208 protein-coding genes, 3 pseudogenes and 2 riboswitches (1 of these 213 running past the window's edge) are annotated in these 221,363 nt (G+C 70.0%); of the genes and pseudogenes, 103 read left to right on the forward strand and 108 right to left on the reverse strand.

All coding sequences use genetic code 11. The annotated features are described in order from the left end of the window. On the forward strand, positions 1-175 hold the 3' portion of the coding sequence (locus SPR02S_RS06565; protein WP_019056140.1) for an ATP-binding protein. 2,957 nt of this gene lie to the left of the window's left edge; only the last 175 of its 3,132 coding nucleotides appear in the window; its start codon lies beyond the left edge, outside the window; its stop codon occupies positions 173-175. Here the strand turns inward: SPR02S_RS06565 and SPR02S_RS06570 are convergent. Then, a complete protein-coding gene (locus SPR02S_RS06570) occupies positions 156-947 on the reverse strand; it encodes an ABC transporter permease (protein WP_019056141.1) in 792 nt (263 codons plus the stop codon). The genes SPR02S_RS06565 and SPR02S_RS06570 overlap by 20 nt on opposite strands. Next, on the reverse strand, positions 944-1,939 hold the full coding sequence (locus tag SPR02S_RS06575) for an ATP-binding cassette domain-containing protein (RefSeq protein ID WP_019056142.1): 996 nt from the start codon (positions 1,937-1,939) through the stop codon (positions 944-946). The genes SPR02S_RS06570 and SPR02S_RS06575 overlap by 4 nt, the downstream gene beginning before the upstream one ends. 173 nt (positions 1,940-2,112) lie before the next feature. On the opposite strand from SPR02S_RS06575, the gene SPR02S_RS06580 reads away from it, so the two are divergent. Beyond that, positions 2,113-2,559, forward strand: coding sequence for an SRPBCC family protein (locus SPR02S_RS06580; RefSeq protein ID WP_019056143.1), 447 nt, complete (start codon positions 2,113-2,115; stop codon positions 2,557-2,559). A 44-nt stretch (positions 2,560-2,603) separates the two neighbouring features. Here SPR02S_RS06580 and SPR02S_RS06585 read toward each other — a convergent pair whose 3' ends face one another. Continuing rightward, on the reverse strand, positions 2,604-6,659 hold the full coding sequence (locus SPR02S_RS06585) for a discoidin domain-containing protein (protein ID WP_026150289.1): 4,056 nt from the start codon (positions 6,657-6,659) through the stop codon (positions 2,604-2,606). Positions 6,660-6,882: 223 nt separating this feature from the next. On the opposite strand from SPR02S_RS06585, the gene SPR02S_RS06590 reads away from it, so the two are divergent. From SPR02S_RS06590 to SPR02S_RS06640, 11 genes are all read left to right on the forward strand, one after another. After that, complete coding sequence (locus tag SPR02S_RS06590) at positions 6,883-9,039, forward strand: DUF8189 domain-containing protein (RefSeq protein ID WP_019056145.1); 2,157 nt, start codon at positions 6,883-6,885, stop codon at positions 9,037-9,039. 106 nt (positions 9,040-9,145) lie between these two features. Next, a complete protein-coding gene (locus tag SPR02S_RS06595) occupies positions 9,146-10,435 on the forward strand; it encodes an ABC transporter substrate-binding protein (RefSeq protein WP_019056146.1) in 1,290 nt (429 codons plus the stop codon). 1 nt (position 10,436) lies between these two features. Further along, on the forward strand, positions 10,437-11,372 hold the full coding sequence (locus SPR02S_RS06600) for a carbohydrate ABC transporter permease (protein WP_026150290.1): 936 nt from the start codon (positions 10,437-10,439) through the stop codon (positions 11,370-11,372). Next, positions 11,372-12,220 (forward strand): carbohydrate ABC transporter permease, encoded by an 849-nt coding sequence (locus SPR02S_RS06605; RefSeq protein ID WP_019056148.1) that lies wholly within the window; start codon positions 11,372-11,374, stop codon positions 12,218-12,220. The genes SPR02S_RS06600 and SPR02S_RS06605 overlap by 1 nt, the downstream gene beginning before the upstream one ends. Beyond that, positions 12,217-14,283, forward strand: a complete 2,067-nt coding sequence (locus SPR02S_RS06610; protein WP_019056149.1) for an alpha-galactosidase — start codon at positions 12,217-12,219, stop codon at positions 14,281-14,283. The genes SPR02S_RS06605 and SPR02S_RS06610 overlap by 4 nt, the downstream gene beginning before the upstream one ends. 84 nt (positions 14,284-14,367) lie before the next feature. Beyond that, a complete protein-coding gene (locus SPR02S_RS06615) occupies positions 14,368-15,141 on the forward strand; it encodes an SDR family NAD(P)-dependent oxidoreductase (protein ID WP_019056150.1) in 774 nt (257 codons plus the stop codon). Positions 15,142-15,175: 34 nt separating this feature from the next. Next, positions 15,176-15,949: a FadR/GntR family transcriptional regulator gene (locus tag SPR02S_RS06620; protein ID WP_019056151.1), complete on the forward strand. Its 774-nt coding sequence runs from the start codon at positions 15,176-15,178 to the stop codon at positions 15,947-15,949. Further along, positions 15,946-17,091: a galactonate dehydratase gene (gene dgoD, locus SPR02S_RS06625; protein ID WP_019056152.1), complete on the forward strand. Its 1,146-nt coding sequence runs from the start codon at positions 15,946-15,948 to the stop codon at positions 17,089-17,091. The genes SPR02S_RS06620 and dgoD overlap by 4 nt, the downstream gene beginning before the upstream one ends. Next, positions 17,088-17,909, forward strand: coding sequence for a hypothetical protein (locus tag SPR02S_RS06630; protein ID WP_019056153.1), 822 nt, complete (start codon positions 17,088-17,090; stop codon positions 17,907-17,909). The genes dgoD and SPR02S_RS06630 overlap by 4 nt, the downstream gene beginning before the upstream one ends. 30 nt (positions 17,910-17,939) lie before the next feature. Then, a complete protein-coding gene (locus SPR02S_RS06635) occupies positions 17,940-18,587 on the forward strand; it encodes a bifunctional 4-hydroxy-2-oxoglutarate aldolase/2-dehydro-3-deoxy-phosphogluconate aldolase (RefSeq protein WP_019056154.1) in 648 nt (215 codons plus the stop codon). Next, positions 18,584-19,579 carry a sugar kinase gene (locus tag SPR02S_RS06640; RefSeq protein WP_019056155.1) on the forward strand — a complete coding sequence of 332 codons (996 nt, stop codon included), beginning with the start codon at positions 18,584-18,586 and terminating at the stop codon, positions 19,577-19,579. The genes SPR02S_RS06635 and SPR02S_RS06640 overlap by 4 nt, the downstream gene beginning before the upstream one ends. A gap of 19 nt (positions 19,580-19,598) precedes the next feature. Here SPR02S_RS06640 and SPR02S_RS06645 read toward each other — a convergent pair whose 3' ends face one another. From SPR02S_RS06645 to SPR02S_RS06695, 11 genes are all read right to left on the reverse strand, one after another. Continuing rightward, positions 19,599-19,958 carry a hypothetical protein gene (locus SPR02S_RS06645; protein WP_019056156.1) on the reverse strand — a complete coding sequence of 120 codons (360 nt, stop codon included), beginning with the start codon at positions 19,956-19,958 and terminating at the stop codon, positions 19,599-19,601. Positions 19,959-19,986: 28 nt separating this feature from the next. Beyond that, on the reverse strand, positions 19,987-20,658 hold the full coding sequence (locus SPR02S_RS06650) for a SigE family RNA polymerase sigma factor (RefSeq protein WP_019056157.1): 672 nt from the start codon (positions 20,656-20,658) through the stop codon (positions 19,987-19,989). Positions 20,659-20,815: 157 nt separating this feature from the next. Then, positions 20,816-21,220 carry a hypothetical protein gene (locus tag SPR02S_RS06655; RefSeq protein ID WP_019056158.1) on the reverse strand — a complete coding sequence of 135 codons (405 nt, stop codon included), beginning with the start codon at positions 21,218-21,220 and terminating at the stop codon, positions 20,816-20,818. 185 nt (positions 21,221-21,405) lie between these two features. Beyond that, on the reverse strand, positions 21,406-23,133 hold the full coding sequence (locus SPR02S_RS06660) for an MOSC and FAD-binding oxidoreductase domain-containing protein (RefSeq protein ID WP_019056159.1): 1,728 nt from the start codon (positions 23,131-23,133) through the stop codon (positions 21,406-21,408). Positions 23,134-23,251: 118 nt separating this feature from the next. Then, positions 23,252-26,233, reverse strand: a complete 2,982-nt coding sequence (locus SPR02S_RS06665) for a glycoside hydrolase family 2 TIM barrel-domain containing protein (RefSeq protein ID WP_019056160.1) — start codon at positions 26,231-26,233, stop codon at positions 23,252-23,254. 57 nt (positions 26,234-26,290) lie between these two features. Further along, positions 26,291-29,023 (reverse strand): glycoside hydrolase family 38 N-terminal domain-containing protein, encoded by a 2,733-nt coding sequence (locus tag SPR02S_RS06670; RefSeq protein ID WP_019056161.1) that lies wholly within the window; start codon positions 29,021-29,023, stop codon positions 26,291-26,293. A 29-nt stretch (positions 29,024-29,052) separates the two neighbouring features. Next, the gene (locus SPR02S_RS06675; RefSeq protein WP_026150291.1) at positions 29,053-29,925 is read right to left on the reverse strand and encodes a carbohydrate ABC transporter permease; all 873 of its coding nucleotides are present in this window, start codon (positions 29,923-29,925) and stop codon (positions 29,053-29,055) included. Positions 29,926-29,936: 11 nt separating this feature from the next. Continuing rightward, positions 29,937-30,884 carry a carbohydrate ABC transporter permease gene (locus SPR02S_RS06680; RefSeq protein WP_019056163.1) on the reverse strand — a complete coding sequence of 316 codons (948 nt, stop codon included), beginning with the start codon at positions 30,882-30,884 and terminating at the stop codon, positions 29,937-29,939. Positions 30,885-30,891: 7 nt separating this feature from the next. After that, positions 30,892-32,226 carry an ABC transporter substrate-binding protein gene (locus SPR02S_RS06685; protein WP_026150292.1) on the reverse strand — a complete coding sequence of 445 codons (1,335 nt, stop codon included), beginning with the start codon at positions 32,224-32,226 and terminating at the stop codon, positions 30,892-30,894. A gap of 256 nt (positions 32,227-32,482) precedes the next feature. Then, complete coding sequence (locus SPR02S_RS06690) at positions 32,483-33,490, reverse strand: LacI family DNA-binding transcriptional regulator (RefSeq protein WP_019056166.1); 1,008 nt, start codon at positions 33,488-33,490, stop codon at positions 32,483-32,485. A 119-nt stretch (positions 33,491-33,609) separates the two neighbouring features. Beyond that, positions 33,610-34,863 (reverse strand): ROK family transcriptional regulator, encoded by a 1,254-nt coding sequence (locus SPR02S_RS06695; protein WP_019056167.1) that lies wholly within the window; start codon positions 34,861-34,863, stop codon positions 33,610-33,612. A 139-nt stretch (positions 34,864-35,002) separates the two neighbouring features. Here SPR02S_RS06695 and SPR02S_RS06700 point away from each other — a divergent pair, with 139 nt between their 5' ends. The 4 genes from SPR02S_RS06700 to SPR02S_RS06715 all read left to right on the forward strand — a co-directional run bounded on the left by SPR02S_RS06700 (position 35,003) and on the right by SPR02S_RS06715 (position 39,556). Further along, positions 35,003-36,289 (forward strand): MFS transporter, encoded by a 1,287-nt coding sequence (locus SPR02S_RS06700; RefSeq protein WP_245607509.1) that lies wholly within the window; start codon positions 35,003-35,005, stop codon positions 36,287-36,289. A gap of 60 nt (positions 36,290-36,349) precedes the next feature. Next, positions 36,350-37,786 carry a carboxylesterase/lipase family protein gene (locus tag SPR02S_RS06705; protein WP_019056169.1) on the forward strand — a complete coding sequence of 479 codons (1,437 nt, stop codon included), beginning with the start codon at positions 36,350-36,352 and terminating at the stop codon, positions 37,784-37,786. 69 nt (positions 37,787-37,855) lie between these two features. After that, positions 37,856-38,452 carry a hypothetical protein gene (locus SPR02S_RS06710; RefSeq protein WP_245607510.1) on the forward strand — a complete coding sequence of 199 codons (597 nt, stop codon included), beginning with the start codon at positions 37,856-37,858 and terminating at the stop codon, positions 38,450-38,452. 180 nt (positions 38,453-38,632) lie between these two features. Further along, entirely contained in the window at positions 38,633-39,556 is a 924-nt protein-coding gene (locus tag SPR02S_RS06715) for an expansin EXLX1 family cellulose-binding protein (protein WP_019056171.1), read from the forward strand. Positions 39,557-39,562: 6 nt separating this feature from the next. Here SPR02S_RS06715 and SPR02S_RS06720 read toward each other — a convergent pair whose 3' ends face one another. Continuing rightward, positions 39,563-40,456 (reverse strand): helix-turn-helix transcriptional regulator, encoded by an 894-nt coding sequence (locus SPR02S_RS06720; protein ID WP_019056172.1) that lies wholly within the window; start codon positions 40,454-40,456, stop codon positions 39,563-39,565. On the opposite strand from SPR02S_RS06720, the gene SPR02S_RS65670 reads away from it, so the two are divergent. The 3 genes from SPR02S_RS65670 to SPR02S_RS06730 all read left to right on the forward strand — a co-directional run bounded on the left by SPR02S_RS65670 (position 40,446) and on the right by SPR02S_RS06730 (position 43,241). Then, complete coding sequence (locus tag SPR02S_RS65670) at positions 40,446-40,568, forward strand: hypothetical protein (RefSeq protein WP_281169868.1); 123 nt, start codon at positions 40,446-40,448, stop codon at positions 40,566-40,568. The genes SPR02S_RS06720 and SPR02S_RS65670 overlap by 11 nt on opposite strands. Next, entirely contained in the window at positions 40,565-41,263 is a 699-nt protein-coding gene (locus SPR02S_RS06725) for an SDR family NAD(P)-dependent oxidoreductase (protein ID WP_019056173.1), read from the forward strand. Before SPR02S_RS65670 ends, SPR02S_RS06725 begins: the two co-directional genes overlap by 4 nt. A gap of 199 nt (positions 41,264-41,462) precedes the next feature. Next, positions 41,463-43,241, forward strand: a complete 1,779-nt coding sequence (locus SPR02S_RS06730; protein WP_019056174.1) for an FAD-binding dehydrogenase — start codon at positions 41,463-41,465, stop codon at positions 43,239-43,241. Between the two features lie 69 nt (positions 43,242-43,310). Here SPR02S_RS06730 and SPR02S_RS06735 read toward each other — a convergent pair whose 3' ends face one another. Both SPR02S_RS06735 and SPR02S_RS06740 read right to left on the reverse strand, forming a co-directional pair. Next, positions 43,311-43,967: a maleylpyruvate isomerase N-terminal domain-containing protein gene (locus SPR02S_RS06735; RefSeq protein WP_019056175.1), complete on the reverse strand. Its 657-nt coding sequence runs from the start codon at positions 43,965-43,967 to the stop codon at positions 43,311-43,313. A gap of 62 nt (positions 43,968-44,029) precedes the next feature. Further along, the gene (locus SPR02S_RS06740; protein ID WP_019056176.1) at positions 44,030-44,755 is read right to left on the reverse strand and encodes a TetR/AcrR family transcriptional regulator; all 726 of its coding nucleotides are present in this window, start codon (positions 44,753-44,755) and stop codon (positions 44,030-44,032) included. A 214-nt stretch (positions 44,756-44,969) separates the two neighbouring features. Here SPR02S_RS06740 and SPR02S_RS06745 point away from each other — a divergent pair, with 214 nt between their 5' ends. Genes SPR02S_RS06745 through SPR02S_RS06755 form a run of 3 tightly spaced genes read left to right on the forward strand, consistent with a single transcriptional unit; the run spans position 44,970 to position 48,620 of the window. Further along, positions 44,970-47,189: an MMPL family transporter gene (locus SPR02S_RS06745; RefSeq protein ID WP_019056177.1), complete on the forward strand. Its 2,220-nt coding sequence runs from the start codon at positions 44,970-44,972 to the stop codon at positions 47,187-47,189. 46 nt (positions 47,190-47,235) lie between these two features. Next, complete coding sequence (locus SPR02S_RS06750) at positions 47,236-47,688, forward strand: MarR family winged helix-turn-helix transcriptional regulator (RefSeq protein WP_026150294.1); 453 nt, start codon at positions 47,236-47,238, stop codon at positions 47,686-47,688. Then, positions 47,688-48,620 (forward strand): NADP-dependent oxidoreductase, encoded by a 933-nt coding sequence (locus SPR02S_RS06755; protein ID WP_026150295.1) that lies wholly within the window; start codon positions 47,688-47,690, stop codon positions 48,618-48,620. Before SPR02S_RS06750 ends, SPR02S_RS06755 begins: the two co-directional genes overlap by 1 nt. Positions 48,621-48,632: 12 nt before the next feature. On the opposite strand, the gene SPR02S_RS06760 is transcribed toward SPR02S_RS06755, so the two are convergent. Beyond that, entirely contained in the window at positions 48,633-49,595 is a 963-nt protein-coding gene (locus SPR02S_RS06760) for a GlxA family transcriptional regulator (protein WP_019056180.1), read from the reverse strand. Between the two features lie 115 nt (positions 49,596-49,710). Here SPR02S_RS06760 and SPR02S_RS06765 point away from each other — a divergent pair, with 115 nt between their 5' ends. Then, the gene (locus SPR02S_RS06765) at positions 49,711-50,007 is read left to right on the forward strand and encodes a putative quinol monooxygenase (RefSeq protein ID WP_019056181.1); all 297 of its coding nucleotides are present in this window, start codon (positions 49,711-49,713) and stop codon (positions 50,005-50,007) included. A 116-nt stretch (positions 50,008-50,123) separates the two neighbouring features. Here SPR02S_RS06765 and eno read toward each other — a convergent pair whose 3' ends face one another. Further along, positions 50,124-51,407: a phosphopyruvate hydratase gene (gene eno, locus SPR02S_RS06770; protein WP_019056182.1), complete on the reverse strand. Its 1,284-nt coding sequence runs from the start codon at positions 51,405-51,407 to the stop codon at positions 50,124-50,126. Between the two features lie 100 nt (positions 51,408-51,507). Here eno and SPR02S_RS06775 point away from each other — a divergent pair, with 100 nt between their 5' ends. Together SPR02S_RS06775 and SPR02S_RS06780 are read left to right on the forward strand one after the other, a co-directional pair. Further along, a complete protein-coding gene (locus SPR02S_RS06775) occupies positions 51,508-52,389 on the forward strand; it encodes a winged helix-turn-helix transcriptional regulator (protein WP_019056183.1) in 882 nt (293 codons plus the stop codon). A gap of 124 nt (positions 52,390-52,513) precedes the next feature. Next, positions 52,514-53,251 (forward strand): dienelactone hydrolase family protein, encoded by a 738-nt coding sequence (locus SPR02S_RS06780; RefSeq protein WP_019056184.1) that lies wholly within the window; start codon positions 52,514-52,516, stop codon positions 53,249-53,251. Positions 53,252-53,347: 96 nt separating this feature from the next. Here the strand turns inward: SPR02S_RS06780 and SPR02S_RS06785 are convergent, their stop codons facing one another. Together SPR02S_RS06785 and SPR02S_RS64720 are read right to left on the reverse strand one after the other, a co-directional pair. Continuing rightward, entirely contained in the window at positions 53,348-54,124 is a 777-nt protein-coding gene (locus SPR02S_RS06785; protein ID WP_019056185.1) for an SDR family oxidoreductase, read from the reverse strand. 132 nt (positions 54,125-54,256) lie between these two features. Next, complete coding sequence (locus SPR02S_RS64720; protein ID WP_019056186.1) at positions 54,257-55,192, reverse strand: hypothetical protein; 936 nt, start codon at positions 55,190-55,192, stop codon at positions 54,257-54,259. A gap of 143 nt (positions 55,193-55,335) precedes the next feature. Here SPR02S_RS64720 and SPR02S_RS06795 point away from each other — a divergent pair, with 143 nt between their 5' ends. The 12 genes from SPR02S_RS06795 (at position 55,336) to SPR02S_RS55265 (ending at position 75,064) form a co-directional block, all read left to right on the forward strand. Further along, positions 55,336-56,148 (forward strand): phosphotransferase enzyme family protein, encoded by an 813-nt coding sequence (locus SPR02S_RS06795; RefSeq protein WP_019056187.1) that lies wholly within the window; start codon positions 55,336-55,338, stop codon positions 56,146-56,148. A gap of 642 nt (positions 56,149-56,790) precedes the next feature. After that, positions 56,791-57,357, forward strand: a complete 567-nt coding sequence (locus SPR02S_RS06810) for a hypothetical protein (RefSeq protein ID WP_158697782.1) — start codon at positions 56,791-56,793, stop codon at positions 57,355-57,357. Positions 57,358-57,606: 249 nt separating this feature from the next. Then, entirely contained in the window at positions 57,607-58,602 is a 996-nt protein-coding gene (locus SPR02S_RS06815) for a LacI family DNA-binding transcriptional regulator (RefSeq protein ID WP_019056191.1), read from the forward strand. Between the two features lie 488 nt (positions 58,603-59,090). Then, positions 59,091-60,620, forward strand: coding sequence for an ABC transporter substrate-binding protein (locus SPR02S_RS06820; protein ID WP_019056192.1), 1,530 nt, complete (start codon positions 59,091-59,093; stop codon positions 60,618-60,620). A 90-nt stretch (positions 60,621-60,710) separates the two neighbouring features. After that, a complete protein-coding gene (locus SPR02S_RS06825) occupies positions 60,711-61,652 on the forward strand; it encodes an ABC transporter permease (RefSeq protein ID WP_019056193.1) in 942 nt (313 codons plus the stop codon). Next, a complete protein-coding gene (locus SPR02S_RS06830; protein WP_019056194.1) occupies positions 61,649-63,553 on the forward strand; it encodes a dipeptide/oligopeptide/nickel ABC transporter permease/ATP-binding protein in 1,905 nt (634 codons plus the stop codon). The genes SPR02S_RS06825 and SPR02S_RS06830 overlap by 4 nt, the downstream gene beginning before the upstream one ends. Beyond that, the gene (locus tag SPR02S_RS06835) at positions 63,550-64,488 is read left to right on the forward strand and encodes an ATP-binding cassette domain-containing protein (RefSeq protein WP_019056195.1); all 939 of its coding nucleotides are present in this window, start codon (positions 63,550-63,552) and stop codon (positions 64,486-64,488) included. The genes SPR02S_RS06830 and SPR02S_RS06835 overlap by 4 nt, the downstream gene beginning before the upstream one ends. After that, a complete protein-coding gene (locus SPR02S_RS06840; RefSeq protein WP_019056196.1) occupies positions 64,485-65,972 on the forward strand; it encodes a glycoside hydrolase family 43 protein in 1,488 nt (495 codons plus the stop codon). The genes SPR02S_RS06835 and SPR02S_RS06840 overlap by 4 nt, the downstream gene beginning before the upstream one ends. A gap of 56 nt (positions 65,973-66,028) precedes the next feature. Next, entirely contained in the window at positions 66,029-68,236 is a 2,208-nt protein-coding gene (locus SPR02S_RS55250; protein ID WP_019056197.1) for a beta-galactosidase, read from the forward strand. Beyond that, positions 68,233-70,809 carry a beta-glucosidase family protein gene (locus SPR02S_RS55255; protein WP_019056198.1) on the forward strand — a complete coding sequence of 859 codons (2,577 nt, stop codon included), beginning with the start codon at positions 68,233-68,235 and terminating at the stop codon, positions 70,807-70,809. The genes SPR02S_RS55250 and SPR02S_RS55255 overlap by 4 nt, the downstream gene beginning before the upstream one ends. Continuing rightward, the gene (locus SPR02S_RS55260) at positions 70,806-72,377 is read left to right on the forward strand and encodes a glycoside hydrolase family 140 protein (RefSeq protein ID WP_245607511.1); all 1,572 of its coding nucleotides are present in this window, start codon (positions 70,806-70,808) and stop codon (positions 72,375-72,377) included. The genes SPR02S_RS55255 and SPR02S_RS55260 overlap by 4 nt, the downstream gene beginning before the upstream one ends. A 5-nt stretch (positions 72,378-72,382) precedes the next feature. Further along, a complete protein-coding gene (locus SPR02S_RS55265) occupies positions 72,383-75,064 on the forward strand; it encodes a family 78 glycoside hydrolase catalytic domain (protein ID WP_019056200.1) in 2,682 nt (893 codons plus the stop codon). A gap of 44 nt (positions 75,065-75,108) precedes the next feature. Here SPR02S_RS55265 and SPR02S_RS06865 read toward each other — a convergent pair whose 3' ends face one another. After that, positions 75,109-75,417, reverse strand: coding sequence for a hypothetical protein (locus tag SPR02S_RS06865; RefSeq protein WP_158697783.1), 309 nt, complete (start codon positions 75,415-75,417; stop codon positions 75,109-75,111). 314 nt (positions 75,418-75,731) lie between these two features. Between SPR02S_RS06865 and SPR02S_RS06870 the strand changes: the two genes are divergently transcribed. Continuing rightward, a complete protein-coding gene (locus SPR02S_RS06870) occupies positions 75,732-76,145 on the forward strand; it encodes a DUF6069 family protein (protein WP_019056202.1) in 414 nt (137 codons plus the stop codon). Between the two features lie 40 nt (positions 76,146-76,185). Here the strand turns inward: SPR02S_RS06870 and SPR02S_RS06875 are convergent, their stop codons facing one another. The 14 genes from SPR02S_RS06875 to SPR02S_RS06940 all read right to left on the reverse strand — a co-directional run bounded on the left by SPR02S_RS06875 (position 76,186) and on the right by SPR02S_RS06940 (position 87,760). Then, a complete protein-coding gene (locus SPR02S_RS06875; protein ID WP_019056203.1) occupies positions 76,186-76,950 on the reverse strand; it encodes an inositol monophosphatase family protein in 765 nt (254 codons plus the stop codon). 222 nt (positions 76,951-77,172) lie between these two features. Then, positions 77,173-77,622: an SRPBCC domain-containing protein gene (locus SPR02S_RS06880; protein WP_019056204.1), complete on the reverse strand. Its 450-nt coding sequence runs from the start codon at positions 77,620-77,622 to the stop codon at positions 77,173-77,175. A gap of 43 nt (positions 77,623-77,665) precedes the next feature. Beyond that, positions 77,666-78,589, reverse strand: a complete 924-nt coding sequence (locus SPR02S_RS06885; RefSeq protein ID WP_019056205.1) for a zinc-binding dehydrogenase — start codon at positions 78,587-78,589, stop codon at positions 77,666-77,668. 86 nt (positions 78,590-78,675) lie between these two features. Next, complete coding sequence (locus SPR02S_RS06890; RefSeq protein WP_019056206.1) at positions 78,676-79,077, reverse strand: winged helix-turn-helix transcriptional regulator; 402 nt, start codon at positions 79,075-79,077, stop codon at positions 78,676-78,678. Between the two features lie 127 nt (positions 79,078-79,204). Further along, positions 79,205-79,609 carry a nuclear transport factor 2 family protein gene (locus SPR02S_RS06895; protein ID WP_019056207.1) on the reverse strand — a complete coding sequence of 135 codons (405 nt, stop codon included), beginning with the start codon at positions 79,607-79,609 and terminating at the stop codon, positions 79,205-79,207. 68 nt (positions 79,610-79,677) lie between these two features. Further along, positions 79,678-81,120, reverse strand: a complete 1,443-nt coding sequence (gene hydA, locus SPR02S_RS06900) for a dihydropyrimidinase (RefSeq protein ID WP_019056208.1) — start codon at positions 81,118-81,120, stop codon at positions 79,678-79,680. Positions 81,121-81,146: 26 nt separating this feature from the next. Next, positions 81,147-81,527 carry an allophanate hydrolase-related protein gene (locus tag SPR02S_RS06905; RefSeq protein WP_026150299.1) on the reverse strand — a complete coding sequence of 127 codons (381 nt, stop codon included), beginning with the start codon at positions 81,525-81,527 and terminating at the stop codon, positions 81,147-81,149. 13 nt (positions 81,528-81,540) lie between these two features. After that, the gene (locus SPR02S_RS06910) at positions 81,541-82,704 is read right to left on the reverse strand and encodes an NAD(P)/FAD-dependent oxidoreductase (RefSeq protein ID WP_019056210.1); all 1,164 of its coding nucleotides are present in this window, start codon (positions 82,702-82,704) and stop codon (positions 81,541-81,543) included. Then, positions 82,701-84,062 (reverse strand): FAD-dependent oxidoreductase, encoded by a 1,362-nt coding sequence (locus SPR02S_RS55270; protein ID WP_158697784.1) that lies wholly within the window; start codon positions 84,060-84,062, stop codon positions 82,701-82,703. Before SPR02S_RS55270 ends, SPR02S_RS06910 begins: the two co-directional genes overlap by 4 nt. A 4-nt stretch (positions 84,063-84,066) precedes the next feature. Then, entirely contained in the window at positions 84,067-84,360 is a 294-nt protein-coding gene (locus SPR02S_RS06920; RefSeq protein ID WP_019056212.1) for a (2Fe-2S)-binding protein, read from the reverse strand. A gap of 35 nt (positions 84,361-84,395) precedes the next feature. Then, on the reverse strand, positions 84,396-85,163 hold the full coding sequence (locus tag SPR02S_RS06925) for an amino acid ABC transporter ATP-binding protein (RefSeq protein ID WP_019056213.1): 768 nt from the start codon (positions 85,161-85,163) through the stop codon (positions 84,396-84,398). Next, complete coding sequence (locus SPR02S_RS06930) at positions 85,160-85,888, reverse strand: amino acid ABC transporter permease (protein WP_019056214.1); 729 nt, start codon at positions 85,886-85,888, stop codon at positions 85,160-85,162. Before SPR02S_RS06930 ends, SPR02S_RS06925 begins: the two co-directional genes overlap by 4 nt. 38 nt (positions 85,889-85,926) lie before the next feature. Further along, positions 85,927-86,802: an ABC transporter substrate-binding protein gene (locus tag SPR02S_RS06935; protein ID WP_019056215.1), complete on the reverse strand. Its 876-nt coding sequence runs from the start codon at positions 86,800-86,802 to the stop codon at positions 85,927-85,929. A 7-nt stretch (positions 86,803-86,809) separates the two neighbouring features. Further along, the gene (locus SPR02S_RS06940; RefSeq protein ID WP_019056216.1) at positions 86,810-87,760 is read right to left on the reverse strand and encodes a dihydrodipicolinate synthase family protein; all 951 of its coding nucleotides are present in this window, start codon (positions 87,758-87,760) and stop codon (positions 86,810-86,812) included. A gap of 255 nt (positions 87,761-88,015) precedes the next feature. Here SPR02S_RS06940 and SPR02S_RS06945 point away from each other — a divergent pair, with 255 nt between their 5' ends. Further along, complete coding sequence (locus SPR02S_RS06945; RefSeq protein ID WP_019056217.1) at positions 88,016-89,053, forward strand: LacI family DNA-binding transcriptional regulator; 1,038 nt, start codon at positions 88,016-88,018, stop codon at positions 89,051-89,053. A gap of 137 nt (positions 89,054-89,190) precedes the next feature. Here SPR02S_RS06945 and SPR02S_RS06950 read toward each other — a convergent pair whose 3' ends face one another. Continuing rightward, entirely contained in the window at positions 89,191-89,694 is a 504-nt protein-coding gene (locus SPR02S_RS06950) for a hypothetical protein (RefSeq protein ID WP_019056218.1), read from the reverse strand. Positions 89,695-90,038: 344 nt separating this feature from the next. On the opposite strand from SPR02S_RS06950, the gene SPR02S_RS06955 reads away from it, so the two are divergent. From SPR02S_RS06955 to SPR02S_RS06965, 3 genes are all read left to right on the forward strand, one after another. After that, positions 90,039-90,764 carry an alanyl-tRNA editing protein gene (locus SPR02S_RS06955; protein ID WP_019056219.1) on the forward strand — a complete coding sequence of 242 codons (726 nt, stop codon included), beginning with the start codon at positions 90,039-90,041 and terminating at the stop codon, positions 90,762-90,764. Further along, entirely contained in the window at positions 90,761-91,336 is a 576-nt protein-coding gene (locus tag SPR02S_RS06960) for a helix-turn-helix domain-containing protein (RefSeq protein ID WP_019056220.1), read from the forward strand. The genes SPR02S_RS06955 and SPR02S_RS06960 overlap by 4 nt, the downstream gene beginning before the upstream one ends. 110 nt (positions 91,337-91,446) lie before the next feature. Then, positions 91,447-92,511 (forward strand): threonine aldolase family protein, encoded by a 1,065-nt coding sequence (locus tag SPR02S_RS06965; RefSeq protein ID WP_019056221.1) that lies wholly within the window; start codon positions 91,447-91,449, stop codon positions 92,509-92,511. Positions 92,512-92,607: 96 nt separating this feature from the next. Here SPR02S_RS06965 and gad read toward each other — a convergent pair. Both gad and SPR02S_RS55280 read right to left on the reverse strand, forming a co-directional pair. Beyond that, positions 92,608-93,841, reverse strand: a pseudogene (gene gad, locus SPR02S_RS55275) (glutamate decarboxylase). A gap of 249 nt (positions 93,842-94,090) precedes the next feature. After that, positions 94,091-94,654 (reverse strand): acyl-CoA thioesterase, encoded by a 564-nt coding sequence (locus SPR02S_RS55280; RefSeq protein WP_245607512.1) that lies wholly within the window; start codon positions 94,652-94,654, stop codon positions 94,091-94,093. Positions 94,655-95,022: 368 nt separating this feature from the next. Here SPR02S_RS55280 and SPR02S_RS06980 point away from each other — a divergent pair, with 368 nt between their 5' ends. Continuing rightward, positions 95,023-96,087 carry a LacI family DNA-binding transcriptional regulator gene (locus tag SPR02S_RS06980; protein ID WP_019056223.1) on the forward strand — a complete coding sequence of 355 codons (1,065 nt, stop codon included), beginning with the start codon at positions 95,023-95,025 and terminating at the stop codon, positions 96,085-96,087. 366 nt (positions 96,088-96,453) lie between these two features. Here SPR02S_RS06980 and SPR02S_RS06985 read toward each other — a convergent pair whose 3' ends face one another. The 4 genes from SPR02S_RS06985 to SPR02S_RS07000 are packed head-to-tail and all read right to left on the reverse strand — an operon-like array spanning position 96,454 to position 101,171. Then, positions 96,454-97,911, reverse strand: coding sequence for a glycoside hydrolase family 32 protein (locus SPR02S_RS06985; protein WP_019056224.1), 1,458 nt, complete (start codon positions 97,909-97,911; stop codon positions 96,454-96,456). Beyond that, positions 97,908-98,780: a carbohydrate ABC transporter permease gene (locus SPR02S_RS06990; RefSeq protein WP_019056225.1), complete on the reverse strand. Its 873-nt coding sequence runs from the start codon at positions 98,778-98,780 to the stop codon at positions 97,908-97,910. Before SPR02S_RS06990 ends, SPR02S_RS06985 begins: the two co-directional genes overlap by 4 nt. Before the next feature lie 22 nt (positions 98,781-98,802). Then, positions 98,803-99,765: a carbohydrate ABC transporter permease gene (locus tag SPR02S_RS06995; protein ID WP_019056226.1), complete on the reverse strand. Its 963-nt coding sequence runs from the start codon at positions 99,763-99,765 to the stop codon at positions 98,803-98,805. Continuing rightward, entirely contained in the window at positions 99,762-101,171 is a 1,410-nt protein-coding gene (locus SPR02S_RS07000; RefSeq protein WP_019056227.1) for an extracellular solute-binding protein, read from the reverse strand. Before SPR02S_RS07000 ends, SPR02S_RS06995 begins: the two co-directional genes overlap by 4 nt. A gap of 260 nt (positions 101,172-101,431) precedes the next feature. Between SPR02S_RS07000 and SPR02S_RS07005 the strand changes: the two genes are divergently transcribed. Beyond that, on the forward strand, positions 101,432-103,015 hold the full coding sequence (locus tag SPR02S_RS07005; RefSeq protein WP_019056228.1) for a glycoside hydrolase family 32 protein: 1,584 nt from the start codon (positions 101,432-101,434) through the stop codon (positions 103,013-103,015). Between the two features lie 163 nt (positions 103,016-103,178). Here the strand turns inward: SPR02S_RS07005 and SPR02S_RS07010 are convergent, their stop codons facing one another. Continuing rightward, complete coding sequence (locus SPR02S_RS07010) at positions 103,179-104,081, reverse strand: NAD-dependent protein deacetylase (RefSeq protein WP_026150300.1); 903 nt, start codon at positions 104,079-104,081, stop codon at positions 103,179-103,181. 228 nt (positions 104,082-104,309) lie between these two features. Here SPR02S_RS07010 and SPR02S_RS07015 point away from each other — a divergent pair, with 228 nt between their 5' ends. The 3 genes from SPR02S_RS07015 to SPR02S_RS07025 all read left to right on the forward strand — a co-directional run bounded on the left by SPR02S_RS07015 (position 104,310) and on the right by SPR02S_RS07025 (position 106,277). After that, complete coding sequence (locus SPR02S_RS07015; protein ID WP_019056230.1) at positions 104,310-104,852, forward strand: EF-hand domain-containing protein; 543 nt, start codon at positions 104,310-104,312, stop codon at positions 104,850-104,852. A 62-nt stretch (positions 104,853-104,914) separates the two neighbouring features. Next, positions 104,915-105,211, forward strand: a complete 297-nt coding sequence (locus tag SPR02S_RS07020) for an alpha/beta hydrolase family protein (protein ID WP_019056231.1) — start codon at positions 104,915-104,917, stop codon at positions 105,209-105,211. Positions 105,212-105,236: 25 nt separating this feature from the next. Then, positions 105,237-106,277 carry a helix-turn-helix domain-containing protein gene (locus SPR02S_RS07025; protein WP_019056232.1) on the forward strand — a complete coding sequence of 347 codons (1,041 nt, stop codon included), beginning with the start codon at positions 105,237-105,239 and terminating at the stop codon, positions 106,275-106,277. Here SPR02S_RS07025 and SPR02S_RS07030 read toward each other — a convergent pair. The 3 genes from SPR02S_RS07030 to SPR02S_RS07040 all read right to left on the reverse strand — a co-directional run bounded on the left by SPR02S_RS07030 (position 106,274) and on the right by SPR02S_RS07040 (position 109,609). Further along, positions 106,274-107,992 carry a CocE/NonD family hydrolase gene (locus tag SPR02S_RS07030; RefSeq protein ID WP_245607514.1) on the reverse strand — a complete coding sequence of 573 codons (1,719 nt, stop codon included), beginning with the start codon at positions 107,990-107,992 and terminating at the stop codon, positions 106,274-106,276. The genes SPR02S_RS07025 and SPR02S_RS07030 overlap by 4 nt on opposite strands. A 201-nt stretch (positions 107,993-108,193) precedes the next feature. Further along, positions 108,194-109,117, reverse strand: coding sequence for an NADP-dependent oxidoreductase (locus SPR02S_RS07035; RefSeq protein WP_019056234.1), 924 nt, complete (start codon positions 109,115-109,117; stop codon positions 108,194-108,196). Positions 109,118-109,120: 3 nt separating this feature from the next. After that, positions 109,121-109,609, reverse strand: a complete 489-nt coding sequence (locus SPR02S_RS07040; RefSeq protein WP_019056235.1) for a nuclear transport factor 2 family protein — start codon at positions 109,607-109,609, stop codon at positions 109,121-109,123. 116 nt (positions 109,610-109,725) lie between these two features. On the opposite strand from SPR02S_RS07040, the gene SPR02S_RS55285 reads away from it, so the two are divergent. After that, positions 109,726-110,565, forward strand: a complete 840-nt coding sequence (locus SPR02S_RS55285; RefSeq protein ID WP_019056236.1) for a LysR family transcriptional regulator — start codon at positions 109,726-109,728, stop codon at positions 110,563-110,565. 131 nt (positions 110,566-110,696) lie between these two features. Here SPR02S_RS55285 and SPR02S_RS07050 read toward each other — a convergent pair whose 3' ends face one another. Beyond that, positions 110,697-111,632: an AfsA-related hotdog domain-containing protein gene (locus SPR02S_RS07050; protein ID WP_019056237.1), complete on the reverse strand. Its 936-nt coding sequence runs from the start codon at positions 111,630-111,632 to the stop codon at positions 110,697-110,699. A 182-nt stretch (positions 111,633-111,814) separates the two neighbouring features. On the opposite strand from SPR02S_RS07050, the gene SPR02S_RS55290 reads away from it, so the two are divergent. From SPR02S_RS55290 to SPR02S_RS07070, 4 genes are all read left to right on the forward strand, one after another. Continuing rightward, positions 111,815-112,477, forward strand: coding sequence for a ScbR family autoregulator-binding transcription factor (locus SPR02S_RS55290; RefSeq protein ID WP_019056238.1), 663 nt, complete (start codon positions 111,815-111,817; stop codon positions 112,475-112,477). Between the two features lie 139 nt (positions 112,478-112,616). Next, positions 112,617-113,297, forward strand: coding sequence for an SDR family NAD(P)-dependent oxidoreductase (locus SPR02S_RS07060; protein ID WP_019056239.1), 681 nt, complete (start codon positions 112,617-112,619; stop codon positions 113,295-113,297). Positions 113,298-113,378: 81 nt separating this feature from the next. Further along, positions 113,379-114,434, forward strand: a complete 1,056-nt coding sequence (locus tag SPR02S_RS07065; RefSeq protein ID WP_019056240.1) for an MBL fold metallo-hydrolase — start codon at positions 113,379-113,381, stop codon at positions 114,432-114,434. 32 nt (positions 114,435-114,466) lie between these two features. Next, on the forward strand, positions 114,467-115,228 hold the full coding sequence (locus SPR02S_RS07070; RefSeq protein ID WP_019056241.1) for an SDR family NAD(P)-dependent oxidoreductase: 762 nt from the start codon (positions 114,467-114,469) through the stop codon (positions 115,226-115,228). Positions 115,229-115,271: 43 nt separating this feature from the next. Here the strand turns inward: SPR02S_RS07070 and SPR02S_RS07075 are convergent, their stop codons facing one another. Next, complete coding sequence (locus tag SPR02S_RS07075; RefSeq protein ID WP_245607515.1) at positions 115,272-115,985, reverse strand: class I SAM-dependent methyltransferase; 714 nt, start codon at positions 115,983-115,985, stop codon at positions 115,272-115,274. 121 nt (positions 115,986-116,106) lie between these two features. Between SPR02S_RS07075 and SPR02S_RS07080 the strand changes: the two genes are divergently transcribed. Continuing rightward, positions 116,107-118,800, forward strand: a complete 2,694-nt coding sequence (locus SPR02S_RS07080) for a winged helix-turn-helix domain-containing protein (protein WP_019056243.1) — start codon at positions 116,107-116,109, stop codon at positions 118,798-118,800. A gap of 63 nt (positions 118,801-118,863) precedes the next feature. Beyond that, on the forward strand, positions 118,864-119,985 hold the full coding sequence (locus tag SPR02S_RS07085; protein ID WP_019056244.1) for an alpha/beta hydrolase: 1,122 nt from the start codon (positions 118,864-118,866) through the stop codon (positions 119,983-119,985). Between the two features lie 10 nt (positions 119,986-119,995). Here the strand turns inward: SPR02S_RS07085 and SPR02S_RS07090 are convergent, their stop codons facing one another. Then, complete coding sequence (locus SPR02S_RS07090) at positions 119,996-120,658, reverse strand: TMEM175 family protein (RefSeq protein WP_019056245.1); 663 nt, start codon at positions 120,656-120,658, stop codon at positions 119,996-119,998. 195 nt (positions 120,659-120,853) lie between these two features. On the opposite strand from SPR02S_RS07090, the gene SPR02S_RS07095 reads away from it, so the two are divergent. From SPR02S_RS07095 to SPR02S_RS55295, 3 genes are all read left to right on the forward strand, one after another. Next, entirely contained in the window at positions 120,854-121,321 is a 468-nt protein-coding gene (locus tag SPR02S_RS07095; protein WP_019056246.1) for a cupin domain-containing protein, read from the forward strand. Between the two features lie 44 nt (positions 121,322-121,365). After that, on the forward strand, positions 121,366-122,280 hold the full coding sequence (locus SPR02S_RS07100) for an alpha/beta hydrolase (RefSeq protein WP_019056247.1): 915 nt from the start codon (positions 121,366-121,368) through the stop codon (positions 122,278-122,280). Positions 122,281-122,344: 64 nt separating this feature from the next. Then, positions 122,345-123,247: a helix-turn-helix transcriptional regulator gene (locus SPR02S_RS55295; protein ID WP_019056248.1), complete on the forward strand. Its 903-nt coding sequence runs from the start codon at positions 122,345-122,347 to the stop codon at positions 123,245-123,247. A gap of 11 nt (positions 123,248-123,258) precedes the next feature. Here the strand turns inward: SPR02S_RS55295 and SPR02S_RS07110 are convergent, their stop codons facing one another. The 4 genes from SPR02S_RS07110 to SPR02S_RS07125 all read right to left on the reverse strand — a co-directional run bounded on the left by SPR02S_RS07110 (position 123,259) and on the right by SPR02S_RS07125 (position 126,203). Continuing rightward, positions 123,259-124,269, reverse strand: coding sequence for a MerR family transcriptional regulator (locus SPR02S_RS07110; RefSeq protein WP_043258140.1), 1,011 nt, complete (start codon positions 124,267-124,269; stop codon positions 123,259-123,261). 8 nt (positions 124,270-124,277) lie between these two features. Further along, on the reverse strand, positions 124,278-124,499 hold the full coding sequence (locus tag SPR02S_RS58885) for a hypothetical protein (protein ID WP_019056250.1): 222 nt from the start codon (positions 124,497-124,499) through the stop codon (positions 124,278-124,280). Between the two features lie 241 nt (positions 124,500-124,740). Then, complete coding sequence (locus tag SPR02S_RS07120; RefSeq protein ID WP_019056251.1) at positions 124,741-125,607, reverse strand: RNA polymerase sigma-70 factor; 867 nt, start codon at positions 125,605-125,607, stop codon at positions 124,741-124,743. 11 nt (positions 125,608-125,618) lie between these two features. Continuing rightward, on the reverse strand, positions 125,619-126,203 hold the full coding sequence (locus SPR02S_RS07125; protein WP_019056252.1) for a carboxymuconolactone decarboxylase family protein: 585 nt from the start codon (positions 126,201-126,203) through the stop codon (positions 125,619-125,621). Between the two features lie 157 nt (positions 126,204-126,360). Here SPR02S_RS07125 and SPR02S_RS55305 point away from each other — a divergent pair, with 157 nt between their 5' ends. From SPR02S_RS55305 to SPR02S_RS07140, 3 genes are read left to right on the forward strand one after another with little or no spacing between them, the layout of a single operon-like run. Further along, positions 126,361-126,618, forward strand: coding sequence for a DUF6479 family protein (locus SPR02S_RS55305; RefSeq protein ID WP_245607516.1), 258 nt, complete (start codon positions 126,361-126,363; stop codon positions 126,616-126,618). Beyond that, positions 126,618-127,550 (forward strand): non-homologous end-joining DNA ligase, encoded by a 933-nt coding sequence (gene ligD / locus SPR02S_RS07135; protein ID WP_019056254.1) that lies wholly within the window; start codon positions 126,618-126,620, stop codon positions 127,548-127,550. Before SPR02S_RS55305 ends, ligD begins: the two co-directional genes overlap by 1 nt. A gap of 46 nt (positions 127,551-127,596) precedes the next feature. Further along, a complete protein-coding gene (locus tag SPR02S_RS07140; RefSeq protein ID WP_026150305.1) occupies positions 127,597-128,625 on the forward strand; it encodes a Ppx/GppA family phosphatase in 1,029 nt (342 codons plus the stop codon). 30 nt (positions 128,626-128,655) lie between these two features. Here SPR02S_RS07140 and SPR02S_RS07145 read toward each other — a convergent pair whose 3' ends face one another. Continuing rightward, positions 128,656-129,348, reverse strand: a complete 693-nt coding sequence (locus SPR02S_RS07145) for an ANTAR domain-containing protein (RefSeq protein WP_019056256.1) — start codon at positions 129,346-129,348, stop codon at positions 128,656-128,658. A 234-nt stretch (positions 129,349-129,582) separates the two neighbouring features. On the opposite strand from SPR02S_RS07145, the gene SPR02S_RS07150 reads away from it, so the two are divergent. Beyond that, positions 129,583-129,942, forward strand: a complete 360-nt coding sequence (locus tag SPR02S_RS07150; protein WP_043258142.1) for a helix-turn-helix transcriptional regulator — start codon at positions 129,583-129,585, stop codon at positions 129,940-129,942. A gap of 38 nt (positions 129,943-129,980) precedes the next feature. On the opposite strand, the gene SPR02S_RS07155 is transcribed toward SPR02S_RS07150, so the two are convergent. Together SPR02S_RS07155 and SPR02S_RS07160 are read right to left on the reverse strand one after the other, a co-directional pair. Beyond that, positions 129,981-130,604: a LysE family translocator gene (locus tag SPR02S_RS07155; RefSeq protein WP_019056258.1), complete on the reverse strand. Its 624-nt coding sequence runs from the start codon at positions 130,602-130,604 to the stop codon at positions 129,981-129,983. A gap of 28 nt (positions 130,605-130,632) precedes the next feature. Next, positions 130,633-131,373: a metallophosphoesterase gene (locus SPR02S_RS07160; RefSeq protein ID WP_019056259.1), complete on the reverse strand. Its 741-nt coding sequence runs from the start codon at positions 131,371-131,373 to the stop codon at positions 130,633-130,635. Positions 131,374-131,545: 172 nt separating this feature from the next. Here SPR02S_RS07160 and SPR02S_RS07165 point away from each other — a divergent pair, with 172 nt between their 5' ends. The 7 genes from SPR02S_RS07165 (at position 131,546) to SPR02S_RS07195 (ending at position 138,381) form a co-directional block, all read left to right on the forward strand. Next, entirely contained in the window at positions 131,546-132,172 is a 627-nt protein-coding gene (locus SPR02S_RS07165; protein ID WP_019056260.1) for a CGNR zinc finger domain-containing protein, read from the forward strand. A 284-nt stretch (positions 132,173-132,456) separates the two neighbouring features. Next, positions 132,457-133,260, forward strand: coding sequence for a SigB/SigF/SigG family RNA polymerase sigma factor (locus tag SPR02S_RS07170; protein WP_019056261.1), 804 nt, complete (start codon positions 132,457-132,459; stop codon positions 133,258-133,260). 393 nt (positions 133,261-133,653) lie between these two features. Further along, positions 133,654-134,880, forward strand: a complete 1,227-nt coding sequence (locus SPR02S_RS07175; RefSeq protein ID WP_019056262.1) for a PP2C family protein-serine/threonine phosphatase — start codon at positions 133,654-133,656, stop codon at positions 134,878-134,880. A gap of 88 nt (positions 134,881-134,968) precedes the next feature. Then, entirely contained in the window at positions 134,969-136,651 is a 1,683-nt protein-coding gene (locus SPR02S_RS55310) for a sensor histidine kinase (protein WP_019056263.1), read from the forward strand. Then, positions 136,648-137,097, forward strand: coding sequence for a response regulator (locus SPR02S_RS07185; protein WP_019056264.1), 450 nt, complete (start codon positions 136,648-136,650; stop codon positions 137,095-137,097). The genes SPR02S_RS55310 and SPR02S_RS07185 overlap by 4 nt, the downstream gene beginning before the upstream one ends. Before the next feature lie 55 nt (positions 137,098-137,152). After that, on the forward strand, positions 137,153-137,779 hold the full coding sequence (locus SPR02S_RS55315) for a PAS and ANTAR domain-containing protein (RefSeq protein WP_019056265.1): 627 nt from the start codon (positions 137,153-137,155) through the stop codon (positions 137,777-137,779). 113 nt (positions 137,780-137,892) lie between these two features. Continuing rightward, entirely contained in the window at positions 137,893-138,381 is a 489-nt protein-coding gene (locus SPR02S_RS07195; protein WP_019056266.1) for a MarR family winged helix-turn-helix transcriptional regulator, read from the forward strand. Here the strand turns inward: SPR02S_RS07195 and SPR02S_RS07200 are convergent, their stop codons facing one another. Then, the gene (locus SPR02S_RS07200; RefSeq protein WP_019056267.1) at positions 138,382-139,575 is read right to left on the reverse strand and encodes a PP2C family protein-serine/threonine phosphatase; all 1,194 of its coding nucleotides are present in this window, start codon (positions 139,573-139,575) and stop codon (positions 138,382-138,384) included. A gap of 57 nt (positions 139,576-139,632) precedes the next feature. After that, entirely contained in the window at positions 139,633-140,784 is a 1,152-nt protein-coding gene (locus SPR02S_RS07205) for a PP2C family protein-serine/threonine phosphatase (RefSeq protein WP_019056268.1), read from the reverse strand. A 160-nt stretch (positions 140,785-140,944) separates the two neighbouring features. On the opposite strand from SPR02S_RS07205, the gene SPR02S_RS07210 reads away from it, so the two are divergent. Then, positions 140,945-141,430 (forward strand): MarR family transcriptional regulator, encoded by a 486-nt coding sequence (locus SPR02S_RS07210; protein WP_019056269.1) that lies wholly within the window; start codon positions 140,945-140,947, stop codon positions 141,428-141,430. Positions 141,431-141,650: 220 nt separating this feature from the next. Here the strand turns inward: SPR02S_RS07210 and SPR02S_RS07215 are convergent, their stop codons facing one another. The 4 genes from SPR02S_RS07215 to SPR02S_RS07230 form a co-directional block, all read right to left on the reverse strand. Further along, the gene (locus tag SPR02S_RS07215) at positions 141,651-142,223 is read right to left on the reverse strand and encodes a Dps family protein (RefSeq protein ID WP_019056270.1); all 573 of its coding nucleotides are present in this window, start codon (positions 142,221-142,223) and stop codon (positions 141,651-141,653) included. A gap of 97 nt (positions 142,224-142,320) precedes the next feature. Further along, complete coding sequence (locus SPR02S_RS07220; protein WP_019056271.1) at positions 142,321-144,123, reverse strand: thiamine pyrophosphate-requiring protein; 1,803 nt, start codon at positions 144,121-144,123, stop codon at positions 142,321-142,323. Positions 144,124-144,257: 134 nt separating this feature from the next. Continuing rightward, complete coding sequence (locus SPR02S_RS07225; RefSeq protein WP_019056272.1) at positions 144,258-144,437, reverse strand: hypothetical protein; 180 nt, start codon at positions 144,435-144,437, stop codon at positions 144,258-144,260. Positions 144,438-144,554: 117 nt separating this feature from the next. Beyond that, the gene (locus SPR02S_RS07230; RefSeq protein WP_019056273.1) at positions 144,555-145,382 is read right to left on the reverse strand and encodes an alpha/beta fold hydrolase; all 828 of its coding nucleotides are present in this window, start codon (positions 145,380-145,382) and stop codon (positions 144,555-144,557) included. A gap of 245 nt (positions 145,383-145,627) precedes the next feature. On the opposite strand from SPR02S_RS07230, the gene SPR02S_RS07235 reads away from it, so the two are divergent. After that, positions 145,628-146,524: an alpha/beta fold hydrolase gene (locus tag SPR02S_RS07235; RefSeq protein WP_019056274.1), complete on the forward strand. Its 897-nt coding sequence runs from the start codon at positions 145,628-145,630 to the stop codon at positions 146,522-146,524. A gap of 25 nt (positions 146,525-146,549) precedes the next feature. Here SPR02S_RS07235 and SPR02S_RS07240 read toward each other — a convergent pair whose 3' ends face one another. Next, positions 146,550-147,635: a hypothetical protein gene (locus SPR02S_RS07240; protein ID WP_019056275.1), complete on the reverse strand. Its 1,086-nt coding sequence runs from the start codon at positions 147,633-147,635 to the stop codon at positions 146,550-146,552. Positions 147,636-147,829: 194 nt separating this feature from the next. On the opposite strand from SPR02S_RS07240, the gene SPR02S_RS07245 reads away from it, so the two are divergent. Then, positions 147,830-148,573, forward strand: coding sequence for a class I SAM-dependent methyltransferase (locus tag SPR02S_RS07245; protein ID WP_019056276.1), 744 nt, complete (start codon positions 147,830-147,832; stop codon positions 148,571-148,573). A 30-nt stretch (positions 148,574-148,603) separates the two neighbouring features. Here the strand turns inward: SPR02S_RS07245 and SPR02S_RS07250 are convergent, their stop codons facing one another. Next, on the reverse strand, positions 148,604-149,083 hold the full coding sequence (locus SPR02S_RS07250; protein WP_052346933.1) for an ATP-binding protein: 480 nt from the start codon (positions 149,081-149,083) through the stop codon (positions 148,604-148,606). Between the two features lie 170 nt (positions 149,084-149,253). Here SPR02S_RS07250 and SPR02S_RS07255 point away from each other — a divergent pair, with 170 nt between their 5' ends. Beyond that, the gene (locus tag SPR02S_RS07255; RefSeq protein WP_019056278.1) at positions 149,254-149,616 is read left to right on the forward strand and encodes an STAS domain-containing protein; all 363 of its coding nucleotides are present in this window, start codon (positions 149,254-149,256) and stop codon (positions 149,614-149,616) included. A gap of 128 nt (positions 149,617-149,744) precedes the next feature. Here SPR02S_RS07255 and SPR02S_RS07260 read toward each other — a convergent pair whose 3' ends face one another. Together SPR02S_RS07260 and SPR02S_RS07265 are read right to left on the reverse strand one after the other, a co-directional pair. Beyond that, positions 149,745-150,128, reverse strand: coding sequence for an SsgA family sporulation/cell division regulator (locus SPR02S_RS07260; protein ID WP_019056279.1), 384 nt, complete (start codon positions 150,126-150,128; stop codon positions 149,745-149,747). 379 nt (positions 150,129-150,507) lie between these two features. Continuing rightward, on the reverse strand, positions 150,508-152,703 hold the full coding sequence (locus tag SPR02S_RS07265; RefSeq protein ID WP_026150307.1) for an MMPL family transporter: 2,196 nt from the start codon (positions 152,701-152,703) through the stop codon (positions 150,508-150,510). 282 nt (positions 152,704-152,985) lie between these two features. Between SPR02S_RS07265 and SPR02S_RS07270 the strand changes: the two genes are divergently transcribed. Both SPR02S_RS07270 and SPR02S_RS55320 read left to right on the forward strand, forming a co-directional pair. Then, a complete protein-coding gene (locus tag SPR02S_RS07270) occupies positions 152,986-153,408 on the forward strand; it encodes a hypothetical protein (protein WP_158697786.1) in 423 nt (140 codons plus the stop codon). 58 nt (positions 153,409-153,466) lie between these two features. Further along, entirely contained in the window at positions 153,467-154,702 is a 1,236-nt protein-coding gene (locus SPR02S_RS55320) for a 4-hydroxybenzoate 3-monooxygenase (protein WP_019056282.1), read from the forward strand. Between the two features lie 4 nt (positions 154,703-154,706). On the opposite strand, the gene SPR02S_RS07280 is transcribed toward SPR02S_RS55320, so the two are convergent. Further along, positions 154,707-155,486 carry an alpha/beta fold hydrolase gene (locus tag SPR02S_RS07280; RefSeq protein ID WP_019056283.1) on the reverse strand — a complete coding sequence of 260 codons (780 nt, stop codon included), beginning with the start codon at positions 155,484-155,486 and terminating at the stop codon, positions 154,707-154,709. Positions 155,487-155,944: 458 nt separating this feature from the next. Between SPR02S_RS07280 and SPR02S_RS07285 the strand changes: the two genes are divergently transcribed. Together SPR02S_RS07285 and SPR02S_RS07290 are read left to right on the forward strand one after the other, a co-directional pair. Then, positions 155,945-157,045 (forward strand): LLM class flavin-dependent oxidoreductase, encoded by a 1,101-nt coding sequence (locus SPR02S_RS07285; RefSeq protein ID WP_019056284.1) that lies wholly within the window; start codon positions 155,945-155,947, stop codon positions 157,043-157,045. Then, on the forward strand, positions 157,042-158,442 hold the full coding sequence (locus SPR02S_RS07290) for an NtaA/DmoA family FMN-dependent monooxygenase (RefSeq protein WP_019056285.1): 1,401 nt from the start codon (positions 157,042-157,044) through the stop codon (positions 158,440-158,442). Before SPR02S_RS07285 ends, SPR02S_RS07290 begins: the two co-directional genes overlap by 4 nt. A 72-nt stretch (positions 158,443-158,514) precedes the next feature. On the opposite strand, the gene SPR02S_RS07295 is transcribed toward SPR02S_RS07290, so the two are convergent. Together SPR02S_RS07295 and SPR02S_RS07300 are read right to left on the reverse strand one after the other, a co-directional pair. After that, positions 158,515-159,495, reverse strand: a complete 981-nt coding sequence (locus tag SPR02S_RS07295) for an ArsR/SmtB family transcription factor (protein WP_019056286.1) — start codon at positions 159,493-159,495, stop codon at positions 158,515-158,517. A gap of 128 nt (positions 159,496-159,623) precedes the next feature. Next, positions 159,624-160,451, reverse strand: a complete 828-nt coding sequence (locus tag SPR02S_RS07300; RefSeq protein ID WP_019056287.1) for a DUF1684 domain-containing protein — start codon at positions 160,449-160,451, stop codon at positions 159,624-159,626. Between the two features lie 345 nt (positions 160,452-160,796). On the opposite strand from SPR02S_RS07300, the gene SPR02S_RS07305 reads away from it, so the two are divergent. After that, positions 160,797-161,036, forward strand: a complete 240-nt coding sequence (locus SPR02S_RS07305; RefSeq protein WP_019056288.1) for a DUF397 domain-containing protein — start codon at positions 160,797-160,799, stop codon at positions 161,034-161,036. An 83-nt stretch (positions 161,037-161,119) separates the two neighbouring features. Beyond that, positions 161,120-162,091 carry a helix-turn-helix domain-containing protein gene (locus tag SPR02S_RS55325; RefSeq protein ID WP_019056289.1) on the forward strand — a complete coding sequence of 324 codons (972 nt, stop codon included), beginning with the start codon at positions 161,120-161,122 and terminating at the stop codon, positions 162,089-162,091. Between the two features lie 30 nt (positions 162,092-162,121). Here SPR02S_RS55325 and SPR02S_RS07315 read toward each other — a convergent pair whose 3' ends face one another. Then, positions 162,122-162,961: an SAM-dependent methyltransferase gene (locus SPR02S_RS07315; RefSeq protein WP_052346934.1), complete on the reverse strand. Its 840-nt coding sequence runs from the start codon at positions 162,959-162,961 to the stop codon at positions 162,122-162,124. 132 nt (positions 162,962-163,093) lie between these two features. Beyond that, entirely contained in the window at positions 163,094-163,534 is a 441-nt protein-coding gene (locus SPR02S_RS07320; RefSeq protein ID WP_019056291.1) for a hypothetical protein, read from the reverse strand. A 359-nt stretch (positions 163,535-163,893) separates the two neighbouring features. On the opposite strand from SPR02S_RS07320, the gene SPR02S_RS07325 reads away from it, so the two are divergent. Further along, positions 163,894-164,718 (forward strand): DUF427 domain-containing protein, encoded by an 825-nt coding sequence (locus tag SPR02S_RS07325; RefSeq protein WP_019056292.1) that lies wholly within the window; start codon positions 163,894-163,896, stop codon positions 164,716-164,718. A 134-nt stretch (positions 164,719-164,852) separates the two neighbouring features. After that, complete coding sequence (locus tag SPR02S_RS62895; RefSeq protein WP_158697787.1) at positions 164,853-165,662, forward strand: hypothetical protein; 810 nt, start codon at positions 164,853-164,855, stop codon at positions 165,660-165,662. Positions 165,663-165,674: 12 nt separating this feature from the next. Here the strand turns inward: SPR02S_RS62895 and SPR02S_RS55330 are convergent, their stop codons facing one another. Next, entirely contained in the window at positions 165,675-166,865 is a 1,191-nt protein-coding gene (locus tag SPR02S_RS55330; RefSeq protein WP_019056294.1) for a hypothetical protein, read from the reverse strand. Between the two features lie 309 nt (positions 166,866-167,174). On the opposite strand from SPR02S_RS55330, the pseudogene SPR02S_RS66095 reads away from it, so the two are divergent. From SPR02S_RS66095 to SPR02S_RS07355, 4 genes and pseudogenes are all read left to right on the forward strand, one after another. After that, positions 167,175-167,246, forward strand: a pseudogene (locus SPR02S_RS66095) (plasmid stabilization protein); the annotation flags it as partial. 102 nt (positions 167,247-167,348) lie between these two features. Then, on the forward strand, positions 167,349-167,693 hold the full coding sequence (locus SPR02S_RS07345) for a hypothetical protein (protein ID WP_019056296.1): 345 nt from the start codon (positions 167,349-167,351) through the stop codon (positions 167,691-167,693). Positions 167,694-167,815: 122 nt separating this feature from the next. Beyond that, a riboswitch (cobalamin riboswitch) is annotated at positions 167,816-167,889 on the forward strand. Positions 167,890-168,012: 123 nt separating this feature from the next. After that, on the forward strand, positions 168,013-168,165 hold the full coding sequence (locus SPR02S_RS07350; protein ID WP_245607520.1) for a CbtB domain-containing protein: 153 nt from the start codon (positions 168,013-168,015) through the stop codon (positions 168,163-168,165). Positions 168,166-168,201: 36 nt separating this feature from the next. Further along, the gene (locus tag SPR02S_RS07355) at positions 168,202-169,068 is read left to right on the forward strand and encodes a CbtA family protein (RefSeq protein WP_019056298.1); all 867 of its coding nucleotides are present in this window, start codon (positions 168,202-168,204) and stop codon (positions 169,066-169,068) included. Positions 169,069-169,158: 90 nt separating this feature from the next. Here the strand turns inward: SPR02S_RS07355 and SPR02S_RS07360 are convergent, their stop codons facing one another. Continuing rightward, positions 169,159-169,962 carry an SAM-dependent methyltransferase gene (locus tag SPR02S_RS07360; RefSeq protein ID WP_019056299.1) on the reverse strand — a complete coding sequence of 268 codons (804 nt, stop codon included), beginning with the start codon at positions 169,960-169,962 and terminating at the stop codon, positions 169,159-169,161. Positions 169,963-170,123: 161 nt separating this feature from the next. Continuing rightward, a riboswitch (cobalamin riboswitch) is annotated at positions 170,124-170,340 on the forward strand. 54 nt (positions 170,341-170,394) lie between these two features. Between SPR02S_RS07360 and SPR02S_RS07365 the strand changes: the two genes are divergently transcribed. The 3 genes from SPR02S_RS07365 to SPR02S_RS07375 are packed head-to-tail and all read left to right on the forward strand — an operon-like array spanning position 170,395 to position 173,281. Beyond that, positions 170,395-171,456, forward strand: coding sequence for an ABC transporter substrate-binding protein (locus SPR02S_RS07365; protein WP_019056300.1), 1,062 nt, complete (start codon positions 170,395-170,397; stop codon positions 171,454-171,456). Beyond that, the gene (locus tag SPR02S_RS07370) at positions 171,453-172,466 is read left to right on the forward strand and encodes a FecCD family ABC transporter permease (protein ID WP_019056301.1); all 1,014 of its coding nucleotides are present in this window, start codon (positions 171,453-171,455) and stop codon (positions 172,464-172,466) included. The genes SPR02S_RS07365 and SPR02S_RS07370 overlap by 4 nt, the downstream gene beginning before the upstream one ends. Beyond that, on the forward strand, positions 172,463-173,281 hold the full coding sequence (locus SPR02S_RS07375; protein ID WP_019056302.1) for an ABC transporter ATP-binding protein: 819 nt from the start codon (positions 172,463-172,465) through the stop codon (positions 173,279-173,281). Before SPR02S_RS07370 ends, SPR02S_RS07375 begins: the two co-directional genes overlap by 4 nt. Before the next feature lie 43 nt (positions 173,282-173,324). On the opposite strand, the gene SPR02S_RS07380 is transcribed toward SPR02S_RS07375, so the two are convergent. Together SPR02S_RS07380 and SPR02S_RS07385 are read right to left on the reverse strand one after the other, a co-directional pair. Further along, entirely contained in the window at positions 173,325-174,104 is a 780-nt protein-coding gene (locus SPR02S_RS07380; protein WP_019056303.1) for an SDR family NAD(P)-dependent oxidoreductase, read from the reverse strand. Between the two features lie 55 nt (positions 174,105-174,159). Further along, the gene (locus SPR02S_RS07385) at positions 174,160-175,134 is read right to left on the reverse strand and encodes an LLM class flavin-dependent oxidoreductase (RefSeq protein ID WP_052346944.1); all 975 of its coding nucleotides are present in this window, start codon (positions 175,132-175,134) and stop codon (positions 174,160-174,162) included. 87 nt (positions 175,135-175,221) lie between these two features. On the opposite strand from SPR02S_RS07385, the gene SPR02S_RS07390 reads away from it, so the two are divergent. After that, positions 175,222-176,001: an MmyB family transcriptional regulator gene (locus SPR02S_RS07390; protein ID WP_026150309.1), complete on the forward strand. Its 780-nt coding sequence runs from the start codon at positions 175,222-175,224 to the stop codon at positions 175,999-176,001. On the opposite strand, the gene SPR02S_RS07395 is transcribed toward SPR02S_RS07390, so the two are convergent. Next, on the reverse strand, positions 175,980-176,402 hold the full coding sequence (locus SPR02S_RS07395; protein WP_019056306.1) for a hypothetical protein: 423 nt from the start codon (positions 176,400-176,402) through the stop codon (positions 175,980-175,982). The genes SPR02S_RS07390 and SPR02S_RS07395 overlap by 22 nt on opposite strands. 207 nt (positions 176,403-176,609) lie before the next feature. Here SPR02S_RS07395 and SPR02S_RS07400 point away from each other — a divergent pair, with 207 nt between their 5' ends. From SPR02S_RS07400 to gap, 4 genes are all read left to right on the forward strand, one after another. Then, positions 176,610-176,846 (forward strand): hypothetical protein, encoded by a 237-nt coding sequence (locus tag SPR02S_RS07400; protein WP_026150310.1) that lies wholly within the window; start codon positions 176,610-176,612, stop codon positions 176,844-176,846. Beyond that, positions 176,846-177,223: a hypothetical protein gene (locus tag SPR02S_RS07405; RefSeq protein ID WP_019056308.1), complete on the forward strand. Its 378-nt coding sequence runs from the start codon at positions 176,846-176,848 to the stop codon at positions 177,221-177,223. The genes SPR02S_RS07400 and SPR02S_RS07405 overlap by 1 nt, the downstream gene beginning before the upstream one ends. 61 nt (positions 177,224-177,284) lie before the next feature. Beyond that, positions 177,285-178,241, forward strand: a complete 957-nt coding sequence (locus SPR02S_RS07410) for a GlxA family transcriptional regulator (RefSeq protein WP_019056309.1) — start codon at positions 177,285-177,287, stop codon at positions 178,239-178,241. Between the two features lie 120 nt (positions 178,242-178,361). Beyond that, entirely contained in the window at positions 178,362-179,360 is a 999-nt protein-coding gene (gap, locus tag SPR02S_RS07415; protein ID WP_019056310.1) for a type I glyceraldehyde-3-phosphate dehydrogenase, read from the forward strand. A 72-nt stretch (positions 179,361-179,432) separates the two neighbouring features. Here gap and SPR02S_RS07420 read toward each other — a convergent pair whose 3' ends face one another. From SPR02S_RS07420 to SPR02S_RS07435, 4 genes are all read right to left on the reverse strand, one after another. Continuing rightward, positions 179,433-179,927, reverse strand: coding sequence for a GNAT family N-acetyltransferase (locus SPR02S_RS07420; RefSeq protein WP_019056311.1), 495 nt, complete (start codon positions 179,925-179,927; stop codon positions 179,433-179,435). Between the two features lie 25 nt (positions 179,928-179,952). Beyond that, positions 179,953-180,216 carry a hypothetical protein gene (locus SPR02S_RS07425; RefSeq protein WP_158697788.1) on the reverse strand — a complete coding sequence of 88 codons (264 nt, stop codon included), beginning with the start codon at positions 180,214-180,216 and terminating at the stop codon, positions 179,953-179,955. A gap of 114 nt (positions 180,217-180,330) precedes the next feature. After that, positions 180,331-181,953: a CocE/NonD family hydrolase gene (locus SPR02S_RS07430; RefSeq protein WP_019056313.1), complete on the reverse strand. Its 1,623-nt coding sequence runs from the start codon at positions 181,951-181,953 to the stop codon at positions 180,331-180,333. After that, on the reverse strand, positions 181,950-182,558 hold the full coding sequence (locus SPR02S_RS07435) for a TetR/AcrR family transcriptional regulator (RefSeq protein ID WP_019056314.1): 609 nt from the start codon (positions 182,556-182,558) through the stop codon (positions 181,950-181,952). The genes SPR02S_RS07430 and SPR02S_RS07435 overlap by 4 nt, the downstream gene beginning before the upstream one ends. A gap of 53 nt (positions 182,559-182,611) precedes the next feature. Between SPR02S_RS07435 and SPR02S_RS07440 the strand changes: the two genes are divergently transcribed. Beyond that, on the forward strand, positions 182,612-182,998 hold the full coding sequence (locus SPR02S_RS07440; RefSeq protein WP_019056315.1) for an ester cyclase: 387 nt from the start codon (positions 182,612-182,614) through the stop codon (positions 182,996-182,998). A 22-nt stretch (positions 182,999-183,020) separates the two neighbouring features. Here the strand turns inward: SPR02S_RS07440 and SPR02S_RS07445 are convergent, their stop codons facing one another. The 4 genes from SPR02S_RS07445 to SPR02S_RS07460 all read right to left on the reverse strand — a co-directional run bounded on the left by SPR02S_RS07445 (position 183,021) and on the right by SPR02S_RS07460 (position 188,112). Further along, the gene (locus tag SPR02S_RS07445; RefSeq protein ID WP_019056316.1) at positions 183,021-183,677 is read right to left on the reverse strand and encodes a response regulator transcription factor; all 657 of its coding nucleotides are present in this window, start codon (positions 183,675-183,677) and stop codon (positions 183,021-183,023) included. Between the two features lie 135 nt (positions 183,678-183,812). Next, positions 183,813-185,558 carry a sensor histidine kinase gene (locus tag SPR02S_RS07450; RefSeq protein ID WP_019056317.1) on the reverse strand — a complete coding sequence of 582 codons (1,746 nt, stop codon included), beginning with the start codon at positions 185,556-185,558 and terminating at the stop codon, positions 183,813-183,815. A gap of 163 nt (positions 185,559-185,721) precedes the next feature. Further along, a complete protein-coding gene (locus tag SPR02S_RS07455) occupies positions 185,722-186,573 on the reverse strand; it encodes an alpha/beta fold hydrolase (protein ID WP_019056318.1) in 852 nt (283 codons plus the stop codon). Between the two features lie 237 nt (positions 186,574-186,810). Then, positions 186,811-188,112, reverse strand: coding sequence for an MFS transporter (locus SPR02S_RS07460; RefSeq protein WP_052346935.1), 1,302 nt, complete (start codon positions 188,110-188,112; stop codon positions 186,811-186,813). Between the two features lie 280 nt (positions 188,113-188,392). On the opposite strand from SPR02S_RS07460, the gene SPR02S_RS07465 reads away from it, so the two are divergent. From SPR02S_RS07465 to SPR02S_RS07480, 4 genes are all read left to right on the forward strand, one after another. After that, a complete protein-coding gene (locus SPR02S_RS07465) occupies positions 188,393-188,755 on the forward strand; it encodes a VOC family protein (RefSeq protein WP_019056320.1) in 363 nt (120 codons plus the stop codon). 21 nt (positions 188,756-188,776) lie between these two features. Continuing rightward, positions 188,777-189,037 (forward strand): hypothetical protein, encoded by a 261-nt coding sequence (locus SPR02S_RS07470; protein ID WP_019056321.1) that lies wholly within the window; start codon positions 188,777-188,779, stop codon positions 189,035-189,037. Between the two features lie 280 nt (positions 189,038-189,317). Further along, positions 189,318-191,963: an alpha-L-rhamnosidase-related protein gene (locus SPR02S_RS07475; RefSeq protein ID WP_019056322.1), complete on the forward strand. Its 2,646-nt coding sequence runs from the start codon at positions 189,318-189,320 to the stop codon at positions 191,961-191,963. A 215-nt stretch (positions 191,964-192,178) separates the two neighbouring features. Beyond that, on the forward strand, positions 192,179-193,441 hold the full coding sequence (locus tag SPR02S_RS07480; protein WP_019056323.1) for an MFS transporter: 1,263 nt from the start codon (positions 192,179-192,181) through the stop codon (positions 193,439-193,441). A 105-nt stretch (positions 193,442-193,546) separates the two neighbouring features. Here SPR02S_RS07480 and SPR02S_RS59965 read toward each other — a convergent pair. Beyond that, positions 193,547-194,644: pseudogene (locus SPR02S_RS59965) on the reverse strand (acyltransferase family protein); the annotation flags it as partial. Between the two features lie 215 nt (positions 194,645-194,859). On the opposite strand from SPR02S_RS59965, the gene SPR02S_RS07505 reads away from it, so the two are divergent. Both SPR02S_RS07505 and SPR02S_RS07510 read left to right on the forward strand, forming a co-directional pair. Then, a complete protein-coding gene (locus SPR02S_RS07505) occupies positions 194,860-195,156 on the forward strand; it encodes a nuclear transport factor 2 family protein (protein ID WP_019056328.1) in 297 nt (98 codons plus the stop codon). A gap of 63 nt (positions 195,157-195,219) precedes the next feature. Further along, positions 195,220-195,864 carry a CatB-related O-acetyltransferase gene (locus SPR02S_RS07510; protein WP_019056329.1) on the forward strand — a complete coding sequence of 215 codons (645 nt, stop codon included), beginning with the start codon at positions 195,220-195,222 and terminating at the stop codon, positions 195,862-195,864. A 33-nt stretch (positions 195,865-195,897) separates the two neighbouring features. On the opposite strand, the gene SPR02S_RS07515 is transcribed toward SPR02S_RS07510, so the two are convergent. From SPR02S_RS07515 to SPR02S_RS07575, 13 genes are all read right to left on the reverse strand, one after another. Beyond that, positions 195,898-196,668, reverse strand: a complete 771-nt coding sequence (locus tag SPR02S_RS07515; RefSeq protein ID WP_026150317.1) for a maleate cis-trans isomerase family protein — start codon at positions 196,666-196,668, stop codon at positions 195,898-195,900. A gap of 80 nt (positions 196,669-196,748) precedes the next feature. Further along, the gene (locus SPR02S_RS07520; RefSeq protein ID WP_019056331.1) at positions 196,749-197,231 is read right to left on the reverse strand and encodes a MarR family winged helix-turn-helix transcriptional regulator; all 483 of its coding nucleotides are present in this window, start codon (positions 197,229-197,231) and stop codon (positions 196,749-196,751) included. A 74-nt stretch (positions 197,232-197,305) separates the two neighbouring features. Beyond that, positions 197,306-198,154: an alpha/beta fold hydrolase gene (locus SPR02S_RS07525; RefSeq protein ID WP_019056332.1), complete on the reverse strand. Its 849-nt coding sequence runs from the start codon at positions 198,152-198,154 to the stop codon at positions 197,306-197,308. Between the two features lie 34 nt (positions 198,155-198,188). Further along, on the reverse strand, positions 198,189-198,851 hold the full coding sequence (locus SPR02S_RS07530) for an isochorismatase family protein (protein WP_019056333.1): 663 nt from the start codon (positions 198,849-198,851) through the stop codon (positions 198,189-198,191). Then, the gene (locus SPR02S_RS07535; protein WP_019056334.1) at positions 198,848-199,543 is read right to left on the reverse strand and encodes an SRPBCC family protein; all 696 of its coding nucleotides are present in this window, start codon (positions 199,541-199,543) and stop codon (positions 198,848-198,850) included. Before SPR02S_RS07535 ends, SPR02S_RS07530 begins: the two co-directional genes overlap by 4 nt. A gap of 3 nt (positions 199,544-199,546) precedes the next feature. Continuing rightward, entirely contained in the window at positions 199,547-200,095 is a 549-nt protein-coding gene (locus tag SPR02S_RS07540) for a (2Fe-2S)-binding protein (protein ID WP_019056335.1), read from the reverse strand. Beyond that, complete coding sequence (locus SPR02S_RS07545) at positions 200,092-202,470, reverse strand: xanthine dehydrogenase family protein molybdopterin-binding subunit (protein WP_019056336.1); 2,379 nt, start codon at positions 202,468-202,470, stop codon at positions 200,092-200,094. Before SPR02S_RS07545 ends, SPR02S_RS07540 begins: the two co-directional genes overlap by 4 nt. Beyond that, positions 202,467-203,315 carry an FAD binding domain-containing protein gene (locus SPR02S_RS07550; RefSeq protein WP_019056337.1) on the reverse strand — a complete coding sequence of 283 codons (849 nt, stop codon included), beginning with the start codon at positions 203,313-203,315 and terminating at the stop codon, positions 202,467-202,469. Before SPR02S_RS07550 ends, SPR02S_RS07545 begins: the two co-directional genes overlap by 4 nt. A gap of 41 nt (positions 203,316-203,356) precedes the next feature. Further along, on the reverse strand, positions 203,357-204,754 hold the full coding sequence (locus tag SPR02S_RS07555; protein ID WP_019056338.1) for an MFS transporter: 1,398 nt from the start codon (positions 204,752-204,754) through the stop codon (positions 203,357-203,359). A 119-nt stretch (positions 204,755-204,873) separates the two neighbouring features. Further along, positions 204,874-206,142: an FAD-dependent oxidoreductase gene (locus SPR02S_RS07560; protein ID WP_019056339.1), complete on the reverse strand. Its 1,269-nt coding sequence runs from the start codon at positions 206,140-206,142 to the stop codon at positions 204,874-204,876. Between the two features lie 55 nt (positions 206,143-206,197). Then, positions 206,198-207,229, reverse strand: coding sequence for a 2,5-dihydroxypyridine 5,6-dioxygenase NicX family protein (locus SPR02S_RS07565; RefSeq protein ID WP_019056340.1), 1,032 nt, complete (start codon positions 207,227-207,229; stop codon positions 206,198-206,200). Between the two features lie 464 nt (positions 207,230-207,693). Continuing rightward, complete coding sequence (locus SPR02S_RS07570; RefSeq protein WP_019056341.1) at positions 207,694-209,415, reverse strand: MFS transporter; 1,722 nt, start codon at positions 209,413-209,415, stop codon at positions 207,694-207,696. 42 nt (positions 209,416-209,457) lie between these two features. After that, positions 209,458-209,910, reverse strand: a complete 453-nt coding sequence (locus SPR02S_RS07575; protein WP_019056342.1) for a MarR family winged helix-turn-helix transcriptional regulator — start codon at positions 209,908-209,910, stop codon at positions 209,458-209,460. 135 nt (positions 209,911-210,045) lie between these two features. On the opposite strand from SPR02S_RS07575, the gene SPR02S_RS07580 reads away from it, so the two are divergent. Beyond that, on the forward strand, positions 210,046-210,621 hold the full coding sequence (locus SPR02S_RS07580) for an RNA polymerase sigma factor (protein ID WP_245607522.1): 576 nt from the start codon (positions 210,046-210,048) through the stop codon (positions 210,619-210,621). After that, entirely contained in the window at positions 210,618-211,238 is a 621-nt protein-coding gene (locus SPR02S_RS07585; protein WP_019056344.1) for a hypothetical protein, read from the forward strand. The genes SPR02S_RS07580 and SPR02S_RS07585 overlap by 4 nt, the downstream gene beginning before the upstream one ends. Positions 211,239-211,248: 10 nt before the next feature. On the opposite strand, the gene SPR02S_RS07590 is transcribed toward SPR02S_RS07585, so the two are convergent. The 7 genes from SPR02S_RS07590 to SPR02S_RS07620 form a co-directional block, all read right to left on the reverse strand. Then, on the reverse strand, positions 211,249-212,097 hold the full coding sequence (locus SPR02S_RS07590) for a PaaX family transcriptional regulator (RefSeq protein ID WP_026150318.1): 849 nt from the start codon (positions 212,095-212,097) through the stop codon (positions 211,249-211,251). Positions 212,098-212,109: 12 nt separating this feature from the next. After that, complete coding sequence (locus tag SPR02S_RS07595; protein WP_019056346.1) at positions 212,110-212,514, reverse strand: acyl-CoA thioesterase; 405 nt, start codon at positions 212,512-212,514, stop codon at positions 212,110-212,112. 29 nt (positions 212,515-212,543) lie between these two features. After that, a complete protein-coding gene (locus SPR02S_RS07600) occupies positions 212,544-214,898 on the reverse strand; it encodes a bifunctional salicylyl-CoA 5-hydroxylase/oxidoreductase (RefSeq protein WP_019056347.1) in 2,355 nt (784 codons plus the stop codon). Further along, the gene (locus tag SPR02S_RS07605; RefSeq protein WP_019056348.1) at positions 214,895-216,553 is read right to left on the reverse strand and encodes an AMP-binding protein; all 1,659 of its coding nucleotides are present in this window, start codon (positions 216,551-216,553) and stop codon (positions 214,895-214,897) included. The genes SPR02S_RS07600 and SPR02S_RS07605 overlap by 4 nt, the downstream gene beginning before the upstream one ends. 61 nt (positions 216,554-216,614) lie before the next feature. Then, a complete protein-coding gene (locus SPR02S_RS07610) occupies positions 216,615-217,631 on the reverse strand; it encodes an acyl-CoA thioesterase (RefSeq protein ID WP_019056349.1) in 1,017 nt (338 codons plus the stop codon). Beyond that, a complete protein-coding gene (locus tag SPR02S_RS07615) occupies positions 217,628-218,113 on the reverse strand; it encodes a cupin domain-containing protein (protein WP_019056350.1) in 486 nt (161 codons plus the stop codon). Before SPR02S_RS07615 ends, SPR02S_RS07610 begins: the two co-directional genes overlap by 4 nt. A gap of 2 nt (positions 218,114-218,115) precedes the next feature. Beyond that, on the reverse strand, positions 218,116-218,985 hold the full coding sequence (locus SPR02S_RS07620) for a fumarylacetoacetate hydrolase family protein (RefSeq protein ID WP_019056351.1): 870 nt from the start codon (positions 218,983-218,985) through the stop codon (positions 218,116-218,118). A gap of 205 nt (positions 218,986-219,190) precedes the next feature. Between SPR02S_RS07620 and SPR02S_RS07625 the strand changes: the two genes are divergently transcribed. Next, positions 219,191-219,610, forward strand: a complete 420-nt coding sequence (locus tag SPR02S_RS07625; RefSeq protein ID WP_019056352.1) for a RidA family protein — start codon at positions 219,191-219,193, stop codon at positions 219,608-219,610. 421 nt (positions 219,611-220,031) lie between these two features. On the opposite strand, the gene SPR02S_RS62900 is transcribed toward SPR02S_RS07625, so the two are convergent. Beyond that, a complete protein-coding gene (locus tag SPR02S_RS62900; RefSeq protein ID WP_019056353.1) occupies positions 220,032-220,181 on the reverse strand; it encodes a hypothetical protein in 150 nt (49 codons plus the stop codon). Between the two features lie 312 nt (positions 220,182-220,493). Beyond that, a complete protein-coding gene (locus SPR02S_RS58890; RefSeq protein WP_158697789.1) occupies positions 220,494-220,712 on the reverse strand; it encodes a hypothetical protein in 219 nt (72 codons plus the stop codon). Between the last annotated feature and the right edge of the window lie 651 nt (positions 220,713-221,363).

The following is a 221,363-nucleotide window of genomic DNA, read 5'->3' on the forward strand; positions in this document are numbered from 1 at the left end:
GCGCGATTTCCAGCCGACCATGTCGGCGGACCGTGCCCGGCGGGCGGTCGGGGCCGCCGGGAACGCTGCCGGGGCGGCATACGCCGACGCGGTGTCGGAGTACGCCGCCCTGGAGCGGGACGAGTTGCGGGAGGCGGCCCGCGCTGCCATGACGGCTACTTCAGTCCGCGGTTGAACTGTGATGTCGACCAGTGGTAGCCGAGCACGGTCAGGCCGACGCACCAGGCGAGCGCGATCCACCAGTTGTTGCCGATCCCGGTGCCGAGCAGCAGGCCGCGCAGGGTCTCGATGGTCGGAGTGAAGGGCTGGTACTCGGCGATCGGCCGGAACCAGCCCGGCATGGTGTCGGCCGGGGTGAAGGCGCTGGAGATGAGCGGGAGGAGGATCAGCGGCGTCGCCATGTTGCTGGCGGCCTCGGGGTTGGGGCTGGCCATGCCCATTCCGACCGCGATCCAGGTGAGTGCCAGGGCGAACAGCACGAGCAGTCCGATGGCCGCCAGCCACTCCAGGACCGTGGCGTCCGTGGACCGGAAACCGATGGCCACGGCGACGGCACCGACGAGCACCAGACTGGCGAGCACCTGCAGCACACTGCCGACGACGTGCCCGATGAGTACGGAGCCGCGGTAGACCGCCATCGTGCGGAAGCGGGCGATGAGGCCCTCGGTCATGTCCATGGAGACGGAGATCGCGGCTCCGATCACGGTGCTGCCGATGGTCATCACCAGAAGGCCCGGGACGAGATAGGCGATGTAGTCGGAGCGGTCGGCGCCACCGCCACCGATGCCCGCGCTCATCACGTTTCCGAAGACGTAGACGAAGAGCAGCAACAGCATGATCGGCGTGAGCAGCAGGTTGAGGGTCATGGACGGGTAGCGCCGTACGTGCAGCAGGTTCCGGCGGAGCATGGTGGACGAGTCGCGGACCGCGAGGGAGAGGGTGCTCATCGGACGTTCTCCTTGGGCTGGTTGGACACGCTGGGCTGGCTGGGCTGGTGGGCGACCTTGGCGCCGCCGGTCAGGGCGAAGAACACGTCGTCGAGGTCGGGGGTGTGCACGGTCAGCTCGTCCGCCTCGATGTCGGCGGCGTCCAACCAGTCGAGGATGGACCGCAGTTCGCGCTGGCTGCCCCCGCTGGGGATCTGCAGCGAGAGCGTCTCGTCGAACCGGGTGACCTCGCGCAGGGCCGTGGCGGCGGAGCGGTAGGTGTCCGGGTCGGTGAAGCGGAGCCGTACATGCCCGCCGGGGACGAGTCGCTTCAACTCCTCGGCGCTGCCCTCGGCGACGACCTTGCCGTCGTTCAACACCGCGATGTGGTCGGCGAGTTCATCGGCCTCGTCGAGATACTGGGTGGTGAGGAAGACGGTCGTACCGCCCGCGACCAACTCTCGGATGATTCCCCACATGTTGTGCCGGCTGCGAGGGTCGAGACCGGTCGTCGGTTCGTCGAGGAAGATGATCCGCGGGTCGCCGACCAGGGTCATGGCGAGATCGAGGCGGCGCTTCATACCGCCGGAGTAGGTGGAAGCGGGCTTCTTCGCGGCCTCGGTGAGGTCGAAGCGCTCCAGCAGCTCGGCGGCGACCCGGCGCCCCTCCTGCCTGGACAGGTGGTGCAGGTCCGCCATCAGGAGCATGTTCTCCTCGCCGGTGATCAGCCCGTCGACGGCGGAGAACTGCCCGGTGACACCGATCGCGGCCCGCACGGCGTGTGCGTCGGTGGCCAGGTCGTGACCGCCCACCCGCAGCTCGCCGGCGTCGGAGGTCACGAGGGTGGAGAGGATCTTGACGGCGGTGGTCTTGCCGGCGCCGTTCGGACCGAGCAGGGAGAAGACGGTGCCGGTCGGCACGGCCAGGTCGATGCCGTCGAGGACCGTCTTGTCCCCGTAGGCCTTGCACAGCCCGGTGGCTGAGATCGCGAGTTCATGGGTCGTTGTCGTCATGCCGCAGAGCTTGCGGGAGGGCGCATTCAGCTCGGTTTCACGGTGGTTTCAGTGCCCTGGAACCGGTGGGTCCGCCGACAGGGAGCACGGGCGGAGCCGCGCCGATAAGCTGATGGTGCTCGGCACATCAGCGCGCACCCAGCCAAAACTCCCACCGCAGCACAGGAGGAATCGTGGCCGGACAGTTCGAGGCGACAGCCGAGGTCAACCGCCCCGTCGAGGAAGTATTCGCCTTCCTCGCCGAGGGCACGAACGACCCCAAGTTCAGCCCGAGGGTCCAGGAGATCACCAAGACTCCCGAGGGCCCGACGGCCGTGGGCACCGTCTTCACCAGCACGGTCAAGGACGCCGGTATGAAGACGGGCCGCACGTTCCGGATCACCGAGTTCGAGGCTCCCCATCGCATCCGCTGGACGGAGACCTCCAAGAACACCGTGACGGCGGACGAAGGTGGCTACGACCTCGAAGCCACCGGTCCGGGCACGACCAAGGTGAGGATCTTCAATGTCCTCGAAGGCCACGGCATCGGAAAACTGCTCGTGGGCTTCGCGCTGGGTGCGGCACGCAAGGACGCGCCCGGGTTCGGGCAGCGGATCAAGACGGCGGTGGAGGCCTCCTGAAGGACGAGGCCTCCTGAAGGACCGAGACCTAGGAAGCCCGGGGACTAACTCGCCGTCGACGGGCGGCTGTTGTACGCCTCCACCTCCAGGAGCGGATGGCCCGAGGGCAGGGCCCTGGTCGGCCAGGACAGGGTGACGGACTGGGACTCGTCGGGCAGCAGCCACAGGTAGTTGTGGCTGTACAGCGTCGGCAGTACGCGTCGGCCGGTCGCGCCGTTCTTCAGTGAGAGCCGGACCATGGCGGCGACGGCCGGCCCGTGATTGCGGACGGTGGCGGTCAGTTCGGTACGGGATTCGGAACGGGACACGCGCCCGAGCGTCGAGGAGACCTTCGTCCGCGGCGCCTTGCCCAGCGCCCGCATGGCCGCCGGTGTCCGATAGCGCCAGTAGGTGTTGCGCGACAGGACCCGGCCGTCGCCGCCGGTCAGCGTCAGGCGCAGGAGATGCAGGTCCGGCAGGTCGTCGGTCCAGGCCGCGCTGAACGCCTTCGCGGTCGCGGCCGGTGCCACGTCCAGCCGGGCACTCCTGCTCTCGCCGAGCCGACGACCCGTCAGATCGATCAACTGCGCTGAGACCACGGCGTTCTTCAGGCCGTTGCGCGTGTGGTTGACAGCGATGACCCGCCCCTCGGGATCGGCCTGGACGTGCAGGTGTTCGCAGGCCGAACGGGCGCCGTAGTACGTGCCGTTGACGTCGAAGTCGTAGTCGTAGGTCTGCCAGACCGTGCTGTGCCACGCCGGGTGCGACATCCACAGCATCAGACCGCTGGCGTTGTCCCAGAGGTTCGCGTTCCACGCCTCGAACATGGCGCGCGTGTTCTCGTAGTTGACGAACTGGGCCTTGCGGGCGAAGTCGTCCAGGTCCGTGGCCGTTCCAAGGCGCGCTTCTACGGCCGCCTTGTACGTCTGCGGTGCCTGGTTCCCGCGCTCGCTCCAGTCGTGGTAATACCACGCGCCGCGGATCGGCCACTCGGGCTCGTCACCCGTCATGTTGCGCATGCTGGCGGCGGTGGAGACGACGGGCATGCCGATCTCGGTGTGGAAGCCAAAGTCCTTGCTGCCGTAGGTGGTTGGGTCGAAGTACTTCTCCGGCTCCACCCAGCCGTACGGTCCGCCGCCGGTGATGATGCCGCCGGCCGAGTTGTTCTGGTAGAGGATGCCGGGCGCCTGTCCCTCCACGGCCTCGCGCATGCCCTGGTCGATGGCGGCGGGCGGGTTGCCCTCGTTGGCCCCGCACCAGATGACCACGCTGGGGTGGATGCGGTAGCGCAGCACGGTGTCCCGGGCGATCGAGTTGAAGGCGTCGTGGTCCGGCGGGTCCATGCCCCACGCGTTGGGAAAATCGTTCCACACCAGGATCCCGTGCTCGTCGCAGGCCGCGAAGAACTCCTCCCGGTCGGACGTGCCGACCCAGTTGCGGATCATGGTGAAGTTCATGTCACGGTGCATGCGTACGGCCGCGTCCATCCGCTCCGGCGGCATCCGGCGCAGCAGCTCGTCCCAGCCCCAGTTGCCGCCCCGGGCGAGGACCCGCACCCCGTTCACGCTGATCTTCAACGGGTCCGGGGTGTTGGACACCGACTTCACGTCCGTCCACGTGTCCCCGTCGTCCGACACCTGGATCACATAGGTCTTCGGGTAGGCCGACTCCCAGAGGACGGCGACCCGGTCGAAACGTTGTGCGGCGCCGAGGTCGACCTGGATCCACTGGTGGTCCTCGTACGCCGAGGACCAACGGGTGCTCGTGTCACCGTCGGTGGCGTGTGCGGCCGGGTGGTCGGGGTCCTCGGTGGACGCGGTGGTCTTCTGGCGCAGGGCCAGGTCGGTGCCGGGGGCGGTACTGTCGACGACACCGAGAGACCACAGCGAGGTGCCCCAACTGGTGTTGCGCAGACCGCAGTTGATACGGACGTAACGGGCGGTCCGGGCAGTGAAGTCCTCCACCTGGAGGCTCGCGTTGCCGTTGTTGAACGGCAGCGGAACCGCACTGTTGTCCACCGACGCGGCATCGGTCCAGGTGGCGTTGTCGGCGGAGACCTGCACCAAGTAGCTCTTCGCGTACGCCTGTTCCCAGGTCAGGTCGACCCCGTCGAGGGACTGCACGGAGCCCAGGTCGACCCGGATCCACTGGTCGTCCGCGTAGGCCGAGGACCAGCGGGTGCCGGGATCGCCGTCGGTCACGTTGCCGGCGGCGTGGTCGTCCCCGTCCGTGCTCGAAGCGTCGGCGTGTGCGTGCAGGGCCAGGTCGGTGGCGGGCCGCGCACTGTCGCGTACGGCCAGCGTCCACAGGGAGTAGCCCCAACCGGACGCCCTGGTCAGGCATTTGACGCGCATGTACCGGGCCTGTTGCCGGGCGAAGGGCACGGACTGGGTATACGCGTCACCGGAGTTGGCGAACGGCAGCGGCACCTCGTACTCGTAGCCGAACTGGCGGATGCCGAAGCGGGTGGTGCGGCGATCGCTCTCGGCGCCGTCGAGTGTGGCGACCAGGGTGAGCTTGTGGAGAGCGGGGTCACCCAGCCCGTTGGGCCACCACAACGTCGGGTTGCGCAGCCGTAGTTGACCGAAGGCGTCGGGCGCGAAGGTGACGTCGACGCTCTCGCCCGCCGGCACGGTGACGACCTTGCTGACCAGCACGCCGTCGAAGGCCGCCGAGACCGTTGTCCTGTGGTCGGATGTGTCGGCGTTGCGCACCGGGACGACGATCGTCAGCTCGGCGACCGACACCTGGGGCAGGTTCGGCAGCACGGTGTCGACCCGCGGATCGCCGATCACGACATGGCCGGTCGTTCTCAGCCGGACGTGGTTCCAGATGCCGGCGGCCCGGTCGCGTACCGCCGGCATCCAGTCCCAGCCCGAAGAGGCCAGGTAGGTGGGGGAGTTGAGGTTCATCTGGTTGGCGCCCGCGTCCACCCAGGACTCGCCCGCCGGGCCCTTGTCGCCGGGGCTGCCAGGGACCGGCATCGGTGTGATCTTCACCGCGAGCGCGTTCGCCCCGCCCGTCGCGAGCAGCTCGGTCATGTCATGGGCCGAGCGGGCGAACGGGTAGGTCAGACCGCCCACTTGGTGCCCGTTGAGCCAGATGTCGGCCGTGTGATTGATGCCGTCGAACTCCAGCCAGGTCCGGCGCCCGGTCCCGGTGCGCAGACCGCGCGGCAGCTCGAACTCCCGCCGGTACCACCACGAATGACGTGACAGGGCCTCGGGGATGTGGAGGTTGTTCAGTCCGACCACGGGGTCGGGCAGCTTGCCCTGGTCCACGAGTGATCCCAGTACCGTGCCGGGGACGGTGGCCGGCAGCCAACTGCTGGTGTCCGCGGACGTCTTCGACAACTTCGCGCCGTCGCCGTCGGCCCAGTCGTCCAGTGTGAGTCGCCAGCCGGACTCCACCGGGACCGTGCCGTCCTCGGCCACCGCGAGCTTGGGTGCCGGTCCGGAGTGGGTGCCCCAGTCCGTCCAGCCGGTGGCCGACGGCCGGTGGCCCGCGGCGGTGCCGTAGATCTCGAAGCCGTTGAGGCCAAGGGGGTTGGGGTTGGAGCGCCGGAGGGAGGTCAGGCGTATCCAGCGGGCGGTGACCGGGCGTGGGGGCTGGATGGTCACCACTCCGCCGGTGCCCGCCGTGGTGCGGTACGCGCTGGTCCAGGATGTGTGATCGGTCGACGTCTCGACGACGTACTCGACCGAGTAACTGGACTGGATCTCCTTGCCTGTTGTGCCGTCGGCCGGGTTGCCCGTGGTGGGAGGCGTGAACACCGGGTCGCTCGCGTCGGCCTCGAAGGTGAGGCGGATCGACGTGACGGTGCATACGGCCTGTAGATCGATCGCGATCCACTGCGGGTCGCCCGCCGCCGCCCGCCATCCGCTGCCGCGCACCCCCGGCGAGGTGAGCTGGTCCACCACGAACGAACCCGGGGTGGGCGCGTAGGCCGTCGAGGAGACGGACACGGGGCGGTGGAGGGCGAGTTCGCCGGGTGTGGCGGGGGAGGAGGGCGCGGCCGACGCGGGCAGGCGGAGACCGAGGCCGAACCCCGCCAGGAGGCTGGAACCCGTGGTGACGACGGAGCGGCGCGACATGTGTGGCGAACTCGATTGATCTGTCATGAGCGTGATGTCCCATCAGACGTCGGCGGCACTGACAACGTTGCCAAAGGCTGTGACGCGAGGGAAGCTGTGTCAACCCCTGATGCGGCGTTCTAATAAATTAGGAATTAATATTGACAGGGTTTCGGTCGCGCGCCACAGTCGTCGCCGTGACGCCGGAAGCCCCCTGTCGCAGTGCGGCCCGGGTCACGTCCTCCTGCTTCCCAACCCTCGGGAGAGGCAAGTGACTTCATATCCGCAGGTCCGCACACCCGCGGCTTCGAGACGGACGCGCCGTGTCACCGTCGTCGCCATCGCGACCGTGCTGGCGGCGACCGCCGCTCCGGTGGCCACGGCGCAGAACACGGCCTCCGTGGCCACGGCGCAGGCCGGCGTCGACCAAGGCGCACCCGACTACTACGACAGCGGCCTCGCGCCGACGCCCTACATGGGCTGGAACACCTACTACGGTCTCGGCGCGCCCACGGAGCAGCAAGTGCGCTCCGTCGCGGACAAGCTGGTCAACAGTGGTCTGCGGGACGCCGGTTACGACATCGTGTGGCTCGACGGCGGCTGGCAGGCCGACAACCCGCGTGACGCCAACGGGCAGTTGGTCGCCAACCCGACCCGCTTCCCCTCCGGCATCCCCGCCCTCGTCTCCTACCTGCACAAGCGCGGTCTGAAGGCGGGCATCTACACCGACGCCGGGACCTACGACGGAGGCAAGAGCTGCGGGCTCGGCAGCAGGGGCCACTACGACGCGGACGCACGGCAGTTCGCCGGCTGGAAGATCGACGCGGTCAAGGTCGACTTCCTGTGCGGCATCGGCGCGAAGCTCGATCCGGGCCCGGCGTTCAAGGAGTTCAGCGACGCGGTGGCCAAGTCCGGCCGCAAGATGCTGCTCAACCTGTGCAACCCGCTCACCGACGACTGGGGCCTGCCGCACACACCCGAGCAGGACGCGCACAACACGTACGTCTACGCCCCGACGATCGCCGACTCCTGGCGCACCGGCACGGACATCGCCTGGGGCACCGCGAGCCCCGGTCAGTGGCCCAACATCCTGCGCAACATGGACGCGAACGCCTGGCACCCCGAGGCGCAGGGACCGGGGCACTACAACGACCCGGACTATCTCATCCCGATGCGCCAAATGACCGACGGCACCCTGGAGTTGACCCAGGAGGAGTCCACCACGCAGTACGTGATGTGGGCCGAGATGGGTTCGCCGCTCGTCCTGGGCTCCGACCCGCGCACCCTCTCCGACTCGATGCTCGCCACCCTGCGCAACCCGGAGATCATCGCCGTCGACCAGGACCCGCTCGCCATTCAGGGCGTGCGGGTGGCCTCGGACTCGGTCGGCGACGTGTACAGCAAGGTGCTGGAGGGACGCGGCCAGCGCGCGGTCGTCCTGCTCAATCGGTCCGACCAACCCGCCCTGCGTACCGTGCAGTTCGCGGACACCGCACTCGGTGGACCGGTCCAGGTGCGTGACCTGCGGGCACGTGTCGACCGGGGCACGCACACGGGGTCGTACACCGTCGAGGTCCCCGCGCACGGCACCGCGCTCCTGAAGCTGACCGGGGCGGACGCTCTGCCCGGTACGAACCTGGGCGCGAAGGCCACGTCGAGCCCGGCCGTCGTCCGCGACGGCGACACGCTCACCACCTTCCTGCGCGGACCGCACGGCTCGCTCGTCCAGCGGACCGACGGCGGGACGAAGGACCTCGGCGGCCCCACGAAGGGCGCGATCCTCGGCCAGCCCGCCGCCTACGCCTCGGCCGGCGGCCGGATCGACGTCTTCGTACGCGGCGCCGACTCCCGGGTGTACCGGCGGGCCTACGTCGGCGGCCGTTGGGGCGCGTGGCAGAGCCTGGGCGGCCGGGTGGCCGACGCGCCGTCGGTGGCCTTCGCCGACCCCGCGCACTGGACGCTGTTCGCCACCGGCACGGACGGGCAGGTCGTGCAGCGCGGCCCGTCGACCGGCTGGACCTCGCTCGGCGCACCCGGTGGCCGGGCGGTGTACGGGCGGCCGTCCGCTGCCGTGGACGCTCAAGGACGGGTGCAGGTCGCCGTACGCAGCGCGGCCGACGACGTGTGGACGCGGTCCCGGGATGTGTCGGGGGAGTGGTCGCCGTGGGCGTCGGTCGGCGGGACCGTCAGCGGGAGCCCGACGCTGGTCGCCGTAGGGGATGCCGTCGTGCTGTACGCGCGGGCCGCCGACTACACGCTCTGGCAGCAGCGGTACGAGAACGGTGCCTGGCAGGGCTGGACCAAGCAACAGGCGTTCCCCAGCGCCGCGTTCGACGGTGCGCTCGGGGCGGTGGCCGGGCCGGACGGGACGGTCGACGCGGTGTTCCGCGGAGTCGACGGCTACGTACACCTGATCCAGTTCAACTAAATTAGTAATTATTCTTGACGTGGTGGGGACACCACGTGAATCTGGGACCGCGTGCATCCGGATCTGTGTGCATCCGGATCCGCGCGGGATCCACAGGGAGCCATCTATGACGAACCATCAGCCAGACCGCCGCCGGTTCCTCGCCGGACTCGGTGCCGCGGGGGCGACGGCGCTGCTCAGCGGCTGTGTCACCTCGACCTCCACCGGCAAGAGCTCCTCGAAGGGCGCGGTGAGCCTCCAGTCCAACCTCTCCGCCCCGCAGGCCAAGGCCGCGATGCAGGACCTCGTCGCCGCCTATGCCAAGAAGGGCTCCGACCGTGCGAGCCTCAACACGGTCGCGGCGGAGACCTTCCGCACCCAGCTGCCGACGTACCTCACCTCGGCCAACCCGCCGGACGTGTACACCTGGTACCCCGGCTCGGTCGCGGACGCCTACGCCAAGAAGAACCTGCTGCTCGACCTCGACGAGGCGTGGACCTCCTCGCCCGACCTCAAGCGCTACTCCAAGGCGCTCAACTCGCTGTGCACCGCGAGCTCCGGCAAGAAGGTCTTCGTGCCCAACACCTATTACTGGTGGGGCATGTTCTACCGGAAGTCCAACTTCGCCAAGTGGGGCGTGAGCGAGCCGAAGAGCTGGGACGAGTTCCTCGACCTGTGCGACAAGCTCAAGAGCAAGGGCGTCACACCGATCGGACTGGGAGCCGGCGGCGGCACGGCCTGGGTGGCCTCGGCCTGGTTCGACTACCTCGACATCCGTATCAACGGCGCCGAGTACCACCGCCAACTCCTCGCGGGGAAGCACCGGTTCGACGACCCCGAGGTGCGCAAGGTCTTCGACCGCTGGCAGGAGGTGCTGCCGTACTTCGACCAGAACGGCGCCGCCGTCGCCTTTCAGGACGCGTCGACCTCCATGCTCAACGGCCGCAGCGGCATGATGCTCATCGGCACCTTCTTCGCCGACGCGGCGCCCAAGAGCGCCCTGGACGACATCGACTTCTTCCGCTTCCCCGTCATCGACTCCAAGGTCCCGCTCGCCGAAGAGGCGCCTGTGGACGGCTACTTCGCCAGCGCCCGCACCGGCCGCCACGACCAGGTGATCGACCTGATGAAGTACCTCGCCACCGCCGAGGCCCAGGAGATCTACATCAAGGGCTCCTCCGGCACCGTCCTGCCCTGCAACCCCGACGCCAAGGACGCCGGTACCGCACTGGTCAAGAAGGGCCGCAAGCACGTCGATTCGGCTGTGGAGATCACCCAGTTCTTCAACCGGGACTCCAGCGACGCCCTCCAGCCCACCGCCGACAACGCGTTGATCAAGTTCCTGGCCAAGCCCAAGTCGATCGGGAGCATCCTCACCGACTGGCAGCGCGACGCCGAGAAGATCTGGAACGCGTGACATGGCCGTCCTGACCGCGCCCGAACGGAGGTCCCCGACCCCAACGCCCGCCAAGGGCAAGCGGGTTCGGGGCCCCCGGCGGACACCCCCGCTGGTGCTCGCCTTCGTCCTCGTCCCGCTCCTTGTCGAGGCGGTATGGGTGTTCTGGCCCGCCGTGCAGGGTTTCTACCTCGCCCTGACCAAGTGGGACGGCGTCTCCCCACCGCAGTTCGTCGGCCTGGGCAACTTCCGGGAGATGGCCCACGACGACGTCTTCCGCAGCGCGGCCGGCCACACCGTCCTCTGGCTCGTCCTCTTCGGCGGCCTGTCCGCCGTGCTCGGCCTCGCCGCAGCCCTGCTGCTCCAACAGGAGCGCCGCGGCGTCGGCTTCTACCGAGCGGCCCTGTTCCTGCCGGTCGTCTTCTCACTCGTCGCCACCGCCCTCGTCTGGCAGGCGATCTACCAACCCGACGGCGTCCTCAACCAACTCCTCCAGTCCGTCGGCCTCGGCAGCCTCCGCCACGCCTGGCTCGCCGACCAGGACACCGCCCTCTACGCCGTGATCGTGCCCGCGCTCTGGCGCCAGATCGGCTACGTCATGGTCCTCTACCTGGCCGGCCTCAAGGGCATCGACCCCGCACTGTACGAGGCCGCCAAGGTCGACGGCGCCGGCGCCTGGCAACGCCTGCGGCACGTCACCCTGCCCCAACTGCGCAGTGTCAACGCGGTGGTTCTGTCGGTCATCGTCATCGACTCGCTCCGCTCCTTCGACGTCGTCTGGTCACTGACCCGCGGCGGCCCCTACCACTCCTCCGAGCTGCTGAGCACCTACATGTACTCAACCGCCTTCCAGTCCCTACGACTCGGCTACGGCTCCGCACTCGCCGTCGTCATCTTCGTGCTGGCCTTCGGCGTCATCTGCTCCTACCTCGTCCGCGCGTTCCGGGAGGCCGACTGATGTCCGCCAACTCCACGGCCCTGCGCCGAAAGCGTGCCGCGACCGCCGGATTCCACCTGGGCGCGGGCGCGTTGGCGATCCTGTGGCTGCTGCCCATCGCCCTGGTCCTGGTGACCAGCCTCCGCTCCTTCGACGACATCGCCGCGAACGGCCTGGGCAGCTGGCCGCACTCCTTCACCCTCGGCAACTTCCACCAGGCCTGGGTCGACGGCGGCCAGCAGCGCGCCCTCATCAACAGCCTGATCGTCACGATCCCCTGCGTCCTGATCACGCTGGCCCTCGCCGCCATGGCCGCCTTCGCCCTCAGCCGCTACGAACTCCGCTTCCGCCGCTCCCTGTTGCTCCTCATGCTCGGCGGCAACCTCCTCCCACCGCAGATCCTCCTCATCCCGGTCTCCAAGCTCAGCGAAGTGATGGGCATCTTCGACACCCTGCCCGCACTCGTCGGCGTGCAGATCGGCTTCGGCGTCGGCTTCTACGTCTTCGTCCTGCACGGATTCATGCGCTCGATCCCGACTGAGATCCAACAGGCGGCGGTCGTCGACGGCGCCGGCCCCTGGCAGATCTTCTGGCGGATCATCCTCCCGCTGACCCGCCCCGCCCTGGCCGCGCTCAGCGCCCTCTCCTTCACCTGGATCTTCAACGACCTGCTCTGGGCGATCACCGTGCTGCGCAGCGACACCAAGATGCCGATCACCGCAGCGCTCATCGGACTTCAGGGCCAGTTCGTGTCGATGTGGAACGTCATCGCGGCCGGGTCCGTCATCGCCGCCGCACCCACGGTCGCCGTGTTCCTGCGCTTCCAGCGGCACTTCGTGGCGGGGCTCAACCTCGGGGCGGTCAAGTGACGTACGAGCGCTGGACCTTGCGCACGGAGAACACCAGCTACACCGTGCGCCTGTCCCCGGACGGCCCCTGGGCCGAACTCGACGCATGGGGACCACTCGGCGTCGAGGACGGTCCGTCCGCGCTGGACTGGTCGAGACGCACGCACTTCATCACACCCGCCGACGCGGCGCCGGCCGAGTATCTCCCGTACGGACTGAGGCCGTTCGCCGGTTCCGAGCTGGTGGCGTCGCGTCCGGACGGCGAGGACCGAGGCATGTGGTGGGAGTTCGTCGGGGCGGAGACGGACGAGGGCGCCCTCCGACTCGCCTTCCACGACGAGCTGTTGGGCCTCCAGTCTGTCCTCCACTACGAGACCGTGCCGGGCACGGACGTGATCCTCCGCTGGACAGAGTTCACCGCCGCCTCGCAGGAACTTCGTCTGGAGCGGTTCGACTCGGCCGCCGTGAACATCCCCGTCACCGGAGCCGCCCGCCTGACCTACCTCACGGGCCAGTGGTCGCAGGAGTTCCAGCGCACCCAACTCGACCTGCCCCGGGGCACGTTCACCATCGGCAGCCTCCAGGGCGTACCGGGACACGCCTACGCACCCTGGCTCGCGGTGCAGGACGGCGAATCGCCGGCCGCGTACGGCATCGCCCTCGCCTGGCCCGGCAACTGGCACATCACCGCCGAGGCCGAACCCGGCGGTGCCGTGCGCGTGCGGGCGGGCCGCGTCCCACACGAAGGCGCGGTGATCCTCGCCCCCGGCGAGACCCTCGCCACCCCTCAACTCGCCTGCGCCTTCAGCCCGGAGGGACTCGACGGGCTCTCCCGCGTCTGGCACCGCTACGAACGACATCTCTCCGGCGAGCGCCTGCACCGCCCCCGCAAGGTCCTCTACAACTCCTGGGAAGCCACCGGCTTCGACGTCGACGCGGCCGCGCAACTGGAGCTGGCGAAGACGGCCGCCGATATCGGGGCCGAGCTGTTCGTCGTGGACGACGGCTGGTTCACCGGACGCGCCGACGACACCGGGGGGCTGGGGGACTGGTGGCCCGATCCGGCCGCCTTCCCGCAAGGCTTCGACCAATTCATCGCGGACGTAAGGGCGTTGGGCCTGGACTTCGGTCTGTGGATAGAGCCCGAGGCCGTCAGCCCGGGGAGCCGTCTGTACGCCGAACACCCCGAGTGGGTCTACCGCGTCGAGGGCCGCCCCGGCCGACTCGTCCGCAACGAGCTGCTCCTCGACCTGGGCCGGACCGACGTCCAGGACTTCGTGATCGGGACACTCGACCGGCTGCTCGGCACCTACGCCATCAGCTATCTCAAGTGGGACATGAACCGCCCGCCCACCGAGCGGGGTCGTCCCGGTGCCGGCGGCCTCGATCTCGACGCCGAGCATGTCGCTGGATACCTGCGCGTCCTCGACCACCTCCGTTCCGCTCACCCCGACGTCACCGTCGAGGGCTGCGCGGGCGGCGGCGGGCGGATCGAGCACGCGACGATCGCGCGCACCGACGTGGTGTGGCCCAGCGACAACACCGCACCGCTGGACCGGCTTTCGACCCAGTACGGGTTCCTGCACGCGCACGCGCCGCACGTCATGAGTTCCTGGGTCACCGACGCGCCCGGCATCTTCGATCCGCGCCCGCGCAGTCTCGCCTTCCGGTTCGTCAACGCCATGTGCGGGGTGCTGGGCGTCGGCGCCGACCTGCGCGCGTGGACGCCGGAGCAGCGGGCCGAGGCCGCCCGGTGGATCGGCCGGTACAAGGAGGTGCGGGACGTGATCCACCATGGTGAGGCGCGGCTCCTCGGTACGCCGGAGGAGCCGAGCTGTGGGGTGCAGTTCGACGCCGGGGACCGGACCGTCGTCGCCGCGCTGAGTACCGGGCGGCTCGACGGGGCGCCGCTCCTGCCGGGGCGGGCGGACCGGCTGCGGTTGCGGGGGCTCGAACCGGCGGCGCGCTATCGGGACACGGCGACGGGAACGTCGTACGGCGGAGCGCATCTGTTGCACTACGGGCTGCCGTTCGCCTGGAGTCGCGATCATGATGCCGACCTGGTCGTGCTCGTGCGCGAATGAGCGAGTGAGCCCCTTATGTTTCCAGCAAGCCCTTACTCGTGAAAGACGCGAAGGACCCGAAGGTCGCGAAGGAGTCGAAACTCGATGGAGCAGTCCGTACGACGGATCGGTGCCCGTTTCACCGGGCGCACGGCCGTGGTCACCGGCGCGGCCTCCGGTATCGGAGCCGCCACGGCCGTACGCCTCGCCGAGGAGGGAGCCGCGGTGGTGCTCGCCGACGTAGCCGAGGAGCGGGGCGAGGCGGTGGCGGAGCGGATCGGCAAAGACGGTGGGCGGGCGCGGTTCGTGGCCGCCGATGTCACGGGCGAGGACGACTGGGCGCGGATCGTCGGCGCCGCGCACGCCTTCGGGCCCGTCGACGTGCTCGTCAGCAACGCCTACACCGTCGACGTCACACCCGCCCACGAGATGACCCTGCCGTCCTGGCAGCGGCAGCTCGACGTCAACCTGACCGGCAGCTTCCTCGGCTTCCGGGCGGTGCTGCCCGATCTACGCGAACGCGCCGGAGCGGTGGTACTGACCTCGTCCGTGCACGCCCACAAGGGCATCCCCGGGCATCCCGCCTACGCCGCCGCCAAGGGCGCGTTGCTCTCCCTGTGCAGTCAACTCGCCGTCGAATACGGGCCTGTTGTGCGCGTCAACGCCGTCCTCCCGGGACCGATACTGACCGCGGCCTGGGACAGAGTGCCGCCCGAGGAACGGGAACGCAGCATCGCCGAGACGGCCGCACGCCGCTTCGGCACGCCCGAGGAAGTGGCCGCGGCCATCGCGTTCCTCAGCGCCGACGAAGCCTCCTTCATCACCGGGACGAGTCTCGTGGTGGACGGCGGCTGGAGCGTCGTCAAGGCCTCCGCATGACCACGCTCCCCAACCAGCAGAAAGGCTGTACGACATGACGCCCTATGCCCGTCGAGGCGTCCACGGCCAGACCGTGGAACTCCTCGCCCGCCGCATCCTGGGCGGTGAGATCGCCGAAGGGGCCACACTCGATCTGGTCGCGCTGCAGAGCGAGTTGGACGTGAGCCTGACCGCGCTGCGCGAATCGCTGAAGGTGCTCGCCGCCAAGGGGATGGTCGACGCCCGGCAGCGTCGCGGCACCTTCGTACGCCCCCGCGCCGAGTGGAACCTGCTCGACGCCGACGTGCTGCGCTGGCAGTTCGAGGGCGCCTCCACTTCGGAGTCCGACCAGGCGCTGCTGCACAACCTCGCCGAAGTCCGCTCCATCATCGAACCCGCCGCCGTACGCCTCGCCGCCCAGCGCAGAACCGACGCGGACCTGGCCGCCCTGGACGGCGCCCTCGACGCGATGGGGGAGCAGGGCAACGGCGCCGCCCACGCCGTCGAGGCCGACCTCGCCTTCCACCGCGCGCTGCTCGCCGCCACCCACAACGAACTCCTCGAACGCATGGAGATGGTGATCGAGTCCGGCCTCGCGCACCGCGACCGCATCGTGCACAGCGCCCCGCACAGCGAGGACCCGGTCCCGGCCCACCGCGCCGTACTGGACGCCGTACGCGACCAGGACCCGCAGGCCGCCGAGGCCGCGATGCGCGCCCTGCTCGACCAGGCCGGCCGTGACCTGGACCGGCTCGGCGACGCGGAAGAGGGTTCCCCAGCGGCCTCCGCTCAGGACTCCGAAGAAACGGAAGGCTCCCGGTCTCAGTGAAGATCACCCGTGTCGAGACCTTTCTGGTCCCGCCCCGCTGGCTGTTCTGCCGTGTCGAGACCGACGAGGGCGTGATCGGCTGGGGCGAACCGGTCGTCGAAGGGCGCGCCGAGGTCGTGCGCGCCGCCGTCGACGTCCTGGCCGAACACCTCGTCGGCCAGGACCCGTTGAGGATCGAGGACCACTGGCAGGTCATGTCCAAGGGCGGCTTCTATCGAGGCGGCCCCATCCTCTCCAGCGCCGTCGCCGGTCTCGACCAGGCGCTGTGGGACATCGCCGGGAAGACGTACGGCGCCCCCGTCCACGCCCTGCTCGGCGGTCCCGTGCGCGACCGCGTCCGGGTCTACGCCTGGGTCGGCGGCGACGAACCCGCCCAGCTCAGCGAGCAGATAGCCGCCCAGGTCGAGGCCGGTTTCACCGCGGTGAAGATGAACGCCGCCGGAGCCACCTCACCGATCCCCACCCCCGCCGATACCGCCGCGATCGTCGCCCGCGTGGCCGCCGCCCGCGAGGCACTCGGCCCCGACCGTGACGTCGCCGTCGACTTCCACGGCCGCTTCACCGCCGCCGGTGCCCGCCGCGTCCTGGCCGAACTCGCCCCGCTGCACCCGCTGTTCGTCGAGGAACCCGTCCTGCCCGAGCACGGCCGTCAGCTGGCCGGCCTGGTCGAGTCGAGCCCGGTACCGCTCGCCACCGGTGAACGCCTTTACGGACGCGCCGAGTTCCTGCCCGTGCTCGCCGCGGGCATCGCCGTCGCCCAGCCCGACCTGTCCCACGCCGGCGGCATCTCGGAGGTCCACCGCATCGCCTCCCTCGCGGAGGCCTACGGTGCCCAACTCGCCCCGCACTGCCCGCTCGGCCCGATCGCGCTGGCGGCCAGTCTCCAGGTCGCGTTCGCCACCCCCAACTTCCTCATCCAGGAGCAGAGTCGGGGCATCCACTACAACAAGGACGCCGACCTGCTCTCCTACCTCGTCGACCCGGCGCCCTTCCGGTTCGTCGACGGCCACGCCCTGCGCGGCGACGCCCCCGGCCTGGGTATCACGATCGACGAGGCCGCCGTACGCGCCGCCGACCGCACCGGTCACGCCTGGCGCAATCCGGTGTGGCGGCACCCCGACGGCTCCTTCGCGGAGTGGTGACCGTGCCGTTGGACATCGTTATCGACCGTGCCCACGGCGGGCGTTGGACCTCGCTGCGCACCACGGCGGGGCGTGAGTGGCTGTGGCGGCGCGAGGCACCGGAACGCGACAACGTTTCCCCGGGCGACACCTTCGTGGACGCGGGCGGACTGGAGGAGTGCATACCGACGGTCCGGGGCGCCCCCGACCACGGTGACGCCTGGTCAAGACCCTGGAAGCGAGCGGGAGTTGCGGACATCCTCCACTGCGATCGGTTCACCCTGGCGCGTACGGTGCGTGCCACCACCGACGGAGCCGTGGCCGACTACATCCTGACGGCCTACGCCGGCTTCCGCTTCGTATGGGCCGCCCATGCTCTCCTCGACCTCTCCGACGGTGCGGATCTGCACATCCGCGACGGGGCGCGCACCCGGCTCTTCCCCGAGGCGGCGCCGCTGTTGGAGCGGGCCTGGCCGACCGGCGCCCCATGGGTGGGAGGCGGCTGGCCCACGCCGTGCGGACTGCGCCTGGACCGGTTCGGTCCGGACGACGGGACCGCCGTAGGAGCGGTCGTGGACGCTTCCCACTGCTGCGTCCACGACCAGGACGACCGGCTCGCACTCGCCCTCGAAGCCGACGGGCAGCCCTCGTCCATCGCACTGTGGCGCAACCTCGGCGGCTTTCCCGCCCCGTACTCCTACCGCAGCACCGGCGTTGAACCAATGCTCGGCCGCGTCTTCGACCTCGCCGAGGCGGGCCCTGATGACGCCGCGCGCGTACCCGCCTCGGGCGAGGTGCGGTGGCGGCTGACGCTGACCACGAACTGCCGTTGTGCCTGAACCGACCTGTACAGGAAGGGAATTCGTCACATGGATCTGCGAGCGGCCCTGGCCGCACACCGTCTCGTCGCGATCATTCGCGGCACCGACCCGGAAGCCGCCGTACGCACCGTACTGACCCTCGCCGAGGAGGGCGTCGAACTGATCGAGGTGTCCCTCACCGGCACGGACGCCCTGTCCGTCATCGAGCGAGCACGCAAGGAACTGGGCCCCGACCGACCCCTCGGCGCCGGTACGGTCCTGACCGCCGACGACGCCCGCGCCGCCCACCGGGCCGGCGCGAACTTCGCCGTCACCCCAGCACTGGGGGACGGTATCCGCGAGGCGCACCGACTCGAACTGCCGGTGATCGCCGGGGTGTTGACCCCCACCGAGATCCTCGCCGCACGCCCCCTCGGTGTCGCCGCGCTGAAGATCTTCCCGGCCGCGGAGGCCGGCGGTCCCGCCTATCTCAAGGCGTTGCGGGGCCCGTTCCCGGACGAGGTGTTCGTACCGGTGGGCGGCGTGGACGAGTTGGCCGCGCGGGAGTACCTGAACGCCGGAGCGACCGCCGTCGGCGTCGGCTCGCCCCTGATCGGCGACGCGGCCGATGGCGGCAGCCTGACCGCGCTCCGCGCCCGAACTCGCGCCTTTCTCACCGTCGTTGAGGAAGCCTCGTTCGCACGGGAGGCATCATGACGAGCGAATGGCGGTCGACGGAAGGCGCGGTCGTCTGTATCGGGGAGACCATGGCTGCCCTTGCCCCCGCTCCGTCCTCGTCGCTGGAGTGTGCCGACGATCTGCGGGTGTCGGTGGCCGGGGCGGAGTCGAACGTGGCCATGTATCTGGCCGACCTGGGGATCCCCGTGTCGTGGCTCTCGGCCGTGGGCGACGACCCGTTGGGACGGCGCGTGCTCGCGGAGGTCGGTGCGGCGGGTGTCGATGTGAGTGGTGTGCGGTGCGATCCGGAGCGGCCCACGGGACTGCTCGTGAAGGAACCGACCGGTTCGCGGACCCGGGTCCACTACTACCGCGGCAACTCGGCGGCATCGGCGATGGGCCCGGACGTACTCGACGACGGCAGGCTCGGATCGGCCTCCATCCTCCATCTCACGGGCGTGACACCGGCGTTGTCCCCGTCCTGCCGGAGCCTGGTGGCCACCGCGCTCACCGTCCCGCCCGCCGACCGGCCGTACGCCATCAGCTTCGACGTCAACCACCGCCCCGCGCTGTGGCCGCCCGGTACGGCCGCCACCGTGCTGCGCGACCTCGCCGACCGGGCCGACATCACCTTCGTCGGCCTCGACGAGGCGCGGGAGTTGTGGGACGCGGACCTCCAACCAGCCGACGTACGGGCGCTGTTGCCGCACCCACGCCTTCTCGTCGTCAAGGACGGCGGGCATTCCGCCATCGCCTTCAGCGACGAAGGCGTACGGACCGTGCCCGCGCTGGACACGGACGTGGTGGAGCCCGTCGGCGCGGGCGACGCGTTCGCCGCCGGAGTCCTGACCGGGCTGCTGCGCGGTGAGGGCATGGAGCGTGCGCTGCGGCTGGGACACATCACGGCTGCCTCGGCGCTCAAGGTGACCGCTGATCATGGCCCGTTGCCGGACAGCGCCCGGATCGAGCGGCTCCTTGCGCTTCCGACGAGCGAGTGGGCGGCCGGGGCCGGGACCAGTCTGTGCGGGTGACCAGGTGCATCGCGCTCGGTCAAGGATGACGCGACGCGTCGACCCCGCCCGACTCGGGAGGATCAGGTACGGCGTCCGTGGCGTTGGGGGTGGGTGACACCGACGGGCGGTTCGCGGGAGGGACCGGTGTCTCCCGGACCTCGTGGATCGCCACGAACAGGACGCCGATCACCGCGGCGGCCACGACGAGCAGCGCGACGGCGGTGCGGCGGACCGGGTGGAGGGCCGGGAGCCGGAACAGCCGGGGCCGGCCGGTCGGCGGGGCGGGGGCGCGCAGTGTGTGGAGGTCGACGGAGTCGGCCCGGGCGCGCAGGGCGTTGCGCAGCCGTTCTTCGAGGGGGTCCGGAGAGAGGCCGGAACCGAGGTCCTGTTCGATCATCGGGACGCCTCCGGGGTCACGCGTGTGGTCATCGGGACGCCTCCAACTCTCGGCGCAGGGCGGCCAGTGCGCGGCTCGCGGTGGATTTGACCGCGCCGCGGGACAGGCTCAGGGTGTCGGCGATCTGGGCCTCGCTGAGATGGGACCAGTACCGCAGGACCAGCACTTCACGTTGCCGCCGGGTCAACCGGTGCAGGGCGGCGATCACTTCACCGTGCTCCTCGCGCAACAGCACAGGCTCTTCGGCCGAGGGTGCGTGCCCTTCGCGCTCGGGCACGTGGGCCCGTACCGTACGGCGGCGGCGCAGGACCGAGCGCGAGGTGTTGACCACGCTGGTGCGCAGATACGCGTCGGGGTTGTCCAGGCCGGTCAGCCGCTCGCCGTGGCGGCGGTAGAGCGCGGCGAAGACGTCCTGCACGACGTCCTCCGCCGTGGGGAGGTCGTCCACCAGGAGCAGGGCCAGGCGGACGAGGGGTAGGCGGCGGTGGGCGTAGAGCTCGTCGATGCCGGGTTCGCCGAGGTCGGCGGGTACGGCCGGTGCGTCCGGCGCCACCGGGAGGTCCTCGCGCGGCTGCGACACCCCGCGCACCAGGTGCCGTAGCGCCCGTCGCAGCGCGTCCGACCAGGTGCGGGCCGGGAAACGTGGGGGGCTGTACCTGCCCGTCGGTGTGCCGTAGGCCGGGGTCGTCGCCGCGTTCATGGATCTCCAGGACAGCAAGGTCTTCGTACAGTCGTCCGGTTTCGCCGGGAGGGCGGGCGGTGGGCCGCCGGGCAGGTACCCGGCGGCTCCACCTCGGCGCGGGCCGCCGAATGGCCCGTAGCCGATCAGCGGCGCTCGGCCGCGTCCGTCTGCTCCGTCAGCGCTTGGCGGGAGCGGGCTTGGCGTCCCTGGCGGAGTGGTCCGGGGCGGTGTCCTTCCCGTCGGGTGTCGCCTCGACCGGGTCGCCGACGTTCGGGCCCGGGTCCACGCACTCGCCGCCGGGCACCGCGTCGACCGGGTCATCGCTGAGCGTCGTGTACGACACCTGGTTGCCCTTGACGGTGTTGTCCACCCCGTCCGGCACCGCCTCGACCGGCGCCGGGCACAGCTCGGTGTACGTAACCTGGGTGGGCACCGGCTTGGGCTCGGACGCGGAGTTGTCGGCGTGGGCGGTGAACGAGCCGCCGATGGCGAGCGCGGCGGCGGCGCCGGTGACGCCCAGGGCGATCCGCACCCGGCCCGCGCGGAGGCTGCGGCGGACGGTGCTCTGACCTGCAGACATGTGATTCCTCGAATCGTCGATGCTGACGGGACTGGCGGGCCGCCGCCACGGCTGGCTTCCCGTGGCGAAGGCCCTGGCTCGGAGGCGCCTCCACCCGGACAGACGTTCCGAGGGCATCGAGGTTGCAGGTCGGAAGAATCTTTTCTACGGGGCGAATCTTTTCTACGGGGCGTGCGTGACGGCTCCTACATGTCCAGGACGAGGTCCGTGCCGGGTCGGGCGCAGCAGATCAGGATCTCGCCGTCGGCCGGTGGCTCCAGCGGGTCGGGGGAGTAGGTGATCGTGCCGGACAGCAGGGGCGTGACGCAGGTGTGGCAGACGCCGGTGCGGCAGCTCCAGCGGGTGGGTACGTCGCAGGCGTCGGCGAGTTCGAGCAGACTGCGGTTGTTGTCGGCGTCGAACGGGACGGCGATGCCGCTGCGGGCGAAGGTCACCAACGGGCCGGTTCCGGGCGGGCCTTGGGGCGGGTGGGGTGCGCGGGCGGGGTGGTCGGTGAGGCCGGGGTTGATCGCGCCCAGGGTTCCGAAGAGCTCGGTGCGGATGTGCGCGGGGTCGATACCGGCCTCGGTGAGGGCCTGCCGCATGTCGGTCATGAAGGGGGCGGGGCCGCAGACGTACGCGGTCGCGTCGGCCGGGACCGACAGCGCGAGCAGCCTGTCCTTCGTGAGGCGTCCCGGGGTGGCATGGGCGTGCCGGAGTTCCTCGGGCGTGGCCGCGCTGTAGAAGACGTGCTCGTGCGCGTCCGGCAGCGAGGTGAGCAGCTCGTGGGCCTCGGCTGCGAGGGGGTGTTCCCGGGGGCCGCGGGCGCCGTGGATCCACCAGACCTCGCGCTTGCTGCCCTGCGCGGCAAGCTCGTGCAGCATGGACAGCACCGGCGTGAGACCGATACCGGCGGAGACGAGTAGGACCGGTCCAACGCCCTCGGCGTACACGAACTCCCCACGGGGCGCGGCGACTTCGAGGACCGTACCCGGTCGTAGCCGCGTGGTGAGGTAGCCGCTGGCGGTGCCGTGGGCCTCGTGTTTGACGCTGATCCGGTAGCTGCCGGCGTCGGGTGCGGCGGACAGTGAGTAGCTGCGCACGGGGGCGGGGCCGGTCGTAGTGGGGACGCGCAGGGTCAGGTACTGGCCCGCGCGGGCGGCCGGGAGCGGGGAGTCGTCCGGGGCGGTCAGCCGGATCGAGGTGACCGTCGTGCTCTCCGGGACCACGTCCGTCACGCGCAGCGCGCGGAAACCGTTCCAGGCCGGGCGGGCGGTGGTCGCCGTACCGTCGGCTGCGGCGAGCAGTTCACGGAACGACCCCTGCCAGCCGGGGCTCAGCGCGGGCACGTCCAGGGCGAGACGCAGCTTGGCGGGATCGCGGCCGGGGAGGTAGAGCAGCGCGTCGGTATCGGCCACGCTCAGCGCGCCCGGACCGGTTCCGGTCCGTACGATCCGGTCGCCGGCCTGTACCCGGCCCTCCCGCACGACCCGCATGTAGAACCCGGGACGGTGATGGCTCACCAGCAGCGCGGCAAGCTCGGGTTCGCCGAAGCGCATGCCGACGCGGTAGCAGGTGACGCGCGGCTGAGTCACCTCGAACTCGGCCTCGCCGATGCGGTACCGGTCACCGATGCACACCTCGTCGTCGGGCAGGCCGTCCACGGTGAGGTTCTCGCCGAACTGGCCGTAGCCGAGGTCGTCCCGGCCGAAGTGCCGCTGCCAGTGCCGGTACGACTGGATCTGGTAGACGAGTACGGCCCGCTGCTCACCGCCGTGGCCCGCGGTGTCGCCCTGGCCGTCGCCGTCGATGTTGAGCCGGCGGACCATCGCCGGGCCGACCACCGGGTACTTCCACACACCGGTGTAGACGGTCTTGCCCTGCCAGGGAACGTCCTTCGGCATCCCGACATTCACCGACAGCAGGGTGGGCACGGGGAACTCCTTCCCACGGGGAACTCTTCCCACAGGACGACCGGTACGGCAGGCCGTCCCTTCCCATACTGAGGGCGCGGTCCCCGCTGTGCGAGACCGCGCCCTCAGCCGCGCCGTTCTAGCGCGGTGCCGTGATCCGGAGCCTGATCGTCCGGGCTTCCGGGCGCAGCGCGAACTCGGGCCACACGTCCGGACCGCAGGCCCGGGAGCCGAGCCCGTGCTGGGCGGCGTCGACGAACAGCCGGCTCGTCGTCGATTCCGGCAGCTCGAAGGGGTGACCGGCCTTGGCGATCTCCTGCGGGGTGTGCCGACTGAGCGTGAAGCCGGGACGGCGGCCGTGCGGGTCGGGGAGTGCCTCGATGTGCAGCACCTCGGTGTCGCCGCTGGTCAGGGCCAGTCGGCGCAGTTCGGAGCGGTGACCGGTCTCCTGGGGGCGCGCGTAGTCGACCGACAGGTCACCGATGGTCGCCGAGAAGCGGCCGGTGCGGGCCGCGCGGACACTGTCCGGGTAGGACTCCAGCGGGCCGAGGCCGAACCACTCGGCGCCATCGACCGGAGCCGCGCCGTCGGGCAGGTCGAAACGGACCCCGATCCGCGGCCACACCGTCTGCCAGCCGCGTGAGGGCTGGATCTCCACCCGCAGCTCCACCTCGCCGTCGCCCGCCCGCGACCAGACGGACTCCACCAGTACCGACAGGGCCGAGTCGGCGGCCGACACCTTGTCGACCGTGCGCAGCGCGTCCGCGCTCTGCTCCACGGACACCCGGCGCGAGGTCAGCCGGTCGAGCCCGTCACGAAGCCACAGCTCGGCGTTGGACACCCCGGAGACACTCGCGTCACTCTCGACGACCTCGCCCCACGCGCCCTTGTCGTTGTCGGTCGGCGCCCGGAGCAGTTCCAACCGCGGTCCTGCTACAGCCCGTTCGCCCAGCCTGACGAGAGACCCGCCGACGAACTCCGCGACGCCGAGCGTGAGCGTCCCGTCGCCGGGCTGCCAGTCGAACCGGCCACGGCCACCGGGTACCGGACGGCGAACCGACCGGTCCAGCTGGGCAGTTGCGACGACATGACCCTCGGGCGCCCACGGGGTTGCTGTCGCCAGCACCGCGTCGACCGTCACCCAGGTCTCGGCGTCCGGCGACACCGGGACCGACGGCAGCGACACCCGGCCCGAGTCGCCCGCCGCGACGAGGGGGACCGCCAACTCCCGTGATTCCACGGGCACTCCGTCATGCTCGACCCGCCAGCGGAAGCGCAGGTCCGACGTGTCGGTCGTATGCCGGAGGTTGGTGATCGCGACCTTGTCGCCGTCGAAGGCGAAGCGCACCGGTGCCACGACGGCCTTGAACTCATGGAGGCTCGGGGTCGGCACGTCGTTGCTCAACACCATGCCGTCCATCACGAAGTTGCCGTCATGGACGACCTCTCCGAAGTCGCCGCCGTACGCGTAGTACGGCGTCCCGTCCGGGGTCCTCGACAGGATGCCGTGGTCGCGCCACTCCCAGACGAACCCGCCGTGCAGGCGCGGGTGTTGGCGCACCAGCGCCTCGTACTGGTCGAAGGCGCCCGGCCCGTTGCCCATCGCGTGGGCGTACTCGCACAGCAGGAACGGCCTGGTGCGCTGCCTGGCGCCTTGTGCGGGCGTGCAGTTGAGGAGCGGGGCGCGTGAGCCGTCGGTGCCGATCTGCTCGGTCTCCAGCACGGACGCGTACATGCGCGAGTAGACGTCGGTGTACTCGCCGGTGTAGTCGCCCTCGTAGTGCACGGGGCGTTCGGCGTCGCGGGCGTGGACCCACGCCGACATGGCGGCGAGGTTGCTGCCGGTGCCCGCCTCGTTGCCGAGGGACCAGATCACGATGCTGGGATGGTTCTTGTCCCGCTCGACCGTGCGCTCGATACGGTCCAGATACGCCGCGCGCCAAGCCGGGTCGTCGCTGGGGTTGCCGACCCAGCCGACCTTGTCGAAGCCGTGCGTCTCCAGATCGCACTCCAGGATCACCCAGAATCCGAGCTCGTCGGCGAGGTCGAGCAGCCGGGGATGCGGCGGGTAGTGGCTGGTGCGGATCGCGTTCACGTTGAACCGCTTCATCAGCGCCAGGTCCTCGCGGGCGTGCGCCTCGTCGAAGACCCGGCCGCGCTCGGGATGGGTCTCGTGCCGGTTGACCCCGTGGAACACGACCCGCCGCCCGTTGACCAGGAACTGGTCCCCGCGGATCTCGACCGTACGGAAACCCACCCGCAGGGAGACGGTCTCCGCGGCCGTCGACACCGTGGCGTCGTACAGGCGCGGCAGCTCGGCCGACCAGGGCTCCACCTCGGCGATGTCGACGGGGGCCACCTCGTCCGGCGTCGCCCAGACCCGCTCGACACCGAGTTCGGGGATGCGCAGGGTGACCGGGAACGCCGTAGCGGCGGCGGCGACCTCAGTCTCGACCCGCCCGCGCCCGTCGTCGAAACCGCTCCGCAGCCAGACGTCCTCGATGCCCCCGACCGGACGGGCGGTCAGGGTGACGTCCCGGAAGATGCCCGGCAGCCACCACTGGTCCTGGTCCTCGACATAACTGGCCGCCGACCACTGGTGCACCCGTACGGCGACGACGTTCTCACCAGGGCGTACGGCGGACGTCACGTCGAACTCGTGGGCCAGTCGGCTGCCGCTCGCGCCGCCGATCTCGATCCCGTTGACCCACACGTGGAAGAGGGACTCGACACCGTCGAAGCGCAGGACGACCCGCTCGGCGTCCGACCAGTCGGCGGGGACGGCGAAGGTGCGGCGGTAGTCGCCGGTGGGGTTCTCGTCCGGGACGTACGGCGGGTCGATCGGGAACGGGAACTGGACGTTCGTGTAGATCGGGCGGCCGTACGCTCCATCGCCCTCCAGCACCCAGTGGGCGGGCACGGGGATGCTGTCCCAGCCGTGGTCGTCGAAGCCGTCGGCCGCGAAGTCCTCCGCCGCCGACGCAGTGGGGGACAGGCGGAAACGCCAGGAGCCGTTCAGGGAAAGGGAGTTCGCGTCAGAGTGCAGCCACGAGCGCGCCGGACGCAGGGCGCCGCGCCCGGGTGCGAGGTCGGAAACATGAGGGGAGAACTCGGGAAGCACGAGGTCACAACGCTTTCGTGAGAGCAGAACGGGCGTATTGCATTCGATCATGGCGGCCTACCGGAGCACGACGCTGTGGATCTCCCATGGACCGAGGACGAGCTCGAGCGCGTCCTGGACCTGGGTGCGGGAAATCGCTCGGCCCAGCAGATCGACCGTGGCGGCCTCGCTGAACGACCCCGTCACACTGACCGTCGTCGCCGCTCTGTCACTCATCGCGGTCAGCCGCACCTCGGTGCCGGGCCCGTGCTCGTCGTCGGTGACCCGGCGGACGGCCGAGACGAGGACATCTTCGCCGTCGATGCGCAACCCGGGTGTGTCGGGCGGCAGTTGACCCCCTGCGGGTGCCGTCCCGCGCGTGACCAGTACGTCGTTGCGGAACTCCTCGGCGAGAGCGACCGCGTTCGCCCCCTGCCAACCGGCCGCCGAGGGGACGACCGCGAACCGGTTCTCGATCCGCATCCCGAGGTCCTGCGCACCGGGTACGGGGATCTCGCTCGCCGCCGGTTCGTCGCGCAAGGGGTGGATGTTGACACTGATGGAGCCGATCGCGCGCAGCAGCGTGATCGCGAGTTCGGAGCCGTCGCCGACGAGTTCGTACTCGCTGGAGTGGTCGAGCAGGACGTTGGCGGCACCGGCCGACACGAACGAACCGGCCGGGAACGTCGGCAGCGGATACTCGCCCCAGCCGCCCTCGGCGGTCAACCCGCGCTCGGTGACGGCGAATTGACCGGCCGACGCGGAGGTGGTCACCGGCGCGGGCAGCGGTACGTGGAAGCGCAGCCGGTGGTCGGCGGATTGGTTGAGGAAGGACGTGGAGACCCGTACGAAGGGCTCGCCCGCACGCACTTCCACAAGCGTTTCCACCGGCGTTGGAACGGTCCATTCGCCGCGCACATCACGGTCCGCGGAGAGCGCGGCGGGCCACGCGTAGACACGGGTGACCCGCAGCCGCGCCCGCAACGGGCCGTTCTCGACCAGCTCGACGGCGATCTCCGTCGGCTCCGACACGAGGACGTCGCGCGCCGGGGGAGCGTAGTTGTAGCTGTCGCCCCGGTCACCGCCGTCGACGAGCCGGCCCACTCCGTACAGCACGGTGCCATCCGGTCCGGTCAGATCCAGGGTGCCGTCGGCGGCGACCGCGACCTCGACCAGGCCGTTGGAGAGGGTACGGTCCGTCGCCGTGGCGGGCGCGTGCGACGGTACGGCGACGGAGGGGCGGTCGCTCGGCTCGACCCGGAAGGACGCCAGCCCGGAGGCGGGGACGTTCACGGGAACGAGTGCGGTGGCCCGGGCTTCCTCCAGCGTCAGCACCCGCCACTCACCGGGGTGTTCGGCTGCCGCTGCGGCGACCTCGCGGCGCAGGATCAGTAGGTCGAAGGGCCCGCTGGTCGGCACCTCGGCGAGGTGGAACACGAGGGCGCCGGGGGTGAGTTCGTAGTGGTCGATCTGGCGGCCGAAGAGTTCGCGGCGGTGGATGCGGCGCAGCACGCGTTCGAGCTGGGAGGCGTCCATGCGCTCGTCGCTGAGGACGGTCGGGGCCTCGGAGATCAGTTGTACGGGAGCTGTCGAGCCGTCGGCGGTGGTCGCGATGAGCGCGCTTCCTTCCGGCGGGGCCACGACGTCCACCTCGACCAGTACCGAGCGGTCGAACGGCAGCGGGTTGGCGACCAAGTAGCCGTCGCTCGGGACCAGTTCGGCGGGTTCGGTGAGCGCCGTGTCCCGTACGGCACGCGCTGTCTGTGCGGCTTCGGCGAGGCGGGCGGCGACCTGGTCGCAGGTCTCGTCGGTGCCGGAGCCGACGACCGAGTCGTGCGCGGTCGACTCGATGATCTTGTGCCAGGCGAGGTTCAGGAACGGCGAGTCGTCGCGCCGGGACCACAGGGCGTTCATGCGCTCGGCGTGGTCGACCGTGCGCTCCGCGACGGCCATCCGCTGCTTGAGCCCGAGCCGCACGGAGAGCACGCCGGGGAGGATGTTGCCGCGCACATGGCTGCGCAACTCGCCGGTGACGATGGCGGACACCTCGTCGCGGACGTGCTTGCGGAGGTACTCGTCGAGGGTGGCGATGGTGATCGCGCGGCCCTCGGCGGCGGCTTGCCGTAGCCAGGAGGCGAGTTGGGGGTCGGGCGCGTTGTGGTCGGTGCCGGCCATCGCCAACACCGGGTCGCCGCCCCACCGTTCGGCCGTCATCTCGGCGTAGTCGCCGAGCGCGCGGCCGATCCGGTCCGGTACCAGCAGGACGTCGAGGCCGTTGTCGTAGCCGTCGAAGAGGAACTCGGTACGGACTTGGGAGCCGTCCGGCGCACGCCAGTTGAAGGCGTGGCCGTCGACCGAGCCGGGCACTCCGCGCCACAGCGCCGCGTGCTCGATACCGGCACGGGCGAGGATCTGCGGCATCTGCGCGACGTGACCGAACATGTCCGGCAGATAGCCGATCGGCATGGCGCCACCCAGCTCGGCCGCCGCCGCCCAGCCCATCTGGAGGTTGCGCACGATGGTCTCGCCGGAGCAGAGGAACTCGTCGAGCAGGATCAGCCAGGGACCGACTGCGAGACGGCCCTCGGCGACCAGGGCCGCGACCCGCTCGCGGTTCTCCGGCCGCATCTCCAAGTAGTCCTCGATCGCGGCCATTTGACCGTCGACGGTGAACCGGAAGTCCGGGTCCGTCTCCGCCGTTTCCAGCACGGTGTCGAGGGCGGCGACGAGCCGGTGCCGGAACACCTGGAAGGGCTCGTACCACTCGCGGTCCCAGTGGAAATGGGGCACGAACACAGCGGAGTCGGTCATGGCGGGAGACACCTTCTGTGCGGGGACGGTCACTTGAGGGAACCGGCGGCGAGTCCGGTGCGCCAGAACCGCTGGAGCAGGATGAACAGGATGATCACGGGCACGATCGACACCAACGAGCCGGTGATGACGGACTCCTGGAGGAGCGGGGCGCGGGCGGTCTGGCCGTTCCACTCGTACAGGCCGAGCGTGATCGGGAAGAGGGACTCCTTCTGCAGCATCACCATCGGCAGGAAGAAGTTGTTCCAGATGGCGACGAACTGGAACAGGAAGATCGTCACCAGCGAGGGCGTCATCAGCTTGAACGCCACCGAGAAGAACGTGCGGAACTCACCGGCGCCGTCAAGCCGCGCCGACTCCAACAGCTCTTGCGGGACAGCCGCGTTGGCGAAGATCCGCGCGAGATAGACGCCGAACGGGCTGACGATGCTGGGCAGGAACACCGCGAAGTACGTGTTGACGATGCCCGTCGCCGAGAACAGCAGGAACAGCGGGAGGGCGAGCGCGGTGGTCGGGACGAGGACGCCGCCGAGGATGACGGAGAAGAGGAACTCCCGGCCCCGGAAACGGAACTTGGCGAGCGCGTAGCCGCACAGCGCGGAGATCAGCGTTCCTACGGCGGCTCCGAGCACCGCGTAGATCACGGTATTGAGGGCCCAGCGCCCGAAGATGCCGTCGCTGCGGGTGAACAGGACGCGCAGGTTCTCGAACAGGTTGAAGTGCGAGAACGTCAGGCCGTTGGTGGCGGCGAGGTCGCCCTGCGGCTTGGTGGCGGCGACGATCAGGAAGTAGATCGGCAGCAGGAAGTAGACCGCCAGGAGAAGCATCAGGGCCATCGCGGCCGTACGGCTGACCTGGCTTTCGCGGTTCACGGAACGGCCGCTCGTGGAAAGGCTGTTCATGGTTCGGTTGCTCACAGGCCGGCCCTCTTCGACGTCAGTCGCATGAACCCGAAGCTCAGGACGAAGGTGATGACGGCGATGACCACGGAGATCGCCGCGGCCTGCTGGTAGTTGTTCCCGGAGGCCACCGCGTACGCGAGCATGTTCGGCGTGAACGTGCTGGAGATGTTCGAGGAGATCTGCCGCAGCACGGCCGGCTCGGCGTAGAGCTGGAGCGTGCCGATGATCGAGAACACCGTGGTGAGGATGATCGACGGGGCGATGATCGGGACCTTGATCTGCCAGGCGATGGCCCAGTTGCTGGCGCCGTCGAGCTTGGCGGCCTCGTACAGCTCCTGCGGGATCGACTGGAGCGCCGAGAACATGATCAGCATGTTGTAGCCGGTCCACAGCCAGGTGGAGATGTTCGCCGCCGACCACAGCACGGCACCCGGCCCGAGGAAGTCGGGGTGGAGCCCGATGCCGTTCAACAGGTCGACGACGGGGCTGAGTTGGGGCGAGTAGAGGTACGACCACATGATCGCGGCGATCACGCCGGGTACGGCGTACGGCATGAACGCGGTGATGCGGAAGACCGACTTGAGCCGCAACAGGGGAGTGTCGAGGAGCAGCGCGATGACCAGCGCGACGAACAGCATGACCGGTACCTGCACGATGCCGAACAGACCGATGCGGCCGACGCTGGACCAGAACTCGCTGTTCTGGAAGACCTTCTCGTACTGGTCGAAGCCGCCGAACGTCGTGTACGAGGTGCCGTACTGCCCGCCGGTGCGGCGGACGACGCGGACGCTCTGCCACAGCGCGTAGCCGACCGGCACCAGGTAGAAGAGCACGAAGGGGAGGAAGAACGGGATCACGAACGCGAAGATGGTGCCCGCCCGGGGGCCGCCGCCGTTGAGTCGGCGACGGCCCCCGGGTGACTGCACCACGCGCGCCGCGCGAGTGGCGATGTCGGTCATTGCGCGGTCACTTGCCCGCCGCGGCCGGGATCGCCTGGTCCTTCATGGACTTCAGCGCGGCTGCCTGCGCCGTCGTCAGCGCGTCGTAGAGCGTGCCGTCGCCGGCCGCCGCCTTGGCCATCGCGTCCTGGAGCGCGAGGTTCACCGTCTTCTGGGTGGGGCCCCACGCGAAGCTGGTGTTGATCTTCTTGGACGAGTCGGCGAAGACGTCGAAGATCTTCTCGTTGTTGTAGTACGGAACTCCCTTGGACAGCGCGGGCAGTTGGAGCCCCGCGTTGGCCGCCGGGTAGAGGCCGCCCAGCTGGTTCTCCAGGGCGAGGGCTTCCGGGTCGGTGTTGAGCCAGGTGTTGAACTCGACCGACTCGTAGAGGTGCTTGCTGCCCTTCATGAACGCGACGGTCGAGCCGCCCCAGTCACCGGAGGCGCCGTTCGAACCCCACGTCGGCATCGGGACGATCGTCCACTTCCCGGACTGCTTGGGGAGGTTGTCGCGGAACATGCTGTAGCCCCAGGCGGCGCCGACGTAACTGGCGATCTGGTCCTTCTGGTACGCGGCGTACATCTGCGTCGAACCGTTGGCGAGGTCGGTGCGCACGAGCTTGCCGGAGATCAGCTTCTGCCAGTAGTCGGCGACCTGCTTGCTCTGTGCCGACGCGACGGTGACCTGCCACTTGTCGCCGGAGTAGCTGTACATCTGGGAGTCGTTCTGCCAGAGGAGCCCGTTGAACCACTCGGCGTTGTTCGGGTCGAAGAACGTGATGTCGAGCTTGGAGTCCGCCTTGTGCAGCTTGGCCGCGGCGGCCGCGTACTCGTCCCAGGTCGTGGGGATCGCGATGTCGTACTTCTTGAAGATGTCGCTGCGTACGTAGAGGGCCATCGGGCCGGTGTCCTGCGGCAGGGCGAACACGCCGGTGTTGCCGAAGCTGGTCTGCGACCAGGTCCACGGCACGAACTTCGACTTGGCGGCGGTGGCCGCCGAGCAGGCGGAGGCGTCCACGAAGGCGTTCTGCGTGCGGAGGTTGGGCAGCTCGTCATAGCCGACCTGCGAGAGGTCGGGGGCCTTCCCGGCCTTGAGGGCGTTGCTGAGGGTGCCGTACTGGTCGTTGGAGATGTTCTTCGTGTCGACCTGGATGTTCGGGTTCTTCTTGTTCCACAGGGCCACGACCTTGTCCATGCCCGGAACAGTGTTCCAGTACTGGAGGGTGACCTTGCCCTTCGCCGGTGCGCAGGAGGCTGCGGATGTCTTCGTCGACGGCGAGGACGACGAGCATCCGGCGAGTACGGCGACACTGGCGGCCACGGCTACGGCGCCGAGGCGGATGCGCGTTCTTGTGCTGCTCATGGTTTCCGTTCCAGACAACGACTAGCGGCGGTGCTAGGCGGCTCGATGCTGATCCCGAGGGCGGGATGCCTTCTGGGTGGAAGGGACGTGGGCACACCATTTTCCCGAGGTCTAAGAGTGTCCCGTGAGCGCTCCCGTGAGCGCTCACGGGACTGCTTGCAGATAGACCTCGATATGCATTTCGGAATGTTCGGAAGTCTGCGCTTCGGCCCGGGCGAGTGTCAAGACATTCGGACCGGATGCGCACGGGTGGCGGTCAGGCGGAGCCGCTCAGCCGCAGTTCGCCCCGTACGACCAGGTCGTCGGCCGCAAGCGCTTCCTCTCCGGAGAGCAGCCGCGCGACCTGCTCGATGGCGAGTGCGCCGAGTCGGCGGGTGTCGAGGGCGACGCTGGTGAGCGGGGGCTCGACGAGCGCCCCGAGTTGCAGTCCGTCGAAGCCGATGACCGCCAGTTCCTGCGGGATGCTTCTGCCGAGGCGGCGGGCCTCGCGCAGGGCGCCGATCGCGATGATGTCGTTGAACGTGAACACGGCGGTGACGTCGGGGTGGTCGGCGAGCAGTTCCCTGAGTGCCGATCCGCCGCCGTCGGCCGTCTGGTCCGCGGGGACCATCAGACCGGCCTCGATCCCGTGGGCCGTCGCGGCCGTGGTGAACCACTCGTGCCGGATGCTCGGCTCGGCCCGGGTGTGGTGGTCGAGCATGCCGATCCGGGTGTGCCCCTGCGCGACCAGGTGGGCGACCGCGGCATGGACTCCCGCCGCGCCGTCGATCTGGATCGCGCTGAACCGGGTGCGCTGTTCCCGGCCGATGAGCACCACCGGCATGCCGCGCGTGAACTTCTCCAGTTCGCTCTCGGGACAGCTGAAGTAGCCGATGACGGCGTCCACTTGGGAGCTGATCACCTGGAGCGTGCCGAGCTCCTCCTCCGCCCGGTCGCCGGTGTCGTACACGACGACCTGCCAGCCCCGGGTCCTGGCCGCCTCCAGCGCGGCGGCGGCGACCTCGGTGAAGAACGGGTTGAGCAGATCGGGGATCACCAGCCCGATGGTCATCGTGTCCTGCCGGACCAGACCCCGGGCGAACCGGCTCGGCCGGTAGCCGAGCGCCCGAGCGGCGTCGAGCACCCGCTGTTTGGTGACGCTGTCGATCTCGTCCTTGTCGTTCAGCGCCCGTGACACCGTCTGCCGGGACACCCCGGCGGACTTGGCGACGTCATTGATCGTGATTTTCCGGGGTTCCGTCCCCGTTGCCGACGGCACCACCATCGCCCACCTCCCGCTTCTCGCGAACGCCGGTGCGCGCGCAGAGCCCGAGTATGCATGTACGAGGGCGGCCGTACGAAGCGACGACCGGAAGCCGGGAGGGCGTCGGCGAGGGTGCCGGGCTACGGGGACGGCACCGTGACCGGGGTCCGGGGGAGCGCCGGAACGCTGGTGGGATCGTCGAGCAGGGCGTCGCGGCAGGTCTGGAACGCGCCGCGCAGTGTCGCCTCGCCGCCGAGGACGCCGAAGGTGATGGCGGGCTGCATGTCGGGTGCCAGGGCGCGGCGTCCGGCGAGTCGTGCGTCCAGGCCGGCCCGGAGCCAGGAGGCCCAGGTGGCGAGGTATCCGCCGAGGATGATCTCGCCGGCGTCGGTGACACCGGACACACCGAGGACGGCGGCGCCCAGCGCGTGCCCGGCCGCTTCGAGCGCGTCGACCGCGGCAGGATCGCCCGCGCGCAGCCGGCGGTCCAGCTCGGCCAGCGCCGCTTCGCCGCCCTCCGACTCGGCTACGGCGTCCAACCCGGCCGCGTGGATGAGGGGTTCGGGTCCGATGTACGTCGCCAGGCAACCCCGTGTGCCACAACGGCAGTCGGGACCGTCGAGGGCGATCGGCAGATGCCCGATCTCACCCGCCATGCCGTGACTCCCGCTGTGCACCCGGCCGTTGACGAGCAGCCCGCCGCCGACTCCGGTGTCGGCCTTGATGAAGGCGACGGTGTCGGGGTGCTCCACGCCGTCGGCCGCGAGGGCGTGGTACTCGGCCAGCGCCGCCATGTTCGCGTCGTTCACCACGTCAACTGGGCAGTCCAGCAAGGGTAGTTCGACGGCGACCAGGGCACGCAGGTCGGTGTTGTGCCAGCCGAAGTCAATGGCCGCGGCGACCAGATGGGCGGGCCCGACGACCGGTCCGGCCATGGCGACGGTGAGTTGGGCGAGGTGGGCGTGTGGTGTCGCGTCCCGTACCGCCGCCTCGGCCGACCGCACCACGCAGCCGATGACCGCGGCAAGGGCGCGCGGATCGCCGTACGGCGCGTGGTGGGGCGCCGACTCGCGGTGCAGGACGTGCCCCTGGAAGTCCGCCGCCATGACGTGCACGGACTCAAGACTCACCTGCGCGGCGAGCACGACCACGCGCTCGGGGACCAGCCGCAGCAGTCGCCGGGGGCGGCCCCGCCCGGCGGACGGCACGGAACCCGCCTCGGCGACCAGGCCCCGGTCGATGAGCTCCGCCACCAGCGCGGTGACCGTGGCGTGCACCAGTCCGGTGCCGACCGCGACCTCGGTACGGGCGCACGGGCCGTGGGCGTCGAGGTACCGCAGCACCAGGCCCAGATTGCGGCGTCGTACGTCGGCGGAGTCGGCGGGGGCGTTCACGTCAACGATTGTGCCCCCGCCCGACGGGATCCGGACATGGTGGCGAAGATATTTTTTTTCGACTCTTGAAATAAATAAATCGGCGTGGCCATACTCCCGGCACCGGCAACGGTGCCGGTCCGTCCCCGTGGAGGCGTCCTTGTCCGCTTCGACCTCTTCCGCCCCCGCCACCTCCCGTACGGACGACACCCTGGGCAGCTCCCAGGTGAACGTCCTGATGTGGTCGATGGGTGCGGGATTCGCCGCTCTCTACACCGCTTACGCCGGCCTCGTCGTGGTTCTGCTCCCCGCTCAGATCCAGAACCTCGACGCCGCCGCGAAGGAATCGAACCTCGCGCTGGTGACGATGACCTCGTCGATCGTCACGCTCTTCGCCCAGCCGATCATCGGCGCCATCTCCGACCGCACCCGCGGCCGCCTCGGCCGCCGCACCCCCTGGATGCTGTTCGGCGCCGTCGGCTCGGCCCTCTCCCTGCTGGCCATCTCGCACGCCACCACCCTGCTCTGGCTCACGCTGATGTGGGTCGCCGTCCAGGTCCTGCTGAACGTCATCCAGGCCCCGCTCACCGCCGTCATGGCCGACCGCGTAGCCCCGCGCCGGTTCGGCATCGTCTCCGCCTTCGTCGGCCTCGGCTCCAACCTCGGCGCCACACTCGGCGTGATCCTCGCGGCCCGCTACGCCGGTCAACTCGGCCTGGGCTACGGCGTGATCGCCGCGATCGTCCTGGTCGTCGTGCTCGCGTTCGTCCTGCTCAACCGGGACCGGACCCGCCCCGAGCCGCCGGAGCCGTTCTCCTGGCGGGAGTTCCTCACCGGCTTCTGGGTATCGCCTCGCCAACACCCCGATTTCGCCTGGGCGTTCGTGGCCCGCATGACCTTCATCCTCGGCTACTGGGGAGTCGCCACCTACCAGCGCTACGCCCTCCAGGACTACGTCGGCCTGGACGGCGGCGCGGTGGACAGCGCCCAGCAGCTGATGTCCGTGCTCGCCTTCGTCGGCACCCTCGCCGGTGCCATCCCGGCGGCGAAGATCTCCGACCGCACCGGCCGCCGCAAGATCTTCGTGATCGGCGCCTCGGCCCTGCTCGCCCTGTCCATGGCCATCCCGCTGGTCAGCCCCACCCTGCCCGCGATGTACGCGTACGCGCTGGTCAGCGGCATGGGATTCGGCACGTACATGTCGCTGGACATGGCCCTGATGACCGAGGTGCTGCCCAAGGGCGCGGCGGCCGGCAAGGACCTGGGCATCCTCAACATCGCCACCAACGTCCCGCAGGCCCTGGGCCCGATCATCGCCTCCGTGCTCATCACCTCGTTCGCCGCGGGCTCCGACAAACTCCCGGGCTACCGTGTCCTGTTCGCCTTCGCCGCCGCCGTCGTACTGATCAGCGCGCTCGCCGTCCGGCCGATCAAGGGCGTCAAGTAGCGGGCCGGGTATCGATCACCGTCTCCCGAACCCCCCCCACCTCCACAAGGAAGTTGATCCGTGCCCCAGTCCGTACTCGCTGTCACGTCCCAGGGCCCTGTCCTCGGGACGTGGCAGCACACCACCGCCCGCTTCCTCGGCATCCCCTACGCCGAGGCCCCCGTCGGCGACCTCCGCTTCGCCGCCCCCGTCCCGACCAAGCCGTGGACCGAACCTCTGGACGCCACCGAGTACGGGCCCACCGCGCAACGCCGCCCCTTCATCCTCGACGGCCCCACCACCATCCCCGAGCCGTCGATACCGGGCGACGGGGTACTCAACCTCAACGTCTTCTCCCCGGACCCGACCCCGGGCGCCGACCTGCCGGTCCTCGTCTGGATCCACGGCGGCGGCTATGTCGCCGGATCCGCCGCCAGTCCCTGGTACGACGGCTCCGCCTTCGCCCGCGACGGCATCGTCCTCGTGTCCATCGGCTACCGGCTCGGCATCGAAGGCTTCCTCCACCTCGACGACGCACCCGACAACCGCGCCGTGCTCGACTGGATCGCCGCACTGACCTGGGTACGCGACAACATCGGCGCGTTCGGCGGCGACCCCGGAAAGGTCACCATCGCCGGCCAGTCGGCGGGCGGCGGCGCCGCACAGACCCTGATGGCGACCCCTTCCGCGCACGGCCTCTTCCGCGCCGCGATCTCCCAGTCCGGCGCCGTCAAGTCCCCCCAGCACCGCCGCGACGCCCTCGCCGACTCGGCCCGCCTCACCGAACGCACCGGCGTCCCCGCCCTCGCCTTCGCCCTCCGCGACCTCACCGGCGACGAACTGCTCGCCCTCCAGGACGCTTTGGCCACACCCGAGGCAGGCCTGACGCTGGCGCCTTTCGCGGACGGGGAGTTGATCCCGGTCACCGTGCCCGAAGCCTTCGCGGAGGGCAGCGCCGCCGCTGTCCCGCTCATGCTCGGCTTCACCCGGCGCGAGTTCTTCCCTCCGGCCGGGAGCACGCCAACACCCGTACCGACCGAGGCCGTTGACGCCATGCTGACCGGTCACGGCCTGGGCCCCGACGCCGTGACCATGTACACAGCCCTCCGGGACCGGGCGGACCCGTCACTCCGCATGGGTCAGGCCTTGACCGACGCCATCTTCCGCGGCCCGTCCCTCGCCCTCGCCGAGAACCACGCCCACCACGAACTCCCCACCTGGCTCTACCACTTCACCTGGGGCAGTGCCGCCCACTGCGTGGAGATCCCCTTCGCCTTCGACCTCCTGGACGCCGAACGCGTCACGGCGGCGACGGGCCCGAACCCGCCTCAGTCCCTCGCGGACGCGATGCACGGCGCGTGGGTCGCCTTCATCCGCGACCTGGACCCGGGGCCCAACTGGCCCCGCTACACCAACAAGCGCCGTACGACGATGACTTGGGACGCTGTCCCGGAGGCCCTGGACGACCCGCTGAGCGCCGAACGCCGTATCTGGACCATGTCACCGGACACGCCATGAACCGGCTGGACGTCCTCCACCGCCGCGGCGAGCCTATGCTGCGCTGAGGTGAGGCGATGGGAGGCGTGTATGCACAGGCCCGGCATTCAAGTGCTGGTCAGGACGGCGGTGACGGTGTCCTCGATGATTGCCGCGGCGGCATGCGGTGGTCATCAGGACCCGGCGACGAGAGCCCCTTCCGCGAGCGCCTCCCCGGATTCCTCCGTGTACACCGCCGAGTTGGAGAAGAGCGATCTCTCCTGGAGCGGCAGCCCCAGCCCGTACAACGCCGTGCTGAAACTCGACGACGGCCGCCGCGTAGCCATGCACTACCTGAGCGGCAAGGGGCTCGTCGAGCAGCACTACAGCCCCCGGGCGAAGGCCTGGACCGAACCCAAGGTCATCTACCGGACCAAGACCGACGCATGCCAGGGCATCGAACTGCGCACCAAGAACGGAACCGTCGCGGCGATCGCCGACTTCGGGTCCTACTGCTACGACGGTGAACCGCCGACCGAGTCCATCGCGGCCGTGGCTGTCAACAGCCTCACCGAGTGGAGCATCAACGTCACGAAGAACTTCGACGGTTGGGAGCGGGCCTCCGTCTCCGACGACGGGCAGGAGGTCGTTTTCGGGAGGGGCACTACGCTCCGCTGGAGCAGGGCCGACGGGTTCGAACGCAAGTAACCGGACTTCAGACCGGAGGTACCGACTTCGGCAAGCATCAGCAACCCCGTAAGCACGGCGACGCCACACCTGTCCCCAACTACGCCTCCAGAGAAAGGGCTTGCCGCTGTCACCCGGTGGCTGGCACGATCGCTGCCTTCCTCACCCCGAGCAACGGGTGGCGGCCATCTAGGAGGTCCGGTGTCCAAGCGGTGGCTGTTCCTGTCGGCGGCCGCGGTGCTCATCGTCGTCTCCCTGGCTCTGGTGCTCATGCCCGGCCACAAGGACGACGAGACCGTGAAGGCCGAGGCGGGAAGCGCCGTGACCGAACCGTCCGCCACCGGCTCCAGTCCGGCCAACTCACCGTCCCCGAGCGGCACTTCGACCGCCTCCGCACGGGCCACCGCCGCATCGAAGAAGCCGTCGGCGACGCCGTCCGCCCGCGCGACCACCAAGCCGGCCGCTACGTCTGCCACGAAGACCGGCCAACAGGCCTCCGGTACCGCCTCGTTGGGCGGACGCATCCGCCCCGGCGTCACCTACCGGGGAGTCGCCACCTTCTACGACGCGGACGGCGGCGGCGCCTGCATGTACGACCCGAGCGGCGACGTCATGACCGGCGCGATGAACTCCACGGACTACGAGTCGTCGAAGGCATGCGGGGCGTACGTGCTCGTACACGCGGCCAACGGCGCGTCCATCACGGTCCGTATCACCAACGAATGCCCGGGGGACTGCGCCCCCGGCCAGATCGACCTCAGCGCCCAGGCCTTCGCCAAACTCGCCGCCCCTTCGGCCGGCCGGATCCCGATCACCTGGAACCTGGCGAGCCCCAGCACCTCCGACACGATCTCGATCCGCTACAAGACCGGTTCCACCCGCTATTGGTGCGGCATCCAGGCGATCGGCCACCGAAATCCCCTAGCCCGACTCGAAGTTCGCGCGGGCAGCGGTTGGCGTCAGTTGGAGCGCGCCGACTACAACTACTTCCTCTCCGAGGACGGCAGCGGCTGCGGCGGCGCGCTCAGGCTCACCGACATCTACGGCCAACAACTCACCGTCCCCGCACTCGCGGTACGAGCGAACGTCACGCAGCCCACGCAGGTCCAGTTCGCCAAGCACTGACCGGCTTCAGCCAATGGGCGCGCGCAAGCTGTCACCGGCCAACGTCCGGCGCAACTTCGTCTCGTCCGAACTCCCGGGCGCCGCAGTCAAGATGACGATCTTCAGGTCCGAATCGCCGTCCGTCAGGACGTCACAGTCCACCTCCACCGGCCCGACCTCGGGATGCTCGACCGTCTTGCGGTCCTCGCGATGCGCGCCGACCGTGCCGCTCGCCCACAGCCGTGCGAACGTCGCGTTGCCCGCGGTGAGTTGACGGACGAGCTCCGCCAGGCGCACGTCGTGCGGGAAGCGGCCGGTGGCGCGGCGCAGGTCGGACACGATCGCGAGATCCGAGGCCTCGCCGTTCCGCACCAGCACCGGCCATGAGGCGATACGGACGTCACGTACGCCGTCGCCGGAACCGACCGGGAACCGCTCGCGAGCGAAGTTCCGCTGCTCGGGCGGCTTGGCCGACGGGTCACCGAGCAGCGCCGCCCACCCGGGGTTCCACCAGATCAGCTGCCAGTCGGCGGCGAACACGGCGACGGCGACGTCCCCGAGCCGGTTCAGCACGCGATGCACACCTGACGGCAGGTGATCGGGGATGGGCTCGTCGTTCGGCGGGACCAGCCCGGCCATGCGGTAGAGGTGCTCCCGTTCCACGGCGGTCAGTTGGAGGGCCCGCGCGAGCGAGGCGACGACCTGGGCCGAGGGTGCCGTGGACCGCCCCTGTTCCAGGCGCACCACGTAGTCCACCGACACCCCGGCACGCTCGGCGAGTTCCTCACGGCGCAGCCCGGCCGCACGCCGGGAGCGACCGGACGGCAGCCCCACGTCCGCCGGGGACAACCGCTCCCGCCAGGCCCGGATCGTCGCACCCAGCCCCATGTCGATCCCTTCGTGCGTCGCCATGCCTTCCATCTTCCACCCCCAACCCCTGGTCCTCATCCTGGTCCCGGTCCTGGTACTGCCGTTCCTACGGTCGAAGCGTCCCTGGCAGTGCCCCCGCGCGGTGGGGACGATGGCCGCATGACCACCACGTTCATCACCGGAGCCAACAAGGGCCTCGGCCACGAGACCGCCCGTCGCCTCCTCGCCCTCGGCCACACCGTGATCGTCGGAGCCCGCGACGAGGAACGGGGCAAGGAGGCCGCCGCCGCACTCGGTGCGCGGTTCGTCCGTATCGACGTCACCGACGACGCCTCCGTCACCGCCGCCGCGGCCGATGTCGCCGCGCACGAAGGCGTCCTCGACGTCCTGATCAACAACGCCGGTGTGCACGGCCCGCACGGCGACCCCGCGGACCTGACCGGCGCCGACGCGCTCGGCGTCTTCGACGTCAACGTCTTCGGCGTGGTCCGCACGATCACCGCGTTCCTCCCGCTGCTGAGCCGCTCACCGGACCCGGTGATCATCAACGTCAGCAGCGGCATGGGCTCGCTCGCCGTCACCCACGACCCGTCGCGGATCGAGTCCTCCGTGGTCGCGCCGCTCTACACCGCGTCCAAGGCCGCCCTGACCATGCTGACCACCCAATACGCCAAGGCGCTCAAGGAAGTTCGCGTCAACGCCGCCGACCCCGGCTACACGGCGACCGACCTCAACGGCCACAGCGGCCCCCAGACCGTCACCGAGGGAACCGACGCGATCGTGCGCCTCGCGACGGAAGAACCCGGTGCGGGCTCGGGCCGCCTCATCGACCGCGACGGCCCGCTCGCCCTGTCCTGAACCTCACTCACCACGTTCTGAACCCTGCTCACCCTCTTCTGAACCCCACTCACCCTGTTCTGAACCCCACTCGCGCAACACGGCCGACACAGCTTGGTTTCCCTAGGTGCTACCGGCGGTAACAACTGTGGTGTCGCGGCACGTTCCACGTGTCGGACACATCTCCCGCACCTCCCGTACCTGACCCGGAAGGCACCCCATGGAGAACTCGGCCCCCACTACGATCAGCAGACGAAGAGCCCTGACCGTGGCCGGCGGTGTCGCCGCAGGTGCCGCCCTCGCGGCGCACGCGGTACCGGCGTTCGCGGCCGACGCCTCGTCCGCCGACGCCATCGTCGTCGGGCACGGCCTCGCCGGTCTCGTCGCGACCGCCGAACTGGTCGCCGCGGGAAAGAAAGTGCTGCTCCTGGACCAGGAACCCGAGTCCAACCTCGGCGGCCAGGCCTTCTGGTCCTTCGGCGGACTGTTCCTGGTCGACTCCGACGAGCAGCGGCTCATGGGCATCAAGGACACCCAAGAGCTGGCGTGGCAGGACTGGTTGGGCACGGCCGGCTTCGACCGCGGCGTCGACGACCCGACCGGCCAGGACTACTGGGCCCGCAAGTGGGCCGAGGCGTATGTGGACTTCGCGGCCAACGAGAAGCGGTCCTGGCTCTACGGCCTCGGCATCCGCTGGTTCCCGATCGTCGGCTGGGCCGAGCGCGGCGGCGGCCTCGCCGACGGACACGGCAACTCGGTGCCCCGCTTCCACGTCACGTGGGGGACGGGCCCGGCCGTGGTCGAGCCGTTCGAGAAGCAGGTGCGGGCCGGTGTCGCGAGCGGGAAGGTGACCTTCAAGTTCCGGCACCGCGTCGACGAGATCGTCCGCACCAACGGCACTGTGACCGGCGTGCGCGGCGCCATCCTCGAACCCAGCACCGCCCAGCGCGGCAAGGCCACCTCCCGCACGGTGGTGGGCGACTTTGAGCTCAACGCCCCTGTGGTGATCGTGACTTCGGGCGGCATCGGCGCCAACCATGATCTCGTACGCCAGAACTGGCCGGCCCGGCTCGGCACCCCGCCCAAGACGATGATCACCGGTGTGCCCGCGTACGTGGACGGCCGGATGCTGGGGATCACCGCGTCGGCGGGCGGCCGTATCGTCAACCCCGACCGGATGTGGCACTACACCGAAGGCCTCAGGAACTACGATCCGATCTGGCCCAACCACGGCATCCGCATCCTCCCGGGACCGTCGTCGATGTGGTTCGACGCCACCGGCAAGCGGTTCTCCGCCCCCGACATGCCGGGCTACGACACCCTCCACACCCTGGGCTCGATCACCGCCAGCGGCTACGACTACTCGTGGTTCGTCACCACGAGCAAGATCATCGCGAAGGAGTTCGCGCTCTCCGGCTCGGAGCAGAACCCGGACCTCACCAACAAGGACATCCTGATGCTGCTCTCGCGCATCTGGCAGACGCCGGAGCCGATCGAGAAGTTCAGGAAGAACGGCGTCGACTTCATCACCGCCACCACCCTCTCCGAACTGGTCCTCGGCATGAACAAGCTCACCGGCGACGGCCTGATCAAACTCGCCGACCTGCAACGGCAGATCGAGGCCCGCGACCGGGAGATCGACAACGCGTACTCGAAGGACGCCCAGGTGATGGGCATCCGCAACGCCCTTTCCTATCCAGGGGATTCGCTCAGCCGTACGGCCGCGATCCACAAGATCCTCGACCCGAGCGCCGGGCCGCTGATCGCCGTCCGCCTCAACATCCTCACCCGCAAGACCCTCGGCGGCCTCCAGACCGACCTCTCGGGCCGCGTGCTGGATGCCACCGGTAAACCAATTCCCGGTCTGTACGCGGCCGGTGAGGTCTCCGGCTTCGGCGGCGGGGGAGTGCACGGCTACCGCTCGATGGAGGGCACCTTCCTCGGCGGCTGCCTGTTCTCCGGCCGCCAGGCGGGCCGCGCGGCAGCTGCCGCGCTCTGACCGTCTACGGCAGCTCTCCGCCCCTCGGCAACTCGGCTCACTCCGGTCCGAGTTGCCGAGGGGGTGCGACTATCCCAGGACGAGCGGCAACTTGGTGTCCAGCGAGCCCAGTTGAGACTGCTCCTCGCCGGTCGGGGCGCGCCGCCCGGTGCCGACCAGCAGCGCGTCCGTATCGGAGAACGACGACGGGAAGGCTGCCCCGGCGATCTTCTCAAGCAACTCCCGTGCACCGGCAAGCACTTCAGCCGACGGCCCCGCCGCGTCCGGGAGATGCGCGACCAGGTCGAGGTGGTGCAGGGTCCACTCCAGGACGTACGCGGAGAGGTAGTCGCCCGCGGTGAGCACCTCGTCCTGCGTGCTCACCCGCAGGCCGGGGTCGGCGAGCCGGGCGGCGCGGCCCGCGGCCGAACCGACGTCTTCCAGATGGAACTTGAGCAGCCGGGGCTCCTCGTACGCGGCGGCCAGCCGGACGATCAGCGCGTCGAGCGGATCGTCGCCGGTGGGCGGTGTCTGTGAGACGGCCCAGTAGGTCACCGCGTCACGGGTCGGTTCCGTGTCGGCGGGCGTCACGAGGGTGATCAGCACGTCCTGCGCGTCGATGACCAGATGGCAGACCAGGTCCCGCACCAGCCACCCGGCACAGCCCGACGGCCGCGCGAAGCCCTCGTCCGAGAGGTCTGCCACCGCCGCGAGCAGGGCCGTCCACGAGCGTGAGAAGAGATCCACGTCGGCAAGCTAGTGCGACGTCAACGCGGGCTGCAAGCACCGGTGTTCTCCAGTGGACCGTGTCACGGGATCCTGCGGTGGATGTCCGCCAGCAGGTTCCGCATAGCCATGCGGAAGAGCTCGGCCTGATGCTCACCGAGGAAGGACGTGTGCCCGAAGACCTCCAGGGCGACAAGGCCGTGCAGGTGTCCCCATGCGCTCATCAGCAGAGCGGTCGCGGGGGAGGGCAGGTACCCCTGGCCGTAGTGCGGCAGTTGTTCCAAGTAGGCCTGGAGCGACGGCGAGAGCACGGGGACCTCGGCCGCGGCGAGTTGCTCCGCGCTGTACCCCTTGAACAGCTCGCGCTCGAAGATCTCGCTCATCCGGCGTGAAGCCTGCGTCGTCGGGCCGTCGGTGGGGGCCACGTAGTCCCGCAGGGGTGTGCCGTAGAGGAGTTGGAAGCGCTCGGGATGGGCGATGGCCCAGTGGCGGTAGCCCTCGGTCGCGATCACCAGGCGGGGCAGGTCCGGGTCGTCCGACGGGGTGTCGACGGCGGCCTGCACGGCATCGGCCAGGTCGTCGTACGCCTTGGTGACGAGCGCGGTGACGAGGGCGTCCCGGCTCGGGAAGTAGTGGTAGAGCGCCTGCACGGTCATGCCGAGGCTGCGCGCGACCGCTCGCAACGACAGGGCGGCAGGCCCGTGTTCGGTGAGGTGGCGCTCGGCCGCGGCCACGATCTCCTGCGTGGCGGCGGCCCGGCGCCGCTGGCGCAGCGAGGGCGGGGCGGTCGTGACTTCCTCGACGGGCATGCAGCGACCGTACGACGGCAACTCCCTCGGCGCGTCGCGGAGTTCCAAGGTGTGAGGAAAATCTAACACTGCCAAATCTTCTTGCTCCTCACTAACGTCGTGCGCGGCGACGAAGAGCGCCCAGTTGTTCAACTCCGGCCGTTTCGCGCCTTTTTCGACATATGGGCATCGAGCGTATGGACATCAAACGTTCGGACATCTAAGGAGAACAGGCGTGTTTGAACGCATAGCCGAACTGGCGATCCGCCGCTCCCGGCTGGTACTCGTCGTCGCCGTCGTGGCTGTGGCCCTGATGGGTGTGCTGGGTGCCGGAGCGTTCGCCAAATTGTTGGGAGGCGGCTACGACGACCCGGCCTCCCAGTCCTCCCGGGCCGCGAGGGTCATCGACGAGAAGTTCGGCGGGGAGACGAATCTGGTCCTGCTGGTCCGTGCCGACGAGGGGCGCGTCGACACCCCGGGCGCGCAGCGCAGCGGCCGGGACCTGGTGGCCCACCTCAAGAAGGAACAGCACCTCGAGAACGTCATCTCGTACTGGGACACGGGCAGTTCGGACCTCCGCTCCAAGGACGGTCGCGACGCCATGGTGCTTGCCCATGTGAAGGGCGACGACACCGAGCGGGACGAGAACTCGAAGAGTGTCATCGACGCGTACACCGGACCGTACGAGAAGACGCTCACGGTCCGGGCGGGCGGCGGTGCCGCCGTGACCAGCGACATGGGCACCCAGTCGGCCAAGGACCTCGTCCTGGCCGAGTCCATCGCCGTGCCGCTCACCCTCGTACTGCTCCTGCTCGTCTTCGGCAGCATGGTGGCGGCCCTGCTGCCGCTGGCCATCGGAACCATCGCCATCGCGGGCACCTTCGCGGAGCTGTACGTCCTCGGCAGCGTCACCGACGTCTCCGTCTTCGCGATCAACCTGACCACCGCGCTGGGCCTCGGTCTCGGCATCGACTACGCCCTGCTGATGGTCAGCCGGTTCCGCGAGCAACTCGCTTCAGGAGCAAGCGTGGACGACGCCGTCCGGCGCACGGTGAGCACCGCGGGCCGTACGGTCGCGTTCTCCGCCGCGACCGTGGCGGCGGCGCTCGCGGCACTCCTGGTGTTCCCGCAGTACTTCCTGCGCTCCTTCGGCTACGCCGGTGTCGGTGTGGTCGTCATCGCGGCCGTCAGCACCCTGTTCGTCATGCCGGCGCTGTTCATCGTCCTGGGCCACCGGGTCAACGGCGGGCGGCTGCCGTGGACGAACCGTCGCCGCCCCGGCACCCGCGCACCCCTGTGGGGACGGCTGGCCGGCACCGTCATGCGGCGTCCCGCGCTCACCGCCCTGCCCGTGCTCGCGGTCCTGCTGCTCGCGGCGAGCCCGCTCCTCGGCATCACCTTCGGCACCCCGGACGAGCGTGTCCTGCCCGAGGACGCCACCAGCCGCCAGGTCTCCTCCGTACTGCGCGAGAAGTTCGACGGCAACGAGGACTCCGCCCTCCACATCGTCATCGGCACATCCGTGAGCAGGACCCCGCTGGAGTCGTACGCGACCGAACTGTCCGGGCTCAAGGGCGTCGTCCGGATCGAGACCAGCGCGGGAACCTACGCCGCCGGACGGCCGACCGCGACCGACGCCGGCAGCAGCGCCCTCGGCCGCTCCGACGCGCAACAGATCAACGTGGTGAGCACCCTGACACCCAAGTCGGACGCGGCCCAGAGCCTGGTCCGGGATGTGCGCGCGGTCGCCCCGCCGACCGGAACACACCCTCTGGTAGGCGGAGTCGACGCCGTACTCGTCGATTCCAAGCACTCCGTCGGCAGCCGGCTCCCGCTCGCCGTGGCCCTGGTCGCCCTCACCACCTTCCTCCTGCTCTTCCTGTTCACCGGCAGCGTCGTACAGCCGCTGCGCGCGCTGCTCCTCAACATGGTCAGCCTGGGCGCGACCCTCGGCGTCATGACCTGGATCTTCCAGGACGGGCACCTCTCCTCCCTGCTCGGCTTCACGGCACAACCCATGGACGTGTCGATGACAGTGCTGATGTTCTGCATCGCCTTCGGGCTCTCGATGGACTACGAGGTCTTCGTCACCAGCCGGATCAAGGAACTCCACGACCAGGGCGAGGACAACGAGTCCGCCGTGACCAACGGCCTCGGGCACACGGGACGCATCGTCACCGCGGCCGCCTGCCTGCTCGCGGTGAGCTTCTTCGCCTTCGGGACGGCGAAGCTCAGCTTCATGCAACTCTTCGGCCTGGGCAGCGGGTTGGCCATCCTCATCGACGCCGTCGCCGTACGCGGCATCCTCGTCCCCGCCGCGATGCGCGTGCTCGGCCGCTCGGCCTGGTACGCGCCCGGCTTCCTCCGGAAGTTCCACCAGCGGTTCGGTCTGAGCGAGGGCGGTCCCACGTCCGAGCCCGGACTGGTCGAGAGGGATGCGTCCACAGTGCATTAGCCCTAATATGATTAGAGCTAATGTATCTAGCGGGGAGGGCCCGCCCGTGGACCTACGGCAAGTGTTCGACGACCTGGTGCGCTTCGAGACCGACCTGTGGAACGGGATCGACGCCCGGCTCCGGCAGGAGTGCGACGTGACGCTGGGCGGCCTGAACGTGATGCTCGTCGTGGAACGCGCGGGTTCCTGCCGGGTGAACGACATAGCCGCCGCTCTCTCGATCACCGTCGGCGGCGCCAGCCAGGCCGTCGACCGGCTGGAGAAGCTCGGCCACTGCACCCGGCGGCCCCACCCCGCCGACCGCCGTTCCTCGATCGTCGAACTGGCGCCTTCCGGGCGGGAGTTGGTGGCAGCGGCCGGTCCGGTGTTCGACGGCGAACTCGCGACACGGCTGGCCACCCCACTCCCGGACGCTGCGCTCGGGCACCTGGCCCATGCGCTCGCCGTGCTCCGAGCAGCCACCCCACCCAGCCCAACACCCCTGACGAAGGAGACCTGATGAGCCCCGCACAAGCACGAGCCGTGCGCTTCGACGAGTACGGCGACCGTGACGTCCTCCGCGTCACCGAGGTACCGATGCCCCGACCCGCCGCAGGGGAAGTCCTCGTCGAGGTACGGGCGGCCGGCATCAACCCCGGTGAGGCGGCGATCCGTTCGGGCGCGATGCACGAGCGGTTCCCCGCGACCTTCCCGTCCGGCCAGGGCAGCGACCTCGCCGGCGTCGTCACCGAACTCGGCGCGGGCGTCACCGACTTCGCCCTCGGCGACGAGGTGCTCGGCTTCTCCTGGCGGCGCTCCAGCCAGGCCACCCACGTCGTCGTACCGGTGTCGCAGCTCATCTCCAAGCCGGACGCCCTGAGTTGGGAGGTGGCCGGCTCCCTCTACGTCGTCGGCTGTACCGCGTGGGCCGCCGTAGAAGCGGTGGCTCCCAAGCCCGGTGAGACCGTCGCCGTCTCGGCCGCGGCGGGCGGGGTGGGCACGGTCGTCGTCCAACTCCTCGCCGTACGTGGCGCGCACGTCCTCGGCATCGCCTCGCCCGCCAACGCCGACTGGCTCACCGCCCACGGCGCGACCCCGGTCCCGTACGGTGACCGGCTCGCCGGTGCGCTCCGTGCGGCGGCGCCCGATGGGATCGACGCGTTCATCGACCTCTTCGGCCCCGAGTACGTCCAACTCGCCGTAGAACTGGGCATTTCCAGGGACCGGATCGAGACGATCATCTCGTTCCAGAAGGCACAGGAACTCGGCACCAAGAGCGCGGGCAGTGCAGATGCCTCCACCCGCGAGGTCCTCACCGAGATGGCCGACCTCGTCGCCTCCGGCCGTATCGAGATCCCCATCGCCGCGACCTACCCGCTCGACGGCGTCCGCGACGCGTTCGCCGAACTCGAGAAGCGGCACACGCGCGGAAAGATCGTGCTCATTCCCTGAAGCGACCCGGCATCACTTGCTGCCGCGGAGGGCCGACGTGGTCTTCCCGGTGCGTTCGCGCAGCAGCACCCGCAGGGTGTTGGGGTGCTCGTAGCCGACCTTCCTGGCGATGGTCTCCAGGGACAGGCCGGTGGTGCGCAGGAGGTGTGACGCGCGTTCGATCCGCAGGTCCTGGACGAAGCGGATGGGAGACGTCCCGACCGTGCGCTGGACGGAGCGTTGCAGGGTGCGCTCGCTGACGCCGATGGCCTTGGCCGCCTCGGGGATGGTGATGGGCTCGGCCAGATGCTCGCGGGTCCAGACCTCGAAGGCCGCGACGGTGGGATCGCTCTGGGCCAGCGCGCTGGGAATGGTGTACGCGGCCTGCGACGGGCGTTCGTCGACCACGAGATAGCGGGCGACCAGGTCGGCGAGCGCGGGGCTGCCCGCCCGGACGATCGACAGCGCGAGATCGACATGGCCGAAGGCCGCACCGGCGGTGGTGATGCCGTCGCAGCTGATGACCATCTGGCTGTGATCCACCACGACTTTCGGATACCTGTTCCGGAACACCGGCGACAGCCACCAGGTCGTCGTGGCGCGCACGCCGTCCAGCACGCCCGCCTCGGCCAGCAGGAAGGTGCCCGCGCACGCCGAGGCAATGGGCGTGCCCCGCAGCCGAGTTCGCGTGATGAGGTCGCGGACGGGACGGGACACGTCACCGCCGACATGGTCGAGCAGCGCCGAGGCATCGCTCTCCCCGAGCGCCGGTACGACCAGAAGGCCCGCCGTCTCGGCCGCGTCGAGCGGCTCGGGCGCCACGACGAGCCCCGCCCTGGTCCGCACCTGCGGAGCGGGGCCGACCAGTGTCACGTCCCAGGTGGGCGCCGACTCATGGATCTGCCCGCCCAGCGCGTTGGCGTTGCTCAGCACGTCGAGGACCACGGAGAGCCCCGAGTCGAACACCCCGTCGTAGACGATGACCGCTACTCGCATGGCGGGAACACTATCAACCGTGTCGTTTCTGCCGCTGATGTGATCACCGGCCACCGCCATAGGTTCGTGGTGCGCCGGGATTCCGGCGGTACGTACGCAGCAAGGAGTGGTCACAGTGAAGGTCGGTCTGTTGGTACGCATCGAGGCCAAGCCGGAGTACGCCGACGAGGTGGAGGCCATGCTGCGCGGCGCACAGGAGTTGGCCGAGCAGGAGGAGGGCACGGTGACGTGGTTCGCGTTCCGTGAGAACGCCACCACCTTCGGGGTCTTCGACACCTTCGAGGACGAGCAGGGACGCCAGGCACACCTGACGGGCCGGATCGCCGCGGCACTGGGGGAGGTCGCGCAGACGAAGCTCAGCGCGCCGCCGGTGATCGCCCCGGTGGACCTGCTGGGGGCCAAGGTCTCCTGAGCCGAGCTCCCCGCGAACCTGTGTGACGACACCGGCCGCAAGCTCGTCAAGCAGGCATACGCGGGCTGCCTGTAGCGACCCGTGCGATCCGCTACGCGTGACGTGCTGCCCCGCTGTCAGCGGCGCAGCCCCAGCGCGGCACGTCCCGCGTAGCGTGCCTGGTCGCCCAAGTCCTCCTCGATGCGGACGAGTTGGTTGTACTTGGCGGTGCGGTCGGAACGGGAGAGCGAACCGGTCTTGATCTGGCCGCAGCCGGTGGCGACGGCGAGATCGGCGATCGTGGTGTCCTCGGTCTCGCCGGAGCGGTGGGACATGACGACGGTGTAGCCGGCGCGGTGGGCCGTCGCCACGGTGGCCAGGGTCTCGGTGAGGGTGCCGATCTGATTGACCTTCACCAGGATCGAGTTGGCGATCCCGTCCCGGATCCCGGCGCTCAAGAGCGTCTCGTTGGTGCAGAAGACGTCGTCGCCGGTGAGCTGGCAGCGCTCGCCGAGCCGGGCGGTCAGCGCCTGCCAGCCGTCGTGGTCGTCCTCGGCCATCGGGTCCTCGATCGACGCGATGGGGTAGCGGTCGACCAACTCGCCCAGGTAGTCGGCGTGTTCGGCCGGGGTGCGGCGGACGCCCTCGCCCGTGTAGTCGTAGACGCCGTCGTGGAAGAACTCGGACGTGGCCGGGTCCAGGACGAGGGTGATGTCGGTGCCGGGCTTGTAGCCGGTCTTCTCGATGGCGTGGACGACGAAGTCGAGGGCCTCGTCGGCGGTGCGCAGCGCGGGGGCGAAGCCGCCCTCGTCGCCCACGTTCGCGCTGTGGCCGGCGGCGAGCAGGTCGCGGCGCAGGGTGTGGAAGACCTCCGAGCCCATCCGGACGGCCTCGGCGAAGGTGGCCGCGCCGATCGGCGCGATCATGAACTCCTGGAAGTCGAGCGGGTTGTCGGCGTGCGCGCCGCCGTTGACGATGTTCATCATCGGCACCGGCAGCAGGCGGGCGTCGACGCCGCCGATGTAGCGGTACAGGGGCAGCCGGTGGGCGGCGGCGGCCGCCTTGGCGGTGGCCAGGGAGACGCCGAGCAGGGCGTTGGCGCCGAGCCGTGACTTGGTGTCCGTACCGTCCAGCTCGATCATGGACCGGTCCACGGTCGCCTGGTTCTCGGCGTCGAGCCCGATCACGGCGTCCGCGATGCTCTCGTTGACGGCGTCGACGGCGCGCCGAACTCCCTTGCCGTGGAAGCGAGTCGGGTCCCCGTCGCGCAGTTCCACCGCCTCCCGGGCGCCGGTGGAGGCGCCCGACGGTACGGCGGCCCGGCCGAGCGAGCCGTCCTTGAGTTCGACGTCCACCTCGACGGTGGGATTGCCCCGGCTGTCGATGATCTCGCGTGCGACGACCCGGCTGATGGCGGTCACGGTGCGACTCCTCACGCAGGGCCCGCGTCTCTGGCATCGGCGGGCAGTAAGTTCCACTGGGATACAAAGTGGGTCCTGAAAAAGAACTTACTATGGGTGCATGAGGAAGCACAACGCAGATGAGACCTGCGGCATCGCCGCTGCCGCCGCGGTCATGGGGGACTGGTGGAACGTTCTGATCCTGCGGGAGATCGCCCGCGGACACGTCCGCTTCGACGCGCTGGCCGCCGAGATCGGCCTGTCCCGCAACGTCCTCACCGAGCGCCTCGGCCGGCTCGTCGCCCACGGCGTCCTGCGCCGCAGCCTCTATCAGCGACGCCCGGTGCGCTACGAGTACGTCCTCACCGATGCCGGGCTCGCGCTGCTGCCGCTGCTCGTCGCGATGCAGGACTGGGGGGACCGGTGGATGCTCGGCGACGGCGGCCTCACCGCCACGGCCGACACCGACAGTGCCGAGCACACCCGCGTGCACGTCCTCACCGGCACCCGCCTGCCCGAAGACCTCGAACTCCCCGGCACCCAGGGCACGGACCTGCCCGTCGTCCCGCCGGACGCCGCCGCGACCGTGCTGTTCACCTACCCCGGCACGGGCATCGACTGGGACGAGCGGATCCCCGGAGTCGCAGGCTGCACACTGGAGAACCGGCTCTTCCGCGACGCCTGGCCCGACTTCCGCCGAGCGGGCGTGGACGTACGCGGCATCAGCACCCAACTCCCGCACGAGCAGGCCGAGTTCGCCCGCGCGGAGGAGATCCCGTACCCCCTCCTCTCCGACGCCCACCACCACCTGGGCGCGGCCCTGCGACTGCCGACCTTCCGCGGCGCCGGCCGCCTGCGCCACAAACGCCTGATCCTGGTCGTCGACGCCGAACGGACCGTACGGCACGCCCTGTTCCCGGTCGACGACATACCGCACGCCGTCGGGCAGAGCCTGCGGCTGGCCGAGGACTGCGCTCGTGCCGCCTGGGGGCGAGGTTTGTGACGGTTCTTGTGAGCCCTCGCCGTATTTCAGGGGGATACCCGCGTTTCAGGGGGATGTCCGCGCTGCTCTGCCAGCGGCAGAACAGCGGCCGGACCGGGCTCGACGATCACTACAGTCCCGTCTCATGACGACGATTACGACGCGTACGGTCGAGTACCCGGCCGACGGTCTGATGATGATCGGGCACCTCGCGCTCCCGGCCGGTGTCGACCGCCGGCCCGCGGTGCTGCTCGGACCAGAGGGCATGGGGCTCAGCGACGTCGAACGCCGCCGGGCCGATGCTCTCGCCGAGCTGGGATACATAGCGCTGGCCTTCGACCTCCACGGCGGGCGCTATTTGAGCGACCCCGAGGAGATGCTGGCCCGTTGCCTGCCACTGCTCGCTGATCCCGAGCGGATGCGGAGCATCGGCCATGCGGCACTCGACGTGTTGCGCACCGAACCGCGGACCGACCCCGCCCGGATCGCCGCCGTCGGCTACGGCACCGGGGGCGCCGTCGGACTGGAACTCGGGCGCGACGGCGTCAACCTGCGCGCGATCGGCACAGTCAACGCACTGACCACGGGCCGACCGGGCGAGGCGGCGCGCATTCGCTGCCCGGTGTGGGCCGGGGTCGGTTCGGAAGACCCGATCATGCCGCCCGCGCAACGGAACGCGTTCACCGCGGAGATGCAGGAGGCGGGTGTCGACTGGCGCCTCGCGGTCTACGGCGGCGCCCTGCACGCCTTCCACCATCCGCCGGTCGACCACCCCACGGTCCCCGGCGTCGGCTACCACCCGCAGCACGCGCAGCGAGCCTGGCGCGACGTCGTCGACCTGCTCGCCGAGTGCCTGCCCGTGACAGAGGATCCGGGGGCATGACCCGGGCGGACCTGCCGGCCCCGGGCTTGGTCGGCGTCATGCCAGGGACGCCTCAAGCACAGGTTCAAAGATGGGTTCTGAGACAGGCGGGCGGTGCTACGCGAACCCGCCGTTGCTCATGAGGAGTTGGCCGTTGATCCACTGGCCCTCCGGTGAGCAGAGGAAGTCGACGAGGTGGGCGGTGTCCTGCGGGGTGCCGAGGCGGCCGAGCGGCGTCTGACGCAGCACGTGCGCGCGCCCTTCCTCGGTCATCCAACCGGTGTCCACCGGCCCCGGGTTGACCACGTTGGCGGTGATGCCGAGGTGGGCGAGTTCGTGCGCGGCGGCCAGGGTGATGCGGTCCAGGGCGCCCTTGCTGGCGCCGTAGGGAAGGTTTTCGACGGTGTGGTCGCTGGTGAGGGCGATGATCCGGCCGCTGCCCGGAGCGGCGGCGAACCGTCGGCCGTACTCCCGGATCAGCAGCCAGCTGGCACGGGCGTTGACCGCGAAGTGCCGGTCGAAGCTCTCGACGGTGGTGTCCAGCAGACCGGAGTCCACCGACTCGCAGTGGCACATCACCAGGGCCGTGACACCGCCCAGATCGCGTTCGACCTCGTCGAAGACGCGCGCCGGGGTCTCCGGGTCGGCCAGGTCCGCCTCAACTGCCTTGGTGGCGACGCCGTGTTGCGCGAGGGCGTCGGTGATGGCCGAGGTCGCGCCGGGCTCGGAGCCCCAGGCCATGCGTGCGTCGTAGGGAGCCCAGTACGTGAAGGCGAGGTCCCAGCCGGAGGCGGCCAACCGACGAGCGATACCCGCACCGATGCCGACGGTCCGCCCCACTCCGGTGATCAGAGCGAGGGGTCGGGCACCTGGGCGGGCGGGGCGCGGCATCATGGTCCGAGATCGTTCATGATCGGATCCGGTTTGGCAACCGCCTTTTCCGTGGGGCGTGTTGTGCGCTCGGAGGTGACTGTTCGGTGCCTTGGTCGAGTGGGTTCCGGCACTCGCGTCGTTCGGCGCGGTGCATCAGGCCTCGATGCGAAGCCAGGTGTCGCCGGCGCGGAGCCACAGAGATCCGTCACGCCCTTGACCGCAGTGCTTGACGACCCTCCCGGGCACGTGGACCTTGTGCCGTTCTGTCACGGTCCAAGTGTCGCCGAGCAGCTCGGCCCGGACCACTTCGGTCGTCCGCTGGTTGTGATCGCGCCTGGTCAGGACCGCGCGGTCGCCGCGTACGGCGAATCCGTCCGGTCGGGGCCGGGGGCTGGGCCAGCTCGTCACCTCGCCGGTGGCGGGGGTGATCCGCGTGAGGAACGTGCCGCCGCGACGAGTTCCGGAGTACCAGATCAGCCAGACCAGATCGCCCTCGGTGGCGGCGGTGCAGCCCTCCAGAGGCACGTCGGGAAGCCGTCCTTCCGGCGCCCAGATCGCTTCTCCCGCGCCACTCCATCCGGCGAGCCCGGCCCCCGACTCCGGATGCCCGCCGTAGATGCCTTCGTCACCGTGGGCCGTCCAGATCGATCCGCTACGGTCGGTCACCAGGGCAGGGAGGTCGTCGCCGACGCAGAAGGCGTTCTCCTGCGCGCCGCTCTCCAGGGAGAACACCCGGGCGTTCGCCCTCCACGCACCGGTGTCGTCCTTCCGCGTACGACCGCCCGCGATGAGGAGCCGCGAGTTCGGGAGCAGGGCGATGTGACTGGGCCGGACCTGCACATCCTTGATCGGTCGGCGTCGAACCGATCCGTCGGCTTGGCGCAGCACCAACGTCCCGTCGAACGGGACCTTCGGGCCCCACCCCACCCAGCCCTTGATGTAACGGATCTGGTGAAGGTGCCTCCGATGAACGAGCAGAACGGCGAGTTCTCCTGTGGGGCCGGCGGTCCACCACAGAGGGCGTCGCCCTGCCCAGAGATCGATGGCAGGCGGTGCCCAGACCCTCTCCACCTCGACGATCGCCGACATCGCGTCTCCCGTTTTTGCGTGGCACGGCAACAGGCCGTCTGCATAAGCTAGTTGATCGGAAAGCCGCCTTCGCCGTCGCTGCCCGGCGGCGCAAGTCCCGGATCACGGCGACCAGAACATCCCCGGCACGCAAGGAGATCCACATGCCCGGCGACCCCGACCCGTACTCCCACGAGGGGGAGGCGGAGGAGCACGAGCTGACCGGCGGTGGCACCGCCCGTGTCTTCCGTATCGGGCAGACTGTACGCAAGCCGGTCATGCCCTGGAGCCCAGCCGTGCACCGGCTGCTGGACCATCTCGAACGCCAGGGCTTCGAAGGCGCCCCCTCGGCGCACGGAACCGACGAACACGGCCGGACGATCCTGACCTACCTGGCGGGCGACGTCGGCAACTACCCACTGTCCGACGCGGTGCGCAGCGGCCAGGCACTCGCCACCTCGGCCCGCCTGTTGCGCCGCTACCACGACGCGACCACCGGCCTCGCCCAACACCCCGGCAGCGACTGGCAGTTCGACGCGCTAGCGCCCGTCGAGGTGATCTGCCACGGCGACTTCGCCCCGTACAACTGCGTGTTCTCCGGCGAGAGGGCCGTAGGGCTCATCGACTTCGACGCCGCCCGCCCCGGCCCCCGCGCCTGGGACCTCGCCTACGCCCTCTACCGGTACGCCCCGCTCACCCACCCCGACAACCACGACGGCTGGGGCACGACCGAGCAACAGGCCTACCGCGCCCGGGAGTTCCTCGACGCCTACGGCTGCACCCGTGAGGAACGGCAGTCGGTGATGGACATGGCCGCACCGCGGCTGGAGTCCCTCGCGGACTTCATGCGGGAAGGGGCCGCCGCCGGTGACGAGAACTTCCGGCGGCACATCGAGGAGGGGCATCTCGCCCTGTACGTACGGGACATCGACTACATCCGCGACCACGCCGAGGTGTGGGCACGCCTTGCCTCGTGAACCTGCGTGCCCCTGTGGGCAGTTGGAGTGGATCTTCGGCGGGGATCCTTGCCCCGAAGGACCTGGCGGGGGCATCCCGGCTGCGGTTAGACAACGATGATCGCGACTCCAGGCCAGGAAGTGAGCACGTGCACGCCCGAGACGAAGTCCGCCCGCAGGAAGCCGGAGCCCGGCGTACTTCGGTGAGCGGCCCCGCAGTCCATACCGTCACGCCTTCGCACGAGTTGCTGTCGCTCCAGGGCAGGGCGGGCAACGCCGGGGTCGTACAGATGCTCAGCGAAGGAGGGCACTCCTGGGCCGGACGGGCAGCTGACCCCGCTCCGGCCGTGCAGCGGGCGGTGGTTCAGCGCAGCAAGTTGTCGCACGGGAACATCTCGTTCACCAACGTGGCCCTCAAGTACCCGGAATCGCAGGGCAAGGCCACCCGGATCCTGGAGCTGCTGGCCTCCAACACGCAGATCAAGTCCTTTCTCGCTGACCGGACTTGCCGGATCACGCTGGAGAAGCGGACGACGGAGACACGGCGAACGTGGTCGACAAGGGAGCCGAGGGCGTCTTCGTCACACTGGCCTCCTACTACCTCGAGAACTACGACATCGGCTACATCGTCGGCATGCTGTGCCATGAGTTCGGATGCATCCGATGGCGCAGGTCACCCCCGACATGGGCCGGGAGGAGGAGAACTTCCGGGCCATGCCCTACCCGGTGCCGGGCCTCGAAGGGAAGGACGTTCCCGACGGATTCGCGGCGATGAACTCCGCCACCGCCAAGCAGCCCGACCACGTGCTCGGCGTCATCCCCGGAAGCCCGCGGTACACCGTCTACCGTGACGTCACCCTGGAGATGGCGGACCTGCTGCTGCGCGACGTGCACAACAGGGAGGAGGGTGCCCGCGAGCGGGACGTCACCGACCTGATCGACTGCTTCCTCATGGATGTGGCGTCGATCGCCGCGACGAACGACAACCGTGTGCGCGGCATGCCGATCCCGGGCAACAGCGAGGGCGAGGTGATCCGCACGGACATCGCGGCGGTGTACAACGCCTACAGGGCCCGCCTCTCCCAGGACCTGCCCCTGGGGCGCCAGCCCGTCAAACCCCTGTTCCCGCCGGACAAGACCCCGGAAGCCGTCAAGGCCGACTTCGCCATCCTCCTCAAGCGCATCGCCAAGGGGAAACTCTGGGCCTGGAGCATCGACAACAGCGACTGAAGCCCCTAGCGAATGGGGCCAACAGCGACTGAGGCCGCGACAGCGACCGGGGCGAATGGTGACCGGGGCCGACAGCCGCTGGCGCCGAGGCCGACGCCGGTCAGAGAATCGCGCGCACCGGATTTTCACGGGTCGAGGCGTCCGGAGTATCGGACATCCCGCATGTCCACTGTTACGATTCAGTAGAGTTCGCTGCTCAGTCGGGCACCCTGCGATCAGGCTGTCCAAGACCTTCCCCAGGAGACTCCCATGGCGCGCAGGACCGGCCGCGTGACGGCGACCGACGTCGCCAAGGAGGCGGGGGTCTCGCAGACCACGGTCAGCTATGTGCTGAACGACGTGTCGCACCAGAAGATCTCCGACCGGACCCGGCGCAAAGTGCTCGAAGCGGTGGCGAAACTGGGTTACGAACCCTCGGCCGCCGCACGCGCCCTGCGCCTGGGCCGCAGCGATCTCGTGCTGCTCTTCCTTCCCGACGTTCCCGTCGGCGGCACACTGACCGCCCTGGTCGAACTGCTCGGCGACGAACTGGAGCGGCACGGCCTGAACCTCGTCACGCGGCGCGAGCGGCACGCCCCGCTCAAGGCGCTGTGGCGTGAGCTCATGCCGGCGGCCGTGATGACGGCCTTCGACGTCGCCGACGACGACGTGGCCGGCATGCGGGCGGCCGGCATCCACGTGGTCAGCGCCGGGATGGGCCCCGTGGTCGCCCCGGGTGTCCTGACCGTTCCCCAGACCCTGATCGGCACGATGCAGGTCGACCGGCTCGCGGCGACGGGACACACCCGCATCGGCTACGCCGCTCCCGGGGACCCCCGACTCCGGGACTTCCTGGACCTGCGACTCGACGGCGCCCGTACCGCCTGCAAGGAGCGGGGTCTTGAGCCGCCGGTCGTGCTGGAGGTGCCCCTCGACATCTCGGCGGCCGCCGCGGCGGCGGAACAGTGGCACTCAACCGTTCCAGCCGTCACCGGCGTGTGCGCCTACAACGACGAGACGGCCTTCGCCCTCCTCGCCGGCATGCGCAGGGTCGGCCTCGCCGCCCCCGGCGACCTGGCCGTGATCGGCGTGGACAACGACAAGTTGGCGCCGTTCGCGGTACCGCCGCTGACGACGATCGACAACAACCTCGATGTCGCCGTGGGCCGCCTCGCCCGCATGATCGTCAGCGGCGTGACCGGTCAATCCCAGCCACAGACGCCCCAGGTGACTCCGCTGACGCTGGTGGTACGCGAGTCCGCCTGACGCCGACGGGCCCGGTCCGGGTTGGACCGGTCCCACGGAGGCCGAGCCGGTCCTGACGCAGGCCAAGTCGGTCCGACGCGATCCGAGTTGATCCCAGTCGACCCGAGTCGATCCGACCCAGGCCGCTCTGACCAGGACGTCTTCGCCCGATTCCGGGAAAGCCCTTCTCCCCGCGCGACATGTCGCCGCCGCCTGTTGCGGCTCGCCACCCTTCGTCCGGATATCCGCTTCCCAAAAAGCTGATGCACGGCCCTTGTGGTCCACCCATCGCGGGGCTACGTTACGCATACGTTTCACTTGTACGTATCAGTGGCTGATTTCGGACCCACCGAAAAACGGTGGACAGATAGCCCCCTTCCGCCAGGAACGGCTGACCGCCAAGAACGGTCCAGGCCGCGTCAGGACCTGGTTTCCCACTCCCTCCGAGGCCCTTGAGGGCGGCTCGCCGCTCGATGCCGTCCGGTCAACCACTCACCAGCGGAGCACCCATGCGAAGAATCGCGCTGACCGCCGTATCGGCTGTCCTGATGTTGTCCGCGGCCGCGTGCGGCTCGGGATCGGGATCCGGTTCGGGCAAGGCGGCCACCGGCGGCACCCTCACCCTGGCCCCCCTGGTCGCGGCCCAGCCGTGGGATCTGGCCGACGCCGGTCTCGGCAACAACGCGCAGTACTACCAGCCCGTATACGATTCGCTGCTCCGGCTGTCCCCGACGGCCGACGTCAAGCCCAACCTGGCCACCAAGTGGTCGTACAACGCGGCCCGTACGGTCCTCACGATGACCCTGCGCTCCGGCGTCAAGTTCACCGACGGCACCGCCCTGGACGCGACGGCAGTCAAGACCAATCTGCTGCACACCGAGAAGGGCACCAGCGAGGCCGCCGGCCAGCTCAAGGGCATCACCGGCGTCGACGTCGTCAACGCGACCACGGTCGCGATCAAGCTCTCGGCCCCCGACCCCTCCCTCGTCCCGAACCTCGGCAACGTGGCCGGCATGATCGCCAGCCCCAAGGCCATCGCCGCGGGCACGATCAAGACCACCCCGGTGGGCTCGGGGCCGTACACCCTGGACAAGTCCGCGACCACGGACGGCAGTACGTACACCTTCGTGCGCAACCAGGACTACTGGAACAAGGCCGCCTTCCCCTTCGACAAGATCGTCCTCAAGCCGCTGACCGATCCGACCGCCGTGCTCAACGCGCTGCGCTCGGGGCAGGTCAACGGCGCCCTGCTGGCCAGCGCCAAGAACGTCGCGCCGGCAAAGAGCAGCGGGCTGACCGTCACCAAGTACACCTCCGGTGACGTCGAGGGCGTCTACATCTGGGACCGCGAAGGAAAGATCGTCAAGGCGCTCGGCGACGTCCGGGTCCGGCAGGCTCTGAACTACGCCTTCGACCGTTCCACGATCGTCAAGACGGCGAAGCAGGGGCTCGGCAAGGCGACGACCCAGATCTTCAACCCGGGCGGCTCGGCCTTCGACAGCTCGCTCGACTCCAAGTACACCTACGACCCCGTGAAGGCCAAGCAGTTGCTGGCCGAGGCCGGCTACCCGAACGGCTTCTCGGTCACCGTCCCGGACGTGTCGTCGGTCTTCCCGGACCAACAGGCCGCCATGGTGCAGCAGTTGGAGGACATCGGGATCAAGGTCAAGGTCGACAAGATCCCCGTCACCCAGTTCATCAGCGGCCTCCTCGCGGGCAAGTACCCGCTGTCGTACATGACGTTGGCCTCCTTCCGCCCCTGGGACACCATCCAGATCGAGGTGGCGAAGAGCGCGCTGTGGAACCCGCTGCACAGCTCGGACCCGAAGGTCACCGACCTCATCACCAAGGCGCAGTCGGCGACCGGTGCCGCCCAGGACGCGCTGTTCAAGCAGCTCAACACCTACCTCGTGGACCAGGCGTGGAACGCGCCCTGGGACTCCGTGGAGAACACCTACGCGACGACCAAGGGTGTGACCTTCACCCCGCAGACGTTCGCCGCCGTCCCGCCGATCTACAACTTCAAGCCCACTGGCTGACCCGGACGGCACGCCGGGCGGGAACGGTGGTGCCGCCCCCGCCCGGGCGCCGGTCAACACCGGTCAGGGAAAGGCAAGGTGGAGAGACTAATGATCGTTTTCTTGGTCCGGCGCGTCGTCGCCGGGCTGGTCCTGGTCCTGGTGATCGCGACCACGACCTTCGCGCTGATGGGCCTCACCGGCTCCGATCCGGTGCGCCAGATCGTCGGACAGACCGCGACCCAGCAGCAGGTGACCGCCAAGTCCGCCGAACTCGGGCTCGACCAGCCCTTCGTGGTCCGCTACGGCCACTGGCTCGCGGACGCGGTGCACGGCAACCTCGGCAGCTCGTGGTTCAGCGGTGAGTCCGTGACGAGTTCGCTGGAGAACAAACTGCCGGTGACCCTGTCGATCGTGCTGGCCGCGCTCCTGGTGTCGGCCGTGCTGAGCACGGTGCTGGGCGTGGCCGCCGCGGTCCGCCGGGGCGCCCTGGACCAAGTGGTGCAACTGCTCGCGGTGCTGGGGTTCGCCGTACCCAGCTTCCTGGTGGCCCTGGTGTTCGCCGTCGTGATCGGCGTCGACCTGGGCTGGCTACCAGCGACCGGTTACGTCCCGCTGGCGGACTCGGCGGGCGGCTGGCTCCGGTCGATCACCCTCCCCGCGCTGTCGCTCTCCGTCGGAGCGATCGCCGCCACCGCCCAACAGGTGCGCGGCTCCATGGTCGACGTCCTGCGCGCGGACTACGTACGCACCCTCCGCAGCCGTGGCATCAGCGAGCGCAGCCTGCTGTTCCGGCACGCCCTGCGCAATGCCGCCCCGGCCGCGCTGACCGTGCTGGCCCTGCAGTTCATCGGCCTGGTCGGCGGCGCGGTGGTGGTCGAGAAGGTCTTCGGCCTCAACGGGATCGGCAGCCAGGCGACCAGCGCAGGCTCGCAGGGCGACACCCCGGTGGTCATGGGCGTCGTCGTGGTCATGGTCGCCCTCGTCGTGGTGGTCAACATCCTGATGGACCTCGCGTACGGCTGGCTCAACCCGAAGGTGCGTGTGGGATGAAACTTCCCGACTCCGACGACACGACGGGCGCGGTCGCCCCGGCCGTGGCCGCGCAGGGACGGGCGGGAATCCTGCGCCGGCTGCTGCGCAACCCGGTGGCCGTGACCTGCCTGGTCCTGCTCGCGCTCATCTCCCTGGCCAGCCTCTTCGCACCCCTGCTGACCAGCCAGGACCCGGCCCGCTCCTCACTGACCGACAGCCTCGCCCCGATGAGCGGCAAGCACCCCCTGGGCGGCGACGGCGTCGGCCGTGACGTACTGGCCCGACTCCTCTACGGCGGCCGCACCAGCCTGCTCGGCGCGCTGCTCGCGGTGGCCGTCGCCGTGGTGATCGGCGTGCCCGCCGGTCTGGTGGCCGGGTACTACCGCAAGTGGTTCGACGCCGTGAGCAGTTGGGTGTCCAACCTGCTGATGGCCGTACCGGCGATCATCGTGCTGCTCGTCGTGATGTCCGCGGTGGGGCAGAACACGTACCTCGCCATGGCGGTCTTCGGCGTGCTGATGTCGCCGGGCGTCTTCCGGCTGATCCGCGCCTCGGTGATCTCCGTACGCGAGGAGCTGTACGTCGACGCGGCACGGGTGTCCGGCCTGACCGACGCCCGGATCATCCGCCGGCACATCCTGCCCGTCGTGCAGGCGCCGACCATCATCCAGGCCGCCCAGATGCTCGGCCTCGGCATCGTCATCCAGTCCGGGCTCGAGTTCCTCGGCCTGGGCTCGGCGACCCAGGCGAGCTGGGGCTCCATGCTCAACGACGCCTTCGGGAACATCTACACCAAGCCGGAGTTGATGGTCTGGCCCGGGCTCGCGCTCGCCGTGACCGTCGCCGCGTTCGGCCTGTTGGGCAACGCCCTGCGGGACGCGCTGGACGGGACTGCCGTGACCGGGCGGAAGCCGTCGCGTGGCGCTACGACCCGTAAGCCGGGCGCGGAGAAGAAGGCGCCGCCCGTCATCTCCGAGGCGCAGGACACGGACGATGCCCTGCTGGTCCTCGAAGGCCTGACGGTCTCCTATCCGACGGCCCAGGGCGAGAAGACCGTCGTCGACGGCGTCTGCTTGACCGTGCGCCGGGGCGAAGTACTCGGACTCGTGGGGGAGTCGGGCTCGGGCAAGAGCCAAACCGCCTTCGCCATCCTCGGGTTGCTGCCCAGGGAAGCCCAAGTCGCCACCACCCGGCTGGAGTTCGACGGCACGGAGCTGGGGCGCCTCGGCCGCGCGGCCATGAACCGCTACCGCGGCCACCGGATCGCCTACGTCCCGCAGGAACCCATGTCCAACCTCGACCCCTCCTTCCGTATCGGCGCCCAACTGGTCGAACCGGTACGCCGACACCTCGGGCTGTCGGCCGCCGAGGCGAGGACCAAGACCCTCGGCCTGCTGGAGCGCGTCGGCATCTCCGACCCGGAACGGGTCTTCCGCGCCTATCCGCACCAGATATCCGGCGGTATGGCGCAGCGCGTCCTCATCGCCGGCGCCGTGTCCTGCGAACCGGATCTGCTCATCGCCGACGAGCCGACCACGGCGCTCGACGTGACCGTGCAGGCCGAGGTGCTCGACCTGATGCGGTCCCTGCAGAGCGAGCGGAACATGGGTGTGATCCTGGTGACCCACGACTTCGGCGTGGTGGCCGACCTCTGCGACCGCGTGACGGTGATGCAGACCGGCGCGGTCGTGGAGTCCGCACCGGTGGACCAGTTGTTCGCCGATCCGCAACACCCGTACACCCGCATGCTCCTGGCGTCCACGCTGGAGGACGCCGAGCCGCGGTCCGCGCTGAGCCTGAGCCGCACCGTGTCGGCGAGCGCGGCGGGAGCAGTGGGCATCGCGGGAACCACGGACCCCGCAGGCGTCACCAACAGTGCGGGCATCACGAACACCGGACGTCAGGAGGGTCCGGCATGACCGGGACATCGAACGGGACCATGAACGGGACACCGCGCAAGGAACGCCCGGCCGAACCCCTGCTGGTGGCCGAGGACTTGGTCGTGGAGTACCCGTCGAAGGGCTGGCGCAAGCCGCCGTTCCGGGTGCTCAAGGGCGTGTCGATCAGCATCGGCGCGGGCGAGACGCTCGGGCTGGTCGGTGAGTCGGGCTCGGGCAAGACCACGCTGGGCCGGGCCGTCCTCGGACTGGCCCCGATCGCCTCCGGCACCGTCCGCTTCGACGGCAAGGTCATCTCGGGTCTCGGCGCGAAGGAACGCCGGGCGCTGAGCAGCGACATCCAGGTGGTGTTCCAGGACCCGTACACCTCCCTCAACCCTGCGATGACGGTGAACGACATCCTCAGCGAACCGCTGCGCGTCGCGGGTACCCCTCGGGCGGAGGCCGAGAAGCGGGTGCGGGATCTGCTCGACCACGTACGGCTGCCCGCCGACGCGGGGGAGCGGCTGCCACGGGAGTTCTCCGGCGGACAGCGCCAACGCATCGCCATCGCACGGGCGTTGTCCCGGGACCCGAGGGTCATCGTCTGCGACGAACCGGTCAGCGCACTGGACCTGTCGACCCAGGCCCGGGTACTGGACCTGTTCGTCGAGATCCAGGAACGCACCGGCGTCGCCTACCTCTTCGTCACCCACGACCTCTCCGTGGTCCGGCACATCAGCCACCGGGTCGCGGTCATGCGCGGCGGGGAGATCATCGAGACCGGCGACGCGGCGACCGTCACCACCGCACCCCAACACCCGTACACCCAGCGGCTGTTGCTCGCCGCGCCGGTGCCGGACCCGCAGCGGCAGGCGGAGCGCCGGGCCGAACGGCGACGGCTGGCGGCGGTCCTGGCGGCCGGCACCTCCACGGAAGTTCCCACCAACGCCTCGATGTCGGGAGACCGAGCATGACGCTGCCCAACCCCACCGTCCCCGGCTTCCACCCGGACCCCAGCATCACCCGCGTCGGCGACGACTACTACCTCGCCTGTTCCAGCTTCGAGTACCTCCCCGGCATACCGCTGTTCCACAGCCGCGACCTGGTGCACTGGGAGCAGATCGGCAACGTGGTGACCCGGCCGGGGCAGTTGGCGGTGGAGAAGGTCCCGACGCTCGGCGGTGCCTGGGCGCCCACCATCCGGTTCCACGACGGCCGCTTCTGGCTGGTCGTCACCGACGCGATGGGGCGCGGCAGTCTCATCTTCACCGCCGACCGCGCCGAGGGCCCCTGGTCCGACGGCATCGTCATGGAAGGCGTGCCCGGCATCGACCCAGACCTCGCGTGGGACGCCGACGGCACCTGCTTCGTCACCTACTCGGGACTCCAGCTCGACGGAGACCGCGCCGGCGAGCACCTCGGCGTCCAGCAGGTCCGCATGGACCTGGAAACGGGCCAAGCCCTCGAAGAACCACGGTCGTTGTGGTCGGGCACGGGCCTGATGTTCCCCGAGGCGCCGCACCTCTACGAGATCGACGGCACCTGGTACCTCCTGATCGCCGAGGGCGGCACCGAACGCGGGCACTCCGTGAGCATCGCCCGCGGTCCCCGTCCGGACGGCCCCTTCGAAGGCTGCCCGGCCAACCCGGTGCTCAGCGCCCGCAGCACCGACCGCCCGGTCCAGAACACAGGCCACGCCGACCTCGTACGCACCCCCGACGGCGGCTGGGCACTGTTCCTGCTGGGCATGCGCCCCGGCGGACTGACCAGGGCTTTCTCCCCCATGGGCCGGGAGACGTTCAGCACCACGCTGGAATGGGTCGACGGCTGGCCGGTGGTGCAGCCGGTCCAACTGACCCCGCCCACCGCACCGGTTGAGCACCACGACGACTTCACCGGCGCCCAACTCGGCCTGGAATGGCTGTCGATACGGACCCCGGCCGCCGACTGGTCCTCTCTCACCGAGCGCCCGGGCCACCTCGTCGTACACGCCGACGGCTCGACCATGGACGACCCGCGACCCCGTTTCGTCGGCCGCCGCCAGCAGCACCAGGCGGCCGTCTTCTCGGTCCGCGTGGACAGCGATGGGGGAGTCGGCGGGTTGAGCCTGCGGATCGACGAACACCATCACTACGACGTCGAGGTGGGCGCCGGCATCGCCCGTGCCCGCGCCCGGGTGGGTCAGCTCTGCCAGACCTGGGAACAGCCGCTTCCCGCCGGGCCGGTGACCGTACGGATCGAGACCGAGCCGGTCAGCGGCATGGGGCTCGACGCCCTCGGCCCGGACGTGGTCCGCCTGTCCGTCGACTCCGGCACCGGACCGGTCGAACTCGCGGCGCTCGACGGCCGCTACGTCTCCGCCGAGACCGCCGCGTCCTTCACGGGCCGAGTCGTCGGCATGTACGCCGCCGAAGGGACCGTCGCTTTCGACCGGTTCAGGTACCGGGGCGAGGACTGAGCCTGCCTCCCGTCCGAGACAGCCGACCGGCACCGAGAGAAAGTCACCAGCACCGTATGGGCACTTCCTCCCCACGCATGCTCTTCGGAGCCGCGTACTACACCGAGTACCAGCCGTACGAACGGCTCGCACAGGACCTCGACCTCATGGCCGAGGCCGGATTCAGCGTCATCCGGGTCGGCGAGTCGGTCTGGTCGACCTGGGAACCCCGCGAGGGCCAGTTCGCACTCGACTGGCTGCAACCGGTGCTCGACGCCGCCCAAGAACGCGGCATCAAGGCGATCATCGGCACCCCGACCTACGCCGTCCCACCCTGGCTGCGCCGCAAGTACCCGGAAACGGCGGCCCGTTCCGGCACCGGGCAGCCCATCCCGTACGGCATGCGGCAGGACGCGGACTACTCGCACCCCGCCTTCCGGCATCTCGCCGAGCGGCTGGTCCGCAAGATCGTGGGGCGCTACGCCGACCACCCGGCCGTCATCGGCTGGCAGGTCGACAACGAACCCGGGCTACGCATCTTCCACAACGACTCGGTGTTCCAGGGCTTCCTCGACCACCTCCGCGACCGCTACGGCGACGTCGAGACCCTCAACCGCCGCTGGGGGCTGACCTATTGGTCCCACCGGTTGCAGGACTGGGCGGACCTGTGGACCCCCGACGGCAACTCCACCCCGGCGTACGACCTCGCCTGGCGCCGCTACCAGTCGCAGCTGACGCAGGAATACATCACCTGGCACGCCGAGTTGGTGCGCGGCCTCGTACCGGAGCACCACTTCGTCACCACCTGCGTCGCCCTCGGCCAGCAGGGCCTGGACATCTCGGCCATCGGCAAGCCCCTCGACGTCGCCGGCGCGAACATCTACTACGCCACCCAGGACGGGCTGGCCCTGCCGGGTCCCGACGAGCCGGAGGGCGGCCTGTACCCGTTCTTCGTCGCCTGGTCAGGACCCGCCTGGCTCTACCTCCAGAACGACATGGCGCGCGGCATCCGCCAGGAACCGTTCCTCGTCATGGAGACCAACGCCACCTCGATCGGCGGCTCCGCCGACAACTTCCCCCTCTACCGCGGCCAGGCCCGCCAGGCCGTGTGGAGCATGGTCGCGCGCGGTGCCAGGATGATCGAGTACTGGCACTGGCACTCCCTGCACTACGGCGCCGAGACCTACTGGGGCGGCATCCTCGGCCACAGCCTGGAACCCGGCCGGACCTACGACGAACTCTCGGCAATCGCAGGGGAGTTCAAGCAGGCCGGCAGCGCGATCGAGGGCCTGCGCCCCCGCAGCGACGTGGCGATGCTGCTGTCCGCCGACAGCCGCTGGGCCATGGAGTTCATGGCACCGCTCCGGGGCAACACCCCTGCCTGGTTCGGCGATCCGCAGTCCTACGACCGCATCGTCGCCGCCTTCTACCGGGGACTGTTCGACGCCGGACTGTCCGTCGACATCGTTTCCCCGGAACAACTGCCGCCCAGTCCGGAGGAGTTGGTGGAACGCTGGCCGGTGCTGGTCGTCCCCGCGCTGTACATCGCGGACGATGCGACACTCGACCTGCTGCGCCGGTACGCCGAAGCCGGCGGCCACCTCGTGCTCACCCCGCGCACCGGCTACGCCGACGAGGAGGCCGTCGCCCGGCACACGGTGATGCCCGGAGTGCTGCGCCCCGCCACGGGAGTGCGCTACCAGGAGTTCACCAATGTGCTGACCCCGGTCACGGTCACCCAGGGGGACGGGACGTCGTACGGTCCCGCCCTGCACGGACACGCCACCGCCTGGGCCGATGGACTGATCGCGGAGGGCGCCACCGTCCTCGCCGGGTACGACCATGCGCACCTGGGCCAGTTCGCCGCCGTCACCACGCACGAGTACGGCGACGGCCGCGTGACCTATGTCGGTACCGTCCCGGACCGCGAGCTCTCGCGCAGCCTCGCGGACTGGATCGCCGCGGTCTCGGTCCCCTCCGACGCCTGGCGCGAGGACCGGCCGCCGTCCGTCACCTGTACGTCGGCCACGACCGCCGACGGCGCTGTCCTGCGCTTCGTCCACAACTGGGCCTGGGATCCAGTCGGTTACCGCCTACCAGGAGACGTCCGCGACCTCTTCACCGGCGAGCGCTTCGCCGCCGGAACCGCACTCGAACTCGGCTCCTGGGACGTCCGGTTGTTCATCGAGCGCGAGGGCGACAGTCCCTTGGACCGGACACCCACCGCCACCACAGTTCCCACCGCCCCCACTTCACCTTCACCTTCACCGAGGAGGACGCCGTGACCCGGCAGCCCACCACCGACGCCCCCTCCACCTCCTCCACTCCCTCCGCAACCGACGAAGCCGAGCTCGCCAGGCGCCTCGGCGCGCTCACCCTGGAGCAGAAGGTGCGGCTGCTGACCGGCGCCGACTTCTGGTCCCTCCACCCCGAACCCGCCGTAGGGCTACGCCGGTTGGTCGTCTCGGACGGACCCGCCGGAGTCCGCGGCGAGCTGTGGGACGAGCGCAGCCCCTCCGCCAACGTGCCCTCGCCCACCGCGCTCGCCGCCACCTGGGACGAGCCCCTGGTCGAACGGCTCGGCGGACTGCTCGCCAACGAGGCGCGCGGCAAGGGCGTCGACGTCCTCCTCGCCCCCACCGTGAACCTGCACCGAACCCCGTACGGCGGACGGCACTTCGAGTGCTTCAGCGAGGACCCGCTGCTCACCGCCCGCATCGGCGTGGCCTATGTGCAAGGTGTTCAGGGCGGCGGCGTGGCGGCCACCGTCAAGCACTTCGTCGGCAACGACTCGGAGACCCAGCGCATGACGCTCGACGCGCGGATCGGCGAACGCGCCCTGCGGGAGCTGTACTTGGCGCCGTTCGAGCGGATCGTCGGCGAGGGGCGGGTCTGGGCCGTGATGGCCGCGTACAACGGGGTCAACGGGCACCCGATGACCGAGAGCCCGCTGCTGCGCCAAGTGCTGCACGACGACTGGGACTTCGACGGCCTGGTGATGTCGGACTGGTTCGCCGCCCGTACCACCGAGCCGTCCGCCCGCGCCGCACTCGACCTGGTGATGCCCGGCCCGATCGGCCCGTGGGGCGACGCGCTGGTCGCCGCCGTACGCAAGGGCAAGGTCGAGGAGGCTCTCGTCGACGACAAGGTGCTACGACTGCTGCGCCTCGCCGCCCGGGTCGGCGCGCTCAGCGATATCCCCACCACAGCCACCCCACTCCACCACGACGCCGCTTCCGTGGCGACCCGACTGCGCGAGACCGCCGCTGCCGGATTCGTGCTTGCCCGCAACGAGGACGCCCAACTGCCCCTGGACCGGGCGGCGTTGAGCCGGGTCGCCGTCCTGGGACCCAACGCCGCCGCGGCCCGGACCCTCGGCGGAGGCAGCGCCACCGTCTTCCCGCCGTACACCGTCTCACCGCTCGGCGGCATCCGCGCCGCCCTGGGCGACGACGTCGAGGTCACCCACGGCGTCGGTGTCACCCCGCAAACTCGCGTACCCGCGGCGGCACTTGCCCACCTCCGCCATCCCGACGGCTCAGGCGAGGGCGTGGAGGTGAGCTTCCTGGGCGAGGACGGAACCCTGCTCGGCTCCGAGCGCCGTAGCGGAGGTGCCTATACCTGGATGGGGTCCTACGGCCCCGGAGTCCCGATCGGTGAGGTCGCCCGGGTGGAGGTGCGCACCGTGATCCGCGCGACTGACGCCGGCCGGTACGCCGTCGGAGGCTCGGGCATCGGACGCTTCCGGATGTCCGTCGCCGGGGCCGAGGTGTTCGACGTACGGCTTCAACTCCCGCCGGGCGCCGACCTGGTGGAGGGTCTGATGACCCCGCCGCAACGTCTCCACACCGTCGATCTGGCGGCGGGCGAGGAGACCGAGGTAGTCCTCACCCACGACATACTCACTCACGACACAGTCACTCACGACGCGGTCACCCACGATGTCGACTCGTCGGACGATGCTCTGGGCGACGCGGTCACCATGTTCCAGCTCAACCTCCAGCCGCCGCGCGGCAGCGACGACGAGGAGATCGAGCGGGCCGTGGCACTCGCCCGCGAGGCCGACGTCGCCGTGGTCGTGGTCGGCACCACCGAGGAGGTCGAGAGCGAGGGTTTCGACCGCGACAGCCTCGCCCTGCCCGGCCGGCAGGACGAACTCGTCCGCCGGGTCGCCGAGGCCAACCCCCGTACCGTCGTGGTCGTCAACTCCGGTGCGCCGGTGTTGCTTCCGTGGTCCGAGGAGGTCGCGGCGGTACTGCTCGCCTGGTTCCCCGGCCAGGAGTTCGGCAACGCGCTCGCCGACGTCCTGCTGGGCGTCGCGGAGCCGGGCGGCCGACTGCCCACCGGCTGGCCCGTGTCCGAGGAGGGGCTGCCCGCCACCGAGCCGGTCGACGGCGTACTCGCCTACGACGAGGGGCTGTTCATCGGCTACCGGGGCGACGGCCGCACCGGATGGCAGCCGCCCCGCTACGCCTTCGGCCACGGACTCGGCTACACCACCTGGGACTACGTCTCGATCGACGCCCCCGGCGAGCTGCCGTCCGGCGCCGATCTCACCGTAGAAGTACGGGTACGCAACAGCGGCACCCGGCACGGCAAGGAGGTTGTGCAGGTGTACGCCGGCCGCCCGGGCGGTGCCGTGGAGCGCCCGCTCCGCTGGCTCGCCGGGTTCGCCGTGGTCGAGGCGGCGCCCGGCGAGGAGGTCGTCGCGACGGTCACCGTGGCCGCGCGGGCGTTCGAGCACTGGGACACCGAAGGGGGCGGCTGGGCAGTCGAGTTGGGGACCTTCACCCTGGAAGCCGGACCGTCCTCGGCGACCCTGCCACTGGCCGTCGACATCGCCGTCGGCAACTCATGAGTGATACACGGCCGGAAGCGGACCCGGTGATCGCCCCCTGGCGGCAGACCGAGATCACCCTGACCGGGACCCGCGACCACGCCAACCCGTACACCGACCTCGACGTATGGGCCGAGTTCACGCACGATTCCGGGACCGTCCTGCGCCGCCCCGCCTTCTGGGACGGCGGCCGGGTCTGGAAGGTCCGGTTCGCCTCACCGCACACGGACGGCCGCTGGACCTGGCGCAGCGGCAGTTCCGTGGCGGACGAAGGACTGTCCGGGCCGGGCGGAACGCTCGTCGTACGCCCCGCCGCTGAAGACGCCAACTCCTTTCACCGGCACGGGTTCTGGCGTATGTCGCCCGGTGGGCGCAGCCTGGTGCACGCCGACGGGACACCCGCGCTGCTGGTCGGCGACACCGCCTGGGCCCTGCCCTGGCGGGCCACCGAGGAACAGGTCACGGAGTATGCGGCGGACCGGCGGGCCAAGGGCTTCAACGCGGCCCTGCTGATGAGCGTCCAGCCCGACATGGACGCGCGCGGCCCGCGCGACCGCACCGCCGACGAGGGCTTCGACGTCGGCTTCGAGGACCTGCCCACCGGACACCTCACCGCCCTGAACCCGGCGTACTTCCAGTACCTCGACCGGCTGATCGGTATCCTCCGCGACCAAGGGATCGTCCCCGTACTTCAGCCGCTCTTCCACGGGTTCGGCTGGAAGGGCCTGCGCGTGGCGGGCCCGGTGGTCCCACCGCAGGAGTACGCGCGCTACTGCCGCTATCTCGTCGCCCGCTACGGCGCCGCCCCCGCCGTCTACCTGGTCGGCGCCGACGGCGAGGGCCGCGAACCGCAGATCGCGGCGGGCGGCGCGGAGGTCGGCCACTGGGACGACTACGGCCAGCCCTGCGGCATCCACTACCGCCCGCACGCCGACAACTCCGCCCACCAGAGCGAGAGTTGGCTGCACTTCCAGTGGTGCCAGACCGGCCACATGGGCGGACACGTCCAGGAACGGGTCGCCGACATGTGGCGCAACACCCCCGCCAAGGCCGTCGCCAACGCCGAGCCGACGTACGAGAACACCGGCCGCCCCGGCCGCGCCGCAGGATGGTGGCAGGGGCACGAGGCCTGGAGCAACCTCTGCGCCGGCGGCACGATGGGCGTGGTCTACGGCGCGGCGAGCCTGTGGCAGTGGCGGCTGCACCCCGCCGAACCCGGCCACGAGGAGTTCTTCCTCGCCAAGGACGCCGGCTGGCGGGAGGCGCTGGACTTCGAGGGCTCACACCACGTCGGCCTGATCTCCCGCATCCTCGACGGCCTTCCCCTCACGGACATGCGCCCCGACTGGCGCTCCGCCCTCGCACCCCGGGGCCTGTCCGTCCCCGGCGTGCTGTACCTCTGGTACGCCGAGGAGGGCGGCCCCCTGTTCGTCACCGACCCGGAGAACGTCCCGCTCCCGTACCGGGTGATCGATCCCCGCACCGGCGAGACCGTCCGCGAGGGCGTGCGCGCCACGGATGCGGATCCCGTACCCGACAAAGGCGGAGCCCCACGGGTGTACATCTGCCATGACCCGAGCCGGAGTTGATCCCCGTGCATGTCACGCCGCCCGCCTTCGAGCACCACCGCGAACCCCTCGGCATCGGCGAGCCCGCTCCCCGCCTCAGCTGGCGCACGGCCACCGACACCGGGGACTGGCAGCAGGCCGCCCACCAGGTGGAGATCACCGCCGCCGACGGCACGGTCGTCACCGACACCGGACGCGTCGAGTCCGCCGAGTCCGTCCTCGTCCCCTGGCCCGGACCGCGCCTCGGCTCCCGGGAACGCGTCGGCGTACGCGTACGCGTCTGGGGCGAGACCGAGCACGACCCCTCCCCCTGGTCGACGACCTCGTACGCCGAAACCGGCCTCCTGGAACCGACCGACTGGACGGCCCGCCCCATCACCCCGGACCGCGACGCCCCCACCGAGCAACCGCTCCCCGCAGCCCTGCTCCGCCGCGACTTCACCCTCACCGGCCCCGTCACCTCCGCCCGGCTGTACATCACCGCGTACGGCGTCTACACGGCCGAGATCAACGGCGAGCACGTGGGCGACCAGGTCATGGCCCCCGGCTGGACCTCCTACCAACACCGCCTGCGTTACCAGACGTTCGACGTCACACCCCTGCTGCGGACCGGCGCGAACACCATCGGAGCCCTGCTCGGCGAAGGTTGGTACACCGGACGCCTCGGCTTCCACGGCGGTCGCCGCAACATCTACGGTGAACACCGCGCGCTTCTGGCCCAGTTGGAGATCGCGTACGCCGACGGCACGACGCACATCGTCCGCACCGATGACCACTGGCGTACGACGACCGGTCCCGTGCTGCGTTCGGAGATCTACGACGGCGAGGCCTACGACGCGCGGAGTGAGCGGCCGGGCTGGTCCGCGCCGGGGCACGAGGTGTACGACTGGACCCGCGTCAACGAACTGCCGCCCGTCCATGCCGAGTTGGCGGCACCGACAGGTCCACCCGTGCGACGCACCCAGACCGTCGCCCCGGTCGAGGCCATCACGACCCCGTCCGGAAAGACGGTCCTGGACTTCGGACAGAACCTGGTCGGCCGACTGCGCATCCACGTCGAGGGCCCCGCCGGCCACGAGGTCACCCTGCGCCACGCGGAGGTGCTGGAGCACGGTGAGCTGAGCATCCGACCCCTGCGGTTCGCCGCCGCCACGGACACGTACGTCCTGAGTGGCGAAGGCGTGGAGGTGTACGAACCCCACTTCACCTTCCACGGCTTCCGATACGCCGAGATCGGCAACTGGCCCGGCCCGCTGGACCCCGCTGCCGTCGAGGCGGTCGTACTCCACACGGACATGGCCCGCACCGGCTGGTTCGAGTGCTCCGACCCCTTGGTGAACCGGCTGCACGAGAACGTCGTACAGGGCATGCGCGGCAACTTCCTCGACGTCCCGACAGACTGCCCGCAGCGCGACGAACGCATGGGCTGGACCGGCGACATACAGGTCTTCGCACCCACCGCGTCCTTCCTCCACGACTGCTCCGGCATGCTGACCGGCTGGCTGCGCGACCTGTCCGCCGAGCAGTTGGCGCGACCGGACGGAGTGCCGCCGCTCGTTGTCCCCGACGTACTGCCGGCCGCGTTCCAGGACGCGGGCGCCCAGGCGGTGTGGGCCGATGTCGCGGTGCTCCTGCCGTGGACCCTGTACCAGCGATTCGGGGACCTGGAGGTGCTGCGCACCCAGTACCCGAGCATGCGGGCCTGGGGCGAGGCCACGATCCGGCTCACCGCCGAGGGCGACGGACTGTGGCGTCAGGATTTCCAACTCGGCGACTGGCTCGACCCGCAGGCCCCGCCGGACAGCCCGGGGGAGGCGCGGACCGACGGCGACCTCGTCGCCAACGCGTACGTCATCCGCTCCGCCGAGGTCCTGGCCGAGGTCGCCGAACTCCTCGATGGCACGCAGCAGTTGGACGGCACCGGACTGCTCGACGGCAAGGCGGACGCCGCCCGTCTCCGCGCGCACGCGCAGGCCGTACGCGAGCGCTTCGCCGACCGGTTCGTCACACCGGACGGCCGACTCTCCTCGGACACCCAGACCGCCTACGCCCTGGCCATCGCCTTCTCGCTCCTCCCGACGGAACGCCAACGACGGGGCGCCGCCGATCGGTTGGCGCAGATCGTGCGCCGCGCGTCCTTCCGTATCGCCACCGGTTTCACCGGCACACCCCTGATCTGCGACGCCCTGTGCGCGGCGGGCGAACCCCAACTCGCCTACCGCATGCTCCTGGAGAAGGACTGCCCGTCCTGGCTCTACCCGGTGACCATGGGCGCCACCACCGTCTGGGAGCGCTGGGACTCGATGCTGCCCGACGGCACCGTCAACCCCGGCGAGATGACCTCCTTCAACCACTACGCGCTCGGCGCCGTGGCCGACTGGCTGCACCGCACGGTCGCGGGCCTCGCCGCCGCCGGACCCGGCTGGCGGCGGCTGCGCATCGCCCCGGTCCCGGGCGGCGACCTGACCTGGGCGAAGGCGGCCCACGACACCTTGTACGGCAGGGCCGAGGCGGGCTGGCGCATCGAGAGTGTGAAGGGTGGCAAGGGGGACATCCTCGTCGTCGAGGCGTCGATACCCCCGAACACCCGGGCCGAGGTCCAACTACCGGACGGCAGCGCCCCGTTCGAGATCGCCTCGGGACGCCACACATTCCGTCGCCCCTACACCGCCACACCCTGGCCGCCGACCGCGATCCGGTACCCGTGAACCCCGGGCGACCGCACGCGGAGTGACCGGGTCGGGTCCCAGGCCTACGACGCGCTCGGCGGCGTCTCCTCGTCGTGCGGGGTTGTGAGCCGGGCGCGCAGGCGGCCGACGAGTGGTCCGCCGTAGCCGGCGGCCAGCGGTGGGAGTAACCACAGGACGTAGGCGTAGGGGGACACCCAGGCGAGACCGATGCTCAGGAGGAACCACAGGCCCACCGCCCACGAACTGTCGGCGTGTCTACGGGCCTGTGCGACATCGCCGATGACGAGACCGCCGTTGGCCGAGACCTCCTTGAGGGCGATCTCGCAGAAGCCGATGCCCGCCATGGTGCCGGCGAAGAGCGTCTGCGCCATCGGATTGGTGAGCCCGGAACCCATGACGGCCGTCGGGAACGGCAGGAACGCGACCAGCAGCAGGAACCGGCGCGTGCCATGAAGCGAAGGTCCTCGACAGCACGCGGATCTGGTCCATCAGCTGGTGGTGCCGCCGCCACACCGACCACAGGAGTACGAACGCCAACTCGTGCACCCGATCCTAGGGAGTGGACGGCACCCCTCAGTCGCGCTTGAAGTTTCAAACGGATTCGGTCAGACTCTCGTTTGAGAGTTCAAACGGCTCGTTCCGGGGTCCTTTGGGCTCTGCCCGAATTCATCCCCCTGGAGCTGTCATGTCCCTTGCCTCTGATGCCGTCGCCGTCCGCCGTGGCCCGCTCGCCGTGGCGGGAGGCCTGCTCGCCGCGATCGTGGTGGCCTCCGCGGCGGACACGGTCCTCGCCCTCCTCGCCCTGGCCGCCGGCGCACCCGACGACTTCCAGCCCTTGAAGGCACCGTCGTACATCTTCCTGACGACCCTCGGCATAGTCGCCGGAGCCATCGGCTGGGCCGTCGTACGCAAGGTCTCGAAGGACCCCCAGGCGCTGGTCCGCCGGCTGGTGCCGACCCTCGTCGTGGTCTCCTTCGTCCCCGACTTCCTGCTCTACGGCGACGGTGGCGCGACCGGCGTCGGGGCGCTGCTCCTGATGCACGTGGCGGTCGCGGCGACCGCGGTGATCACCTATCGACGGGTGATGCCCCTGTCGTAGGGACGAGCGCAACGGCGGCGGACGGTCACCGGCGACCGAGTCACTGGGCCCCGACCGTCGTGCGCCACAACTCCCCGGTCTCCGCCGCCGCGTCCGGTGCCACGAGCAGCAACGGCTCGCCGTACGACGGCAGTTGTGGCATCGCCACCGCGCCCGCCTCGGTCGCGATGAGCAGGGCGGGAAGGCCGTCCACCGGGTGGAACTCGCCGATCGCGGCGGCTGTCGCCCGGCCCGCCGCGACCTGCACCAAGGACAGTGCGGTCGAGCCCAACACGCGGGCCGTGCAGTGGCGTTCGGCGAGTTTCGCGAGGAGTGCGTCCAGGCCGGGCCAGTGCGCGTGTGCCGCCCACTCGGTGAGGAACACATGGCCCGTGAGCGTGGCGTGGTCCGCCGCGTGGATCGGGGTTCCGTTCAGGTGCGCGCCCTTGCCCCGTACCGCCGTGAAGACCTCGCCCCGCCACGGGTCCGCAACCAGGCCCAGCAGCGGACTGCCGTCCGGCTCCGCCAGGCCCAGGGAGAAGGAGCACCAGCCAAGTCCGTGGGCGTAGTTGGTCGTTCCGTCCACGGGGTCGATCACCCAGTGCGGTGCGTCGTCCGACGTGCCTTCCTCGGCGCCGTACTCCTCGCCGTCGATGCCCCAGTCGGGGAACTCCCGCCGTAGCACCGCCCGTACGTGCCGTTCCACCGCCTCGTCCGTGTCCGTGACGATGTCGGCCGGGCTCGCTTTCTGCCGGACCGGGCCCGCACCTCCTCGGTTCCCGCCGCGAATCGCTTCCGCCGCCCACTCGGCCAATTCCACGGCCACTCGTAGAGCACCGTCAAGGTCATGTTCGTTCGGCACAGCTCTTCACCACCCCGTCCAGGTCGTCGCTCATGATCGCGTCCACATCCCAGGAGACCAGAACGGGTGGATGAACGTGGACTTTCCGCAGGGCGACACTTGGGCGGGGTGGGGCCTTACTTCGGCAGGCCCGCGCTGTCGGGATGACGGTGCAGGAATGCGGTGATGACGTTCTCTGTCCCTCCGTCAGCCGGACAGGCCCTCCACGCGTGTCCGCAGGGCGGCGCCGTACCGGGCATATGTCTCCTTGAGCTGGTCGAGCGCCGGGACGAGTTCGGCAGTGGTGGCGCCGTAGAACTCCTCGGAGTCGGTCAACTCCGTGGTGCCGTCCGGCTGTTGGGTGAGTACGAACGAGTGCCTGCCGAGGATCGCGTCGAGTGATCCGCCTTCCCAGACCAGCCGATGGGGTGGCTTGACTTCAACGATCCTCATCGTGACCTCCTGCACGGCGGTGGCGTCGCCGTCGGAGACCCGGCCCGGAACCTCCGCCCCGACCACGACCTCCTCGGGCTTCGCGTCGAGCGACAGAACCGGATGCCACCGCACGTACTGGTCCAGCGCCACGATCACGCGCCACACGGCCTCCACCGGCGCGGAGATCCTGGTCACCGCGGAGACAGCAGGGGTTTCCTTCACGATCGGCTCCTTCCGTCGTCGTGTCGTACGGCGGGCTCAGGCGTCACGGCACCAGGACGATCCGGCCGCGCAGGCCGCCCCGGGCGAGCTGGGTGTGGGCCTCGGTGGCCTGCGACAGGGGGTAGGTCCGCGCCACGCGGGGCGTCAGCACGCCGACCTCGGCGAGGGCGGAGAGGTACGCGAGACGGGTCGGTTCGGGGCCGGCGAAGGTGTGGCGGACGACCACGCCCCGCTCGGGGTCGGGCAGCACGTCCAGCCGCACGCTCACGAAGATGCCGCCGTCGCGGACAGCCGCCAGCGCGGGCGCGCCCAGCGCCGCCGCGTCGAGCACGCCGTCCACGCCTCCCGGCACGAACCGCCGTACCGCCGCGCTCAGTTCCTCGTCGCGGGACACGAACCAGGTGGCGCCGCGGTCGCGGAGGAACTCCTCGTCCTCGGGCCGCCCCTGCGCGACGATCCGCACGCCCCGGGTCCTTGCCAACTCGACGGCGTAGCCGCCCACGGCACCGGCGGCACCCGTGACGAGCAAGGTGTCGCGAGGCCGTAGCGGGAGGTGGTCCAGGGCCAGCGAGGCGGTCATCGCGTTGAGGGGGATCGTCGCCGCGAGCGTGAGGTCCATGCCCTCGGGGGCGGGCGCGAGGGAGTTGAGGTCGGTCACCAGGTACTCGGCCTGGGCCTTCGTGGGGCGCACCACGGGGGCGTCGAACACGATCACCGGTGTACCGGTCTTGAGCAGGACACCCGGGCCGACCGCGTCGATGACCCCGGCGGCGTCCAGACCGAGACCGGTGTACTCGACCCCCTCCATCGGTCCGAAGAACCCGCCCCACACAGCGGCGTCCGCGGGATTGAGCGCGGCAGCCGCGACTTTGACACGGACCTCAAAGGGGCCCGGCTCCGGGAGTGGGACCTCCACGACCTCGACGGCCTCGGGTCCACCGATCTTCCTGACGACTGCAGCGCGCATGATGTCCGCCCTTGCGTTTGCGTATCCGAACATCACGAACGCTAGGCGGGTTACGATCGATTAGTAAGTAGGCACTTTAAAGTGCGTTACTGCCGGGCGTCGTAGTGTGCCCGCGCCTCGTCGACCTCGTCGGTCTTCTCCGCGGCCCAGTCGCGCACCTGGGACAGCAGGCCGTACAGGCCCTGCCCGAGCGGGGTCAGCTCGTAGTCGACGCGCACCGGCACGGTCGGTGTGACCGTCCGCTTCACCATGCCGTCGCGTTCCAGCATGCGCAGTGTCTGGGTGAGCATCTTCTGGCTGACGCCCGGGATCTCCCGGCTGACATGGCTGTAGCGCATCGGGTCGCCGTGGGACCCGAGGGTGCACATCGTCAGGCTGACCCACCGGTTGCTGATCGTCGAGAGCAGGGCCACCGCCGGGCAGTCCTGCATGTACGCCTCGTACGTGCCGGGCTCGATCCGGCGCGTCGGCTTGGCGTTGGTGGTCATCCGGGTCTCCCGTCAGGAGGGCCGCTCACTTTGAGGGGCTTACGTTCGAATCGATCGTAACCTGCCCGATGTCCGACGTTCGGGGTGTGTTCGAGTTCGCAAACGGAAAGTGAAGGGTCGGACGTGGTCAGGCCCTGGTGATGTCCCGGCCCGGCATCGGCTCCGCGAGCGCTGCCCGCCACTCGGGCGCGCCGAAGGAGTCCGTGAAGTACTGCGTCTCGTGCACCACATGCCCGTCGGTGAATTCTATGATGCTCACCACGTAACTGGGCACCCCGTCGTACGTGATCACGCACTCGCTCACCCACAGCTCCCCGCCGCCGGTGATCCGGCGGACGGTGAAGTGGCGGTCGGCGGGATGGCCGCCGCGTTGGGCCGCGATCGTGGCGCGGCCCCGGAAGCGTTCTCCCGACTGGGGATAGTCGAGGAGCGCGTCCGGGGCGTAGATCGCGTGCTCGGTCTCGCTGTCTCCGCGCTCCGACGCCTGCCAGTGTTCCTCGATCGCGGCACGGGTCCGGATGTCAGGGTCCATGGCCTGGTCCCTTCTGCGGGCGGGCGAAACAGTCTGGGGCGAGAACAGGGTAGACGGGAGCCGCGCGATCAGCAGACCAGCGACCGGCTCAGCGGACCCGAGCGCAGATGGCGGCCCCGGGGTTCGGCGTCCAGCAGCCGGCCGGCGTCGACGACGGGACGGCCGCCCACCACGACGGTCTCCGGCCAGCCGGTGACCTGCATGCCCTCGTACGGCGTGTAGTCCGTGGCCATGTGCAGGGCGGTGCTGTGGACGGTGCGGGTGGCCGTCGGGTTCCAGATCGCCAGGTCCGCGTCCGAGCCCGGGGCGATGACTCCCTTGCGGGGGTACAGGCCGTTGAGCCTGGCCGGGTTGGCGCACAGCAACTCCACGAAGCGGCCCATCGGCAGGCCGCCCTTGACCACCAGTTCGCTGAAGATCATCGGCATCCGGGTCTCAACTCCCGGCAGTCCGTTGGGCATTGCCCGTACGTCATGACTCACCGACTCCTTCTGGGCCGTGTCGTAGCAGCAGTGGTCGCTGCCGATCGTCGCCACCTGGCCCATGAGCAGCCGTGAGCGCAGCCCGGCGACCGTGCCGGCGTCGCGCAACGGCGGGCAGCACACGAAGCGTTCGGGGTGCGGGCCCGCGTACGCCGAGTCGTCGAGGACCAGGTGGTGGGCCACCGTCTCCGTGAACGCCCGCACTCCCCGGCCCCGGGCACGGGCCACCAGGTCGACCGCCTCGGGCGTCGACTGGTGGACGAAGTACACCGGGGCCGACACCGACTCCGCGATGGCGAGGATCTCGGCGACGGACGCGTTCTCGGCCAACTCCGGCCGGGTACCGGCGTGATGGCCCGCGCTGATCGCCCCGGCCGCCTCGCCGCGCTCCTGCGTGTCCGCGATGATGTGGTCGGCCTCGCAATGGATGACCACCATGCCGCCGAGGTCCCGCAACGTGGTCATCACGTTGAGGATGGTCTTCTCGTCGGCCATGGTCTCGCCGCGGTAGGTGGTGAACATCTTCACCGTGACGATGCCGTCGGAGGCCAGCGACCGCAGCTGTTCCGGCACGGTGTCGTCCCACTCGACCACGCACCCGTGCAGCGCGCTGTCGCACAACCCCTGCGCCGCCTTGGCGCGTTGGGCCGCGGCGACGTCGGCCGGGTTCTCGCCGGGGCGCGGGATGGCGAAGTCCACGATCGTGGTCGTACCGCCGAAGACGGCCGCCGTGGTGGCCTGGCGGTAGTCGTCGAGGGAGGTGAAGTCCCCCGAGGTGAAGCCGACATGGCAGTGCGGGTCCACGCCGCCGGGCAGCACGAGGCGTCCCGAGGCGTCCAACTCGGTGGTGCCGGGGGCCTGTACGGCGCGGTACGCGCCCGGCTCCACCAGCCCGAGCACCTTGCCGCCGCCGATCAGGACGTCCGCGGCGCCCTGCCAGTCGGCGTTGACCACGGTGCCGCCCCGGACGACGAGGTCGACGGGCTGGGCGGATGCGACGGGTTCGATCGATGAGGGGTGGTGGGACATGGCGAACCTCCAGCGAGGACGAGGTGTCAGAGAGAGGCGAGGTAGGCGTGCCAGCCGCCATGGGCGGTGATGTCGACGACCCCGGGAGCCGTCAGCGCGGAGGCGCGCATCCGCATCGAGAAGGAGCCCGAACCGTCGGCCAGGGCAATGACGCCCAGTTCGAGTTCCGCGGGTTCCTTGGGGAGCAGTTGCTCGCGCAGCACCTCGTAACTGACCTCGTACACCTCGCCGTTGATCGCCGCGCCGCCCTCCGTGACGGGGTGCAGGCCGGGGAACTCGTCGCGTACGGAGAAGAAGCGGTACGTGGGCGCCGTGCGGGCGGGGCCGAGGAGGCGGGCCTCGCTCAGCGCGTGGTTGAGGGTGCCGCCGGACATGGCCTGGCCGTTGACGAACATTCTCAGGGTCATGGGGGAGTGCCTTTCAGGGCGATACGGGAGTGGTGGCGCCGTCGTGGAGCAGGCGGCCCGGGCCGAGGTCGTCCACGGGATCGGCCGGGGCCTCCCCGGCGATCTGGCGGGCCAGCGTGTCGCCCCACACCGGGGCGAGGGTGAAGGCGTAGGTGCCGCCCGCGACGAAGAAGCCCGGGTGGCCGGGGACCTCGCCGACGACCGGCATCTCGTCCGGGGTCGCGGCCAGCGGTCCGGCCCACATGCGCAGCAGCCGCAGATCGCCGAGGAACGGCAGGACGCGCCCGGCCTGCGCGAGATTGCCGGCCATGCTGGGCACGCTGACGGTGCTGCGCCCTTCCATGTCCAGCCTCGCCGCGGGCCAGCCGCCGCCGATCAGCAGGTTGCCCGCGCTGACCTGCTTGACCGACATGCCCTCGCCGATGTGCTGGACCAGGTGGTGCATGACCGGCGGGACCCGCACGGTCACGTGCATCTGGATCGCGACCGGGGACATCTGGATCCCCACCCCGGCGAGTGCGGAGATCTCGGTGATCCACGGCCCGGCCACGTTGACGACCACGGGAGCGGTCCAACTCCGGTCGCCCGACAGCACCTTGTAGTCGTCACCGATCCGCTGGATGCCGGTGACCGGAGTGAAGGCGTGCACCTCGACGCCGAGGCGGCGGGCCGCGGTGAGATAGGCGGGGGTGATCAGGAGCGGGTTGGCGTAGCCGTCCAGCGGGCACCAACTGGCCGCGCGTACCCGGTCGGAGAGCAGCGGCAGCTGCTTGCGGGCCTCGTCTCCGGTGAGCACCTCGGTGGGGATGCCCGCCTGCCGCTCCCACTCGTGCTTCTCCCTCAACTCCGCTTCCTGGGCTGCTGTTTCGGCGACCATGAAGCCGCCGCCGCGCCGCAACTCCACGTCCGCGCCGAGCCGTTCCTCGATCTGCGACCAGTGGTCGGACGCCCGGCGTTGCAGCGGCAGCAGACGGGCGCTGTCGACCGGGACCTCCTGACCCGGGCGGCGGGTGTGGATGGCCTGGATGTGGAGGTTGCCGGCGGTGGTGCCGGAGCCCTCGCGATTGGGTGCGCCGCGCTCCAACACCACGACCCGGTAACCGCGTTCGGCGAGGTGGAAGGCGGCACTGGCGCCGAGGATGCCTGCGCCGATGACGACAACATCGGGCTGGTTCACGGGACTTCCTGCCCTTCGACCGTCGCGGCCATGGGCAGCGGCCGTATCGGCATCCGGGCCGCGAAGCACTCTGCCGCGCCCTCGTTCCGTCCGGCCAACGCCGCGACGATGTGGCCGCATTCGCGTCCCTGGCACGGGCCCATGCCGGCGCGGGTGGCGGCCTTGGTGCCGTGCAGGTCGTTCCAGCCGGTCGCGGCGGCCTGCCGGATCTCGCCCGCGCTGACGCCCTCGCAGCGGCAGACCTGAGTCTCGTCGGGAATGTCGGCCGTGGTCGGCAACGGGTAGAGGCGGTCGGCCAGTTCGGCGAAACGGTCCAGGGCACGGGCTCGGCGGCGGAGGCCCGACAGTCGCACCGTCGGGCGTTCGGGCGACAGGCGGCGCAGGATTGCGTGGGCGGCGAGCTGCCCCCGTACGCCCGCCGCGTGCACCCCCGCGATACCGGCGCAGTCCCCGGCGACGTACAGGCCGTCGACCGAGGTCGCGCCGTCCGCGTCCACGATCGGGAGCTGCTCCGTGCCCGACGGATCCGGCTCGGTGGCGCAGCCCAGCAACCGGGGGAGCTCGGTGCTGGGGCGGAAGCCGAAGCCCACGCAGAGCGCGTCGGTCTCCAACTGCTTTACGCTGCCGTCCTCTTGGCCGATGTCCACGGCGGTGACCTGAGTGTCGCCGTGCGCTGCCAGCACGCGGGAGCCCTGTTCGACGCGGACGCCGTGCCGGGCGAGGGTGAGCAGATAGCGGGCCGCCTCCGCGAGCCGGGCGGGCTGCCGCAGCGCGCCGCCGATCGAGGAAACCCCTGGCCGGTACGGGTGGTTCAGCTCGACCAGTGCCTCGATCCGGGCGCCCACCTCCAGCAGCGCGCAGGCGACCGGCAGCAGGAATGGACCGGTCCCGGCCAGCACCACCCGTTGGCCCACGGGAACCCGGTCCATGGTGGCCAGGTGCAGGGCGAACCCGGGGGTGACGACACCCGGCAACGTCCAACCAGGGAAGGGCAGGGAACGTTCGTACGCGCCGGTGGCGGCGAGGGTGGCGCGGGTGTTGACGCGACCGAGGGCACCCGTGCGGACGTCCGAGGTGAAGAGGGTGCGGCCTCCGTCCTCCGCGCCCCAGACCAGAGTGCCGGTGCGGCAGTCGACGCCGGAGTCCCGTACCTGGCGGATGAGTTCGGTGCCGCGCGGGCGGAAGTCGCCGAAAGCGGCGGTGAGTTGCTCGGCCCGGCGCTTGTAGTACTGACCGCCAAGGGTGTCGGACTCGTCGAGCAGGACGACGCTCAGCCCGCCCCGGGCCAGGACCAGCGCCGCGTGCAGTCCCGCCGGCCCGCCCCCGATGACTGCGACGTCCGCCTCCGACTCCGCCATGACGTCAGCCATGCGCGGCCGTCGGCAGGGGTTCGGTGTGGGTGCGGATGTCCATGCCGTCGGTGACGTGGGCGGTGCAACTGCGGGTGCCGGGGCGGCCGTTGATGGTCACCTCGCATTCCAGGCAGACGCCCATCCCGCAAAAGGGGCCGCGTAGTTGGCCGTTGACCGGGTTGCGGCGCAGCGGCCAGATGCCGGCCGCGACCAGGGCGGCGGTCACGGACTGGCCCGCCCAGGCCTGGCCGGGGGTGCCGTCGATGGTCACGGTGACCGTCTGGGGAAGGGAGTTGGTGCTCATGGCTGTGCTCACAGGGCTCAAGGGGAGTGGGGGGTTCACAGGATCCGGTCCAGGAACTGGCGGGTGCGTTCGTGTTCCGGAGCGGAGAAGAAGAGGTCCGGGGACTTGTCCTCCACCACCGTGCCGTCGGCGATGAACACCACCCGGTCGGCCGCCGCCCGCGCGAAACCCATCTCATGGCTGACCACGATCATGGTCATGCCCTCTTCGCGGAGCCGCACCATGACGTCGAGGACCTCGCCGACCATCTCCGGGTCGAGCGCCGAGGTCGGCTCGTCGAAGAGCAGCAACTCCGGGCGCATTGCCAGGGCACGGGCGATGGCCACCCGCTGCTGCTGGCCGCCGGAGAGCTGGGCGGGGTAGGAGGCGGTTTTGTCGGCGAGTCCCACCATGGCCAGCAACTCGCGGGCCGCGCCGCGTGCTTCGGACTTGGAGACACCGTTCACATGCACCGGGCCGGACGCCACGTTGTCCAGCGCGGTCATGTTCGGGAACAGGTTGAACTGCTGGAACACCATGCCGGTGCGCCGCCGCTGGACGGCGATTCGCCGCTCCCGCAGGGCGAGTTGGCGCCCGCCCCGCTCGCCGTAGCCGATCCGTTCGCCGCAGATGCTGACGGTGCCCGAGTCGGGGGTCTCCAGGTGGTTGAGGGTGCGCAGGAAGGTGCTCTTGCCGCCGCCCGAAGGGCCCAGGACGAGCACGACCTCGCCCTGCCGAACGGTCAGGTCGATGCCTTTGAGGACCTCAACTCCGCCGTACGACTTGCGTACTTGGCGCGCTTCAACGACCGTCTCGATGGTCATCGGGTCTCCATTTCGAGTGCCGGTACGGCGGCGGTCTTGACGCGACGGCCTTTGCTCGGCCCGGTCTGGTGGCCGCGGCCGACCCGGATCTCCAGCCACCGCTGGACCAGTCCCCACAGGGTGGTCATCGCCAGGTAGTACAGGGCGGCTGCCGTGAGGCCTTCCAGGACCCGGAAGTTGGTCTGGACGGCGAACTGCGTGCGGCGCAGCAGCTCTTCGACGGAGATCACCGAGACGAGCGTGGTCGTCTTGAGCAGTCCGTTGAAGCTGTTGCCGAGCGGCGGGACCATCACCCGCAGGGCCTGCGGCATGACCACCACCCGGAACACCTTCCAGGGCGGCATACCCAGCGCGCGGGCCGCCTCGGACTGACCGCGCGGGACCGACAGCACCCCGGCCCGGACGATCTCCGAGAGATACGCCGCCTCGTTGAGGACCAGACCGGTCAGGGCCGCGCTGATCACGCCGAGGCGCAGGCCCAGCTGGGGCAACCCCGTGTAGATGATGACCAGTTGGACCAGGAGAGGTGTGCCGCGCATCAGCCACACGTAGAAGCCGGTGACCGCCCGGACCGGTCCAATGCGGGACGCCCGGCCGAGCGCCACGAGTACGGCGAGCGGAAGGGCGAGCGCCATGCTGACCGCGGTCAGCCAGATCGTCGTCCAGGCTCCCTGGATGAGCTGGGGATTGGTGAGGAAGTCGAAGAAGGCATCCCACGACCACATGGCTCTCGCCCTTCGCTGGTTGCTTGGCGGTGATCGGGTTACTTCGCGCTGATCGCGCCGGTGGTCACCTTGAGGTCGCCGGTGTAGGCCGTGACGCCGTACTTCTTGTACAACGTGGTCAAGTACCCGTTGCTACGAAGGGTGTTGAGCGCGTTCGCGACCGCGTCGGCGGGCTTCTGCTTGCCGAAACCGAGGGCGAGCGGGGCGGGGTTCATGCCCTTGACCGCCGTCTCGAAGCGGCCGTCCTTCTGGTAGTAGCTGGTGACGGCCTCGACGATGGCCACGCCCTCCACCTGGCCCGCGGACAGTGCCTGGTAGGCGTCGGCGGTGGTGGTGAAGGTGCGGACGGTGACCTGCTTCTTGCCGGCCGCCTTCAGTTCCTTGTTGAGCGCGGTGAGGGTGTCGAACTCGTAGCCCGGGGCCTCCACGGCGATGGTCTTGCCGGACAGGTCGGCCTCGGAGGTGATCTTCTTCGGGTTGCCCTTGGCGACCGAGATCGAGACGCCCTGGACCTCGTAGGGGACGAGCTTGACGGTCTTGGCGCGTTCCGGTGTGTAGAACATGCCGGTGTCGATCATGTCCCAGCGGCCGGACTGCACGCCGGGGATCTGTGCGTCGAAGGGGATGTTGACGAACTTCGGGGTGAGACAGAGGAGTTTGGCTATCTCGTTGCCGAGGTCCACCCGCATGCCGACGATCTTGTTCGAGGCGTCCAGGTACTGCATGGGCGGCAGGGTCGCGTTGGTCGAGATCGTCAACGTGCCCGCCTTGACCAGGTCCGACTTGCCGACCTTGGGCGTGCAGCCGGTCGGGGCCGCGGCGGCGGACGACGAGGACGAGTCACCGCTGCCGCAGGCCGTCAGGGTCAGAAGCAGGGCGGCGGCGGAGGAGGCCGCGATGAGAAGTCTGCGCACGGTCGGTTCACCTTTTTCCGGTGCTGGTGGAACAGGAGTGCAGCCCGGCCTCGTCGAGCGCCTCGGACAGGCCGAGCAGCGCGGACGGGTCCTCCAGGGGGAGCAGCGGGGGGCGTACATGCCCTCCGGGCTGCCCGAGCAGCCGCATGGCGGCTTTGAGCTGCGAGGTGGGTGAGGCGAACCGTGAGCTGTAGTCGTCGTTGACGAGCAGGTTCACAAGCTGTTCGTAGCGTGCCGACCATTCCCGGGCGAGGGGCAAGTCGCCTGCCCAGTAGGCCTCGTAGAAGGGGACGGCGAAGGGCGCGCCGAGGCCGCCGCCGTCGATGTTCCCGGCGCCGCCGAACTCGGCCATGACGGCCATGCCCCGGCGGTGGATGAAGCGGCCGAAGACCTGGACCTTTCCGGCCAGGGCGGCGCAGGTGTCCGCGACCTTCAACTCGTCGCCCGAGCTGTCCTTGACGGCCACCACGGTGTCCAACTCGGCCAGTTTGACGAGGGTGTTGACGCTGATGTCGACGGCGGTGCCGCGCGGCCAGTTGTAGACCATGAGCGGCAGGTCGACCGCCCCGGCGAGAGTGGCGTAGAAGGCGTGGATCTCGTGCTGGCTCGGGTGGACGTAGGGCGGCGGGGTGGTGAGGATGCCGTCCGCGCCGATCGCGCGGGCGTGCTCGCCGTAGCGGGCGGACTCGGCGGCGGTGTAGGCCCCGCAGCCGATCACCACCGGTATCTGTCCGGAGAGTTCGGCGACCGCGATCTCGGCGACCCGGCGGCGCTCCTCGGGGGTCTGGGAGAACCACTCGCCGGTGGTGCCGTTCACCAGGACCCCGTGCACGCCGTGCTCCGCGTACAGCGCGAGCAGTGCGCGCCAGGCGTCCTCGTCGAGGGAGCCGTCGGCGGTGAAGGGGGTGGGTGCGGCCGGCCAGTAGCCGCGCCAGGGGGCGGCGCCGGAAGTGTTCATCGGGTGTGCTCCGATCGAGTGTCCGTCCCGTCAGGACGTCCCGTAGGGACAACACCTGTGGGACCACTCTGTGGGATCGATTGCACAGCACCGTGACACCGGCCGGAGGCGCCGGTCAACCTCGTTCTGGCCGGAAACTGCTGGCGAAACGCATTGTTTACGCCACCGACTCGACCGCGTCTGACATGATGGCGATCACGGCTCGGCGCGTGAGAAGGGCCGTATGGGATCGATTTCATGATCGGGGGTGGGCCGGTGGCCGTCACCTTGGACCAGGTGGCCGAGGCGGCAGGGGTCTCCAAGAGCACCGCCTCGCGGGTGCTGAGCGGCTCAAGTCGGGTCAGTGATCGGACGAAGCGCGCGGTGCAGTCCGCGGCGGAACGCCTCGGCTACCGCCCCAACCGGATCGCCAGCGGACTGCGCACCCGGCGCAGCAACCTCGTCGGGCTGGTCATAACGAACCTGGTGAACGCCTCGTTCCACCGCATCACCGAGGTGCTCCAGCAGCGGCTCGACGAACGCGGCTACCAAGTACTGCTGTGCGTCACCGACTCGGACCCGGCACGCGAACGCCGTTACCTGGACATGCTGTTGGACCACCGCGTCGACGGCCTGATCATCGTGGGCACGGGCGACAACACAGCGACGGTACGGCAGGTGAGCGCGGCCGGAATCCCCGTGGTCAACCTGATGCGCTCGCCCGACAGCGCCCCCGGTGACTCGGTGATGGCCGCCGACCGGGACGGCGCCGAACTGGCCGTCCGGCACCTGCTCGACCTCGGGCACCGGAGCGTCGCCTTCATCGGTGGCCCGGCGGGCGTCGACTCCGGACGCGACCGTTACGCGGGGTTCGCCGCGGCGCTGGCCACCGTCGGACTCGAACCCGATCCCGCCCTGTGCGCGCGAGGTCCGTTCACCGTGCCGTTCGGCGCGGAGGCGGCGATGCGGCTGATGGGTGCGCACAACCCGCCCACCGCGCTGTACAGCGCCAACCATGAAGCGACGTTCGGGGTGCTCGGCGCCCTGGTGCAGCTCGGGGTCCGGGTACCGGAACAGCTCTCCCTCGTGTGCCACGAGGAGGCGCCCTGGTTCCCGTACTGGCACCCGCCGATCACCGTCGTCGACAACGGGGCCCGCGACCTCGGCGAGCTCGCGGCGGAGCAACTGCTGCGCCGTATCGACAGCCGCCCCGACAACGGCGAACCCGGCGAGGAGAGCGTCGGCCGGCTCATCCGTGTCGGGTCGCGGCTGGTGGTACGCGATTCGACGGCGGTCCCGCGCCGGCCGGAGTGACGGCCGGCTCCTGTGGGTGGTGCCGACGGACTGAACGACAGACAGACGGGCTGAGCGACAGACAACGGAAAGCGCTCGGCTGGACCGTTCCAGCCGAGCGCTTCTCGGAGCCGCGGGGTTGACGAGGGTCGCCGGTGTCAGGCGCAGAGGACGCGCGTCTCCGGCGTGTAGACCGGGCCGCCGCTGACGTTCGTCGAGTCGCTGAACTCGGAGTAGTAGTAGGAGTAGAAGCCGATGTTCCCGTTGCAGCCCGAATCGGCGGCGACCTGCAGGGTCAGCGTCACGGTCCTGCTCTGCCCGGGCGGGATGGTGGCGCCGTAGTCCGGGCCCAGGTCGGTGGGCCCGACACCGGTGCAGGGAGTGCTGCCGGTGTCCGTGGTCAGGGCGCAGTCGGTGAAGCTGTACTTGAGGTCGGGCCGCTGGGTGGTTAGCCAGGTGGGCTCGATCGTCTGGTAGACGAACAGGACGTCGTAGGTCTTGTTGTTGGTCAGCGTCATCGAGAGTTTCACCGCGCCGCCGGGCGTCGTGGTGGCGGTGTCGGTGGCAAAGGTCAGGTCGGCGTCCGCCGCGCTCGCGCTCGGGGCCAGGCCGAAGACGGCGAGGGCGAGACCGAGGACGGTGGCGAGACCGAGGCGTCTCATACGGGGTGATCGCATGGGCCCGGAGGCTAGGCGGGCCGCGTGCACGCCGTCTGCCCCGCGGGCAGCGCCCCGGCCCCGATCGGCTGGATGCGTTTCTTGTGTGACGGGAGTGCGGCGAGTGTGTGAAGTGAGCTGACGGGGTGGAGGTGGGCCCGTCGGTGGCCGGCCGACGGATGCCGATATTGGCGTGATACCGGAGGCGCCGGACGGCGTGCTGCCTCGGGCGGTGCGCCTGTTCTCGGGCATCCGTCGATTTCTGGCCTTGGCGCGCGTACGGGCGTAGTGGTGTTGATTAAAACGAACGATGCGTTCAATACCTTGCTAGAGTTCGGTATAGTGAACGCATGGTTTATTCAATCGCGGCTGTTCGGGAGGGCGCGCAGATCAGCGCCTACCTCGACGACACCTACCTGGAGCAGGTCGATACGCGAGTGATCGCGGTCGGTGAGAAGGACGGGACGCCGTGGGCGGCCGTCGAACACTGTCTGTTCCATCCGCAGGGCGGCGGCCAGCCCGCCGACCGGGGATGGCTGCAGGACGTGGAGGTCGTTCCGGTCCGGGACCGCGAGTCGGGGCTGGTCGTCGCTACGGCGGCTGCGGGCGGCGGTCTTCCGGAACTCGCCGTGGGGGAGTGGGTGCGGGCCCGGATCGATCTTGAGGCGCGGCTGCTGCATGCCGCGCTGCACACGGCCGGGCATCTCGTCGAGGCGGTCGGGCGGACGCAGGGGTGGGAGATGGTCGGAAGCATCCACTTCCCCGGTCAGGCCCGGATCGAGTTCCAGCCACCGCCCTCGGACGCGCGACTGGCCGACCCGGAGGGGCGGGAGGAAGTGACCGCCGTGCTGCGCGCCGCGGTGGCGGCCGCGGTCGCCGACGATCTGCCGGTCTCCGCGCGGTACCTCCCCGACGGGCGGCGCGAGGTGCATCTCGACGCGCTGCACTCCGCGCCGTGCGGCGGCACGCATGTGCGCAGCCTCGGCGACCTGGCCGACGTGGCGCTGCCGACGCTGAAGGTCAAGAAGGGCCGTATCCGCGTGTCCTACACCGCGACCCACCGGAGCCGTCGATGACGCCCCCGCCGTCCGGCCGTCGGCCGGTGAGCAGTACCGCGGCAGCGGTCGGCGCGAAGATCCGGCTGCGCCGTCAGCAGCGCGGCATGAGCGCCGCGGAGATGGCCCGGCGCGCCGGGCTGAGCAAGGCCACGCTGTCGCAGCTGGAGGCCGGAAACGGCAACCCCACGATCGACACTCTGGACGCGATCGCGATCGCCCTGCGCATCCCGATCGCCGACCTGCTGGCGCGTGACGCCGACACCGGTCCGGTGTTCCGGCCGGGCACGGACATCGAACCCGGGGAAGTGTCACGGGAGTTGCTACGCCGGATCAGCAGCGGCAACAGCCTGGAGATCTGGCGGCTGCGCATCCCGCCGGAGACGGAGCTGGCCGGCGTACCGCACGCCACCGGCACCATCGAGCACCTGCTCATCGCCACCGGGCACGTCACCGCCGGTCCGGTCGACGCCCCGGAGGATCTGGGCCCGGGCGACATGCTCGCCTTCGCCGGAGACGCGCCGCACTTCTACCGGACCGGCGCCGAGGAGGTCGACATCACCGTCGTCTTCGCCTCTCCCATCAGCACCTGAGACTCCATCCGGCATCTGAGGCACCGTCAACAGTCAACGCCTCAGCAGTACTTGAGATGCCGTCAACAACCAGTACCTCAGCAGGACTTGAGACCGAGGAACCCCCGTTCATGAGCACCTCCGCCATCGCCACCACTCCCTCCAGCCGTGCCTTCATCAGCGACAACATGGCCGGAGCGTCCCCGCAGATAGCCCGCGCCGTCGCCGACGCGGCCGCCGGGCAGGTCCTGCCGTACGGCAACGACCCCTTCACCGAAAGCGCCCGCCGCAGGCTCGGGGAGATCTTCGAGCGGGACGTCGAGGTCTTCCCGGTCTCCACCGGGTCCGCCGCCAACGGCCTGAGTCTGGCCGCCCTCACCCCGCCGTGGGGGAGCGTGCTCTCCCACCCCGACAGCCACATCAACACCGACGAGTGCGGGGCGCCGGAGTTCTTCACCAATGGGGCCAAGCTCGTCGGTGTCCCGGGTGCCGACAGCAAGATCGATCCCGATGCGCTGCGGGTGGCGGTGCGTCGCCGGACCGGTGACGTGCACAGTGTGCAGCCGTCCGCGGTGAGCATCAGCCAGGCCACCGAGAGCGGCAGCGTCTACACCCTGGACGAGATCCGCCAGGTCTCCGCCATCGCCAAGGACGCGGGGCTGCGCGTCCACATGGACGGGGCGCGCTTCGCCAACGCCCTGGTCCATCTCGGCGCCACCCCGGCCGAGATGACGTGGAAGGCCGGCGTCGACGTGCTGTCGTTCGGTGCCACCAAGAACGGTGCGATGACCGCCGACGCCATCGTCTCCTTCGCCCCCGCGCTCGCCGGCGAACTCGCCTTCCGTGCCAAGCGCGCTGGGCAGCTGGCCTCCAAGATGCGCTTCAACACGGCCCAGATCGACGCGTATCTCACCGACGACCTCTGGCTGCGCAACGCCCGCCAGGCCAACGCGATGGCCACCCGCCTCGGCGACGGCCTCAAGTCCATTGCCGGCGCCGGCCTGTTGGCCACCCCGCAGGCCAACATCCTCTTCTGCCGCCTGCCCCAGCAGGTCACCGAGGGACTCCTCGCCGAGGGCTACGCCTTCTACCACGACCGCTGGGAGCCGGGCATCGTCCGCTTCGTCACCGCCTTCTCGCACAGCGCCGACGACATCGACCAACTGCTGGACGCGGTCCACCGCCACACCCGTTGAGGGATGCTCCTGCGGACCGCGTCGGAACCGGCGGTCAGTGAGGCGCTGGTGAAGTAGGCCTGGGGGAGACGGGGTTGAGCGACACCGTGTGCCGTGTCAGGCGGTGACGAGCGGCTGGTGCGGTGGCGCGAGCGTCGCGCGGCTGGTGTGCAGGTTCCTGGTGACCTCGGTCAGGTCGGCGATGAACATGCCCGCGAGCTCGGCGGTGAACCCGGTGCGCACCACGAGACGTAGGACGGAGACGTCCTGGCAGGGCGCGGGGAAGCTGTAGGCGGGCAGATGCCAGCCGCGGGCGCGCATCGCGTGGGAGACGTCGAACACCGTGAAGCCCTGTGTGCCGGGCGCCAACCGGAAGGCGAACGCCGGGAGTTCGGAGCCGTCCGTGATCAACTCGTAGGGCGCGATGGTCCGGATGCGTGCGGCGAGCGCGCGGGCCGTGCTCCGGCTCTGCGCCGCCAGATTGCGCAGCCCTTCGACGCCGTAGCGGAGGAAGCTGTAGTACTGCGCGACGACATGCGCGCCCGGGCGGGAGAAGTTGAGGGTGAAAGCTGGGGGAGCTGCCGCCGAGGTAGTCGACCTCGAACACCAGGTCGTCGGGGAGGGCTTCGGCGTCGCGCCACAGGGCCCAGCCCAGGCCGGGGAAGACGTGCCCGTACTTGTGGCCCGAGGTGTTGATGGAGGCGACGCGTTCGAGCTGGAAGTCCCACATGAGGCCCGGGTCGAGGAACGGGGCGACCATCGCGCCGGACGCGCCGTCGACATGCACGGGAATGTCGGTGCCGGTGGCGGCCTGGTAGCCGTCCAGCGCCATGCAGATGTCCGCGACGGGCTCGTAGGAGCCGTCGAACGTCGAGCCGAGGATCGTCACGACGCCGATGGTGTTGTCGTCGCAGTACGCGGTGAGCGTGTCGGCCGTGAGGTGGTAGCGGCCCGGCTCCATCGGGACGTAACGCGGCTCCACCTCGAAGTAGTTGGCGAACTTCTTCCAGCACACCTGGACGTTCGCGCCCATCACGATGTTCGGGCGGGCGGTGTCCTTGCCCTGGGCGCGGCGGCGTTCCTGCCAGCGGCGCTTGAGCGCGAGCCCGCCGAGCATCGCGGCCTCGCTGGAGCCGGTGGTCGAGCAGCCGCGGACCTGCTCCGGGTGCGGCGCGTGCCAGAGCCGGGCGAGCATCCGTACGCAGCGCTCCTCCATCGCCGTGATCTGCGGGTACTCGGCGCGGTCGGCGAGGTTCTTCTCGGCGGTCTCCGCCATCAACTCCCTTGCCTGCGGCTCCATCCAGGTCGTCACGAAGGTGGCGAGGTTCAGGCGGGCGTTGCCGTCGAGCATCAGCTCGTCGCGTACGCGGCGGCAGACCAGGTCGGGCTCCGACGCGAACTCGGGCAGCTCGTCGACGGGCTGGAGGAGGTCGACGGCCGGCGGGAGGCCGCCGGCGCGGGAAACGGTCAGGGTGTCGAACTCGGCTTCGGGCATGACGTCGGTATGCGGGATGGGCATGAGTGTCTGGATGCCTTTCTGGTCCGTGCGGCCCCGTGCACTCCGACGCTAGATCGCCAAGCGGCGCGGTGTATTTGCCGATTACACCGATTCAGTGATCGATTTGCGGACTGATGAACTGGATTTTCCCTTGTACATACTGGGCATTACTTTTTGCGGGGCTGGACTTGCCTGTCGGCGGGGCTCTGACCAGGGCGGGGCTCTGACCAGGTCCCAGGCTTCAGGTCCCTGGATTCGATCGAACCCCGCTCGATGGTCCTCGGACCACTCGGTGGGGCGCATCGTCTCCCTGCTCAGATTCACGATGGTCCGCGTCCCGTGTGCATACGTGGTGCTGATATCACGGCTGCACACGCGGAAGCCGGTCGTTGCCGATGTGCGGCCTACGCGCTCGGTCCAGAGGTGGACGGCGATTTCCCCGTTGCCGGTCACGGGGAGGTCGAACACGATGCCGACCGCCTTCACGACGTAATGGGTCGGCTTGGCCTCTTCGAATGCGCCGAAGCCCAGACTGAACGCGTATGTGTTCCAAGCACGTTCGACCATCACGGTGTAGCGACTGTTGTGCAGCATCCCGTACGGGTCGAGGTCGTCGAAATAGACGTCCAGAGGGATCAAGACGCCGAAGTTGACCGACTCGGACACGGGAAGGGATGCAGGCCTGTCAACCATCATGAGTCCTCGGCGTAGTAGTTCGGCCCGTCAGGGAAATTTTCATGCCGTGCCTCGCTGATGATCAGGTTCGACTCCACCGTGCGGCCTGATCGCGGGCCCTGTCCAAGACCTGTTTCGTGCTCTGTGATGCCCGCGGGGCATGAGAACACCGTCCACCGGACCAAGGGCGTCACCTTCAGTGAGGGCGCCAGTCAGGTCCGCCACCACAGCCCGGTCGTCGTGAGCGGCATGTGCGGTCCGGCCCGGTCCCCTGAGGATCTCCCGTATGCCGTGGCGCTCCCCGCGGATAGGGTGGGCGGTGATCGACAGGGTCGGGCTGGGCGAGGGCGGCGGACGGCGTGGGCGGTGCCGAGGAGAGCAGGAACACGGGCACCGGGCGCCCGACGTCACGGGACGTCGCCCGGCTGGCCGGTGTGTCCCACACCGCGGTGTCCTTCGTGTTCAACGGCCGCGCCGACGGCAACCTCTCGGCCGCCACCCAGGAACGCATCCGGCAGGCCGCGGCCCAGCTGGGCTACCGCCCCGACCCGGTCGCCCGAGGCCTGCGCCGTCGCCGTACGGCCGTGATCGGGCTGGTCACCGATGAGATCGCGTCCTCACCGTTCGCCGGCCGGCTGCTGCGCGGCGCCATGGAGACCGCCTGGGACAGCGACCATCTCGTCCTCACCGTCGACTCCGGCGGTGACCCGGTCAAGGAGGACGCGGCCGTCGCGGAACTGCTCGACCGGCGCGTGGACGGCATCATCTACGCGGCCATGTCACTGCGCCGGGTCCGCGTCCCCGAGGGCCTGCACCGCACCCACTCCGTGCTGGCCAACTGTCTGCCCGAGGACGATTCCCTGCCCGCCGTGGTCCCCGCCGAGCGCGCCGGTGGCCGTACCGCGGCCCGGCTGCTGCTCGCCGCCGGCCACCGTCGGCTCGCCGTGATCGGCGGTCTGGACGACATCGCCTCGGTGGAACGCACCCGCGGCATCCGGGAGGCGCTGCGTGCCGAGGGCGCCACCGTGCCCGAGGAATGGATCGTGCGCGGCGGCGGGGAGATCTCCGCGGGATACGCGGGGGCGCTGCACCTGCTCGACGGGATCGAGCCGGCCCGTCGCCCCACCGGCGTCCTGTGCTACAACGACCGGGTCGCGGCGGGTGTCCTGCACGCCGCGACCCGGCTCGGGATCGACGTGCCCGCCGATCTGTCGGTGGTCGGCTACGACGACCAGGAGCACATGGCCGCGTTCCTCACCCCGCCGCTCACCTCGGTCGCGCTGCCGCACCGGGCGATGGGCGAGGCGGCGACCCGGCTGCTCCTGGACACCATCGAAGCCGGCCAGGCACCGCCCGCAACTGTCCGGCGCCTGGCCTGCCCTGTGGTCAGCCGCGCCTCCGTGGGCCCGGCACCCACCCGCTGACCCGGCCTGCGCCCGGCCCACCCTGAGACCAGCCACGTCTCGGTGGGCCCGGCACCCACCCGGACACCCTGTCTGTGCCCGGCCCGCCCCGGGACCAGAGGCCTCCCCGGGTCCGACGCCCACCCGGTGACCCGGGCACCCGGCCCGTGCCTGGCCTGCCCTGTGGTCAGCCGAGCCTCCGTGGGTCCGGCGCCCACCCGGTGACCCTGCCTGCGCCCGCCCCGCCCCGAGACCAGCCAAGCCTCCCTGAGTCCGGCGCCCACCCGGGCACTCGGCCCGTGCCCGACCCGCCCCGAGGTCAGCCACGTCTCCGTGCATCCGGCGCCCACACCCGGACACCCGGCCTGCGCCTGCCCCGCCCCGAGATCAGCCACGTCTCCGTGCATCCGGCGCCCACCCGGACACTCGGCCCGTGCCCGGCCCACCCCGAGATGAGCCACGTCTCCCTGAGTCCGGCGCCCACCCGATGACCCGGGCCCCCGGCCCGTCGACGACCAGTTCGGCGATGTCGTCGGGGCGCCGGTAGACGCGCTCGGTGACCATGGACCGGTCCGCGACGAAGAGTTCGAGGAGCGAGCCGTCGACGAGCAGCCGCAGCGTGAGTTCCGGCGCCTTCGGCACGTGCACGGTGATCGGGGCGGAGCCTTCCCTGCCGGTCCGGGGCCAGGCGACGCGGTCGAGGACGACGGTCCCCGAGGCAGGGTCCGCCCGGACGGTCAGCTCCCGGCCCGCCGGGTCCCGGAGCAGGCTCACCGTGGTTGGTTCGCATGCGGTGACCGTCAGGTCGTACGAGAGTGGCAGTGGAACCCGGGCCGGCGCGGTGACGAACGGCTCGGCCGGGTGGAGTTGGTCGAGTTCCGGGGCCGGACTCACCCGCAGCGAGCCGTCGGGGTGGACGTCGACGACCCGTGGCGCGGTGAGGACGCCTGCCCATCCGGCCCGGAGCACCTCCTCCTGCGGGCGGGCCTCCCACGACCAGCCCCAGAGCAGTGCGCGGTCCGGCTCCTGGAGCACGGCGGGAGCGTAGAAGTCCCGCCCCTGGTCCAGCCTGCCGCCTGCGCGCGGCACGAAGCCCAACCCGCCCTGGCCGTCCGCCTCCAGACGGCCCGTCAGGTATCCGGTGGAGCAGGGATCCCCGTCCCACAGGGACACCAGGAGTACGTGCTCGCAGCCTGCCGTCCGGTACAGGTGCGGGCACTCCCAGCCCACCGACTTGTCGCCGAACACACCTGTGGCCACCGGGTCCTTGCCGTCCAGCAGCACACCGGCGAACCGCCAGTCGGTCAGGTCGTCGCAGTCGTAGAGCAGGACCGACGGTGTGCCGTCGGCGTGGCCGGCCCCGACCAGGGCCCAGCGTCTGTCCGCGCAGTGGAAGACGAACGGGTCGCGGAACATCACCACGTCCAGTCCCGGCGGCGGCCCTGCCACCACCGGTGTCGGCAGCGGCTTCCACTCGGTCAGTTGCTCGTCGTCCGGGTCCGCCGCCCGCGCCAGGCAGATGGTGCCGAGTCCGGTGTGGGTACGGTCAACTCCCGTGTATACGGCGGTCGGTGTGCCGGCGTCGTCGGTCACGCAGCCCGACCAGCAGCCGGCCTCGTCGGGGCCGCCGGGCGTCGGGGCGAGCGCGATCGGATGGTGCTCCCAGTGCGCGAGGTCGGTGCTGGAGGCATGGCCCCAGTGGACGTTCGCGTGCACAGGTGTGTCGGGGTTGTGCTGGTAGAAGAGGTGGTAGCGGTCCCGCCAACGGAACGGCCCATTGGGGTCGTTGATCCAGCCGGCGGGCGGACGGACCCTGAAACGCGGTGCGTTGGGGTCATTGCTCAACGGTTGACTCCTGCGGACGTGATGCCCTCGCGGAGAGGGCGCTGGCCGACGGCGAACACGGCGACGGCGGGGAGCATCGAGAGCACGACCCCGGCCAGGACCACCGAGATGGACCCGGTGCCGAGGTTGCCCTGAAGGGAGACCAGACCCAGCGGAAGCGTGTAGTTCTGGCTGGAGGTCTCCAGGATCAGCGGGCGGAAGAACTCGTTCCAGTGGTAGTTGAAGGCCAGCACGCCGACGATCGCGAGGCCGGGTGTGGCCAGCGGCGCGTACACCGAGCGGAAGATCCGCCAGGTCCCCGCGCCGTCCAGCATGGCCGCCTCACCCAGGTCCTTCGGCATCCCGAGGAAGTACTGGCGCATCAGGAAGGTGCCGAAGGCGGTCGGGAAGGCCGGGATGATCAGGCCGAGGAGCGTGTCGGTGAGGCCCATCGTCTTCAGCACCAGGAACACCGGCACGATGGTGACCTGCAACGGCACCATCATGGTCGCCAGGACCAGGCCGAAGAGCGGCTTCTTGAAACGGAACTCCAGGCGCGCGAAGGCGTATCCGGCCAGGCCTGCCGTGATCATCTGGCCGACGGCGACCAGCGCCGTCACCAGCGTGGAGTTCAGGGCGAGCAGCCACACGTCGATCTGCTGGAAGACCCCGTGGTAGGCCGCGGTCGTCGGGTGCGTCGGGATGATCTGCGGGGGCAGGTCGAAGGACTGGGCCGGAGTGCGCAGTGAGGTGGCGACGGTCCAGATGACCGGGCCCAGTGTCAGCAGGGCGCACACGGCCAGCGCGGCGATCCGGGCCCAGGGGGCGAGTGAGTAACGGACGCGACTGAGGGTCGGGGTCGCTTTCAGGGTCGGGGTTGCTTGGCTCATAGCGCTCATGCGGCTCACCGGCTCACTGGTAGTGGACGAAACGCCGGCTGAGCCGGAACTGGAGGGCGGTGACCGCCATGATCAGCGCGAAGAGCAGCACGCCCACCGCGGACGCCTCGCCGAAGTCGAGCTGCTCGAAGGCCCGCTCGTAGATCACCATCACCACGGTGCGGGTGGCGTCGCCGGGTCCGCCGTCGGTGAGGACGTAGGGCTGTTCGAAGACCTGGAGGGCGTTGATGATGCCGACCACCGTCGCGACGAGCAGCGTCGGCGACAGCAGCGGCAGCGTGATGCCGAGGTGCTTGCGCAGGCCGGTCGCGCCGTCGAGGGCGGCGGCCTCGTGGATCTCCTTGGGGATGTTGTTCAGCCCGCCGACGAACAGCAGGAACGAGAAACCGAACTGCTGCCAGACGTAGACCAGGACCACCGTGGCCATCGCCGCGTGCTCCGAGGTCAGCCAGGGCACGGGCGCGATGCCGACCAGGCCGATCAGCCAGTTCACCACCCCGAAGTCCTGGTTGAACAGGTACTTCATCACCACCGAGATGGACGCGGCGGACAGTACCAGGGGGAAGAAGAACGCCGAACGGAACACCGACCGCAGCCACACCGGCATCCGCCCGTTCAGCGCGAGCGCCAGCGACAGCGCGATCAGCAGTTGCAGCGCGACCGCGAGAACCATGAAGAGGAGCGTGTTCCGGAAGGAGACCAGGACGGTCGAATCCGTAAACGTCGTACGGTAGTTGGCGCCGCCGACGAAGTGGGGCGGGTCGATCACGTTCCACTGGAACAGGCTCAGCACGACGGACCCGATGATCGGCACGACCGTGAAGACGACGATGCCGACGACGGTGGGCGCCAGGAACAGCGCGGCCACCAGCCGGGCGCCGCGGTCGCGGACGGACGGCCGCACGGCGACGGGTGGCGTGGCGGGCCGCGAACGGACGGGCGGAACCTGGGAGTTCGGGACCTGGGTGTTCGTCATACCTCACGCTCCATGGCCTGCTCCAGGTCGCCTTGCATCCGGCGCAGCGCGGGACCCACCGCGCGCGGCGAGGCCAGCGCGGTGCCGGTGTACTTGAGCAGGACGTCGGTCACCTCGGCGACCTGCGGCGGCGCGGGGATCGGGCCGGTGTCGGGGAACCGGTCGAGGGTGTCGTAGAAGACCTGCCAGTGCGCCGGGCCGCTCGCGGCGTAGCGGGCGGCGTTCAGCATCGAACGCCGGGCCGGGGTGGTCTGGTTGGTCCGGAACAGCCGGGTCATGGTGTCCTTGCGGGCCGCGTACTTGATGAACTCCCAGGCGGCTTCCTGCTTCTTCGAGGTGCGCAGCAGCGCGTAGCCCGCCGCGCCGAACTGGTGGCGCTGGGTGCGCCAGCGCGGGAAGTACTGCACGTCGTAGTCGGCGGCCCGCATGCCGGCCTGTTGCAGGCCGCCCGCCCAGAAGCCGCCCGCCGGTGTGACGCCGACGTGGCCGGTGGAGAACACGCCGACCAGGTTGTTGCCGTTGCCGCCCTCGGGCCGGGTGCACAGGTCCTCCTGGACGAGGGAGGCGATGTAGTCGTACGCCTCCTCGACGCGGTCGGTGGTGGCCTGCGGGGTGGTCCAGCGGAAGCCGCCGCCGCGCCCCTGTCGGTCGGCGGCCGGGTAGAAGGTGTCCCACAGCCAGGAGCCGCCGGGCGCCTTCGACTCCTTCAGCAGGTTCGTGCCGTTCGCGAAGAGCCAGGGCACCACACCGCCCCACAGCCGGTTGGTCCAGAAGTACGGCGTGAAGTGGGAGCCGCCGCCACGCTTCAGCTCCCGCAGCAGCGCGGTGAAGTCGTCGCGGCTCCAGTCGGCCGCCGGGAAATCCGCGCCCGCCCGCTTCAGCACCTGCTTGTTGAGGTACATGTCGGCGGCGTTGAACTCCATGGGCAGCTGGTAGAGGTTGCCCTCGTACATCATCGACTCCACCAGCGAGGGGTGGACGTCGGCGAAGTACTCACGCAGCTCCGCCGCGTCCCGCCGCACCCAGCGGTCCAGGGACACGCCGAGCCGCTGGGCGAACAACTGCACGCCCTCGGTGGCCACATACACCAGGTCGGGAGCGGTACCCGCGGCGATCTGGGTGAGGATCTTCGCGAAGAAGTCCGACCAGTCGACGGCCTGCACCGCGTTCACCCGCAGCGGGATGTCGGGGTGGAGCCGGTGGAAGCCCTTGGTGAGGGCCTCGACGGTGGCCGGGTCGAAGGCGGAGCCGAGGGTGGCGACGACGAGGGAGCCGTCGTCCCGGCCGGGGATGTCGGCTCCGGTGAGCCGGTCCCAGCTCGCGGCGGTACCGGCCAGAGCGGCTGCTCCGGCCCCGTACGCGCCGTACCGCAGCAGGGTGCGGCGGGGGAGGTGCGAGTCAGTCATCCAACGGGCCTAACTCGTGTTAGTTCAGGGTTGATGCCCAGATGATGGGAACCGGACGGCAGGCCTGTCAAGGGTCGGGAACGCTTGACCTTCAACGGGTCAGGACTCTTGACCTTTAACGAGTTAGGTCTACAGTCCTCGTTCGCAGGAGCCGATTTTTCACGCCCTTCACGTTGTGAGCCGCACTCGCGTGCGTGACGAGCCGCCACGGGCCCTCAGGGCCGCCACGAGAGGAACGATGTGTCATGCCCGGAACTGCCATGCCCGGAACATCGGGGATTTCCAGGAGATCACTGTTCGCGGGATCGGCTGCGGGCACCGCTGCCGCGCTGCTGCCCACCGGAACGGCTACGGCCGCCCCGAAGCCCGAGCCCAAGGCCGAGGGTGCCGCCAAGTCCGCGGCGAGCGGGGCGAGTTACCGCGCCGCGTACCACTTCACGGTCCCCGACCAGTGGAAGAACGACCCGCAGCGGCCCGTCTGGATCGACGGCGAGTACCACTACTACTACCTCTACAACGCCGACTACTTCACCGGCGTCGTCGGCACCGCATGGCGCCTGGCCACCACCGAGGACCTGGTCTCCTTCACCGACCGCGGGGTCGCCGCACCCAAGAACACCACGTCCAACGGCGACCTCTGGTCGGGTTCAGCGGTGGTCGACACCGGCAACACATCCGGATTCGGCGCGGGCGCGGTCGTCGTCATCGTCACCATGTCTCCTGGCGGCGGCACCGACTCCCAGGCGCAGTTCCTGTACTACTCGACCGACGGCGGCATCACCTTCACCAACTACGGGACCGCCCCTGTCCTGCCCAACCCCGGCGTCGCCGACTTCCGCGACCCCAAGGTGATCCGCGACGAGGACCGGGGCCGCTGGGTGATGGCCCTCGCCGAGAACGACAAGATCGGCTTCTACCACTCCGACGACCTCAAGTCCTGGACGTACGCGAACGGTTTCGTCCACGACGGCATCGGCGTCCTGGAGTGCCCCGACCTGTTCCGCATCACCGCCGCCGACGGCACCGTGAAATGGGTGCTCGGCGCGAGCGCCAACGGGAAGAGCTCGGGGCTGCCCAACACGTACGCCTACTGGACGGGTTCCTTCGACGGCAGCGCGTTCACCGCTGACACGAGTGACCCGCAGTGGCTCGACCACGGCTGGGACTGGTACGCCGCCGTCACCTTCGAGAAGCGGGACGCGAGCGGCGCGGTGGACGCGGCCGCCCGGTACGCGATCGGCTGGGTGAACAACTGGGACTACGCCAACACCACCCCCACCATCGACTGCGACGGCTTCAACGGCACCGACTCCGTCGTCCGCGAGATCACCCTGACGAAGGTGTCCGACAACACCTACTACCTCGCCTCCCGGCCCGTCGCCGGCCTCGACTCGCATGTCTCCCGCACCGTGAACCTGGGCGACGTCACCGTGGACGGCACGAAAGTGCTCGACTACACCGGTGTCTCCTACGAGGTGACGACGGAGCTCAGCTGGTCCCAACTCACCGGCGCCGGACTCCAGTTGAGGCGCTCACCCGACGGTGGTCGGCACATCGACGCCGGGATCTACGCCGACTACGCCTTCCTGAACCGGCGCAACACGGTGAACGCCGACACGTCCGGCAAGTGGCAGGAGAGCCACACCCCGTTCGACCCGTCCGCCGGCACGGTGAAGCTGCGCATCCTGGTGGACCGTACGTCGGTGGAGATGTTCGTCGACGACGGCCGCTATGTGCACACCAGCCAGGTGTTCCCGTACCTGCTGGACACCCGGCTCGCGCTGTTCACGATCGGCGGCAGCGCGGTATTCCGTAACACGGTGATACGCGAGTTCTCGGTGTGAGAGCGGCCGGGCCGGCCGGGCCGGTTATGGGCGCGGGTGCGCACCATACGCGTGAACCCGATCGGCGGCGCCGATCCCGGTGAGCCCGGTTTCGTTCAAGGCCGTTATTCAGACCTGTTCGTCGATGCCTGTTCGTCGATACGTGTTCGTCAGTACCTGTTTCTCAATCCGTGGGCTCGCGGACCGGGATGCCGAGTCGGTCGGCGACGGTCGTCAGGGCCGTGCCCAGGGGCAGCGCGACCCGGGTTCGGGCGTGCGGGTCGCCGCGGGTGGGGTCCCGGTTGACGATCAGGACCGGTTTGCCCTCCTGCGACGCCTGACGGACGAACCGCAGCCCGGACATCACCGTCAGCGACGAGCCGAGGACCAGCAGCGCGGTCGACTCGCGGACCAGCCGCCGGCAGCGCTCGACGCGCTGCGGGGGAACCGCCTCGCCGAAGAACACCACGTCCGGTTTGAGGACGCCCCCGCAGTCGGCGCACGACACGACGCGGAAGTCCCCGACCTGCGCGTCGGTGAGGTCCGCGTCACCGTCCGGGTTGATCCCGGCGGCGACCGGGTCGAAGCCCGGGTTCTCGGCCTCCAGGCGCCGGGCGAGTTCGTGGCGCGGGCTGATGGCGCGGCAGGAGAGGCACACGACCCGGTCCAGGCTGCCGTGGAGTTCCACGACGTCCTCGCTGCCGGCGGCCTGGTGCAGGCCGTCGACGTTCTGGGTGATCACGCCCGAGAGGCGGGCGTCCCGGGCGAGGGCGGCCACCGCCAGGTGTCCCGCGTTGGGGCGGGCCCGCCCGAAGGTGCGCCAGCCGAGGTGGCTGCGCGCCCAGTACCGGCGCCGCGCGTGCGCGCTCCCGGTGAAGTCCTGGTAGGTCATCGGGGTGTGCCGGCTCAGGCTCCCGCCCTCGCCCCGGTAGTCGGGGATGCCCGACTCCGTGGAGATGCCCGCCCCGCTGAGCACGAGCACACCGCCGGTGCTCAGCGTGTCGACGACCGGCTCGAGGTCGGTGGTGCCCGGCAGCAGATCCGCTGCCGCTGCGGGGGTCCAGCTCAGGGTGGGGCGCATGCGCATACCGGCCAGGGTACGGAATCGGCGGCGGCACCCGGCGGGCGTGGCGGGCATGGATGGTTGCGGGGCAACGGTTCTCCGTCCGCCGCGGGCAAACCGGCGCTCGGCGCATTGGGCGGGCTCGTGGGCGCGCGGGTACCCGCTGCGGTGAGCGCGAGCGCCGTTGCGGGACGGTCGGCCGCGGAAAGCATGTCCTCAGCACTGCGAGTACTGCGAGTGAGGAGACATGTGGTGTCCAGTGAGTTCCAGCGGACCAAGCTCCAGGCCATGTTCGAGGCGTTCGACGCGGACGGCAACGGCTATCTGGAGGAGGCGGACTTCGTGGCCCTGGCGGACCGTTGGGGCCGGCTGCCGCGAGTGAGAGAGGGATCGGAACTGGCGGCGCGCGTGGACGGCGTACTGAAGGGCTGGTGGCAGCATCTGTCGGCGATTGTGGACACGGACCGGGACGGCCGGATCGACATGGACGACCTCCTTGCCATGGTGGACCTGCTGCCGACCATCCCCGAGGCCGTCACCGCCACCGCCGACACCATCTTCGACGCGGTCGACGAGAACGCCGACGGCCGCATCTCGCGCGGCGAGCACCAGCGGCTCGTCGACACCTGGCACGGGCGGCCCGTGGAGACCGGCGGTTCCTTCGACCGCCTCGACCAGGACGCTGACGGCTACCTCAGCCGCCCCGAGTTCGCCGCGCTGTGGACCCAGTTCTGGACCAGCGACGACCCCGCCGAACCCGGCAACGTGATGTGCGGGCCGATCGGCGCCGGGTGAGACACCGGCGGGGGCCGCCCGGAGCAGGCCGCGGCGGGTCGCCGACCAGGCGAGCCGCATACGTGTCATCGGCCCGCAAGCTCCCGGCGTTCCTCATCGGGCACGGAGACGCGGACGCCCAGATCCCGATCGAGCAGAGCCAGTTGCTGTACTCGGCGCTCCAGAAGGAGTGCGCCGACGTCACCCTGCACAGCCTGCACGGCGAGGGTCACTTCTTCCCCTTCACCGGCGGTCTCTCCGAGTCATATCCGGCCCGGAGGGTGCAGACCTCGAAGGGCTGTGGGAAGACTGGGACCAGCACGGGCCCGGCGCTGAGCCTCGACACCATCGGCTCGTTCATTCGCGCCCACCTGCGCTGACGGAGCCGAAAGAAACGAGACGGTCATGCACCACGTAGTCGCCAAACTGGACGCCCTCGACCCGGAGGCGGGCGCCGCCATCAGGGTCATCGCCCGGTTCGACGAACTCGTCGAAGGACACGCGGGGTTGGGGCCCATCCTGGCCGCGGCGGCAACACTGACCGGCTCACCGGCCCGGCTGATCGACGAACGGTTCGCCGTCGCCCTCCGCGCCGACCTGGACGGTCGGGTCGAGCGCGACGGCGGGCCGATCGATCCGCGCTGGGTCGGCGCACCCCTCGTGCCGGGTGGTCGACCGGCCCTCTGGCTGGAGCGGGTCGGCCGGCACTCGCTGATCGAGGCGATGGTGCTCGACCGGGTCGCGTTCGCCGCCCGTGAGGTGCTCCACCGCACCCGCGACGCGGCCGGGCGGACTGCGGGCCCGTTCTCGGACGACCCGGCCGCGGTCGAGGTGCTCCTGGACAGCGCCGCGAGCGAGAGCGACCGCCTGCACGCGGCCCGGCTGCTGCACCTGCCCGAGGGGGCCGACCTGCGGGCGGTGGCGTCGGCCGACGGCTCCGGACGGATCGTGGCCGCCGCGAAGGGCGACGGGGACGCCGCCGCCCGGGCGCGACGCTGGGAAGCTCTCGGACGTACGGGCATCGGACCCGCCGTTCCCCTGCTGGAACTCCCACGCTCCTGGGACCGGGCCCGGACCGCACTGCGCTACGCCGCCGAGGGCACCGACGAGGACCCGGGACCCGGCGTCGTCCTCTTCGAGGAACTCGGCACGCTGGCCCTGCTCGCCGACGCCCTCGACCCCGCCTCACCACCGGACGACGTCCGCGCCCTGGAGAAGGCGGCCCGTTCCGGTGCCTGGGTGCTGCGCACGCTGGTCGAGTTCACCTCGCACACCAGCCTGCGGCTCGCGGCGGCGGCCCTGTACGTCCACCACTCCACCCTCAAGGGCCGGCTCACCTCGATCGAGCAGTCCTTGGGGTTCCCCGTACACGAACCCCAAGGCCGACTGCGGGTCCAACTGGCGCTCGCCGCCCGCCGGTTGCTGCTCCACCCGGTCGCGCGCTAGCGCTGGACGACGGGCAGGACGATCCGGCTGGGGTACTCGGCGCCACGGTGGACCTGGTTGACCGCGGCCACCATGTCGGAGAGGTGTTCCTGCGCGATGATCCCGCCGGTGTTGGAATTCCGGTCGTAGCGGGGGAAGTTGGAGCTGGAGATCTCCACCATGATCCGGTGTCCGGCCAGGAAGACATTGGCGGTGGCGATGAGATCGACCTCGTACACCTCCCCGGGCGTCATCAACCGCGGGGCATCCAGCCCCTCCTGGTAGCGCATACGCAGGATGCCGTCGCACAGGACGATGGCCCGCCCGTCCGGGTGGACGTCGAGCAGCTTCGCGGTGAAGTCCGTGTCCACGGCCGACGAACTCACGAACAGCCGCGCCGACACCGGCCCCGTCACCTCCACGGGCTCCTCCAGCACCTCGGTCGTGAACACCAGCACGTCGTCACGGTCGTGCAGCGGGCGCTGGTCGGCCGGACCGTCGTATCCCGTGAGGCTCATGAGGGTCCCGCCGAGCGAGGGCACCGGCCGGCGCGGGTCGTAGAGGTAGGTGTCGACGAAGTCGCCGGTCGGTTCGGCCGTCGACAGCCGTCCCGCGCCCGCGGCACTGTTCGCCGGGCCGTCGCCCTCCAGGTAGTAGGCCCGGTAGTCGGTGTCGGGCAGCGGCCAGTCCGGCTCGTCCCGCCACTGGTCGATCCCCATGACGAACAACCGCACCGGCGGCCGCCCCTCCGGAGCATCCTGCTTCCCCTTCCCCTTCAACCAGCGGTCGAAGAAGGCGATCTGCTGCTCACCCAACGCCGTGGCGTCCGCGCCGGCCGCCATGCCGAAGTCACGGTCCGGGAAGAAGCCGACGTGCCCGACGGGCATATGGGACCACGGCCCTACGATCAGGCGCTGTCCCTCCCGCGCCTCGGCCGTACCGGCCCCCGCCTTCATCGTCGTGAAGTCACGCAAGGTCTCGCCGATGAACAGGTCGTACCACCCGCCGATGTGCAGCGCGGGTGTCGTGAGCGTGGCCACCTGCTCCAGCGCCGACAGGTCCCGCCAGGACTGGTCGCGGTCGGGACGGCCGATCGCGGCATCGACCATCCAGGGCAGATGGGCCGAGATCAACGGCTGGTCGGCCACCGGAGTGTGCTCGTTGCGCAACGAACGATCCGCCACACGCGCCGCGAGGGCGGCGAGGTCCTCGACGGCGGCACGCCCCTGGGCGAGATCCCGCTGAGCCTTGCCCAGGGCCATGAGAGTCGCCCAGCCGAGCACGGTGTCCAAGGACAGCGCCCCACCCCGGGAACGCCAAGGTGCCGCGTAGAGATCGGCCGACGTCATCATGGGAGCGATCGCCTTGAGCGCCGGGGGCTTGGACGAGGCGGCCAGCAACTGCACCATGCCCAGGTAGGAGGCCCCGAACATGCCCACGCTGCCGTCGCACCACTCCTGTTCGGCCAGCCAGGCCACCGTGTCGGCACCGTCCGAGGCGTCGTCCATGTGCGGTACCAAGACACCGTCCGAACCGACGGTGCCCCGGCAGTCCTGGATCACCACCGCATAACCCCCGCGCAGCATGCCGTACAGAGTCGGCATCAGGCCGCTCTCCAGACCCGCCTTCTCCTTGTCGTAAGGCGTACGCGCGAGCAGCACAGGCAGCGGCTCGTCCGTCTCCGGTCGCCAGATGTTCGTCGACAACTCCGCGCCGTCCCTCATGGGGACCCGCACGTCGAAAGCGGCTCCGTAATTCATCGCACACCTGCCTGTCCTCGGGAAAACCGTCCTGCGATTGTGCGGCTGGGGCAGGCGGGAGACGGCTAGCCGGATGGCGGGTATTCCCCGCCATCCGGCAGCGTTCTTTCCGCCTGCCCCGACCGCGACCGCACAGTCGGGGACAGCCCACGTACCCGTATACGCAGGACCGGTGACTCAGCCGATCTCCAGGACGACCTTGCCGGTGATGTTCCCGGCAGCGAAGGCGCGTTGTGCCTCGGCGGCCTTCTCCAGCGGGAAGACCGCGCCGACGCGCACGCTGAGCAGACCGGCCTCGGCCAGTGCCGTGACCGCGGTGAGGTCGGCGCGGTCCATGCGGGCGAAGACGTCGATGGAGCCGGGGACGCCGGGGGCGGCGATGGACGCAAGCCTGCCGCCGGACCGTGCGGCCCCCGCCGACGCGGCGAGGACACCGCCGCCGATCGTGTCGAGGATCGCGTCCACGCCCTGCGGAACCAGGCCGAGCACCCGCTGGGTCAGTCCCTCGCCGTACGCGACCGCTTGGGCGCCGAGCCCGCGCAGGTAGTCGTGATCGCCGGCCGACCCCACCCCGATGACCCGGGCGCCCCGGGCCACGGCGATCTGCACGGCGACGGAACCCACGCCCCCGGCGGCCCCGTGCACGAGGAGGCTCTCGCCCTGCCGTACCGCGAGGGCGTGCACCACACCCTGGTAGGCGGTGAGCGCGGCCAGCGGCAGTCCCGCGGCCTCGGCGAAGGACAGGGCGCTCGGCTTGCGCACCACACCGCGCACATCCGCGGAGACCAGTTCGGCGAAGCCACCGTGCGCACGCTGCACATCGCCCCGGACATACGCGATCACCTCGTCGCCCACCGCGAACTCCGGTGCCCCGGGCCCGGACCGCTCCACCACACCGGCGACGTCCCAGCCGGGCACCACCGGGAAATACGTCTCTACGGCACTGTCCAGCGCCCCGGCCTGGATGGCGGCGTCGGCGCGGTTCAGCCCCGCGGCCCTGACCCGGATCAGCACCGAGTCCACGTGCGTCTTCGGCTCGGGCAGCTCGGTGAGTTCGAGGACTTCCGGCCCGCCGTAACGGCGGTACACGACGGCTTTCATCGCTCAGGCCCCCGGGATCGCCATCGGCATGTCCATCAGGACGCGGTGCGCGACGATCTTCCACTCGCCGTCGACGCGGCGCAGATCGGTGTCGTAGTAGCCGGACTCGACGGGCCGGACGGTGCCCTGGGCGCCGAAGGCGCTCTCGGGCCGGCCGGCTGCCGGGCGAGAGGTGGCGCGCACCTCGAAGACCACGAACTGGGCGTTCATGTGCGCCAGTTCACCGTCGACCTCGATGAGATGGTCCGACGTGATGTGGTGACCGGAGCCGCCCTCGGGGTGCGGCGCCATGAAGTTGTCGACCGCGTACTCCACGCCCGCGGAGCCGATGACCGGCTCGCCGACCGTCTCGTAGGTGTCGGGGCCGGTCTTGGCGAAGATCTGCACGGTCGCGTCGACGGTGAAGAGGGCACCCTGACTCCTGCCGTCGCGTCGATCGGTGGCGCGGACATAGCGTGCCAGGACCTCCTGGATCTTGCGCTCGTCGCTCATGCTTCGCACGTTCCTTCCGTCTTGCCGATCCTTCGAGCCGTGTTCCTGTTTCGAGTGGATCACCGGGAGGGGGCGAGAGCCATGAGGGTTCCGGCAAGGGTCGATACCCTGAAGGTATGGATCGTCTGGAGACCCGCGAGCTCGCCTACTTCGTCGCGGTCGCCGAGGAACTGCACTTCGGCAAGGCCGCCGAGCGCCTGGGTATCGCCCAGCCCCCGCTGTCGCGCGCGATCAGCCGCCTGGAGCGCCGCATGGGGGTACGGCTGCTGGAGCGCACCAGCCGCAGGGTCGCACTCACCGACGCGGGCGCCGTGTTCCTGGGCGAGAGCCGCCAGTTGCTCGACTCGCTCGACGCGGCCGTACGGCGGGCGCAGCGCGCGCGGCAGCCCGGCCGGCTGGTGATGGCGGTACGTCCCGGCTCCGCGTCCGGGCTGGTCGCCGATCTGGTCCGCTCCGCCGAGGTGGGCAGCCACGACGTCGTCTTCACACACGATCGCCCCGCCGCCCTCAGGGACGGCAGGGCCGATGTGGCGCTGCTGTGCATCGGCACCGACGACCTCACCGGGCTGCGCACCGCCGTCCTGACCGAGGAGGCGCCCTACGCGCTGCTCCCGCGTGACCATCCACTGGCCCGGCGCACCGTGGTGACGGTCGCCGAACTCGCCCAGGACGCGCACTTCGACCCCGAGTGCCCGACGGTCGGCCTCGACGAGATCGTCGACCGGGTCGTGCTCGGGCGCCTGGTCACCGTCGTGGGTTCGGGTGCCGTGGAACGGATCCCCTCCGAGGTGGCCGCGGTACCGGTGTCGGATCTCCTGCCCACGCGCCTTGCCCTGGCCTGGCCCGAAGGGGCGTCCCGCCCAGCCGTCACCGCTTTCGTGCGCTCGGCCCGCGCGGCTGCGGCGCGGCGGGCGCTGGACGCGAAGGACACGGGCGCGGTGGCTGTCCAGGGGTGAGTACAGGAGGGCCGACGGCAGAAGAGCTGATCACCTAGTGCCTTTTGTTTTGCGATGGGCGCCCGTCCTTGTCGTGAACAGGCGTCCCTCGCAGGCCCACAACGGGTGCGCAAAATCCGCTCAGTTGTCCCTTATCCCTCGGTCGCGTATCCCTCGGTCGCGAACGACAGCGTGCCGGAGGCGGTCGTCTCGCCGGCCTGGGTGACCTGGAAGGTCCAGCCGTCCTCGGCCGGGGCGCATTCGACGTGGACGGGGGAGTTCCACTCGGTGAAGCGCAGGGCCCGCAGGTGGCAGCCGTTCAGTCGGCCGGGGGAGGCTCCCGCAAGGCAGGCCGCCTGGCGGGCCGCCTCCAGCAGGACCATGCCGGGGACGTGGTCACTGGGGTGGTCGAAGAACCGTGGGTGGCGCAGGTCGGCCGGTGCCACCAGCAAAGACCCGGAGGGGTCCCGGACCAGCATCACATCGCCGGGGGACGGCACCGACACCTCGGTCGGCGACGGGCGCCGGTGCACGTCGTCCGGCACGGGAGTGGCGGCGGCATTCGGGCCGCGGAACGTGTCGTACTCCTCCTCGGACAGGACGCGGACGCGCCCGAAGGCCGAGCCGAACTCGCGCCCGGCGGCGGAGAATTGGATCCGTACGCTCAGCGCGACCGGCCACGGCACGTCGTCCACGTGGCGCACGTCGGACACCTCGGCCCGGCACAGCACGTCGGTGGCGCCGTAACCGACCACCGGCTCCGTGCTGTTGTCGAGCTGGAAACCCACGCTCCTGATGACGGGCTTGCTCGTGCTCGGGGCGCCGAGGAAGCGCTGGCAGATGTACAGGCCGACCTGGCGGATGGTCTCGGCGGCGAGCATCGGATCGTGCCGCTCGTCGGAACCCGAACCCGAACCGGAACCCGAACCCGAACCGGAACCCGAACCGGAACCGGAACCTGACGCGATGGACGTGGCGTACGAGCGTGGCCACTGCGCGGCGAGGAGGAAGCGGCCGTCGGGCAGGGCCCGGGCATCGGTGAGCAGGACTTCGGCGACGGCTTTCCGGTGCACGAGAGTCCGGGACACGCAGCTGTCCCAGCTCAGCGTCAGGTGTTCCGGAGCGGTTTCAGGGGGTGCGAGAGAGTGTGATTCAGGCATAAAATAATAGAAGCTATGGTTCTTTGGCCTACGTGCGGGAAACGTCGGCCTGTCGGTTAGATTCACCGGAAAAGACGATCCGGCACGCAGGAACAGGGGCGACCGAGAATATGCAGGAACGTGCGGAAGTCACTCGGCGGGCTGTTCTGTCGACGGCCGCCGTGCTGTTCGAACAGCACGGATACGTCGGTACGAGCATCAGCGACGTGGCACGTACGAGCGGGTACACCAGCGGGGCGATCTATTTCCATTTCGGCAGCAAGGAAGGGCTGGCCCGGAGTGTTCTGGAAGCCCATTTCGCCGAATGGCCTCGCTATGTGGAGTGTTGGGAATCCCAGGACGCCCCCGTTCTCGACCGGCTGGTGGGCCTGAGTATCGCCGTGGCCCGGGAATTCCGTGACAATGTGATCGTCCGCGCCGGCAACAGACTCTGGAGCGAGCGCGGAATCATCCCCGTTTCCCTGCCCCGGCCTTTCGTGGGGTGGATCGAGGTGACCGCCCGCATGCTGGCCGCCGCCGAGGCAGCGGGGGAACTCGCCCCCGGCGTCGATGCCGAGCGCACCGCGCGGGTCCTCGTCTCCAGCTTCTACGGCACCCACACCGTCTCCGACGCGCTGAACGACCGCCGCAACATCGAGGACGCGGTGAGCGACCTGTGGACGCTGCTGCTGCCGGGCTTGCAGGCGGCGCCGGTGGACGCGGCGAAGTGCCTGGAGGGGGCGAGGACGCTGCTGGCGGCTACCCGGGGGAAGCCCGCGCCGAGTATGAAATGAAGGAGCGCGCCTACGCCTTGCGCCTGACCTGACTCCACGCCGCCGACAGATCACCGGAATCCGGTGAGGCCCGCTCACCTGCCTCACGACAAACCTGGGGTGCGGGGACCTCGGCAACGTCAGGCAAGGAGGCGGTCTCATGAGTGAGCGTGTGGCGGTGGGGGTCGGCGCGGGCGGAGACCTGGGTCTCGCCACGGCGGTGGTACTCGCGGACGCCGGGTTCAGCGTGACGGCGGTCGACCGTACGGAGAAGGCGCTGGACCAACTGCCCGACGGCATACGGCGGGTAGTGGGCGACGCGACCGACCCGGCCGTGGCCAGGAACGTCATCGACCGGATCGCCACCGCGTCCGGCCCGCCCGAGGTACTGGTGAACACCCTCGGCGCGTTCCGTCCGGGAGAGGCGGTCACCGCGATCCCCGAGGACCTGCGGCTCATGCTGGACGTCAACCTCGGCGCCGCGCTGTGGCTGAGCCAGGCCGTGGCGCCGTACATGCGCGGGCGCGGCCGAGGCGCCATCGTGCACGTGTCCGCCCGGCCGGCGAGCGAACCGACCGCCGGTATGGCCGCCTACAGCCTCGGCAAGGCGGCGCTCAACCACCTCGTCCGCATTCTCGACCTGGAGCTGCGCCCGCACGGCATCCGCGTGAACGCGGTGGCGCCGCAACTCCTCGACACCGCCAAGAACCGGGCGCTGCTCCCTCCCGAGGCGCTGGCCCATGCCGTGCCGTCGGAGACGATCGCGCACATCATCGCCTTCCTCGCCGGTGACCTCGCCACGAACATCAGCGGCGCGATCGTGCCGGCCTACGGCGCGTGACCCGGGCAGGTTCCCCCGTCCCTCCCCGATCCACATATCTCCGCACCCCACGCACGTCACCACCGACCGAAGGGCACCACCATGTCATCGACGAACCGCCGCTCGTTCCTCGCCCGGAGCGCGGTGCTGGCGGCCGTTCCCACGGTCGCCGCGCTGGCCGACGGCGCACTCGCCGGCCCGGCGTCCGCCGCCACCGGCACGCTGCCCGACTACGCGCCGATCCCGCCGTCCGCGCTCGGCCCCGCCGTCAACTCGCAGGGCTATTACGTCGGTCGGGTCCGGCGGAACCTGTACTGGGTGACCGACGGCACCTACCAGGCGGCGTTCCTGACGACCCGTGAGGGTGTCGTGCTGTTCGACGCGCCTCCCACCATCGGGCACAACCTCCAGCGAGCCATCGACGAGATCGCCGCCGCCAACGGGGTCTCCAACAGAGTGACCCACATCGTCTGCTCCCATCACCACGCCGACCACCTCGGCGCCTCGTCGCTGTTCGGCCGGCACGTGACACGGATCGGCCACGCGGAGAACCGGCGGCTGCTCGCCCGGGACAACGACCCGACCCGGCCGCTGCCCGACGTGACGTTCGAGAACCGCTACTCGCTGCGCGTGGGCGGCGAGCGCGTCGACCTGGCGTGGCACGGCACCAACCACTCGCCCGACAACATCTACATCCACCTGCCGGACCACGACACGCTCATGCTGGTCGACGTCAACCTGCCCGGCTGGGTCCCCTTCGACAGCTTCAACCTGAACGAGGACGTCCCCGGCTCCATAGCCGCCCCGGCCAAGGCCATGACGTATCCGTGGAAGCACTTCATCGGCGGCCACATGGGCCGGCTCGGCACCCGGCAGGACATGGTCGTCTACCAGCAGTACGTGAACGACATCGTCGACAACGTCAAGAAGGCGCTGACGGCGGTCGACCCCACGCCGTACTTCGCGAAGTACGGGGACAACTCCTGGGCCGCGGTCAAGGAGTACCAGGCCGCCCAAGTCGCCTACGCCGCCGACCCGGTCATCAAGAAGTACACCGGCGTCCTCGCCGCCGCCGACGTCTACACGGCCAGTACGACGTTCATCATCCTCGAATCACTCCGCCTCGACCTCGGCCAGGGCTCGCAGGTCCATGCCTGATCACGGTTCGACACACCGGAAGGGACACTGAGATGCCGGGCCGACTCGCCGGAAAGGTCTGTGTTGTCACCGGCACTGGCGGGAGCGCGGGTCGCGCGACCGCCCTGGCGTTCGCCCGGGAAGGCGCCCGGGTCGTCGGGTGCGACGTGACAGTCGAGGCGGCGGAAGAGACCGTCGCGATGGTGCGCGCCCAAGGCGGCGAGATGGTGTCGCTGCAGCCGTGTCGTCTCGATGATCCCGCCGAAAGCGCCAGGCTCGTCGAGTTCGCGGTGGGGGAGTTCGGCCGGATCGACGTCCTGTTCAACCTCGCCGCGAGGGCCCACTTCAACTGGCTCGAAGAGGTCACCGACGAGGACTGGGACGGCGCGCGCCGGGACGAGGTCGACCTGGTCTTCTACCTCACCCGTGCCGCATGGCCCCAACTGAAGGCCAGCCAGGGCGTGGTCGTGAATATGGCATCCCTGAACGGATCCCTCGGCTTCAAGGGCTTCCCGTCCCTCTCCCATACGACGAACAAGGCCGCGATCATCGGGATGACACGCCAACTGGCCATGGAGGGAGGAGAGTTCGGGATCCGCGTCAACTCGATCTCACCCGGCCTGATCGAAAGCCACGCCACCCGCGAGCAGTTGGAGAACGACGACTTCTCCCGCCAGATGCTCGGCCGAACGCTCCTGGGCCGCGTGGGTCTCCCCGAGGACGTGGCGAACGCGGCGCTGTTCCTCGCGTCCGACGAGAGCGCGTACGTGACCGGCGTGGACCTCGTCGTCGACGGCGGCATGAAGGTCTGGTGACCGACAACTCACCAGTTCGGAAAGGCCGTTCACGTCACCCGGATCACCCTGTCCGGCCCACGACGAGCTGGTAGAAGATCGGCTCGCCGGTCGTCGTCACCCGGTGCTGGAACCGCGTTCGTTCCAGCACCGCCAGACGACCGGCCGCCACCAGCCGCTCGACCGCCGCGCCGAACCCGTCCGGATCCGACTCGTCCATCCACCGCTCGTCGATCGTGAAGGCCACCGGGGCACCGGGCGGCAGGAGCGCGAGGGCGTTCTCAAGCGCCGGTGGTGTGGCGTGCGTGCCGCCGAACGCCCCTGCCGACACCAATCCCCCTGGCGAGTAAGGGTGTAGAGCCTCGCGAAGTGTGTAGGGGCGCAGGAAGTCGCCGACCACGTAGTCGGCGTAGACACCCGGCCGGTCGCGCAGACTCGCCTCGCGCGCTGCCGACAGCGCGTCGACCCCGACGACCTGACCTACGCCCCCGTCACGGACGAGTTCGCCGACCAAGCCCGTGCCGGCGCCGACGTCGAGCACCGTCAGCGAGCCCGGCTCCAACCCGAGGAGCGAGGCCGCGCGCAGGAAACCCGCCGCCGCGACCTGCGGTGATCGGCACCGCAGCCGGTCCTGGACGACATGCTCGTAGAGGCCGGGTACGGCGTAGATCCGCGTGTACTCGTGCAGGTGCACCGTCTCGTGTTCGCTCAGCGCGATGTACTCGCCGTCGGTCTCCGGCGGGCCGAGCAGTCGGACGCCCGTGAACACATCTGTCATGTCCGCGAGGCTATGCGAACGCGTTTGTGCGCCGCCAGCAGTAGCCGTTTACAGCCGCCGCCGTCACCAGGAACTGCTGTCTCCAGCAACGGAGATCGGGGCGCTCGGTTAGGCTGACCGCGTGGCTGAAGGACATCGCGCGACCCCCGAACCGCAGGCCGCAGCGAGTTCAGGTCATGCGGCGGGCCGGGGGCGACCCGGGCTCATCGACCGCCGTGACCTGGTCGCCGTCCTGGACCGCGCGGCCGAGAAGCAGGTGACGCTGGTGTCGGCGCCCGCCGGCAGCGGAAAGACCTCGCTGCTGCGCACCTGGGCCGACCGGCCGCACCAGGACCGCCGCCGTATCGCCTTCCTGTCCGTACGGCCGAGCCAGCAGGACGCGCAGTTGTTCTGGCTCGCGCTGCTGGACACCGTCCGTGCCGCGGTCGGCGCCGAAGGGGTCGCGGAGCCGTCGGCCGTGACTCCCGGTTTCGACGGCGGTGTTGTGAGGGACAAGGTGCTGGCCGAGATCACGGCGTCCCCGACCCCCTTCTTCCTGGTCATCGACGACCTGCACGAGCTCGAATCCGCCGCGGCCGTCGAGCAGTTGGGGACGCTGCTGACCGGTCTTCCGCCGGGCGTCCACGCGATCGTGGCCACCCGCCGTGACCCGTCGCTGCGCCTGCACAGACTGCGGCTGGCCGGCGAACTGGCCGAGATCCGCGCCGCGCACCTGCGCTTCACCGAGGCCGAGACCCGCGAACTCCTGGCCGCCACCAAGATCGTGCTGTCCGACGAGGTGGCCGGCGCACTGCACCAGCGCACCGAGGGCTGGGCGGCCGGGCTGCGGCTCGCCGTGCTCTCCCTGGCCGGGCACCCGGATCCGGAACGGTTCGTCGCCGAGTTCTCCGGCAGCCACCGTACGGTCGCCGAGTACCTGCTGGCCGAGATGTTGGAGCGCCAACCACCGCACGTACAGCGGCTGTTGCTGCGCACCTCGCTGCTCGATCGCGTCAACGGCGAGCTGGCCGATCTGCTCACGGGCGCGACCGGGTCGGAACGCATCCTGCTGGACCTGGAGGACGCCAACGCGTTCGTCGTGGCGCTCGACGCGGGCCGGACCTGGTTCCGCTACCACCACATGTTCGCCGACCTGCTCCGGCTCGAACTGCGCCGCACGCTCCCCGGGAACATCCCGGAACTGCACCGGCAGGCCGCGCGCTGGTTCGCCGAACACGCCCAAGCCGCCGATGCCGTACGGCACTTGCAGGCCGCCGGAGACTGGGCCGAGGCGGCCCGTCTGCTCGCCGATCACACCGTCAGCCTCACCCTGGACGGGCAGGCCGGAACCGTGGTGGCGCTGCTGCACGCCTTCCCGGCCCGCACCGGCGAGGAGCGCCCGGAGCTGGCCCTCGTGCACGCCAACGCCGACCTGTACCAGCACCGCCTGGACGAGGCCCAGGCACACCTGGAGATCGCCAGAGCGTACGCCGACACGACGGCACCCGACCGCCGCCAGCGGCTGCGCATGGCGATCGCGTCCCTGGACCTGCTGCTGGCCCGGCTGCGCGGGAACTTCGACGCCGTGTTCGAGCAGGCCGACGCACTGCCGTCCCGCACCACCGGCCAGTCCACCACCGAGGTCGCACTCGCGGGTGACCTGCGAGCCCTCGCCTTCCTCAACCTGGGCGTCACGGAGGCCTGGTCGCTACGGCTCGACGACAGTGAGCGGCACCTGCTGGAGGGCGTCGCGCTCGCCCGCGACATCGGCCGCCCCTATCTGGAGGTCGCCTGCCTCGCCCACCTGGGATTCGCCTCCGGCAACCGCTCCTTCGCCCTGGTCCGGCGCCGCTGCGAGGAGGCGCTGGCGCTGGCCGACCGGTACGGCTGGGGCGCCGAGCCGGTGATCGTGCCCGCGCAGGTGTCCCTCGCCGGGACGTTGATCTGCACGGGCGAGTTCGATCTGGGGGCACAGTGGCTGGAGCGTGCCCGGCGCGCCACGCAGTCCGAGGGCGAGCCCGGTGTCCGGCTGTTGGTGCATCTGGTCTCCGCGATGCTTCCGGCGGCGCGGGGCCAACTCCACGAGACCCTGGCCGAGTTGACCGCCGCCGAGCAGGTGCAGTCACACATGAGGGGCGAGCACGGGCTCTGGTCCCGGGTGATCGGCTGGACGGTGGCCACCCAGGCCCGCCTCGGCATGGTCGAGCGGGCGCGGGCCACCCTCGCCGCCCTGGACGAGCGGCGCGCCGCCACCGGAGAGATCCGCACCGCGGCCGCGGTGATCCGCCTCGCCGAGCAGGACCCCGCGGGCGCCCGCCGCGCACTCCGGCCGGTCCTCGACGGCACCGCCCCCTCCCACTCCACCCTCACCCCGATCGAGGCCCACCTCCTGGACGCGCTCGCCTGCCGCGACCTCGGCGACAAGCACACGGCGGGGACGGCCGTGGAGCAGGCGCTGAACCTCGCCGAGCCGGACCGGATGATCCTGCCCTTCGCGATGACGGGCGCCTGGGAGCTGCTGGAGACCCTCCCACAGCGGACCTCGCACGCCGCGCTGGTCTCCGACATCCTCGATGTCGTCCGCGGCACCACCCCGGGCGGTCCGGACCGGCAACCTTCGGTACCGGCCGAGAACCTGAGCCCGAGCGAACTGCGCGTTCTTCGCTATCTGCCGACGAACCTCACCCGCCCCGAGATCGCCGGCGAACTGTCGGTCTCGCTCAACACCGTCAACACCCACATCCGGCGGATCTACGCCAAGCTCGGCGCCGGCGACCGGTCGGCAGCGGTGCAGCGCGGCCGTGAGCTGCGGCTCCTGTCGAACGGCCGCGGCTGAGGACCGTACGATCACCGGATTCCGGCGACGCGGGTTCACCTGTCCGGCCACGACCATGAGCCCATGGGTGATGACCCCGTCCTCTACCAGATCCGGGTCTGCGGGCACCTCGGCCCCACCCTGCTGACGGCGTTCCCGGCGTTCGCGCCCGAGCAGCAGGGCACCGAAACCGTGCTCACGGGCATGCTGCCGGACGCCTCGGCGCTCTACGGCGTCCTCCACGAGATCGAGGGCCTCGGCCTCGGCCTCCTCGAAGTCCGCAGAGTAAGGCCACCGATGGGAGAACATTCCGTGAGTACCGAACAGCAGAACACCCTCGACGCGATCCTGCGTCGGTCGGCCCTTCCCGTCGGCAGCGATGTCGGCGAACAGCGGCGCCTGCTCCGGGAGTTGACGTCGGCGCAGCCCCTGCCCCCCGACGTGACCCTGACGTCGACCACGCTGGGCGGCGTCCCCGTCGCCGCGATCACCATTGACGGAGTCGAACCCCGGCACGTCGTCCTGTACTTCCACGGCGGCGTCTACGTCCTGGGCGACGCGGCCGGCGCCGCCGGTCTGGCCTCGGAGGTGGGCCGGCGGACCGGCGCCAAGGTCTACTCCGTCGACTACCGGCTAGCCCCGGAGCACCCGTACCCGGCGGCGGTGGACGACGCACTCGCGACCTACGAAGCCCTCCTGAAGGACGGCTTCGCCCCCGCAGACATCGTCCTCGCCGGAGAGTCCGCGGGCGGCGGGCTCGCCATCGCCACCCTGGTCAACGCCCGGGACCGCGGACTGCCGCTGCCCGCCGCGGCCTACGTCATGTCGCCGTACGCCGACCTCACCCTCGCCGGGGCTTCCATCGACACCAAGCGAGCCGCCGACCCGCTGCTCTCCCGGGAACTCCTCGAACCCCGGGTCACCGACTACACGGCGGGACAGGACCCGGCTCTCGCCCTGATCAGCCCCGTCTTCGCCGACCTCTCGGGCCTGCCGCCGCTCCTCATCCAGGTCGGCAGCCACGAGGTGCTCCTCGACGACGCCGTACGCCTCGCCCAACAGGCCGCCGGCGCGGACGTGTCGGTCACGCTGGACGTCACCCCGGGTGTGCCGCACGTCTTCCAGGCCTACGGCCCGCTCCTCGACGAAGCGACCGCCGCGCTGGAGCGGGCCGGACAGTTCCTGACGGCGCGGCTTCGCGCGTGACCTCGACTGTTCAGTCCGCCAGGCCCTGCTGCCCGGAGCGGCCGCGCCGCGCGTCGATGACCGAGTCGAGGACCGGAACCACGATCCAGCACAGGTACGCCCAGTGTGTGACGAGCGAGACCGGGATCGAGACCAGGAAACCCAGTGCCACCATGCCGAGGCGGCGGATGGCCCGGGCGAAGAGCTCGGGCGGGGTGCCCGGGCGCTGGAGGCCGTCGCGGGGGACCTCGCGGACCATCAGGATGAACAGGAGACAGGACAAGAACTGCACGACGGCGTAGAAGATGAACCGCGCCTGGAACGCTCCGTGGCCGCCGATCACGTCGGTCGCGAACGGGGTGATCACCAGCGTGAGCAGCCAGTACGTGGTCAGGGACGTCAACCGGGTGTTGGTCGCCGTGACGTAGCGGAACACCCGGTGGTGGGAGCGCCAGTGCGCGGCGATCACCACGAAGCTGATCATGAACGCCAGATAGCTCTCACGGTGTGCCGTGGCCGAGTGCCACAGCTCGGAGTTGGTCGACCCCTCCGGTACCGGCAGTTCCAGCGCCAGCAGGGTGAGCGCGATGGCGACCACCGCGTCCCCGAAGAACGTGAGCCTATCGCCGGAGACCGCCCGGGCCTCCATGTCCTGGTCCTCGGACGGCAGTTCTTGATCAGTCGAGACATCCATGGCAGCAGAGAATGCCACAAGCGCTTGGGCGCCTCGGACGTGCCTGGCACCGAGGGCCGCGCCGGGGGAGTGGTACTGCTGGTCCTACCCACACGGCTGGCGACCGGTACGGCACGAAGAGGATCATCGGAGAGACAGGGCACGGCCCCGACCCGAGACACCTCGGACAGCTGATCGCGTAGAACGGACAGCCACATGACCATGGCCTACCTCGCACAGCCCGAGCAGCAGCAGAGACTCGAATGGCTCGACGGCGGCGAGTTCGCCGTCCTCCTGGACGCCGCGGCGACCGGCGGACAGCTGACCGTGGGACGGTTCTCCGTCGCCAAGGGCGAGGCACCGCCGTACCACAAGCACACCCGTGAGGACGAGGTCTTCATGCTCATCAAGGGGAGTGCGCTGCTGTGGTGCGACGACGAGGAGATGGAGCTGACGGAGGGCGGCATCGTCTTCCTGCCGCGGAACGTGCCGCACGGCTACCGGATCACCTCCGACACCGCCGACCTGCTGATGATCTGCACACCCGGCGGCATCGAGGGCATGTTCCGGCACGCGGGACGTGACCTCACGAGCCCGCGCCCCGAGGGCTTCGAGATCTCCCGGGACCTCATGGCCGAGGCCGCCGACAGGTACGGCCAGATCATCGTCGGCCCACCGCGCTGACCCACACCCACACCGCACCGACCGGAACCACGAAAGGCACAGCCATGTCCCGGCAACAGCGCCAGGCCCTCGACGAGATGCTGCGGCACGGCCCGCTCGACCTCGGCGGGGAGGTCGCTCAACAACGCGCCCTCTTCCACGACATGATGACGTCCATCCCGTTGCCGTCCGACGTCAAGACGACGGAGGGCGAACTGGGCGGCGTGCCGGTCGTCACCGTGGAGACGTCGGCGACCGACCCGGCGGCCGTCCTGCTGTACCTGCACGGTGGCGCGTACGTCATCGGTTCCGCGGCCGACGCCGCGGGTCTGGCCGCCGAGGTCTCCCGGCGCACCGGTGCACGCGCCGTCTGCGTCGACTACCGGCTGGCCCCCGAGCACCCCTTCCCCGCGGCGGTCGACGACGCCCTGGCTGTGTACCGGGCCCTGCTCGACGACGGAACTCCCAGTTCGGCCATCGCTTTCGTCGGCGAGTCCGCGGGCGGTGGCCTCGTCGCTGCGACCCTTGTCGCCGCCAAGGACGCGGGCCTGCCCCAGCCCGCCTCCGCCACGGTGTTCTCCCCGTGGGTCGACCTGACCGTGTCCGGCGACAGCGCGACGAGCAAGACGGCGGTCGACGCCTCACTGACCCCGGAGGGCCTGCGGACCCGTGCCCGCGACTACCTCGGCACCACGGACCCGACCACCCCGCACGTCAGCCCCGTCTTCGCCGATCTGACCGGCCTCGCGCCCCTGTTCATCCAGGTCGGCTCCTACGAGATCCTCCTGGACGACGCCGTACGACTGGCCGCGCGCGCCGCCGAGCACGACGTCCACGTCGAACTCCAGGTCTGGCCCGAAGTCCCGCACGTCTTCCAGGCGTTCGCCGCGCTGCTCGACGAGGGCGCCGCCGCGCTCGACGCCGCCGGAGCCTTCATCCGGGCCCGGTGGGCCGACGACGCGGACACGTCCGGCGAGTAAAGACTCCGCCGTACGGCGGCTGAACCTCCGTGTACCGCAGGGCAGTTGAACGACACTGTTCTCCATGGCTACGACGAACCACTTCGGCATCGCCCTGCGGGGGTGGCGCGAACGCGTGTCACCGCGGGACAGCGGGCTGGAGGCGGGTGGGGACCGGCGCATCCCCGGGCTGCGGCGGGAGGAACTGGCCGGGCTGGCCGGTCTGTCGGTCGACTACGTGGTCCGGCTGGAACAGGGCCGCGCTCGCAACCCCTCGGCCCAGGTGGTCACCGCGCTGGCCAGGGCGCTGCGCCTCGAACCGTCCGAGCGCGACCACCTGTTCCGCTGCGCGCACCTCGCTCCGCCCTCGGCCGGGAACGTGTCCCGGCACGTCCCCGCGAGGGTGCACCGCCTGGTGGGCCAGCTGGCGGGCAACCCCACCGCGGTGTTCGCCGCCGACTGGACCCTCGTCAGCTGGAACCCGATGTGGTCCGAGGCGATCGGTGATCCCCGTACGTACGGCTGGGGCGAGCAGAACCTCGTGGCAGGCATGTTCCGGTCGGGCGGCGTAAGGGGGCGGGCGCCGATCGCGGCCTGGCCGGTCCGGTCCTGGGCGGGCGACGAGGTCGAGGAAGAAGACCTCGTCGCCGACCTGCGGGTGACGGCCGCCGCTCATCCCCACGACACGCGGCTCGCCGCGTTCGTCGACCGTATGCTGCGCGACAGCCCGCGCTTCGCCCGCCTGTGGTCCAACGGCACCGCACGCACCCATGTCGGCGACCGCAAGACCGTCGAGCACCCCCGGGTGGGCGACCTCGACCTGGACCTCGACGTCGTGATGGCCGCCGGCACCGACCTCAGGATCGTCACGTACACAGCGGCGGCCGGGACGACCGACGCGGAGAAGATGGACGCACTGCGCGCCACCTGTCCGGAGCCGGGCCGGGGCCCGGCCCACGCCATGTCGGGGCCCGACGGCCCGAGTTGAGGACGAAGGGGCTACGTCGACCTCGTCGAGGACCCCCGCAACCCGTCCGCCATCCATTCCCGGACGGCCGCCGCCCGGTCCGGGTCCGGGTCGGGCCCGGGCGTGCCGTTGATCGTCGCCACCAGCGAGTGGTACTTGGTCAGCAGCTTCAGACCAGGCGCCTCGGCCGGCCGCCACGCTTCCTTGCCGTTCCGGTCGAACTCGACGAGGGCGCGCCGGGCCCTGTCGACGTCGTGCTCCCCGGTCATGGCGGCAACCAACTCGGCCGAGCTGGCGGCCACTTGCCCGGCGAGATCCCGGGCCTCCGGCACGTCCGCAGGCACGCCGGCCTGCTGGGCGGCCTGCGCCGCAAGGAGGAGCTTGCGATGCCTCTCGACGCGGGCCGTCATCTCCGGGGAAGTGATCAACTTGCCCTGCGCGGTGCCGAATGTACGTTGGAAGAAGTCCCGCAACGTCGTACGGAACACCTCGTCCCGCACGATCTCGGCGAGTGCGATCCAGGCCTCCAACTGCTCGGTGGACGGCTCCTCCGGCAGCTGCGGCCGCAGGCTGTGCAGCCGTTCGACATAACCGGGACGGACGTCCAGGCCGTCGGTCACGAAGTCCCAGAACCGGTCGACGAGTTGGTCGCGGTCGTCGTCGGACATCGACGCCAGCTTGTGCATCAGACTCACCTGTTCCGCCGTGGTGTGCTGCCGCGTGATGGTCCGCAGCACGGCACGGCGCGCCCGGAACTGCCGCAACTGATCCTCGACCAGCCGCAGATGCGTGACAGCGAGCTCGTGCAGGGTGGTCTCCGCGCCCAGCACCCGGCGAATGTCGTCCAGACCGGCGCCCAAGTCGCGCAGGGTGCGCACGAGTTCGAGCCGGGCGACGGCGTGCACGTCGTACCGCCGGAAGCCACCCTCGGTGAGACCGGTCGGCGCGACGACGCCCTCGTCGGCGTAGAACCTGATCGCGCTCACACTCAGACCGGTGCGGCGGGCGACGTCCCCGATGGAGTAGAGCTCCAGTTCGTTCACACCCGTCACTATGGGATCTCAAGTGGCCTGAGAGTCAACCAGTACGGGTACGGGCCGCCGTGTGTGTCGCTGACGCGCTGTCCCGTCTCCAGCAGCAGATCGTCGCCGCTGGTGTTGCCGCCCTCGCCGCGGGCGAACGACAACGACTGCAGCCCCGTGAGGCGTTCACCCGGTCGCTGGGTCTGCTCCGTGCAGTCGAGGTCCTCCTCCGCATCCGCGCCTGCTCCCACGACGCGTCCAACGCCGTGCGGTGCACGGTGACCGTGGCCGACAGCCGCACGGCTCCCTTCACGCCCGAGGCGGGCACCTGGAAGTGCCGGGTCAGCGTGGCCAACGCGTCCTCGGGCAACGGGCGCAGCCACCACAGACAGTCGTCACCCAGCACCGCCCCCTCTACGCAGTCGGGTCGATCGTAGTGCCGGGTCGCCTCAACTCACCCTGTACAGAGGGAGGTTCGCAGCGGCGGCGGACTCACCTGACGAGTTCGGTCGGCTCGTCCAACTGCGTCAGCTTCCGGGGATTGCGCACCACGTAGATCCGAGTGATCCGGCCGTCCTCCACCACGACACTGATCGCGGACGGTTCGCCGTCGATCTCGATCCGGCCCGCCGGTTCACCGTTGAGCCACACGGGCATGGTGTCGAACGCGGCCACCAACGCATGCGCGCGGGCGAGGATCGGCGCCACCAGCTCGGCTCCGTGCAGCGGGGCGAGCGCGGCGGCGACCACTCCGCCACCGTCGGTGACCATGACCACGTCCGGCGCCATCACCTCCAGCAGCTCCTGCAACTGCCCGGTCCGCAACGCGTGCAGGAACCGCTCCACCACGGCCCGCTGCTCCGACCGGCTCACCCGCACCCGCGGCCGCCGGGCCGCCACATGCTCCCGGGCCCGCCGCGCGACCTGCCGCACCGTGGCGGCCGACTTCCCGACGACCTCCGCGATCTCGCCGTACGGCAGCTCGAAGACCTCGCGCAGTACGAACACGGCCCGCTCGGTGGGCCCGAGCGTCTCCAGCACGGTCAGCATCGCGATCGACACGTTCTCCGCGAGCTCGACGTCCTCGGCGACATCGGGACTCGTCAGCAAGGGCTCCGGGAGCCACTCGCCCACGTACTCCTCACGGCGCCGCGACACCGTGCGCAGCCGGTTGAGCGCCTGCCGGGTGACGAGCCGGACGAGGTACGACCGTGCGTCCCGCACCTGTGACCGGTCGACGTCGGCCCACCGCAGCCACGACTCCTGCAACACGTCCTCCGCGTCGGCCGCCGACCCGAGCATCTCGTAGGCGACCGTGAACAGGAGGCCGCGATGGACGACGAAGGGGTCCTCGCTCACGCCATCGGCAGTCATGCCGTCGACGTTACGTCGGCGCCGGCGTGCCCCGTCCGGGATGCCAGCGGAATCTCGCACGAGTCCGCGTAGCCCTGCGAGGTGATCCCGTGCGCGGTGTTGCACCTGGCCGCCATGTTGGCGAAGCCGATGAACACGGTGAGTTCGACGAGCGCGGCCGGGCCGAGGCGGTCGAGCAGGCTCTGGGAGAGCTCGTCGCTGACGGTCGGCGGGGTGTTCGTCATGGCCTCCGCGTACGCGAGCACGTCCCGCTCCAGCGGTGAGAAGACCTCCGACTGCCGCCAGCGCGGCACCTGGCTCGCCTTGGCCAGGTCGAGGTTCTGGTTCAGCGCGTGGAAGTAGTTGACGTCGAGGCACCAGCTGCAGCCGACCTGAGCCGCGACGGCCATGTGCGCGAATGTCTTGAGGCTCGGGTCGGCCGCGTCCCACGTGCCCACCTTGGCCGCGAACTCCTGGTTGGCCTCGGCGAGTTGGGGCTGGTTCCACAGCACTTCGACGGGCTCGGGGACGGCTCCGAGCTGCTTGATCATGTGGTCGCGGAGCTCGGCGGGAAGCTCGGCCTTCGGAACGCGAGGTGTCACGGTGGTCTCCTTGTACGTGTGCCTGGTCGATGGTTCGGCATGAAGACACCGGCGGGCTCGCGGATGTGACACCGATGGCTCGCGGATGTGGCACCGGGATCGGGCACTCCGGTCGGCCCCCCTGCTTGGTCACTCCGTGCGCGGGTACTCGGCCGACATGATGATCGCCGAGAACGAACACGTTGACCTTGCCGTATCCGGTGCCGCCATGGGCTTGATGGTGGCCTTTGCCGGTGGTCTCGTCATCGTCGCGTTGCTGGTGTGGGCCGTCCGGCTGGGCATCAAGGTGCGGCAGCGGGAACCGGCCCCGCCGCGCCCGGACGAGCAGCCCCGGCTGCCGGAATCCGGCCCCGTCGGGGAGATCAGGGAACAGCGGGAGCGTCCGCGCTGGAACGAGGGGACCGGCGGTTCCTGATGGCCGGCACCCGGACCGTGCGGGCGGGCCGCCGTAGCCTCGACATCCACCGCCCCGACAAGGTGCTGTTCCCCGCCGACGCGAACGGCAAGGAGTACACGAAGGGCGATCTCGTCGCGTACTACCGGGCCGTCGCCCCCTTCATGCTGCCGCATCTGCGCGGACGCCCGTTGATGCTGGAACGGCACCCGGACGGCATCGACGGTCCCCGGTTCATGCAGAAGAACGTCCCGGCGCACTACCCGGACTGGATCAAACGCGTCGAGGTGTCCAAGGAGGGCGGCACGGTCACCCACCCGGTCTGCGACGACACCGCCACCCTCGTGTACCTCGCCGACCAGGCCTGCCTCACCCCGCACCGCTGGCTGTCCCGGACCGGCCGACTCCACCGGCCCGACCGCCTGGTGTTCGACCTCGACCCCTCGGACGCGGGAAAGGGGAGCGACTTCGCCGCCGTACGCCAAGCCGCCCTGCTGCTGCGCGAGTTGCTCGACGAGCTACGGCTGCCGTCCGCGCCGATGACCACCGGCTCGCGCGGTCTGCACCTGGTCGTGCCCCTCGACGGGCGGCAGGACTTCGACGCGGTACGCGCCTTCGCCAAGGACGTCGCCGACCACCTCGCCGAGGCACACCCCGACCGACTCACCACGGCCGCACGCAAGAAGGACCGCGGAGAACGCCTCTACCTCGACATACAGCGCAACGGCTACGCCCAGACCGCCGTCGCCCCCTACGCCGTCCGCGCCAAACCCGGCGCCCCCGTCGCCGTCCCCATCAGCTGGGACCAACTCGACGCCCCGGACCTCGACGCCCGCCGCTGGACCATCACCGACGCCGTGGACCAGGCCGGCACCAACCCCTGGGCAGGACTGGCGAGTCGGGGGCGTTCCCTCACCCCGGCCGGTCGACGACTCGACGGCCTGCGCGGCTGAACCACCACGACGACTGACGGCTCCCGCCCCGGGTACTCACCAGTTCATGCGGATGAGCGTGGTGGACGTGGGCTCGAACACGGTGCGGCTCGTGGTGGCGGACCTGGAGGACGGCGTACCGCTGCCCGTGCACACGGCCAAGTGGAAGTTACGGCTCTCCGAGCGCGTCGGGCAGCCGTACGGGGAGATCCCCGAGGACTCCGTACGCCACCTCGTGCAGGCGGTGTCGGCCGCCGCGGAGACCGCCCGGCGCTGGGGCGCGGCAGGCCCACTCGCCTTCGCCACAGCGGTGGTTCGCGGCGCACCGAACCGGCTCGACGTGCTCCGCTCCGTGCGCACCGAGACCGGCGTACGGCTGTGCACGCTGCCGGGAGAGGTGGAGGGCGAGCTGACGTTCCTCGGCGCCCGGCGCTGGATGGGCTGGCGCGCGGGACCGCTCGCCCTGTTCGACATCGGCGGCGGCTCCTTCGAAGTCGCCTTCGGACGCGGCCGGTTGCCCGACTTCGTGGCGTCCCTGCCCCTCGGCGCGGGCCGCCTGACCCGCGACTTCCTCCACGGCCAGGACCCGCCGCCCGAGCACGCGGTCAAGGCGCTGCGTCGCGAGGTACGGCACCAACTGCGGGACGTGGCCGCACGGATCCGCTGGGAAGGACCCCGCACCACCGTCGTCACGTCCCGCACCTTCCAGCAGCTGGCCCGGCTCTGCGGCGCCGCTCCCGGACGCCAAGGTCCCTTCGTGGAACGGCGGTTGGCGCGGGCGGAACTGCGTGTGGGCCTCGACCGGCTGGCCGCCCTCGCGGCCTCCGAGCGGGCCCTGCTCCCCGGCGTATCGGCACCGCGCGCCGCGCAGAGCCTGGCCGGAGCCGTGGTCGGGCACACGGTCATGAAGCTCGCGGGCATCAAGACCGTGACCGTCTGCCCCTGGGGCATCCGTGAAGGAGTACTGCTGCGGTACATCGAGGACGGCGGGTCGTGGTGGACGGAGATGACGCGGCGCAGTGACGACGCGGAGGCCGCCGGTGCGGTCGCTCTGCGGATCGCGCCGGCGCCGAAGCCGACACACGTCGGTGGGTAGTCGGGTGGTCGGCGTCCCTACCGCGCCGACCTACGCCGGGCGGGCGATCTCGGCGACCGCCGTGGAGATCCGCTGTTGCAGGTGCGTGGGCAGCGGCGCTCCATTGACCGAGTCGACGAGGTCCTCGGCCAGTTGATGGAGCTTGGTGTTCGTGTGCTGCGAGACGTCGACCAGGACGCTCCACGCGTCCTCGGGGCTGAGGGCGAAGGAGGCCATCAGGACTCCGCGGGCCAGGTCGATGACCGGCCGGGTCAGCATCGCGCGCTTGAGCTGCCCGACCTCGACGCGCAGCTCCTCGGCCTCGTCGGACACGCCGTTCTCCTCCATCAGGTCGTGCGTCGTGGGGGAATGTCCGCGCCAGGCGTTGACCACGCCGTCGGCGGCCGTAGGTCCTGGCGCGTGGCTGAACAGCGACGACGTGTCGGTGAGCGCGAACAGCCTCTCGACCCCGGCGCTGACGGCCCGGACGCCGAGCGTCTTGCCGTCCGCCAGGGCGAGTCGGCGGACGGACAGCAGGACGTTGAGCCCGGCACAGTCGCAGAAGCCGACTCCGGCCAGGTCGAGGTCCAGCCCTCCGGGCGAACCGGCGAGTGCCAGCCGCAAGGCGCGCTGAACCGCTTCTTCCGTGTCGATGTCGATCTCCCCGGAGACCACGACGACCGTCCGGGTACCGGCCGGCTGCGTCACGATCTTCAGGGAGGCGGAAACCGACAAGGGATCCACCGCAGGGACGGACAAGGTTTCCACCGCAGGGACGGGTGACACGGCACAGATCGTCCGGACCCCGCTCCTGAGAGGAGCGCTACGTTCGTGTTCTCGCATGGCAGCCGCTCCCGAGGCATCCGCCCTGTTTTCCGCCTGGTCAAGTCTCACCCGCTGCAATTAGCGCGTCAAGATATACACGAAATCTATTTCGTGTCTCGGGATACGTGAAAGACGGGGCCTATGCTGGGGGGCATGGACGGAGTATCCGAGACATACGCAGGGTGGACGTTCCTCACCAGCCATGCCCGAGTACTGGCCGCGATCGCCGATGACCACCGCACCCGCATCCGTGACATCGCCGTGCGGTGCAGGCTCACCGAAAGAGCCGTACAGAAGATCATTTCCGACCTGGAACAGGACGGCTATCTCAGCCACACGCGGGAGGGGCGGACCAACGCGTACCGGATCCAGCCGGGGACCATCCTCCGGCACCCGGCCGAGGCCGGAATGACCGTCGAGGCGCTGTTGTCCCCCCTCGCGCAGCACGACGCGCAGCGCGAGCACTCGGCCGCGGCGCCCACGGGTGAGCGGGACTCCGAACTCGCGGAGTGACCCGCGGAGTTGGCGGCAGTCAAGAGGTGGCTCTCCGCCTACGTCAGGGCGCTTCGGACGCCGAGGGCGATGAGGACCGCCGACGTGACCTTGGCGGCCGTCTGCTTGAAGCGGGGTCTGCGCAGGGCGTGTGAGGCACGCAGGACGAGGAAGGTCCAGGCGGCGAGCCAGAGGGCGATGAGCAGCGCGTGGGCGGTGGCCAGTGCGAGGATCTGGCCGCCGAAGGGCTGGTGGGGCGCGATGAACTGGGGGACCAGGGTCAAGTAGATGGCTGCCGCCTTCGGGTTGAGGACGTTGGCGAGCAATGCCTGGACGTAGACGGAGTCCGATCTCCTCGGCGGACGTGGGCGGTGGGCGACGGGTGTCGCGTTCGGGGTGGCCGACCGCCATGTCCATACGCCCAGGCCGATGAGGTAGACGGCACCGACGAGCTTGACGGCGGAGAAGGCCACGCTGGAGTGCATGACCAGGGCCGACAGGCCGGCTATGGCGAGAGTGGCGTGGATGTACAGGCCGGTGACCGTGCCGAGGATGACGGGAAGTGCCTGGCGGCGGCCGCTGCCGGTGACGTGTTGGATCAGCAGGGCCAGGCTGGCTCCGGGGGTGGCGATCAGGGGAAGGACCGCCACCAGGAACCCGGCGAGGGCGTAGGGATGGACCACGATGCCTCCGGACCGTGCGAGCGGGTGATCAGAGCACGACGCGGTAGTGGGTGGTCAGGCGCCGGTCGTCGGACAGGACGTGGAACGCGAGACCCGGCGGCTGGTCGCGGTCCGCGGCCTGATCGCCCTCCCAGGGCATGCGCAGGGTCCAGGTGATGGCCGGTGCGACGAGCAGAGGATGTGCGGCGAAGGTCGAGGCGGCCGCGGTGTGGGCGTGGCCCGTGAGGACGGCGGCGACCTGTGGATGCGCTTCGATCAGGTCGGCCAGTTGTCCGGGCTCTTGGAGCATGCCGGAGTCGGGCAGCGGGTGGTGGAGCTCGACCGGTGGCTGGTGGAAGGCGATCAGTGCCGTGGCGTCCTGCGGCAGTGCGGTGAGGGTGGCGTCGATCCAGGCGAGCGTGTCCGCGTCGAGGCGTCCCTCGTCGCGGCCCGGGATGGTCGAGTCGCACATCAGGATGGTGGTGCCGGCGATGTGGTGGACCTGGTTGACGGGGCCGGGGTCGGGTGCCTGGCCGAGCAGGGCCTTGCGGTAGGCCGGTCGCGCGTCGTGGTTTCCGGGGCAGGTCAGCACCGGGAAGGGGGCGGCCAGGAGCCGAGCCGCCTCCTCGTACTCGGCCTCCTCCCCGTGATCGGCTATGTCCCCGGTGACCAGGAGTGCGTCGACCGGGTGGGGCAGGGCTCGCAAGTAGTCCATGACGCGGGTGGCGCGTCGGATCGCCCTCTCGCTGCCGTCCAGGTGCAGGTCGCTGATGTGTGCGAGCAGTGTCATTCCGTAGTCCCCTCCCGTGGCGGGCTCGGCCGCCGTCCTGTGCCGGGGTGGATGTCTCCACCCGCTCCGGCGTCTAACGGAAGTTTTCCGTTTACCGTTAGAGACCTTAGGGTGTGTGCGGGGATGTGATCAAGTGGTCGACGACCGGGCACGAGCGGGAAGGGGATGCCTTGTGGAGCGCTGGCTGGCACTGGAACTGGCGAGCACGATTCGCCACGACGGCGACGGCGGCGTCGCTGATGACCTGGCCACGGCCCAGGGAGCGACGCACTGGATCCGCGCCCAGCGTGATCTGCTGGCCGGCCATGTTCCGGCCATTCCGGTCGGCGAACTCGCGGCGGACGAAAACCTCAGGCTCGGGATCGTCGAGCTGCGGCAGGCGGTCAGGGCCCTGTTCGCCCGAGTGGTCAGTCCCGCTCCGCCCAGTCCGGCGGATGCCCATCGCCTGATGCCCGCCGACCAGGCGATGGCCCACCTCAACACGGCCGCCGCACGGGAACCGGTCGCCCCGCAGCTGGACTGGCCGGCCGAAGGAGCCCCCGCCGCCCGGCTGTTGTCGATGGAGAACGATCCGTACGTGCGGCTGCTCGCGGCCCTGGCCCGAGCCGCCATCGACTTTCTCAGCGGCCCGGAGCGTGCACAGTTGCGGTCCTGCACCGCGCCCCGCTGCGTGCGCTACTTCGTCAAGAGCCACGGGCGGCAGGAGTGGTGCAAGCCGTCATGCGGAAACCGGGCCCGAGCGGCCCGCCACTACAGCCGTCAGCGCGCGGCGGCCGATGGCGGCTCTGTCCCGTCCTGATCGCCCACGGGAGACCCCGGGGCTGTGCCGACGGGTCCGCGTGGTGGGTCCCTCCCGCCTGATTCATCACCATTTATAACGTTCTGGCGTCCGAGGGTCATTGCTCTCGCACGTTTGTTTCAGGGTGCTCCGGGCGGGAAGGCGCCAGGGTGAGTGCTTCGGACAGGAGGCACGTCCGTGGGAGCCGGTGTATGCCGGATCGCGGGTGTGTTGCGCCTGTTCCGTGCGTGCGCGCTCCCATGGGGACCGTCCGTCGACAACCCCACAAGGGAGTTGTGAGCACCATGGACACAGCCACAGCCACCGTCACCCGGAAGCGCCACCCGCACGACGACGCCCCTCGCACCGCCGCCGCCTTCGCGCGCCTCTCGCACCTGCCCGGCGGACCCGAACGGGACGCCCTGCGCGACGAACTCGTCCGCGTCTGGCTCCCCATGTCCGAGCGCATCGCCGGGCGCTATCGAGGAAAGGGCGAGCCCTACGAGGACCTGCGCCAGGTCGCGGCCCTCGGTCTCGTCAAGGCCGTCGACGGCTACGACCCCGAGCGCGGCCACGCCTTCGAGAGCTACGCCGTGCCGACCGTCACCGGCGAGATCAAACGCCACTTCCGCGACCACATGTGGGCCCTGCACGTGCCCCGGCGCGTCCAGGAACTCCGCAACAGGGTGCGCGTCGCCCTCCGGGACCTCGCCGCCACCGGTTCGGACCGGCGCCCGAGCGTCGCCGAGCTCGCCGAGTACACGCAGCTGAGCGAGGAGGACGTACGGGCCGGTCTAGAGGCGCTGGACAGCTTCACCGCGCTCTCGCTGGACGCCGAGACGCCCGGGGAGGACGCCGGGTTGTCGCTCGCGGGGCTGCTGGGGGAGTGGGACGCCGGATTCGACCTGGTCGTCGACCGCGAGGCGGTCAAGCCCGCCCTGCGGACACTTCCCGAACGCGAACGCACCATCCTCTACCTCCGTTTCTTCCGGGGCATGACCCAGAGCCGCATAGCGGAGCAACTCGGCGTCTCCCAGATGCACGTCTCCCGACTGATCACCCACTCCTGCGCCACCGTGCGCGAGCGCGTCCTGGCCGACGCCGCCTGACCGCGCCGGGGAGGGAGGCCGGCCGCCCCGCGGGAATGTTCTCGGGGCGGCCGGTGGCGGGCTCACTGCCGAACCCTCCCGGGAGCGGTTGGGCAGTGGACGGCCCTCTTCGGACTACCGGGCTGGGCACGGTTCAAACAACGACCGGCCACCTGGGCGGACGTGTCGCCCGGTGTGCCCGGGTGGTGACAGGCCGGTGGGAAAGGGGGGTTCGTCGCCGACTTCCAGGGGGTCGCCGTACCCTCAACAGCGCGGAACGCAGGGCGTGTTGGGCGGTTCCGGCGGTGGTCGGGGCGAGTGCGTACGGGACGTCCCGGCGTACCGGTATGCTCTCGACTGTTGTCTGACGGCAACTATGGTCGTGGGAGATCGTGCGGTGGGGAGGGCAGGGCCATGGTGGTGCCACAGCCGCGGGCCGACGACCTGCTGTCGGTGGGTGGCGAAGGGGCCGGACCGGAACCCTGGGTGGCCTGGCAGCCCGCCGTCCTACTGGTCGAGGACGACGCCGGTGACGCGCTGTTGGTGGAGGAACTGGTCGCCGACAGCGCGCTGAAGATACGTCTGCAGTGGGTGCGGTCGATGGCCGAGGCCGCCGAGGTGCTCGCGGCCGATGTGCCGGACTGTGTCCTGCTCGACCTGCACCTGCCGGACGCCCAGGGCCTCGAAGCGCTCTCCCGGGTACGCGCGGGCGCCGAGCGGGCGGCCGTCGTGGTCCTCACCGGCCTCGCCGAGGAGGAGACCGGACTGGACGCCGTCGCCGCCGGCGCACAGGACTACCTGGTCAAGGGCCGGGTCGAGCCGGGCCTCTTCGGCCGGGCCGTGCGCTACGCGATCCAGCGCAAGCAGGCCGAGCGGGCGGCCGTGGCGCTCCAGGCCAGCAGCATGCAGGCCCAGGAGAACGCCCGCCTGGAACGGGGACTGCTGCCCCGCCCCCTGCTGCGCGGCGAGGGCGTCGAAGCGGTGGCCCGCTACCGTCCCGGGCGCGCGCAGGCGCTGCTGGGCGGTGACTTCTACGACATCGTGCAGAGCGTCGACGGCACCGTCCACGCGGTGGTCGGCGACGTCTCCGGGCACGGTCCCGACGAGGCCGCCCTGGGTGTGGCCCTGCGGATCGCCTGGCGCACGCTGGTGCTCAGCGGTGTCACGGGCGCCGAGCAGGTGGCCCGGCTGGAGGAACTCCTGGTCGCCGAGCGCGCCCGCAGCGAGGTCTTCGCCACCCTCGTCAGCCTCGTTGTCGCACCCGGCGCACGCACGGCCCGCGTGGTGCGGGCCGGACACCACGGCCTGCTGATGCGGGACGGCGGCCGTGTGGAGTGGGTCGAGGTGCCCGGCGGCCCGGCACTGGGCGTGGTCCCCGGCCACGCGGACTGGCCGGTCGAGAACCTGTCCGTGCCGACGGACGCCGCCGTGGTGCTGTTCACCGACGGCCTCTTCGAGGGGCATGTCGGACGCGGCTCGGAGCGGCTGGGGGAGGACGGGCTGCTACGGCTCGCACGGGAACGGGCCGCACTGGCACCGGAGCCGTTCGTCGACGAACTGATCGCCTGCGCCGAAAGTCTGGCCGAGGCGCAGGGCGGCCTGGCGGACGACGTGGCCGTGCTGCATCTGCACTGGACATGAAGCGGCAGCCGCCCCGGACATGATTCACGGCGCCGGAAATGAGCAGGTGGGACGAGAGGATGTCGAAACGAGACGAACGGTGAGGGACATGGCGGGCGGAACAGCGATCGGGCGCCGGTTGACGGTGCAGGGATGGTTCTTCCTGGCGCTGTCGCTCATGGTGCTGCTGGTGGTGATCGGCACGGCGATCGGCGCGAACCTGCTGAGCCAGACCGCCCGGGTCACCGACGATCTGCTGCTGCGGGTCCAGCCCTCCCAGACCGAGGCGTACCGACTGCAGGCTGCCCTGGTCAACCAGGAGACCGGCATCCGCGGCTACGCGATCGCCGCCGACAAGCAGTTCCTCGCGCCCTACGTCAGTGGCCAGCAGGACGAGGCCCGCGCGGCCGCCCGGCTGCGCGGACTGCTCCGCGACCGGCCCGAACTGCTCGCCGATCTGAGCGCGGTGGAGCGCGGCGCAGCCGCCTGGCGGAAGGACTACGCCGAGCCCCTCGCCGCCGCCGTCACCCCCGGCCGGCCGCACGCCGTCGACCAGGACACCGTGGACAGCGGCAAGCACGAGTTCGACCACCTGCGCACCCTCTGGGCGAAGCAGAACGCCGACCTCGCGAAAGCCGTGAAGGAGGGCCGCGCCCACCTCGCCCACCAGCGGACCGTACGCGACACCGTCCTCAGCGCCATGGTCGCCGGCTTCCTGCTGACCGGCATCGTCCTGGCCGTCCTCGTACGACTGCTCGTGACCCGGCCCCTGGAGGCGCTGAGCAAGGCGTCGGAACAAGTCGCGGGCGGCGACTTCGCGCACCGCATCACCGGGGACGGCCCGGTCGACCTCACCGCGGTGGCCGGAGCCGTCGAGGGCATGCGCAGACGGATCGTCGCCGAACTCGACGCCTCCCGCGACCAGGAGGTGATACTGAGCCGACAGGCCGCCGAGCTGGACGCCCAGGCCGTCGAACTGCGCCGGTCCAACGCCGAGTTGGAGCAGTTCGCCTACGTCGCCTCGCACGATCTGCAGGAGCCGCTGCGCAAGGTCGCCTCGTTCTGCCAGCTCCTGGAGAAACGCTACGGCGACAAGCTCGACGACCGCGGCGTGCAGTACATCGACTTCGCCGTCGACGGCGCCAAGCGCATGCAGGTCCTCATCAACGACCTGCTCACCTTCTCCCGCGTCGGACGCCTCGACGACACCCGGGAGAAGGTCGGTCTCGGCCCGGCGCTGGACAAGGCGCTGCGGAACCTCGCGGCGGCCGTCGAGGAGTCCGACGCCCGGATCGACCGGCCCGAGACCCTGCCCGAGATCGTCGGCGACCCGACACTGCTGACGATGCTCTGGCAGAACCTCGTGGGCAACGCCCTGAAGTTCCGCCACCCGGACCGCGCCCCGCACGTGACCGTCACCTGCGACCCCGACCCGGAGAACCCCGGCATGTGGCGCGTGTGCGTCACCGACAACGGCATCGGCATTCCCGAGGAGTTCACCGACAAGGTCTTCGTCATCTTCCAACGGCTGCACAGCCGCGACGCCTACGGCGGCACCGGCATCGGACTCGCCCTCTGCAAGAAGATCGTCGAACACCACGGCGGCCGGATCTGGATCGACACCCGGGCCGACGAGGGCACCCGCTTCTGCTTCACGCTCCCGTCCGCCGACGAAGTCGACGAATCCGCCGAAGGCATCGAAGCCACCGAGACCGCCGAGACCGCCGAGACCGCTGAGCCCGGCGACGGGACCGGTACTTCCCCCTCCACAGACGAGAAGGCCCTGACATGACCCTCCCTGACGCGACCCCGATCGACGTCCTTCTGGTAGAGGACGATCCGGGCGACGAACTGATGACCCGGGAAGCCTTCGAGGACAACAAGATCGGCAACACCCTGCACGTCGTCCGGGACGGCGAGGAGGCCCTCGACTTCCTCTACAAGCGCGGCGAGCACACCGACGCCCCGCAGCCCGACCTGATCCTCCTCGACCTCAACCTGCCGAAGTACGACGGCCGGCAGGTCCTGGAGCAGATCAAGTCCGACCCGGAGCTCGTACACATCCCCGTCGTCGTCCTGACCACCTCCTCGGCCGAGGAGGACATCCTGCGCAGCTACAAACTGCACGCCAACGCCTATGTCACCAAGCCGGTCGACCTCGACCAGTTCATCGCCGCGGTCCGGCAGATCGACGACTTCTTCGTACAGGTCGTCCGGCTGCCCCACCGCTTCGGCTGAGGGGCTAGGGTCGTTCGTAAGGAGTGACGAATCCGGTGTCGAGTTGGTGAGGGCCATGGTGTCGGAGGACGACCGTGCCGACGAGATCACCGGCGTGTTCCTGCACCGGCTGCCGGAGGACACCTGGTGGTGGTCGGACGAGATGTTCCGGCTGCTCGGCCACGACCCCGACGCCGTCACGCCCACCGCCAAGCTGCTGCGCGGCCACGTCCACAGCGAGGACCAGGCCCGGCTCGACAGCGCCCTGGAACACGGCAGGACCACCGGTCTCCCCTTCAGCTGTTATATCCGTGTGGTCGGCACGCCGGACGAGGAACGCAGTGTCGTCCTGGTCGGCGACGGCCGCACCGGAGACGACGGCGAGGTGGTGGTGCTGCGTGGCTTCGCCGTCGACGTGACGACGTCGGTACGGCAGGAGGCACGGCGTACCGCCGACTCCGACATCGACCGGGCCCGCGCCTCGCAGGAGGACATCGACCTCGCGCGCGGTGTGCTCATGGCCCTCTACGGCATCGACGCGGACATCGCGATGCGCGTCCTGCGCCGCCACTCCCAGTACGCCAACGTCAAACTCCGCACGCTGGCCCAGTCCGTGCGCGAGGCCGCGCCCACGGCACCCGGCCGGCCCCAGCACGACCTGCACCAACGGATCTCGGCGGTGCTCTACCCCGACCGCGACTGAGCGGGCGTCCGAGCTCCCGGAGAGGTCGGCCGCTTGGGTGTCGCAATCTCGGGTAGGCCAACCCCATGAGCGGCGAATCACCACACTGCCGACTTCCCTGAGGTTCCGAACGCGTGGCACCGCACGGGGAGGCGGACCGGAAACCGGCGCGGGCGGACGGCACGGACGCCGACGCGGGCCGGATCGCCGATGCCGTGGACGGACTGGCCGAGCTGTGGACCACGGCGGCGGCCGAGGCGTCCGTACGGCTCTCCCCGCATCAACTGCGCGCGCTGCACGCCCTCCAGGCCACACCGGGCGCGAATCTGACCATGCTCGCGGAACGACTCGACGCGGGCCTGCCCACGGTGAGCCGGCTCTGCGACCGGTTGGAGGCGGCCGGCCTGCTGCTCAGGGACGCGGCACCGCACAACCGCCGGGAAATACAACTGAGCCTCACCGCACACGGACGCGACGTGCTCGCCGAGGTGGCCGACCTCAGGTCCCGGGCGCTGACCGAGGTCGTACGCGGTATGGAACCGGACGACCGCGCGGCCCTGGAGCGCGGCCTGCGGGCGTTCGTCGAGGCGCGACGGGTTCGGGCGCCCGGCGAGAGTGGTTGATCACGGCGTCGCGGGGTCGCGTCCGTTCCAGTCCAGGCAGACCACGGCGGCGTCGGCGGTCAGGTCAGTGCTCCCGAAGTGCTCGACCAGGCTCGTCACCACCGAGCGCGCGACCTCCTGCGGAGCCTGCGTCGTCGCCGCGTCGAGCGCCCGGCGCAGCGCCTCCTCGCCGAACAGGGCACCCTCCGGTGAACGGGCCCCGTGCACGCCGGTGCTCACCGTCACGAGCCGGTCCCCGGGTCGTACGGTGAAGATCTGCTCCTCGTAGGCGGTCTCCTCGAACATGCCGAGGGGGAGCTGTGCCTCCAGTTCGATCTGCTGCACCGTGTCGCCGCGGCGGCGGTACAGGCGGGGCGAGCCCGCGTCGACGGCGTGGACCGTGCCCGTCGCGAGGTCGAAGCGGAGCAGCAGGGTCGAGGCGTACACCTTGCCGCCGAACTGGGCGTACACGGCCTGGTCGGCAAGGCGGGCCTGGTCGGCGAGGCCGACGCCGGCCCGGCGGCCGTTGCGCAGGGCACCCACCGTGACGCTGGTGAGCAGGGAGGCGTCGATGCCGCGGCCCATGCCGTCGGTGACCGTCAGGGTGAGCCGGCTGCCGTCGGTGCTCCAGTCGAAGTTGTCGCCGCCGACGGTGTACGCGGGTTCCAGATGGGCGCCGATCACGAACTCCGGGCGCCCGCAGCCGCGCCCCGGCAGGAGCTGCCACTGCATCTCGGCGGCGAGCGTGAGCCGTCGGGTACGGCGGGCCAGGAGGTACAGGTCGGTGTCGCGTTCCGCCGTGGCGATCTCGTGGCCCAGCGCGGTCGCGAACTCGGCGAGCGCGCGCACCCCGGCGGTGTCGGCACCGGCGGCGGGCAGCCGGGCGGAGAGGACACCGAGCCGGTCGCCGCGCACGGTGACCGGGACGTGCACGCCGGCCGTCCCGTCCTGAGACGGTTCGACGACGGGCGTCTGTACGGTGAACGCCCGTCCCGCCGGGCCGTCGTAGGCGGACAGTGGTTCGTTGGTGCCCGGCGGCGGGGCGACCGGACGCAGTACGCGCAGGCCGTAGTCGGCGAGGAGGAGGGTGACGTCCCGGGCTCCGGCGCGGTCACCGAGCAGGCGGCGGGCCGTCTCCACCAGAGCGTTGGGCGCGGCCGACCGCAACTCGCTCTCCACAGAGGGGAACGGCTCAGAGGTGCTCACGGCGTTCACCCTTCCGGCTCAGTGTCTTCACACTAGCGTCACGCCGGTGGGTGCGGGGTGCGACGGTCACCGCCCGCGCCAGTCCAGGCACACCACCAAGGCGTCGTCGTCCGGAGTCGGCGTGCCGCGATGGCCGGTCAGCTCGCGCAGCACGGCCCGCGGCACCTCGGCGGCGGGCAGCAGCCGCGTGTGCTGGATCGCCTGCGCCAGCGCCGCGTCCCCGTACGCCTCACCCTTGGGCGAGGCCACGGCGTACACCCCGTCGCTGACGAAGAGGAGCCGGTCCCCGGGCTCGATCCGGAAGTCCTGCTCGACGTAGTCGGTCTCCTCGAACATGCCCAGCGGCAGTTGCGCGTCGAAGGCGATCCGCTCCACCACCCCGTCGCGCAGCCGCAACGTCTGCGGCGACCCGGCGTCCACCACCCGGGCCCGCCCGGTGGTGAGCTCGAAGTCGAACATCAACACGGACATGTGGCTACGGCCCCGGTAGTGCGCGTACACGGCCTGGTCCGCGAGGGCCGCCTGGTCGGCGAGGGGGATGCCCGCCCGGCGTGCGTTGCGCAGGGCGTTGACCGCGAGGTTCGTCAGGAGCGATGCCTCTATGCCCTCGCCCATGCCGTTCGAGACGTAGAGCGTGAGGTGGTCGGCCGTGGCGGACCAGTCGAAGTTGTCCCCGTGGATCGCGTACGCGGGCTCCAGCTGCGCGCCCAGGTCGAACTCGGAGCGGGAGCACGAGCGGCCGGGCAGTAGCTGCCACTGCATCTCCGCCGCCAGCGTGAGCCGGTCCTTGCGCCGGGCCCGCAGATACAGGTCGGTGTCGCGCTCGGCGACCAGCACCTCGTGCCCCAACACCTCGGCCAGCTCGGCCAGTTCGGGCAGGCACTCGCGCGCGTGGTCGCCGCCGGGCAGCGTCACCGAGAGCACGCCGAGACGGTCCCCGCGCACGCTGATCGGCAGGTGGACGCGCACGCTGCCGTCGCCGAGGTTGCCCTCCACGAACGGTTCCTGGGCACCGAACGCCCGGCCCGCCGGGGTGTTGTGCACGGAGACCGGCGGCAGGGCGTGCGGCAGTTCGGTCACGGGCTGCAGCACGGTCAGGCCGTAGTCGGCCATGAGCAGATCCACGGAGTCCGCCGCGTAGTGCCGACCCAGCAACTGCCCGACGACGTCGGGCAGTTCGTGGGGAGCCGCGGTACGCAGCGCCCGCTCGACAGCCATGAATCTGTTCACGATCGTAGGTATGCCAATCTCTCACCCGAGGCACGCGTCGCCCGCTCTGCGGTGGGCCGTACGGCCCTCGCGCCGCGTGTCGTCTCGTCCATCCGTGTCCGTTGCGCGTGCCTAGTAGGCTGGGGCCCGTCCCTGTGCCTGCGAGAGTGTGACCGTGACGTCCTTCCACCCCCGCCCCGAACCCGACGAGGTCGCGCGCGTCACCTCTACGGCCGCGGAACTGCTGGAAGTCCTGTGGGGGCGTGCCTCGACGGCGCCCGCGTCCGCCTCGCAGCTGCGGGTCCTGTTCATCCTGGAACACCACGAGGGCATCAACCTGCGCACCCTCGCCGACCACCTCGCCTCGACCCCGCCGTCGACCAGCCGGCTGTGCGACCGTCTGCAGGCCGCCGGGTTCGTCGACCGCGAGGTGAGCCCCACGGACCGGCGCGAGGTGCGCCTGTACCTCAGCAGCCTGGGGCGGTCCTTCTTGTCGGACCTGCGGGCCCGGCGCGAGGAGGCGCTCGGGGCGGTGCTGGCGCAGATGCCGGCCGCCGGGCGCAGCGCGCTGCTCACCGGCCTTGAGGCGTTCTGCGCGGTGGCCGCGGAGCAGATACACGACCACGGCGGCTCCTCCGGCAGCCGTACTGCCTGACCGAGCCGCCCGACAGCCGCCCGGTCGGCGGCTGTCTGCTGTTCGTGGCCGGTGCACGGAGTGGCCCCCGCCGACCGGGACATCCCAGATCCTTCCCCCTGCTGCGACAACACCCGCTACTTTCTTGCCTCATGGCCATAGTTGTCAAACGGCAAGTTTCGCGGTTGGCGGTGCCGACGTGCGGTCGAGCGGGGGAAGTTCGGTGCAGGTTGGGGGCCGGTCAGCCGAGTTCGGCGCCCTTCGCGGCCGCCTCGGACTCGGAGTGCGCGTCACTGGTGGCAAGCGTGCCGCCGGCGCTCTCCAGGTGCGCCCGCACGAACCACTGGAACTGCTCCAGGTCGCGCAGCTGCCCGATCAGCAGGTCCTCGGTGGCGGGGTCGATGTCGCCCGCCTCCTTGATCCCGGCGCGGACGTCCTCGATCAACCCCGTGTAGACGAGGTTGAGCGCGCCGAGGTGGGCGATGGCGTCGGCCCGGCCGATCGAGTAGTCGTCCCAGGTGCGCTCGGCGACCAGCGTGCCCGGGGTGCCCGGCGCGACTCCGCCCAGTGCGGCGATGCGCTCGGCCACGTCGTCGGCCATCTCGCGCACCCGGTCGACCTGCGGGTCGATCATCTCGTGCACGGCGATGAAGTGCGGCCCGACGACGTTCCAGTGCACGTGCTTCAACGTCAGGTGGAGATCGTTCAGCGAGTGGAGCCGCAGCCGCAGCACGCCGATCAGCCGGCCCGCGGCCTCGCGCTGGATGCCGGGAACGGTGTACTTCGGGGTCAGGTCCTTGATCTCCTCGGTCATGGTTCACCTCAGGTCATTCGGTAGGGCGTGCGGTTCCTTACCTGGTCACGGGTGCCCCGGTGCGGCGAGGTCAGACATCCCGTCCTTGAGCGATACGTCACGATTGGCCCGAGTGCCCTCCGCCGGGCAGCAGATCCTGGATCTTCGCCTTGAACCCCTGCCTGAGCACGGCGGCGCGATCGCTGTCGCCCTTGAGCACGGAGGACGCGGCGGCCTCGATCTGCTCCAGGGTGGAGTGCGGCGGGATCGGCGGTACGGCGGGGTCGGTCACGAAGTCCAGCACGCACGGCCGGTCGGCGGCCAGCGCGCTCTCCCAGGCGCCGGTCACCTCGTCCGGCTTCTCCACCCGGATGCCGGTCAGGCCGAGAGAGCGGGCGAAGTCGGCGTAGGCGACGTCCGGGATCGACTGCGAGGGCAGGAACTGCGGTGCGCCCTCCAGGCCGCGCATCTCCCAAGTCACCTGATTCAGATCCCGGTTGTTGAGCACGGCGACGATGAGCCGCGGATCGGCCCATTCCTGCCAGTACTTGGCGACGGTGATCAGCTCGGCCATGCCGTTCATCTGCATCGCCCCGTCCCCGACGAGCGCGATGGCCGGCCGGTCACCGTGCGCGAACTTCGCACCGATGGCATACGGCACCCCCGCACCCATCGAGGCGAGCGTCCCCGACAGCGAGCCGCGCATCGCACCCCTCAACTTCAGGTGCCGGGCATACCAGTTGGCGGCCGAACCGGAGTCGGCGGACAGGATCACGTCGTCCGGGAGCAGACCACTGAGCGCGTGCACGACGTACTCGGGGTTGACCGGATCGGCCTCTACGGCGGCCCGCCGCTCCATGACCTCCCACCAACGGGCCACATTGGCCTCGATCTTGACCCGCCACGCCGGATCCTCCATCTGCTCCAGCAACGGCAGCAGCCGACGCAGCGTGGCGGCGGCGTCACCGACCAGGTTCACCTCGAAGGGATAGCGCATCCCCACCATGTGCGGATCGATGTCGATCTGCACGGCCCGCGCCTTCCCGAACTTCGGCAGGAACTGCGAGTAGGGGAACGACGACCCGATCACCAGCAGCGAGTCGCACTCGCGCATCATCTCGTACGACGGCCGGGTGCCCAACAGCCCGATCGCGCCCGTGACATAGGGAAGATCGTCGTCCAACGCGTCCTTGCCGAGCAGGGCTTTGGCGACCCCGGCACCGAGCCGGTCGGCGACCGCCTTCACCTCCGCACGGGCACCCCGCGCACCCTGCCCGATCAAGATGGCTGTCTTTCCACCGGAGTTGAGCACATCGGCGGCCCGCCGCAGGTCGTCGTCGTCCGGCACCGTCGTGTAGTGCGGCATGCCCGGACTGGACGGCACCATCTTGAAGGCGTGCTCGGGCGGGGCGTAGGGGAGGTCCTGGACGTCGGCCGGGATGATCACGGCGGTCACCGTGCGGCGGGCCATGGCGGTGCGCAGTGCCCGGTCGAGGACGTTCGGCAACTGCTCCGGGACGGTGACCATTTCACAGAAGTCGGAGGCGACGTCCTTGTAGGGGCTCAGCAGATCGACCTCCTGCTGGTAACTGCCGCCCAGGGCACTGCGGTTGGTCTGCCCGACGATCGCGACGACGGGCACGTGGTCGAGCTTCGCGTCGTAGAGGCCGTTGAGGAGATGGATGGCGCCGGGTCCCGAAGTGGCCACGCAGACACCGGCCTTGCCGGAGAACTTGGCGTACCCGACGGCCTCGAACGCGGCCATCTCCTCGTGCCGTGCCTGGACGAAACGGGGGTTGTCGTCCGCGCGGCCCCAGGCGGCGAGCAGGCCGTTGATGCCGTCGCCCGGGTAGGCGAAGACGTGGGTGACGTCCCACTCGCGCAATCGCTGGAGGAGGTGGTCCGAGACCTTGGTGACCATGGGCGGGGGTCCTTCCGATGGGGGTGTCCGTCCGGTACGGACCTTCGGGTACCCCGGAAGTCGCTCCGACGACATGCCGCGGGCCGGAAGCCCTCGGCCTCCGGCCCGTTGTGCGGCTCTGTCCCTCCGACTCGTCAGTCGTCGCCTCTGACGATGTTGCCCTCGGTGAGCATGTGCGGAGGTGGTGTCACGCTGTTGTCCTCGACGGGTGGGATGCAGGTGCGTACGGCCTTCCCGCTACGGCGACGGGCCTTCGCCCAACCGGTCTCGGGCGGCAGACGCAGTTCTTCCTTCTTGACGGTGCGCGCGGTCACAGCGCTTCAACTTCTCTCTCTGTGTGGAATGTGTGGTCCCTTGAGCCAACCGTTCGGGTCCCCTCCGGGCACGGAATCAAACGCCGCCGGGCGGACTCGGATCGCGGACCGTGGCGATCAACTCCGGGCGAACTCAAGAAGATCGGCGTTGAATCGCTCGGCGAATTTCGGCACCATCGCCAGGCCGTGCGGAGCGCCCGGATACACCTTGTAGATCGCGTCCTTGACGAGCTTCGAAGATTTGTCGCCGGAGGCCACGATGGGAACGATCTGGTCGTCGTCGCCGTGCACGATCAATGTGGGGACGTCGATCTTCTTGAGGTCTTCGGTGAGATCGGTCTCGGAGAATGCCTTGACGCAGTCATAAGCGCCCTTGATCCCCACGGTCATGCTCCAGAGCCAGAACGCGTCACGGGTTCCCTGGGTGACGGTCGAGTCGTCCCGGTTGGCGCCGTAGAACGAGGCGCTGAGATCTTTGTAGAACTGCGAACGGTCCGCCGCCACACCATTGCGGATGTCGTCGAAGACGTCGATCGGCAGCCCTTCCGGATTCGCGTCGGTCTTGAGCATGAGCGGCGGGATCGCCCCGAGCAGGACGGCCTTGGCGACCCGGCCGGAGCCGTGCCGGCCGATGTAGCGGGTGACCTCACCGCCGCCGGTCGAGTGCCCGACCAGGATCACGTCATGCAGATCCAGAGCCTCGATGACCGACGCCAGGTCGTCGGCGTACGTGTCGAGGTTGTTGCCCTCCCAGGGCTGACCGGAACGCCCGCCCCCACGCCGGTCGTGGGCCACGGCCCGGAAGCCGTTGTCGGCCATCAACTTCAGTTGGGGATCCCACGCGTCGGCGGTCAGCGGCCAACCGTGGGAGAAGACGACGGGCTGCCCCGCGCCCCAGTCCTTGTAGAAGATCTGTGTGCCGTCCGAGCTGGTGGCGAAGGGCATGGCGTGTTCCTCCAGAAATGAGCGAACTGTTTGAGTACGTCACACGAAGATTCGACGACGGCAATGGGGTCAGCGGCGAGAGGCGACCGGAATGAGCACGTCGACCACAACACTCTAGGCGAGGCGAGGAACTTCCGCGTGTCGAGCGAATTCCTGGCCGCTTCCACCGTAACGCGGGGGTTGGGCGAAAAACGTCAGACCGCAGTTCGATCTTTCGCGCTCGCGCGATGGCTACCGTTTCGGCCATGCCAGAACTGACAGCACGGAACGTCGGCCCGTCCGGAATCGAGATCGCCTACGAATGTTTCGGTGACCCCGGGTCGCCGCCGGTCCTCCTGATCATGGGAGCGGGCGCTCAGATGATCAATTGGCCGGAGGAATTCTGCCAGGCGCTGGTCGACCGGGGTCTGCACGTGATCCGCTTCGACACCCGCGACGCCGGCCGCTCGACCCACTTCCCCGACGCACCCGTACCGGATTTCGCGGCGGCCCTGGCCGGCGACTTCTCCACGGCGTCGTACACGCTCTCCGACCTGGCGGCCGACGCCGTGGGCCTGCTCGACGCACTCGGCATCACCGGGGCACACCTCGTCGGCTCGTCGATGGGCGGGATGATCGCCCAGATGATCGCGATCGAGTACCCGGAGCGGGTCCGCTCGCTCACCTCGATGATGTCCACGACCGGCGAGCGGGGCGTGGGGGAGGCCGACTTCTCCCTGTTCGCCGAACTGGGAGCACCGCCGCAGGACCGGGAGGCCTTCGTCGAGTGGCAGGTGCGTGCCCTGCGGCTCGCCGCGTCCCCGGGCTTCGCGTTCGACGCGGTCGCGGCGGCCGAGCGGGCCGGACGTGTCTTCGACCGGGGCTACGACGCCCTCGGCATCCAGCGCCAGGGCCTCGCGGTGGTGGCCACGGGCGACCGTACCGAACGGCTGCGGTCACTGCGGGTGCCCGCACTGGTGGTGCACGGCGCCGCCGACCTCGTGTGCGACGTGAGCGGCGGTCGCGCCACGGCCGCCGCCGTTCCGGGCGCCGACCTGCTGATCCGGGAGGGAATGGGCCACAGCCTCCCGCGCGAACTGTGGCCCGAACTCACCGACCGCATCGGCGAGTTCATCCACCACGCCGAGACGGTCACCGCCTGACCGTCTGCGCCTGACCGCTTTGCCGCTAACCCCGGCTCGTGTCGCCGCGTGCCCACTGGGCGGCTCTGACTGTTCCCTCCCTGATGTCCTGCTGGGGGAGTTGAAGGCCGAGTGAGACCTCCAGCGCGTGGAAGTACAGCTCGAAGTCGTCGATCAGTTCGGGGTGGTCCAGTTCGGCGCGGCGCAAAGCCCGGTTGAGGAAGTCGAGTTGGCCGCCCCGGTAGTAGGGGGCTCGGCCCCGCTGGTACCAGATCAACTCCAGCGTGCCCCGGCCGTCGTCGACGCGGTGGCCGTCGCGGGTGTAGGCGAAGGAGTAGAGACCCTTCGCGGAGGTGGCGGTCAGCCGCAGGGTCTCCGTGACTCCGAGTCGGGCGAGAGCCGTGCTGTCGGCCCGGATGCCGGGTGGTGTCTCGTGGTACATCAGAAACGCCCAGCCGCCCGCCTCCCCGAAGCAGAAGGTCTGCCAGTCGGTCTCCCAGCGTTCGAGGCCGGACTCGTCCCTGTTGCGCAGATCCAACAGCCGTGTCCCGGCGGTGACTTGTTCCGGGTCGGCTCCGTGGAGCAGGGCGATCTGCTCGGCGCTGACGCCCTCGCCGCGGAAGAAGGCGAGGGTGGTGCAGGGGTCCTGGTCGCGCCATCCGCGGACGATCCAGGCGAAGCGCTCCAGGGGGTCACGTCCACACGGCCGCGTCGTCCGCGTACGGTGCATGTCGGCTACGGCGCTCATGCCGCCGTCGCGGAATCTGCTTCCCCACGCGGGGTTGATCCGGTCCAGCAACTCGGCCTGCCCGCTGACCAGATTGACGGCGGGACCGCGGCCGGGGGAGTGGGTCACGATGTGTTCGGCGAGATCATGGACCGCTTGCTCCGCGACGAAGTACAGCACCTGGTCGTGGTCCTGGGTGGCGAAGACCTCCCGGTGGGTGTCCCGGTAACCGCGTACGGTGCTGTCCTCGTCCAGGACGAGGAAGAGGCCACTGGGATCGACTGCACCGTGCCTGTGCTGGTCCCGCGATGTGCGGACGGGCGGGAACATCACGTCGTCGAGCAGGTCGGAGCCCGCCGCTGTGGTGTGCCACGCGCGTCTGAGTGCGGCCTCCGTTGTCTGCATGGGCGTCAGTATGCAAGGGACCACTCTTGCGATCGCCGTCGGGTGTCTCTTCAAGTGGCGGGACAGGCACGGTAGTTGGGTCCCTGGGGGCGGACTCCGGCAGGCAGCAATGATGTGCCACCCAGGTACCGGAGTTGGCCCGTGGCAGGGAAATGCGTTGGACAACTCACCGGCAGGCGGCGACCGTTGGCGGAATGCGACAGGAGAAGATCTGGGACGCCGATGCCGCCCAGCGGTACGACACCCCCGGCACCGGCATGTTCGTGCCCGGCACGCTGGAGCCGACCGTGGACCGCCTCGCACAGCTCGCGGGGGATGGAGCGGCGCTTGAATTCGCCATCGGGACCGGCCGGGTCGCCGTCCCGCTCGCCGAGCGTGGAGTCCCGGTCACCGGCGTCGAGTTGTCGGTGCCGATGGTGGAGCAACTGCGCACCAAGGCCGACGAAGCGACGATCCCCGTGATCATCGGTGACATGGCGACCACCGTCGCCCCCGGCACGTACAGCCTGGTCTATCTCGTCTACAACACGATCTCGAACCTGCTCACCCAGGCCGAGCAGGTCGAGTGTTTCCGCAACGCCGCCCGTCATCTCACGCCCGGCGGACGGTTCGTGATCGAGCTCTGGGTACCGGAGCTGCGCAAACTCCCGCCGGGGCAGAAGGCGACCGTCTGGCGGACCGACTCCGACTACATCGGCCTGGACACCTACGACGTCCTGCGCCAGCACGTCGTGTCGCACCACTTCCGGTACGACGAGACCGAGCAGGCGCGGCTGTACCGCAGCCCTCACCGGTACATCTGGCCGACCGAACTCGACCTCATGGCCCAGCTGGCCGGGTTCGAGCTGGAGTGCAGGCACGGGGACTGGTCCGGCGCCGACTTCACCGCCGAGTCGCGCAATCACGTTTCCGTCTACCGGGTGCCGACGACGCCGTAGCCGCCTCAACCGGGCGGATGGGTAAGGCACTTACGGCATCTGTGTCCCACCGGCTGCGTCGTCCGGGGTGTCCGCCAAGGGGATGCGGGCGGTGATGCGTTTGCCGACGGATTCGCGCTGAGCCTCGAAGCCTCGCGCCACGGCCCGTACGATCTCCAGGCCGTGCTGGCCGACCCGTTGGGCGTCGGCGGCACGGGCGACCGGCAGCACCGGGTCGGAGTCCCACACCTCCACCTCGACCAGGGAATCGACGATCCGCAGATCCATCAACACCGGACCGGGCGCGTACTTACGGGCGTTGGTGACCAGCTCGCTCACCACCAACTGCGTGAGATCCATGGCACGGGCCGACACCGGCAGCCCGTACTCGACCTGCGCCCGGGCCAGGAAGGTCGCGGCCAGCCGACGGGCCTCGGCGATGCACGAGCCGTCGCCGTCCAACGCCACGGTGGACCGAAGGGCCGGGGCCTGCGGTGCTGGGTCGTCGTCCTCCGATGAATCTGGTTGCATCCGGATCGTTTCACCGCCTTCCGCGTTCCCGCGCGTACCCCGTGAAGCGATGCGCACTCCGTCAATCTCCGTCGGCTCCACCGGACACAAGCATCAACCGTACGATGCGGGGCAGCACTTCGGATGAAAATCCTGATCCGTAACGCTCACCGACCTGTGTATGAGGACAGATGGCGCACACCGAACAAGCGGGACAGCCGGGACGGTTGTCGGTCAGGACCGACGTCGTCGACGGAACCTTGATCGTGGCTGCTTCCGGAGAGATCGACCAGCAGACAGGCGGCACACTGAGGGAGGCGCTGGAGCCACCGGAGGGCGCCGCACCGCGCATTGTCATCGACCTGCGCCACGTCACCTTCATGGACTCCAGCGGCATCAACATTCTCATCGCCGTACACACCGCTCTCGCCGAAGCGGGCGGCTGGCTGCGCCTGGCCGGGGCCGCCGCACCCGTGCTGCGCGTCATCCAACTCGTGGGTATCGACGGCTTCATCGAATGCCGTCCGACGGTCCAACAGGCCCTTGAGAGCTGACTGTTGCGGTGACCGTGAAATTTGCTGTGGGGTGGTCGCGGCGCGGTGATGGACAGTGCGCGTGACGGAGATCCTGGAGTTCCCGGCCCTGCTGGGTGCTCTGCGGGAGTTCGGTCGGAGCTACTCTCCTACGCCCCGCTCGTGATCGCGGCGAGTTCCTGATCGAGCGCCGGAGCGATACCGCCGACGTCGCGGCCGACGCGCCGCCGTACCCTCCGTACGAAGTCCGCGGTGTCCGCGACGGGCAGCCACACGCGTGCGACGGACGGGGAGCCTAGGGCCACCTCGACGCCCGCGAGCGGGTCCGGCACAGGTCGTACCGTGATGTCTCCGTCGCCGGCCGGGCGCATCAGGCCCAGCGCGAGCAGCTCCCAGGCGAAGGTCCAGGTGACCTCCATGCCGTCGGGACCGACCAACACCAGCCGCACCGCAAGGCAGTCGTCCGGCCGGTACACCAACTCCGCGGGGACGACGGCCCCTTCGTCTTCCGCCAGCACCACGAACCCGGTCATGCCGACCCTCAGGGGATTTCCGCCCGAGTGCTTCCTCACAGCACCAACTCCGGTTCCCCGGAAGCGGAGTTCGGCGCGATCACATCAGGCCTCCCCGTTCTCGTCGGCACGCGCTCGCATCGAGAGGGGAGGGGCACGACGAGACTCCTCGCACAGGAAGAAGGCAGACCTGCCTGCCGAAGCACTGGACTGCGCTCGCTTGTGCCCCGTCCGTACGGTCCGAAACAGATCAGCCTCGGTCGCGCGGAGCCGTCCACCCTCCAGGCGGTCAGACGCGTTCGGGAACCGGGCCGTGGCGCACGCCGACCGTTGACGTGGGTGCGGGGCCTGTTCGCCGGTCGTACGGATCGGCGAACAGGCCCCGCAGTGTTGCTAGTTGTTAGTTACGACGGCCCGCCGGGCCGTGGCTGACCGAGTCCTGGTCCCCTGTGCCGGAGGTCGGCCCGGAGCTGTCGGAACCCGCGCTGGTGCCGGGCTTGGGCTCCTGGGTGCGGTCGGCGTTGCCTGGCCACCACGCGGCGTGGCCGATCAGGGCGGTGAGGCTCGGTGTGAAGAACATCGCCATCACGAAGGCGGCGACGGCGATGCCGAAGGAGACGGCGAAACCCATCTCCGTGAGCAGCGCGTTGCCCGCCAGCATCATCGTCGCGAAGGTCGCCGCGAGGATGAAACCGGCCGCGGCCACGGTGGGCCCCGCGTGCCGTAGCGCCATGCTCGCCGCCTCGCGCGGATCGCGGCCCTCGCGGGCCTCCTCGCGGAGCCGGGCGATCATGAGGATGTTGTAGTCCGTGCCGATGGCGACCACGAAGAGATACATGATCACCGGGAGCATGAACATCAGCCCCGGGTGTCCCTGCGCGTCCTGGAAGATCCAGACGGTCGCCCCGAGGGTGGCGCCGAAGCCGAGACCCACCGAGGCGATCAGGTACCACGGCGCCACCACGCTGCGCAGCAGCAGCCCCAGGATCAGCATGATCAGCAGGGCGGCGACGGGGAAGACGGTCCGGTAGTCGTGGTTGACCGCCGCGTTGATGTCCTTGTAGATCGAGGACATACCGCCGACCAGGGCCTCGGTGCCGTCCGGCGCGGTGGAGTGCGCGACGTCGCGCACCCGGCCCACGGTGTCGATCGCCTTCTCCGTGGACGCCTCGTACTTCAGCGTGACGGTGAAGTCCGCCGTGGTGCCGCCCTGGTTGACCTGGCTCATACGGGCGCTCGCGACGCCGTCCACGGCCCCGAGCTTCTCGGCGTAGGAGGTGAACTCGGTCTTGTCGAGAGGCTTGCCGTCGGTGCTGGAGAGATAGACGTCGGTGGGGGCCGCGGCGCCCGCCGAGTACGCCTTCTGCATCTCGTCCTGGACGACCATCGACTCCTTGGTCTTGGGCATGGAACCCGAGGCCAGGTCGAAGGTGGCCTTGTAGCCGAGGGTGCCCAACGACAGCGCGATGAGAACGAGGCCCGAGAGCGCGGCCGTCAGCGCGGGCCGGCGCTGCACACCGCGGCCGAGAGCCGCGAACCGGGCGTTCTCCGGCTCCCGTTGCCAGGACTTGGAGGGCCAGAAGACCTTCGGCCCGATCAGCGACACCACGGCCGGGATCAGGGTCAGGCCCGCGATCAGGGTGACGGTGACCGAGATGGCCAGCGCCGGACCCATTTGCTTGAGGAAGCCCAGCGTGGACAGCACCAGCGCGAGGAACGCGATGATGACCGCGCCGGCCGCCGAGGCGATGGCCTCGCCGACCCGGGCGACCGCGTTGACCATGGCCTGCTTGGGCTCGTCACCCGCCCGCAGACGTTCCCGGTAGCGGAACATCAGGAACAGGAAGTAGTCCGTGCCCACGCCGAACAGCACGACGATCAGGATCGACGAGACGGAACTGTTGGCCTGGAGGCCGAACAGTTTGGTGGCGTACGCGATCAGCCCATTGGCGATGGACGCCACCACGCCGATCAGGACCAACGGGAGCACGGCGAGGATCGGCGCGCGGAAGATGATCAGCAGGGTCACCAGGATGATGAGGAACGTCCCGATGCCGATCAGCGCCTCGCCGCGCTTCGAGGAGTCCTGCTGGTCGAGGGCCTGCGCGGCGGAACCGCCGAGCTTCACTTCGAGGTCAGTGCCCTTGGCCAGCTGTTTGACGTCGTCGCGCAACACCTTCGCGGCGTCCGCCTGCACGGGCTGACCGGCCTTCTTGCTGTCCATCTGGACCAGGGTCATGGTGTACCTGCCGTCCTTGGACGGCTGGCCGGGGACCACCTTCTGCACCTGGTCGATGTCCTTCTTGCCCAGCTCGGTCGTGATCCGGGCGACATCCTGTTTGTCGGCGGCGGTGAGCTTCCCGCCGTCGGTGCGCTGGTACAGCGCGATCGCGGACGGGGTGAACGCGCTGGGGAACGCCTTCACCTGGAGATCCGCCGCTTTGATGGACTCGTAACTCTTGGGCAGGAAACTGCTCTCGTCACTGTTGGAGGGCAGGCCGGGCGCGGTGGCGACAATCGCCACCGCCGCGATCAGCCAGGCCACGATCGTCCAGACGGGGTGTCTGACAACTCCAGTGCCTATACGTCGAAACATGCGGGAGGTCCTCCTGGGAAGGAAGATCACCGCAGCCCGGGGAGCGGACCCCGGCATCGGCGACCCCGACCGGTCCTCACCCGTGGGCCGGTCGAACGGTTGTCTTTCGTCTTGTCCTATCGGTCACGCGTGAAGATTCATAACACACGCATAGTCGCGGCACAGGTCCGCACGAACGGGTGGTTGTCTGTGACCCGTCCTCCTCCACCACGTTGTGCCGCGGGGCGGCGCGCTCGCCGCCTGTGGAGACCGCCGACCCGGCGGGTGCGAGGAGAGGAAATCATGGGAGCAGCGAATTGGTCCACGGCTTTTGGAGCCGCGGGGTTGGCCCTCGTGGCCGTCACGGCATCGGCCACCGCCCAGGGACAGACGCCGCACGCACGCCTGGCCGGACGTGTCGTCCTCACCAACACGGACAACGGCCGGACGGTGCCCGCGAGTTCGGGTGGCGATGTCGAGATCCGGCTCACCCACTCCCGCGAGCGCGGACTCACCTACACCTGGACCGCTCCGGAGTCCGGTAACTCGGCGGTGCTCGGGCACGCTTCCGACGCCACGTACCCGTCCGGAGACGCCACGGCCGTCTTCCACGCGGCATCCGCCGGCGCCGCCATCGTCACCGCACAACGCCGCTGCGTCCCCGACCCCGGCAACCTCTGCCCCCTGCTCGTCGAGACCTGGAAGGTGACGATCGAGGTGAAGTGACCCGGTGGCCCGTCGGCCGGGACCTCGGTGTCGGTAGGGTGCTTCCGGAGGTGGTCAAGTGGCCGACACTGTGCGGGAGTTGAGCGAGTCGCCGGAATCCACGACCGTGGTGGTCATCGGTGCGGGTCCGGCCGGCCTGACCGTCGCGAACCTGTTGCGGCGCAGCGGGATCGACTGTGTCGTCCTGGAGCGGCAGACCCGCGAGTATGTGGCCCAGCGCCAGCGGGCAGGCATCGTCGAGACCCGCGCCGTCCGGATGTTCGACTCCTGGGGGCTGGCCGACCGCGTACTGGGCGGTGTCCCGCACGACGGCATCCTGGAGCTCCGGGTCGACGGCGAGACCCATCTGGTGAACGACTACGACGGCTCCGAGGGCCCCACGGCCCGCCTCTGCCCCCAGCAGATGCTGGTCCAGAAGCTCACCGCCGCGTACCTGGAGGACGGCGGAGACCTGCGCTTCGAGGCCGCGGACGTCTCCCTGCACGACCTGACCGACGATCGCCCCACCGTCCGCTACCGCACCGCGGACGGTGGCCTCCGTGCGATCACCTGCTCTTTCGTCGCGGGCTGCGACGGCGACCACGGCATCAGCCGCACGGCCGTTCCGGACGGTGCCCTCACGCCGTACGCCTTCGATCACGGGATCGGCTGGCTGACGGTCATGGCCGACGCGCCGCCGCCCGCCCACCCGCTCCTGGCCGTCAGCCCGCAGGGCTTCGCGGCCCACTTCCCGCGCGGCCCGTACGCCAGCCGCTACTACCTTCAGTGCCCGCCGGACGATCGCCCCGACGCGTGGTCCGACGCCCGCGTCTGGGACGCGCTGCGCACCCGGCTCGGCGACCCGGCCCTCGTCTCCGGCCCGATCACCGACCGCGAGATCTTCCGGCTCCGCAGCCTGGTCCACGACCCGATGCAGTACGGCCGCCTCTTCCTGGTCGGCGACGCCGCGCACATCGTCTCGCCGATGGGCGGCAAGGGGATGAACCTCGCTCTCTACGACGCCGATCTCCTCGCCCGAGCCGTACGGGACGCCGTCCATGACGGTGACGACACGGCCCTGCGCAGCTACTCGCAGCGGTGTCTGCGCCGGGTCTGGAGCGACCAGGAGTTCTCGCACTGGATGACCCGGATGCTCCACGACGCAGGTGACGCCACCAACTCCGGTCCCTTTCACCGGAGTCTGGCCCGCGCCCGGCTCGACCGGCTCTTCACGTCACCCGGCGCGGCCGGCGCCTTCTCCGAACTCATGACGGGGATGGACTTCGGAGAGGACGCCGGGCCGCAACCGCGTTGACCTGTCAGGCCGTTGAGCCGTCGACGGTCAGGTGCCGGGCGAAGAAGCGGACCGCGCTGTCCGCTTCGAACCTGGGCAGTTCCTTGTGCGAGCCCGAGTTGATGTGCAGCGACTTCTCCTTCGAGGCGAAGGCGTCGAACAACGCGAGACCGGACGGGAGGGGGATGTGTTCGTCGTCCCGCTGGAGCGCGAACTCGATCGGGACGGTGATCCGCCGCGCCGCCTCGGCGAGGGTCTCGTCGTTCCAGAAGAGGCCCAACACCGCGGCGGTGATGCGGGGTTCGCTCGCCGTCAGCGGTACCCCGATCGCGGTGCCCATGTTCAGGCCGTAGTAGCCGACGGGTCCTTCGGCGCCGATCTCCGGGAGTTCCTGGAGGGCGTCCAGGGTCGCCCGCCACTCCGGTACGGCGCGCTCGGCGAGGTGGGCGTTGTAGCGGACGACGATCTCGCCGACCGGTTGGCCCGCCGCCATCTTCCGTTGCATCAAGGTGATTTCGCGCTCGTCGTGCGGTGTGCGCGGGCGGTCGCCGTGGCCGGGTGCGTCGATGGTGGCGACGTGGAAGCCGGCGCCGTTCACGAGGCGCTCCGCACGGCCCGCCATGGCGGGCGACTTGCTGTGGTTGCCGCCGCCGTGGCCCATCAGGACCAGGGGAGCGCGTGCGGAGGCGGAGGCTGCGGGGGACCAGAGCGCGCCGGTGACTTCGCCGACCGTGAAGTCGCGGACGAGGACACCGTTCGACGGTGTCTCAGCGGTGAAGTGCACGGAATGTTGGGTGAGTTCCATGATGTGTCGCCTTTCGGGATCGCCTTGTCGTGAGGCGCTCCCGGCGACACCTATGCCGCTGGCCCAACCGTGGAGAAGAGGGGGAGCACCCACCTGGATACTGCGTTCATGGGTCTCACCTCCTCGTGCGGTGTCACGGCCAACGGCAAGTTAGCAGCCCGGTCGCCGTCGCGGCCAACGCTTTTCCGCCCCGGTGCTGCTGCATGCGCGTACATCTAATGTTCTTGACACCTTCCCGGGCCGACGACGTAAGTTGAGGCGATCGCTCCCGGACGAGTGGAGGCCCCGATGCGCGTATGCGACGCCGCACCCCACGGTGCCGTCCCGGGCGCACGGCTGATCATCCGGCGGCATGTCGACTACTGCCGTACCGCCTCCGCCGTCTGTCCTTCCGCACGCCCCTGACCCGTGTCGGCCTCTCGGGCCGGCCGTCTCGACGTGTTCTCGGAAGGAACCCCATGTCCGGCCCCGCCCTGCGGCTCGCCCTCGAAATCGACGGCGACGGCGCCCATCCCGCGGCCTGGCGCCGCGCCGCCCACTCACCCGACCAGCTCCTGAGCCCGCGCCGGGTGGCCCGCGTCGCCGCCGCCGCGGAGAACGCCGGGTTCACCCTGCTCACCCTGGACGACGGCGCGCTCCCGCCCGGCGCCGGCCCCGACACGGTCGGCCGGATCGGCGCGGTGGAGCGGGCCGCGTTCATCGCCGCGTCCACGAGTGTCGTCGGCGTGGCGCCGGTCGTGCCGCTCACCTACGCCGAACCCTTCCACGTATCAAGCCAGTTGGCGTCCCTGGACCACATCTCGGTCGGGCGCGCCGGGTGGGTGGTGAGCGAGGAGACACGGCCCGAGGCGGCCTCCGTCTGGGGGCGCCCACTCGTCGACGGGGCCCTGGCCCGGGCCCGCGAGTCCCGTGACGGCGTCGAGGTCGTCCGCGCCCTGTGGGACTCCTGGGAGGACGACGCGGTCATCCGCTCCGTCGCCACCAGCCGCTACCTCGACCGCGACCGGCTGCACTACGTCGACTTCACCGCCGACACCTACACGGTGAAGGGCCCGGCGATCGTGCCGCGGCCGCCGCAGGGCCAACTCGTCGTGCTCGGCCACCCCGACCGCGTGCCCGGCGGGCAACTCGACGTCGCCCTCGTGGAGGGCCGGGACCGCTCCGCCATCGCCTCGGGCGTGGCCCTTGCCGACACGCCGCGTGCCTTCGCCGAGGTCGAGATCGCGCTCGACACCGCCGACGCCACGGCCGAGGAACGCGTCGCCGACCTCGAACGGCATGCCCCATGGAGCGACCGAGGACGGCTGCGGCACATCGGCTCCGCCGCCGGACTCGCCGCACTGCTGGGGGAGTTGACGGGAGTTGTGGACGGAGTGCGCCTGCACCCGCTGGTGTTGGACGAGGACCTCCCCGAGCTGTCCCGGCTGGTCCTGCCCCACCTCTTCGAACGACGGTACGCTGTACGGCCGTTGCCCGCCGCGACCTTGCGCACCCACCTGGGCCTGGAGCGGCCCGCCAACCGCTACGCCGCCGCGGCCGCCCAGGAGGACGCACGATGACCCGCACCGACCCCCTCGACGTTCCCCGCCCCGATGCCCGACTCCACCTCGGTGTCTTCTTCCAGGGCGTCAACCACTGGACCGTCTGGTCCGACCCGGCCAGCGGTTCCCAGATCGACCCCGCCAACTTCCGGCGCGTCGCCCAGACCGCCGAACGAGGCCTGTTCGACGCGTTCTTCCTGGGGGAGGGGCTGCGGCTGCGCGAGGTCGACGGCCAGATCCACGACCTCGACGTCGCCGGGCGGCCCGACGCCATCACCCAACTCGCCGCCCTGGCCGCCGTGACGGAGCGCATCGGCCTGGTCAGCACGTCCAACACCACCTTCAACGAACCCGCCGACCTCGCCCGCCGCCTGTCCGGCCTCGACCTGCTCTCCGAGGGCCGCGCCGGCTGGAACGTGGTGACCACCGACAACGCCTGGACCGGCGCCAACTTCCGCCGCGGCGGCTACCTCGACCACGCCGACCGCTACCGCCGCGCCGAGGAGTTCCTCACCGTCGCCCGCGCGATCTGGGACAGCTGGGAGGATGCGGCCGTGTCCGGCGCGGCCGATGCCCCGGCCTGGGCGGCACCCGGCGTCGTACGCCAAGTCCGCCACCAGGGACCGCAGTTCGACGTCGACCTCGCGCCCACCCTGCCGCGCAGCACCCAGGGCCACCCGGTGATCTTCCAGGCCGGGGACTCCGGAGAGGGCCGGGACTTCGCCGCCCGCAACGCCGACGTCATCTTCTCCGCGCACGGCAACGACTTCGACGACGCGCTCGCCTTCGCCGACGACCTACGGCGCCGACTGTGGGCCGCCGGCCGCCCCGAGGACGACCTGCGGATCCTCCCGGGCACCGAGATCATCATCGGCGCCACGGAGGAGGAGGCCCTGGAGAAGAAGCGCTGGATCCGCCTCCAACAGGTCACGCCCGCAACCGCGTTGGGCATCGCCGGGCTCCTCTGGGGCATCGACCTCTCCGGCCGCGACGCCGACGGGCCGCTGCCGAAGGAGGACCCGGTCGTCGCCGAGAACGACGGTTCCTTCGGCGCGCGACGGATCGCCGACCCACGCCAAGTCGTCGCCGAATGGCGGGAGAAGGCCGACGCGAACCGATGGTCGCTGCGCGAGACCGTCATCGCGCTCGGCCCCCAGCGCGGCCACGTCGGCACCCCGGCGGGACTGGCCGACAAGTTCGCCCACTTCGTCTGGCACGATGCCGTCGACGGCTTCAACGTCACCCCGTACCTGATCCCCGACGGCCTCGACGACATCGTGGACCTGCTCGTACCCGCACTCCAGGAACGCGGCGTCTACCGCACCGGCTACACCGGTGCGACCCTGCGCGCACACCTGGACCTGCGCGAACCCCTCACCCACCGCACCACGACGGACCGCCGCCGGACGGGCTGACCCACCGGCACCGCGGGCGTGCCGTAATGAATGCGAAGCCGTTCCCATTGACCCCGGCCGATGGGTGCGCGGTCACCGCTCGTGAAGCAGGCGCAGGCCCAGCGGAGTTGCCGAGTGCCGGACGAACTGGCCCTCCCGGCGACTGGCGATCAGACCTCCGTCGCGCAACACGCCGAGCTGGTAACTGGCGCTGGGCAGCGCGATGTTGGCCGCCGTCGCCACCTCGGACGTCGTACGCGCTCCATGACTGGCGAGATCCACCAGGACGACGGTCCGGGTACGGCCCAGCAGCCGCTGCAGCCCGTCCTTGCTCGCGCGGACGATCTCCAGGGGCTGCTTGGCGACCGGGTGGACGAGCACCGGCCCGAGCATGGGATCCGCGAGCGCGGTGGGCCTGCGCCAGCAGAAGTACGACGGGATGAGCAGCAGGCCGCGCCCTTCGAGATGGAGTTCGCGGTCGACGGGATAGTCCACCTCCAGGACGGGAGCCCGCCAACGGGCGTGTGGGCGCAGCGTGTTGAGGAGCGCGGAGGTGCCGCCGTCGAGGAGCGCGCGCGAGCGCAGCTCGACGTCGTTGCCGACAGCTGTCCGGATGTGGGGCCAGTACGGTTCGAGCAGTGTCTTGCAGGACAGTTCGAGGGCCCTCGTCAGCGTCCCCAGGGCCTTGGTACCCGGTCGGTCGAGAGTGGACACCCAGGACGGCAGCGGACGGGACTCGGCGAGCCGGCCCAGCTCACGGGTCAGCCGGGTGCGGGAGGTGGCCCGCACCTGGTCGAGACCGACGGCCAGACCGCCGCCCGTGACCGACGGCGTGAGGAAGTCGGGGATGTAGCCCACGGGCGGAATCAGCGTCTGTAACGGCGACAGGGCCCGCCGGGCCCGCGGATCCTTCGCCAGCCCCTCGTGCACCGACCGACGCCAGTGCCCGTACTCCAGCGCCCCCTGCCGCACGTCCAACCGGCAGACACCGCACACGAGTTCCCAGAGCGCATGCGGCTGACGAGCGACCCGGATGTTCTGCAGATCCTGCGGCGTGAAGTGGATACGGAGCATGCGGCCTCTTTCCTACGCGTCGTCGGTGCGCAGTGTCGGTGGGCGTGCAGCCGCGCGAAAACCGGCGCGTCCCTAAGGGGGACGACTCAGGGGCGCGCATGGTTGTCGAAGGAGGACGGAGGGCCGTATCAGGCCGAACCTCCCCGCTCACGGGGCGTCTTCAGCCCGGCCTCGACGGACACCGGCAGCCGGTTCTCGGCCGGCGGCAGCGGGCAGGTGGCCAGGTCGGTGTAGGCGCACGGCAGATTCGTCGCGCGGTTGAAGTCGAGGACGACCGTGCCGTCGGCGGCCGGCGGGGTGAGAGCGAGGGCTCGGTTCGCGGCGTAGGTGGTCACCCCGGAGGTGGCGTCGGTGAAGAGCAACAACAGTCCGCCGGGCCCCCGCCCGGGGAACGCGGTCAGGGCCAGCGGTCGCCCGTCCAGCTCGAACTCGACCCGGCCCGGCGCGTCGTACACGTGCTCCAGCCCCTCGACCGCCGCGCCCACGGTCGTCGGACGTGGCGAGTCGAAGGCCGTGTAACGTCCCCGCACCACCCAGCGGGGATCCGGCGCGTAGGCGGGCGTACCGGCGAACGCGGTACGCAGCGGCGCGTCCGGATGCCGGGGCCGCACGATGTCGTTCCCGCCCCGCCTGGCCACCTCGATCACGGCATCGCCCCACACCGCGTCGACCCCGCCCCGCTCGGGCAGCACACCGAAGCGGTACTCACCGCGCACCGGCGTCCCCGCCACGACGAGTTCCTCACCGTCGTCGAGGGCTACGGCGACCCCGTCGTCGTCGGTCCACCAGGCGCCCGGCGCGTCCGGGAACCGCTGCGGCCGGTCGTCGAGCCAGTGCAGCCCGGTGATCGCCAGGAACCCGTGCGGAGCGGCGAGCCGTTCCTCCTGCCCGCGATACCAGTCCAGCCAGTCCTGGGTGAAGGCCTGGAGGTCCGTCGTATTGAGGTCCACGGTCATGGTCGCTGCTCCTTCGTCGCGCTCGGCCCGGTCTTGAAGCGGGGTCGTACCAGTGGCAACCCCGGCCGCCCGGCGAGGGATTCCGGCTCCTGTGTGACAGCTTCGTGTCAGGCCGGAGGAGGGGCGCCGTCGTGCGCTCCTGCGACGCGCCCGCACCACCCGGCGGGCCACCATCCACCCGTACGTGGGACGGCATTGTTCGATTTTGAGCCGCTAGCATTTTGTGCAAGCCGAGCCATGAAATTGCATGACGGGATTTCATGGGGCCTCCACCTGTGCGGTTTCGGGGCCACGGCGAAGAAGGCCGGAAGAATGGGCTTGTCGAACGGAGAGGGTTCTTCTCTGATGCAGGACTTCACGAACGGAATGGCCGCCGACCTCATCCCGGGAACGTGGGTGAAGAGCCGCAAGTCCGAAGCCAACGGCATGTGTGTCGAGCTGGCCGCGCTGCCCCGAGGCGGCGTGGCCGTACGGAACTCGACCGACCCCGGCGGACCCGCGCTGATCTTCACCGCCGAGGAGCTGGGCGCATTCCTCGACGGCGCGAAGAGGGGGGAGTTCGACGCCCTCGGCAGTCCCAACTAGGCGTCGGAGTACATAGGTTCGGGCAACTCCTCCGGGGTAGGCGTGTCATCATGTGAAGGTGACTGCCCATTGAAGGAGAAAGCGTGTTCCCGGACCCGATTCCGATCAATCGTCTGGCCCGGCACACGGCCGGGCCGGACACGACAAAGACCGCCGCCATCATCATGCTCGGTCTTGCCGTCAAGGATTTACGCGATGCCGCCGGACTCACGCAGAAAGAGCTGGCGAAGGCCATCCTCGTTTCGAACTCGACCATCAGCCGCCTGGAGAATGCCGACTCGATGCCTGAGGGGCGCACGGTCGAAGCGGTGATGGCGTATCTGAAACTCGACGGGCCGGCCCGGGACAATTTGACGATGCTGTTCTCCCGCGCCCAGGAACCGGAGTGGTTCCAGAACAGATTCGACGACTGCACCCCCGATTACCTGCGCCGGCTCCTCGGTCTCGAATCCGTCGCCATCGGCCTCACCACGTATGACGTACGTCTGGTGTCGGGCCTGCTGCAGACTCCGGAGTACGCGAGCTGCATCCTCCGCACGGGCCTGCACCTCACCGAGTGGGACAGCCCCGAGATGGCGTTACGGGTCGCCATGCGCCGGGAGCGGCAGGAGCGGGTGTTCGGCCAGGCCGAGCCGCCGCGCTGCGTGTTCCTCATGGACGAGTCCGTCCTGCTGCGACGGGCCGGCTCGGACGCGGTGATGCGCGGCCAGATGCTCCACCTCGTGGAGATGGCCGGGCTCCCGCACATCACCATCCGCTTCGTGCTCCTCGACCGGATGATCGCGGGCAACGAGGCGTCGATGGCGGGCGGCATGGCCCACCTCCAGTTCGGCCGCGGCGGCCTTCCCGACCTCGTCTACGTCGAGGGCTACCGCAAGGCCGACTACTACAACAAGCCCGCGCTGAGCGCCGAGGAGCGGGCGAAGCCCTGGCCGACGAAGGAGAACGACTTCGAACGGCACCTCCAGCTCCTGCTGCGCATCCAGGGTGAGGCGTGTGCCTCACCCATGGAGAGCCGACGCATGCTGGACGAGGCCGTCGCGAGGTATTCCTAGCCGGCCGGGATTCTTAGCCGCCGGGTCCCGCTAATCCCGGGGCGGTACCTTCCCCAGCCCGCCGAACTCCGTCCATTCGATGCTGCGTTGGCGTTGCTGGAGCTCGGAGTCGGGTCGCCAGTCGGTCACATCGACGAGTCCCGGCTGCTGCACGGTGAGCTTCTCGAAGATCTCCGCCACGTCCGCCTCCTCCCGGACCCTGCCCCAATTGCCCCCGGTCTGGACCCGCATGAGCTCGGTGACGTCGTCGCGGACCTTCTGATCGTCGCTCACCAGCTGGCACACGACGACGAAACTGCCCGGGGCGAGCGCGTCAACGACCCGCTCCACGAGGGCCTTTGGGCCGGCGCTGTCTGGGAGGCAGTGCAGTACGGAGATGAACAGGGCCGCCGCCGGCTCGGTGAAGTCGATGAGCCGGGTGAAGTCCGGGTGCCCGAAGATGGTCCCGGTGTCCGTCATGTCGACCGACAGGATCGCGGTGTTGTCGTTCTCGTCGAGCAGGGACTGGCCCAGCGACAGAACGACGGGATCGTTGTCGATATAGACGACATGGGATTCGGGGTCGACTTCCTGCGCGATCTGATGCACATTGCGCTGCGTCGGAAGGCCCGAGCCGAAGTCGATGAACTGCCTGATTCCATGCTGTTCTGCCAGCGCCCGCACCACGCGCTGGAGGAACCACCGGTTGTTCAGCGCGATCTCGCGCGAGGTGGGTGCCACCTCCAGCAGTAACTCGCAGGCATTCCGGTCTGCTTCGAAGTTGTTGCTGCCGCCCAGCAGCCAGTCGTACATCCGCGCCGCGCTGGGCAACGACAGATCGACATGATTCTTCTCCACCAACGGCCCGTCCCCTCGCCGAATCCGCCCCATCCGAAGTGGAGTTGCCCATCCTAGGAGGGCGGCACCCGGCCGCACCACCGCTGGTTCGGGTGAACCGTGGCGCAGACCGGCGAAAGGTGGCGGATCTCGGCATCCGGCAGTCGACCGCGTACGCCGGAGGGGTCACAGATGCCTCAAGGGCGCCTCCGCGTCGACGAGTTGCGGAAGGGTTCGACGCGCGGCGGCGAGAGCCGCTTCGACCACGGACGGTTCGGTACCCATCAGCTCGGCCGCCTCGGCGACGGGGAACCCCAACAGGCGGCACAGCACCCAGCTGTCCGCGCACGCGGCGTTGGGGAGCCGCTGGTAGAGGACGGCCAGGACCGGGTTCTGCGGCGCGGAGCGCTCGCTCTGCCGCTCGACCTGTTGGCGGAGTTCTTCCCAGACCTCGGCGGCGGGGCAGGGCTGGCACATCAGCCACTCCCACCGTGCGCGGGCGGACGTCAGCGTGGCTTCCACGACGGCGGAGGACCGTGCGCGGACGGACAGACGGGCCTCGGCGTAGAGCGTGTAGCGGGGGGAGTTCCGTTCGGCGAAGGCCGCGAACCCGAGGTCCGCGATCACCGGATTAACCGTCGCTGACGTGGAGTGGCCGCAGGGGGAGTGGCTCGGCGGCACGGAAGAATGAGGGGCGCTCGGTGAATCGGTTCGTTCATTTGGTTTTTTCCTTGTGAATCTGCTTCATCCCGGGGACGTGATGGAGAACCTTTCCCCGGCGGTCCGCCAAGTGGGCCCAAAAGGAAACTACCGCGTGGAACAGAGCGGTTGAGCTGTCCCGCCCCTCCATGCAAAGTCATTTTTGCGCCCATAACATCGCGGTCAGGAGGGGTCGAATTTCATCGGGACTCGAGCCATTCTGGTGGCGAAGGGGAAGCTTCAGTACCTCTTCGATCCTTTTCGATCAGCCTCGTGGAGCGACGATCATGAGCACCTTCCCGACCGCACGAGACGTCAGGACCACCCCCGAAGGACTCCTGTGGGAGCCGAGCCCACGCTGGGTGCGTGGCCGCAAGGGCGACACCACCGTCGTGGACAGCAGGCACCCCGTCCTCGTGTGGGAGCCCGCCGTACCCGTACCGACGTACGCCTTCCCGCACGACGAGGTCCGCGAGGACCTGCTCAGCCCGGCGAAGAACCCGCCGACCGGCACGCACACGGGATCACGGATCTTCTACGACCTCGCGATCGGGGGCGAGTTGGTGGAGAACGCGGCCTGGACCTACCCGGCGGACGACCTGGCCGAATACATCGCCTTCGAGTGGTTCCGGCGGGTCGGGCGCGGGCTGGACCACTGGTACGAGGAGGAGGAAGAGATCTTCATCCACCCCCGCGACCCGCACAAGCGAGTGGACGCCGTCCCCAGCAGCCGGCACGTCACCGTCGAGATCGGCGGCACGGTCGTCGCCGACACCCACCGCCCGGTGCTGCTCTTCGAGACCGGCCTGCCGACCCGGTACTACATCCCGCGCGAGGACGTCCGCCTGGACCTGTTCGAACCGACCGACCACAGCACCGGGTGCCCCTACAAGGGCACCGCCACGTACTGGTCGTGGCAGGGCGAGCCCGGTGTTCCCGGTGTCCCGCCGAACATCGTCTGGAGCTATCCGGAGCCGCTGCCCGCCGTCGGTGCCGTAAAGGATCTGCTCGCCTTCTACAACGAGGCGGTCGACATCGTCGTGGACGGCGAGGCCCTGGAGCGCCCGGTCACGCCGTTCACCGAGGCGCTCTCGGGGCAGTCGCCGGCGTGACGGTACCGGTGAAGTCCAGCCCTGTTGCTTCCAGTTGAGGTGAAACACCGACAACCGGGCAGTCGACACCTTGCACATGCCTCTTCGACGGCTGTCGTGCTCCGGAACTGGCAAAGGGATGTTGAAGGACATTGATGGAGAGTCACAAAAAGAAGGATGAGAAGAAGCAGGAGCCGAAGCGCAAGGTGCTCGATCTGACCGCTGTGCAGGTGGTGGCGAGTGCGCTTGCCACCGTGGTGGGCGCGGTGCTGGCGTCCCTGCTGGGGGTGACCGGGACGATCATCGGCGCCGCCGTGGTCAGCACCAGCGCCACCACCGGCGCCGCGGTCTTCCAGCACGCCTTCCGGCGTACCGGCGAAGGGATCCGCAGAAGGGTGCCGTCGGTGGCGATGGCGCTGACGCCGAGTGAGGAACGGGCCGTACAACGCGCGGACGCCCGGGCGGCGTTCGTGTTACCGGACGACACCTCGGCCGGTGCCGCGACACCGGCCGACGCCCTCTCCGACGAGGAGTCGGTGACCACGTATCGCGCGGCCGGCACCGGATCCTTCTGGAGGTCCATCGGCTGGAAGAAGTACGCCTTGGCGACAGGCCTGGTGTTCGCGCTGGCGATGGTCACGGTGACCGCGGCGGAATTCGTCATGGGCAAGCCCTTGGCGGCCGCGGTCAGGAACGAGTCCGGCAAGGGCACTTCGTTGGGGGGTGGCTCGGCCGCCAAGAGCACTCCCGCGCACAGCCCGACTCCCACGCCGCTGACGTCCAGCAGTACGGGGTCGTATTCGGGCGGTACCGCCTCGCCGTCCGCGAGCGCGGAGCCGGAGACCGGCTCCAGCTCCGGTGCCCGCCCGAGCCACAGCGCCGCCTCCAGCCCCGCGGCCTCGGCGTCGGCCGCACCGTCCGCGAGCGGTGACGCCGTGAACAGCCCCGACGCCACCGCTCCTTGAGCTCGGCCGACCTTACTGAGGCATCTGGCTCGCGTCGGCCAGCGCCCGGTGATCGGGATCGCCGGGCAGGTCCAACTGCCTCCCGAACCGCCGTGAGGCCAGCAGCGCGAGCAGCGCCGTGAGCGCGGCCAGTGCGGCGAGTACGGCCATCAGCCCCGCGAACCAGGGCGGGGCGGCGGTGATCCGCAGCGCCTGCGAGAGGCGTGAGGAGTGGAACCGCCCGTCGAACAACTGGAGGGCGGCCAGCGCGGCCGGCACCACCACGGACACGGCGAGCACGGACAGGCCGCCGTGCAGGATCAGCGCCGGTGCCAGCAGGACGCACAGGATCGAGACACCGAGCGCGAACCCGTAGGCGGTGCCGGAGGCTCCGTCACGGTGCAGCGGGAAGTACGACAGCCCGCACAGCACGAGCGCCGCCGACGCGATCAGCCGCGGCCAGAGCGGGGGAGCGGTGCGCCGTGCCGTCGTACGCGGACGGCGTGGACGGCGCCGACGAGCAGCCGGACGGTCGCCCGCGAGGTCTGGATCGCGCGGGTCCGCCGGGGTTCGTCCGGGCGACGGTTCGGACAACGGAGCGGCGGATCGATCCGCCGCCGGCCCCGAGGTCTGGGCGGTTGCGCCCTGCTGCTCGGCTTGCTCGGCGTCCTCCGCTTCCTCGGCCAAGCGGCCGATCAGCTGGACGAGTTCCTCGACGGGCCGGCCGGCCGCGGCCCGCACCGCCTCCTCGCCGCAGTGCGGCTCCAGCGGAGCCCGCTGCAGCAGGGCCATGAGCCGGGTGACGTCCTCGACGGGCCGGTGCTCGGCGGCCGCGCGGATCGCCTCGTCGGCACAGTCGGGGTTGCGCGGCGGCCGGGTCAGCAGGGTCACCAGGCGCGTGACGTCCTCCACGGACCGGTCGACACCGACCGCGCGCAGGGCGTCGACGGTGGCCTGCGCGTACTTCGGTGACTGCTCCAGCAAGGTGATGAGCTGGAGCACCTCATCGAGCGGCCGGTCGGCGACGGCGGCGTGCACCAGGCGGTGCATCGGGTCGACGTTCTCGCCCTCGGGATCGGTCTGGGCGGGACCCTCTTGCGACGGACGTGACGTCGGCGGCGATCCGTCGGCCGGCCCTCCGTCGGAGGGCGCGAGCGGATGGGCCGCGATGCCGTGAGGTATCTCGGGTTGGTCCGGGCTGGGCGAGAAAGAGCGGGTGGTCATGCTCGGCTCCATGAAGAGGGAGAACCTGCTATCGCCCCCCGAAGCGCGATGAACAAGCTGATCCCGTCCATTACTAGGCCGCCGCCAGGCCCCCCGCCACGCGAATACGCCACCCGTGTGACGCCACCGCCCCGCCGCGCGTGCCTTCGCGGGGCTCACACCCTCATCCGTTCGGTGGCCGTCTGCTCGCCCGGCGCGCGGGCCGTGCGTCAGATGGGATCAGCGCGTTCCGGGGGCCGCGTGAGAAGCGGCGGGCGGCGGGTACGCGGATACGCGGGAAATCGTCGGAAACGGATGGAGGAGAGTGTCGTGCCGCGAGGTTCCAGCGCGAAGCGTGAGCGGCAGTACGAGCACATCGAGGAAGGTGCCGAGAAGCGTGGAATCGACGGCCGTTCGTCGATGAACAAGCAGCAACTGGCGACGGCCCTCGGCCGCTGATCCGCCTGACCGACGCCCGACTCGAACCCAAGGAGAGTGACCCCGATGGCCACCGTGTCCCTGACCGGAGCGTCCAAGGAGGACGCCGCCACCGTCTTCGGCGTCCTGCGGACGGCGTTCCCCACCGACCGGCCCTCCGACGACGTGCCCCAGGAACAGCCGGGCGACCGAACCGCCGTGTGGACAGCGGAGTTCGAGCCGACGCAGGAGTGGATCCCGACCGACCCGATCCCCTTGGAGGGCTCGGTGTCCGCCACGATCCAGGGCGGGTACGTCGCCGTGGACCAGCTTCGTGAGGCGCTGGACGTCACGTTCGCCGTGGACGAGCGGGGCACGGCGTCGGGTGACCAGGAGAAGGAGGTCGACCTGAGGCTCACGACGAAGCGGTGACGGGAGGGGCGCCGGCAGCCAACTCCTCGCACACACGGCGCTGTCAGGAGCAGTACGCGGAACGGGCCTGATTGACGGCCCGGAGAGACGCGCCGTACTCTCCCCCTGTAGTGATGGCATAAGGAAGCTGGTGGAATTCCAGCACGGTCGCGCCACTGTGAGCCCGCCGCCGGAAGGTGGAGGGCGAGTCAGACACTGAACCTTCACTCGCCCGTACACGCAAGGGACGCACGATCCCGAAGGAGGGCTCACCTTGAGCAGCAGCATTTCCACACCCCGTCCGGTGTCCACGCCGGTTGTCCTGCCGGTCTCGAAGTCGATCGTCTGGCTGGTCGGCACCGCGCTGATCGCGCTGGCCGTCTACTACTTCGTCGGTGTCGACCAGGGCGCTGTATCGGTGTTCGGCAACGACACGCACGTCCACGAGTTCGTCCACGACGCCCGCCACTTCCTCGGTTTCCCCTGCCACTGACCCTCCGCCGGCATCTGGAAGTACGGACAACTCGACATGGAAAAGAAGCTCATACTGCGCGGCATACTCGCCGGCGCAGTCGCGGGCCTGCTCGCGTTCGTATTCGCGCGCATCTTCGCCGAGCCACAGATCGCGAAGGCCATCGACTACGAGAGCGGCCGTGACGCCGCCCAGAACGTCCTGGACAAGGCGGCCGGCCTGCCCGTCGAGGGCCACGAACACGAACTGTTCAGCCGCACCATCCAGGCCAACGTCGGCATCGGCGCCGGCATGATCCTCTTCGGCATGGCGATGGGCGCCCTGTTCGCCGTCGCCTACACCGTCTGCCTGGGCCGCACCGGCGGGCTGCGGGCCCGCAACCTGGCGCTCCTCGTCGCCGGTGGCGGTTTCCTCGGCATGTACCTGGTGCCGTTCCTCAAGTACCCGGCCAACCCGCCCGCGATCGGTCACGAAGAGACCATCCAGCAGCGCAGCGCCCTGTACCTGATCATGGTCGTCTGCTCCGTCGCCTTCCTCGCCGGAGCCGTCTACCTCGGCAAGCACCTCCAGCCCCGCTTCGGGAACTGGAACGCCTCCCTCCTGGCCGGCGCCGCGTTCGTCGTCGCGATCGGGATCGTCATGCTGCTCCTGCCGCAGCTGGGCCATCTCTCGTACAACAAGGCCAACTTCGGCAACCAGGCCACCGAGACTCCGCTGCCGCTGAAGGACGACAAGGGCACCATCGTCTACCCGGGCTTCCCGGCCGACGTGCTCTTCACCTTCCGCTTCTACTCCGTGGGCGCGCAGCTCATCCTCTGGACGGCCCTCGGCCTGATCTTCGGCCCCTTGGCGGAACGTCTGCTGCAGCCCACGCGTCCGGACGCCAACGCCCCCTCGCAGGAGCCGGATCCCGTCCCGGCGTAAGCGACGAGTTCTGCTACGACGAGTTCTTCTACGGCGAGCTCTGCTACGACGAGCGCGGTGATCGATGCGATCACCGCGCTCGGTCCGTTCTCACGGTTTGCGGGCGACTCCGACGTACAGCGGGATCTCGTCGGTCGGGCTGTGCTGTTCTTCGGGCTCGGGGTGCCAGTGCGCGGCGAGTGCTATGCCGGGGGCGACCAGCTCAAGTCCCTGGAAGAAACTGGTGAATTCGGCGCGTGAGCGTACTTGGGCGGCTGTACCGCCCTTGCGGTAGACGTCGACGACGCGTTCCCAGGTCTCCGGATCGAAGTCTCCGGTCGCGTGGGAAAGGGCCACGTAGCTTCCGGGCGGCAGCGAGTCGAGCAGTTCGCCCACGATGCGACGGGGGTCGTCCTCATCCGCCACCAGGTGCAGGAGGGCCACCAAGGACAGGGCGATCGGTTGCTCGAAGTCCAGCTGCTCCTTCGCCGCCGCGAGGATCTTCTGCGGCTCTCTCACGTCGGCCTGGATATAGGTGGTGCTGCCCTCCGGCGTGCTGTGCAGGAGCGCTTCGGCATGCCGGAGAACGATCGGGTCGTTGTCCGCGTAGACCACGCGCGCGCCGGGGTTGATCGCCTGGACCACCTGGTGGAGGTTCGGGCGGGTGGGTATCCCGGTGCCGATGTCCAGGAACTGACGGATACCCCGCTCCGCCAACAGCCGGGAGGCCCGGTGCATGAAATCGCGGTTCACCCGCGCCATTTGCCTGACGGCGGGGAAGAAGGAGATCACCTGCTCGGCGGCCTCCCAGTCGACGGGGTAGTTGTCCTTGCCGCCGAGGAAGTAGTCGTACATGCGGGCCGACTGGGGTTTGCCGGTGTCTATGGCGCCCGCGCCGAATCCTGAGTCGGTCACTTCGGTTCTCCTGTTGATGTATCGACCGTCACGCATGGCCGACCGCCGTCGCCCGGTTGCTCCCAACGGCCTTTGTCGCGAGGTGAGTTCAGGCCCGCGAGTGTAGCGGGCACACCAGCGCGGGCACCTCCGTGCCGTCCCGCAGCAGGAGCCGATCGCCGATCTTGATAGGTTGTGCGGGCCAGTCGTGCCACAACCGAGGCCAGGGAATCCGGTGGAAATCCGGAACTGACGCGCAGCGGTGAGGGGGACGGGCGGGGCATCAGACGCCACTGGGGCGACACGGGCCGGCCGAAGGAGCCGGTGTGTGACGCGCCGGGAAGGCGCCCCGTCCGGACGAACCCGAGTCCGAAGACCTGCTGGCGCCTTCTCGCCCTCGGCGAGGGGGAGTTCGTAGGCCAGGCTCCGCGTTCGAGCCCCGACAGGCAAGGCATGCCCGTGATCCGTACCGCCCCCGTCCCGCTGCGCCGCCGTACCGCGGCCCTCCTCATCGCGCCCGCCCTGCTGCTCACCGCGTGCGGCGGATCCGAAGGCGACAGAGCCGACGGCGAGACGGAGAAGTCCGCCGCGGGCTTCCCGCTCACCCTCACCGACTGCGGGCAGAAGGTCACGCTGAAGTCGGCCCCGAAGCGGGTCGTCTCCCTCAACCAGGGCACCACCGAGATCCTGCTCTCCCTCGGCCTCGCCGACCGCATCGCCGGTACGGCGACCTGGACCGATCCGGTGCTCAAGGGGCTGGAGAAGGCGAACGCGACCGTGCCGCGTCTCGCCGACAACAACCCCTCCTTCGAGAAGGTCCTCGACGCCGAACCCGACTTCGTCACCGCCTCCTTCGTCTCGACGCTCGGCAAGGGCGGGGTCGCGACCCGCGAACAGTTCGAGAAGCTGGGCGTCCCGACGTACGTCTCGCCGTCCGACTGCGCGGGCAAGGACAACGACAGCGGCGGCGACGGCTCGCGCAGCACACCGCTCACCCTCGACATCGTCTACGGCGAGATACGCGACCTGTCCCGGGCGATGGGTGTGAAGGAGCGCGGCGACAAGCTCGTGGCCCAGTTGAAAGCCCGGGTGACCAAGGCCACCACCGGGCTCGACGCCTCCGGCACCTCCCTCATGTACTGGTTCGCCAACTCCCAGTCGCCCTATCTGGCCGGCTGCTGCGGTGCCCCCGGCGCCATCACCCGGGCCGTCGGCGCGAAGAACGCCTTCTCCGACACCCACGACGAGTGGCCCCAGATCAACTGGGAGACCGTCGCCGACCGCGACCCCGACGTCATCGTCCTCGGCGATCTGACCCGCAAGTCGCAGACCGCCGAGACCGCCAAGGCGAAGATCCACTTCCTGGAGACCAACGCCGCCACCCGCAACCTCACCGCCGTCAAGAAGAAGCGGTACATCCTGCTCAGCGGCCAGGCGATGAACCCCTCCATCCGCACCGTCGAAGGGATCGAGCAGGTCGCCGCCGGCCTGCGCGACTTCGGACTCGCCAAGTGACCGTCCGCACCCTGCTGTTGACGGGCGGCGGACTGGTCGCGTTGCTGGTTTCCGTGGCCGTCGCGGTGACCATCGGACCCGCCGACATCTCCACGGCCGACGTGTGGGCGTCGGTCGCGTCCCACCTCGGCGGCGGGGACAGCACGCTCGCCCCGCTGCGGGACGGCATCGTCTGGGACCTGCGCATGCCCCGCACGCTGCTCGCCGCCGTCTGCGGCGCCGGGCTCGCGCTGTGCGGTGCGGTCATGCAGTCACTGCTGCGCAATCCGCTGGCGGATCCGTTCGTGCTCGGCGTCTCCTCCGGGGCGTCCACGGGCGCGGTGGCGGTCGTGGTCCTCGGCGTGGGCGGCGGGGCCGTGTCGCTGTCGGCGGGTGCCTTCGGCGGCGCGCTGCTCTCCTTCGGGCTGGTGATGCTGCTCAGCCACAGCCTCGGCGCGAGCATGGACCGGGTGGTGCTCTCCGGCGTGGCCGCCATGCAACTCTTTTCCGCGCTCACCTCGTTCACCGTGCTGACCTCGGCGGACGCCGAGACCACCAAGGGCGTGCTGTTCTGGCTGCTCGGCTCGCTCTCCGGCGCGGACTGGGGCCTAGTGCTGCTGTGCGCGGGCGCGTTGGCCCTCGTCCTGGTCGTCTGCCTGGGCCATGCCACCACCCTGGACGCGTTCGCCTTCGGCGAGGAGGCGGCGGCCGGGCTCGGTGTGAACGTGGCCCGCGCCCGGCTGATCCTGCTGTGCGCCACGGCCCTGCTCACCGCCGTCCTGGTCAGCTGCGCCGGGGCGATCGGCTTCGTCGGCCTGGTACTGCCGCATGTCACCCGCGCGTTGACCGGTTCCGGGCATGTACGACTGCTGCCGATCACCGCGCTGACCGGAGCCGTCTTCCTGGTGTGGGTGGACACCCTCGCCCGTACCGTCGTCGATCCCCAGGAGGTGCCGGTGGGGGTGGTGACGTCACTGATCGGCGTACCCGCGTTCGTGATCGTGCTGCACCGGGGCCGGAGGAAGACATGAGCACCCCCGCAGCCGAAGGCATAGGCAGTCCCGCACCGGACACCGGCCTGCACGCAGACCGGGTCGCCCGCCGCACCGACGGCCAACTCATCGTCGACGGCGTCACTCTCGTCCTGCGTCCCGGCGAGACCGTCGGCCTCCTCGGCCCCAACGGGTCAGGAAAATCAACCCTGTTGCGCCTGCTGGCCGGTGTCCTCCCCACCTCCACAGGCGTCGTCACGCTGGACGGCCGACCGTTGCCCGAAGTCGGGCGCCGCGCGACCGCCCGCCGTATCGCCACCGTCGAGCAACACACCCACACCCAGACCGAGTTGACCGTCCGCGAGGTCGTCGCCCTCGGGCGTATCCCGCACCGCCGTGCCTGGTCACCGGCGTCGGCCGTCGACGCCCGCGCCGTCACCGAGGCGCTGGAACGCGCCGGACTGACAGACCGGGCCGCCCAGTCCTGGCACACCCTCTCCGGCGGTGAACGCCAACGCGCCCAGATCGCCCGGGCGTTGGCCCAGGAACCCCGCGAACTCCTCCTCGACGAGCCGACCAACCACCTCGACATCCAGCACCAGTTGGACCTGCTCGACCTGATCGCCGACCTGCCGGTCACCACCGTGATCGCCCTGCACGACCTCAACCTCGCCGCGATGTACTGCGACCGCCTGCTCGTCCTCGACACCGGCCGCACGGTCGCCGAGGGCACCCCGGCCGAGGTCCTCACCCCGGCCCTCATCAAGGAGGTCTACGGCGTCGACGCCGAGGTCCACCAAGACCCTGGGCATCCCGTGATCCGCTTTCTGCGCCGGGGGAGCGGGACGCCGTAGCGGCGGGCTCCAACGTGCCCAGGTGCAAGCGGTGTTGGGGGGGCTAGTGCACGGAGAGTCCGCCGTCCACGAAGACCGACTGCCCGGTGACATAGGCCGCGCCGCGACTCGCCAGGAACACCACCGCTCCCGCGAAGTCCTCGGCAAGTCCGTTGCGCCCGACCATTGTTCGCGCGGCCAGTGCCGCCACCTTCTCCGGGTCGGACGACAGTCGCTCATTCAGTGGCGTCATCACGAAACCCGGCACCAGGGTGTTGCAGGTGACGCCGTACGGGGACCACGCCTCGGCCTGCGAGCGGGCCAGGGACTCCAGCGCGCCCTTGGACACGCCGTAGGCGCCGCTCTGCACGAAGGCCCGGTGTGCCTGCTGGGAGGTGATGTGGATGATCCGGCCGTAGCCCCGCTCGGCCATGCCGGGGCCGAAGCGCTGGCCCAGGAGGTAGGGCGCCTCCAGGTTCAGGGCCATCGTGGTGTCCCACACCTCCTCGCTCAACTCACCCATCGGCGGGCGCAGGTTGATGCCGGCGCTGTTCACCAGGATGTCCGGTTCCCCGAACACCTCGGCCGCCGCTTCCGCCGCCGCCCGGACCCCGTCCCGGGTGCCCAGATCTCCGCTCACCCACGCCGCCCGGCAGCCCTCCGCCGTCAACTCGTCGACCGTGGCGGCCAGTTCCTGCTCCTTGCGCGCCACTACGACCACTTTCGCCCCCGCCCGCGCGAGCGCCCCGGCGGCGGCCCGGCCGATGCCGGAACTGCCGCCGGTCACGACGGCGACTCGGCCGTCCAGCGAGAACAGTTCGGAGAGGTAGTCGCGAGAGATCATCCCCGCAGCCTAAAGGGTGCCCCGTAACCGTCGCTTCGCGCCGGCTGGGCCGGACTCAGGAGCTTTCCGAGCGGGAGGATCGATCGGTCGCCCCCTGGACGGCGGGGATCAGGTCTGCGATCCGTTCGAGCTGGTCGCGCTGGGAGTGCAGGTCCAGGGCACCGAGGCGGGCGACGATGTGCCGAGCACCGGCGGCGACGTACCGTCCCAGGTGCTCACGTACCTGGTCCGCGGAGCCGGTGACAACCGCCTGGATTTTTTCCAGCTCCTCCAGGGGCATTCCGTATGTGGCCCGCGCGTAGTCGTCCAGTGTCCGACGGCCGCTCTCGATGTCGGTGTCGATCCGTACCGAGACGAACAGCGCGGGGGAGATGTCCTCGGTCGCACGTCCGGCGTCGGCCGCCGCTTTGTGGACGTCGCGGAGGCCGGATGCGTAGTGGGCGGGGTCAGGCGGGTAGGGCAGCCATCCGTCGTACAGTCGGCCCGTGCGGGCCAGAGCCGCGGGTGTCGCGCCGCCGAGCCAGATGGGCGGGCCACCAGCCCGGGACGGCCTGGTCGTGGGCGGGATGTCATCGAACCGGAGGATCTCGCCGTGGAAGGCATCGGCGCCGTCCCACAGGGCCCGCCACAGCGCGACAGTCTCGTCCAGGCGGGCGAAGCGCCGTTCCCACGGCAGCTCGGACAGCCTGTAGAGGGGCCGCCCGAATCGGCCGGGGAAGCCGGCTCCGACGGCCACGGTGAGTCGGCCACCGGACAGCAGGTCGATCGAGGCAAGTGACTGCGCGGCCTGGATCGGCCGACGGAGGAACGGCATCAGTGCGGCTGTGCCCAGCGTCACGGTCTCGGTCACCGGGGCGAGTGCGGCCAGCATCGTGAGCGCCTCGACACGCGGGCTGATCAGGGAGTCGTTGGCGAAGAGCGAGGAGAAGCCCGAGCGTTCGGCGTACCGGCCGAAGGCAATCAGCTCGCGAGGGTCGTCGGCAGCGCCCCATGGGGCGGTTCCGGTCGGAAGGAGTACACCGATGTCCATGCCGGCCATGTTCAAGACCGGTACGAGCGGCGACAATTCCCTGCGGGGAATGGCCTGGGACCCTCCGCGGCCGTTACAACAGGCCCCGTGGACTTTCCTCGTGCGCTTCGTGAACGTCGTACCCGCCGTCATATCAGCCAGCTCGACCTGGCGCTGCGAGCGGGCACCACTCAGCGATACCTCAGCTTCATCGAATCCGGCCGGTCCGTCCCGGGTCGGAACATGGTCGTGCGCCTGGCCGAGTCGCTGGAGCTGCCGCTGCGGGAGCGCAACGAGCTGCTGCTGGCCGCCGGGTACGCGTCCGCCTACCCGGAGAGCTCACTGGACGATCCGGTGCTGATCCCCGTGCGCACGGCGCTCGACCACATCCTCCGCGGGCATCTGCCGTATCCGGCGCTGGTCGTGGATCGGGGCGGTGACCTGATCGCCGCGAACACCGCATTCGACCTGATCACCGAGGGCGTGGCCCCTGAGCTGGTGGGTCCGGGAACGAACATGTACCGCCTTGCGCTGCATCCCGACGGCCTGGCCCCCCGTATCGTCAACCTCGCCGAGTGGGCGCGCCACATCCTGGTGCGCCTCGGCCACCTGGAGGAGTTGCGCGCCGAGCTCACCGGGTACGTTCCCGAGCTCGAGCCGTCCGCCGGGCAACTGGGTTTCGCGGTGCCGCTCCGCCTGCGGTCCTCGTACGGTGAGCTGCGCCTGATGACGACGGTGACGACCTTCGCCACCGCCATCGACGTGACGCTTGCCGAGCTGAAGCTGGAGGCGTTCCTGCCGGCCGACCCGGAGACGGCCGAGGCTCTCTCCGTAGCCGCCGGGGCAAGGGCTCGCGCTGCCGCCGGTCAGGAGCCCGGGAACATGTAGTCGGTCTTGATGCGGCCGTCGTCGTCGAGGACGAGCAGGTCCGAACCACCACCGACCACGTCGCCGGTCGCGGTGGACACCGCCTCCCAGCCGATCCTGACCACGTCATGGAGACGTATCGCACCGGGGCGCGCCCGGAAGGCGAATCCCTGCTTCTCGACGAACCGTTCGTGGCTTCGCGCCACTCGGGTCTCGATGGCGTCGTATCCCTGAGCCTCCAGAGTCGGATGGTCGAAGCCGAGTTCCGCGGCGGTGTCCCGTATCTCCGCCGGCGGGTGAAGGATGTGGGTGCCGTCTTCGGCCCAGAGTCGCTCGATGGCGGCGCGGCGCTCCGTGGCGTCGGGCACATTCCACTGAGCCATGTAGCGGTTGGCCAGCTGCTGCGGGTCGATCTCGATCATCTTCGTCTCCTTGCCCCGGCAGGTCCATGCGGACCAGATCCTGCGGGGCGCGGTGGAGACGGGCAATTCCTCACAAGGAATGGACCTTTCCGGTCAGCGATGACTGCGGCCCGGGGAAGCTGTCGCTGGAGAACCTGTCCCGCTTGCCGCGGCGGCTCCGACGGCATGCCCCTCGCACCGGCGGCACCAACTAGGTACCATCGATGCATGCCATCGTTGAATGTGTCCTTCACCGAAGAGGAACTCGCGGGAGTGCGCGCGGCGGCAGCCGCCGAGGGGAAGAGCCTCAAGCAGTACCTGCACGACCTCGGCGTCCGCGAGATGCAGCGGGGCCGGTTCGTCGTCGGCGCCTCCGCGTGGGCCGAGCGGCTGCGCGGCGAGTTCGACGACGCCTTCCCCGACGAGGTGCCGCCCGCCGAGCGCGACGGGGCCGCGGCCGCCTGATGCACCTGTACATCGACGTCTCCTGGCTGCTCGACGTCCAGGAGGCCGCCCTCGGCCGCGAGGACATGTCGGTCTCCGACTACTCCGCGCTCGTGGCCGCCGTATCCCGGCACAAGACCAAGCTGCCGACCCTCGCCGCGGCCGACCCGGACGCCGCCTGGCGGGCCGCCGCGCTGATGCACACCATCGTGCGGCTGGAGCCGCTGCCGCACCGCAACAGCCTCTACGCCGCGTTCGTCGCCGCCCAGTACATGGGGCAGTCCGGCGAAGGCATCGACCCGCCCTACGGCGCCCTCTCCGACCTCGTCCGCAAGATCCGGGACACGCGGGTCGGGGTCCTCGCCGTCGCCGACCAGCTGCGGACCTGGAAGGTCTGACCTGCGGCGACCTGGTACGGCTCCGTGAACGTGGGGCCGTAGCCCTGCGTAGGCTGTCTCCGTGTCCACCGCCCGTCTGCGTCGTGTCGCCGTCCTAGTCCTCGAAGGCGCCAAGCCGCTCGATGTCGGAATCCCCGCGCAGGTGTTCACGACGCGGGCGAGCATGCCGTACGAGGTGCGGCTGTGCGGTGCGGCGCCCGGGCTGGTGACCGGGGGCGACGGGCTGTCGTACCACGTGGCCGATGGTCTCGACGCGTTGGCCTGGGCCGACATCGTCTTCCTCCCCGGGTATCGGTTCCCGGACCGGGAGGACCCGCCGCAGGGTGTCCTTGACGCGCTGATCACCGCGCACGACCGGGGCGCGCGGCTCGCCGCGATCTCGACCGGTGCCTTCGCGCTCGCCGCCACGGGGCTGCTGGAGGGCAAGCGCGCCACGACGCACTGGCACTACACGCGGGCGCTCGCGGCGAAGTACCCGCTCGTCAACGTTGACGAGAACGTCCTGTTCGTCGACGAGGGCAGCGTGCTGACCTCGGCGGGCGCCGCCTCCGGTATCGACCTGTGCCTGCACATCCTGCGCGGCGACCTCGGCGTGGCCGCGTCCAACCACGCCGCCCGGCGCCTGGTCGCGGCCCCCTACCGCAGCGGCGGTCAGGCGCAGTACGTGCCGCGCAGCGTGCCCGAGCCGCTCGGTGAACGGTTCGCCGCGACCCGTGAGTGGGCGCTGCACCGGCTCGGCGAGCCCCTCACCCTGGAGACGCTGGCCCGGCAGGCCGCGGTGTCGCCGCGCACGTTCTCGCGGCGCTTCGTCGACGAGACCGGCTACACGCCGATGCAGTGGGTCATGCGTGCCCGTATCGACATGGCCCGCGAACTGCTCGAACGCTCCGAGCGCAGCGTCGAGCAGATCGCCGCCGACGTCGGTCTCGGCACCGGCGCGAACCTCCGGCTGCACTTCCACCGCCTCCTCGGTACGACGCCGAGCGAGTACCGGCGCACCTTCGCACAGGGGGAGTAGCCCCGCGCTGTCCCACGGTGTGGCGAGTGTGGCGAGATACTTTCGAACCGTGGCGATCGCGCCACTGTCCGCGCCGGATGCCACGAGCGAGCCTGGAGGCATACCGAAGGGACATCACTCATGACTCGCATTGCCATCAACGGATTCGGCCGCATCGGACGCAATGTGCTGCGCGCCCTGCTCGAACGCGACAGCAAGCTGGAGGTCGTCGCCGTCAACGACCTTACGGAGCCCGCTACTTTGGCGCGGCTGCTCGCCTTCGACACGACGGCCGGCCGGCTCGGTCGTCCCGTGACCGTCGACGGGGACACCCTTGTCGTCGACGGCCGGCGCATCAAGGTGCTCGCCGAGCGCGAACCGGCGGACCTGCCCTGGGCCGAGCTGGAGGTCGACCTCGTCCTTGAGGCCACGGGCCGTTTCACCTCCGCCAAGGCCGCCCGCGCCCACCTCGACGCCGGCGCCCGGAAGGTACTCGTCAGCGCGCCCTCGGACGGCGCCGACGTCACCCTCGCGTTCGGGGTCAACAACGACGCCTACGACCCGGCCACGCACACGATCGTCTCCAACGCCTCCTGCACGACCAACGCGCTGGCACCCCTCGCCGCGGTGCTCGACGAACTCGCCGGTATCGAGCACGGCTTCATGACCACGGTGCACGCCTACACGCAGGAGCAGAACCTGCAGGACGGCCCGCACCGCGACGCCCGCCGTGCCAGGGCCGCCGCGGTCAACATCGCGCCGACCACGACGGGCGCCGCCAAGGCGATCGGACACGTACTGCCGAACCTGGAGGGCAAGTTGTCGGGCGACTCGATCCGCGTGCCCGTACCGGTGGGCTCGATCGTCGAACTCAACACCACCGTCTCCCGGGACGTGACCCGCGAGGATGTGCTGGCCGCGTACCGCACGGCGGCCGAGGGTCCCCTCGCGGGCGTCCTGGAGTACTCCGACGACGAGCTCGTCTCCTCCGACATCGTCGGCAACCCGGCCTCGTCCATCTTCGACTCCGCCCTCACCCGCGTCGACGGCCGGCATGTGAAGGTCGTCGCCTGGTACGACAACGAGTGGGGCTTCTCCAACCGTGTGATCGACACGCTCGAACTGCTCGCCGCGGGCTGATCGCGCGCGGGGCGCCCGCCGCTCCGTCCGCGCGCCGGCCCGGGTCGGCGCCGGCCACGCCCACGGCGGCGGCTACGGCAGATCGCGCTGGTACCAGGTGCCCTGTTTGCCGCCGAGGGCGGACGGGTCGGCGGGGCCGACCGGGGTGAAGCCGGCCTTGGCCAGCACCTTTTGGGACGCGATGTTCTCGTGGGAGGTGGCCGCTCTGAGCGTGCCCACGCCGTGCCGTGAGGCGGCGAGGCGGCAGAGTTCCTCGACCGTCGCGGTTGCCACACCCTGGCCGGAGACGCGCTGCGCGACCCGGTAACCGAGTACCGCCGTGTGTTCCTCGGTGATGTCGAAGAGGTTGAACCTGCCGAGGACCGCGCCGTCCTCTGCCACGAGGACGTAGAAGGCGCACTCGCCTGTCTCCTGTTCGGCGAGCAAGTCCTCGTGGCGGGCGGCGAATTCGGCGAAGTAGTCGTCACCGCGGTCGGAGATCGAGGCGGCGAAGTAGGCGCGATTGGCCAACTCGAAGGCCAGGACCGCCGGGGCGTGGTCGGCGTGGAGTGGCTGTAGTTCGGGCATGTTCCGGACCTGTTCGGGGAGTTGGTTACTTTCTGACGAGGAAGCAGGCGCCGTCCGGGTCCCGTATCTCCGGCACGCCCAGGTGGGCGAGGTCCTGGACGAAGCGTTGCCGGGAGACGGGCATGTCGCCGGCCGAGTAGAGATAGCTCGCGTACATGCGCTCGGTGGGTTCCTGGCCCGACCAGGTCAGCTCCTCGGTCAACCAGCGCACCACGCCGGGATCGACCGGGCGGACCTCGCCGGAATCGAAGGTGTGATGGCACTGCGGGCATTCGACTTCGCTGGGCATGCCGGCCATTGAAGCCCGCCCGCCCCTTGAGCCACATCGGCCTGAGGTCGTAAGGGATGCCCGGAGTGGTTCTACGGGGTGTCCCCTAGTTCGCCAACGGCCCACCAGGTGACGTCAGTTCAGGCGCCGGAGCGGCAGGATCACCGCGGAGGGGTGCGCCGGGGTGTGGAGTACCTCCTGGTCGGCGGCGCGGAGCGTGGTCGCGGTGGCGCGGGGTTCGCCGGTGCCGAGGTTGCGGTTGTAGCGGGGGAAGGCGCCGCTGGAGACCTGGACTCGGATGCGGTGACCGCGTTTGAACTGGTATGCCGTGGGCCACAGTTGGACCCTCGCGCACGTTGCTTCGTCGGCGCCGGTCAGGCTGACGAGGCCGTCGCACACGTTGGTCGAGCGTCCCGACTCGTCGACATCGCAGAGGCGGACGAACACGTCGGCGTACGGCAGGCTGGAGCGGAAGAAGGTCTCGGCGCTCGCCTCGCCGACGACCTCGACGTCCGTGTCCAGCACGGGAGTTGAGTAGGCGAGGACATCAGAGCGGGCCTCCAGAGCGCTGTTGTCGACGCGGCCCGACTTCACACCGACGGCCATGCGGACCCCGCCGACGGCCGGGGTGGGGTCGGCCGGGTCGTAGGGGTAGGTGTCCGGGGCGGACTCGGGCGGCGGGTCGGCGGCCAGGGCGCCGGCGGGGTGGAGGTGGAGGCGCTGTGGGGCGTAGCCCGGCGGGGGCCAGGACGGGAAATCGCGCCAGGTCTCCTCGCCCATCACGAACAGCCGCACCGGGGCGCGGTCGGACGCCTTCTCGCCGCGGGCGTGGGCCAGACCGAAGTCGAGGGCCTCGGCGGTCGCCGTCTCCCCGACGCCCATGGAGATGTGCGCCCACGGCCCGACGGTGACCCGGGCCTCCCGTCCCGCCCCCTGTAGCGCCTGGTAGTCGCGGAGTTGGCCGGGCAGGAAGATGTCGAACCAGCCGCCGACCGTGCTGACCGGCACGGTGAGATCGGCGACCCGGGAGCTGTGGTCGAGCGCGGACCAGAACGGCGAGTCGGCGTCGTGGTCGAGGGTGTGCTGGAAGTAGTCGGAGCGGCGGCCGATGGCTGCGGTGTCGGCCTCGTTCAGCGGGAGTGTGTACCAGGCGCGCCGTTCCTTCCGGATGCGCAGCGCCTGGCGGAGCAGCGCGCCCCGGCGTTCCTGGCCCGTGACCTGGAGGCCCCAGCCGAAGGTCGCCTCCAGGGAGAACGACTCCTTGCGGAGGAACTCCAGCGTGAAGGCGGACTCGGAGACCGAGGGGATCAACGCCTTGACCTGCGGCGGCAGTTGACCGGACACCGCCCACTGGGCGAACCCCAGATAACTGCCGCCGTACAGTACGACCGCCTCGCCGCACCAGGGTTGCTCGACGAGCCACTCCAGGGTGTCCAGACCGTCCTCGCGTTCGCGGCGCAGGGGGTCGAAGTCGCCGCCGGAGCCGAAGGTGCCGCGGGTGCTCTGGATCAGCACCTGGAATCCTCGCTCGGCCAGCGGCCTGGCCAACTGCGCGGCGATCAGGCCCGCCCTGCCGTACGGGATGCGGATGAGAGCGGTCGGGAGGTCGGCGGGGCCGGTCTTCGGGGTCCAGCGGTCGGCCAGCAGGACGGCTCCGTCGCGCATCGGCACCCGTAGATCGCGCTCGACGGTGAGATCTCTGGTCGCGGGCGGGGGCAGGCGCAGGAGGCGCTGGGTGAGGTGGCTGCTGAGCTTCATCGGGCGTCGCCTCCGGCTGACCGGCCTTGGTGGCTGAAGGTAAGGGTGGACGCGAGGCGGAGCAGGCGGCTCGTCAGTTCCTCGGGGTCGAGGGGGTCGGTGCCGTCGATCACCCAGTTGTTGACGAGCGTGGCGGCTCCGCCCGCGATGAACTCCGAGAGGTCGTCCGCCGTCTGCCGGTCCAGGTCGCCGAACAGCTTGCGGACGGCCGGTCTGTTGAGGGAGCCGAAGAGCTTGTTGAGGGTGCCGGTCATGGCGAAGGCGCACGACCCGGTCAGCATCGGGCGGTAGAAGGAGCGGTGTTCCGCGAAGTGCCGCGTCAGCGCGGCCACCCCCTCGGCGGTGTCGCCGCCGTCTCCGGCCCGGGGGAGCAGCTCCCGTCTCACCAGGTCGATCGCGGCTTCCGTCAGGAGGGTGTCGCGGTCCCCGAACTGGAGATAGACGAGGCGACGGCTGACGTCCGCCGCCTCGGCGAGGTCGGTGACCGGGATGTCCGAGGTACCGCGCTCGGACACGAGCCGCACCGCGGCCGCCATCAGGGCCGCGCGGGAACGCCGGACCCTTCTGTCCTGGGTGCCGGGTTCCTGGATCGGTTCGAGCTGCACGCGGTCAAGTTATACAGATGAGAATAAATGCACAAGTGTGCAGTTTTAAAGCAGTGGTCCGGCGCAATGCCGAGGAGGTCCAAGGAGGCGGTAACGACGAGTTGTTCGCCGACGACTTCGTCGACCACACCCCGCAGCCCGGTCGTACCCCCGACAAGGCGGGCGCCCTGGAGCTGTACAAGGTGTTGCGAGCCGCGTTCCCCGACTTCCACGCGGTGATCCACTGGCAGGCGGCCGAGGGCAACCTCGTGACCATCTACAAGACCTACCACGGCACGCACGAGGGCGAGTTCTTCGGAATCGCCCCCACCGGCAAGGCGATCCGGTTCGAGACCGTCGACGCGATGCGGGTGGTCGACGGGCGGATCACCGAGCACTGGGGCGTGGCCAACCTCTTCTCCCTGATGGAGCAGTTGGGAGCCACCCCCGGCGGCCGATGAGTCCGGGGTCCGGGGACCTCCGTCAGCCCGGACCCAACCCCGCGTCCCGTGCCAACAGCGCCGCCTGCACCCGGTTCTCGCACCGCAGCTTCGTCAGGATCCGGCTGACATACGTCTTCACCGTCGCCTCGCTCACATGGATCCGCTCGCCCGCGTCGGCGTTCGACAGACCCTCGCCGAGCAGCGCGAGGACCTCCAGTTCCCGGGTGCTGAGCGACTCCAGACGCCGGCGCGCCTCCTCGCCGCGCGCCGCCGACTGCCCTGAGGCGAGCTGGTCGACCACGTGGCGCGTGGCAGCCGGTGACAGATACGCGTCTCCGGCCGCCGCCGCCCGTACCGCCTGGATCAGTTCGGCGGGCGCCGAGTCCTTCAGCAGGAATCCGGCGCCACCCTGACTCAGCGCACGCAGCACGTTCTCCCGCTCGCCGAACGTCGTCAGGATCAGCGGACGTACGGCCGGCGCCGCGCGCCGCAGTTCGGCCAGCGCGGACAGGCCGTCCAGCACGGGCATCTGGATGTCGAGCAGAGCCACGTCGACGGCGTGGGCGCGGACCAGGTCGACCGCCTCACGGCCGTTCGCCGCCTCCGCCACCACGTCGATGTCGTCGGCGGAGGTGAGGATCATCCTGATACCCGCCCGGATGAGCGGTTCGTCATCCGCGACGAGGACTCTGATCACAACGCTCCTGCACGACATGCGACGGGGACGACGACGGACGGCCCAGGACTACGACGGACGGTGCTCACGACTACGACGGACTGGGCTCATGACTACCACGGACGGTCCACGTCCAGGACGTGGTCATGACTATGACTATGACGAGGACATGAAGGACCGCTTCTCGATCAGTTTGCCGTCCTTGAAGCAGAAGCGGAAGGCGGGTATGTCGTCTCCCTTCTCCGGCCAGTCCCCGGTCGAGAGGTACGACGCGCAGGTCGCCCCGCGCGGTGCGGCGGGCGCGTTGTCGTCCAGGGCCGGGGCCAGGAACGACTTGCCGTACGGCAGTTTGGCCCGCACGGCCGTCTCGGAGTCCCCGACCTTCACCGACTTGTAGACCGACGGGTCGAGCATGACCCGGTCGGACTCCTTCTCCACCAGGTTGACGATCAACACGACGGCGAGCACTCCGAGAACCAGGAAGGCCACCAGTGCGGCGCCGCATCCGATCACGAGGCCCTTCTTCTTGCGTCCCATGGCGATGTCGAACTCCTTCTGCCTGTCCGGCGCACCGGACCAGTCGATGTCCGCACCACCGTCGCCGGGTATCGCCCCCTCGCTCTGCCCCCGGAAGTCGTTCGCCGCATCGACGAAGGTCGCTCCGTCCGGCCCCGAGTCCGCCGGCCACCCGCCGCTTTCCGACGTGCGCGGCGACCGGGGACCGTAGGGCAGCACGCCCGCGATACGGAACCCGCCGTCCGCCGCGGGCCCCGCGTGCACCATCCCGCCGACCAGCCGGGCGCGCTCCTGAAGCCCCGTCAGCCCCTGCCCACCGCTCACCACGGGCCGTCGTACGGCTGAAGTCAGCGCGGGTACCGGCCCGTTGGCGACCTCGACGACCAAGGAGTCCGGCTCGTAGCGCAGTTCGACGCTGATCGAGGCATCCTGCGCGTGCTTCAAGGCGTTGGTCAGCGCCTCCTGCACGATCCGGAACGCCGCGTGGTCGGCGGCGGGAGCCAGCGGACGCGGCCGGCCCGTACGCCGTAGCGCTACGACCGTTCCCGCGCCCCGCGATGCCTCCACCAGGCCGTCGATCCCTGCCACTCCCCGGGACTGGGGCTCCAACTCGCCCTCACGCTCCCGGACTTGATCGGGTGTGCCGTCGCTCAGGATGCCGACCGCCTCGCGCAATTCGTGCATCGCGGATACCGAGGCGTTCCGCAGTACGCCCACCACCTCGCGCTGTCCGTCCGTCAGGGCCCGGTCCACCTCCAACGCGCCGGTGTGGACGGCGATCAGCGCCAGTTGGTGGCCGAGGCTGTCGTGCATGTCCTGCGCGATGCGCTGCCGCTCCCGCAGTCGCGCGTGGGACGCGATCATCTCGCGCTCGCGCAGCAGTTGGGCGTTGTGCGCGTGCAACGCGTGCAGCAGCGTGCGGCGTTGGGCGCGGTTGCGACTGGCCAGGCCGGGCACGACCGTCGTGGCCACGAACGCGAGCGTGGTGAACACCAGGGTCTGCACGGTGGACAGCGGCTGCGTCGGGTCGTGGACCGACAGCCCCACGAAGAGGACGTACGTGGTGGCGAACAGCGCGAGTGCCCGGCGCGGCGCCTCGATCCGCGCCCCCGCCGACCAGCTCACCACGATCAGCATGATTCCGAAGCTGCTGAGCACACCGCCGACCGCGCCGGTGGCGACCAGGACGCCCGCCGGGAAGATCCGCCGTAGCGGAGACAACAGCGCCGCCGCCACCGCCGCGGCGGTCATCCGCAGCTCGCCCTCGCCCGTCTGGCCGACCGCCATGCCCAGGGCCAGGACGACGGCCAGTACCGTTTCGCCGGCGATCCGCCGCCGGGACCACATGCGTACCGTGCCCAGTCGGTGCCGGACATCGAGGGCCATCGTCTTGAGATTCACGCGCCAACGGTATGCAGCAATGTCCGCGCGCACAGCATCCGTTCGTCGCATCCACGCGCGACGAAAGTCGTACGGTCCGGGTGACGTCCACCTGCGGGATCGACAGTGCCCCGGTCCGTGGTGGTGGACCGGGGCACTGTCGCGAGCGTCAGCTGGTGGCCTTGACGGCGTCCTCGATGAGGTGGGCGACGGCCTTGGGGTGGCTGATCATCACGACGTGGGAAGAGCGCGGCACCTCGACGATCTTGCGGGCGTTCGCGCGGCTGTACATCCAGCGCTCGCAGGCCGGCGGGATCGCCTTGTCCGCGCCGGCGACGAGCCCCCACACCGGGATCGTCTTCCAGGCGGCGGCCGTGGTCGGGAAGACGAAGGAGTCGGCGTCGAAGGGGCGCTGCGTGGCCTGCAGGACCTTGAAGTCGGTGGTGGAGAGGTCGGCGGCGAAGGCGGCCTGGCCGTCCTTGCTGAGGTACAGATCGGTGCCCGTCGTACCGTCGGCCTTCGTGTACGGCACCGGCACGCTCACCGGCTCGACCTCGCTGCCGGGGAACTTGGTGATGAGTTCGCCCTGGGTCTCGCCCACGTCGGGCACGAACGCGGCGATGTAGACCAGCGCCTTGACGTTGGCCTTTCCGGCGGCGGCGTTCGTGATGACCGTTCCGCCCATGGAATGCGCGACCAGGACGACCGGTCCGCTGATGGAGTCGAGCAGGCTCGCGATGTACGGGGCGTCGGTCGGAATGCCGCGCAGCGGGTTCGACCCGGCGATCGTGGTGTAGCCCTTGTCCTGCAGCTCCGCGATGGTGGCGTTCCAGCAGGACGAATCGGCGTAGCCGCCGTGGACCAGCACGATCGTGGGCTTCACCTTCGACTTCTCCGCACCGGTACCGGCCGGGGCGGTCGCCGCGCCGGCTGTTCCTTCCGAACCGGCGATCAGCGCAGCCGATCCGGCCAGCGCCGCGCCGGCGGCCAGGACATGGCGGCGGGAAACTTCGGTACTCATGGGACTCCTCAGGCATGGGACGGGCGTGGTGCGAATGGAGCTGACGGAGAGTCCGCCGCCGAGCTGTTGGGCGAGGGGCGGTGGCCTTGTGGAGCTTCCGGTCCGTCGGCGCGGCATGTCATGGACCCTATGAGGAGCGCTTTTGCGGTGGCATCCGCAATATGACCTAGATTCCGGGACCGGTGGCCCGGCGACCAGCGGCGGCAGCATGCCGAGCCACACCTGACGTCAGCGTGACTACACGCGTTTCGCCCCCGAACCCCGAGACAGTGAGCCCGCCGCCCGGCTGTGGGGAGAACCGGGACTGTCCATCTTTCTCCAGACCGGGAAGATCACCGGGCACAGCGTGGCGAACAGATACGCACCGCCGACCATCAGCAGCGTGGAGGGCAGGCCGACCGCGTCCACGAGGAAGCCCGCGGCCAATCCGCCCAGCGGAGTGACGAGTTGGACCGAGGCCGTCGTCGCGCTCAGCACGCGGCTGCGCAGCTCCTCCGGCACCGTCTCGTAAGTCACCGTGGCCATGATGGGGTTGAGCACACCGCAGGCGAGACCCTCAACCGCCATGATCACGGCCAGCGGTGTGAAGGTGTCGGTGAACGCGGCCACCACGAAGCGCGGCAGACCTACGACGAGAAACGCGATCGTGAACACCGGCCACCGCCGAAAACGGCTGCCCACCGCGCCGTAGACGAGGGCCCCCGTGAGTGCGCAGACCCCGAACGCCGCGTTCAGCAGACCGAGTTCGACCGAACCGCCGAGCTCCTCACGGGCGTGCACGGGGAGGAGTACGGCACTCCATCCCTGGTCGAGGCCCCTGGTGACCAGTGTCATCAGGCACAGGCCCAGCAGCAACGGCGTGGTCGCCACGAAGCGGTACCCTTCCGCGAGTTCACGACGGTAGGCACGCAACGACACCGGCTCCGCCCGCTGTTGGGCCTGTGCCTCGGGCAGACCGCGCACCCCGAACGCGAACAGCGGCGCGGCCACGGCGAAGGTCGCGGCATCCGCCAACAGGACGTTCGCGGCGCCGAGTTCGGCGATCAGCACACCTCCGAGAGCCGACCCGGTCAGCGTCGCACAGCGTGCCGCACCGTCGTACCACCCGGCCGCCCGGGGCAGCGGCATTCCGGCGCGTTCGGCGAGCGTGGGCAACAGCACGCCGCGGGCGGTTTCCCCCGGCGTACGGCACAGCCCCGTCACCGCCATCAGCACGCACAGCATCCAGAAACGCAGGGCGCCGGCGAACTGCAGCAGCGGGATCGCCGCGACGGCTACTCCGCAGGCGAGATCCGAGGCGACACTCACCCGGCGTCGCCCGATCCGGTCGATGACCGGACCGCCGACGAGCGCGGCGAGCACCACGGGCAGCAGTGTGCAGAACGCGACGATCCCGGCCTTGGCGGCACTGCCCGTGCTCTGCAGCACGAACCAGGGCACGCCCATGTACGTGAGGCAACTCCCGCTGATCGAAACGAGGTTGGCGGCAAGAACCGTCGTCAGCGGACGGCGATCAGGCGTCGAGAAGTCTTCGGGCACTGCGGTGGTCTCCCATACGGGGAAGCGCCCACCGCGAACGAACAGGTCAGACGGTGGGCGAGGCGAAGTGTTCAGCGTCTGGCGCGCAGGGCGAGGCGCACCGCGATGCGGTGTTCACAAGCAGCGCCTCCAACACTTCGCCGGGATGACCACCCGGCACGTCCCCGCATTGTCACCTCGGGCACGGGGACTCCGCAACGACGATCCTTCGCCTGCCGCCGGTACCTGCGCGTCTCCGGGACGGTGGATAGGCTCAAGCATGCGATCTCGAACAGGCGGTATGTGGTGGGGGACCACGGTCGAAGCGCCGGATCCCAGTGGCTTGGCGAGGATCTATGCCGAGCTCCTCGACTGGCACATCGGGCATGAGGAGCCGGGAACATCCGTCCTGGCCGCCTCCCCGCAAGGGCCGTTCCTCGTGTTCCAGCAGGCGCAGGGTTATCGGGCTCCGGTATGGCCACCAGTCGAGGGGGACCAACGCCCGATGATGCACTTCGACTTCCAGGTCGGCGACCTGGACTCGGCGGTCACCGAGGCGGTCGCCCTGGGCGCCGTCGTGGCGGAGTTCCAGCCGCAGGAGAATGTACGGGTGCTCTTCGACCCTGCTGGGCACCCCTTTTGTCTGTGTCGCGACGACAATTAGTCAGGCGGCAAGGAGGTCGGGATGGGGATCGTGCTCTGCCCTGCGGACGACGATGTAGCCGGCCCGGACATCTCGTGGTCGCACTATGGGTTCAGCCTGTTCAGACAGTGGCTGGCGCAAGCGGAGGGGCTCGTCCTCCGCGAGATGGTCGGCTACGGCGGAAACCGCCCGTGGAACACCGCCCACGATCCCGTTCTCCAGCGACGCACCGACGACGTCGGCCGGCTGATCGACGTCATGAAGTACTGCGTGGAGAAGGGCATCCCGCTCGACTTCTGCTGACTACCTGGCCACGGAGCTACACCTCCGCCAAGGGGGGCCAGTAGCTGCGGGACAACCCTCGGCAAGAAAAACGCATCTACCAGGGCGAGTTGCCCCCGTATCCCGGCACGGCACCTTACGTATCACCGCCACCGCCATATCGTCCCGCCCCGCCCAACCCCACCCCCCAGCGCGCCGATTACTTCTGTCCCAACGCTGTACGGGCATCCGGTGTTCGAGATAGCGTCACCACGCAGCTGCCGAGTGAAACGATTCAATCCATGTCGCTCAAGGGGACCGTATGGCGTCGAACAGCACACCGGACAAAGGCATTTCCCGTCGCGTAGCTCTGGCCGCAGCAAGCACCGTCGGACTCACCGCGGTGTCCCTCTCCACCGGACTCCCCTCGGCCGAGGCGCTCCCGGCGCTCGCCGCAGAGGGAGCCTCCGCTTCCGGCGCCGGTGCTCCGTCCCGTCGCGCCGGCGGATGGCACCGGTACGTCCAGGGGCCGTCCTCGCGCACGGTCCGCCCGGTGCGGATCACCACGTCGACCGGGGACGTGAAGAACCCGAACGCGCTGCTCAAGCCCGGCGGCGCCAGATCCGTCCTGCGGCGCCCGCAGCCCGCGGCGGCGCCCACCTGGCCCGCCGGCACCACGGCCGAGGCCTCCTCCGCCCACGCGGGCAACAACGGCAACGACGGCCAGCCACGCACCTACGACGCCGGCAACGCGATCGACGGAAACCCGGACACCTTCTGGAACGACGACACGCTCGGGGTGTTCCCCGACGTCCTCACCATCACCGCACCGCAGGTCACGCCCCTGCGGGGCATCACGGTGATCTCCAACAGCGACGGCGTGCCGACCGACTACACCGTCGACGTGTGGACCGACGGCGACTGGCACACGGCCGCGACGGTCACGGGCAACGACGCGGTGCAGAAGGCCGTTCCGTTCGCGGAGCAGGTCAGCACCGACCGCGTGCGCATCACCGTGACCCACGCGCAGGACACCTCGCACGGCAACTTCACCCGGATCAACGAGGTCTGGCCCGCACCGGTCGAGCCGATCCCGATACCGAGTGTCACCGTGGACTTCGGCAAGGTCGTGGTCGGATATCCGCAGATCAGGTTCACCTCCGCCTCCGCCGACTCCCCGGGCGTACGCGTCGCGTTCTCCGAGACCCGCCAATTCCTCACCGACCGCTCGGACTTCACCCGCGCCGACCAGGCGGGCGGCGCCGGAGGGGGCACGGACCAGTTCGCCGTCCCCGCGAAGGGCGCCAACTGGACCGACCACAAAGGCTTCCAGGCCGGTGACAAGGTGTTCGCGGACGGGCTCCACGGATTCCGCTACCTCAAGATCAGCCTCGACGCGCTCGCCTCGGACAGCCCCGCCGCACAGCCCTGGGGCACGGTCGAAATCGACTCCGTGGCACTGCAGTTCACCGCGTACGTCGGCACACCGAGCACCTACCGCGGCTGGTTCCTGTGCTCCGACGACGAGTTGAATCGTTACTGGTACGGCGCCGCCTACACCAACGAACTGGTCACCGACACCTTCCGCCAGGACGACGTCGACCCCCGCAACGCCTGGAGCGCCACGCTGGAAGGGAAATTGGTCCTCCAGGACGGTGCCAAGCGTGACCGCGACCCGTACGTCGGCGACCTCGCCGTCTCGGCACGCACCCTCTACCTCACCCACGACGACGCCGCCGCGGCGGCCCGCAACGTCCTGGCCGACCTCGCCGACCACCAGCGCGCCGACGGCTGGATCCCGCCCGCCTCCATCGGCAACTACACGCTGCCCCTCTTCGACTATCCGCTGTACTGGGTCACTTGCAGCTGGGACTACGTCCTCTACACCGGGGACCGCCAGTACGCGACGCGCTACTACCCGACCCTGCTGAAGGTCCTGGACACCTGGTACCCGAGCGTCACGGACGACACCGGCCTGCTGAGCAAGGGCCTCAACGGCACCGGCGGATACGGCGACTACGCGTTCCTCGGCCGTACGGGCCGCGTCACCTACTACAACGCGCTCTACGTCCAAGCCCTCCAGAACGCCGCCCAGTTGGCCCGCCTGCTGGGGCAGCAGGCCGATGCCACGCGCTGGAGCACGCGGGCCGAAAACGTTGCCCAAGCCGTCAACTCGCTGCTGTGGGACGCAAGTTCGGGCGCCTACCTGGACTCCTCGACGGGCGCGGTACGGCACGCCCAGGACGGCAACTCCCTGGCCGTCGTCACCGGTATCGCGAGCGCCGACCGCGCCACGTCTGCCCTCGCGCATCTCGACGCGACGACGAAACGGCCGTACGGCAACGCCTTCATGGACAACGACACGCTCTTCGACCAGGCCTCCCAGCGGGTCTACGCCTTCACCTCCTACCCGGAGATCGAGGCCCGTTTCCTGACCGGTCAGGCCGAGTCCGCGCTCGACCAGATCCGCCGTATGTACGGCTGGATGGACAAGAACGACCCCGGCATCACCCACTGGGAGGGCATCGGTCCCAACGGTTCGCTGTATGAGGACGCCTACACCAGCATGGCCCACGGCTGGTCCACCGGTGTGCTGCCCGCGCTGACCAACCATCTGCTCGGCGCCCGGCCGACCTCACCGGGATACGCCACCTGGGAGGTACGTCCGCGGCCCGGCGGCGTCGACTGGGCGACGGGTCAACTCCCCACCCCGCACGGCCCCTTGGGCGTCGAGTGGGAGAACAGTGCGCGCGTCTTCCGGCTCACCGTCCATGTACCCAAGCACACTCAGGGCTCGGTCACCTTCCCCGGTGACTCGCACGGCCAACGCGTGAGCGTCGGTCGGCGGACGCTCTGGGACGGGCGGCGGGCATCGAGCCGTGACGTGTCGGTGTCCGACGGCACGGTCACGGTCGCGGGCCTCGGTGCGGGCGACCACAGCTTCGTGAGTGAACTGCGCGGCAACTGACCGCATTGGATGCCTCGTTGGTGCGCGGCGTCGCGATGAACCGCTCCGGGACAGACCAACGTGCGTCTGGTTCGGGGCGGTTCACTGTGAAACGGGTGAACCGGGCGAACTCGACGTTCGCTTTGGCTAATTGTGGCGGGTGTTTTGCCGGACCTTGCGTTGCCCCGGGCCGCCGAGCCCACCTAGCCTGACCTGCGGACCGAGGGAGGGCCGGGATGCTGAAGACCGTCCGGGAACAGGCCGCGGGACTCACCAGGGATCAGCGCAACGCCTTCGTCGCCGCCTACTTGGGCTGGGCGATGGACGCCTTCGACTACTTCCTCGTCGTACTCGTCTACAGCGAGATCGCCGACGACTTCCATGTGTCCCTCACCGACATGGCCTTCCTCACCACGGCCACCCTGGTGATGCGACCGGTCGGCGCCCTGCTCTTCGGCCTGTGGGCGGACCGCAAAGGCCGCCGCACCCCGCTCATGGTCGACGTCGCCTTCTACTCGGTCATCGGCTTCGCCTGCGCCTTCGCCCCGAACTACACCGTGCTGCTGGTGCTGCGCCTGCTGTACGGCATCGGAATGGGCGGCGAGTGGGGCCTGGGCGCGGCGCTCGCCATGGAGAAGATCCCGGCCGAGCGGCGCGGCTTCTGGTCGGGCCTGTTGCAGAGCGGCTACTCGCTGGGCTATCTGCTCGCCGCGGTGGCGTTCTTCGTCATCGAACCCGCCTTCGGCTGGCGGGGGTTGTTCGCCTTCAGCCTGGTGCCCGCCCTGGTCTCGCTGTGGGTGCGCGCCCGGGTGGAGGAGAGCGAGGTGTGGGAGAAGAGCGTCAAACTCAACCGCACCCCCGCCTACCAGGTGTTCAAGAACCCCGCGGTGCTACGGCGCTTCGTGTACCTGGTCGCGCTGATGACCGCCTTCAACTGGATGTCGCACGGCACCCAGGACATCTACCCCACCTTCGTCAAGAAGGGCCTGGGTCTGTCACCGGACACCTCGATCGCCATCGCCGTGGTCTACAACATCGGCGCCATCATCGGCGGCATGGTGCTCGGGGCGTACTCCGAGCGGCTGGGACGTCGGCGCACGATCATGATCGCGGCGGCCGCGGGTCTGGTCGTGGTGCCCTTCTTCGTCCTGTCCAGCACGGTGGGCTGGCTGATGCTCTCCTCCTTCCTGATGCAACTGTGCGTACAGGGAGCCTGGGGCGTCATCCCCGCGCATCTGACCGAGATGAGCCCGGACACGATCCGGGGCTTCTACCCCGGCGTCACCTACCAGCTCGGCAACCTCATCGCCGCCCTCAACCTGCCGATCCAGGAGGCCCTCGCCGAACGGCACGGCTACCCGGCGGCGATGGCGTGGACCGTGACTCCCGCTCTGGTCCTGGTGATTGTGCTGAGCGCCGTCGGCAAGGAGGCCAAGGGCATCCGGTTCGGCGGCACCGGAACCCAGGCGCCGAGCACCGCGGCGGCGGACCCGGTGTAGCTCCGGCCGCCGACCGCGTCGTAGCAGAGGCCGTTCGACGAGGGCGTACGAGGCGAGGGCGGCGGCGAGTGTCGCCGCGAGGCCGGTCCGGAGCAGGGTGTCACCCTGCACACCGAGGTCGTGCAGCAGCCGGATGACGGGGTAGTGCCACAGGTACATCCCGTAGCTGAGGTTGCGTCCGATCCAGACCGGAACCGACAGCGACAGCAGGCGAGTTGGCCACGCGCGGGGGCACAGCTCCAGCGTGGCCACCACGCAGGCCGTCAGCAGCGCGGCGACGAGGAATCCGACCGTGTACCAGGCGGGGTTCCACCCGCTGACCTCGGTGATCGGGATCTGCCAGGCGATCAGCCCCAGCATCGTGAGCGCGGGCAGGCAGAGGCGGCCCGCCCAGCGGCGCAGCGACTCCAGACGAGGGTCGTCGGCGCGCAGCCGGGCCAGGACGAGGGCGAGGAGCGCCCCGATGAGGAGTTGGTCGGCGCGGGTGTCGGGGCCGTTGTAGATGCGGTGCGCGGCCGAGGGATCCCAGAGCACCGTCCGCCAGAGCACCGGCAGCACGCACAGCACCGCGACCCAGCCCAGCACCACCCGCGCCCTCGCGTGCCGCAGCAGGACGAGCAGGAGGAGCGGCCAGGCGAGATAGAACTGCTCCTCCACACCCAGGGACCAGGTGTGGCTGAGCGGCGCGGTGAGATCCGAGTACGTCCCGGCGTCCCCGGCCCGTACGAGATTGACGACGGACCCCGCGGCCAGCGCGGCGGCCACCCACGCCCCGTGGAACAGCGGCAGCTCGAACGCCACGGAGAGGAGCGCGGTGACCGCACACATCACCAGCAGGGCCGGCATCAGGCGCACCCACCGCCGCCGGTAGAACGACCACAGCCCGATGCCACCGGTACGGGCGTACTCGCCGACCAGCAGCCGGGTGATGACGAAACCGCTGATCGTGAAGAACACGTCCACGCCCACCGAACCGCCGGGCACCAGGTCCGGCTCCACGTGGTAGACGATCACCAGCACCACCGCGACCGTCCGCAGTCCGTCCAGCCCCGCGACCCGCCCACCCCCACGCAGCACTGACGAGAAGCCCCGCCCGGCAGCTCTGCCCCGTTCCGCGGACGCGGGCACAAGCGGCGGCGCCGGCCGCACATCAGGGTGCTGCTCCGTGACCTCGTCTGCCGTGCTCCGCTGGAGGGTGCTCATAACGGCCGCGTCTGCCCACGCCTGCCGGGATCACACAAATTCTCATGTTGCCCTCAGACAGAGGTCGCGTTCCGGCTGCCGACCACGGGTGCGTGGTGAGTGATCAATTCGCTGGGCCTTCGCGAGCGGCGTCCGTAGGGTTCCCCCATGACGGATGAGAGTGAGCAGGCCGTTCAAGCGGCCGTCGACGGGAGCTGCGGCTTCTCGATCCCGAGGTGCGCGCGTCGCCGGACCATGTCCTGGAGCTGCTGGACCCGGAGTTCATCGAGATCGGGGCTTCCGGTCGCCGGTGGGACGCGGAGTCGGTCCTCGCGGTGACGAGCGGTGGCTCGGTGTCCGCGGAGTCTCCGGTCGAGGTCAGCCAGATGTCCGGAGTCGTTCTCGCACCGGGTGTCGTACATCTGACGTACTTCGCCGACAACCAGGGCCGACGGGCCTGGCGTAGCTCCCTGTGGCGCCTGACGGAGACGGGCTGGCGGATGTACTTCCACCAGGGCACGTTGACCGCTTGAGCGGAGGCGACCGCCGCTCCACCTCGTCCGTCCGAACCCGCACCCCGGAAGGAACCAGTCGTCATGCCCGTGCCCGCAGATCCCGCGGTCCTGCATCCGATGCCCGAGCAGCCGCGCGTGGTGCTGCTCAGACCGCTGGTGAAGTCCCCGCTGATCGAGGTCGGGGAGTACTCCTACTACGACGATCCGGACGACGCGACCGCGTTCGAGACACGCAACGTGCTCTACCACTACGGGCCGGAGAAGCTGATCATCGGCAGGTTCTGCGCGCTGGGCACGGGGGTGCGGTTCATCATGAACGGCGCCAACCACCGCATGGACGGCCCCTCGACCTTCCCCTTCCCCACCATGGGCGGCTCCTGGTCGGACCACTTCGACCTGCTCACCGGCCTGCCCGACCGAGGGGACATGGTCGTCGGCAACGACGTCTGGTTCGGCTACGGCACGACCGTGCTGCCCGGTGTGCGGATCGGACACGGTGCGATCATCGGCGCCGGAGCCGTGGTCACCGCGGACGTACCCGACTACGGCGTCGTCGGTGGCAACCCGGCCCGTCTGATCCGGCTCCGGTACAGCGAGGAAGAGATCGCCCGCCTGCTGGCGGTGGCCTGGTGGGACTGGCCTGCGCGGCACATCACCGAGCACGTACGGACGATCATGTCGGGCAGCGTCGCCGAGCTGGAATCCGCCGCCCCGGAGATCTCCTGAGTGAAGCGCAGGGGTCCGCGTCGGCTTCCTCCCTCAGCCGCCCGCCGGGGTGTGGACCTGACCGCTGAGCAGGCTCCCCGCGCCCGGAACGACCGTCGGCAGGCCCAGTTCGACGAGGATGCGGTACGCCGTGGCGGTCGCCGCCGACAGCACCGGCAACCCGGACGCCTCCTCCACCGGCTGGATCGACGGCAGCGACGGCATCTGGACACACGCGGACAGGACCAGCGCGTCGGCCCGGGACAGGTCCAGGCGCCGCCAGTGCTCGCGCAGGTCGGCGGGGTCGAGGTGGGCGACGGCGAGGTTGTCCGCCACCTCCAGGCTCAGCGCGTCGACCACCTCGATGCCCGCGTCCTCGATGTAGTCCGCCACCAGTCGCGTGAGCGGCTTCATGTACGGCGTGACGATCGCGACCCGCCGGGCGCCCAGGGCCCTGATGCCGTCGAGCAGAGCTCCGGCGCTCGACGCCACCGGGGCCTTGGACCCCTCGGCGCGCAGCACAGCGGTGATCTCGTCCTCGGCGGTGCAGTGGTACCCCGGCCCCTGCGCCATGATCGCCACGAGGCACGCGGTGACGACCACGTCGGGCCGGGCGTCGGCGAGTTCCAGTGCCGCGCGCCCGGTCTGCGCGTTCATGGCGCGCAGCTGCTCGGGCGTCACGTGCCGCATCCGCATCCGGCTGCTGTGGAAGACGAACCGGTCCTCGGGAATCAGGGCCTCGCGCTGCCGCATCATGCGCGGCAGCTCCGTCTCCATGGTCAGGTTCGAGCTGGGCACGATCATGCCGATGCGGTGATCGGTCACGGGATCCTCCGGGTGTCCGGCGCGGGCGAGATACCCGCGCTCGTGGGCGGCCGGGGATCCGCCGACCGCCACTGGCGCGGTCAGGAGTCCTCGGCCAGTCCCTCCCAGTGATCGGCGAGGGACGTGAACAGCTGCATGATGTCCTCGCGTTGCTCCGCTCCGAACGGCGCGAGGAGCCGCTCGTCGAGCCGGCGGGCGCGGAGGTTCGCGTCGCGGAGGGTCCGCTCGCCCTCCTCCGTGAGGTGGAGCAGCTTGCGCCGGCCGTCGTCCGCCGCCGTCCTGCGCACGATCAGACCCCGGTTCTCCAGCCGCCGGGCGACGTCCGCCATCGTCGACGTGTCCAGGGAGACCGCGGACGCCATCGAACGCTGGTCGCTTCCCGGCGCCGCCTCCACCGCCTGGAGCACCGCGAACTGCGGACCCGTGAGCGTCGGGTCGACGGCACGGATCCAGACCGCGAGATACGCCTGGTACAAGCGGCGGACCTGGTAGCCGGGCGCGGCGGTGAGCGCCGGGGGAGGCCCGGGCGGTGTGGACGTCGGGGTTGCGGTTTCGTCACCCATGGAGCCCACTCAATCACGGCACTTGATCGAACCGTCAGCCGGACCGGTGATCTCCGACCACCCGCGCGGCGGCGTCACACCAGCATCGGGCGCAGTACCTGGCGCAGGGCGGCGAGCGCGGCGGACGGGTTGTCCCAGAACAGCATGTGCCCGGCGTCCGGGATCTCGGCGAACACGGCCGACGGCGACAGCCGGGCCGACTCCGCCGCGCCCTCCGCCGTGACGACGGGGCTGTCGGCGCCGTGGAGAAGTGCCGTGGGGCCGGGAACGGAGGGCCACCAGTCGAAGAAGTCCTCACTCTCGAAGCCGCGGTGCGTGGCCGTGACGGCCTCCGTGCCGCAACTCGCCAGCCAGCGCGCCCGCAACTCCTGTTCACGGCGCGGCCAGCGCGGCCAGGACCGGGCCACCTCGTCCGCGTCGGTGCCGCGCCGCGCCTGCGCCAGTTGGTCGAGGAAGACGGCGAGGGGAGTGGGGTAGGGCCCGCGTCCGGGGCCGCTCATCGGCGGGTCGCCCAGCACGGTGCCCCGCAGTGCCACCTTGGCCCGGACTGCGGTCACGGCCGCGATCCGCGCGCCCATGGAGTGCCCGAAGAGGACCGGCCGGTGCAGACCGAGGCCCGCGACGACCGCCTCGGTGTCCTCGGCGTACTCTTCCAGACCGTACGATCCGCCGCCGTCGGAGAGCCCACGCCCGCGGACGTCGACCACCAACGGCCTGACCGCAGGCGTGAGTTCACGGACCACGAAGTCCATGGCCACGGCCGGGCTGGTGATGCCGGGCAGCACGACCAGCGGAACGCCGTCACCGCCGTAGTCCAGGACGTGCAGGCGGGCGCCGCCCGAGCGGACCCAGCGGCTGGTGGCGGGGATGTCGGCGAGATCGGCGAGCGCGGACTGGGCCAGTGGGCGGATGGGTGGTGGCATGGGGTTCTCCAATTACGCAGGGCGGCAGACGGAGTTACGGGGCTGACCTCGGCAGTCCGTCGAGATAGCCGACGGCGTCCTTCACGTCGATCACGTCGCCGTACTTGGCCTGGATGTCGAAGAGGCTCGCGTCGTGCGGGCCCGGCGCGCGGTCGCCGACGCAGTCCCTCGGCACCAGCACCGAGAAGCCGGACTGCACGGCGTCCACGGCGGTGGCCCGTACGCAACCGCTCGTCGTCGCGCCGCACACCAGCACTGTGTCGCAGCCGAGTCCGGTCAACAGGGCGGCCAGGGAGGAACCGAAGAACGCGGACGCGCCCTTCTTCACGATCAGATGGTCCTGCGGTGTCCGAGGCAATCGCGGGTCGAGCGCGACCTCCTCGCTGCCCTCGACCAGGCTCCGCATGCCCTGTGCCTTCTGCAACCAGGTGACGGCGTCGCCCGCCGCCTCGGCCGGTGTGTAGGCGATCGCCGTGAACACCACCGGTACGCCGGCCGGACGCGCGGCGGCGATCAACTCGCCCGTGGCGTCGACGACTTCGGTGAGATCGGCGCCCGACGGGAAGCCCGCGTCGGTGAAGCCGCGCGTCAGGTCGACCACGACGATCGCGGGGCGGCTGCCGCGACGCACGGGCGCCCCGAACCCGGCACGCTGGTAGGTCTGTTCCGTCTCCTGACCATACTGAGTGCCGCTCATGACGTCCTCCTGAGGGTGCGCAACTCCCTTGCCTGGCCGCCGAGTCGGCCGAGCAGCCAGCCCTCCAGGACACCGAAGGCGAACGCCCCTGCCACCAGGCCGTACTTGGCGGCTCGCGGGCCGAGCAGCAGCGCCAGGCCGTCGAGATCGGAGTCCGGCGCGAGGGCCGGCCGGGCCACGGCGGGAGCGGACGTGGTCGTGGTCGTAGTCGTGGACGAAGTGCCGGGCAGGGCAGGCCCGCTGACCCGGTCCTGGTCGAGCAGGCTCCCCAGGTTCCGCGCGAACTGCTGGATGATCCGGTCCGACACCGTGACGATCGCGCCCTTGCCGAACTGGACGATCTTGCCCCGGATCACCAGGTCCGTGTTGAGCTGGAGCAGCGCTCCCTCGGGCGCCGCGAGGATGTCGAGAGTGACCTCGGCCTCCGCGTCCCCGCTGCCGTGGGTGTCGGTACCGCGCGCGTGCACCCGCAGTCGCCGTTTCTCGGCGTCGATCTCCAGGAAGCGGACAGTGCCCGCGTAGGAGGCGCTGATGGGACCCACCCGGATCTTCACCCGGCCCCGCCAGGTGTCGCCGTCCTGCCCGTCGAGCGCGGCGCCCGGCATGCAGGAGGCCACCCGCTCGACGTCGTTCATCAGGGCGAAGACATCGTCGGGGGAGGCCTTGACCGGCACGGTGTTGGTGAGCTGCATGCCTCAGTGCTCCTTGCTGTCGGGACCGCCGCAGGGTGTGACGCAGGCTCCGCGCCGAGCCGTCGCGCAGGCGTCGATCGCCTCGACGATGGTCTGGTAGCCGGTGCACCGGCACAGGTTGGCGGCGACCACCTCGCGGATCTCCTCCTTCGTCGCCTCCGGCCGCTCGGCGAGGAACCCTTCGGCGAGCATCAGGAAGCCGGGCGTGCAGAACCCGCACTGCAGCGCGTGGTGATCGGTGAACGCCCGCTGCAGATCGCTCAGTTCACCGCCGCCGTCCTCTGACAACGACTCGACCGTGCGGATCCGCGCCCCCTCGGCCTGCGCCGCGAACATCAGGCAGGCGCGGACGGGCCGTTCGTCGACCAGGACCGTGCAGGCACCGCAGATCCCGTGCTCGCAGCCGACGTGCGTACCGGTCAGCCGCAGGTCGTGCCGCAGTACGTCGACGAGGGTGCGGCGCGGCTCGGTGACCACGTCGTGCTGCTCGCCGTTGGCGTCGAGGGTGATCAGCTGGAGTCGTGGATGCGTCACGACGGGGTCGGTGTTCATGCGGACAACTCCCGGTTCGGGGCGCCGTTCAGCGCGCGGTGCACGGTCTCGAGGGTGATCGGTGTGTCGTCGAGCTCGACACCGGTCGGGCGCAGGGCGTCGTTCACTGCGTTCAGTACGGCGGCGGGCGCCCCGATAGTGCCGCCCTCACCGGCACCCTTGGCACCGGTCTCGGTGAACGCGCAGGGCGTCTCCAGGTGATGGATCAGCACGTCCGGGATCTCGTGCGCGGTGGGCACCTTGTAGTCCATGAAGCCGGTCGCCGACGGCTCGCCCTGCGCGTCGTACGTCACCTGCTCGAACAGCGCACCCGCGATGCCCTGCGCGATGCCGCCCCGGCACTGCCCCTCCACGACCTGCGGGTTGATGGCGACTCCGCAGTCCTCGACGCACACGTACCGCAGGATCTCCACCTGCCCGGTGCCCGCGTGGAGTTCGACGACGCAGGCGTGGGTGGCGTTGGAGAAGGTGCCGTCGTTGAAGACGTCGAAGGTGGCGGTGACCGACAGGCCCGGCTCTATGTCCTTCGGCAGCAAGTGCGCCTGGAGGTAGGCGATATCGGCGATCTCCTCGTAGGTCAGGACGTCGGAGGCGCTACGGCGACGGGCCGCGCCGCCCGCCAACTCCACCTCGTCCGGGGCAACTCCCCAGCGGGAAGCGGCGATCGCGCACAGCTTCTCGCCGAGCTTCGCCGCGCCCAGGCGTACCGCGCTGCCGCCGATGGTGATGGAGCGGCTGGCGAAGGTGCCGAAGCCGTACGTGATGCGGTCGGTGTCGCCCTGATGGAGCCTCACCTTGGCGATGTCCAGGCCGAGTTCGTCGGCGACGATCTGCGCCATCGTCGTCTCGTGGCTCTGGCCGTGGTTCATCGTGCCGGTGGTGAAGGTGACCGTGCCGCTGGTGTCCATCCGCACCTCGGAGATGTCGAAGCCGGGCACCACCTTCATCTTGCGCTGCGCGAAGGCCGCCGAGCCGTAGCCGGTGCGCTCGCTGAAACACGAGTAGCCGATGCCGATGTGCCGGCCCTCGGCCGCCGCCGCTGCCCGCTTCTCGTACCAGCCCTCCGCCCGGACGGACCGCTCGCACAGGTCGAGCGACTCCAGGTAGGAACCCGGGTCGTAGGTGATGGAGTTGACGCCCGTGTACGGGAAGTCGGTGATGACGTTGCGGCGGCGGATCTCGACCGGATCCAGGGCCAGTTCGCGGGCGGCGCGCTCGAAGAGCCGCTCCATGACCATGACGTACTGCGGCCGGCTCACCCCGCGATACGGGCCGGTGGGCGCCTTGTTGGTGGTGACCGCACGGCCCCGCACCCGGTACGCGGGGAGCTGGTAGACGCCGGGCATCTCGGCGGATGCCATCAGCGGCTCGATGCCCGCCGTGAAGGGGTAGCAGGAGTACGCGCCCATGTCGCAGACCACGTCGGCGTCGAGCGCGAGGATCCGGCCCTCGGCGTCGAAGGCCGCGCGCGCCCGGTAGTGCTGCTCGCGGGCGAGGAACGACGCGGACAGGGCGTCCTTGCGGTCCTCGATCCACTTCACCGGCCGACGCAGCCGCAGGGCTGCTGCCGCCGCGGCGATCTCCTCGCGGCCCACCACGCACTTCTGGCCGAACCCGCCGCCCATGTCGGGCACCACGACCCGCACCGCACGCTCGTCGAGGCGCAGGCAGCGGGACGCCACCGTCCTTACCTGGTGCGGGATTTGGGTGCAGGTGTGCAGGACGAGCTGTTCCTCGCGGTCGTCCCAGTGGGCCACGGCGCCCCGGGTCTCCAGCGGCAGTGCGTTCTGCCGACCGGTCCTGGTGTCGACCTCGACGACACAGGGTGCCGAGTCGAAGATCCCGTCGATGCCGTCCGTCGCGAAGAGCGAGACGTCCACGAGAGTGTTGCGCGCGGCTTCGGCGTGGACGAGCGGCGCGTCGGCCGCGAACGCCGCCTCCTCGGACATGACCGGCGGCAGCGTGACGTACGAGACCTTCGCCGCCTCCAGGCCGTCCTCCGCCGCGTACGCGTCCCGGGCCACGACGATCGCGATCGGCTCACCGACGTAGCGGACCTTCTCGCGGGCCAGGACCGGCATCGCGGTCGGGACGAACTCCGAGAGCGGGCGCCCCAGTTGGGCCACGATGTCGCCCAGCTCCAGGTCCTCGGCCGTGAACACCGCGACAACGCCCGGGACTTCAAGCACTGCCGACACGTCCACCGAGGCCAGCTCGGCGTGCGCGACCGTGCTGCGCACGAACTGGGCGTGCAGCATGCCGGGGAGCGCGATGTCGTCCACGAAGCGGCCACGTCCGGCGAGCAGGCGCGGATCCTCTCGACGGCGAATCGCCTTGCCCACCAACTTGCTGTCATTCAGGGGCACTTCACTCATCGGGACACCGCTTCCTCGCAGGCGCGTCGGACCAGGGTCCGGACGAGTTCCTTGCGGTAGTGCGTGCTGCCGGATGCGTCGGCGGGCGGCTCCACGGCCTCCGCCGCAACCGCCGCGCACGCCTCGAAGGAGCCACCGTCGGTCAACACCGCCTCGGCCTCCGGCACTCGGACGGCGGCGGACGCCACCCCGCCGAGCGCCACCCGGCCCCCGCGCACCTCGCCGCCCTCCACATCGAGGTCGACGGTGGCGGCCACGAGGGCGAAGTCCCCACGCCGTTCGGCGAATTCGGTGAGCGCGGCGTGCGGTGCGGGACGCGGGAAGACGATCTCGACGAGGATCTCGTCCGGTTCGAGGGCCGTCGTGTAGTAGCCGTGGAAGAAGTCCCCGGCCGGGACGGTGCGTTCACCGTGCGGCCCGCGCACCACGAACTCCGCGCCGAGCGTCACCGCGAGCAGACACCACTCGGCAGTGGCGTCGCCGTGCGCCATGCTGCCGCCGACCGTGCCACGGGTGCGGATCGGGAGGTGCCCGATCCAGGTCATGGCCCTCCGCAGGACCTCGAAGCCCGCCCCCAGCACCCCAGTTGGGTCGGTCTCCACCGTGTGGTGGGTGGTGAGCGCCCCGATGCGCAGTCCGCCGTCGGCGTCCCGGTGCATCCGGTCCAGTTCGCGCAGGCCGCCGATGTCGACGAGGTGGCGCGGCCGGGCCAGCCGGTAGTTCATCATCGCGACGAGACTCTGGCCGCCGGCGATGACCTTGGCGTCGTCGCCGAGTTCGGCCAGCAGCCGCGCGGCGCCGTCGACGTCGCGGGCCCGGTGGTACTGGAAGGGGGCGGGCTTCATGGTCCTCCGTAAGTGGTCGGGCGGCCCGGGAGGGCTGTGCCTCAGAGCGCCGGCTGCTCGGCGACGCTCAGCCGGGGGAGGGCCGACGGCTCCTCCTCGTCGGCGTCGAGGACCCGGCCCTTCGTCTCCGGTGCCGCGAACGCCATCCACACGACGGCCAGCAGGACCGCGACTCCCAATACGGCGAAGGTCGTTGCCAGCCCCAGCGCGGGCCACATCAGCGAGCCGAACAGCATCGGGGCGAAACCGGTGAGCGCCCGGCTGACCGACGAGGCCCAGCCGAAGCCGCTGGCCCGCAGTTCGGTGGGGTACAGCTCGGAGGCGTACGCGTACAGGGCGGGGATGGTGAGCTGGATCAGGAAGCCGAAGACGGCGATCGCCACGACGGACCCGGTGGGCATGTCCATCACCAGCGCGAACACGACCAGCGCGACGGAGGCGATCGGTGCCGAGATCCCGATGAGCCACTTGCGGCCGACGATGTCGACGAGGGCCGTGGACACCAGCACGCCAATGATGCCGACCCCGCTCATCAGGGTGGTCTTCATGAAGGCCGCGGTGTCACCGAGGCCCTCGTCCTTCAGGATGGTCGGCATCCAGCTCAGGGCCGCGTAGTAGACCAGCATGATCGTGGCGAACAGCAGCCAGGCCGCGGAGGTGATGCGCGGGCTGAACTTCCATATGCGGCGCAGCTGTTCGGCCGCGGCGGCCACTCCGCGCGGGCCGGTCTCGGCGACGGGCTCCGGGATCGTGTACAGCTCGGCGGGCGTGCCGGCGCGGGCGACCAGGTCGTCGATGACCTGCCTGGCCTCCACCTCCCGGCCCTTCTTCGCCAGGTAGACGGGCGACTCCGGGATGCCGCGGCGGGCCCAGAAGAGCAGCAGCGCGGGCACGACCATCGTCGTCAGCATCCACCGCCAGTTCCCGTCGACCGTCAGCAGCGCCGTCGACACGAACCCGCACAGCGTGACGCCCACCGGCCACCACACATCGAGCCCGGTGAGCACCCGGCCCCGGTACTTGCGCGGTGAGAACTCGCTGACCAGCGCGTAGTCCACGGGGATACAGCCGCCGAGACCGATGCCCGCGAGGAAGCGCAGGGCGAGGAAGACCGGGTAGGTGGGCGAGAGCGCGCCGAGGACGGAGAAGACGGCGAAGATCAGCAGCGTGACGCTGAACGCTTTCTTGCGGCCGATCCGGTCCGCGACCGAGCCCCACGCGATGGCGCCTACGGCCATGCCGACGAGGTTGGCGGTGGCGACGTACCCGCGATCGCTCAGCGAGAGGTCGAAGTGCTCACCCACCAGCGGCATCAGGAAGCCGTTGAGGGCGATGTCGTAGGCGTCGAAGAGGTAGCCGAGGCCGCCGATGATGAAGATCTTTCCCTGGACGGGCCATTTCCAGGGGAGTTCCTGAACTATCTGATCGCCTGTTTTCACGTTCGCTCCACGGTGTTGCGTGTCTGGTACGTGCCGCACGATTGCGGGCGCGCTTTTTCGCGGGGCTCCGGCGTGCGGACCGGATGGTGGGTGCAGGGGGTGGCAGTTCTTGAGGGGGCTCAGCGCGCGAACTGGTACGAGAACGCGCCGAGATCCGGGTCGTTGAGCGGCGTGCCGGACCACAGCCAGTCGTAGGAGAGGTCCGACTCGCCGTCGAAGTTCCGCAACTTCTCGTCCCTGGCCCGCTGTTCGGGGCCGTCGGGCAGGTGGTAGAAGGTCTTGTTGCGCAGCGAGGCGTCCTGGACCATGCCGGCGTGCTTGGCGCGCCGGTCGACGTAGCGGCGCAGCGCGCCCTCGATACCGGCGGAGGTGACCGCGCCGAGTTCCTCGGCCAGTACGGCGGCGTCCTCCATGGCCTGCGAGGCGCCCTGAGCCTGGTAGGGGAGCATCGCGTGGCAGGCGTCGCCGAGGAGGGCGACCCGGCCGTCCGTCCACACCGGGTCGCGGCGCCGGTGGTGGAGCGCGAAGGCGGAGACGTCCTCCTTCGCCTTGGACAGCATGGCCGGTACGCGGTCGTCCCAGCCGGGGAACGCGTCCACCAGGTCCTGTGCGGTCGCGGACACGCTCCACTTCTCGGCGACCTCGTCCGTGCAGGGCACGCACGCCACCACGTTGAGGTACTCGCCGCCGCGGATCATGTAGTGCACGAGGTGCCGGTCGGGGCCGTACCAGATGGTGCTCTGGAAGCGGTCCACGAGCCAGCGCGTCGCCGGGTCGGCGGCGATCAACTCCCCTGGGATCAGCGCCCGGTAGGCCATCTCGCCGGAGAAGAGGAGAGTGTCGGGGGCGCCCATCAGGTCGCGGGTCCGCGAGCGGATGCCGTCGGCGCCGACAAGTGCGTCACCGGCGTACCGGCGCCCGTCCTCGGTGACCGCGACGGGACGCTCGGGGTCGGTGCGGTCCAGGTCGACGACCTTGCTCGCGGTGTGTACGTCCACGACGGGACCGGGGCCGCCGGGGTCGACGCACGCGTCCAGCAGGACGCGGTGGAGGTCGGCCCGGTGGTAGTGCCAGTACGGGGCGTTGAACTGGTCCTTGCAGCGCTGCCCCAGCGAGGTCAGCCCGATGATCCGGCCGTCCTTCCACCGCCGTCGCACCTGGTCGAGCGGCTCGGTGTGGATGGCCTCCATCTGCGGGCGCAGCCCGAGTCCCATCAGGACGCGGCTCGCGTTGGGCGCCGTCTGGATGCCCGCGCCGGCCTCGCCGAGCTCGGACGCCTGCTCCAGGACGGTGACCCGCAGACCGCGCTGCCGCAGTGCCAACGCGGTGGTGAGCCCGCCGAGACCTCCTCCGACGACGGTGACTTCGTACGACTGGCTGGGCGCCACACTTCCTCCAACTCGCCTGCGGTTACGGGTGGTTCGTGGGAACGGAGCGGCGCGGTCAGTCGCCGGTGAGCTTCCCGGCGGTGACGACCTCGACGTCGTCGACCGTGACGGTGCAGCCGCGCATCGCGATGTCGAGGTGGGCGTACGACTCACGTCCGAGGACCGGGTGCGGGCCGGTCGACCAGAGGAAGTTGCCGGCGAAGGCGCGGGCGTCCATGCCCATCAGGTCGTCCTTGCCGTACATCGCCGTGGCGAACCAGTCGGCGGTGCGCATCAGGCCCCAGCCCATGTGGGAGAGGCTGCGCGCCCACTGGTCCCGGGCGTCCTCGAAGAAGGTCGACAGGAGTTCGGCCTCGGCGCCGCCCGACACCTTCTCGATGTGGCCGCCCTCGATCTGGAGGGTGACGGGGGAGCGGACGTACTCCTTGAAGGGCAGCAGGATGTCGCCCTCGGCGAGCACGATCTGGCCGTCGGAGATCTCCGGCCAGCACAGCACCATCGTGCTGGGCCAGTGGTCCCAGCGGCCCGGGTCGTCGGCGAAGCCGCACTGGAACTCCGGCTTGGCGCCCGCGAGTTGGACGGTGAGGTCGGTTCCCGCGTCGGAGGTGACCCGCATGACGGACGACCGCTCGAGCAGGTCGACGCCCTCCAACACCTCTGCTTTGTCGCCCTCCTTGGGGAGGTTGCGGATCAGTACGTCGGGGGCGTCGCAGACGAAGATGATGCGGGTGCCCGCACGCAGGATCTCCTGCTGGACCGGCGCGTGGATGAAGCCCTCGCGGGTCAGGTCGACGACCAGGTCGGCCGACTTCAACAGGTCCTGCGCGGTGCTGTCGTTGAGCACGGAGACCAGGCCGGGACCCGCACCGGTGTGGGTGCTCGGCATCGGCGCGGGGCTGCCGCCCGGCACGGTCGCGGAGATGACATGCGCCCCGCACGCCTTGGCGGCACCGAAGGCGGCGGCGACGTAGTCACCTCGGCTGCCGGGCTCGGACAGCACCACGACGTGCTCGCCGCTGCGCAGCTTGCAGAGCTTCAGCTCGCGGGTGAAGGCGTCGAGCAGATCGACGGACGAAAGATCGAACACGGGCTTCTCCAGGTATCGCTGAGGGGGTACCGATCGCGCTCCTCGACGGGCTGCGGGCATGGCGCAGACACGCTCCGGGCGCGGTGACGGAAGGGGGAGCGAAGAGAGGGAGAGGGGAGGAGGTGAGCGGGGGAGACGCGGGACATGGGGAGCGGAGGCAGGGCGAACAGGCCCCGCGGTGCATGGTTGAGCAGCGGATTCGGGACGGTGGGGTACCGCCCGACAGAGATAATCCGAGCACGTACTATCTCTGCTTGGCAAGGGTTCGCGCGCCGAGTTAACACGGTTATTTCATGACGAGCCGTCAGGGAAATCGCGCACGTGCGACCTGACCTGGGGTACGCGTGCCGCTCGCTCCCGGGTGCTTGCCGCGAGGACGCAGGGCCGTACAGCAGGGCATACGACTGTGGCGGGCCCGTTGGTCGTCGGGCCCGCCACGTGTCCTTGTCGGTGTGCGGTGGCGGTCAGGCCGCCCCGTCGCGCAGGGCCGGCAGGGTGGCCGACGTCAGTTGCCGTGGTGCGTTGTCGGGGGCGACGAGGACGACGGTGCAGGTGGCCGCGTGGGTGAGGGCGGTGGTGAAGCTGCCTTCCGCGAACTGGGTGAGGGGGCCGTGCGGGGAGCGGCCGACGGCGATGGCGCGGGCGCCCGTGTCGGCGGCGTGCCGGGCCAGCACGCGGCCGGCCGCGGAGTGGTCGCCGACGGTGGTGAGGATCTGGCCGGTGGCCGGGACGCCCTGCTCGGCGAGGCGGTCGAGGTGGGCCGTCACCGCGGCCCGGGCCTGGTCGGGCGTCTCCGTGTCGGCGGCCAGTTCCTCGACCACGGCGGTCAGTTGGACGTGGACGACCTCCAGCGGGCTGTGCGTGTCGCGGGCGAGCCGGGCAGCGGCGTCGACGATGGCGGCGGCCTTGGCTTGGGCCGAGACGGCGACGATGATCCGAGGGGTGCTCCCGCTCGCCGGCTTGCCGACGGGGGTGATAGTCGGGACGACGGACTCGCCCTCTTCGGTGTGCTGCTCGGCCTCGCGGAGCAGCCCGTGGCCGCTGGCCAGGACCGGGATGGCGAGCAGGAAGGTGGCGGCGCCCAGGTAGAAGGGGACGCTCAGGTCGGTGGCGTCGGCGAGCTTGCCGGCCGCGTACGGGGCCAGACCGCCGCCGATGAAGCGCAGGAAGCCGTACGCGGACGAGGCGACGGGGCGCTCCACCGGCGAGACGAGCATGACGGCCTGGGTGGTCAGGGTGTTGTTGATGCCGATGAACGCGCCGCTGACGATGACCGCCACGATGACCACGGTCGGCGTGGCGACGCCCGCGGCGATCACCGCCATCACGACGGAGAGGCCGGCCAGATTGACGTACAGGACGGGCGCGGTGCCGTACCGGGCCTGCAGGCGCGGGGCGAAGAAGACGCTGAACGCGGCCACGAGCAGACCCCAGCCGGTGAACACGAGACCGAGCTGATGGGCGTCGAGTTCCATGGGGTAGGGGGCGTAGCCCAGCATGGTGAAGAAGCCCCAGTTGTACAGCAGCGCCATGATGCCCATCGTCAGCAGACCGCGGTGGCGCAGCGCCTTCAGTGGTGCCAGGGGTGAGGTGACGTGCTTCGGTTTGGGCAGGTCGGGCACGAACACGGCCGTGGCGACGAGCGCGATGGCCATCAGGACCGCGACGCCGAAGAACGGGCCGCGCCAGCTGATGCCGCCCAACTCACCGCCCAGCAGCGGCCCTACGGCGATACCGAGGCCCAGCGCCGTCTCGTACAGGATGATCGCGCCACCGAATCCGCCGCTGGCCGAGGCCACGATGACGGCCAGGGAGGTGGCGATGAACAGGGCGTTGCCCAGCCCCCAGCCCGCGCGGAAGCCGACGATTCCGTTGATGGAACCGGAGGTGCCGGCCAGGGCGGCGAAGACCACGATGACCGCCAGGCCTATGACGAGGGTGCGCTTGGCGCCGAAGCGGCTGGAGAACCAGCCCACGAACAGCATCGCCACCGCCGTCACGATCAGATAGCTGCTGAACAGCAGGGAGACCTGGCTCGGCGTGGCGTGCAGGTTCTTGGCCAGGGCGGGCAGGATCGGGTCGACGAGGCCGATCCCCATGAAGGAGATGACGCAGGCGAACGCGACGGCCCAGACGGCCCTGGGCTGCCGGAACGGGCTGGCGGCATTTCCGTGTGGTGCGTTCATGTGTGCTTGTCCTCCAGGGAGTTGAAGGGTGCGGGGGCGTCGTCAGGCGTCGGGCCGGCGGTCCTCGATCGCTCGGGCCAGGGCCGGGAGGGCGACCCGCACCGCGCGCTGTTCCGGCTCGCTCAACTCCGCGATGAGCAGGCCGAGGGCGTGGGCGCGTTCGGCGCGCCGCTGCCGGGAGACCTCCAGACCCGTGTCGGTCACCTCGACCAGCACGCCCCGGCCGTCGCTGCGGTCCGCGGTGCGTCGTACCAGGTCGGCGCACTCCAGCCGGGTGACCAGCTGTGTCATGTTCGGCTGGGTGGCGCCCTCGGCCCGGGCCAGATCGGTCAGCCGGCACGGGCCCTCACGGCCCAGGCGCCCGAGCACCGCGGAGGCGGCCATGCTCAGCCCGCCGGTGACGGCGCTCTGGCGGACGTAGCGGACCATCCTCTCGACGGCGACGATCAGGTCCTCGGGTGCGACCTCGGGGACCTCTGACGTCGCTGGATCCATAACCCGCTTATACATAAGGGCATTATGCACTTACGTGTAGCTTGAAACAAGATGTGCGTGGTGATGCGTGGTGATGAGTCGTGGCGGGTGATGAAAGGAACCGGCGGCTGCCGGACAGTACGGGTTGTGGAATCCATGACGGAACAGGAGGCGCGCCGGATGCAGCAGGCGCGCTTCGAACGGCTGGCGCGTGTGGTGGTGGAACCGCTGCACCGGTATCTGCTGCGAAGGACGAGCGCCGACATGGTCGACGACGTCCTGTCGGAGACGATGTTGGTGCTGTGGCGTCGCATCGACGAGGTCCCCGGACTCGGCGCGGGTGCCCTGCCCGATCCCGATCCCGGTGACGTGTTGCCGTGGTGCTACGGAGTGGCCCGGGGATGTCTGGCGAACGCCCGCCGTGCCGATGGACGCAGACTCCGGCTGGTGGAGCGGCTGATCCGGAGCCACGAGCAGTCACCGGATCGGGCCGCCGACCACGGCGAGCTGCACGCCGCGCTGGATGCCCTCGCGGCGCAGGACCGCGAGGTGGTGCAGCTGTGGGCGTGGGAGGGGCTGGCGCCGCGGCAGATCGCGGAGGCGACCGGACTGACCGCCAACGCGGTGAGCATCCGGCTCCACCGGGCGAAGAAGAAAATCGCCGCACAGTTGGGGCGAAAGGATGCCGAACCGACCGGACACAAGAGGGATGAAGGAAGGAGCAGTCAGTGAATGACGACGAGCTGCTGGCCCGGCTGAAGTCTGCGGACCCCGCACTGACCACCCAAGCTCCGCCGCCCGACATCGACCGTCTTGTGGAGGACACCTTGAACACCGACACTGCGCTTCAGTCCGCGACCACCGCCGCCGGCATCGCGACCGCGGGATGGGGGCGCCGTCGCCTCTTCGGACTCGCGGCGGCCGGACTACTGGTACTTGGCGGCGGCGTCGCCGGAGGAATCATGGCCAGCAGCGGTAACGACAACGGTCATTCGGCCTCGGCCAGGGTCGTGCCTTCTGCCGGTGCGCTGCAACTCACCGCCGAGGGCGGCTCCGGCAAGTGCATGGTGCCCGGCGTCGACACCCTGAGCAAATACCCGGTCCTCTTCCTGGGGACGGCCATTTCCGTCGAGGGCTCGACGGCCACTTTCCGTGTGGACCAGTGGTTCAAGGGCGGCGACGCGAAGACGGTCGTGCTCACCAGCGACACCAGGATCCCGGAGACGTTGACGTACGCGGAGGGCGGGCACTACATCGTGGGCGCCAAGGACGGCTTCGTCCCGATGTGCGCGGCGATCGAGGCCTCGCCCAAGGACATCGCCGAGTTCCGCCAGGCGTTCGGGAAGTGACCCCACCGGATCACGAGGGGTCGTCCAGCAGGCTCCGGGCGAACTCGTGCGCCGGGTCCGCCAGGGCGTGCCGGAGGGTGGCGAAGAGATCCGCCGCCGTCGTGCCGGACCAGGTGGCGGGGAGGAGGGTGCTGGGCAGGCCCGGGTCGAGGTAGGGCAACCGACGCCAGGCCGTGAGGACTTGGACGTAGTCGATGAACGCGGCCCGGTCGGACACCTTGCCCGGCCCGGCCCAGCGTTCGGCCATCGACGTGAACTCGGCGACGAAATCGTCGTAGAGCTTCTGGAGCGCGTCCAAGTCCCACCAGCGGCCCACCTGTTCGGCGGGGTCACCGAAAGCCACGTAGTCGCCCCGGAAGAGGTCGACGTACTGGTCCAGGCCGTGTCGCAGCAGGTGGTCGCGGGTGTCGTCGAGCGCGTGGGCCGGGGCGATCCAGATCCCGGACGAGACCGTGCCGAAGCCCAACCAGGCCAGCCGTGACCGGAGTTGGTGCCGGTGCCGGCGCTCGCTCTCCGGTACCGAGAAGACGGCGATGACCCAGCCGTCGTCGGTGACGGCGTGGCGTTCGAAGATGCGCCGGTCACCGGTCTCCAGCACGGAACGGGCGTAGGGCGACAGCGCGTAGCCTGCGCGCCCGTCCCGTCGCTCGGCCACCAGGATCTCCCGGCGCTTGAGCCGGGAGATCGACGAGCGGACCGCCTGGGCGTCCACATCGAGTTCGGCGAGCAGCCGGATCAGGGTGCTCACGCTGATCCAGCCGCCGACCTCGCGCGCGTAGAGGCCGTACACCGTCACGATCAGGGATCGTGGCGGTGCGGGCTGGCTCGGGCTGTCGTCTTCGAGATCGCTTGCCGTCACGATCGTAGTATTTCAGTGCGCCCGTACGGCGTCGGATTCCGCCCGGCCGCCCAGCGCGGCACGCCAGGCATCCGGCCAGGGCGCGCTGCCGCCGGTCGCCTTGTCGGGGACGTGCACGGTGACGTAACTGCCCCGGGCGGCACGGCAGTTGGGCTTGCCGTCCGCAGTGTTCCGCCACACCTCGAAGCCGAAGGTCATCGAGGACCGGCCGAGGCGGATCAGCTCGACCCGCGTCTCGACCTCCTCGCCGAACCGGATCGACGCCTCGAACTCCACCTCGTACCGCACCCTCGGCGCCACCGGGAAGTACCCCGGGACGTCGTACCTGCGCATCAGCTCGGCCTCCGCAGCCTCCGCGAACCGGACGACGGTCGTGTTGTGGTAGATCCCGGCCGCATCGGTGTCGATCCACTCCACGCGAGCACGGTGAACGCCGAAGGGGCCACTCATGGGGTCCACCGCAGGTGCACGGCGTCCCGCGGGGTCTCGCGCAGCAGCGCGAGGCGCGGGCGGACCGCGTCGGTGCGCGAGGTGGGCGGCTTGCGGCGACCGGCCGCGAACTGCGCCGGCCAGTCGGCACCTGGACCCCGGTACTCCTGCTCGGCCGCCGCCTGCAGCGTCCACTGCGGGTTGTAGAGATGGGTGCGGCCGAGCGCGCACAGGTCCGCACGCCCGGCGAGCAGGATCGAGTTGACGTCGTCGTACGACGAGATCGCTCCTACGGCGATCACGGCCGCGCCCGCCGGAGCGGCGACCTCGTGCCGGATGCGGTCGGCGAACGGGGTCTGGTACGAGCGGCCGTACGCCGGCTTCTCGTCCTTGGTGACCTGGCCGGAGGACACGTCGACGGCCGCCGCGCCATGCGCGACGAACGCCCGCGCGATCTCGACCGCGTCGTGCTCGGTGTTCCCGTCGGGGGTCCAGTCGGTGGCGGAGATGCGCACCGTCACCGGGCGGTCGGCGGGGAAGGCGGACCGTACGGCGTCGAAGACCTCCAGCGGGAAACGCAGCCGGTTGGTCAGGTCGCCGCCGTACTCGTCGGTGCGGTGGTTGGCGATGGGGGAGAGGAAGGAGGAGAGCAAGTAGCCGTGGGCCGCGTGGACTTCGAGGAGGTCGAAGCCTGCCTCGGCGCCTCGCCGGGCGGCTGCCACGAAATCGGCCACGACCGCGTCCATGTCGGATCGCGTCATCTCGCGCGGTGTGTGGCAGCCCGTGCCGTAGGGCAGTGGCGACGGGCCTACGACCTCCCAGTTGCCCTCGGTGAGGGGCTCGTCAATGCCCTCCCACATGAGGCGAGTTGAGCCCTTGCGGCCCGAATGGCCCAGCTGCAGGCCGATCTTGGCGGTGCTGCGTCCGTGGACGAAGTCGGTGACCCGGGTCCACGCGTCGCGCTGGGTGTCGTTCCACAGGCCCGTGCAGCCCGGGGTGATGCGGGCCTCGGGGGAGACGCAGACCATCTCGGTCATCACCAGGCCGGCGCCGCCGAGCGCCTTGGAACCGAGGTGGACCATGTGGAAGTCGTCCGGTACTCCGTCGACGGCGGAGTACATGTCCATCGGCGAGACGATGATCCGGTTCTTCAACTCGAGGCCGCCGATGGAGAACGGCTGGAACATCGCCGGGACCGACTCGGTGCGGCCCTGGGCTTCGGCGAAGCCGCGCTCGATGAGGTCGGCGAAGCCCGGGTCGCGGTCCTTGAGGTTGTCGAAGGTGATCCGGCGGGACCGCGTGAGCAGGTTGAAGCAGAACTGCGCGGGGTCCTGGTCGGCGTACCGGCCGATGTTCTCGAACCACTCGAGCGAGGCCTGGGCGGCGCGCTGGGTGGACTCCACCACCGGGCGGCGCTCGGTCTCATACGCCGTCAACGCCTCGTCCACGGTGGGGTGTTCGTGCAGACACGCGGCGAGCGCGAGGGCGTCCTCCATCGCCAGCTTGGTGCCGGAACCGATCGAGAAGTGCGCTGTGTGGGCGGCGTCGCCGAGGAGGACCACGTTGTGGTGGTGCCAGCGCTCGTTGCGGACCGTGGTGAAGTTCAGCCACCGGGAGTTGTTGGTCAGGAGCGCGTGTCCGGCGAGTTCGTCGGCGAAGATCTCGCGGATCCGGGCCACCGACTCCTCGTCGCTGATCCCCGGCGGGAACTGCGTGCCCTCCGTCGCGTCGAGGCCCGCCTTGCGCCACACGTCCTCCGCCATCTCGACGATGAAGGTCGAGCCGGAGTCGGAGAAGGGGTAGCCGTGGATCTGCATGGTGCCGAACTCGGTTTGCTTGACGAGGAATTGGAACGCCTCGAAGACCCGGTCGGTGCCCAGCCACATGTACTTGTTGGTCCGCTGGTCGAGGGAGGGCACGAAGGCGTCGGCGTACTTGGTCCGCACGGCCGAGTTGATTCCGTCGGCCGCGACCACGAGGTCGTAGGAGCCGCGCAGTTCGTCCACTTCCGGGGCGAGGGTCCGGTAGCGCACGGTGACGCCGAGCTCGGCGGCCCGCTCCTGGAGGATGTGCAGCAAGTCCTTGCGGGCCATCGCAGCGAAGCCCTGGCCGCCGACCGTGAAGGGGTGGCCGTCGAACTCGATGTCGATGTCGGTCCAGCGCGCGAACCGGCTCTCCATCGCGTCGTGCACGACGGTGTCCGCGTTCTCGATGCCGCCGAGGGTCTCGTCGGAGAAGACCACGCCGAAGCCGAAGGTGTCGTCGGGCGCGTTCCGTTCCCACACGGTGATCTCATGCGCGGGGTCGAGCTGCTTCATCAGCGCGGCGAGATACAGCCCACCAGGCCCACCGCCCACGATCGCGATCCTCATGCCTGGTTCTCCTTCTCGACGATCCGACGCAGCAGGAAGTGCTGAAGCTTTCCGCTGGTGTTGCGGGGCAGCGCGTCACAAAAGCGCACCGCGCGGGGGTACTTGTACGGCGCCAGCTGGGCCTTGACGTGGTTCTGGATGTCCTTGACCTTGGCGTCGTCGCCGACGACTCCCTCGGCCAGGACGACGAACGCGCAGACCACAGAGCCCCGTTCGGGATCGGGCTTGGCGACCACGGCCGACTCGACCACGTCCGGGTGGGTGTTGATCGCGGACTCGACCTCGGGGCCACCGATGTTGTAGCCGGAGGACACGATCATGTTGTCCGTGCGGGTGCGGTAGTAGAAGTAGCCGTCCTCGTCGCGCACGAAGGTGTCGCCGGTGACGTTCCAGCCGTTCACCACGTAGTTCGCCTGACGCTGATCGTCGAGATAACGGCAGCCGACCGGGCCGATCACGGCCAGCCGCCCCTCGACACCGGGGCCGACCTCCTCACCGTCCAGGTCGAGAACGGTGGCGCGGTAACCGGGGACCGGCCGTCCCGTCGAACCGGGCCGGATGTCGTCACCGGCGGCGGAGATGAAGATGTGGATCATCTCCGTGGCGCCGATGCCGTCGACGACCTTGATCCCGGTCTCCGCGTGGAGCTGCTCCCATACTTCCTCCGGTATGTGCTCCCCGGCGCTGACCGCGCTCCGCAGCCCATGCAACCGGTCCGCCTTGCCGGCCTTGAGGATCTGCCGGTACGCCGTCGGCGCGGTCGCCAGTACGGTGACCCCCGCCTCGGCGACCAACTCGGCGAGCGGCTCCGGCGCGACGGCCTCCGTCAACAGCGCGCAGGCACCGGCCCGCAGGGCACAGACGACCAGGATGCCGAGGCCGAAGGTGAAGGCGAGCGGGGCGGTGCACGACACGAGATCGTCCGGCTTCAGGCGGAGCGTGTGCCGGCCGAAGGTGTTGTCGATCGAGAGGATGTCGCGGTGGAAGTGGGTGGTGATCTTCGGTACGCCGGTGCTGCCTGAGGTCGGTCCGAAGAGGGCGACGTCGTCGGCGGCGGTGTCGCCCGCGGTGAACTCGGCCGGTTTCGCCGCCACTTGGCGCGTCAGGTCGTCGGGTGCGTCGCCGCCGTACGGCACGATCGTGAGGTCCGGCAGGACGGTGTCGCGTACGGCTTCGACGTCGGCCGTGAAGCGGTGGTCGACGAGGGCGACGGCCGGGCGGGTCTTCTCCACGACGGGGGTGAGTTCGCGGGCCCGCAGTGCCGCCATGGTGGTGACGACGATGCCGCCGGCCTTGAGGGTGCCGAGCCAACAGGCCACGGTCCAGGGGTTGTTGGGGGAGCGCAGGAGCACGCGGTTGCCGGGGACCAGGCCGAGGTCTTCGGTGAGGACGTGGGCGATCTGGTTGGCGCGACGCAGGAGTTCGCCGTAGGTCCACACCTCGCCCTCGGGCGTGCGCAGGGCCGGGCGGTCGGGGCCGAAGCGGGCGGTGGGTACGTCGATCAGCTCGACGCCGGCGTTCAGGCGCTCGGGGTACTGGAGTTCGTCGGTGGTGAACTCCAGTACCGGCCACTGGGCGCGCGGCGGCAGGTGGTCGCGGGCGAACGTGTCCGGATAGGCGGAGGGCGAGAGGCCCATCTGGTCCAACTGGTCCATCGGGAGGGTCCTTTCCGCAGGCCGGGGGCGGGCCGTGCAGGGATCAGGAGCTGCGTGGGAATCAAGAGCTGCGGATCAGGCCTTCCTGGACGACGGTGGCCAGGTGGGTACCGGAGGGGGTGAAGAAGCGGCCGACAGCGAGGCCGCGACCGGCGTCGGCGGCGACGGCTTCCTGGGCGTAGAGGAGCCAGCCGTCCATGGGTGCGGGCCGGTGGAACCACATCGCGTGGTCGAGGCTCGCGGTGATGAGTCCGGGCAGGGCCCACGGCAAGTCCAGTACGCGCAGGACGGGTTCGAGGATCGTGTAGTCGCAGACGTAGGCGAGCGCGGCGAGGTCGCGCTGCTCGTCGGTGAGGCCGTCGACGGGACGCAGCGTGTCGAACGGCTTTACCCACACGGCCTGTTGGGGCACGCGCTCGCCCTCGACCGTGAGGTAGACGGGTCCGGGCACGTGCCGCATGTCGAAGCTGCGGCCGCCGCTCCAGTACGCCTCGGAGGTGTCGGTCATCGTGCCCCGGGGAGCGGAGGTCTCGCTCAAGTACGCGTCGGAGCTGGGCAGTTCGGTGGGATCCGGTACGCCGACGGGGGGCTCGGCGGCGAAGGTCGCGCCCGGCTCGCCCGCGGCGAAGTTGGCGAGGCAGGTGTAGACGGGCTTGCCGTTCTGGAAACCGCGGACCTGCCGGGTGGCGTAGCCGCGGCCGTCGCGCAGCAGCTCGACCTCGTAACGGACCTCGGCGCCGATGTCGACCGGCCGCAGGAAGTAGGAGTGCATCGAGTGCAGCGTCTTGCCCTCGACCGAGCGCATCGCGGCGGCCGTGGCCTGGGCGACCATGTCACCGCCGTAGGCCTTCGGCCAGGGGCAGGGTTGGGTGGTCGCGGTGAAGGCGAGGTCGAAGTGCTCGGGCTCGGTGGGGGTGAGGGCGATCGCGGCGGTGAAGATCGCCGAGGTCGGGGCAGAGCGGACGTCGGTGTTTGTGGTTCGGGAGTCGGCGCCGGCGCTTCGGGTGTCCGAGCCGGCGCTTCGGGCGTCGGAGCTGCTGCTTCGGGAGTCGGAGCTGGTGCTCTGGATGTCGTTCACGGCCGGTCCAGCCAGTCGCGCAGGTCGGCGTCGGCCACCTCGTCCAGGTTGACCACGATGTTCTCCGGGGTGCGGGTCGTCATCCAGGTCAGCGGGTTGTTGCGGTCGAGGTTGCACTCGACGTGCGGCATGAACGGCGGCACGAAGACCCAGTCGCCCTCCGAGAGATCGAGGTAGTCCTCGAACCGTTCACCGAAATAGATCCGGGCCCGACCGGAGAGGACGTAGCCGCCGGTCTCGGCCTCGCCGTGGTGGTGCGGGACCGAGCGGTAGCCCGACTCGTTGCTCACCTTCCCGAACCACAGCTTGGTGGCGGGAGTGTGCTGGATGGAGACACCGGAGATCCGGCTCGCGCCGGCGGACTGGCCGGTGGCACCGAACTCCAGACCGGCGCGGGTCACGACCGGTACGACCAGGCCGGACTCGTTCGCGTACGACGAGTTGTCGCCCTCTAGGACGTACTTGGAGAAGTCGGGTTCCATGATCAGCTCCTGGAGTCGGTGCGGCGGAGGTCGGTGTGGCGAGAGTCGGTGAGGCGTATGTCGGTGCGGCGGAAGCGGTTGCGCAGGGTGCCGATACCGGGGATCTCGGTCTCGACGAGGTCGCCGTCGGCGAGGAAGGCCGGCGGGTTCATGCCCGAGCCCACGCCACCGGGGGTGCCGGTGAGTACGAGGTCGCCGGGGCGCAGGACCGTGAAGGTGGAGATGCAGGCGAGCAGATCGGCGGCGTCGAACACCAGCGTGCTCGTGTTTCCGCGCTGCCGCTCGACGCCGTTGACCCGGCAGATCACCTCGACGCCCGCGACCGGGTCGAGCTCGTCGGGTGTGACGACCACCGGTCCGAGCGGGGTGGTGCGGTCCCATGCCTTGCCCTGGAACCACTGCAGCGTGCGCTTCTGCCAGTCCCGCACGCTGATGTCGTTGGCGACGGTGTATCCGGCGATCGCGCGTTCGGCGGTGCCCCGGTCCGCGCGGTAGAGCTCCGCTCCCACGACGACGGCGAGCTCGGCCTCCCAGTCCACGTCGACGCCGGGCGGGAGGACCAGGTCGTCCTCCGGGCCGGTGAGCGTGTCGGCGTACTTGGCGAAGAGCGTGGGGTGAGTGGGGAGCTCGCGGCCCATCTCGGTGATGTGGTCGCCGTAATTGAGGCCGCAGCAGACGACTTTGCGCGGTGAGGGCAGCGGCAACACGGGGGTGGCGTCGGGTAGTTCGGCCCCGGCGAGGTTGGCGATGCGGTCGGGTTCGGTGGTCGCCAGTAGCGCGGAGAGGTCGTCGGCCGGCAGCGCCCGCCAGCGGTCGCCGTCGAGCACGGCGGCCGCGGTGCGGCCTCCGTGGGCCACGGTGGCGAGCTTCATGGGCGTTCTCCCTCGGGGTGGTGGCGGTGGTCGGAGCGACCGGGGCGGTCGGGATGAGCGGGTTGGGCGGGTCGGGTGGCTGGGCGGGTTGGTCGAGCTGCGTTATAGCGAGATTTTCACGACCGTCGAAAACAGTCAATAGATGAGTTACGCTGGCTGAGTCAGCCCGTCCGATCCATCCGGTCCCCCAGAGGAGCAACCAGCAATGACTCCGATCCCGGTGAACCCGCCCTCGCTCCCCGCACCGAGCGGCTACTCGCACGGCACGCTGAGCGGCAACACGCTGTACCTGGGCGGACAGACGGCCCTGGACGCGGACATGCGGATCGTCGCCGGCGGCATCGTCGAGCAGTTCCGACAGGCGTTCGGCAACGTGCTCACCACGTTGCGGGCGGCGGGCGGTGTCCCTGAGGACCTGGTGAGCCTGACGATCTACCTCACCGACATCCCCGACTACCAGGCACACGGCAAGGAGATCGGGAAGGTCTGGCGCGAGCTTGCGGGGCCGGTCTATCCGGCGATGGCGGGGATCGGCACGACCGCGCTGTGGCAGCGGGAGGCGATGATCGAGATCGTTGGGGTTGCGGTGATTCCGGAGGAGCGGGTGGTTCGGGGGGAGGGGTAGGGGCACCTGGGGGTGTGAGGGGGTGCGGTGGGGTGGGTGAGGGAGTGTGTAGGGCGCCGGTGATTGTTTGACGCGGTGGTGTGGGTGGGCTCGGGTGGTCGGACCGAGGGTGTCTCGGCTCAGGTGCCATGTGTGGCTGAGTGGGGGGCGGGGGGCGCTTCGGTGAATGCCGGGTACATCTGGATGGTGGTGCGGCTAGTTCCCTGGCCCGACTGGCCGGTGTGGTTCATGCCGTCGGCGACGGCCCCTTCTGCCGACCGGTGTCCGACCTTCGCGTGCGGGTTCACACCGACAACCCCGACCGCTACTCCCGCCCGGCCGTATCCATCACTATCGTCGCGGCCACAGTCGTCCCCCTCGTCGATCGGGCAGAGCCCGGCCCACCCGTGTGACAACAAGACGCGCCGCCCTCGTGCACGGGTCACCCCCTCGCGGCCACCTGGGCCAGGTCCTTCGGCGCGCGCATGCTGCCGAAGCCCACGTACACCGGCGGAGCCCCGGCGCTGAGGAACGTCACCAGTTCGGCCGGGAGTTGGTGGACGTCGGGGCGAATCCGCGCGCCGGTCCGCACGACGTCGAGGTCCGGCGTCTCCCGCCATGGGCGAGAATCGGGCCCGCCGCCAACAAGGGACGGTCGCTCAGGACGTGGTCGCGGACATTGGCCACCGGTGGCAGGCCGATCGACGCACGGTGCGTGTTCAGCGCTACGGCGACACCGCGTCGATGCTCCGGGCGCCCAGGTCCCACAGTGCCCGGTTGTGGGTCACCCCGGGTGGGACCGGCGGGCCCTCCCGTGCCGGTGAAAGCAGGGCGTTTCGCTGACAACTCGCTTACACGTAGCGGATGTTCAGCCTCTCAGCCACCGATCGTGCGGCAACCTGTATCAAGAGCCGGTTGCCGCCAACGCGTCACACCCCTCGGCCGCGCCAGCGAGCGTGTCGAGCTGTCCGGCCAGTAACTCGGCGCGGTACCGGGAGAGTTCGGTCGCCGACGGGAGAGTCGCCCCGTGCATGATCGGACGCATCGGCCGGCCGCTCGGCAGTACGTCGACGTCGATACCTGAGAGTAACTCCGCGAACTTCTTGTCCGGTGGCACGCGCATCCGTAACTCCGCGCCGATTCCCCGTAATCGGACGGTGAGTGCAGCCAATGCATCGACGCCCCCGCGCGTCCCGTACATCGACAACAACACGCGCATTTAGCGAATCCCGTTTGCGTGGGTTTCGGCGTCGGCCGACGTGTGGGCATTCTGACATCTCTGCCGATCTGCGCGGCTCTCAAACCTTTAATCCGGTCCGACTGTGGAAATGGGAGAGCTTCTTTACCTGTGGCCTCGTTTACCCTCGGTTCGCCTCGCCACAAGGGAAGTTGTGAGCCGGTGTGCTGACGTTCTTCCCGTATGTGAGGTTCGCGGGATTCTTTATCCAGGGTGTCGACTCTGTGGCGCTCCGGGAAATGTCAAGTGTTGACATGGTCCGAGCGTGTGATTGATGATTACGACAGCGTCACGGAGTTCGGGAAGAGGATTCGGGCGCACTGGAAAACATCGTGACAAGGTAATTGGCCAGTTATTTCGGGAATCGAATTATCGAATCACCGAGCCATCGCAAGCCGCTTTACCCCGTGGGCTCGTCCCCGCAATCACCCGCCAATCCCCCTATTCAACGACCTGACGTGTGCCCCGTCCGGCAGTGACAGTTCAGTTCCGCCGTGACGGCGCCCCACGCATCCCGGCCGTCTGCCCCGCGTCCCG

The sequence above is a fragment of the Streptomyces prunicolor NBRC 13075 genome, from assembly GCF_000367365.1.
Classification (GTDB): Bacteria; Actinomycetota; Actinomycetes; order Streptomycetales; family Streptomycetaceae; genus Streptomyces; species Streptomyces prunicolor.

What these genes read in the sequence shown, in the direction of transcription:
- SPR02S_RS06570 (WP_019056141.1), bottom strand. Translation starts at nt 947, where the DNA reads ATGAGCACCCTCTCCCTCGCGGTCCGCGACTCGTCCACCATGCTCCGC.
- SPR02S_RS06575 (WP_019056142.1), bottom strand. Translation starts at nt 1,939, where the DNA reads ATGACGACAACGACCCATGAACTCGCGATCTCAGCCACCGGGCTGTGC.
- SPR02S_RS06585 (WP_026150289.1), bottom strand. Translation starts at nt 6,659, where the DNA reads ATGACAGATCAATCGAGTTCGCCACACATGTCGCGCCGCTCCGTCGTC.
- SPR02S_RS06595 (WP_019056146.1), top strand. Translation starts at nt 9,146, where the DNA reads ATGACGAACCATCAGCCAGACCGCCGCCGGTTCCTCGCCGGACTCGGT.
- SPR02S_RS06600 (WP_026150290.1), top strand. Translation starts at nt 10,437, where the DNA reads ATGGCCGTCCTGACCGCGCCCGAACGGAGGTCCCCGACCCCAACGCCC.
- SPR02S_RS06605 (WP_019056148.1), top strand. Translation starts at nt 11,372, where the DNA reads ATGTCCGCCAACTCCACGGCCCTGCGCCGAAAGCGTGCCGCGACCGCC.
- SPR02S_RS06615 (WP_019056150.1), top strand. Translation starts at nt 14,368, where the DNA reads ATGGAGCAGTCCGTACGACGGATCGGTGCCCGTTTCACCGGGCGCACG.
- SPR02S_RS06620 (WP_019056151.1), top strand. Translation starts at nt 15,176, where the DNA reads ATGACGCCCTATGCCCGTCGAGGCGTCCACGGCCAGACCGTGGAACTC.
- SPR02S_RS06635 (WP_019056154.1), top strand. Translation starts at nt 17,940, where the DNA reads ATGGATCTGCGAGCGGCCCTGGCCGCACACCGTCTCGTCGCGATCATT.
- SPR02S_RS06640 (WP_019056155.1), top strand. Translation starts at nt 18,584, where the DNA reads ATGACGAGCGAATGGCGGTCGACGGAAGGCGCGGTCGTCTGTATCGGG.
- SPR02S_RS06645 (WP_019056156.1), bottom strand. Translation starts at nt 19,958, where the DNA reads ATGATCGAACAGGACCTCGGTTCCGGCCTCTCTCCGGACCCCCTCGAA.
- SPR02S_RS06650 (WP_019056157.1), bottom strand. Translation starts at nt 20,658, where the DNA reads ATGAACGCGGCGACGACCCCGGCCTACGGCACACCGACGGGCAGGTAC.
- SPR02S_RS06655 (WP_019056158.1), bottom strand. Translation starts at nt 21,220, where the DNA reads ATGTCTGCAGGTCAGAGCACCGTCCGCCGCAGCCTCCGCGCGGGCCGG.
- SPR02S_RS06670 (WP_019056161.1), bottom strand. Translation starts at nt 29,023, where the DNA reads ATGACCGACTCCGCTGTGTTCGTGCCCCATTTCCACTGGGACCGCGAG.
- SPR02S_RS06675 (WP_026150291.1), bottom strand. Translation starts at nt 29,925, where the DNA reads ATGAACAGCCTTTCCACGAGCGGCCGTTCCGTGAACCGCGAAAGCCAG.
- SPR02S_RS06680 (WP_019056163.1), bottom strand. Translation starts at nt 30,884, where the DNA reads ATGACCGACATCGCCACTCGCGCGGCGCGCGTGGTGCAGTCACCCGGG.
- SPR02S_RS06685 (WP_026150292.1), bottom strand. Translation starts at nt 32,226, where the DNA reads ATGAGCAGCACAAGAACGCGCATCCGCCTCGGCGCCGTAGCCGTGGCC.
- SPR02S_RS06690 (WP_019056166.1), bottom strand. Translation starts at nt 33,490, where the DNA reads ATGGTGGTGCCGTCGGCAACGGGGACGGAACCCCGGAAAATCACGATC.
- SPR02S_RS06710 (WP_245607510.1), top strand. Translation starts at nt 37,856, where the DNA reads ATGCACAGGCCCGGCATTCAAGTGCTGGTCAGGACGGCGGTGACGGTG.
- SPR02S_RS65670 (WP_281169868.1), top strand. Translation starts at nt 40,446, where the DNA reads ATGCCTTCCATCTTCCACCCCCAACCCCTGGTCCTCATCCTGGTCCCG.
- SPR02S_RS06720 (WP_019056172.1), bottom strand. Translation starts at nt 40,456, where the DNA reads ATGGAAGGCATGGCGACGCACGAAGGGATCGACATGGGGCTGGGTGCG.
- SPR02S_RS06725 (WP_019056173.1), top strand. Translation starts at nt 40,565, where the DNA reads ATGACCACCACGTTCATCACCGGAGCCAACAAGGGCCTCGGCCACGAG.
- SPR02S_RS06730 (WP_019056174.1), top strand. Translation starts at nt 41,463, where the DNA reads ATGGAGAACTCGGCCCCCACTACGATCAGCAGACGAAGAGCCCTGACC.
- SPR02S_RS06740 (WP_019056176.1), bottom strand. Translation starts at nt 44,755, where the DNA reads ATGCCCGTCGAGGAAGTCACGACCGCCCCGCCCTCGCTGCGCCAGCGG.
- SPR02S_RS06755 (WP_026150295.1), top strand. Translation starts at nt 47,688, where the DNA reads ATGAGCCCCGCACAAGCACGAGCCGTGCGCTTCGACGAGTACGGCGAC.
- SPR02S_RS06760 (WP_019056180.1), bottom strand. Translation starts at nt 49,595, where the DNA reads ATGCGAGTAGCGGTCATCGTCTACGACGGGGTGTTCGACTCGGGGCTC.
- SPR02S_RS06775 (WP_019056183.1), top strand. Translation starts at nt 51,508, where the DNA reads ATGAGGAAGCACAACGCAGATGAGACCTGCGGCATCGCCGCTGCCGCC.
- SPR02S_RS06780 (WP_019056184.1), top strand. Translation starts at nt 52,514, where the DNA reads ATGACGACGATTACGACGCGTACGGTCGAGTACCCGGCCGACGGTCTG.
- SPR02S_RS06785 (WP_019056185.1), bottom strand. Translation starts at nt 54,124, where the DNA reads ATGATGCCGCGCCCCGCCCGCCCAGGTGCCCGACCCCTCGCTCTGATC.
- SPR02S_RS64720 (WP_019056186.1), bottom strand. Translation starts at nt 55,192, where the DNA reads ATGTCGGCGATCGTCGAGGTGGAGAGGGTCTGGGCACCGCCTGCCATC.
- SPR02S_RS06795 (WP_019056187.1), top strand. Translation starts at nt 55,336, where the DNA reads ATGCCCGGCGACCCCGACCCGTACTCCCACGAGGGGGAGGCGGAGGAG.
- SPR02S_RS06810 (WP_158697782.1), top strand. Translation starts at nt 56,791, where the DNA reads ATGGCGCAGGTCACCCCCGACATGGGCCGGGAGGAGGAGAACTTCCGG.
- SPR02S_RS06815 (WP_019056191.1), top strand. Translation starts at nt 57,607, where the DNA reads ATGGCGCGCAGGACCGGCCGCGTGACGGCGACCGACGTCGCCAAGGAG.
- SPR02S_RS06820 (WP_019056192.1), top strand. Translation starts at nt 59,091, where the DNA reads ATGCGAAGAATCGCGCTGACCGCCGTATCGGCTGTCCTGATGTTGTCC.
- SPR02S_RS06825 (WP_019056193.1), top strand. Translation starts at nt 60,711, where the DNA reads ATGATCGTTTTCTTGGTCCGGCGCGTCGTCGCCGGGCTGGTCCTGGTC.
- SPR02S_RS06830 (WP_019056194.1), top strand. Translation starts at nt 61,649, where the DNA reads ATGAAACTTCCCGACTCCGACGACACGACGGGCGCGGTCGCCCCGGCC.
- SPR02S_RS06835 (WP_019056195.1), top strand. Translation starts at nt 63,550, where the DNA reads ATGACCGGGACATCGAACGGGACCATGAACGGGACACCGCGCAAGGAA.
- SPR02S_RS06840 (WP_019056196.1), top strand. Translation starts at nt 64,485, where the DNA reads ATGACGCTGCCCAACCCCACCGTCCCCGGCTTCCACCCGGACCCCAGC.
- SPR02S_RS55250 (WP_019056197.1), top strand. Translation starts at nt 66,029, where the DNA reads ATGGGCACTTCCTCCCCACGCATGCTCTTCGGAGCCGCGTACTACACC.
- SPR02S_RS55260 (WP_245607511.1), top strand. Translation starts at nt 70,806, where the DNA reads ATGAGTGATACACGGCCGGAAGCGGACCCGGTGATCGCCCCCTGGCGG.
- SPR02S_RS06865 (WP_158697783.1), bottom strand. Translation starts at nt 75,417, where the DNA reads ATGGCGCAGACGCTCTTCGCCGGCACCATGGCGGGCATCGGCTTCTGC.
- SPR02S_RS06870 (WP_019056202.1), top strand. Translation starts at nt 75,732, where the DNA reads ATGTCCCTTGCCTCTGATGCCGTCGCCGTCCGCCGTGGCCCGCTCGCC.
- SPR02S_RS06885 (WP_019056205.1), bottom strand. Translation starts at nt 78,589, where the DNA reads ATGCGCGCTGCAGTCGTCAGGAAGATCGGTGGACCCGAGGCCGTCGAG.
- SPR02S_RS06890 (WP_019056206.1), bottom strand. Translation starts at nt 79,077, where the DNA reads ATGACCACCAACGCCAAGCCGACGCGCCGGATCGAGCCCGGCACGTAC.
- SPR02S_RS06895 (WP_019056207.1), bottom strand. Translation starts at nt 79,609, where the DNA reads ATGGACCCTGACATCCGGACCCGTGCCGCGATCGAGGAACACTGGCAG.
- hydA (WP_019056208.1), bottom strand. Translation starts at nt 81,120, where the DNA reads ATGTCCCACCACCCCTCATCGATCGAACCCGTCGCATCCGCCCAGCCC.
- SPR02S_RS06905 (WP_026150299.1), bottom strand. Translation starts at nt 81,527, where the DNA reads ATGACCCTGAGAATGTTCGTCAACGGCCAGGCCATGTCCGGCGGCACC.
- SPR02S_RS55270 (WP_158697784.1), bottom strand. Translation starts at nt 84,062, where the DNA reads ATGGCGGAGTCGGAGGCGGACGTCGCAGTCATCGGGGGCGGGCCGGCG.
- SPR02S_RS06920 (WP_019056212.1), bottom strand. Translation starts at nt 84,360, where the DNA reads ATGAGCACCAACTCCCTTCCCCAGACGGTCACCGTGACCATCGACGGC.
- SPR02S_RS06925 (WP_019056213.1), bottom strand. Translation starts at nt 85,163, where the DNA reads ATGACCATCGAGACGGTCGTTGAAGCGCGCCAAGTACGCAAGTCGTAC.
- SPR02S_RS06930 (WP_019056214.1), bottom strand. Translation starts at nt 85,888, where the DNA reads ATGTGGTCGTGGGATGCCTTCTTCGACTTCCTCACCAATCCCCAGCTC.
- SPR02S_RS06940 (WP_019056216.1), bottom strand. Translation starts at nt 87,760, where the DNA reads ATGAACACTTCCGGCGCCGCCCCCTGGCGCGGCTACTGGCCGGCCGCA.
- SPR02S_RS06950 (WP_019056218.1), bottom strand. Translation starts at nt 89,694, where the DNA reads ATGAGACGCCTCGGTCTCGCCACCGTCCTCGGTCTCGCCCTCGCCGTC.
- SPR02S_RS06955 (WP_019056219.1), top strand. Translation starts at nt 90,039, where the DNA reads ATGGTTTATTCAATCGCGGCTGTTCGGGAGGGCGCGCAGATCAGCGCC.
- SPR02S_RS06960 (WP_019056220.1), top strand. Translation starts at nt 90,761, where the DNA reads ATGACGCCCCCGCCGTCCGGCCGTCGGCCGGTGAGCAGTACCGCGGCA.
- SPR02S_RS06965 (WP_019056221.1), top strand. Translation starts at nt 91,447, where the DNA reads ATGAGCACCTCCGCCATCGCCACCACTCCCTCCAGCCGTGCCTTCATC.
- SPR02S_RS06990 (WP_019056225.1), bottom strand. Translation starts at nt 98,780, where the DNA reads ATGAGCCAAGCAACCCCGACCCTGAAAGCGACCCCGACCCTCAGTCGC.
- SPR02S_RS06995 (WP_019056226.1), bottom strand. Translation starts at nt 99,765, where the DNA reads ATGACGAACACCCAGGTCCCGAACTCCCAGGTTCCGCCCGTCCGTTCG.
- SPR02S_RS07000 (WP_019056227.1), bottom strand. Translation starts at nt 101,171, where the DNA reads ATGACTGACTCGCACCTCCCCCGCCGCACCCTGCTGCGGTACGGCGCG.
- SPR02S_RS07005 (WP_019056228.1), top strand. Translation starts at nt 101,432, where the DNA reads ATGCCCGGAACATCGGGGATTTCCAGGAGATCACTGTTCGCGGGATCG.
- SPR02S_RS07010 (WP_026150300.1), bottom strand. Translation starts at nt 104,081, where the DNA reads ATGCGCATGCGCCCCACCCTGAGCTGGACCCCCGCAGCGGCAGCGGAT.
- SPR02S_RS07025 (WP_019056232.1), top strand. Translation starts at nt 105,237, where the DNA reads ATGCACCACGTAGTCGCCAAACTGGACGCCCTCGACCCGGAGGCGGGC.
- SPR02S_RS07035 (WP_019056234.1), bottom strand. Translation starts at nt 109,117, where the DNA reads ATGAAAGCCGTCGTGTACCGCCGTTACGGCGGGCCGGAAGTCCTCGAA.
- SPR02S_RS07040 (WP_019056235.1), bottom strand. Translation starts at nt 109,609, where the DNA reads ATGAGCGACGAGCGCAAGATCCAGGAGGTCCTGGCACGCTATGTCCGC.
- SPR02S_RS55285 (WP_019056236.1), top strand. Translation starts at nt 109,726, where the DNA reads ATGGATCGTCTGGAGACCCGCGAGCTCGCCTACTTCGTCGCGGTCGCC.
- SPR02S_RS55290 (WP_019056238.1), top strand. Translation starts at nt 111,815, where the DNA reads ATGCAGGAACGTGCGGAAGTCACTCGGCGGGCTGTTCTGTCGACGGCC.
- SPR02S_RS07060 (WP_019056239.1), top strand. Translation starts at nt 112,617, where the DNA reads ATGAGTGAGCGTGTGGCGGTGGGGGTCGGCGCGGGCGGAGACCTGGGT.
- SPR02S_RS07065 (WP_019056240.1), top strand. Translation starts at nt 113,379, where the DNA reads ATGTCATCGACGAACCGCCGCTCGTTCCTCGCCCGGAGCGCGGTGCTG.
- SPR02S_RS07070 (WP_019056241.1), top strand. Translation starts at nt 114,467, where the DNA reads ATGCCGGGCCGACTCGCCGGAAAGGTCTGTGTTGTCACCGGCACTGGC.
- SPR02S_RS07075 (WP_245607515.1), bottom strand. Translation starts at nt 115,985, where the DNA reads ATGACAGATGTGTTCACGGGCGTCCGACTGCTCGGCCCGCCGGAGACC.
- SPR02S_RS07085 (WP_019056244.1), top strand. Translation starts at nt 118,864, where the DNA reads ATGGGTGATGACCCCGTCCTCTACCAGATCCGGGTCTGCGGGCACCTC.
- SPR02S_RS07090 (WP_019056245.1), bottom strand. Translation starts at nt 120,658, where the DNA reads ATGGATGTCTCGACTGATCAAGAACTGCCGTCCGAGGACCAGGACATG.
- SPR02S_RS07095 (WP_019056246.1), top strand. Translation starts at nt 120,854, where the DNA reads ATGACCATGGCCTACCTCGCACAGCCCGAGCAGCAGCAGAGACTCGAA.
- SPR02S_RS07100 (WP_019056247.1), top strand. Translation starts at nt 121,366, where the DNA reads ATGTCCCGGCAACAGCGCCAGGCCCTCGACGAGATGCTGCGGCACGGC.
- SPR02S_RS55295 (WP_019056248.1), top strand. Translation starts at nt 122,345, where the DNA reads ATGGCTACGACGAACCACTTCGGCATCGCCCTGCGGGGGTGGCGCGAA.
- SPR02S_RS55305 (WP_245607516.1), top strand. Translation starts at nt 126,361, where the DNA reads ATGATGATCGCCGAGAACGAACACGTTGACCTTGCCGTATCCGGTGCC.
- ligD (WP_019056254.1), top strand. Translation starts at nt 126,618, where the DNA reads ATGGCCGGCACCCGGACCGTGCGGGCGGGCCGCCGTAGCCTCGACATC.
- SPR02S_RS07140 (WP_026150305.1), top strand. Translation starts at nt 127,597, where the DNA reads ATGCGGATGAGCGTGGTGGACGTGGGCTCGAACACGGTGCGGCTCGTG.
- SPR02S_RS07150 (WP_043258142.1), top strand. Translation starts at nt 129,583, where the DNA reads ATGGACGGAGTATCCGAGACATACGCAGGGTGGACGTTCCTCACCAGC.
- SPR02S_RS07160 (WP_019056259.1), bottom strand. Translation starts at nt 131,373, where the DNA reads ATGACACTGCTCGCACACATCAGCGACCTGCACCTGGACGGCAGCGAG.
- SPR02S_RS07170 (WP_019056261.1), top strand. Translation starts at nt 132,457, where the DNA reads ATGGACACAGCCACAGCCACCGTCACCCGGAAGCGCCACCCGCACGAC.
- SPR02S_RS07175 (WP_019056262.1), top strand. Translation starts at nt 133,654, where the DNA reads ATGGTGGTGCCACAGCCGCGGGCCGACGACCTGCTGTCGGTGGGTGGC.
- SPR02S_RS55310 (WP_019056263.1), top strand. Translation starts at nt 134,969, where the DNA reads ATGGCGGGCGGAACAGCGATCGGGCGCCGGTTGACGGTGCAGGGATGG.
- SPR02S_RS07185 (WP_019056264.1), top strand. Translation starts at nt 136,648, where the DNA reads ATGACCCTCCCTGACGCGACCCCGATCGACGTCCTTCTGGTAGAGGAC.
- SPR02S_RS55315 (WP_019056265.1), top strand. Translation starts at nt 137,153, where the DNA reads ATGGTGTCGGAGGACGACCGTGCCGACGAGATCACCGGCGTGTTCCTG.
- SPR02S_RS07205 (WP_019056268.1), bottom strand. Translation starts at nt 140,784, where the DNA reads ATGGCTGTCGAGCGGGCGCTGCGTACCGCGGCTCCCCACGAACTGCCC.
- SPR02S_RS07215 (WP_019056270.1), bottom strand. Translation starts at nt 142,223, where the DNA reads ATGACCGAGGAGATCAAGGACCTGACCCCGAAGTACACCGTTCCCGGC.
- SPR02S_RS07220 (WP_019056271.1), bottom strand. Translation starts at nt 144,123, where the DNA reads ATGGTCACCAAGGTCTCGGACCACCTCCTCCAGCGATTGCGCGAGTGG.
- SPR02S_RS07230 (WP_019056273.1), bottom strand. Translation starts at nt 145,382, where the DNA reads ATGCCCTTCGCCACCAGCTCGGACGGCACACAGATCTTCTACAAGGAC.
- SPR02S_RS07235 (WP_019056274.1), top strand. Translation starts at nt 145,628, where the DNA reads ATGCCAGAACTGACAGCACGGAACGTCGGCCCGTCCGGAATCGAGATC.
- SPR02S_RS07240 (WP_019056275.1), bottom strand. Translation starts at nt 147,635, where the DNA reads ATGCAGACAACGGAGGCCGCACTCAGACGCGCGTGGCACACCACAGCG.
- SPR02S_RS07245 (WP_019056276.1), top strand. Translation starts at nt 147,830, where the DNA reads ATGCGACAGGAGAAGATCTGGGACGCCGATGCCGCCCAGCGGTACGAC.
- SPR02S_RS07250 (WP_052346933.1), bottom strand. Translation starts at nt 149,083, where the DNA reads ATGCAACCAGATTCATCGGAGGACGACGACCCAGCACCGCAGGCCCCG.
- SPR02S_RS07255 (WP_019056278.1), top strand. Translation starts at nt 149,254, where the DNA reads ATGGCGCACACCGAACAAGCGGGACAGCCGGGACGGTTGTCGGTCAGG.
- SPR02S_RS07260 (WP_019056279.1), bottom strand. Translation starts at nt 150,128, where the DNA reads ATGACCGGGTTCGTGGTGCTGGCGGAAGACGAAGGGGCCGTCGTCCCC.
- SPR02S_RS07265 (WP_026150307.1), bottom strand. Translation starts at nt 152,703, where the DNA reads ATGTTTCGACGTATAGGCACTGGAGTTGTCAGACACCCCGTCTGGACG.
- SPR02S_RS07270 (WP_158697786.1), top strand. Translation starts at nt 152,986, where the DNA reads ATGGGAGCAGCGAATTGGTCCACGGCTTTTGGAGCCGCGGGGTTGGCC.
- SPR02S_RS07280 (WP_019056283.1), bottom strand. Translation starts at nt 155,486, where the DNA reads ATGGAACTCACCCAACATTCCGTGCACTTCACCGCTGAGACACCGTCG.
- SPR02S_RS07285 (WP_019056284.1), top strand. Translation starts at nt 155,945, where the DNA reads ATGTCCGGCCCCGCCCTGCGGCTCGCCCTCGAAATCGACGGCGACGGC.
- SPR02S_RS07290 (WP_019056285.1), top strand. Translation starts at nt 157,042, where the DNA reads ATGACCCGCACCGACCCCCTCGACGTTCCCCGCCCCGATGCCCGACTC.
- SPR02S_RS07295 (WP_019056286.1), bottom strand. Translation starts at nt 159,495, where the DNA reads ATGCTCCGTATCCACTTCACGCCGCAGGATCTGCAGAACATCCGGGTC.
- SPR02S_RS07300 (WP_019056287.1), bottom strand. Translation starts at nt 160,451, where the DNA reads ATGACCGTGGACCTCAATACGACGGACCTCCAGGCCTTCACCCAGGAC.
- SPR02S_RS07305 (WP_019056288.1), top strand. Translation starts at nt 160,797, where the DNA reads ATGCAGGACTTCACGAACGGAATGGCCGCCGACCTCATCCCGGGAACG.
- SPR02S_RS07315 (WP_052346934.1), bottom strand. Translation starts at nt 162,961, where the DNA reads ATGGGGCGGATTCGGCGAGGGGACGGGCCGTTGGTGGAGAAGAATCAT.
- SPR02S_RS07325 (WP_019056292.1), top strand. Translation starts at nt 163,894, where the DNA reads ATGAGCACCTTCCCGACCGCACGAGACGTCAGGACCACCCCCGAAGGA.
- SPR02S_RS62895 (WP_158697787.1), top strand. Translation starts at nt 164,853, where the DNA reads ATGGAGAGTCACAAAAAGAAGGATGAGAAGAAGCAGGAGCCGAAGCGC.
- SPR02S_RS55330 (WP_019056294.1), bottom strand. Translation starts at nt 166,865, where the DNA reads ATGACCACCCGCTCTTTCTCGCCCAGCCCGGACCAACCCGAGATACCT.
- SPR02S_RS07345 (WP_019056296.1), top strand. Translation starts at nt 167,349, where the DNA reads ATGGCCACCGTGTCCCTGACCGGAGCGTCCAAGGAGGACGCCGCCACC.
- SPR02S_RS07355 (WP_019056298.1), top strand. Translation starts at nt 168,202, where the DNA reads ATGGAAAAGAAGCTCATACTGCGCGGCATACTCGCCGGCGCAGTCGCG.
- SPR02S_RS07365 (WP_019056300.1), top strand. Translation starts at nt 170,395, where the DNA reads ATGCCCGTGATCCGTACCGCCCCCGTCCCGCTGCGCCGCCGTACCGCG.
- SPR02S_RS07375 (WP_019056302.1), top strand. Translation starts at nt 172,463, where the DNA reads ATGAGCACCCCCGCAGCCGAAGGCATAGGCAGTCCCGCACCGGACACC.
- SPR02S_RS07380 (WP_019056303.1), bottom strand. Translation starts at nt 174,104, where the DNA reads ATGATCTCTCGCGACTACCTCTCCGAACTGTTCTCGCTGGACGGCCGA.
- SPR02S_RS07385 (WP_052346944.1), bottom strand. Translation starts at nt 175,134, where the DNA reads ATGGACATCGGTGTACTCCTTCCGACCGGAACCGCCCCATGGGGCGCT.
- SPR02S_RS07395 (WP_019056306.1), bottom strand. Translation starts at nt 176,402, where the DNA reads ATGATCGAGATCGACCCGCAGCAGCTGGCCAACCGCTACATGGCTCAG.
- SPR02S_RS07400 (WP_026150310.1), top strand. Translation starts at nt 176,610, where the DNA reads ATGCCATCGTTGAATGTGTCCTTCACCGAAGAGGAACTCGCGGGAGTG.
- SPR02S_RS07405 (WP_019056308.1), top strand. Translation starts at nt 176,846, where the DNA reads ATGCACCTGTACATCGACGTCTCCTGGCTGCTCGACGTCCAGGAGGCC.
- gap (WP_019056310.1), top strand. Translation starts at nt 178,362, where the DNA reads ATGACTCGCATTGCCATCAACGGATTCGGCCGCATCGGACGCAATGTG.
- SPR02S_RS07420 (WP_019056311.1), bottom strand. Translation starts at nt 179,927, where the DNA reads ATGCCCGAACTACAGCCACTCCACGCCGACCACGCCCCGGCGGTCCTG.
- SPR02S_RS07425 (WP_158697788.1), bottom strand. Translation starts at nt 180,216, where the DNA reads ATGCCCAGCGAAGTCGAATGCCCGCAGTGCCATCACACCTTCGATTCC.
- SPR02S_RS07430 (WP_019056313.1), bottom strand. Translation starts at nt 181,953, where the DNA reads ATGAAGCTCAGCAGCCACCTCACCCAGCGCCTCCTGCGCCTGCCCCCG.
- SPR02S_RS07450 (WP_019056317.1), bottom strand. Translation starts at nt 185,558, where the DNA reads ATGGCCCTCGATGTCCGGCACCGACTGGGCACGGTACGCATGTGGTCC.
- SPR02S_RS07455 (WP_019056318.1), bottom strand. Translation starts at nt 186,573, where the DNA reads ATGAGTACCGAAGTTTCCCGCCGCCATGTCCTGGCCGCCGGCGCGGCG.
- SPR02S_RS07465 (WP_019056320.1), top strand. Translation starts at nt 188,393, where the DNA reads ATGTGGTGGGGGACCACGGTCGAAGCGCCGGATCCCAGTGGCTTGGCG.
- SPR02S_RS07470 (WP_019056321.1), top strand. Translation starts at nt 188,777, where the DNA reads ATGGGGATCGTGCTCTGCCCTGCGGACGACGATGTAGCCGGCCCGGAC.
- SPR02S_RS07475 (WP_019056322.1), top strand. Translation starts at nt 189,318, where the DNA reads ATGGCGTCGAACAGCACACCGGACAAAGGCATTTCCCGTCGCGTAGCT.
- SPR02S_RS07480 (WP_019056323.1), top strand. Translation starts at nt 192,179, where the DNA reads ATGCTGAAGACCGTCCGGGAACAGGCCGCGGGACTCACCAGGGATCAG.
- SPR02S_RS07510 (WP_019056329.1), top strand. Translation starts at nt 195,220, where the DNA reads ATGCCCGTGCCCGCAGATCCCGCGGTCCTGCATCCGATGCCCGAGCAG.
- SPR02S_RS07520 (WP_019056331.1), bottom strand. Translation starts at nt 197,231, where the DNA reads ATGGGTGACGAAACCGCAACCCCGACGTCCACACCGCCCGGGCCTCCC.
- SPR02S_RS07525 (WP_019056332.1), bottom strand. Translation starts at nt 198,154, where the DNA reads ATGCCACCACCCATCCGCCCACTGGCCCAGTCCGCGCTCGCCGATCTC.
- SPR02S_RS07530 (WP_019056333.1), bottom strand. Translation starts at nt 198,851, where the DNA reads ATGAGCGGCACTCAGTATGGTCAGGAGACGGAACAGACCTACCAGCGT.
- SPR02S_RS07535 (WP_019056334.1), bottom strand. Translation starts at nt 199,543, where the DNA reads ATGCAGCTCACCAACACCGTGCCGGTCAAGGCCTCCCCCGACGATGTC.
- SPR02S_RS07540 (WP_019056335.1), bottom strand. Translation starts at nt 200,095, where the DNA reads ATGAACACCGACCCCGTCGTGACGCATCCACGACTCCAGCTGATCACC.
- SPR02S_RS07545 (WP_019056336.1), bottom strand. Translation starts at nt 202,470, where the DNA reads ATGAGTGAAGTGCCCCTGAATGACAGCAAGTTGGTGGGCAAGGCGATT.
- SPR02S_RS07550 (WP_019056337.1), bottom strand. Translation starts at nt 203,315, where the DNA reads ATGAAGCCCGCCCCCTTCCAGTACCACCGGGCCCGCGACGTCGACGGC.
- SPR02S_RS07570 (WP_019056341.1), bottom strand. Translation starts at nt 209,415, where the DNA reads ATGAACGCACCACACGGAAATGCCGCCAGCCCGTTCCGGCAGCCCAGG.
- SPR02S_RS07575 (WP_019056342.1), bottom strand. Translation starts at nt 209,910, where the DNA reads ATGGATCCAGCGACGTCAGAGGTCCCCGAGGTCGCACCCGAGGACCTG.
- SPR02S_RS07580 (WP_245607522.1), top strand. Translation starts at nt 210,046, where the DNA reads ATGACGGAACAGGAGGCGCGCCGGATGCAGCAGGCGCGCTTCGAACGG.
- SPR02S_RS07600 (WP_019056347.1), bottom strand. Translation starts at nt 214,898, where the DNA reads ATGAGGATCGCGATCGTGGGCGGTGGGCCTGGTGGGCTGTATCTCGCC.
- SPR02S_RS07605 (WP_019056348.1), bottom strand. Translation starts at nt 216,553, where the DNA reads ATGGACCAGTTGGACCAGATGGGCCTCTCGCCCTCCGCCTATCCGGAC.
- SPR02S_RS07615 (WP_019056350.1), bottom strand. Translation starts at nt 218,113, where the DNA reads ATGGAACCCGACTTCTCCAAGTACGTCCTAGAGGGCGACAACTCGTCG.
- SPR02S_RS07620 (WP_019056351.1), bottom strand. Translation starts at nt 218,985, where the DNA reads ATGAAGCTCGCCACCGTGGCCCACGGAGGCCGCACCGCGGCCGCCGTG.
- SPR02S_RS07625 (WP_019056352.1), top strand. Translation starts at nt 219,191, where the DNA reads ATGACTCCGATCCCGGTGAACCCGCCCTCGCTCCCCGCACCGAGCGGC.
- SPR02S_RS58890 (WP_158697789.1), bottom strand. Translation starts at nt 220,712, where the DNA reads ATGCGCGTGCCACCGGACAAGAAGTTCGCGGAGTTACTCTCAGGTATC.